The 230,686-nt window shown below is 62.3% G+C and carries 199 protein-coding genes, 2 tRNA genes and 14 pseudogenes (2 of these 215 only partly in view); 125 read left to right on the top strand and 90 right to left on the bottom strand.

The features are described 5' to 3' along the window. The 6 genes from ispH to HB778_RS23790 all read left to right on the top strand — a co-directional run. Positions 1 to 825, top strand: the 3' portion of a protein-coding gene (gene ispH, locus HB778_RS23765; RefSeq protein WP_183457461.1) for a 4-hydroxy-3-methylbut-2-enyl diphosphate reductase. Its footprint begins 186 nt before the window's first position; only the last 825 of its 1,011 coding nucleotides appear in the window; the start codon falls outside the window, past its left edge; the stop codon is at positions 823 to 825. Positions 826 to 830: 5 nt separating this feature from the next. Then, complete coding sequence (locus tag HB778_RS23770) at positions 831 to 1,808, top strand: homoserine kinase (RefSeq protein ID WP_183457463.1); 978 nt, start codon at positions 831 to 833, stop codon at positions 1,806 to 1,808. Further along, positions 1,805 to 2,338, top strand: a complete 534-nt coding sequence (gene rnhA, locus HB778_RS23775; RefSeq protein ID WP_183457465.1) for a ribonuclease HI — start codon at positions 1,805 to 1,807, stop codon at positions 2,336 to 2,338. The genes HB778_RS23770 and rnhA overlap by 4 nt, the downstream gene beginning before the upstream one ends. A 40-nt stretch (positions 2,339 to 2,378) precedes the next feature. Beyond that, entirely contained in the window at positions 2,379 to 2,957 is a 579-nt protein-coding gene (locus HB778_RS23780; RefSeq protein WP_183457467.1) for a histidine phosphatase family protein, read from the top strand. Between the two features lie 107 nt (positions 2,958 to 3,064). Further along, positions 3,065 to 3,346 carry a ribbon-helix-helix domain-containing protein gene (locus HB778_RS23785; protein WP_183457469.1) on the top strand — a complete coding sequence of 94 codons (282 nt, stop codon included), beginning with the start codon at positions 3,065 to 3,067 and terminating at the stop codon, positions 3,344 to 3,346. Beyond that, on the top strand, positions 3,336 to 3,647 hold the full coding sequence (locus HB778_RS23790) for a type II toxin-antitoxin system RelE/ParE family toxin (protein WP_183457471.1): 312 nt from the start codon (positions 3,336 to 3,338) through the stop codon (positions 3,645 to 3,647). Before HB778_RS23785 ends, HB778_RS23790 begins: the two co-directional genes overlap by 11 nt. A 107-nt stretch (positions 3,648 to 3,754) precedes the next feature. Here the strand turns inward: HB778_RS23790 and HB778_RS23795 are convergent, their stop codons facing one another. From HB778_RS23795 to HB778_RS23805, 3 genes are all read right to left on the bottom strand, one after another. After that, complete coding sequence (locus HB778_RS23795) at positions 3,755 to 4,231, bottom strand: DUF2938 domain-containing protein (protein ID WP_183457473.1); 477 nt, start codon at positions 4,229 to 4,231, stop codon at positions 3,755 to 3,757. 92 nt (positions 4,232 to 4,323) lie between these two features. Further along, complete coding sequence (locus HB778_RS23800; protein ID WP_183457475.1) at positions 4,324 to 4,806, bottom strand: peroxiredoxin; 483 nt, start codon at positions 4,804 to 4,806, stop codon at positions 4,324 to 4,326. Positions 4,807 to 4,889: 83 nt separating this feature from the next. Then, entirely contained in the window at positions 4,890 to 5,696 is an 807-nt protein-coding gene (locus HB778_RS23805; protein WP_183457477.1) for a protein-disulfide reductase DsbD domain-containing protein, read from the bottom strand. Positions 5,697 to 5,867: 171 nt separating this feature from the next. Here HB778_RS23805 and HB778_RS23810 point away from each other — a divergent pair, with 171 nt between their 5' ends. Then, the gene (locus HB778_RS23810) at positions 5,868 to 6,476 is read left to right on the top strand and encodes a YqgE/AlgH family protein (protein ID WP_027046619.1); all 609 of its coding nucleotides are present in this window, start codon (positions 5,868 to 5,870) and stop codon (positions 6,474 to 6,476) included. A gap of 24 nt (positions 6,477 to 6,500) precedes the next feature. Here HB778_RS23810 and HB778_RS23815 read toward each other — a convergent pair whose 3' ends face one another. Genes HB778_RS23815 through thrC form a run of 4 tightly spaced genes read right to left on the bottom strand, consistent with a single transcriptional unit; the run spans position 6,501 to position 12,708 of the window. Next, positions 6,501 to 9,389, bottom strand: coding sequence for an EAL domain-containing protein (locus HB778_RS23815; RefSeq protein ID WP_183457479.1), 2,889 nt, complete (start codon positions 9,387 to 9,389; stop codon positions 6,501 to 6,503). 3 nt (positions 9,390 to 9,392) lie between these two features. Continuing rightward, entirely contained in the window at positions 9,393 to 9,989 is a 597-nt protein-coding gene (locus HB778_RS23820) for a GNAT family N-acetyltransferase (RefSeq protein ID WP_183457481.1), read from the bottom strand. A gap of 14 nt (positions 9,990 to 10,003) precedes the next feature. Beyond that, positions 10,004 to 11,296 carry a M16 family metallopeptidase gene (locus HB778_RS23825; RefSeq protein WP_095198663.1) on the bottom strand — a complete coding sequence of 431 codons (1,293 nt, stop codon included), beginning with the start codon at positions 11,294 to 11,296 and terminating at the stop codon, positions 10,004 to 10,006. A gap of 14 nt (positions 11,297 to 11,310) precedes the next feature. Beyond that, entirely contained in the window at positions 11,311 to 12,708 is a 1,398-nt protein-coding gene (thrC, locus tag HB778_RS23830) for a threonine synthase (protein WP_183457483.1), read from the bottom strand. Between the two features lie 130 nt (positions 12,709 to 12,838). Here thrC and HB778_RS23835 point away from each other — a divergent pair, with 130 nt between their 5' ends. Next, positions 12,839 to 13,567 carry a hypothetical protein gene (locus HB778_RS23835; RefSeq protein WP_183457485.1) on the top strand — a complete coding sequence of 243 codons (729 nt, stop codon included), beginning with the start codon at positions 12,839 to 12,841 and terminating at the stop codon, positions 13,565 to 13,567. A gap of 32 nt (positions 13,568 to 13,599) precedes the next feature. Here the strand turns inward: HB778_RS23835 and HB778_RS23840 are convergent, their stop codons facing one another. After that, positions 13,600 to 14,289 (bottom strand): HAD family hydrolase, encoded by a 690-nt coding sequence (locus tag HB778_RS23840; protein WP_183457487.1) that lies wholly within the window; start codon positions 14,287 to 14,289, stop codon positions 13,600 to 13,602. 178 nt (positions 14,290 to 14,467) lie between these two features. Between HB778_RS23840 and HB778_RS23845 the strand changes: the two genes are divergently transcribed. Next, a complete protein-coding gene (locus HB778_RS23845) occupies positions 14,468 to 15,601 on the top strand; it encodes a site-specific DNA-methyltransferase (protein WP_183457489.1) in 1,134 nt (377 codons plus the stop codon). Positions 15,602 to 15,641: 40 nt separating this feature from the next. On the opposite strand, the gene HB778_RS23850 is transcribed toward HB778_RS23845, so the two are convergent. Beyond that, complete coding sequence (locus HB778_RS23850) at positions 15,642 to 16,280, bottom strand: HAD family hydrolase (RefSeq protein ID WP_183457491.1); 639 nt, start codon at positions 16,278 to 16,280, stop codon at positions 15,642 to 15,644. Positions 16,281 to 16,290: 10 nt separating this feature from the next. Continuing rightward, a pseudogene (gene mutY / locus HB778_RS23855) lies at positions 16,291 to 17,461 on the bottom strand (A/G-specific adenine glycosylase). On the opposite strand from mutY, the gene HB778_RS23860 reads away from it, so the two are divergent. The 3 genes and pseudogenes from HB778_RS23860 (at position 17,460) to smc (ending at position 22,382) form a co-directional block, all read left to right on the top strand. Beyond that, positions 17,460 to 17,969, top strand: coding sequence for a DUF721 domain-containing protein (locus HB778_RS23860; protein WP_183457493.1), 510 nt, complete (start codon positions 17,460 to 17,462; stop codon positions 17,967 to 17,969). The pseudogene mutY and the gene HB778_RS23860 sit on opposite strands and share 2 nt — an antisense overlap. 154 nt (positions 17,970 to 18,123) lie before the next feature. Beyond that, positions 18,124 to 18,867 (top strand): DsbA family protein, encoded by a 744-nt coding sequence (locus HB778_RS23865; protein ID WP_183457495.1) that lies wholly within the window; start codon positions 18,124 to 18,126, stop codon positions 18,865 to 18,867. A 57-nt stretch (positions 18,868 to 18,924) separates the two neighbouring features. After that, positions 18,925 to 22,382, top strand: a pseudogene (gene smc / locus HB778_RS23870) (chromosome segregation protein SMC). Positions 22,383 to 22,433: 51 nt separating this feature from the next. Here the strand turns inward: smc and HB778_RS23875 are convergent. After that, complete coding sequence (locus HB778_RS23875) at positions 22,434 to 22,802, bottom strand: hypothetical protein (protein ID WP_183457497.1); 369 nt, start codon at positions 22,800 to 22,802, stop codon at positions 22,434 to 22,436. A 394-nt stretch (positions 22,803 to 23,196) separates the two neighbouring features. Between HB778_RS23875 and HB778_RS23880 the strand changes: the two genes are divergently transcribed. From HB778_RS23880 to HB778_RS41605, 3 genes are all read left to right on the top strand, one after another. Beyond that, positions 23,197 to 23,997 (top strand): class I SAM-dependent methyltransferase, encoded by an 801-nt coding sequence (locus HB778_RS23880; protein ID WP_183457499.1) that lies wholly within the window; start codon positions 23,197 to 23,199, stop codon positions 23,995 to 23,997. Positions 23,998 to 24,193: 196 nt separating this feature from the next. After that, a complete protein-coding gene (locus HB778_RS23885; RefSeq protein ID WP_244661586.1) occupies positions 24,194 to 24,757 on the top strand; it encodes a phytanoyl-CoA dioxygenase family protein in 564 nt (187 codons plus the stop codon). A gap of 35 nt (positions 24,758 to 24,792) precedes the next feature. Next, positions 24,793 to 25,017: a hypothetical protein gene (locus HB778_RS41605; RefSeq protein WP_244661587.1), complete on the top strand. Its 225-nt coding sequence runs from the start codon at positions 24,793 to 24,795 to the stop codon at positions 25,015 to 25,017. A gap of 31 nt (positions 25,018 to 25,048) precedes the next feature. On the opposite strand, the gene HB778_RS23890 is transcribed toward HB778_RS41605, so the two are convergent. Next, positions 25,049 to 27,133, bottom strand: a complete 2,085-nt coding sequence (locus HB778_RS23890) for a hypothetical protein (RefSeq protein ID WP_183457501.1) — start codon at positions 27,131 to 27,133, stop codon at positions 25,049 to 25,051. 310 nt (positions 27,134 to 27,443) lie between these two features. On the opposite strand from HB778_RS23890, the gene HB778_RS23895 reads away from it, so the two are divergent. Beyond that, a complete protein-coding gene (locus HB778_RS23895) occupies positions 27,444 to 27,770 on the top strand; it encodes an EamA family transporter (RefSeq protein WP_183457503.1) in 327 nt (108 codons plus the stop codon). Between the two features lie 88 nt (positions 27,771 to 27,858). On the opposite strand, the gene HB778_RS23900 is transcribed toward HB778_RS23895, so the two are convergent. The 4 genes from HB778_RS23900 to HB778_RS23915 are packed head-to-tail and all read right to left on the bottom strand — an operon-like array spanning position 27,859 to position 30,965. Then, positions 27,859 to 28,725 (bottom strand): class I SAM-dependent methyltransferase, encoded by an 867-nt coding sequence (locus HB778_RS23900; RefSeq protein ID WP_183457505.1) that lies wholly within the window; start codon positions 28,723 to 28,725, stop codon positions 27,859 to 27,861. Between the two features lie 8 nt (positions 28,726 to 28,733). Next, positions 28,734 to 29,645 carry a hypothetical protein gene (locus HB778_RS23905; protein ID WP_244661588.1) on the bottom strand — a complete coding sequence of 304 codons (912 nt, stop codon included), beginning with the start codon at positions 29,643 to 29,645 and terminating at the stop codon, positions 28,734 to 28,736. Between the two features lie 4 nt (positions 29,646 to 29,649). Next, positions 29,650 to 30,315, bottom strand: coding sequence for an acetyltransferase (locus HB778_RS23910; protein WP_183457509.1), 666 nt, complete (start codon positions 30,313 to 30,315; stop codon positions 29,650 to 29,652). Continuing rightward, a complete protein-coding gene (locus HB778_RS23915) occupies positions 30,312 to 30,965 on the bottom strand; it encodes a class I SAM-dependent methyltransferase (protein WP_183457511.1) in 654 nt (217 codons plus the stop codon). The genes HB778_RS23910 and HB778_RS23915 overlap by 4 nt, the downstream gene beginning before the upstream one ends. Positions 30,966 to 31,033: 68 nt before the next feature. Between HB778_RS23915 and HB778_RS23920 the strand changes: the two genes are divergently transcribed. Next, positions 31,034 to 32,026: a methyltransferase domain-containing protein gene (locus tag HB778_RS23920; protein WP_183457513.1), complete on the top strand. Its 993-nt coding sequence runs from the start codon at positions 31,034 to 31,036 to the stop codon at positions 32,024 to 32,026. Here the strand turns inward: HB778_RS23920 and HB778_RS23925 are convergent, their stop codons facing one another. Then, the gene (locus HB778_RS23925; protein ID WP_183457515.1) at positions 32,027 to 33,031 is read right to left on the bottom strand and encodes a glycosyltransferase family 2 protein; all 1,005 of its coding nucleotides are present in this window, start codon (positions 33,029 to 33,031) and stop codon (positions 32,027 to 32,029) included. It abuts the gene before it with no gap. A 338-nt stretch (positions 33,032 to 33,369) separates the two neighbouring features. Between HB778_RS23925 and HB778_RS41075 the strand changes: the two genes are divergently transcribed. The 5 genes from HB778_RS41075 (at position 33,370) to HB778_RS23950 (ending at position 36,512) form a co-directional block, all read left to right on the top strand. Beyond that, positions 33,370 to 33,663 (top strand): aminotransferase class I/II-fold pyridoxal phosphate-dependent enzyme, encoded by a 294-nt coding sequence (locus HB778_RS41075; RefSeq protein ID WP_210308036.1) that lies wholly within the window; start codon positions 33,370 to 33,372, stop codon positions 33,661 to 33,663. A gap of 88 nt (positions 33,664 to 33,751) precedes the next feature. Beyond that, positions 33,752 to 34,366: an ISAs1 family transposase gene (locus tag HB778_RS42840; protein WP_183456831.1), complete on the top strand. Its 615-nt coding sequence runs from the start codon at positions 33,752 to 33,754 to the stop codon at positions 34,364 to 34,366. Beyond that, positions 34,326 to 34,907 (top strand): ISAs1 family transposase, encoded by a 582-nt coding sequence (locus HB778_RS42845; RefSeq protein WP_183455035.1) that lies wholly within the window; start codon positions 34,326 to 34,328, stop codon positions 34,905 to 34,907. Before HB778_RS42840 ends, HB778_RS42845 begins: the two co-directional genes overlap by 41 nt. A gap of 6 nt (positions 34,908 to 34,913) precedes the next feature. Beyond that, positions 34,914 to 35,750, top strand: coding sequence for a dTDP-4-amino-4,6-dideoxygalactose transaminase (gene rffA / locus HB778_RS23945; protein ID WP_183457519.1), 837 nt, complete (start codon positions 34,914 to 34,916; stop codon positions 35,748 to 35,750). A 72-nt stretch (positions 35,751 to 35,822) separates the two neighbouring features. Further along, positions 35,823 to 36,512: a WbqC family protein gene (locus HB778_RS23950; protein WP_244661589.1), complete on the top strand. Its 690-nt coding sequence runs from the start codon at positions 35,823 to 35,825 to the stop codon at positions 36,510 to 36,512. Positions 36,513 to 36,570: 58 nt separating this feature from the next. Here HB778_RS23950 and HB778_RS23955 read toward each other — a convergent pair. Both HB778_RS23955 and HB778_RS23960 read right to left on the bottom strand, forming a co-directional pair. Next, positions 36,571 to 36,645 (bottom strand) — tRNA-Gln (locus HB778_RS23955). A gap of 228 nt (positions 36,646 to 36,873) precedes the next feature. Continuing rightward, entirely contained in the window at positions 36,874 to 37,218 is a 345-nt protein-coding gene (locus HB778_RS23960) for a VOC family protein (RefSeq protein WP_183457523.1), read from the bottom strand. A 225-nt stretch (positions 37,219 to 37,443) separates the two neighbouring features. Between HB778_RS23960 and ppdK the strand changes: the two genes are divergently transcribed. From ppdK to HB778_RS23975, 3 genes and pseudogenes are all read left to right on the top strand, one after another. Next, positions 37,444 to 40,122 (top strand): pyruvate, phosphate dikinase, encoded by a 2,679-nt coding sequence (ppdK, locus tag HB778_RS23965; RefSeq protein ID WP_183457525.1) that lies wholly within the window; start codon positions 37,444 to 37,446, stop codon positions 40,120 to 40,122. Between the two features lie 119 nt (positions 40,123 to 40,241). Next, positions 40,242 to 41,345, top strand: coding sequence for a glycosyltransferase family 9 protein (locus HB778_RS23970; RefSeq protein ID WP_183457527.1), 1,104 nt, complete (start codon positions 40,242 to 40,244; stop codon positions 41,343 to 41,345). A gap of 192 nt (positions 41,346 to 41,537) precedes the next feature. Beyond that, positions 41,538 to 42,277, top strand: a pseudogene (locus HB778_RS23975) (polysaccharide deacetylase family protein). A gap of 53 nt (positions 42,278 to 42,330) precedes the next feature. On the opposite strand, the gene HB778_RS23980 reads toward HB778_RS23975, so the two are convergent. Continuing rightward, positions 42,331 to 42,720: a DUF427 domain-containing protein gene (locus tag HB778_RS23980; protein ID WP_183457529.1), complete on the bottom strand. Its 390-nt coding sequence runs from the start codon at positions 42,718 to 42,720 to the stop codon at positions 42,331 to 42,333. Between the two features lie 131 nt (positions 42,721 to 42,851). After that, positions 42,852 to 43,208, bottom strand: coding sequence for a hypothetical protein (locus tag HB778_RS23985; RefSeq protein WP_095198636.1), 357 nt, complete (start codon positions 43,206 to 43,208; stop codon positions 42,852 to 42,854). Between the two features lie 319 nt (positions 43,209 to 43,527). On the opposite strand from HB778_RS23985, the gene HB778_RS23990 reads away from it, so the two are divergent. Together HB778_RS23990 and HB778_RS23995 are read left to right on the top strand one after the other, a co-directional pair. After that, positions 43,528 to 45,156 carry a fatty-acid--CoA ligase gene (locus tag HB778_RS23990; protein WP_183457531.1) on the top strand — a complete coding sequence of 543 codons (1,629 nt, stop codon included), beginning with the start codon at positions 43,528 to 43,530 and terminating at the stop codon, positions 45,154 to 45,156. An 80-nt stretch (positions 45,157 to 45,236) separates the two neighbouring features. Beyond that, a complete protein-coding gene (locus tag HB778_RS23995) occupies positions 45,237 to 46,022 on the top strand; it encodes a DUF1499 domain-containing protein (protein WP_183457533.1) in 786 nt (261 codons plus the stop codon). Between the two features lie 71 nt (positions 46,023 to 46,093). Here HB778_RS23995 and HB778_RS24000 read toward each other — a convergent pair whose 3' ends face one another. Then, entirely contained in the window at positions 46,094 to 47,092 is a 999-nt protein-coding gene (locus HB778_RS24000) for a LacI family DNA-binding transcriptional regulator (protein WP_183465204.1), read from the bottom strand. A 213-nt stretch (positions 47,093 to 47,305) separates the two neighbouring features. Between HB778_RS24000 and HB778_RS24005 the strand changes: the two genes are divergently transcribed. The 6 genes from HB778_RS24005 (at position 47,306) to HB778_RS24025 (ending at position 52,025) form a co-directional block, all read left to right on the top strand. Beyond that, positions 47,306 to 48,349, top strand: coding sequence for an ABC transporter substrate-binding protein (locus HB778_RS24005; protein WP_183457535.1), 1,044 nt, complete (start codon positions 47,306 to 47,308; stop codon positions 48,347 to 48,349). A 36-nt stretch (positions 48,350 to 48,385) separates the two neighbouring features. Beyond that, complete coding sequence (locus tag HB778_RS24010) at positions 48,386 to 49,423, top strand: ABC transporter ATP-binding protein (RefSeq protein WP_183457538.1); 1,038 nt, start codon at positions 48,386 to 48,388, stop codon at positions 49,421 to 49,423. Then, a complete protein-coding gene (locus tag HB778_RS41615; RefSeq protein WP_244661590.1) occupies positions 49,420 to 49,743 on the top strand; it encodes a hypothetical protein in 324 nt (107 codons plus the stop codon). The genes HB778_RS24010 and HB778_RS41615 overlap by 4 nt, the downstream gene beginning before the upstream one ends. Continuing rightward, complete coding sequence (locus HB778_RS41620; RefSeq protein WP_244661591.1) at positions 49,743 to 50,306, top strand: ABC transporter permease; 564 nt, start codon at positions 49,743 to 49,745, stop codon at positions 50,304 to 50,306. Before HB778_RS41615 ends, HB778_RS41620 begins: the two co-directional genes overlap by 1 nt. Positions 50,307 to 50,376: 70 nt before the next feature. Then, positions 50,377 to 51,090: an ABC transporter permease gene (locus tag HB778_RS24020; protein ID WP_244661592.1), complete on the top strand. Its 714-nt coding sequence runs from the start codon at positions 50,377 to 50,379 to the stop codon at positions 51,088 to 51,090. A 14-nt stretch (positions 51,091 to 51,104) separates the two neighbouring features. Then, entirely contained in the window at positions 51,105 to 52,025 is a 921-nt protein-coding gene (locus tag HB778_RS24025) for a 5'-methylthioadenosine phosphorylase (protein WP_183465205.1), read from the top strand. A 35-nt stretch (positions 52,026 to 52,060) separates the two neighbouring features. Here HB778_RS24025 and HB778_RS24030 read toward each other — a convergent pair whose 3' ends face one another. Further along, positions 52,061 to 52,969 carry an MBL fold metallo-hydrolase gene (locus HB778_RS24030; RefSeq protein WP_183457540.1) on the bottom strand — a complete coding sequence of 303 codons (909 nt, stop codon included), beginning with the start codon at positions 52,967 to 52,969 and terminating at the stop codon, positions 52,061 to 52,063. A 115-nt stretch (positions 52,970 to 53,084) separates the two neighbouring features. Between HB778_RS24030 and HB778_RS24035 the strand changes: the two genes are divergently transcribed. The 12 genes and pseudogenes from HB778_RS24035 (at position 53,085) to HB778_RS41630 (ending at position 64,510) form a co-directional block, all read left to right on the top strand. Next, positions 53,085 to 53,675: a biotin transporter BioY gene (locus HB778_RS24035; RefSeq protein WP_183457542.1), complete on the top strand. Its 591-nt coding sequence runs from the start codon at positions 53,085 to 53,087 to the stop codon at positions 53,673 to 53,675. Between the two features lie 64 nt (positions 53,676 to 53,739). Next, the gene (locus tag HB778_RS24040; protein ID WP_183457544.1) at positions 53,740 to 54,774 is read left to right on the top strand and encodes an NAD-dependent epimerase; all 1,035 of its coding nucleotides are present in this window, start codon (positions 53,740 to 53,742) and stop codon (positions 54,772 to 54,774) included. Positions 54,775 to 54,857: 83 nt separating this feature from the next. Then, entirely contained in the window at positions 54,858 to 55,739 is an 882-nt protein-coding gene (gene rfbA, locus HB778_RS24045) for a glucose-1-phosphate thymidylyltransferase RfbA (protein WP_183457546.1), read from the top strand. Positions 55,740 to 55,742: 3 nt separating this feature from the next. Further along, on the top strand, positions 55,743 to 56,294 hold the full coding sequence (rfbC, locus tag HB778_RS24050; protein WP_183457548.1) for a dTDP-4-dehydrorhamnose 3,5-epimerase: 552 nt from the start codon (positions 55,743 to 55,745) through the stop codon (positions 56,292 to 56,294). Then, positions 56,294 to 57,364, top strand: a complete 1,071-nt coding sequence (gene rfbB / locus HB778_RS24055; protein WP_183457550.1) for a dTDP-glucose 4,6-dehydratase — start codon at positions 56,294 to 56,296, stop codon at positions 57,362 to 57,364. Before rfbC ends, rfbB begins: the two co-directional genes overlap by 1 nt. Continuing rightward, entirely contained in the window at positions 57,361 to 58,248 is an 888-nt protein-coding gene (rfbD, locus tag HB778_RS24060; protein ID WP_183457552.1) for a dTDP-4-dehydrorhamnose reductase, read from the top strand. Before rfbB ends, rfbD begins: the two co-directional genes overlap by 4 nt. A gap of 437 nt (positions 58,249 to 58,685) precedes the next feature. After that, positions 58,686 to 60,114, top strand: a pseudogene (locus HB778_RS24065) (phosphomannomutase). 3 nt (positions 60,115 to 60,117) lie between these two features. Then, the gene (locus HB778_RS24070) at positions 60,118 to 61,533 is read left to right on the top strand and encodes a mannose-1-phosphate guanylyltransferase/mannose-6-phosphate isomerase (protein ID WP_210308037.1); all 1,416 of its coding nucleotides are present in this window, start codon (positions 60,118 to 60,120) and stop codon (positions 61,531 to 61,533) included. Between the two features lie 108 nt (positions 61,534 to 61,641). Then, positions 61,642 to 62,631: a GDP-mannose 4,6-dehydratase gene (gene gmd / locus HB778_RS24075; protein WP_183457554.1), complete on the top strand. Its 990-nt coding sequence runs from the start codon at positions 61,642 to 61,644 to the stop codon at positions 62,629 to 62,631. Positions 62,632 to 62,652: 21 nt separating this feature from the next. Next, positions 62,653 to 63,609: an NAD-dependent epimerase/dehydratase family protein gene (locus tag HB778_RS24080; protein WP_183457556.1), complete on the top strand. Its 957-nt coding sequence runs from the start codon at positions 62,653 to 62,655 to the stop codon at positions 63,607 to 63,609. 62 nt (positions 63,610 to 63,671) lie between these two features. After that, positions 63,672 to 64,181 (top strand): class I SAM-dependent methyltransferase, encoded by a 510-nt coding sequence (locus HB778_RS41625; protein WP_244661593.1) that lies wholly within the window; start codon positions 63,672 to 63,674, stop codon positions 64,179 to 64,181. Continuing rightward, complete coding sequence (locus HB778_RS41630) at positions 64,178 to 64,510, top strand: class I SAM-dependent methyltransferase (RefSeq protein ID WP_244661594.1); 333 nt, start codon at positions 64,178 to 64,180, stop codon at positions 64,508 to 64,510. Before HB778_RS41625 ends, HB778_RS41630 begins: the two co-directional genes overlap by 4 nt. Here the strand turns inward: HB778_RS41630 and HB778_RS24090 are convergent. The 7 genes and pseudogenes from HB778_RS24090 to HB778_RS43475 all read right to left on the bottom strand — a co-directional run. Beyond that, positions 64,495 to 65,076, bottom strand: a complete 582-nt coding sequence (locus HB778_RS24090) for an ISAs1 family transposase (protein ID WP_183455035.1) — start codon at positions 65,074 to 65,076, stop codon at positions 64,495 to 64,497. The genes HB778_RS41630 and HB778_RS24090 overlap by 16 nt on opposite strands. Further along, positions 65,036 to 65,311 (bottom strand): ISAs1 family transposase, encoded by a 276-nt coding sequence (locus HB778_RS42850; RefSeq protein WP_183457558.1) that lies wholly within the window; start codon positions 65,309 to 65,311, stop codon positions 65,036 to 65,038. Before HB778_RS42850 ends, HB778_RS24090 begins: the two co-directional genes overlap by 41 nt. A 212-nt stretch (positions 65,312 to 65,523) precedes the next feature. Next, positions 65,524 to 66,150: a UPF0149 family protein gene (locus HB778_RS24100; RefSeq protein ID WP_244661595.1), complete on the bottom strand. Its 627-nt coding sequence runs from the start codon at positions 66,148 to 66,150 to the stop codon at positions 65,524 to 65,526. Beyond that, positions 66,147 to 67,730 carry an IS66 family transposase gene (gene tnpC, locus HB778_RS24105; RefSeq protein WP_183457560.1) on the bottom strand — a complete coding sequence of 528 codons (1,584 nt, stop codon included), beginning with the start codon at positions 67,728 to 67,730 and terminating at the stop codon, positions 66,147 to 66,149. Before tnpC ends, HB778_RS24100 begins: the two co-directional genes overlap by 4 nt. A 71-nt stretch (positions 67,731 to 67,801) precedes the next feature. Further along, complete coding sequence (gene tnpB / locus HB778_RS24110) at positions 67,802 to 68,152, bottom strand: IS66 family insertion sequence element accessory protein TnpB (protein WP_183465207.1); 351 nt, start codon at positions 68,150 to 68,152, stop codon at positions 67,802 to 67,804. Further along, a complete protein-coding gene (tnpA, locus tag HB778_RS24115) occupies positions 68,149 to 68,586 on the bottom strand; it encodes an IS66-like element accessory protein TnpA (protein WP_183457562.1) in 438 nt (145 codons plus the stop codon). Before tnpA ends, tnpB begins: the two co-directional genes overlap by 4 nt. Positions 68,587 to 68,662: 76 nt before the next feature. Beyond that, a pseudogene (locus HB778_RS43475) lies at positions 68,663 to 68,842 on the bottom strand (transposase family protein); the annotation flags it as partial. A 160-nt stretch (positions 68,843 to 69,002) separates the two neighbouring features. Between HB778_RS43475 and HB778_RS24125 the strand changes: the two are divergent. From HB778_RS24125 to HB778_RS24145, 5 genes are all read left to right on the top strand, one after another. After that, positions 69,003 to 69,398: a methyltransferase C-terminal domain-containing protein gene (locus tag HB778_RS24125; protein WP_244661597.1), complete on the top strand. Its 396-nt coding sequence runs from the start codon at positions 69,003 to 69,005 to the stop codon at positions 69,396 to 69,398. 123 nt (positions 69,399 to 69,521) lie between these two features. Beyond that, positions 69,522 to 70,157 carry a hypothetical protein gene (locus HB778_RS24130; RefSeq protein WP_183457564.1) on the top strand — a complete coding sequence of 212 codons (636 nt, stop codon included), beginning with the start codon at positions 69,522 to 69,524 and terminating at the stop codon, positions 70,155 to 70,157. 131 nt (positions 70,158 to 70,288) lie between these two features. Next, the gene (locus tag HB778_RS24135) at positions 70,289 to 71,098 is read left to right on the top strand and encodes an ABC transporter permease (RefSeq protein WP_183457566.1); all 810 of its coding nucleotides are present in this window, start codon (positions 70,289 to 70,291) and stop codon (positions 71,096 to 71,098) included. Positions 71,099 to 71,106: 8 nt separating this feature from the next. Continuing rightward, on the top strand, positions 71,107 to 71,847 hold the full coding sequence (locus HB778_RS24140) for an ABC transporter ATP-binding protein (RefSeq protein WP_183457568.1): 741 nt from the start codon (positions 71,107 to 71,109) through the stop codon (positions 71,845 to 71,847). 329 nt (positions 71,848 to 72,176) lie between these two features. Beyond that, positions 72,177 to 72,872 (top strand): hypothetical protein, encoded by a 696-nt coding sequence (locus tag HB778_RS24145; protein ID WP_183457570.1) that lies wholly within the window; start codon positions 72,177 to 72,179, stop codon positions 72,870 to 72,872. A gap of 35 nt (positions 72,873 to 72,907) precedes the next feature. On the opposite strand, the gene HB778_RS24150 is transcribed toward HB778_RS24145, so the two are convergent. Further along, entirely contained in the window at positions 72,908 to 74,536 is a 1,629-nt protein-coding gene (locus HB778_RS24150) for a glycosyltransferase family 4 protein (RefSeq protein ID WP_183457572.1), read from the bottom strand. Between the two features lie 527 nt (positions 74,537 to 75,063). Here HB778_RS24150 and HB778_RS24155 point away from each other — a divergent pair. Next, positions 75,064 to 76,773 (top strand): FkbM family methyltransferase, encoded by a 1,710-nt coding sequence (locus HB778_RS24155; protein ID WP_183457574.1) that lies wholly within the window; start codon positions 75,064 to 75,066, stop codon positions 76,771 to 76,773. Position 76,774: 1 nt separating this feature from the next. Here HB778_RS24155 and HB778_RS24160 read toward each other — a convergent pair whose 3' ends face one another. The 5 genes from HB778_RS24160 to HB778_RS24180 all read right to left on the bottom strand — a co-directional run bounded on the left by HB778_RS24160 (position 76,775) and on the right by HB778_RS24180 (position 82,744). Beyond that, positions 76,775 to 77,767, bottom strand: coding sequence for a glycosyltransferase (locus HB778_RS24160; RefSeq protein ID WP_183457576.1), 993 nt, complete (start codon positions 77,765 to 77,767; stop codon positions 76,775 to 76,777). Between the two features lie 181 nt (positions 77,768 to 77,948). Then, positions 77,949 to 78,479 (bottom strand): glycosyltransferase, encoded by a 531-nt coding sequence (locus HB778_RS24165; protein ID WP_348524751.1) that lies wholly within the window; start codon positions 78,477 to 78,479, stop codon positions 77,949 to 77,951. Further along, the gene (locus tag HB778_RS24170) at positions 78,389 to 80,260 is read right to left on the bottom strand and encodes a glycosyltransferase (protein ID WP_183457580.1); all 1,872 of its coding nucleotides are present in this window, start codon (positions 80,258 to 80,260) and stop codon (positions 78,389 to 78,391) included. Before HB778_RS24170 ends, HB778_RS24165 begins: the two co-directional genes overlap by 91 nt. Before the next feature lie 248 nt (positions 80,261 to 80,508). Then, positions 80,509 to 81,624 carry a glycosyltransferase gene (locus HB778_RS24175; protein ID WP_183457581.1) on the bottom strand — a complete coding sequence of 372 codons (1,116 nt, stop codon included), beginning with the start codon at positions 81,622 to 81,624 and terminating at the stop codon, positions 80,509 to 80,511. Position 81,625: 1 nt separating this feature from the next. Further along, positions 81,626 to 82,744: a glycosyltransferase family 4 protein gene (locus tag HB778_RS24180; RefSeq protein WP_183457583.1), complete on the bottom strand. Its 1,119-nt coding sequence runs from the start codon at positions 82,742 to 82,744 to the stop codon at positions 81,626 to 81,628. Positions 82,745 to 83,110: 366 nt separating this feature from the next. Between HB778_RS24180 and HB778_RS24185 the strand changes: the two genes are divergently transcribed. The 6 genes from HB778_RS24185 to HB778_RS24210 all read left to right on the top strand — a co-directional run bounded on the left by HB778_RS24185 (position 83,111) and on the right by HB778_RS24210 (position 92,412). Continuing rightward, a complete protein-coding gene (locus HB778_RS24185) occupies positions 83,111 to 83,920 on the top strand; it encodes an ABC transporter permease (RefSeq protein WP_183457585.1) in 810 nt (269 codons plus the stop codon). A gap of 8 nt (positions 83,921 to 83,928) precedes the next feature. Further along, positions 83,929 to 84,669: an ABC transporter ATP-binding protein gene (locus HB778_RS24190; RefSeq protein ID WP_183457587.1), complete on the top strand. Its 741-nt coding sequence runs from the start codon at positions 83,929 to 83,931 to the stop codon at positions 84,667 to 84,669. 246 nt (positions 84,670 to 84,915) lie between these two features. Next, positions 84,916 to 85,869 carry an FkbM family methyltransferase gene (locus HB778_RS24195; protein WP_183457589.1) on the top strand — a complete coding sequence of 318 codons (954 nt, stop codon included), beginning with the start codon at positions 84,916 to 84,918 and terminating at the stop codon, positions 85,867 to 85,869. A gap of 50 nt (positions 85,870 to 85,919) precedes the next feature. Then, positions 85,920 to 89,363, top strand: a complete 3,444-nt coding sequence (locus HB778_RS24200; protein ID WP_183457591.1) for a glycosyltransferase — start codon at positions 85,920 to 85,922, stop codon at positions 89,361 to 89,363. Positions 89,364 to 89,789: 426 nt separating this feature from the next. Continuing rightward, positions 89,790 to 91,778 carry a nucleoside-diphosphate sugar epimerase/dehydratase gene (locus HB778_RS24205; protein ID WP_183457593.1) on the top strand — a complete coding sequence of 663 codons (1,989 nt, stop codon included), beginning with the start codon at positions 89,790 to 89,792 and terminating at the stop codon, positions 91,776 to 91,778. Between the two features lie 79 nt (positions 91,779 to 91,857). Next, on the top strand, positions 91,858 to 92,412 hold the full coding sequence (locus HB778_RS24210) for a sugar transferase (protein WP_183457595.1): 555 nt from the start codon (positions 91,858 to 91,860) through the stop codon (positions 92,410 to 92,412). On the opposite strand, the gene HB778_RS24215 is transcribed toward HB778_RS24210, so the two are convergent. Continuing rightward, positions 92,391 to 93,344 (bottom strand): NAD-dependent epimerase/dehydratase family protein, encoded by a 954-nt coding sequence (locus tag HB778_RS24215; RefSeq protein WP_183457597.1) that lies wholly within the window; start codon positions 93,342 to 93,344, stop codon positions 92,391 to 92,393. The genes HB778_RS24210 and HB778_RS24215 overlap by 22 nt on opposite strands. A gap of 18 nt (positions 93,345 to 93,362) precedes the next feature. After that, positions 93,363 to 94,721, bottom strand: coding sequence for an O-antigen ligase family protein (locus HB778_RS24220; RefSeq protein ID WP_183457599.1), 1,359 nt, complete (start codon positions 94,719 to 94,721; stop codon positions 93,363 to 93,365). Between the two features lie 493 nt (positions 94,722 to 95,214). Here HB778_RS24220 and cysD point away from each other — a divergent pair, with 493 nt between their 5' ends. From cysD to cysQ, 3 genes are read left to right on the top strand one after another with little or no spacing between them, the layout of a single operon-like run. Further along, on the top strand, positions 95,215 to 96,120 hold the full coding sequence (cysD, locus tag HB778_RS24225) for a sulfate adenylyltransferase subunit CysD (RefSeq protein WP_010914955.1): 906 nt from the start codon (positions 95,215 to 95,217) through the stop codon (positions 96,118 to 96,120). A gap of 2 nt (positions 96,121 to 96,122) precedes the next feature. Next, a complete protein-coding gene (cysN, locus tag HB778_RS24230; RefSeq protein WP_183457601.1) occupies positions 96,123 to 98,060 on the top strand; it encodes a sulfate adenylyltransferase subunit CysN in 1,938 nt (645 codons plus the stop codon). Between the two features lie 10 nt (positions 98,061 to 98,070). Continuing rightward, on the top strand, positions 98,071 to 98,862 hold the full coding sequence (gene cysQ, locus HB778_RS24235) for a 3'(2'),5'-bisphosphate nucleotidase CysQ (protein WP_183465208.1): 792 nt from the start codon (positions 98,071 to 98,073) through the stop codon (positions 98,860 to 98,862). A 13-nt stretch (positions 98,863 to 98,875) separates the two neighbouring features. On the opposite strand, the gene HB778_RS24240 is transcribed toward cysQ, so the two are convergent. The 4 genes and pseudogenes from HB778_RS24240 to HB778_RS24255 all read right to left on the bottom strand — a co-directional run bounded on the left by HB778_RS24240 (position 98,876) and on the right by HB778_RS24255 (position 102,876). Next, a complete protein-coding gene (locus HB778_RS24240; protein ID WP_183457603.1) occupies positions 98,876 to 100,018 on the bottom strand; it encodes a DegT/DnrJ/EryC1/StrS family aminotransferase in 1,143 nt (380 codons plus the stop codon). Between the two features lie 263 nt (positions 100,019 to 100,281). Then, a pseudogene (locus HB778_RS24245) lies at positions 100,282 to 101,206 on the bottom strand (carbohydrate kinase family protein). Further along, positions 101,203 to 101,649, bottom strand: a complete 447-nt coding sequence (locus tag HB778_RS24250; RefSeq protein ID WP_095198597.1) for an RbsD/FucU family protein — start codon at positions 101,647 to 101,649, stop codon at positions 101,203 to 101,205. The pseudogene HB778_RS24245 and the gene HB778_RS24250 overlap by 4 nt, the downstream one beginning before the upstream one ends. Beyond that, entirely contained in the window at positions 101,650 to 102,876 is a 1,227-nt protein-coding gene (locus HB778_RS24255) for an ROK family transcriptional regulator (RefSeq protein ID WP_183457605.1), read from the bottom strand. It abuts the gene before it with no gap. A 267-nt stretch (positions 102,877 to 103,143) separates the two neighbouring features. Here HB778_RS24255 and HB778_RS24260 point away from each other — a divergent pair, with 267 nt between their 5' ends. From HB778_RS24260 to HB778_RS24305, 10 genes are all read left to right on the top strand, one after another. Further along, the gene (locus HB778_RS24260; RefSeq protein WP_394811859.1) at positions 103,144 to 104,121 is read left to right on the top strand and encodes a sugar ABC transporter substrate-binding protein; all 978 of its coding nucleotides are present in this window, start codon (positions 103,144 to 103,146) and stop codon (positions 104,119 to 104,121) included. Positions 104,122 to 104,281: 160 nt separating this feature from the next. Beyond that, positions 104,282 to 105,343 carry an ABC transporter permease gene (locus HB778_RS24265; RefSeq protein WP_095198595.1) on the top strand — a complete coding sequence of 354 codons (1,062 nt, stop codon included), beginning with the start codon at positions 104,282 to 104,284 and terminating at the stop codon, positions 105,341 to 105,343. Positions 105,344 to 105,345: 2 nt separating this feature from the next. Then, positions 105,346 to 106,128, top strand: a complete 783-nt coding sequence (locus HB778_RS24270) for an ATP-binding cassette domain-containing protein (protein ID WP_183457606.1) — start codon at positions 105,346 to 105,348, stop codon at positions 106,126 to 106,128. A 131-nt stretch (positions 106,129 to 106,259) separates the two neighbouring features. Beyond that, positions 106,260 to 108,728, top strand: coding sequence for a glycogen/starch/alpha-glucan phosphorylase (locus HB778_RS24275; RefSeq protein WP_183457607.1), 2,469 nt, complete (start codon positions 106,260 to 106,262; stop codon positions 108,726 to 108,728). Between the two features lie 105 nt (positions 108,729 to 108,833). Further along, a complete protein-coding gene (gene glgB, locus HB778_RS24280) occupies positions 108,834 to 111,047 on the top strand; it encodes a 1,4-alpha-glucan branching protein GlgB (protein ID WP_183457608.1) in 2,214 nt (737 codons plus the stop codon). A 54-nt stretch (positions 111,048 to 111,101) separates the two neighbouring features. Further along, a complete protein-coding gene (gene glgC / locus HB778_RS24285) occupies positions 111,102 to 112,367 on the top strand; it encodes a glucose-1-phosphate adenylyltransferase (protein WP_183457609.1) in 1,266 nt (421 codons plus the stop codon). Positions 112,368 to 112,437: 70 nt separating this feature from the next. Continuing rightward, positions 112,438 to 113,883: a glycogen synthase GlgA gene (gene glgA, locus HB778_RS24290; protein ID WP_183457610.1), complete on the top strand. Its 1,446-nt coding sequence runs from the start codon at positions 112,438 to 112,440 to the stop codon at positions 113,881 to 113,883. A gap of 3 nt (positions 113,884 to 113,886) precedes the next feature. Next, positions 113,887 to 115,515, top strand: coding sequence for an alpha-D-glucose phosphate-specific phosphoglucomutase (locus tag HB778_RS24295; RefSeq protein WP_183457611.1), 1,629 nt, complete (start codon positions 113,887 to 113,889; stop codon positions 115,513 to 115,515). A 172-nt stretch (positions 115,516 to 115,687) separates the two neighbouring features. Further along, positions 115,688 to 117,685: a glycogen debranching protein GlgX gene (glgX, locus tag HB778_RS24300; protein WP_183457614.1), complete on the top strand. Its 1,998-nt coding sequence runs from the start codon at positions 115,688 to 115,690 to the stop codon at positions 117,683 to 117,685. Beyond that, a complete protein-coding gene (locus tag HB778_RS24305) occupies positions 117,685 to 119,343 on the top strand; it encodes an alpha-glucosidase family protein (RefSeq protein ID WP_183457616.1) in 1,659 nt (552 codons plus the stop codon). Before glgX ends, HB778_RS24305 begins: the two co-directional genes overlap by 1 nt. Positions 119,344 to 119,389: 46 nt before the next feature. Here the strand turns inward: HB778_RS24305 and HB778_RS24310 are convergent, their stop codons facing one another. Together HB778_RS24310 and HB778_RS24315 are read right to left on the bottom strand one after the other, a co-directional pair. Further along, positions 119,390 to 121,159 carry a TadG family pilus assembly protein gene (locus HB778_RS24310; RefSeq protein ID WP_183457618.1) on the bottom strand — a complete coding sequence of 590 codons (1,770 nt, stop codon included), beginning with the start codon at positions 121,157 to 121,159 and terminating at the stop codon, positions 119,390 to 119,392. After that, the gene (locus HB778_RS24315) at positions 121,160 to 121,606 is read right to left on the bottom strand and encodes a TadE/TadG family type IV pilus assembly protein (RefSeq protein WP_096456137.1); all 447 of its coding nucleotides are present in this window, start codon (positions 121,604 to 121,606) and stop codon (positions 121,160 to 121,162) included. It lies immediately after the preceding gene. Positions 121,607 to 121,889: 283 nt separating this feature from the next. Between HB778_RS24315 and HB778_RS24320 the strand changes: the two genes are divergently transcribed. The 4 genes and pseudogenes from HB778_RS24320 to HB778_RS24335 all read left to right on the top strand — a co-directional run bounded on the left by HB778_RS24320 (position 121,890) and on the right by HB778_RS24335 (position 127,337). Beyond that, the gene (locus tag HB778_RS24320; RefSeq protein ID WP_183457620.1) at positions 121,890 to 123,482 is read left to right on the top strand and encodes a peptide ABC transporter substrate-binding protein; all 1,593 of its coding nucleotides are present in this window, start codon (positions 121,890 to 121,892) and stop codon (positions 123,480 to 123,482) included. 163 nt (positions 123,483 to 123,645) lie between these two features. Continuing rightward, positions 123,646 to 124,569 carry an ABC transporter permease subunit gene (locus HB778_RS24325; protein ID WP_095198585.1) on the top strand — a complete coding sequence of 308 codons (924 nt, stop codon included), beginning with the start codon at positions 123,646 to 123,648 and terminating at the stop codon, positions 124,567 to 124,569. Then, a pseudogene (locus HB778_RS24330) lies at positions 124,562 to 125,684 on the top strand (ABC transporter permease). Before HB778_RS24325 ends, HB778_RS24330 begins: the two are co-directional and overlap by 8 nt. A 33-nt stretch (positions 125,685 to 125,717) precedes the next feature. Continuing rightward, entirely contained in the window at positions 125,718 to 127,337 is a 1,620-nt protein-coding gene (locus HB778_RS24335) for an ABC transporter ATP-binding protein (protein WP_183457622.1), read from the top strand. 39 nt (positions 127,338 to 127,376) lie between these two features. On the opposite strand, the gene HB778_RS24340 is transcribed toward HB778_RS24335, so the two are convergent. The 5 genes from HB778_RS24340 to HB778_RS24360 all read right to left on the bottom strand — a co-directional run bounded on the left by HB778_RS24340 (position 127,377) and on the right by HB778_RS24360 (position 129,996). Next, a complete protein-coding gene (locus HB778_RS24340; RefSeq protein WP_183465209.1) occupies positions 127,377 to 127,721 on the bottom strand; it encodes a hypothetical protein in 345 nt (114 codons plus the stop codon). Positions 127,722 to 128,043: 322 nt separating this feature from the next. Then, positions 128,044 to 128,472, bottom strand: coding sequence for a hypothetical protein (locus HB778_RS24345; protein ID WP_183457624.1), 429 nt, complete (start codon positions 128,470 to 128,472; stop codon positions 128,044 to 128,046). A gap of 4 nt (positions 128,473 to 128,476) precedes the next feature. Then, positions 128,477 to 128,605 carry a hypothetical protein gene (locus tag HB778_RS43095; RefSeq protein WP_348524628.1) on the bottom strand — a complete coding sequence of 43 codons (129 nt, stop codon included), beginning with the start codon at positions 128,603 to 128,605 and terminating at the stop codon, positions 128,477 to 128,479. Between the two features lie 672 nt (positions 128,606 to 129,277). Continuing rightward, positions 129,278 to 129,562, bottom strand: coding sequence for a hypothetical protein (locus HB778_RS24355; protein WP_183457626.1), 285 nt, complete (start codon positions 129,560 to 129,562; stop codon positions 129,278 to 129,280). A 125-nt stretch (positions 129,563 to 129,687) separates the two neighbouring features. Further along, complete coding sequence (locus HB778_RS24360; RefSeq protein ID WP_183457628.1) at positions 129,688 to 129,996, bottom strand: hypothetical protein; 309 nt, start codon at positions 129,994 to 129,996, stop codon at positions 129,688 to 129,690. A gap of 111 nt (positions 129,997 to 130,107) precedes the next feature. Between HB778_RS24360 and HB778_RS24365 the strand changes: the two genes are divergently transcribed. Further along, on the top strand, positions 130,108 to 130,590 hold the full coding sequence (locus tag HB778_RS24365; protein ID WP_183457630.1) for a hypothetical protein: 483 nt from the start codon (positions 130,108 to 130,110) through the stop codon (positions 130,588 to 130,590). A 167-nt stretch (positions 130,591 to 130,757) separates the two neighbouring features. On the opposite strand, the gene HB778_RS24370 is transcribed toward HB778_RS24365, so the two are convergent. After that, positions 130,758 to 130,834 (bottom strand) — tRNA-Pro (locus HB778_RS24370). A gap of 75 nt (positions 130,835 to 130,909) precedes the next feature. Beyond that, positions 130,910 to 131,794, bottom strand: coding sequence for an NmrA/HSCARG family protein (locus HB778_RS24375; RefSeq protein WP_183457632.1), 885 nt, complete (start codon positions 131,792 to 131,794; stop codon positions 130,910 to 130,912). Positions 131,795 to 131,895: 101 nt separating this feature from the next. Between HB778_RS24375 and HB778_RS24380 the strand changes: the two genes are divergently transcribed. Further along, entirely contained in the window at positions 131,896 to 132,795 is a 900-nt protein-coding gene (locus HB778_RS24380; RefSeq protein WP_183457634.1) for a LysR family transcriptional regulator, read from the top strand. Positions 132,796 to 132,837: 42 nt separating this feature from the next. After that, positions 132,838 to 135,078: a mannose-1-phosphate guanylyltransferase/mannose-6-phosphate isomerase gene (locus tag HB778_RS24385; RefSeq protein ID WP_183457636.1), complete on the top strand. Its 2,241-nt coding sequence runs from the start codon at positions 132,838 to 132,840 to the stop codon at positions 135,076 to 135,078. Between the two features lie 7 nt (positions 135,079 to 135,085). Here the strand turns inward: HB778_RS24385 and betB are convergent, their stop codons facing one another. The 5 genes and pseudogenes from betB to betI all read right to left on the bottom strand — a co-directional run bounded on the left by betB (position 135,086) and on the right by betI (position 141,389). Then, on the bottom strand, positions 135,086 to 136,549 hold the full coding sequence (gene betB / locus HB778_RS24390) for a betaine-aldehyde dehydrogenase (protein WP_183457638.1): 1,464 nt from the start codon (positions 136,547 to 136,549) through the stop codon (positions 135,086 to 135,088). Positions 136,550 to 136,627: 78 nt separating this feature from the next. Next, complete coding sequence (gene betA / locus HB778_RS24395) at positions 136,628 to 138,280, bottom strand: choline dehydrogenase (protein WP_183457640.1); 1,653 nt, start codon at positions 138,278 to 138,280, stop codon at positions 136,628 to 136,630. Then, the gene (locus HB778_RS24400) at positions 138,273 to 139,274 is read right to left on the bottom strand and encodes a threonine/serine dehydratase (protein ID WP_432421205.1); all 1,002 of its coding nucleotides are present in this window, start codon (positions 139,272 to 139,274) and stop codon (positions 138,273 to 138,275) included. The genes betA and HB778_RS24400 overlap by 8 nt, the downstream gene beginning before the upstream one ends. Continuing rightward, positions 139,274 to 140,802 (bottom strand): annotated as a pseudogene (betC, locus tag HB778_RS24405) (choline-sulfatase). The gene HB778_RS24400 and the pseudogene betC overlap by 1 nt, the downstream one beginning before the upstream one ends. Continuing rightward, positions 140,799 to 141,389 carry a choline-binding transcriptional repressor BetI gene (gene betI, locus HB778_RS24410; protein ID WP_183457644.1) on the bottom strand — a complete coding sequence of 197 codons (591 nt, stop codon included), beginning with the start codon at positions 141,387 to 141,389 and terminating at the stop codon, positions 140,799 to 140,801. Before betI ends, betC begins: the two are co-directional and overlap by 4 nt. A gap of 200 nt (positions 141,390 to 141,589) precedes the next feature. Here betI and HB778_RS24415 point away from each other — a divergent pair, with 200 nt between their 5' ends. Together HB778_RS24415 and HB778_RS24420 are read left to right on the top strand one after the other, a co-directional pair. Continuing rightward, a complete protein-coding gene (locus HB778_RS24415) occupies positions 141,590 to 142,756 on the top strand; it encodes an acetyl-CoA acetyltransferase (RefSeq protein WP_183457646.1) in 1,167 nt (388 codons plus the stop codon). Positions 142,757 to 142,836: 80 nt separating this feature from the next. Further along, entirely contained in the window at positions 142,837 to 143,841 is a 1,005-nt protein-coding gene (locus HB778_RS24420) for an asparaginase (RefSeq protein WP_183457648.1), read from the top strand. A 9-nt stretch (positions 143,842 to 143,850) separates the two neighbouring features. Here the strand turns inward: HB778_RS24420 and HB778_RS24425 are convergent. Then, positions 143,851 to 145,228: pseudogene (locus HB778_RS24425) on the bottom strand (TIGR03808 family TAT-translocated repetitive protein). 120 nt (positions 145,229 to 145,348) lie between these two features. On the opposite strand from HB778_RS24425, the gene greA reads away from it, so the two are divergent. Then, positions 145,349 to 145,822 carry a transcription elongation factor GreA gene (greA, locus tag HB778_RS24430; RefSeq protein WP_183457650.1) on the top strand — a complete coding sequence of 158 codons (474 nt, stop codon included), beginning with the start codon at positions 145,349 to 145,351 and terminating at the stop codon, positions 145,820 to 145,822. An 11-nt stretch (positions 145,823 to 145,833) separates the two neighbouring features. Here the strand turns inward: greA and scpA are convergent, their stop codons facing one another. Continuing rightward, positions 145,834 to 147,957 (bottom strand): methylmalonyl-CoA mutase, encoded by a 2,124-nt coding sequence (gene scpA / locus HB778_RS24435; RefSeq protein ID WP_183457652.1) that lies wholly within the window; start codon positions 147,955 to 147,957, stop codon positions 145,834 to 145,836. Continuing rightward, complete coding sequence (locus tag HB778_RS24440; RefSeq protein ID WP_183457654.1) at positions 147,954 to 149,396, bottom strand: methylmalonyl-CoA mutase subunit beta; 1,443 nt, start codon at positions 149,394 to 149,396, stop codon at positions 147,954 to 147,956. Before HB778_RS24440 ends, scpA begins: the two co-directional genes overlap by 4 nt. A 289-nt stretch (positions 149,397 to 149,685) precedes the next feature. On the opposite strand from HB778_RS24440, the gene HB778_RS24445 reads away from it, so the two are divergent. Then, positions 149,686 to 151,233 carry a helicase HerA-like C-terminal domain-containing protein gene (locus HB778_RS24445; protein WP_183457656.1) on the top strand — a complete coding sequence of 516 codons (1,548 nt, stop codon included), beginning with the start codon at positions 149,686 to 149,688 and terminating at the stop codon, positions 151,231 to 151,233. 38 nt (positions 151,234 to 151,271) lie between these two features. Here the strand turns inward: HB778_RS24445 and HB778_RS24450 are convergent, their stop codons facing one another. Further along, positions 151,272 to 152,309 (bottom strand): LacI family DNA-binding transcriptional regulator, encoded by a 1,038-nt coding sequence (locus HB778_RS24450; protein ID WP_183457658.1) that lies wholly within the window; start codon positions 152,307 to 152,309, stop codon positions 151,272 to 151,274. Between the two features lie 273 nt (positions 152,310 to 152,582). Here HB778_RS24450 and HB778_RS24455 point away from each other — a divergent pair, with 273 nt between their 5' ends. The 9 genes and pseudogenes from HB778_RS24455 to HB778_RS24495 all read left to right on the top strand — a co-directional run bounded on the left by HB778_RS24455 (position 152,583) and on the right by HB778_RS24495 (position 160,171). After that, the gene (locus tag HB778_RS24455; protein WP_244661598.1) at positions 152,583 to 153,068 is read left to right on the top strand and encodes a hypothetical protein; all 486 of its coding nucleotides are present in this window, start codon (positions 152,583 to 152,585) and stop codon (positions 153,066 to 153,068) included. 38 nt (positions 153,069 to 153,106) lie between these two features. Next, positions 153,107 to 154,375, top strand: a complete 1,269-nt coding sequence (locus HB778_RS24460; protein WP_183457400.1) for an IS256 family transposase — start codon at positions 153,107 to 153,109, stop codon at positions 154,373 to 154,375. A gap of 38 nt (positions 154,376 to 154,413) precedes the next feature. Continuing rightward, positions 154,414 to 155,010 (top strand): annotated as a pseudogene (locus HB778_RS24465) (sterol desaturase family protein); the annotation flags it as partial. Between the two features lie 89 nt (positions 155,011 to 155,099). After that, entirely contained in the window at positions 155,100 to 156,065 is a 966-nt protein-coding gene (locus tag HB778_RS24470) for a sugar ABC transporter substrate-binding protein (protein ID WP_183457660.1), read from the top strand. A gap of 256 nt (positions 156,066 to 156,321) precedes the next feature. Continuing rightward, a complete protein-coding gene (locus HB778_RS24475; protein ID WP_183465211.1) occupies positions 156,322 to 157,323 on the top strand; it encodes an ABC transporter permease in 1,002 nt (333 codons plus the stop codon). Further along, on the top strand, positions 157,323 to 158,147 hold the full coding sequence (locus HB778_RS24480; protein ID WP_183457662.1) for an ATP-binding cassette domain-containing protein: 825 nt from the start codon (positions 157,323 to 157,325) through the stop codon (positions 158,145 to 158,147). Before HB778_RS24475 ends, HB778_RS24480 begins: the two co-directional genes overlap by 1 nt. Positions 158,148 to 158,252: 105 nt before the next feature. Then, on the top strand, positions 158,253 to 158,564 hold the full coding sequence (locus HB778_RS24485; RefSeq protein WP_096456187.1) for a MocE family 2Fe-2S type ferredoxin: 312 nt from the start codon (positions 158,253 to 158,255) through the stop codon (positions 158,562 to 158,564). Position 158,565: 1 nt separating this feature from the next. Continuing rightward, positions 158,566 to 159,348 carry a hydroxypyruvate isomerase family protein gene (locus HB778_RS24490; RefSeq protein ID WP_183457665.1) on the top strand — a complete coding sequence of 261 codons (783 nt, stop codon included), beginning with the start codon at positions 158,566 to 158,568 and terminating at the stop codon, positions 159,346 to 159,348. 10 nt (positions 159,349 to 159,358) lie between these two features. Then, positions 159,359 to 160,171: a 3-methyl-2-oxobutanoate hydroxymethyltransferase gene (locus HB778_RS24495; RefSeq protein WP_183457667.1), complete on the top strand. Its 813-nt coding sequence runs from the start codon at positions 159,359 to 159,361 to the stop codon at positions 160,169 to 160,171. 83 nt (positions 160,172 to 160,254) lie between these two features. Here HB778_RS24495 and HB778_RS24500 read toward each other — a convergent pair whose 3' ends face one another. Further along, positions 160,255 to 161,085 carry a L,D-transpeptidase gene (locus tag HB778_RS24500; protein ID WP_183457669.1) on the bottom strand — a complete coding sequence of 277 codons (831 nt, stop codon included), beginning with the start codon at positions 161,083 to 161,085 and terminating at the stop codon, positions 160,255 to 160,257. Positions 161,086 to 161,253: 168 nt separating this feature from the next. After that, positions 161,254 to 161,916, bottom strand: a complete 663-nt coding sequence (locus tag HB778_RS24505; RefSeq protein WP_183457671.1) for a haloacid dehalogenase type II — start codon at positions 161,914 to 161,916, stop codon at positions 161,254 to 161,256. Between the two features lie 154 nt (positions 161,917 to 162,070). On the opposite strand from HB778_RS24505, the gene HB778_RS24510 reads away from it, so the two are divergent. The 4 genes from HB778_RS24510 (at position 162,071) to HB778_RS24525 (ending at position 165,276) form a co-directional block, all read left to right on the top strand. After that, the gene (locus HB778_RS24510; protein WP_183457673.1) at positions 162,071 to 162,949 is read left to right on the top strand and encodes a branched-chain amino acid aminotransferase; all 879 of its coding nucleotides are present in this window, start codon (positions 162,071 to 162,073) and stop codon (positions 162,947 to 162,949) included. A 175-nt stretch (positions 162,950 to 163,124) separates the two neighbouring features. Beyond that, entirely contained in the window at positions 163,125 to 163,724 is a 600-nt protein-coding gene (locus tag HB778_RS24515) for a superoxide dismutase (RefSeq protein ID WP_183457675.1), read from the top strand. A 160-nt stretch (positions 163,725 to 163,884) separates the two neighbouring features. Further along, on the top strand, positions 163,885 to 164,322 hold the full coding sequence (locus HB778_RS24520) for a c-type cytochrome (protein WP_183457677.1): 438 nt from the start codon (positions 163,885 to 163,887) through the stop codon (positions 164,320 to 164,322). Between the two features lie 9 nt (positions 164,323 to 164,331). Continuing rightward, positions 164,332 to 165,276 carry a cytochrome c gene (locus HB778_RS24525; protein ID WP_183465212.1) on the top strand — a complete coding sequence of 315 codons (945 nt, stop codon included), beginning with the start codon at positions 164,332 to 164,334 and terminating at the stop codon, positions 165,274 to 165,276. A gap of 7 nt (positions 165,277 to 165,283) precedes the next feature. Here HB778_RS24525 and HB778_RS24530 read toward each other — a convergent pair whose 3' ends face one another. The 3 genes from HB778_RS24530 to HB778_RS24540 form a co-directional block, all read right to left on the bottom strand. Then, positions 165,284 to 165,673, bottom strand: a complete 390-nt coding sequence (locus tag HB778_RS24530; protein WP_095204295.1) for an SET domain-containing protein — start codon at positions 165,671 to 165,673, stop codon at positions 165,284 to 165,286. A 153-nt stretch (positions 165,674 to 165,826) separates the two neighbouring features. Beyond that, positions 165,827 to 166,453 carry a LysE family translocator gene (locus HB778_RS24535; protein ID WP_183457679.1) on the bottom strand — a complete coding sequence of 209 codons (627 nt, stop codon included), beginning with the start codon at positions 166,451 to 166,453 and terminating at the stop codon, positions 165,827 to 165,829. Then, entirely contained in the window at positions 166,450 to 168,573 is a 2,124-nt protein-coding gene (locus HB778_RS24540) for a S9 family peptidase (RefSeq protein ID WP_183457681.1), read from the bottom strand. Before HB778_RS24540 ends, HB778_RS24535 begins: the two co-directional genes overlap by 4 nt. A gap of 116 nt (positions 168,574 to 168,689) precedes the next feature. On the opposite strand from HB778_RS24540, the gene HB778_RS24545 reads away from it, so the two are divergent. Both HB778_RS24545 and HB778_RS24550 read left to right on the top strand, forming a co-directional pair. Next, the gene (locus HB778_RS24545) at positions 168,690 to 169,058 is read left to right on the top strand and encodes an SH3 domain-containing protein (RefSeq protein ID WP_183465213.1); all 369 of its coding nucleotides are present in this window, start codon (positions 168,690 to 168,692) and stop codon (positions 169,056 to 169,058) included. A gap of 443 nt (positions 169,059 to 169,501) precedes the next feature. After that, complete coding sequence (locus HB778_RS24550) at positions 169,502 to 169,927, top strand: MucR family transcriptional regulator (RefSeq protein WP_010915014.1); 426 nt, start codon at positions 169,502 to 169,504, stop codon at positions 169,925 to 169,927. 90 nt (positions 169,928 to 170,017) lie between these two features. Here HB778_RS24550 and HB778_RS24555 read toward each other — a convergent pair whose 3' ends face one another. Continuing rightward, the gene (locus HB778_RS24555) at positions 170,018 to 170,446 is read right to left on the bottom strand and encodes a SufE family protein (RefSeq protein WP_095204285.1); all 429 of its coding nucleotides are present in this window, start codon (positions 170,444 to 170,446) and stop codon (positions 170,018 to 170,020) included. 101 nt (positions 170,447 to 170,547) lie between these two features. Then, positions 170,548 to 170,898: a DUF5330 domain-containing protein gene (locus HB778_RS24560; RefSeq protein ID WP_095204286.1), complete on the bottom strand. Its 351-nt coding sequence runs from the start codon at positions 170,896 to 170,898 to the stop codon at positions 170,548 to 170,550. Between the two features lie 533 nt (positions 170,899 to 171,431). Here HB778_RS24560 and HB778_RS24565 point away from each other — a divergent pair. From HB778_RS24565 to HB778_RS24575, 3 genes and pseudogenes are all read left to right on the top strand, one after another. Next, positions 171,432 to 173,179 (top strand): annotated as a pseudogene (locus tag HB778_RS24565) (sensor histidine kinase). Further along, the gene (locus tag HB778_RS24570; RefSeq protein ID WP_183457683.1) at positions 173,154 to 173,939 is read left to right on the top strand and encodes a peptidoglycan-binding domain-containing protein; all 786 of its coding nucleotides are present in this window, start codon (positions 173,154 to 173,156) and stop codon (positions 173,937 to 173,939) included. The pseudogene HB778_RS24565 and the gene HB778_RS24570 overlap by 26 nt, the downstream one beginning before the upstream one ends. A gap of 70 nt (positions 173,940 to 174,009) precedes the next feature. Next, positions 174,010 to 174,357: a DUF1491 family protein gene (locus HB778_RS24575; RefSeq protein ID WP_183457685.1), complete on the top strand. Its 348-nt coding sequence runs from the start codon at positions 174,010 to 174,012 to the stop codon at positions 174,355 to 174,357. On the opposite strand, the pseudogene HB778_RS43100 reads toward HB778_RS24575, so the two are convergent. After that, a pseudogene (locus tag HB778_RS43100) lies at positions 174,335 to 175,368 on the bottom strand (hypothetical protein). The gene HB778_RS24575 and the pseudogene HB778_RS43100 sit on opposite strands and share 23 nt — an antisense overlap. A gap of 188 nt (positions 175,369 to 175,556) precedes the next feature. On the opposite strand from HB778_RS43100, the gene HB778_RS24585 reads away from it, so the two are divergent. Continuing rightward, the gene (locus HB778_RS24585; RefSeq protein ID WP_244661601.1) at positions 175,557 to 175,742 is read left to right on the top strand and encodes a hypothetical protein; all 186 of its coding nucleotides are present in this window, start codon (positions 175,557 to 175,559) and stop codon (positions 175,740 to 175,742) included. Positions 175,743 to 175,804: 62 nt separating this feature from the next. On the opposite strand, the gene HB778_RS24590 is transcribed toward HB778_RS24585, so the two are convergent. The 5 genes from HB778_RS24590 to HB778_RS24610 all read right to left on the bottom strand — a co-directional run bounded on the left by HB778_RS24590 (position 175,805) and on the right by HB778_RS24610 (position 181,996). Beyond that, a complete protein-coding gene (locus tag HB778_RS24590) occupies positions 175,805 to 176,374 on the bottom strand; it encodes a DUF1254 domain-containing protein (RefSeq protein WP_183457689.1) in 570 nt (189 codons plus the stop codon). Beyond that, positions 176,367 to 176,951, bottom strand: coding sequence for a DUF1214 domain-containing protein (locus HB778_RS24595; RefSeq protein ID WP_183457691.1), 585 nt, complete (start codon positions 176,949 to 176,951; stop codon positions 176,367 to 176,369). The genes HB778_RS24590 and HB778_RS24595 overlap by 8 nt, the downstream gene beginning before the upstream one ends. 109 nt (positions 176,952 to 177,060) lie before the next feature. After that, entirely contained in the window at positions 177,061 to 179,214 is a 2,154-nt protein-coding gene (locus HB778_RS24600; protein ID WP_183457693.1) for a transglycosylase domain-containing protein, read from the bottom strand. A 222-nt stretch (positions 179,215 to 179,436) separates the two neighbouring features. Further along, entirely contained in the window at positions 179,437 to 180,369 is a 933-nt protein-coding gene (locus HB778_RS24605; protein WP_183457695.1) for a dimethylarginine dimethylaminohydrolase family protein, read from the bottom strand. A 40-nt stretch (positions 180,370 to 180,409) separates the two neighbouring features. Then, the gene (locus HB778_RS24610) at positions 180,410 to 181,996 is read right to left on the bottom strand and encodes an amidohydrolase (protein ID WP_183457697.1); all 1,587 of its coding nucleotides are present in this window, start codon (positions 181,994 to 181,996) and stop codon (positions 180,410 to 180,412) included. 75 nt (positions 181,997 to 182,071) lie between these two features. Between HB778_RS24610 and HB778_RS24615 the strand changes: the two genes are divergently transcribed. From HB778_RS24615 to HB778_RS41650, 19 genes and pseudogenes are all read left to right on the top strand, one after another. Beyond that, positions 182,072 to 182,959 carry a LysR substrate-binding domain-containing protein gene (locus tag HB778_RS24615; RefSeq protein WP_095203162.1) on the top strand — a complete coding sequence of 296 codons (888 nt, stop codon included), beginning with the start codon at positions 182,072 to 182,074 and terminating at the stop codon, positions 182,957 to 182,959. Positions 182,960 to 183,095: 136 nt separating this feature from the next. Continuing rightward, complete coding sequence (locus tag HB778_RS24620; protein WP_010915037.1) at positions 183,096 to 184,190, top strand: ABC transporter ATP-binding protein; 1,095 nt, start codon at positions 183,096 to 183,098, stop codon at positions 184,188 to 184,190. Positions 184,191 to 184,259: 69 nt separating this feature from the next. Continuing rightward, positions 184,260 to 185,372, top strand: coding sequence for an ABC transporter substrate-binding protein (locus HB778_RS24625; protein ID WP_183457699.1), 1,113 nt, complete (start codon positions 184,260 to 184,262; stop codon positions 185,370 to 185,372). Between the two features lie 20 nt (positions 185,373 to 185,392). Then, positions 185,393 to 186,226 (top strand): ABC transporter permease, encoded by an 834-nt coding sequence (locus HB778_RS24630; RefSeq protein ID WP_183457701.1) that lies wholly within the window; start codon positions 185,393 to 185,395, stop codon positions 186,224 to 186,226. After that, complete coding sequence (locus HB778_RS24635; protein ID WP_183457703.1) at positions 186,226 to 187,032, top strand: ABC transporter permease; 807 nt, start codon at positions 186,226 to 186,228, stop codon at positions 187,030 to 187,032. Before HB778_RS24630 ends, HB778_RS24635 begins: the two co-directional genes overlap by 1 nt. Positions 187,033 to 187,395: 363 nt before the next feature. Beyond that, positions 187,396 to 187,803, top strand: a complete 408-nt coding sequence (locus tag HB778_RS24640) for a DUF3168 domain-containing protein (protein WP_183457705.1) — start codon at positions 187,396 to 187,398, stop codon at positions 187,801 to 187,803. Between the two features lie 173 nt (positions 187,804 to 187,976). Continuing rightward, positions 187,977 to 188,276, top strand: coding sequence for a hypothetical protein (locus HB778_RS24645; protein WP_183457707.1), 300 nt, complete (start codon positions 187,977 to 187,979; stop codon positions 188,274 to 188,276). 122 nt (positions 188,277 to 188,398) lie between these two features. Then, positions 188,399 to 189,064, top strand: coding sequence for a response regulator transcription factor (locus HB778_RS24650; protein WP_019857144.1), 666 nt, complete (start codon positions 188,399 to 188,401; stop codon positions 189,062 to 189,064). 40 nt (positions 189,065 to 189,104) lie between these two features. Further along, positions 189,105 to 190,475 carry an ATP-binding protein gene (locus HB778_RS24655; protein WP_183465214.1) on the top strand — a complete coding sequence of 457 codons (1,371 nt, stop codon included), beginning with the start codon at positions 189,105 to 189,107 and terminating at the stop codon, positions 190,473 to 190,475. A gap of 209 nt (positions 190,476 to 190,684) precedes the next feature. Next, positions 190,685 to 191,122: a hypothetical protein gene (locus tag HB778_RS24660; RefSeq protein WP_183457709.1), complete on the top strand. Its 438-nt coding sequence runs from the start codon at positions 190,685 to 190,687 to the stop codon at positions 191,120 to 191,122. Positions 191,123 to 191,239: 117 nt separating this feature from the next. Next, the gene (ccmI, locus tag HB778_RS24665) at positions 191,240 to 192,379 is read left to right on the top strand and encodes a c-type cytochrome biogenesis protein CcmI (RefSeq protein WP_183457711.1); all 1,140 of its coding nucleotides are present in this window, start codon (positions 191,240 to 191,242) and stop codon (positions 192,377 to 192,379) included. A gap of 2 nt (positions 192,380 to 192,381) precedes the next feature. Beyond that, positions 192,382 to 192,825, top strand: a complete 444-nt coding sequence (gene ccmE, locus HB778_RS24670; RefSeq protein ID WP_183457713.1) for a cytochrome c maturation protein CcmE — start codon at positions 192,382 to 192,384, stop codon at positions 192,823 to 192,825. 38 nt (positions 192,826 to 192,863) lie between these two features. Continuing rightward, positions 192,864 to 194,855 (top strand): heme lyase CcmF/NrfE family subunit, encoded by a 1,992-nt coding sequence (locus HB778_RS24675; protein WP_183457715.1) that lies wholly within the window; start codon positions 192,864 to 192,866, stop codon positions 194,853 to 194,855. Next, positions 194,852 to 195,319, top strand: coding sequence for a cytochrome c-type biogenesis protein (locus tag HB778_RS24680; RefSeq protein WP_183457717.1), 468 nt, complete (start codon positions 194,852 to 194,854; stop codon positions 195,317 to 195,319). The genes HB778_RS24675 and HB778_RS24680 overlap by 4 nt, the downstream gene beginning before the upstream one ends. Positions 195,320 to 195,452: 133 nt before the next feature. Continuing rightward, positions 195,453 to 197,006 (top strand): Do family serine endopeptidase, encoded by a 1,554-nt coding sequence (locus HB778_RS24685; RefSeq protein ID WP_183457719.1) that lies wholly within the window; start codon positions 195,453 to 195,455, stop codon positions 197,004 to 197,006. Between the two features lie 365 nt (positions 197,007 to 197,371). Next, positions 197,372 to 198,046 (top strand): response regulator transcription factor, encoded by a 675-nt coding sequence (locus HB778_RS24690; protein ID WP_027041628.1) that lies wholly within the window; start codon positions 197,372 to 197,374, stop codon positions 198,044 to 198,046. Positions 198,047 to 198,054: 8 nt separating this feature from the next. Then, positions 198,055 to 199,536 (top strand): sensor histidine kinase, encoded by a 1,482-nt coding sequence (locus HB778_RS24695; protein ID WP_183457721.1) that lies wholly within the window; start codon positions 198,055 to 198,057, stop codon positions 199,534 to 199,536. Then, positions 199,536 to 202,494 (top strand): annotated as a pseudogene (locus HB778_RS24700) (bifunctional [glutamine synthetase] adenylyltransferase/[glutamine synthetase]-adenylyl-L-tyrosine phosphorylase). Before HB778_RS24695 ends, HB778_RS24700 begins: the two are co-directional and overlap by 1 nt. Positions 202,495 to 202,721: 227 nt before the next feature. Beyond that, positions 202,722 to 203,021, top strand: a complete 300-nt coding sequence (locus HB778_RS41650; protein ID WP_244662001.1) for a hypothetical protein — start codon at positions 202,722 to 202,724, stop codon at positions 203,019 to 203,021. Between the two features lie 45 nt (positions 203,022 to 203,066). Here the strand turns inward: HB778_RS41650 and HB778_RS24710 are convergent, their stop codons facing one another. Then, positions 203,067 to 205,388, bottom strand: coding sequence for a PAS domain-containing sensor histidine kinase (locus HB778_RS24710; protein ID WP_183457725.1), 2,322 nt, complete (start codon positions 205,386 to 205,388; stop codon positions 203,067 to 203,069). Positions 205,389 to 205,588: 200 nt separating this feature from the next. Further along, a complete protein-coding gene (gene pepN, locus HB778_RS24715; RefSeq protein WP_183457727.1) occupies positions 205,589 to 208,234 on the bottom strand; it encodes an aminopeptidase N in 2,646 nt (881 codons plus the stop codon). A 154-nt stretch (positions 208,235 to 208,388) separates the two neighbouring features. Here pepN and HB778_RS24720 point away from each other — a divergent pair, with 154 nt between their 5' ends. Both HB778_RS24720 and HB778_RS24725 read left to right on the top strand, forming a co-directional pair. After that, on the top strand, positions 208,389 to 210,695 hold the full coding sequence (locus HB778_RS24720; protein ID WP_183457729.1) for a xanthine dehydrogenase family protein molybdopterin-binding subunit: 2,307 nt from the start codon (positions 208,389 to 208,391) through the stop codon (positions 210,693 to 210,695). Continuing rightward, entirely contained in the window at positions 210,692 to 211,657 is a 966-nt protein-coding gene (locus tag HB778_RS24725; protein WP_183457731.1) for a DMT family transporter, read from the top strand. Before HB778_RS24720 ends, HB778_RS24725 begins: the two co-directional genes overlap by 4 nt. Here the strand turns inward: HB778_RS24725 and HB778_RS24730 are convergent, their stop codons facing one another. The 3 genes from HB778_RS24730 to HB778_RS24740 form a co-directional block, all read right to left on the bottom strand. Continuing rightward, positions 211,658 to 212,470 (bottom strand): helix-turn-helix domain-containing protein, encoded by an 813-nt coding sequence (locus HB778_RS24730; RefSeq protein ID WP_183457733.1) that lies wholly within the window; start codon positions 212,468 to 212,470, stop codon positions 211,658 to 211,660. A gap of 154 nt (positions 212,471 to 212,624) precedes the next feature. Continuing rightward, a complete protein-coding gene (locus tag HB778_RS24735; RefSeq protein ID WP_183457735.1) occupies positions 212,625 to 213,497 on the bottom strand; it encodes a uracil-DNA glycosylase in 873 nt (290 codons plus the stop codon). Positions 213,498 to 213,548: 51 nt separating this feature from the next. After that, complete coding sequence (locus HB778_RS24740) at positions 213,549 to 214,193, bottom strand: hypothetical protein (RefSeq protein WP_183457737.1); 645 nt, start codon at positions 214,191 to 214,193, stop codon at positions 213,549 to 213,551. A 219-nt stretch (positions 214,194 to 214,412) separates the two neighbouring features. On the opposite strand from HB778_RS24740, the pseudogene HB778_RS24745 reads away from it, so the two are divergent. Both HB778_RS24745 and HB778_RS24750 read left to right on the top strand, forming a co-directional pair. Continuing rightward, positions 214,413 to 216,091, top strand: a pseudogene (locus HB778_RS24745) (electron transfer flavoprotein-ubiquinone oxidoreductase). Positions 216,092 to 216,227: 136 nt separating this feature from the next. Next, positions 216,228 to 216,824, top strand: coding sequence for a DUF922 domain-containing Zn-dependent protease (locus HB778_RS24750; protein WP_183457739.1), 597 nt, complete (start codon positions 216,228 to 216,230; stop codon positions 216,822 to 216,824). Positions 216,825 to 216,861: 37 nt separating this feature from the next. Here the strand turns inward: HB778_RS24750 and HB778_RS24755 are convergent, their stop codons facing one another. The 5 genes from HB778_RS24755 to HB778_RS24775 form a co-directional block, all read right to left on the bottom strand. Then, positions 216,862 to 217,872, bottom strand: a complete 1,011-nt coding sequence (locus tag HB778_RS24755; protein ID WP_244662002.1) for an endonuclease/exonuclease/phosphatase family protein — start codon at positions 217,870 to 217,872, stop codon at positions 216,862 to 216,864. A 132-nt stretch (positions 217,873 to 218,004) separates the two neighbouring features. Then, positions 218,005 to 219,465: an AMP nucleosidase gene (locus tag HB778_RS24760; protein WP_244661603.1), complete on the bottom strand. Its 1,461-nt coding sequence runs from the start codon at positions 219,463 to 219,465 to the stop codon at positions 218,005 to 218,007. A 116-nt stretch (positions 219,466 to 219,581) separates the two neighbouring features. After that, positions 219,582 to 219,776, bottom strand: a complete 195-nt coding sequence (locus tag HB778_RS24765) for a hypothetical protein (RefSeq protein ID WP_095203188.1) — start codon at positions 219,774 to 219,776, stop codon at positions 219,582 to 219,584. 39 nt (positions 219,777 to 219,815) lie between these two features. Beyond that, entirely contained in the window at positions 219,816 to 219,968 is a 153-nt protein-coding gene (locus tag HB778_RS24770; protein ID WP_183457745.1) for a hypothetical protein, read from the bottom strand. Between the two features lie 224 nt (positions 219,969 to 220,192). Then, on the bottom strand, positions 220,193 to 220,534 hold the full coding sequence (locus HB778_RS24775) for a DUF2147 domain-containing protein (protein ID WP_095203189.1): 342 nt from the start codon (positions 220,532 to 220,534) through the stop codon (positions 220,193 to 220,195). 438 nt (positions 220,535 to 220,972) lie between these two features. Between HB778_RS24775 and HB778_RS24780 the strand changes: the two genes are divergently transcribed. Both HB778_RS24780 and HB778_RS24785 read left to right on the top strand, forming a co-directional pair. Beyond that, positions 220,973 to 221,239, top strand: a complete 267-nt coding sequence (locus HB778_RS24780; RefSeq protein WP_010915070.1) for a sel1 repeat family protein — start codon at positions 220,973 to 220,975, stop codon at positions 221,237 to 221,239. 467 nt (positions 221,240 to 221,706) lie between these two features. After that, a complete protein-coding gene (locus tag HB778_RS24785) occupies positions 221,707 to 222,786 on the top strand; it encodes a branched-chain amino acid ABC transporter substrate-binding protein (RefSeq protein WP_183465215.1) in 1,080 nt (359 codons plus the stop codon). A gap of 71 nt (positions 222,787 to 222,857) precedes the next feature. Here the strand turns inward: HB778_RS24785 and HB778_RS24790 are convergent, their stop codons facing one another. From HB778_RS24790 to HB778_RS24820, 7 genes are all read right to left on the bottom strand, one after another. Continuing rightward, positions 222,858 to 223,796 carry a Csu type fimbrial protein gene (locus HB778_RS24790; protein WP_183457746.1) on the bottom strand — a complete coding sequence of 313 codons (939 nt, stop codon included), beginning with the start codon at positions 223,794 to 223,796 and terminating at the stop codon, positions 222,858 to 222,860. 14 nt (positions 223,797 to 223,810) lie between these two features. Then, complete coding sequence (locus tag HB778_RS24795) at positions 223,811 to 226,234, bottom strand: fimbria/pilus outer membrane usher protein (protein WP_183457761.1); 2,424 nt, start codon at positions 226,232 to 226,234, stop codon at positions 223,811 to 223,813. Then, entirely contained in the window at positions 226,206 to 226,922 is a 717-nt protein-coding gene (locus HB778_RS24800) for a fimbrial biogenesis chaperone (protein ID WP_183457763.1), read from the bottom strand. Before HB778_RS24800 ends, HB778_RS24795 begins: the two co-directional genes overlap by 29 nt. Positions 226,923 to 226,947: 25 nt before the next feature. Next, positions 226,948 to 227,445 (bottom strand): Csu type fimbrial protein, encoded by a 498-nt coding sequence (locus HB778_RS24805; protein WP_183457765.1) that lies wholly within the window; start codon positions 227,443 to 227,445, stop codon positions 226,948 to 226,950. 382 nt (positions 227,446 to 227,827) lie between these two features. Beyond that, positions 227,828 to 229,792, bottom strand: coding sequence for an acetyl/propionyl/methylcrotonyl-CoA carboxylase subunit alpha (locus HB778_RS24810; RefSeq protein ID WP_183457767.1), 1,965 nt, complete (start codon positions 229,790 to 229,792; stop codon positions 227,828 to 227,830). Between the two features lie 321 nt (positions 229,793 to 230,113). Further along, the gene (locus HB778_RS24815; RefSeq protein WP_348524629.1) at positions 230,114 to 230,380 is read right to left on the bottom strand and encodes a hypothetical protein; all 267 of its coding nucleotides are present in this window, start codon (positions 230,378 to 230,380) and stop codon (positions 230,114 to 230,116) included. Positions 230,381 to 230,611: 231 nt separating this feature from the next. Next, positions 230,612 to 230,686 carry the 3' end of an O-acetyl-ADP-ribose deacetylase gene (locus tag HB778_RS24820; protein WP_183457771.1) on the bottom strand. 456 nt of this gene lie beyond the right edge of the window, so the window shows 75 of its 531 coding nt (coding positions 457-531); its start codon lies off the right edge, out of view; the stop codon is at positions 230,612 to 230,614.

Genomic DNA, 230,686 nt, shown 5'->3' on the forward strand with positions numbered 1-230,686 from the left:
GCGGTCTTCATCGAGGAACTCTCCGAAATCCCGGCCGAACACCGGCAGTCGCCGGTCGTCTTTTCGGCGCACGGCGTGCCGAAATCGGTGCCGGCGGATGCGCAGGCGCGCAACCTGTTCTATCTCGACGCCACCTGTCCGCTGGTCTCGAAGGTCCACAAGCAGGCGATGCGCCATCAGCGGCTTGGCCGCCATGTGCTGTTGATCGGTCATGCCGGACACCCCGAGGTGATCGGCACGATGGGACAATTGCCGGAGGGCGCGGTCACGCTGATCGAGACCGAGGCCGATGCCGCCAGGCTGGTGCCCGCCGATCCGAAGGCGCTCGGCTTCGTCACCCAGACCACGCTGTCGGTCGAGGACACCGCCGGCATCATCCGTGCGCTGCAGGACCGCTTTCCCGACCTGAAGGCGCCGGCGGCGGAATCGATATGCTACGCCACCACCAACCGCCAGGAGGCGGTCAAGGATACCGCCCCCGGCGCTGATCTCTATCTGATCGTCGGCGCCCCCAATTCCTCCAATTCGCGCCGCCTTGTCGAAGTGGCGGAGCGTGCCGGCGCCACCATGTCGCTTCTCGTGCAGCGCGCCGCCGAGATTCCGTGGAATGACATCGGCAACATTTCGACGCTCGGCCTGTCGGCCGGGGCATCGGCGCCGGAGATCATCGTCGACGAGATCATCGACGCGTTCCGCCAGCGCTTCGATGTCACCATCGACCTGGCCATCACGGCCACCGAAACAGAGGATTTTCCGGTCATGCGGGTACTGCGCGATGTCGAACTGACGCCGGCCGACATGGCCTTCGTCAATGGGGCCGCGTAAGGCAGATGGCGGTCTATACCGACGTTGCGGAGGGCGAACTCGGCGCTTTCCTGAAACACTATCCGGTCGGCGATCTCCTGTCCTACAAGGGCATCGCGGAGGGCACGGAAAACTCCAACTTTCTGCTCCACACCTCCAGCGGCTCCTACATCCTGACGCTCTATGAGAAGCGGGTCGAGAAGGCGGATCTGCCGTTTTTCCTTGGGCTGATGGGTCATCTCGCCAACAAGGGTGTGTCCTGTCCGCTGCCGGTGATCGCGCATGACGGCAGCGTCATCGGCACGCTGGCCGGCCGGCCGGCGGTTATCATCACCTTCCTCGAAGGGCTCTCGCTGCGGCGGCCGACGGCAACGCACTGTGCCGAGGTCGGCAAGGCGCTGGCCGCCCTGCATCTGGCCGGTGCCGATTTCCCGATGACCCGCCCGAACGCGCTCGCCATCGACGGTTGGCGCAAGCTTTGGAACGCGGCCCGCGACCGCGCCGACGAGGTCGAGCCGGGCCTCGCAGCCGAGGTCGACGCCGATTTCGCCGATTTCGAGCGCAACTGGCCGAAGGACCTTCCGGCAGGCATCATCCATGCCGATCTTTTTCCGGACAATGTCTTCTTCCTCGGCGAAAAGCTGTCGGGCCTGATCGACTTCTATTTCGCCTGCGACGACCTCTACGCCTATGATGTCGCCACCTGCCTCAACGCGTGGTGTTTCGAGAAGGATTTTTCCTTCAACCTCACCAAGGGGAAGGCACTGCTTGCCGGCTATCAGAGCGTGCGTTCCCTGAGCGGGCAGGAAAAGGCGGCATTGCCGATGCTGGCGCGCGGTTCGGCGTTGCGTTTCATGCTGACCCGGCTCTACGACTGGCTCACCGTTCCCGATGGCGGGCTGGTGATGAAACGCGACCCGACCGAATATATCAGGCGGATGCGATTCCATCGGGCAATCAAATCGGCTTCGGAATATGGATTGGCCGAATACGGGGTATCATGAGCAAACAGGTTGAGATCTTCACCGACGGCGCCTGCTCGGGCAATCCCGGTCCTGGCGGCTGGGGTGCCATCCTGCGCTTCAACGGCACCACAAAGGAGCTTTCCGGCGGCGAGGCCGAAACGACCAACAACCGCATGGAGTTGCTGGCCGCCATCTCGGCGTTGAATGCGCTGAAGGAGCCTTGCACCGTCGAGCTTCACACCGACAGCAAATATGTCATGGACGGCATTTCCAAGTGGATCCATGGCTGGAAGAAGAACGGCTGGAAGACCGCCGACAAGAAGCCGGTCAAGAACGGCGAGCTGTGGCAGGCGCTGGATGAAGCCAATCGGCGCCACAAGGTCACCTGGAACTGGGTCAAGGGCCACGCCGGCCATACCGAGAACGAGCGCGCCGACGAGTTGGCCAGGGAAGGAATGGCGCCGTTCAAGAAAGGCTCTTTCAAGCCAGCGGTGTCGGCGCCGAAGCCGGATGCCCAGCCGAAGCAGCCGGCAGCCACGAAGGCTCGTCGTTCGACCCAGAGCTATTGAGTTCCAGCAGCTGGTCGGCGCTCAGGCGGGAACCTTAATCATGCCGATCCTCTACTATGTCACGCATCCCCAGGTGCAGATCGATGCCGCCATTCCCGTGCCGGAATGGGGGTTATCAGACGTCGGGCGGGCGAGAGCCGTTGCCATGCTCGATCAGCCATGGGTCGGTTCAATCAGGCGTATCGTGTCATCGGGCGAGCGAAAGGCGATAGAAACCGCTGAGATACTCGCAGGCCATCTCCGCCTTGCCGTGGAGGTCAGGGAACGGATGCATGAGAACGACCGGTCCGCGACGGGCTTTCTGCCGCCGCCGGAGTTCGAAGCGGTTGCCGACCAGTTCTTCGCCAATCCGCACAAAAGTATTCGCGAGTGGGAGCGGGCGATCGATGCGCAGCAACGCATTATCAGCGAGGTCGAGGCCGTGCTCGGCGGCGATGAGGCCGGCGACATCGCTGTCGTTGGCCATGGAGGAGTTGGAACGCTCCTGTTGCTGTCTCTCAGCGGACGGGAAATCAGCCGCGAAGCGGATCAGCCGGCCGGCGGCGGCAACTATTTTGCCTACGATATCGGCGCGCACCGTGTCATGCATGGATGGCGGCCGATCGACAGGCTGCCTTGACCCGCGAGAGTGCGCATAGGTTAGGATAGGCTCTTCCGGTGGCGTTGCTCAAGGACATGGATGGGAGTAATATTTCCTACCATGGAGCAATGCCATAAGGACCCAGCATGGCAAATGTTGAAAAAATGAGCGTGGCTGTGACCCCACAACAGGCAGCCCTCATGCGAGAGGCTGTGGAAGCGGGCGAGTATGCCACCGCAAGCGAGATTGTGCGTGAAGCAGTGCGGGATTGGCTGGCCAAGCGCGAGCTGCGGCACGAAGATATCCGCCGGCTGCGACAGCTGTGGGATGAAGGCAAGGCAAGCGGGAGACCGGAGCCTGTGGATTTCGACGCTTTGCGAAAGGAAGCTCGGCAAAAGCTAACGGAAGCCTCGCCGAATGGCCGTTAGGCTGGTCTGGTCACCCGCAGCCAGGGCGGACCTGATCGATATCTACGTGATAGTAGGCAGTGAAAACATACGAGCGGCCGATCGCTATTATGATCGGTTGGAAGCGCGGGCCATGCAACTGGCAGACCAGCCGCGAATGGGTGTTAGGCGACCGGACATCAGGCCTTCCGCACGAATGCTGGTGGAGGCGCCGTTTGTACTGCTCTACGAAACGATTCCGGACACCGACGACGGCCCAGTCGAGTGGGTTGAAATCGTCCGTGTGGTAGACGGGCGGCGGGATCTGAACCGTCTGTTCTAATGCATGTCGCCCAAAAGTGACCTCGGTTTTGGGAGAACGACCTGCACAAAAAGATGCACCTAAAGCGCTTCGCATGAATCCGTTTCAACGCGACGCGCTTTAGGTGTCTAGCGGATCACCAGCGCCGTGCCCCAAAGCCCGAGCGCGAACACTGTGTGAGAGACCAGGTTGAGCGCCCGGATCTGCATCGGATTGGGCCGCTTCGAGGCTGCCCATCCGGCGCCCATGCCGGGTGCCAGCAGGAACCAGCCGGCGCCGACGGTGACGATGCCGAGGATGAAGGCCGGCATGAAGGTCGGCGCGGCAAGCCAGCCGGCTCCGGCCAGCACGACCAGGATGATGCCGTAGACGATGCCGACGAAATAGTGAAAGGCCCAACCGAGCGCGACTTCATGCGCGTAAGGCTCTGCCTCGCCAATATCGTTGTGAAAGACCTTGTCGGTGAGGTGCCAGACCCAGCGACCGACAGGTCCCCAGTTCGGCCGTGGCTGGCCAAACGCCTTATGCAAAAAGAGGGCCCAGAGATCCATCAGTATGGTGGCGCCGATGCCGATCGCGATAGCGCGCCAGATGACGTCAAACATTGCTGGATCCCCCGAAAGCCGGCAATTCTCAAGCGCAAGCGGTTGTCGGTCAGGCCGACTGTTGCGGCCTCGCCCGACGCCGTCGTTGAAGCTCAGAGCTGTCCGAGAATATGAGCCGCGCCGGACTCGTCGACGCCGGGCTTGGTCTCGACATTGAGCGCGGTGACCTTGCCGTCGTCGATGATCATCGAAAACCGCTTCGAGCGCAGGCCCATGCCGGCGGCGGAAAGGTCGTTGTCGAGCCCGACCGCCCTGGCGAAATCACCACTGCCGTCGGCGAGGAACAAGATCTTGCCTTCGCCGCCGGTGAAGTGCGCCCAGGCGCCCATGACATGAACGTCGTTGACCGAAACGACGGCGATGGTGTCGACGCCACGCGCCAGGATGGCGTCATGGTTTTCGAGATAGCCGGGCAGATGGTTGTTGCTGCAGGTCGGCGTGAAGGCGCCGGGAACACCGAACAGGACTACCTTCTTGCCCGGGAAAATCTCGGCCGACGTGATCGCCTTGGCGCCGTCGGCGGTCATTGTCTTGAAGGTTACCTCGGGCAGCTTGTCGCCAACGGAAATGGTCATGAGTTCCTCGCTTGGGGAATGGGAAGGATGCATGCTTGCGTAGCGAACTCAGCGGCGTCCTGCAACCGTTCGGGCAAGCTGGATCAAGGGAAAGGCAGCAGCCCTTCGACCGCGCCCGCCGAACTCGTCAGCGTGTAGTGAAGCCCGCCATCCGTCGGCGTTGCCGAGGGGCGGTCGAGGATCGGCACGGTGAAGATCAGCTTGCCGTCCTTTTCGCTGCGGGAAGGGGTGCCGAACATATAGTCCCGCTCGCCAGCGACGAAGAAATCCGCTGCCTCCGGGTCACCGGGAAAGCTCGCCTCGACGACCAGAGTCTCGTGATCGCCCGGCAGCACGTTGATGCCGAAATCAGGCTTTGCCGGCGCCGGCAACGCCGTGAAGCTCGCCTTCACCAGGGCCGCGTCGTCGGCATTGTCAGGATCGGAAGTGGGATCGACGGTCAGCCGTGTCTGCACGGGGATGCAGATCGTCTCGCAAATGCCGAGAAAGATATCGGCATCGATGACAGCCGGCTGGTTCGGGGTTGCCAGCGTAAAGGTCACAGGCAGCGAAATCGGATAGTTGTAGCCTGCCCATTTGCCATAACCATCGTCGTGGCGTTGCGGTGCCGGAAACGAGAGTGTGGCATCGGCGATGTTGGTGCTGGCCGAAACATCGAGCTGCGGCGGCACGCCGGCGTCGCCCGGGTCGCGCCAATAGGTCTTCCAGCCTGGCTTGAGCGCGATGTCGAGAACGCCCTGGATGCGGCCGGCCTCGTCGGGCTTGCCTGATGTCACCAACCGCACCTTGCCGCCTTCGCTGTTGTACCAGGCGGACGAGGAGGCGGAGGCAGGGAGAGCGGCCGCTGATCCCATGGCGGCGCCGAGCAGCAGGATTTTCAAGCTTTGCATGGCGGTGATTTGATCGTCCGTTCGTGGCTTCGCAATGTTTTCACGGCTTTGTTGATATCATATTTGCGTGACCTTCGCGGGCAAGCCATGGCGGCCTGGCACCATGGGCTTTGGTCGAATCCGGCGCGGCGCATCTTTTCGGCGCCGGGGAAACACGGTACCCTCGCTGCCATGGATTTGTTGCGCCACAAAAAGACGGCTGCTGGACGCGGCTTTCTCGACGATCAGTTCCTGATTGCCATGCCCGGCATGAAGGACGATCGTTTCACGCGCTCGGTCATCTACATCTGCGCGCACTCAGATGAAGGCGCGATGGGCCTGATCATCAACCAGACACAGCAGATGCTGTTTCCGGATCTTCTGGTGCAGCTTGGCATCATGAACGAGCAGGAGGCGATCCGCCTGCCGGCGCAGGCGCGCGATTTCGTCGTGCGCAATGGCGGGCCTGTCGATCGCAGCCGGGGCTTCGTCCTGCATTCGGGCGACTACCGCGTGGAATCGTCGCTGACCGTTTCCGACGATATCTGCCTGACCGCGACGGTCGACATACTGCGCGCCATATCGTCGGGCCGCGGCCCGCGTCACGCGCTGATGGCGCTGGGCTATTCGGGCTGGGGTGCCGGCCAGCTGGAAACCGAAATCGCCGAAAATGGCTGGCTGACCTGCCCGGCCAGCCCCGAGCTTCTGTTCGACGCCGACATCGAGCGCAAATACGATCGCATCCTCGCCTCGATCGGCATCGATCTGGCGCATCTCAGCCTGGCCGCCGGACACGCCTGACCCATTAAGCCGACGCAGAGGCCTCTAAGCCTGCGTCAGCGGATACTGCTCCTTCAGCGTCTTCAGCACCTGGTCGCCCGGCATCGGCGCGCCGAACATGAAGCTCTGCACATATTCGCAGCCCATCTGGCGCAATTCCAGCGCATCGCGTTCGTCCGAAATGCCTTCGGCGACCACCGACAGGCCGAGCTCATGCGCCATGTTGACCATGGATTTGAGCAGCACGGCGCGTTTGGGCGTGCTGTCGTCGACAAAGCTCTTGTCGATCTTGATCGTGTCGAACGGGAACCGCGTCAGATAGGCGAGCGAGGAATAGCCGGTGCCGAAATCGTCCAGCGACAGGCCGATGCCGAGCTGCTTCAGTTTGGTCAGCACATGCGCCGTCTGCTCGGGGTTATCCATCACCAGGGACTCGGTGAGTTCGAGCCGGAAGCAGCGCGGCTTCAGATTGGCCCGCGCGATGACGGAGCGGACATCGCTGACCAGGTCGCGGCGGATGAGCTGGCGGCTGGACAGGTTGACCGAGACCGACAGCGGTGCGTCGCCGATCTGCTTTTGCCATCCGGCGAGGTCCTCGGCCGCCTGCTGCATGGCAAACAGCCCAAGCTGCACGATCAGCCCGCAGCTTTCGGCGACCGGGATGAAGTCGGCCGGGGGGATCATGCCGCGGCGCGGATGGTCCCAGCGCAGCAAGGCTTCGAAGCCGGCAACGCTGCCGTCTTCCAGCCGCACGATCGGCTGGTAGGCAAGGGTAAATTCGCGCCGCTCGATGGCGCGCCGCAGGTCGGATTCGAACTGCAACCGGTCGGTGCCGACGGTGCGGAAGGCCGGGCGGAACGGCTCGATCCGGTCGCCACCAAAGCGCTTGGCCTGATGCATGGCAAGCTCGGCGTCCTTGACCATGTCCTCGGCCGAGGTCTGCGCCGAGGTCCAGGTGATCAGGCCGATCGAGGCGGTCAGCACGATCTCGCGCTTGGCAAAGGTGATCGGATTGTTGATCGCATGCTTGATGGCGTCCGCCACGCCGGCGATGCGGGCAGGGTCCTGTTCGGACAAAAGCATGAGCGCGAACTGGTCGCCGGCGAAGCGTGACAGAGAATCCTTCGGCTTCAACAGCCGGTGCAGGCGACGCGCTATGGTGAGCAGGATGGTGTCACCGGCCGAGATGCCGAGCCCGTCATTGACCTGCTTGAAGCGGTCGATGTCGATGACGAAGACGGTCGGGCGCACCTTCTCTTCGGTGCGGGCGATCGAGATGATCGCTTCCAGCCGGTTCATGAACAGTTCGCGGTTCGGCAGGCCGGTCAGATTATCGTGCACGGCGTCGTGCAGAAGCCGCTCCTCGGACTTCTTCTGCTCGGTGACGTCGACCATGGTGCCGACGCAGCGTATGACCTCGCCGTCCGATCCGATAACCGGCCGCGCCCGCAAGTTGAACCAGTGATAATGCCCGTCGGCGCCGCGCAGGCGGAAGTTCTGCGACACCCGGCCGCGCCGGTGTTCAAGCACCACGTCGAGCGTCGTGCGGAACGTGTCGCGGTCGTCGGCATGCAGCACGGGCAGCCAGTTGCGTGCAGCACCCCCAAGGCTGTTGGGCGCGAGGCCGAGCTGGATGCTGACGTCGGGCTTGGTGACGACGCGGTCGCGCAGCACGTCCCAGTCCCACACCGTGTCGCCCGACCCGGCAACCGCCAGCGCCTGGCGTTCGAGGTCGGAGAACAGCCCCTGATGCAGCGCGCCACCGGCAAAGGCGTGCTGCATGACGGTGAAGCCGATCAACAGGATAATCAGGATCAGCCCGCCGCCGAGTGCAGGCTGGGCGATGTCGTTGTCGAGCATGCCGGTGATCGCCATCCACGACCCGCATAGCCACAACAGCACCATGACCCAACTGGGCACCAGCATGATCGCACGATCATAACCCCGAATCCCGAGGAAGATGATCAGGCCGAGCCCGGTCAGCGCGGTGGCGGCAAAGGAGATGCGGGCGATGCCGGCGGCGACCGCAGGATCGACGATGGCGACGCCCGCAATCAACACCAGCCCGAGAATCCAGACCAGGGCGCCATAGCTGAAATGGCCGTGCCATCGGTTGAGGTTGAGGTAGGCGAACAGGAAGACGACGAAGGTCGCCGCAAGCGCCACCTCCGTTCCCGCCCGCCACATCTGCTCATTGCCGGGCGAGATCTCGATGACCTTGTTGAGGAAACCGAAATCGACGCAGATATAGGAAAGCACCGCCCAGGCAAGTGCCGCGGTCGCCGGGAACATCGAGGTCCCCTTGACCACGAAAAGGATGGTCAGGAACAGCGCCAGAAGGCCGGCAATGCCGATGACGATGCCGCGAAACAGCGTGTAGGAGTTGACCGAGTCCTTGTAGGCTTCCGGTTCCCACAGATAGACCTGCGGCAGCTTGGGCGAGGCGAGCTCGGCGATGAAGGTGATCACCGTTCCCGGGTTCAGCGTCACCCGGAACACATCGGCGTCAGGGCTGGTCTGGCGGTCGAGCGCAAAGCCCTCGCTGGGCGTGATCGCGGCAATGCGGGTGGCGCCGAGATCGGGCCAGAAGATGCCGGAATTGACCAATCGGAAATGCGGCGCCACGATCAGCCTGTCGATCTGCTGGTCGGTGCTGTTGGCCAGCGCGAACACCGCCCAGTCGCCGGTCGAGCGGGCGTCTTTGGCCTCGACCTCGATGCGCCGCACGATGCCGTCCGGCCCCGGCGCGGTCGACACCTGGAAGTTTTCGCCCTGATTGCGGTAGATTTCGAAGGCGCGCGACAGGTCGAGCGCGACGTCGTCGCGGGCAATCTTGATCGGTTCGACGGCAAAGGCCGACGAAGCCGCGCACAGCGTCAGCATTGCCGCGAGGACAAAGGCGAACAGCGGCCCGTTTCGCAGGAAATTCGTCAAAAATCAGTCCTTCGTTCCTGCGGCCGGCGGATCGTCCGCGATCCGGGCGTAGAGGTAATGGTCCTGCCAGATGCCGTTGATCCTCAGATAGGATCTTAACAGTCCTTCGCGCCGGAATCCGGCTTTTTCAAGCACGCGGATCGACCGGATATTGTCGGGAATACAGGCCGCCTCGATCCGGTGCAACCTCAGAGTATCGAAGGCGAAGCGGGACACGACCTTGACCGCGTCGGTCATCAGCCCGCGCCCGCCGAAGCGCTCGCCGATCCAGTAGCCGACATGGCCGCTTTGCGAGACGCCATGGCGTATGTTGCCGAGCGTGATGCCGCCAGCCAGCTTGCCGCTCGACTTCTCGAAGATGAAGAAGGCGATCGCCGTTCCCTGCGCATAGTCTTCGCGGTAGCGGCTGATGCGCAGGCGCCATGCCGCGCGGTCGAGCTCGTCGGGAGTCCAGCGTGGCTCCCACGGCTCCAGAAAGGCGCGGCTTTCACCGCGCAATATCGACCATTCCCGGAAGTCATTGGTGAATGGCACGCGCAGCGTGACGAGATCACCCTTCAGTGCCGGCAGGTCACGGCGAAAGAAAGGGAGCGCGAACACGACGCTTGGGGGACTTAGACGGCGAGCCTGCGGGCCGTGGTCTGCGTGCCCGGAAGCGAATCGAGAATCGCCTCATATGGTGCCAGCGTACCCACGGGCCCGACAGCGGTAAGCGTCGGCTTGGTCGAGAACATCCGCGATGACAGGTCGGTCAGCCGCTCCACCGTCAGCGCCGAGAGGCGCTCCATCAATTCCTCCTTGGCGATCGGCCTGCCGAACAAAAGCAGTTGCCTTGCAATCTGCGAGGCGCGGCTGGCCGGGCTTTCGGCGGACATGATCAGCCCGGCGCGATATTGGGCGCGCGCGCGGTCGAGTTCTTCCTGCAGGATGTTCTCGCCGGCCTTCTGCAGTTCGTCGATAATGACAGGCACGAGTTCGGCAATGTCGCTCTGCCCGGTCGCGGCATGGACGCCGAAGATGCCGGTGTCGGAAAAGCCCCAGTGGAAGGCATAGACGGAGTAACACAGGCCACGCTTCTCGCGGACTTCCTGGAACAGGCGCGATGACATGCCGCCACCGAGGATCATCGACAGCACCTGCGAGGCGTAGAAGTCGCGAACATGGTAGGCGCGGCCCTCGAAGCCCAGCACGATCTGCGCGTCCATCAAGTCGCGGTCCTCGCGGAAATCGCCACCGACATATTGCGCATATTGCGGGATGGTGCTGTCAGCCTTGCTGCGGAAGCCGCCAAGCTGCTTCTCGACTTCGCGCACGAAATTGTCGTGCTTGATGTCGCCGGCAGCGACGATGACCATCCGCTCGGCGCCATATTGGCGTTCGATGAAATCGTGCAATTGCTTGGAAGTGAAGGACTTGACGGTTTCCGGCGTGCCCAGGATCGAGCGGCCGATGGTCTGGTGGCGAAAGGCCGTCTCGGTGAAACGGTCGAAGACGATATCGTCTGGCGTATCGTGCGCGGCGCCGATCTCCTGCAGGATGACGTGCTGCTCGCGCTCGAGTTCCTGCGGGTCGAATTCGGACTCCTGCAGGATGTCGGCGAGAATATCCACTGCCAGCGGTACGTCATCGCTGAGCACCCTGGCGTAGTAGGAGGTGGTCTCGACGCTGGTGGCAGCGTTGATCTCGCCGCCGACATCCTCGATTTCCGAGGCGATTTCGAAGGCCGTCCGCCGCTTCGTACCCTTGAACGCCATGTGCTCGAGCAGATGGGCCATGCCATGCTCTTCGTCACGTTCATTGCGGGCGCCGGACTTGACCCAGGCCCCCAGGGCAACCGATTCGATACTTGGAAGGGTTTCGGTGGCGACTGTCAGGCCGTTCGACAGACGGCTTACCTCAACACCCATATGGCTCGTACTCCCTAACGCGCCGCCCGCGCGCGGCGGCTGACGTAATCTTCCACCATTTTCAGGTCGGATGGAAGTACCGTGTATTTTTCCTCAAATGTCATCAATCCCCCTAGCCATGCGGGCAGGGCAGGCGAGACGCCGCTGGCGGCCTCGACGGCGGCCGGGAATTTTGCCGGATGGGCGGTGCCCAGCACCACCATGGGCACAGCACCTGCCGCCTTGCCCGCCGCGACATGCACGGCTGCGGCTGTATGCGGATCGAGCAGGTAGTTGCTGGCCGCGAGCGTCGAGCGGATGGTGGCGGCGACCTCGTCCATGGTGGCACGGCCGGCGTCGAATTCGGACCGCATCCCATTGATTTCGCGGGCTTCTATGGTGAAGGCGCCGGACTGCTTCAGGCCGTCCATGTAGCGCCGCACCGTCGCAGCGTCACGGTTCGAGGCCTCGAACAGCAGGCGTTCGAAATTCGATGACACCTGGATATCCATCGACGGCGAGGTGGTCGCAAAGACGCCCTTGGTGCGGTATTCGCCGGTCGCGAAGGTGCGCGCCAATATGTCGTTGTCGTTGGTGGCGATGACCAGCCTTTCGATCGGCAGGCCCATCTTCTTGGCGGCGTAGCCGGCGAAGATATCGCCGAAATTGCCGGTCGGCACGGTGAAGGACACCGGCCTGTCCGGCGCGCCGAGCGACAGGGCCGAGGAGAAATAATAGACGATCTGGGCCATGATGCGGGCCCAGTTGATCGAATTGACCCCCGACAGCGCCACCCGGTCGCGGAAGGCGTGGTCGTTGAACATGTCCTTGAGCAGGCCCTGGCAGTCGTCGAAATTGCCTTCGATCGCCAGCGCATGGACGTTCTCGGCCTTCGACGTCGTCATCTGCCGCTGCTGCACCGGCGAAACGCGGCCATGCGGGAACAGGATGAAGATGTCGGTGCGGCTGCGTCCGGCAAAGGCATCGATCGCCGCGCCGCCGGTGTCGCCCGAGGTGGCACCGACGATGGTGGCATGCTGGCCGCGTTCGGCAAGCACATGGTCCATCAGCCGGGCGAGCAACTGCATCGCCACATCCTTGAACGCCAGCGTCGGCCCATGGAAGAGTTCGAGGACAAAGGTGTTGGAGCCGGTCTGCACCAGCGGGCAGACGGCTTCGTGGCGGAAGGTGGCATAGGCTTCGCGCACCAGGCGTTCGAAGACCGGCGCTGCGATTTCACCGCCAAGGAACGGCGTCAGCACGCGGATCGCGAGATCGGGATAGGCAAGGCCACGCATGGCGCGGATCTCGGATGGCGAAAACTGCGGCCACTCGCGCGGCACGTAAAGCCCGCCATCGCGCGCCAGCCCCGCCAGCACGGCATCGGAAAATCCAAGCGCGGGTGCTTCCCCGCGCGTACTCACATATTGCATGTCTCAGTCCCGTTGCCGCTTGGCTTTTCCGTTCACCACAAGGTGGTTAATTTCTGTGCCGGCTCCAGTCGCATTTTTGCCGCGCCGTTGATATACGTCACCAGCTTTACGAGAGGGAAGTGGGAGTTTCATGGCGTTTCGTACATCAAGTGGTCGCTTTTTGGCGGGTCTTGCGCTCACCGGCTTTATGCTCGCCGCCGCCGGCTGCCAATCGGGCGACAATGGCATCCTTAACCTCGGTTTCGGCAAGAAGGACCCAACAGCGCCACCGCCGCCGCAGGATCCCAAGATTCTGGCCAGCCAGTTGAACGCCTATTGCCCGAGGGTGGCGGTGCGTGACGGTACGGCCTTCTTCAACACCTATGTCAACGAGGTCAAGAAGCCCAAGCCGAAGCTCAAGAAGACCGGCGACGCCGAGGCGGATGCGGCTGCCCAGGCCGCGGCTGACGCCGCCGCTGCCACTCCGCCCGACGATTCGGCGAGGATCATTTACCAGGCCTCGATTGCCGACGTGACCCGCGATTGCAGTCGCGCCGACGGCCAGCTGACGATGAAGATCGCGGTCGCCGGCAAGATCGTGCCGGGACCGAAGTTCACACCCGGCACCATCACCATGCCGATCCGCACAGCGGTGATGCACGGCACCGATGTGCTCTACTCGCAGATTCACCAGTATCAGGTTCAGGTCACCGATCCGTCGGTGGCCACCCAGTTCGTCTTCACCGATTCCAATGTCGTCGTGCCGGCACCGACCGCGCAGGATTATCAGGCCTATGCCGGCTATGACGAAACCGCGCCGAAGGCGACGACCGACAAGCCGAAGAAGACCCATAGGAAGAAGGCCGCGGCCACGAACTAGTATTGGGGACAGCGTGCGCCTTGGCGCACGTCTCAGGCGTCGGCCGACCATTCCGAGAGCGCCGCGATCACGCTTTTCAGCTCGGCCCAGCGGCGGATCACCGTCTCGGCACCGGCTTCGGTCAGCGCGTCGGCATGGCCGGGATAGCTGTGGCTGGCGCCGGTGAAGCCGATCACCCGCATGCCGGCCGCCCTGGCGCCGGTGACGCCGTGCACGGAATCCTCGATGACGAAAGTGTTCACCGGGTTCGCGCCGAGTTTTTCCGCCGCGAGCAGGAACACGTCCGGCGCCGGCTTGGTCTTTTTGCTCGGTATCTCCAGCGCCGAGAAGATGCGGCCGGCGAAGAACGGCAGCAGATGCACTTTCTCCAGCATGAATTCTATCCGCTCCGAGCGTGAGTTGGAGCAGATGCAGAGTTGCGCGGTGACCGAGGCGACCGCCTCGCGCACGCCTTCTATGGCACGCACATCGCTGCGCAGTTTGCGGTCGACGAGCTCTTCGGCGCGGTCGATCAGCGACGCCTGGAACGGGATTTTGGACTTCTCCTCGATCCGCATCAGGATGTCCTTGAACGTCAGGCCGGCATAGGTCTCGGCAACCTCCTCGGCGGAGATTTCATATCCGGCCAACGTTATCAGCTCAGCCTCGACCCGCGCGGCGATGATTTCGGAATCGACGAGCACGCCGTCGCAATCGAAGATGACAAGGTCTGGCTGGGGCATGGTGATCCGGGACAAGGAAGATGGAGGAAGGCCGCGATGGGCCCAGGCGGCGCGGCATACACCAACGGTCCGGCCTTCGCAAACGGAGCGAGCGATTCCTTCGACCTTCACCGAATATTTACGCTGATCGGTAACCATAACGGGGAGTAAACAGTAACGCGTGCCCTGGGTGTAAAAAATGTCTGCCGTGCGTCTTCTCGACGACCTTTCCCATGCTCCCCAGCAATCCGAATGGCTGGACACGATCCTCAAGGGCGACTGCGTTGCGGCCCTCGACCGCCTGCCGGAAAAGTCGGTCGACGTCATCTTCGCCGATCCACCCTATAATCTGCAGCTCGACGGCGATCTGCACCGACCTGACCAGTCCAAGGTCGACGCGGTCGACGATCACTGGGACCAGTTCGAAAATTTTGAGGCCTACGACGCCTTCACCCGCGCCTGGCTTTTGGCGGCGCGCCGTGTGCTGAAGCCCAATGGCACAATCTGGGTCATCGGCTCCTATCACAACATCTTCCGGGTCGGCGCCAAGATGCAGGATCTGGGCTTCTGGATCCTCAACGACGTGGTCTGGCGCAAGACCAATCCGATGCCGAATTTCCGTGGCCGCCGTTTCCAGAACGCGCATGAGACGATGATCTGGGCGTCGCGTGACCAGAAGGGCAAGGGCTACACCTTCAATTATGAAGCGCTGAAGGCGTCCAACGATGACATCCAGATGCGCTCCGACTGGCTGTTCCCGATCTGCACCGGCGGCGAGCGGCTGAAGAACGACAATGGCGACAAATTGCATCCGACACAGAAGCCGGAGGCGCTGCTCGCCCGCATCATGATGGCCTCGACCAAGCCCGGCGACATCGTGCTCGATCCCTTCTTCGGCTCCGGCACGACGGGCGCCGTGGCCAAACGCCTCGGCCGCCATTTCGTCGGCATCGAGCGCGAGCAGGCCTACATCGACGCCGCCAACGAGCGTATCGATTCGGTGCGGCCGCTGGAAGATGCCGATTTGACGGTATTGACCGGCAAGCGCGCCGAGCCGCGCGTCGCCTTCGTCAGCCTGATCGACACCGGGTTGGTGACGCCTGGCGCCACGCTCTACGACGCCAAGAAGCGCTGGGCCGCCAAGGTGCGTGCCGACGGCACGGTTGCGATCGGCGAAAGCGCCGGCTCGATCCACAAGATCGGCGCCGAAGTGCAGGGACTGGACGCCTGCAATGGCTGGACCTTCTGGCACTATGAGCGCTCAGGCGGGCTCACCCCGATCGACGAACTGCGCCGCATTGCCCGGTTGGGCATGGAGCGGGCAGGGGGGTGATCCCCTGCCGAATTATTGCGTATCGCGTTGAATCAAAATCTCAGCGGATCGCCGCAAGCGATTCAGATCGCGCCTTGATTCCAAAGCGCTCAAGATCTGCTTGAAGCGTCCTGGCATCGGTGAACAGCACCGATTGCCAGCCCGCTGCTCGGGCGCCGTCGACATTCTTCTGGCTGTCGTCGATGAACAGCGTGGCTGACGGCTCAAGGCCGAACGCCGCGACGTGATGGTCGTAGATGGCGCGGTCTGGTTTGATCTGGCGGATATCGGCCGAGACCGTCACGCCGCGCGGGCGGCTGAGAAAGTCGAAACGCTGCCTGGCTTCGGCAAGCGTGTCGGCGGCGAAGTTGGTCAGCATGGTCACATCGTGGCCGCTCTCGATCAGGTCGAGCATGATGGCGACGCTGTCATCATAGGCGTGCGGTACCATTTCGTGCCAGTGGCGGCGGAAATTGCGGATATTTTCCGCGTGATCGGGATGGTCCGCGATCAGCAGCGCCTCCGCCTCTTCCCAGGTCCGGCCGCGATCCTGCTCGATGTTCCAGTCATGCGTGCAGACATTGTCGAAAAACCACTTTCTCTCTTCGGCATCGGGAATGAGGCGGCTGAACGGGATATTCGGGTCGTAGTGGATCAGCACCTTGCCGATGTCGAAAACGATGTGGCGGATCTCGGTCATGAAGCCTCTTTCAATGCGGGCGTTGCTTTTTCGTCGCGCCGGGTATCGCAGCCTCGATTGCCTTTTTCATGACAGTGGGCAGGGCCTCCCCGGAAATCTCACGGGCGGGTGACCAGAAATGCCCTGCCGGCGCATCACCTTTGATATGGGCGCGAAAGACTTCGAGCTCGAGTGCGAAATGGGTGAAGACATGCGTGATTGCCCCGGCACGCCGCCAGTCGCCGGGAAAGGGTGCTGCCGCCTGCGTGGTGGCTCCGTCCACTCGCGCCGTCCAGGCCGTTGTCGGCACCTCGGTCATGCCGCCGAGCAAACCTTTCTCGGGCCGTTTGCGCAGAAGAATGGCGCCGTCCTCACGCACGGCGACGAAAGCGGCACCGCGCCGCTGCGGCTTGTCGGCCTTTGGCAGCCGCACCGGGAAATTTTCGGGGTCGCCTAAGACGACGGCGCTGCAGCCGTCCCGCAGCGGGCACAGCATGCAGCGCGGACGGCGCGGCGTGCAGATCGTGGCGCCGAGATCCATCATCGCCTGGGCGAAGTCGCCCGGCCTTGCCGCCGGCACCATGGCTTCGACATGGGCACGTATCTCGGGCTTGGCTTCGCTGAGCGGCGTCGTGATTGAAAACAGCCTCGATATGACGCGTTCGACATTGCCGTCGACAACGGCGGCGGGGCGGTCGAAGGCGATCGCGGTAATTGCCGCCGAGGTGTAGGCGCCGATGCCGGGCAGGTCTCTCAAACCGGCCTCGGTATCGGGAAACCGGCCGCCACGCGCCGCCACCAGATCGGCGCAGGCCTTGAGGTTGCGTGCGCGGGAATAATAACCGAGCCCCGCCCAGGCCTTCATTACGTCCTCGGTCGGCGCCGCGCCAGCGCTTCGACATCAGGCCACTTCTCGACAAAGGTGCGGAAATAGGATTTCACCGCCTCGACGGTGGTCTGCTGCAGCATGACCTCGGACAGCCAGATACGGTAGGGATCGGGCCGCACGCCGCGTGCATGGTCGCGCGGGCTCACGCGCCACGGCAGTTCACGGTGGTGCACGTCGTACCAGGCCAGAAGGCGCGATGCGGTATCGTCCGGCATAGCCTTAGGGGTCTGGGCCTTGCGGGTCTGGTCTGCTGGTGCCATTGATCGTGTAGGCCTGGCCGGTATTGCTGGGGTCGTGGCTGGAGAACGTACATGGCAGGGAGAACGCCCTACGGCAATCCCGTCCCGGTGAGCGATCTCGCCACCAAAATCCTCGATCCGGTGCTGCGCAAGCGGGCAGGCATGTCGATTGGTCTCGTTCAGTCCTGGGAAGAGATTGCCGGACCGCGGCTTGCCAGCCGCTCGCGGCCCGAAAAGATCCAGTGGCCGCGCCGCTTGCATGAGGACGATCCGTTCGAGCCGGCAGTGCTGGTTGTCGCTTGCGAGGGCATGGCGGCACTTCACCTGCAGCACGAGACCGGCGAGATCATCAACCGCGTCAACGCTTTCCTCGGCTTTACGGCAATAGGCCGCATCAGGATCGTGCAAAAACCGGTGACGACGGACAAAGGACGGCCTAAACCGACCTTCAGGCCTTTGACGGCGGCGGAGCAGACGAAATTGTCCAGCACGGTCGAACTGATCGAGGATGACGGACTGCGCGCCTCGCTGGAAAGGCTTGGCGCAACCATTTTGGGTGAAAGGAAGTCAAAAACCCCTTGAAGACAGTCATGGATTTGTCGTCAACATCTCGCATTCGTGATCGCCTCTGTCAGGTTTCACGATTGGATTGGGGATGGAGATGCCTTAATTCGCGCCAACTCTCGCCTTTTCGTGCCTTTGCATTGCAAAATTCAACCCTTGTCAGGTGATTCGTATGAACCGTCCTCCGTTCGGCAAAAGTCTGTCTCGCAGAAACGTCCTGTCTTCGCTGGCCGCCATTCCGGCGGTGGCCCTGCTCGCCGCCTGCAGCGACTCCGGCGAACAGGCCAAGGCGGCGGATGTGAAGCCCGCCGATCCGGCCGCTCCCGCGAAGCCTGCCACGCCGGCTGCCGCTCAGGTTCCCGAGTCTCAGGGCAACGTCGACATGGCTGAACTGCTGAAGCCGGGCGCGCTGCCTGACAAGCAGCTCGGCAAGGATGACGCCAAGGTCACCATTGTCGAATACGCCTCGATGACCTGTCCGCACTGCGCGCATTTCGCCGCAACCACCTTCCCGGACCTGAAGAAGAAGTATATCGACACCGGCAAGGCGCGCTACATCCTGCGCGAATTCCCGTTCGATCCGAGCGCGGAAGCCGGTTTCATGCTGGCGCGCTGCGCCAAGGATAACTATTTCCCGATGGTGGACGTGCTGTTTGCCCAGCAGGCGAACTGGGTTGGCGTGTCGAACACCAAGGATGCGCTGCTGCAAATCTCGAAGCTCGCCGGTTTTACACAGGAGTCCTTCGAAGCCTGCTTGACGGACCAGAAACTTCTGGACGATGTGAGATCGGTCCAGAAGCGCGGCGCCAATGAATTCAAGGTCGACTCGACACCGACCTTCTTCATCAACGGTAAGACCTACAAAGGGGCGATGTCGATTGAGGAAATGTCGGCCATCATCGACCCTCTGCTCTGACATCAGGTCAGCGCTGAAGCGGCAGCGTTTCGGCGCTCGCCTTTATGGGGCGCGTGAATGAAGTTTTCGCGCCTCCGCCTCCTTGGTTTCAAGTCCTTCGTCGAGCCCGGCGAGTTCGTCATCGAACGCGGGCTGACGGGTATTGTCGGGCCGAACGGCTGCGGCAAGTCGAACCTTGTCGAGGCGCTGCGCTGGGTGATGGGCGAAAGCTCGTACAAGAACATGCGCGCGTCCGGCATGGACGACGTCATCTTTTCCGGCTCGGGCACGCGGCCTGCGCGCAACACCGCCGAAGTCACGCTTTTCCTCGACAACAGCGACCGCTCGGCACCGGCCGCCTTCAACGACGCCGATGAATTGCAGGTGTCGCGCCGCATCGAGCGCGAGGCCGGCTCGCTCTACCGCATCAACGGCAAGGAAGCTCGCGCCAAGGATGTGCAGCTTCTGTTCGCCGACCAGTCGACCGGTGCACGCTCGCCGTCCATGGTCGGGCAGGGCCGTATCGGCGAGTTGATCCAGGCCAAGCCGCAGGCGCGCCGTGCGCTGCTTGAAGAGGCCGCCGGCATTTCCGGCCTGCACACCCGCCGCCACGAGGCGGAACTGCGGCTGAAGGCGGCAGAACAGAACCTCGAACGCCTGGACGATGTCGTCGGCGAACTGGAAAGCCAGATCGAAAGCCTCAAGCGCCAGGCGCGCCAGGCATCCCGCTTCAAGAACCTGTCGGCCGATATCCGCAAGGCTGAGGCGACGCTGCTGCATCTGCGCTGGACGCTGGCCAAGACCCAGGAAGGCGAGGCGCGCTCGGCGCTGGCGGTTGCCACCGCCCTGGTCGGCGATCGCGCCGCCGCGCAGATGGCCGCCGCCAGGGAGCAAGGCATCGGCGCTCACCGCTTGCCTGATTTGCGCGACGCTGAAGCCGCGGCCGCCGCTGCCTTCCAGCGCCTGTCGATCGCCAAGTCGCAGATCGAGGAGGAGGCCGGCCGCATCCGCAACCGCCAGGCCGAAATCGAGCGCCGCTTGCAGCAGCTCGACGGCGACATCGCCCGCGAGGAGCGGATGGTGCGCGACAATGCCGATGTTCTCGAACGGCTGCGCACCGAAGAGGCCACACTGAATTCCGAGAACGCCAGCGCCGCGGAGCGCGAGGCCACCACCCGCGCGGCGTTCGAACAGGCGGCATCGACGCTTGCACAAAGCGAAGCCAAACTCGCCGCGCTGACCGCCGAACGGGCCGAGGCCGCCGCCTCGCGTCATCAGATCGAACGCACGCTGCGCGAAACCGCTGAGCGCCGCGACCGCTTCGCCCGCCAGCTCGCCGAGGTCGACCGCGAATTGTCGGACATCCTGTCCAAGGTCGCCGGCCTGCCGGATCCGGCCGAGAAGCGCGTGCTGGTCGAACAGGCGATGGCGCTGCTGGAAGAATCCGAGGCAGCCGTGGCGCAGGCCGAGCAGTCGGTCATCGATGCCCGCGCCGCCGAGAGCGCCGCCCGCCCGCCGCTTCAGGATGCGAGGGCGGAACTGGCGCGGATCGAGACCGAAGCACGCACGCTGGCCAAGATCCTCAACGCCGCCAGCGGCGATCTCTTCCCTTCGGTGCTGGAACAGATCAGCGTCGAGCGCGGCTTCGAGACGGCGCTGGGTGCCGCCCTTGGCGAAGACCTCGACGTGCCGCTCGACCGCAGCGCGCCCGCGCATTGGGGCGAAAGCCAGATCCAGCCCGGCGACGCGGCGCTGCCGGAAGACATCAAGAGCCTCGCCAGCGTGGTTCGCGCGCCGGCGCAGCTTGCCCGCCGCCTGGCGCAGATCGGCATTGTCGAGGCCGCTGACGGCCGCCGTCTGCAGGCGCTGCTCGCGCCGGGCCAGCGTCTGGTCAGCCGTGAAGGCGCGCTGTGGCGCTGGGACGGTCTCACCGCCAGCGCCGATGCGCCGACCGCCGCGCCCAAAGGCTGGCGCAGAAGAACCGGCTTGCCGAACTCGATGCCGAAGCCGTGCAGGCGACACTTGTGCTGCGCCAGGCCGAGGAGGCGCTGGCACAGGCGGAGCAGGCACTTCGCCAGGCTAGCGAGGCCGAACGCAACACGCGCCAGGCCGGACGCGACGCCCAGCACCGGCTGGACGCTGCCCGCAACGCGCTGGCCGAGGCCGAGAAGGCCGGCGGCGAACTGGCGAGCCGGCGCGCGGCACTGGATGAGGCGCGTGCCCGCATCGTCGACAGCCATGAGGAAACCTCCGCGGCCTTCGTCGAGGCCGAAATGCTGCTGCAGGACGCGCCTGATCTCGGCGACCTGCAATTGCAGCTCGAACAGTCCTCGGCCAATGTCTCCCGCGACCGCGCCACGCTTGCCGATGCGCGCGCCGTCCATGAAGGGCTGCGGCGCGAGGCCGAGGCGCGCACGCGCCGGCTGGATGCCATTGGCGCCGAGCGCAGCAACTGGTTGGTCCGCGCCGAAAACGCCTCGACGCAGATCGCCTCGCTCGGCGAACGCAAGGCCGAGGCTGAGGCCGAGCGCGAGCGGCTGGCCGATGCGCCCGACGAGATCGACGCCAAGCGGCGCGCACTGCTGTCGCAACTGACCGAGGCCGAGACCTTGCGTAAGGCGGCCGCCGACCGTCTGCAGGAGGCGGAGAACAGACAAGCCGAATTCGACAAGGCGGCCACATCCGCCATCCAGTCACTGGCCGAGGCGCGCGAAACCCGCGTGCGTGCCGAGGAAAGGCTGACGGCGGCCGACGAACGCCGGCTGGAGGTCGAGGCGCGCATCCAGGAAACGCTGAACACTCCGCCGCATCTGGTCATCCGCCACACCGGCCTGGAAGCTGACGACCCGATGCCCGAAATGGCCGAGATCGAACGCCAGCTCGACCGGCTGAAGATCGAGCGCGAGCGGCTCGGCGCCGTCAATCTGCGCGCCGAGGAAGAGCAGAAGGAACTCTCCGACCGGCTGGAAGCGATCGTCTCCGAGCGCGAGGACATCATCGAGGCGATCCGCAAGCTCAGGCAAGCGATCCAGAGCCTCAACCGCGAGGGCCGCGAGCGGCTGCTGGCCGCCTTCGATGTCGTCAACAGCCACTTCCAGCGGCTGTTCTCACATCTGTTCGGTGGCGGTACGGCGGAATTGCAGCTGATCGAATCCGAGGATCCGCTCGAGGCGGGGCTGGAAATCCTTGCCCGCCCGCCCGGCAAGAAGCCGCAGACCATGACGCTGTTGTCGGGCGGCGAGCAGGCGCTGACGGCGATGTCGCTGATCTTCGCCGTGTTCCTGACCAATCCGGCGCCGATCTGCGTGCTCGACGAAGTCGACGCGCCGCTCGACGATCACAATGTCGAACGCTTCTGCAATCTCATGGACGAGATGGCCAAGACCACCGAGACGCGCTTCGTCATCATCACCCACAACCCGATCACCATGGCGCGCATGGACCGGCTGTTCGGTGTGACCATGGCCGAGCAGGGCGTCAGCCAGCTTGTGTCGGTCGATCTGCAGGCCGCCGAAGCGATGCGCGAGGCGAGCTGAGGCGTCCGGGCTGACAGCGCTCCGGCCCGTGGGACCAGATGCGATTGGCCATCAACTTTTGCGATACATGACCCAGTTTACACACATCGCCACTGCGAGGCCGCCCGCTATACCGATGCAGTCGGCAACCCAGTCGAGCACGTCGAGATCGCGCTCTATCAGCGACGTGCCCTGAAGGACCTCGATCGCGGCCCCGACCAGGGCTAGGAAAATGACCAGCCTGACCTTGCGCCTGGGCCAGCCAAGACCTCCCAAAACAGCCAGGGTGGCGAATGCGCTGGCGTGATTGAGCTTGTCATTGTCGAAACCGATATCGAGCCCGAATTCCTGAAGCTCGGGCACTGGCAACAGCGCAAGGACCAGAACCGCAATAAGCGTGACGACAAAGGCGGTCCATAAGACGACTGAACAGGATGCCATTGTGATCCAACAATGATTTCGACCGCCAAAGATCGAAGCCTGCCGGTGGTTCCGATGCACGAGCAAGGGCAGCGCAGAGCGCTACGATTGCATCGGATGGTCAGAAAAGCAACGAACCTTCGCCGGTGTGGTAGGCGAGACCTCGAGGCGCGTTGGGGGATTTACGCCAGATGCCATTGGCCGAATATAGAAGTGGCGGAGGGGCGACAGTTTGAGTGAATCCGTTTGTCCTGCTTGCGGGGCCGGCGCACCGATGAGGCTTGCGCTGCCCCATCCATCCCTCTCCATGACGAGCGATGGCGCAATTCTCAACCGCCCCGTTGAGAAGGCTTCGTGTCTGAGGTGCGGACATGGCTTTCATGTCACCCCACTGAGACCTGAAGACCGGGACGCCATGTACAGCGATGGATACGATCTCGGCCTGGTCGATCCGGCCGCCGATGCAACTCGGGCACAAGGTTATGCCGATTGCATAGACGAATCCGCTGTCACGCTTCTCGGGCGCGCGCTTCGCCCCAGAAGCGTCGTTGAGTTCGGGGCGGGGACCGGTGCCTTGCTCGAAGACCTTGCGCGGCGATGGCAATTGAGGGAAGCGCTGGGTTTCGAAGCGGCGTCTCAACTGGTCGCGTCGGCCGGGCAGCGGGATCAAGCACAAGCGACGATCCGCCAGGGCTATGCCGAAGAAGCTCTCGGTGAAATTGGCGGACGGTACGACCTCTGCCTCTCGGTAAACGTCCTTGAGCACGCCCTCAATCCAGAGGCGTTCCTTTCCGTGTCCAGGCGTGCCCTCTCGGATGGAGGCCACGTGGTGGTGATCTGCCCGGACGGCGATGTTGCCGACACGGAGTTGTTGTTCCTTGATCATGTCTCGAGTTTCTCCCAACTGTCCCTGCGGATGGTTGCTGCGGCAGCGGGACTGCATGTCATTGGAAGCATTGCGCTGCGTGGACAGCAAAAGGGCTTTCGACTGGCCCTCCTGAATCCCGATGCGACCGCACCGCAGGCTCCCACGGATCACCAGTACCTGTCGCTGGCGCAGGCCCGATCGGATTTCCTGAAGGGCTGGTCGGAAATTGATGATGGCGCGTCGGAGTGGCTGAACGACAGGCCCTATGCGATGTTTGGAGCCGGGGAATTCCGAAATCTGCTGCGGACTTATGCCCCCGGCTGGTCAAGGGAGCCGAAGCATTCCTGACGGACGAGCCGCTCGCGACCACTCTCGACGACCGGCCTTGGCTGAGAGCCGGCGAGTATGCTTCCGCGCATCCCCGGACTATCATAGTGGCCGCCGTCAATCCGCGAAGCTGGCCGGCGCTGGCCGGAAAGTTTCGGGAGAGCGGCATGCACATCGTCCATCCCTACCTCTTTTCCAGCCGTCTTAGGGAGCAGCTGTGACCGAGATCGATCACTACGGGATCAAGGAAACCGCGGTCGTACGCGACGAGATCGATGTTCTGATCGAGGATCTCCGGCTCACCGGCTATACGACGCTCGACGCAGGAGTGACGGGCGTGGAACTGGACGCTTTGTGCCGTGACTTTGACGCTGCCGAAGTGGAATACGCCGAGCAAGCTGCAACCGCGGGCTACGACCTTTCGACGATCGGCGAGCGGGACACGATCCGTGTCCTCCCAAAATACGCTCCGGCGTTCATGGCCATAGCCTTCAATGAGCGGCTGGCGCAGTTGCTCTCAAGGATGCTTGGTGGCTACTACATCGTCAATCAGATCAATGGGCTGATCAACCGCGCCAACAAGAGCAAATACGGGCAGGCGTCCTACCATCGCGACCTTCCCTACCAGCACTTCGTCAGTTCGCGGCCGCTTGCCATAGGTGCCGTGTTTGCACTTGATGATTTCACGGCTGAAAATGGCGCCACCCGGGTCATACCCGCCAGCCATCATCGCGAGGATTTCCCCTCGGACGAGACGGTGCGGCGGCGTCAGATCCGGTAACCGTCCCGCGGGGGACATTCATCATTCTGGACTGCATGCTCTACCACGCCGGGTCGACCAACCACACCGACAGGAACCGGCGCGGTGTGAACCACGTCTTCACCATCCCGATGCTGCGGCAGCAGCTTCATCTCCCGTCGGTCCTGTCCGAGTTTCCGGGATTGAGCGCGGATCAGAAGAAGATTCTCGGATTTGGTCTGGACGAGTACCGCTCGGTGGACGCGTGGTTCGGCGCGCGAGCGAAGAAGTGGATGCTTTAAAAGCAGCACGGCACGCGCCCTGCTTCCGCCGCTACGGGCTTGCCCGCTCGATGGTGACCGATTTGAACGCCACCGCGCCGTTTCCCAGAGCCCAGACTCGAAACTCCATAACCGATGTGTGGTCGAGCGAGAAAAGCAGCTGTTGGGGGCCGTGACTTTCCGCCAGATCCTTCTGAACCAGAACGATCCCGCCCGGCGATGCAGCCGCGTCAAGGCGCAGCGTGGCCGCAGCACTGCTGCTCGCTTCGACGTCAAAGGTAAGGCGATACCTTCCCGGAGCGACACTCACATAAGGACCGTAGTACAGCGCGCCGTTCGCTTCCGGTGGCGCCACAAGCGCCTTCCCGCCGCCGCGATCTTGCAGGGAGCCCACTTGCGTAAGCGCCTGGGCGTCGGCATGAAATGTCACCGGCTGCATGAACCGGACATCCCAACCCGGCAGCTTCGCGGCAATGTTTTCTGCGAACACAAAGATGCCAAGATCGCCGAATTGAAGTTTCCGCGAAACGGGCAGTCCGAGCGCCGCCAACTGCTTCCAGTCGATCTTGTTTGCGTCCTCCTGTGCCAGCAGAAGAAACGTCTCGCCCTTCCACGTATCGGCATTGTACCAACGGTCCGCGGACAGGAAACGCATGGGCATCGGCAGGGCGCTGTCCAGGGTGATCTGCCGAACCAGGACATGCTCATCGGACAACACGCTGACCGAGCCGGCGTTCCAATAGGTGGCGTAGCCATAGGTCAGCCCATTGGCCTGGAGGTAGCGAGCCAAGGCCGACAAATCGGTGGCACGGGGTTTCTGCGGCACCAGGTTCAGATGCGACAGCGTATCCGACCTGACAAATGTCGGGTATGCACTTGTCAGCAATCCGGCAAGGACCACCGCTACGCTGAGGAACTCGATGGGTCTCAGGCGCATGTCGAGAGGCGTGGCCAACGCCACGATGGCCATCGTGACCAGCGCCGGTACCAGGTAACGGGAACTGCCGATCGGATCGGCAAGGTTGGGAATGGTCGTCGCCACTTGCAGAAGGCACACCGACAGAAGCGCCACAGATCCATAGATGGCGAGCGGTCTGACCTCGACGCCCGGCCTCGCCGATGTTGCCACCGACCGCGCGATCAAGGCCACCAGGATGACTGCCACGATCAATCGCAGCGCGCCGTAGAGACCGATCACGGTCAGAAGTCCGCTGCCTCCGGGCGGAGACCCGCCGAAAACCGCCAGGACCTCCTTGCCCAGGACCAGAAGGTTGCCGACGATCGCCTCGTATGGCAGCCATTGGACGGAGGACGCGTCGCGCGCGGCATTGTTTACATGCGCAAAGGTCACTCCATAGAGGATGGTCCCGGCACCTATCGCTGCGCAGATCGAAGCGGTCGCACCCACCAAGGATGCTCTTCCCACACCCGCGTTATGCACTCCAAGCCTGTGGATCGACCACAGCGCGGCGGCGACGAGCGGCATCCCGATGGTAACGATCGCGCGCTGAGGATTGCCCCAGAACTCGGCCGTAATCAGCGCACAGAGGAGAACGCTCCATAGGACGACGTGCTTCGTCGACTTCTCTCTCATCAACCTGACGAGGCAGTAGATCGAGTACAGCGACATGTAGAGAATTGTGCCGTACGATGCCTGTCCGTAGAGATTTTCCGCCAGAACTCCGGACATTCCCGCCGCCACTGAAGCGGTTATCAGCGTCCGCCGTGTCTTACCGATCGGCGCCAGGCCGGCAGCCAGCCAGACGCTGTGCAGCACGAGTATGGATGTGACGAGGCCCGAGATCGCATGAACTGTAAAGCCGGCAGGAAGAACAGCCAGAGCCGGTATGATAAACAGATGGCCGAATACGACGACAATATCATTGTTTCCATAGTACCAGCCTGGCGGGAAGAAATTATGACTGTTGACGATTTCTCGCGCCAGCAAGACCTTCATCGCACTGTCGGAGTGAAAGAGTTTTTTGTATTCCACGAAAACGTAGAATGTGAGGAAGCAGAAATTGATCGCCAGAATTAATACTGCCGCAGGAAACCAATAGGACCTGGCTTTGGACAGTCCCTCTGCAGGCAGATTCTGCTCAGCCAGGATTGTCCGGGACTGCTCCTGGATTGCCATGGTTCGGTTGGGCTCCCCCTAGATCGTGCACGCTGCCTGAAGCCACGGCCGGGCACGACAACTGGCCTAGATGGACCGTTTGGCTTTGCCTTTGTCAACCTGTACGAGACAATCCAAGCCGGTATCAACGGTTCTTGCTGGACGGAGAGGCTGCCGGGCGGGTGCGGTGCGCAACCCCAGCCCAAATGGACAGCTGGCATGCTAAGGTCCAAATGCTGCGGCGCCGGCCGATTCGAGCGAATGGAGAAGCAAACTGGATAACCGTGCCACCGGCATTGCCCTCATTGTTGCGGCCGTATCTTTGCTCACCATGGCCCAAATCATCATCAAGTCTCGCCTGACCGAACATGGGACGGTGCCGTTCAGCTTCGAGGCGGGCTGGCCCTATCTGCTTGGCCTGCTCGCCGACTGGCAGGTTTGGATAGGAGGCCTTGGCCTCGTGGCTTCCAGTCTTTTCTGGTACGCAGGGATATCGAGAATTCCCCTATCGGTGGCCTTCCCGTTTGCAGCCCTGTCCTATCCCCTGATTTTCGCCGGTTCGATCGTGTTCCTGCACGAACGGTTCAGCTGGCAGTCCCTTGCGGGAAACGGCTTGATTGTCCTCGGTGTAGTGCTGGCGGCGACCCAATTGCCTTAGGCCGAATGTCGATTCAGCCTAAGGCGTGCGCTTGCAAGGCTGCTGTTGTCGATGAGGGGCGGGCTGCCTGCGCGAGCAGCGCTGCCTGTCACGGACGTTTTGCCACTACCAGTCGGGATCCGCCGACCGGAAGGGTTAGGCCCGATGCGAGGATCAGGCTTTCGATCCCCATCACGGCCCGCAAAGAGGCATTTGCGGCCCGTCCAAGGCGCAATTCCCTGCCGGCGTCCAACTCCGGGCTCTCGCTTTTGCGCTGCCGCGATAGGAACATCAGCGGCAACAGAAGCGACACGAACGACGTGCTGTAGACGATCTCCAGTCCCACGCCTTCGATCTTTTCATGCAGTTCCCGCTTTTCATAGCGCCGGAAATGAAACGACTGCTTGTCGAGATCGCTCCAAAGCCATTTGTGCTGCGGCACGGAAATGATCACACCCCCTCCGGGCCTTACCGCGCGCTTCAGATTTTCCAGCACGTCGACATCTTCCTCGATGTGCTCGATCACGTCGAACGCCCCCACCACGTCGAATTCCGCGGCATAGGGCAATCGTCTTGCGTCCATCTGCGCAAAGCTTGCCGACGGCACGCGGGCGGCGGCAAAGGGCAGCCCTGCAACGAAGATCTCGGTCCCGACAAGCCGGACGTCAGGAAAGGCGCGGGCGATGCCGCTCAGCACAAACCCAGTGCCACAGCCGATCTCGAGGAACGACCGGAATTGCGGAAAGAACCGCCTCAGGGTGCGAACGATGATGGTATTGCGGGCCTCGAACCAGAAATTGCCTGCTTCGCGCTGAGCGAGTTCAGCAAAGAAGGTCTCGTGGAACCCCCCGCCTTGGTTTGCCATTTCTGGCGCCCAGGCGGGGAAGCCGTTCAGGCTGGTGGGAACGAAGCCGCAGGCCGGACAGCCAGCGTCCAGGGATGCATGGTGCAGACTGCAGCGCGGGCAAACGATCATGTGTCGGCTCAAGCCTTGCTAACGAGCACGGCCAGGCCGAAGCCGGTCTTCCCGTAACCATTGCCGTTGTAGAGCATGTAGCGCTGCCCCCCATGATCGAACACATAGGGATACTCGATCATCTCGCAATCCCAGCCTGACTCTGAGCTCGCGATGCCCACGGCGTGGTCGAGCCGGGTCCAGTTCAGGCCGTCGGCCGACTCGGCATAGCCAATGCGATAGCGGTCGCCGCGATAGGCATACCACATGCGCCACAGCTCGCCGTCTCTCACAACCGATGGGCGAGATATCGCATATTCCTGTTCGTTCGCGAAACCGATGGCGACCCGTCCGTCACGGCGCCAGTGGATGCCGTCGTCGGAACTCGCATATTTGATATGGTAGCGGTGTCGTGGCCCATCGGCCAACTGGGTCCACCCGACGCAAGACAAGTACCACATGTGCCAGAGGCCGGCCTCATGCAGCACACAGCAGCTGCCGACAAAATGTGGCTCAGTCATCGAGCGATCAATCAGCGGACCCGCGGCGAAGCGTGAAAACGGGCCGTCAACCGACGCCGTGGCGAGGCCAATGGCATTGCGAAAGGGAACGGTGACGCCCAGATTCCAGCCGATATAGTAGAGATATCTCGTCGGACCCACGACCGTGAGCCAGCTCGCCAGGGCGCCGCTGTCATCAAATTCGCCGAGGTTTCCCGGCACCAGGACAGGCGACCGAGCTACCTCGAGAATCCGCGCCGGCGACGAAAGGTCGACGATAACATAGCCGGTGTGCGAGCGTTGCGATGCATCGCGAGACCCGAAATAGATTCTGAACAGATCGCCCGATACGTGCTCGGCGATCGGCACGGTGGCGTGCGAGCGCATCCATTCGATATCGCCGGTCGGACAGAACAGGCGACCGAGTTTCTCCCATCGCACCGCGTCAAATCCTTCTCAGCCGCGAGCTCGGCACTTTCGACCGCTCCGTCGCGTTGCCGAGATAGACGCCGTCGGGCGCCGCATCCGCCAGGATCAACGCTCCTGCGCCGATCACGCACCTCTCGCCCACACGGATATGATCGCGCAGCGTCGCGTTGACCCCCAGGAAGCAGGCCTCACCGATATCGACCCCGCCCGAGACCACGATATGCGAGGCAAGAAAGCAATGATCGGCAATACGGGAGTGGTGCCCGATGTGATTGCCACTCCACAGCGTCACGTTGTTGCCGATCGATGCGAAAGGTTGAACGACATTGTGCTCGAGAATGAAGCAGTTTTCGCCGATTTTGCCGTCGTTGAGCATGGTGGCCTTGGAACTGACATAGCTGGCGAAATCATAGCCCAGCGCTTTGAGTGCCAGATATTTTTCGCGGCGAACCTCATTCAGCTTGCTGTAGCTGAGCGCCACGAACGCAATATGGCTGTTCGGCGGATATTCTCGGGTCAATGCCTCGAATGGCACGACAGGGAGGCCCGCCAGCCGGTCCTGGGTCAGGAATGCAGTGTCCACGGCAAAGGCGGCGACATCGTAAGAGGAATCGCGGGTGAAATAGTAGTGGGCAAGCTCAGCGATATCGCCTGCTCCGAATATGACGATGGGCCGCTTCATGACTTCCTGACCAGGATGGTAAATTCATAGAGACCATAGTCGTGCAGCAGTGCCACGCGCTGCGCATATTTTTTCTTGCAGATGTCGAAAAGGTGCGTTGGATCGGCATAGAACAGATCGGCTCTTCTCTTGTCCGGATCCGAATAGGAGGTAAGGCAATTGAAGGCGAAGCCGCGCCGGCTGGTGGCATGGAGGACGTCCAGCGTCGACTCCAGATAAGCCGCCCATTGATCATCCGGACGTGTCAGCCTGACGTTGAAGATACCGCTCGCGAAGCCGAAATCGGCAATCTGCGCCGGCACTGATCCGACGGCAAACTGCGCTTGGGAATGATCACCAAAAAGTGTGGCGGCTGCTTCAATCATCTCTGCAGCCACATCGCAGCCATAGTACCGTATGCCGGGAAAGCGATCGGCGAGGAACGGCAGCAAAGCACCGTAGCCGCACCCGAGGTCGTTGACCGTGAAGTCGCCCGGCAGGTCGATCAACGATGCCAATTGTCTGAAGCGAAGGATCTGGCCTTCTTCCGTATTCCAATCCACACCCTTCGGACTGGGGCCGTGCGCCTGCACCTTGTCGCCATAGTAGCGGGCGACTTCAAGCAACATTGCCCCGCTTTTGTCCGTTGCCGGGGCGCCAATAGACGTCATGGGCATAACCATCGGTGGGTTTTCGCTCACAGAATCGTGTATCCAAGTCTAAATGGGCGGTTCCGCGAATGATACCGGAATTGAATTTTGTTTCCCCGTTGACTAGACAGCCGCTGACAAAGACGCCGGACGGCTCCGCGTTGCTGGGCGGGTCAGATGAGCGCTATCCCCTGATCGACGGCATCCCGCAACTGCTCATCCGCTCCGGCCAGGTGCAGGCCTCTTCCGACAGCCATGCCTATTACCGCGAGCGGGCAAGCGAATATGATCATGGCATCGAGGTAATGTTTGCCATGTTCCTTGCGGACGAGGAGCAAACGCGCAGGGACATGTTTGCCCAACTCGAGCTTCGGCCGGATAGCAGGGTGCTCGAGATCGGTTGCGGAACCTGCCGCGACACCATCCATCTGCTGGATATGCCCATTGACGTATTTGCCGGCGACCTGTCCCTCGAAATGGTGCTGACGGGTCGGGACCGGCTGCTCCGCGCCGAGAAGAACACTTCGCGCCTGCAGTTGTTCTGCGCCGATGTGATGCACTTGCCTTTCGCGGATGGATTCTTCGATGCGGCCTATCATTTCGGCGGCTTCAACCTGTTCCCCGACTACAAGGAAGCTTTGGCTGAAATCACCCGCGTCGTGAAGCCGAACGGGCGGGTCGTGGTCGGCGACGAAGGAATCGCGCCCTGGTTGGCAAACAGCGAATTCGCCAGGATACTGGAAAACTCCAATCCCCTGTTTCGCCATCGTGCGCCGCTGGACTGCATCCCGGTCGATGCGCGACAGGTCGGCTGCCGGTGGATTCTCGGCGGGTCCTTCTATCTGATCAGCTTCGTGAAGGGCCAGGGAGAGCCGCCGCTCAATCTCGACGTCACGTTCCCCGGACGACGGGGCGGATCGCACCGGACCCGCTATTTCGGCAAGCTGGAGGGCGTTGCCCCCGCATTGCGCGACCGAGTGCTGGATGCGGCGGCGGCCGAGGGGATATCCGTGGTCGCCTGGCTGGAAAAAACACTTGGCCGAGCTGTGCAGAATGCTCCGAGTGATGGCGTCGACGACTAGCTAGTCGCGCACCCTCTCCGGCCCAAGGGATGACCGATCTTCAACGGCGGCATGACCATCGACCTGCCCCTCAATCCCTGTCGCAGGGCCACGATGAATATCTCGAATTATCGTGTAGGGACGACGTTTGGTTTCGGACAGTATGTTGGCAATATATACGCTAAGAATGCCGAGAGTGAGCATCGTCACGCCACCAAAGAACCATATGGAAATGATTATGGAGGTAAATCCGGTAACGCCTATACCATATGTGAGGTATCTGGTAACGTAATATAAGACAGATAATATTGATAATATCGAAATCGCCAATCCAGAATATAGTATGATATATAAAAGTTTTGTGGACGTCGTCATCAAATAGCGCGTCGCCATTTGAATGCGCCGGCTGAGTGAATAGGTCGTTGGGGATAAAGCGTGCTTGACGACGAGCTGCGAATCCTGCCGGAAACCGGTCAGCTGAAACAGATGGGCGATGATAAACTCATGATCCTGATGGCTGACGAGCGCGGCGACGTAGGCGCGTGTCATCAGCCGCGCGATCACCAAATTACGTGGCAGCTGCAGGTCGCTCAGCGCATTGGTGATTGAGAAGAACAGCGTGCCGGTCCATCTCTCAAAGGTGCCGCCACGTCGAGCTTTCTGCACCCCATAGACCACATCGAGTTTCTGTTCCGACATCTGGTCGGCAAAGGACAACAGCCACTCGGGCTCTTCCTCGAGATCGCTGTCGATGAGGAACACCCGATCGCCCTTGGCGTGGGCCAGCCCGGTCATGATCGCCTTGTGGTGGCCGAAATTCCGCGACAGGTCGATGACTGTGACGTGCCGATCAACCATGCTGCGCGCGACCGCCAGGTCCAGGCTGCCATCGGGAGAGCCGTCATTGACGAGGATGATCTCGAATTCATCCCCGACCAGGCGGTGCGCCACGGCAGAGATCCGGTCGCAAAACTCGGCGATATGGGACTCTGACTTGTAGAGCGTGCTGACGACGGAAAGCTTCATGAGGGGACGGGTCCGTTGCTGCGCCAAGCGCTTCCGCCCGACGTCTCATTTCAGCTATCGTTGCCCCAGGAAAAGCAACACCGTCAACCTGGCTTCCTTCATTCTACGTCCTCAGCGCCGAAATCGGATGTTCTCGCGCCCAATTTCCCAAGTTGGCTTGCTCAAGCCGCCAATTAATGGAACTGTCCTGGTTGAAGTACAGGAGGTACTTTCTTTCGGCGACACCAGTAGCGCCGTTTGGCGGGGGGACGACAGTGTCCGATTCTTTGAACAAGCCTTTGCGGACTGCAGGGTCGCTGCCTGTTGCATTCAATCGCCTGCACTTGACCGGACGGGAGATGCTCTACATCGCTGAGGCGCGAGTCGCCCAGCACATGTCCGGTGACGGGACCTTCACCAAACGCTGCCATGCCTGGATAGAGGAGCATGTCGGCTGCGCAAAGGCGCTGCTGACCCATTCATGCACGGCGGCGCTGGAGATGTCGGCTCTCCTGCTGGATATTGTTCCCGGCGACGAAATCATCATGCCGTCTTACACATTCACATCGACCGCGAATGCGTTTGTGCTGCGCGGCGGCGTGCCCGTATTCGTCGACATAAGGGAGGATACCCTCAGGGCTGTTCAACGCTAACATCTTTGTGATCGGCTTTGATGCGTCGCGGGCAAAAAGGGCGATTCCCTCCGGGAGATTTGTCTGAATCTATGCAGGGCAACCAATCATGAGGGTTGCACCGTTGCCCGGCACATTGCTGTCATTGTTTTCGCAGATCCCCGATCCACGCCGTGGCCAGGGGCAGATGTATCCCCAGGCGCCGATCCTGCTGTTCACGGTGCTGGCGATGCTGGCCGGGGCGGTTTCGTATCGTCAGGTCCACGCCTTCATCCGCATCCATCTTGTCCGCCTGAACGGCGTGTTCGGGGTCTCGGTGCGAAAGGCCCCAGCCTACTCGACGGTGCGGTTCATCCTTCGCGGTCTCGACGGGGCGGAGGTCGAAAGGGTGTTCCGCCAGCATGCGGCCGGCCTGCCGACGCCCCCGGCCCAAGAGCCGGACGACGCCATGCCGGACGACGTCATGCCGGCGTGCGTGGCCATTGACGGCAAGACGCTGCGCGGCAGCTTCGACGCCTTCAACGATCGCAAAGCGGCGCATCTGCTGAGTGCTTTCGCCAGCGATGGTCAGATCATCCTCGGCCATCTGGCGATCGATGAGAAGAGCAACGAAATCCCCGCCGCCCAGGACTTGATCGCCACGCTGGGCCTGACCGGGCGCATGTTCACTCTCGACGCCATGCATGCCCAAAAAAACCTTCGCCGTAGCCCTGGCCACGGGTAACCATCTGCTGGTTCAACTCAAGGAGAACCAGCCCAATCTGGATGACGAGATTCGCGCCATCGTCGACAGCCGCACTCCCAGCGACACGGCCTCCTCACGCGACACAGTGCGATCCCGGCAGGAGGATCGAACCGTGGACGTCTTTCCCGTCGGCAAGGCCCTCGTCGACAGCGAATGGCAGCCCTTCGTCAAGACCATCATCCGCGTCACCCGCCAAACTTGGCTCCGCAGTGCCGCCACGGGCATGTGGCAGCCGCGCGGCGAGGTCTCATACTATATCTCCTCCGAACAGGGTCTCCCCGCCAAGACTTGGGCCGCCATCATCCGAGGCCACTGGGGCATCGAGAACCGCAACCACTATGTCCGCGACGTGTCCTGCGACGAGGACCGCAGCCGTATCCGCGACAACCCCGGCATCATGGCCAGAGCCCGCAGCTTCGCCCTCAACATCCTGCGTCACAACGGCACGAAAAACGTCGCTCAAGCCCTCTGGAACGGCGCTCTCTCCCTCGATCTCATCCTCGCTTACAAGGCTCTGTAATCAGCGTTGAACAGCCCTGAGGATACCCTCAACCTCGACGAGCGCCTGATAGAGGCCGCGATAACCCCAAGGACACGGGCGATCGTGGTGGTCCACTATGCCGGAGTGGGCTGCGAGATGGACGCAATACTTGATATCGCGCACCGGCATGGCCTCAAGATCGTGGAAGATGCCGCCCAGGGTGCCATGGCACGCTACAAGGGGCGGCCGCTCGGCAGCATCGGCGATCTTGGGGCGCTAAGCTTCCATGAGACCAAGAACCTGATTTCGGGTGAGGGCGGGGCGCTGCTGATCAATGACCCCGAGCTGAGCCAGCGGGCTGAGATCATTCGCGAAAAGGGAACTGACCGCAGCCGGTTCTTCCGCGGCGAGGTCGACAAATACACCTGGCAGGACGTCGGCTCCTCCTATCTCCCCAGCGATTTGCTGGCGGCATTCCTGCTCGCACAGTTCGAAGATGCGGGGACGATCACCGCGGAGCGCTTGCGGATTTGGAACCGCTATCACGAGCTGCTGGCGCCGCTGGAGCAGGCCGGGCAGCTTCGTCGACCAATCGTTCCGGCCGAGTGCGAACACAATGCGCATCTCTACTACGTGCTGCTGCCCGAGGGCGTTGACAGGCGTGGCGTGCTGGCCGATTTCCAGGAAAATGGCATCGCCGCCATTTTCCACTATGTTCCGCTGCACGAATCGCCGGCGGGCCGACGCTACTGCCGGACACATGGCGATCTGCGCGTCACCACCGAAGCCGCCGCGCGCCTGATCAGACTGCCGCTGTGGTATGGCCTCAGTCTCGCTGCCCAGGAGGGCGTGGCCGCGGTGCTGAGCGCCGGTCACCGCTGAACAATCCGTAAGGATGTTGAGCTATTCCCAGGATTCTTGGGTGAGTGAAGCTGCGAGCAGATGACGAAGCGGGTGGCCATTCTCCAGTCGAACTATATCCCCTGGAAGGGATATTTCGACCTCATCGCTGCGGTCGACGAGTTCATCCTCTACGACGACATGCAATATACCCGTCGCGACTGGCGCAATCGCAACAAGATCAAGACGCCCGCCGGAGCCCAATGGCTGACCGTGCCTGTCGTGACCAAGGGAAAATACCTTCAGAAGATCCTCGAAACCGAGATAGACGGCGCCGACTGGGCTCAATCGCACTGGCGGCAGCTGCAACAAAACTACCGCCGGGCAAGCTGCTTTTCGGAAATAGCCGAATGGGTGGAGCCGCTCTATGGCCGCCACTATACGCACATATCGGACCTGAACCGCTGCTTCATCGCGGCAATATGCGGGTATTTGGGGATCACCACGGCCATCACGTCGTCCAGCGCGTACCAGCTCAACGGTGCCAAAACCGAGCGTTTGGCTGACATTTGTGCCCAGGCGGGAGGAACGGTCTACGTTTCAGGGCCGTCCGCAAAGGACTACATCGTGCCCGACGTCTTCGAGCTCAAGGGAATCAATCTCGAATGGTTCGACTATGAGGGTTATCCTGCCTACCCGCAGCTCTGGACGGGATTCATCCACCAGGTGTCGATCCTCGATCTGCTGTTCAACTGCGGAAAGCAATCGCCTCAGTTTATGAGGTTCGTCGCCAAGCGGGCCTAGTTCTGGCGCCTTGATCAAAAAATTTATTAAGTCATTGATTCAATACACAATCATTGATTGGCTGGGGCGCCAGGATTCGAACCTGGGAATGTCGGTACCAAAAACCGATGCCTTACCACTTGGCGACGCCCCAATAGCCGTCAGAGTCGCTTGTGCGGCGCGTTATTAGCAGAGCAGCCGAAAAGCACAATCCTTATGGCGATGGCAAGAACGCTCAAATCCAGCAATCCACAAAAGCCGCCAGATCCTGCCCGAGCGGGCTAAAGCAATTCCAGGAAAAGTGTGGGCGGTTTTCCGTCCGGAATTGCGTCAAAACAAAGAGTTAGAGCGGTTCGCCGTTTCCGTGAAACGGTGAACTGCTCTAGTCACCCCAGACAGCCAGTTCATTGCCGGCCGGATCGATGAAGTGGAAGCGCCGGCCCCCGGGAAACGCGAAGATCGGCTTGACGACCGTACCGCCTGCACTTTCGACGGCGCTCAGCGTTTCTTCGAGGTTGTCGCTATAGAGCACAGGCAGCGGCTTGGCCGGTGCTTCCGCGGCATCGGCCTGGAAACCGCCATCCAGGCCCTCGGCAAAGGCTGAATAGGTCGGCCCGTAGTCGGTGAACGACCAGGCAAAGGCAGAACTGTAAAAAGCCTTCAACCGGTCCAGCCTGCCGCCGGTCGCCGGCATTTCCAGATAGTCGAGTTTTCCAGTCAGTTTCATGGGGCACCTCTTTGTTCCCTTTATGTTCTAGTCTTCGGACCCTGAGGTGGCAAGTCTTTTTGCCGCATGTCCGGGCGAGGCTTTCTCTTAATCGATTGTAGCGGCAGGGCGGCTTTGCCGGCGCTTGCCTTTCGCACTGCAGCATCATATCGCTCCAAAGTCGGACCTGGGTGGAACTTTCCGTTTCGCCAATCTTTCCAATCTCCTGCAACCGGAGAGCAAAGCATGACCAAATGGGTTTTCACCTTTGGCGATGGTGCGGCGGAAGGCCGTGCCGGCGACAAGAATCTGCTGGGCGGCAAAGGCGCCAATCTGGCCGAGATGTGCAGCCTGGGCCTGCCGGTACCACCGGGCTTCACCATCACCACCGAGGTCTGCAATGCGTATTATGCCAATGGCCGCGCCTATCCGGCGGGGTTGGAAGCCGACGTCGCGGTCGCGCTCGATCACATCGGCCGGCTGACCGGCCGCCGGTTCGGCGATCCGTCGAAGCTGCTGCTGGTTTCGGTGCGCTCCGGAGCCCGCGCCTCGATGCCGGGCATGATGGACACCGTGCTCAATCTCGGCCTCAACGACGAGACCGTCGAGGCCCTGGCCACCGATTCCGGCGATGCGCGGTTTGCCTATGACAGCTACCGCCGCTTCATCCAGATGTACTCGGACGTGGTCATGGGCCTCGATCACGAGGTGTTCGAGGAGATACTCGAAGACCAGAAGGCCAGCCTCGGCCACGAGCTCGATACCGAGCTGACGGCCATCGAATGGCAAGCCGTGATCGCGCTCTACAAGGCCAAGGTCGAGGAAGAGCTCGGCAGGCCATTCCCGCAGGACCCGCAAGAGCAGCTCTGGGGCGCCATCGGTGCGGTGTTCTCGAGCTGGATGAACAACCGCGCCATCACCTACCGGCGTCTGCACGACATTCCCGAAAGCTGGGGCACGGCGGTCAATGTCCAGGCCATGGTGTTCGGCAATATGGGCGAGACCTCGGCCACCGGCGTCGCCTTCACCCGCAACCCGTCGACCGGCGAAAAGCAGCTTTATGGCGAGTTCCTGGTCAACGCGCAGGGCGAGGATGTCGTCGCCGGCATCCGCACGCCGCAGAACATCACCGAGGCCGCCCGTATCGCCGCCGGCTCCGACAAGCCGTCGCTGCAGAAGCTGATGCCGGACGCCTTCCAGTCTTTCGTCACCATCTCCGACAGTCTGGAAAAGCACTACCGCGACATGCAGGACCTCGAATTCACCATCGAGCGCGGCAAATTGTGGATGCTGCAGACCCGGTCGGGCAAGCGCACCGCCAAGGCGGCGCTGAAGATTGCGGTCGAAATGGCCAGGGACGGCCTGATCACCAAGGAGGAAGCCGTCGCCCGCATCGATCCGGCGTCGCTCGACCAGTTGCTGCACCCGACCATCGACCCGAAGGCCGCGCGTGACGTCATCGGTGTCGGTCTGCCGGCGTCGCCCGGCGCTGCCACCGGCGAGATCGTGTTTTCCTCCGGCGATGCCGAGGACCTCAAGGCGCAAGGCCGCAAGGCGATCCTGGTGCGCATCGAGACCAGCCCCGAGGACATCCACGGCATGCACGCTGCCGAAGGCATCCTGACCACGCGCGGCGGCATGACCAGCCATGCGGCTGTTGTCGCGCGCGGCATGGGCAAGCCCTGCGTGTCGGGTGCCGGCTCGCTGCGCGTCGACTACAAGGCGGGCACGCTGCTCTCGATGGGACAGACCTTCCGCAAGGGCGAGATTATCACCATCGACGGCGGCAACGGCCAGGTGCTGAAGGGCACCGTGGCGATGCTGCAGCCGGAGCTGTCCGGCGATTTCGCCGCCATCATGGAATGGGCGGACGCCGTGCGCCGCATGAAGGTGCGTACCAACGCCGAAACACCGCTGGATGCCCGCATGGCGCGCTCCTTCGGCGCCGAAGGCATCGGGCTTTGCCGTACCGAGCACATGTTCTTCGATGGCGACCGTATCGTCGCCATGCGCGAGATGATCCTGGCCGACACCGAGAAGGACCGGCGCACCGCCCTTGCCAAGCTTCTGCCCATGCAGCGCTCGGATTTCCTCGAACTGTTCGAGATCATGGCCGGTCTGCCGGTGACGATCCGCCTGCTCGATCCGCCGCTGCATGAATTCCTGCCCAAGACCGAGGCTGAGATCGCCGAGGTTGCCGCCGCCATGAACGTGTCGCCCGACAAGCTCAGGCAGCGCACCGAAGCGCTGCATGAATTCAACCCGATGCTCGGCCATCGCGGTTGCCGCCTGGCCGTCTCCTATCCCGAGATCGCCGAAATGCAGGCGCGCGCCATTTTCGAGGCCGCTGTCGAGGCCGGCAAGAAAGCCGGCGCACTGGTGGTGCCCGAGATCATGGTGCCGTTGGTCGGCCTGGTGAAGGAACTCGACTATGTGAAGGCGCGCATCGATGCGGTCGCCAAGAGCGTCATAGAGGAGACCGGCGTCAAGATCGAGTATCTCACCGGCACCATGATCGAACTGCCGCGCGCGGCGATCCGCGCCCATATCATCGCCGAGTCCGCCGAGTTCTTCTCCTTCGGCACCAACGATCTTACCCAGACCACTTTCGGCATCTCGCGCGATGATGCGGCGTCGTTCCTGGAGACTTACCGCCAGAAGGGCATCATCGAGCAGGACCCATTCGTCTCGCTCGACATAGACGGCGTCGGCGAACTGGTGCGCATGGCCGCACAAAAGGGCAGGGCGACGCGGCCGGAGATCAAGCTCGGCATCTGCGGCGAACATGGCGGCGACCCGGCATCCATCCGTTTCTGCGAGGAGGTCGGTCTCGACTATGTGTCGTGCTCGCCCTATCGCGTGCCGATCGCCAGGCTGGCGGCCGCGCAGGCCGCGGTCCAGGCGGCGAAAACGGGGCGCGGATAGGGGGAACAAAGCTTACGGTTTTGTATGAAAACTCACGCGAACGTGCTGAAGGTATTGCGTAATCTCGACATTGTTCCTGCCCAATTTGCGGACGGCCCGCCAATTGTCCCCGGAATCACATGTTGCAGATCTCACCCGCGCCGTTCCGCTCGATCCTGGTCATTCAAACGAAGTTCATCGGCGATATCGTCCTCGCCTCGACGCTCGCCAGGAACCTGCAGCTCGAATTCCCCGGCGCCAGGATCGTCTTCCTTTGCGAAGCGCGCTTCAAAAGCTTCGTGGTCGCGCATGGCATCGCCTCCGAAGTGGTCACGTTCAGCCGATCCCGCATGCGCGGCTCCCCGCTTGAGCGCGCAAAAGAGCTCTATGCCATGGTGCGGGAGTTGCGCGGCTTCCGCTTCGATCTGGCGATCGACCTGACCGATTCCAAGACCTCGCGCCTGGTCAGCGGGCTCGTCAACGCAAAGACGCGGGTCGGCTACAATCCTCCCGAAAGGCCGCTGAAGCTCCTGGAGCGGCAGCCCGCCAATCTGTTTGCAAAACCGCAGGGGTTTGGCGGCCAGCATTTTGTCTATCGCTATCTTTCGCCCCTTGAGGCGCTCGGCATCGATCTGCGTGTGACGGTGCCGAGCCTTCAGCCGCTGCCATCGGAGACCCTGAAAGCCCTGGCGCTTCTGGGCAAGCATCGTCTCAACCCAAACGGCTTCATCGCCGTGCATGCGGGCGCGAGCTTCAAGGGCCGGCAGTGGCAGCCGGAACGGTTTGCCGAGGCCATCGACGAAATCGTAGCCGACAGCGGATTGGGCATTGCTCTGGTGGGAGGGCCGGACGAACGCGAGGCCGCCGCGCGGATCATAGCCAGGACGGCGGCGCCGGTCGTCGACCTTGTCGGGTCGCTATCGCTCGAGACTTTGCTGGCTGTCCTCAAACAGGCGCGGCTGTTTCTTGGCAATGAGAGCGGCCCGATGCATATGGCGGCCGCCACGGGCACGCCGGTTGTCGGGCTTTTCGGCCTGACGCATCCGTCGCGCTGGGGGCCTGTCGGCGTGCCCAGCATCGGGCTGCGGCCGCCGATGCCGTGCGACTGTGTGGCCAAGGACTTGTGCCGCCCGAAGGACCCCAGCAAGGCGTGCTGCGTGTGGCGCCTGGAGGTGAAGCCTGTCGTCGAAGCGGCGCGCGAGCTCCTGGCGCGCACAGAGATGAGGCGGGAACGCGCTGTCTGAACGGCGATCAATCGTTGAGGGCTACCGAATGGCTCGTGCAACCACGCGGGCGGTCAAATTGCCGCGCCAGGCATTTTTCTGCTATCCATCGTCCCGATTTCCGCCTTCATGCGAGTCTTTGGATACCGGCTTGAAATCGCCAGTCTCGAAAATCAACGGTCTTCAAAAATCGCAAGTCAGGAATTCGGTTTGATGCGTCTGCTGCAAAGACATCTCTGCATGATTGCCATGTCGTTGGCGGTGGTATCCAGCGCCCATGCCGCGACTCTGGTCGAGCCGACGCTGCGCATCAAGCCCGCGGCAAGCGGAGCCGGCCGCGTTGCGCTCACGCTCGATGCCTGCGGCGGACAGACCGACACACGCATTCTCTCGGCGCTGGTGGAAAACAAGATCCCGGCCACCATTTTCGTCACTGGCATCTGGCTGAAGCGCAACGCCGCGGCGGTCGAGATCATGCGGGCGCATCCCGACCTTTTCGAACTGGAAAATCACGGCGGGCGCCATATCCCTGCGGTCGACACGCCGCAGAAGATCTATGGCATAAAGAGCGCCGGCAGCCCGGAGGCCGTGCTGGCCGAGGTCGAGTCGGGGGCGCGGCGCTTGCCAGGACCGGTGAGCCGGCACCGAAATGGTTCCGCGGCGCGACCGCCGAATACAGCCCCTCGGCAATCGCGATGATCCGCAAGCTCGGCTTCAAGATCGCCGGCTTCTCGATCAATGGCGATGGCGGCTCGCTGCTGGGCGCCAAGGAAACCACCAGGCGTATCGCCGCGGCCAAGGACGGTGACGTCATCATCGCCCACATCAACCAGCCGACCCACGCTGCCGGCGAGGGCGTGGTTCAGGGCCTGCTGGCGCTCAAGGACAAGGGCATGACCTTCGTGCGCCTCGACGATGCCGATGGCACGGGCAATCACGGCACCACCGACTAAGGGTGCGCCTGACCTGAATCTCAACGCACCCCGATGCGTTCGGGTCGGAGCGTTCAGCCCGGCTCGGCTTCGATGCTGACCTTGCTGGCGTAGAACGCGCCGTGGTCGCGGATTTCGGTCATTTCGTCGAAGGGCCGCTCGTAAGCCCACATCGCATTCTGACCGGTTTCGCCGGCAGGCAGCACGCTCCAATAGCTGGCGTCGCCCTTGTAGGGGCAATGGGTCGAGTGCTGCGTGCTGCTGAGCTTGTCGAAATCGATATCGGCGAACGGAATGTAGAAGGCCGGGGAATAGGGAGCCTCCGTCAGCACCTTGGCCTTGCTGGATGACGCGATGACTGTATCGCCGGCGCGCACGGTGACGGTGCCGATATAGGGCTCGATGGTGATGATCTTGTCGGGATTGCGCTGGAAACCGGGTGCCGGGTTGGCGATCTTGTCCATGCTGTTTTCTCCTTACCTCGCCCCGTAAGGTGTGGCGGGTAAGGCTGTTGCGCAAGGTCCGTTCACATCACGAAAACCGGCGCCGGTCGCCGAGGCGTGGCGCTACAGCGCTTTCGGGCGTCCGCCGAGGCTCAGGCGGCGGTCTTGAATGCGTCCATCAGTCCGGCATAGGCGGCCGCGATGCCCGCCACCGGGTTGCTGCTCCTCGAAACGGTCTCGACTTTCAGCGAGCCGCCGCCGGTCGGCAATGTCAGCAGAAGGAATTGGCGATTGCCACCAGCGCCGACGGACGCCGCCGCGACGTGCTGGCCTTCTCCTTCGTTCTGGACGCACATCTTGAAAAGCAGCGTGCCGCCGACCGCTTCGAGCGCGCCGCCGACAACTTCAACAAATTCGTCTTCGGAAACAGTCTTTTCGTCCGGCCCCAGATCGGCCAGGCTTTCGGCAAGTGTGCTCTCAAGCACTTTGTCGTCGAGCTGCGTGTCCATGCGAACCTCTTTCAGTCGCCAATCGCACCCCTTTGCCCGTTAACGAAACTTAACGCGGACGATGGCCGGATTGTGGCGGATTTCCCGGTCATTTCGCAAGGCAATGCCGCAGCAATGGTGGTTTGGACCCTCCTGCCATCTCGATGGCACGAGGGATCAGCAGCCTGAAATCCAAAACATACCAGAATTCAAACGCTTGCCGTTGCGGAACGGGCTCTGAAATTCGTGTCCCGCGCAAGCGGGTGACTGGACAATCCGACGGTTCGCTTCACAATGCGCCAAAGCTACGACGCAAAATGCGCGAGGGAGGAGGAACGAGATGCTGGGGCTGATGCAGGAATGGCCGCTGCTGTGCCACAAGCTTATCGACAACGCTGAACGGCAGCATGGGGTGCGCGAGATCGTGTCGCGCTCGATCGAGGGACCGATCGTACGCACCACCTATGCCGACATTCATCGTCGTTCCCTCAAGGTTGCCCAGCGGCTGGAGCGGGACGGCTATGGGCTGGGCGACCGCATCGCCACGCTGGCCTGGAACACGGCGCGCCATATCGAGGCCTGGTACGGCATCATGGGTGTCGGCGCGATCTATCATACGCTCAATCCGCGCCTGTTTCCCGAGCAGATCATCTGGATCATGAACCATGCCGAGGACAAGGCCGTCTTCGTCGACCTCACCTTCATACCGTTGCTCGAGAAGATCGCCGGTGCCGTCAAATCGCTGAAAAAGGTGATTGTGCTGACCGACAAGGCGCACATGCCGCAAACGACCTTGCCCAATGCCGTCGCCTATGAGGACTGGCTTGACGAGGTCGATGGCGATTTCGCCTGGAAGACCTTCGACGAAGGCACCGCCGCCGGCATGTGCTACACATCGGGCACGACGGGCGATCCCAAGGGTGTCGTCTACAGCCATCGCTCGAACGTGCTGCACGCCATGATCGCCGCCATGCCCGACGCGATGGGCTTGTCGTCGCGCGACACGATCCTGCCGGTGGTGCCGATGTTCCACGCCAATGCCTGGGGCCTTGGCCAGAGCGGCCCGATGATCGGCGCCAAGCTGGTCATGCCCGGCTGCAAGATGGACGGCGCCTCGATCTATGAATTGCTCGACACCGAGAAGGTGACCTTCAGCGCCGCCGTGCCAACCGTGTGGATGATGCTGCTGCAATATCTGGAGGAGACCGGCAAGAAGCTGCCCTATCTGAACAAGGTCGTCATCGGCGGCTCGTCCTGCCCGCGCGCGATCATGATGAAATTCCAGGACAATTACGACGTCCAGGTCATCCATGCCTGGGGCATGACCGAAATGTCGCCGCTCGGCACGCTGTGCACCTTGAAGCCCGAATATGACGATCTCCAGGGCGCGGCCCGGCTCGATGTCCAGCAGAAGCAGGGCTATCCGCCCTTCGGCGTCGACATGAAGGTGACCGATGACGAGAACAATCCGCAACCCTGGGATGGCAAGACCTTTGGCCGCCTGAAGGTGCGCGGACCGGCCGTCGCCCGCGCCTATTACGGTGGCGTCGGTGCGGAGCAGTTCGATGAGGACGGCTGGTTCGACACCGGAGACGTCGCCCATATCGATGCCGGCGGCTACATGCAGATCACCGATCGGGCCAAGGACGTCATCAAGTCCGGCGGCGAATGGATTTCGACCATCGACCTTGAGAATCTGGCCGTCGGCCATCCGGACGTGGCGGAAGCAGCGGCCATCGGCGTCCATCACTCGAAATGGGGCGAGCGGCCCTTGCTGGTCGTCGTTGCCAAGCCGGGCAAGGAGCCGACCAAGGCGGAGATTCTCGGCTTCATGGATGGCAAGGTGGCCAAGTGGTGGATGCCCGACGATGTCGCTTTCGTCGGCGAAATACCGCATACCGCCACCGGCAAGATCCAGAAGATCACCTTGCGCCAGCAGTTCAGGGATTATCGCTTGCCGACGGATTGACGGGATGTTGCGTGTTTCGGCTTCAAGCCGCCGCGAAAATTCACTAAACCTCCGTCCGGGTTGGGGCAACGCAGAGAACAATGGTTAGCATTCCCGAACGGCGAACGTCGAAGGCTGCCGGCTGGTCGCGGCGCACCGGCGCATTTTCAGCGGTGCTTTTGCTGACCGACTTTGTCGGCCACCGCTTCGATCTCATCGAAACGCCGGTGTTCCTGTGGGTGCTGGGCCTTGTCGCGCTGCTGGCGGCGCTGGCGCTGCTGTTCGCCGCCTTTGCCTTTTCGAGGCTATGGAAATTTGGTGACCGCGGTGGCCGCGACCTGACCGTCGGCGCCTTGCTGGCACTGCTGGTGCTGGTCCCCTATGGCGTCGCCGCCTACTGGGCGACGATCTATCCGCCGCTCCGGGACATCACGACCGATTTCGATGATCCGCCCGCGCTCGACGTCAGCGACCGGACGAAGGACATGAATGTGCTCGTCCCATCGACGCCGGGCGAACAGCGGCTGCAGGCCGACAGCTATCCGCTGGTCACCGCGCGCAGCTACGACCTGCCATTCGAGACGATCGTCAATGCCGTCGAAACCGTGCTCGACCGGCGCAGCTGGGAGCTTTCCGAGCCCTATCCCGACCTTGCCGGGCAAAGTGACGTGACCATCACCGCCGTCGCCAAGGGCTTCGTGCTTGGCCTTCCGGCCGATGTGGCGATCCGGGTGACGGACGACGGCGATACGGTGATCGTCGACATGCGCTCTGCTTCGCGTTACGGCCGCTACGACCTTGGCGACAATGCCCAGCGCATCACAGATTTCCTGGCGGAATTGGATCAGGAAGTCGCCGGCCAGGTCGGGGCGGCGCCTGCCGAGTGAAATCCAGAACATCTTGCAGCCAGGCGGATTTGCGCAGTGCCGCACAAATGTGGCTTCAGTCTGCAAGCGGACTATTCGGCCGGCTCGAAGCTGCCTTGCAGCAAGATCGTCGCGACCGGACCAAGCGGATTGGCGATCCGGCTCTCGAGGACCTCGATGAGTTTGTGCCCGACATCTGCCATGTCCACGGAATGAACGCCGATGTTCGCCGGCAGGAAGCGCGCCAGACGCGTGTTGTCACGGGTGACGATGTGAACGTCACGGCCCGGCACCAGACCCCGTCTGCCGAGAGCGTGCAACGCGCCCAGAAGCCCCAGTTCGTTGGCGCATGCCAGGCCAGTGGGAGGATCTGACGACGCCAGCAGGCGATCGAACCAGGCCGCGCTCGATTCCATTGTGAACGTGCCGTCACCGATCAGCGATTGGTCGATCGGGATACCGGCCTCGGCCATCGCCCTTCTATAGCCGGCGAGACGCGTGGCGCTCGCCTGATCCTTCTGCACGAGAAGTTGTAGAGCAATGCGTCGACAGCCCTTGTCCATGAGCCGCCGCGTCGCCTCATAGGCGATCTGTTCATTGTCGATATCGACATAGGGATAGGCGATGTCCAGGTCGGTTCTTCCAAAAGCGACGAACGGTATGCCCTGATCCAGCAGCAGCCTGACGCGCGGATCGTCCGAGACCATGCGCGTGATGATCAGACCGTCCGCGCTGTGCGCCTGAAGCAGGCGCTGCACGCTTTCGACGGGATCGTCGTCGGGCGTGGTGGAATAGATGGACAGACTATAGCCCGCTTGCCGCGCCGCCAGCGTCAGTCCTTCGATCAAAGGAAGCTTCGCGAGATCCGACAGGTAGTCGCGTGTTTCCATCGGCAGCACCGCCGTCAGCGTCAGGGTCTGTCCGGTTTTCAGCGCGCGGCCGTGATGGTTCGGGACATAGCCGACCCGCTTCGCCACCTCCTTGACGCGCGCCACGGTCGAGGGATGCACCTCCGGCCCGTCCTTCAACGCGCGTGATACCGTGGTCACCGAAAGGGAAAGTTCCGCCGCGATCTGTTTTAGATTGGCCATGTCGCCCGACTTCATTTGCGAAAGCGCCGGCTGATTTGCTTGGCATCGTAACGTTACCGGATTCGACCCGGGGGTCAAATCCGGGCTCGCCGAAACTGACCGAGTTCGCCTGAAAGCAGCTTGACTCTGAGGCATTTCGCGGTAATCGTAACGTTACGATTTCAAAAAAAGGCCACATAAGGCGATATTTCGGCGAATCCTGGAGGAGAACACATGTCCCGGTTACTACGCATTTCGTTGGCGGCGATCGCAGTCTCGGCCGCCGTGCCCGTCTATGCCCAATCAGTCACCATCACGACCGCGGGCGGCGATTATGGCAACGCCATGAAGGAGGCGATGTGGGCCCCCGCCGCAAAGGAACTTGGCTATGATGTTCGCGAGGAAACGCAGAGCGATGGCCTTGCCGCTTTGAAGATGCAGGTCACCGCGGGTGCGGTCACCACCGACATCATCCACCTCGGCTCGCCGGAAGGCGCCCAGGCGGCCGCCCAGTCGCTGCTGGAGCCGCTTGACTACAAGATCATCGATCCCAACTCCGTGCCGGCCGGCGCAAAGTCCGATTACTGCTATCCTTTCGACTCCTATGGCACCGTCATGTCGTGGAGCACCAAGACCTATGGCGAGAATCCGCCAAAGACCTGGGCGGAGTTCTGGGATGTTGCCAAATTCCCGGGCCGTCGCGCGCTGCGCGCCAATGCGCAGGACCTGATCGAGATCGCGCTTCTCTCCGACGGCGTGGCGCCGGCGGACGTCTATCCCACGCTCAGCACGCCCGAGGGCCTGGCGCGCGCCATCAAGCGGCTTGAAGCGATCAAACCGAGTGTCTCCGTGTGGTGGACCTCCGGAGCGCAGTCGGCGCAATTGCTGAAGGACGGCGAGGCGGATCTGGTCGTTACCTGGAATGGGCGAGCCCAGACGGTGAAGGCGGATGGCGGCTCGGTTGACTACACATTCAAAGGTTCCGTCATCGGCACGGACTGCCTTGGAGTGCCGAAGGGAGCGCCGAACAAGGAAGCGGCCATGAAGCTCATCGCGGCGATGACGCAGCCCGCACGCGTGGCGAAGCTGACCGACTTCATCGCCTATGGTCCGGTCAATCCTGCCGGCTATGAGGGTGGTCTTATCCCAAAAGATCGTCTGAAAACCCTGGCGACAGCGCCTGAAAACGCCGGCACCTCGGTGTTTTCGAACGCTGACTGGTGGGTCAAGAACGGCGAGGCCGCTCAAAAAGCCTTTGATGAAATGATGAGTCGCTGAGTCTATGGTGCATCAGCTCTAGACGTTCGAGCCCTCATGAAGTCGCTCCCGATCACCATCGACAGCGTGCGCAAGACCTATGGATCTTACGTCGCGCTGGACGATGTATCGCTCGACATTCGGGCTGGCGAATTCTTGACGCTGCTGGGGCCGTCCGGATCGGGCAAGACCACTTTGCTCATGGCTCTGGCCGGGTTTGTCCGGCCCGATTCCGGCAAGCTTCTGTTGGGGGATCGGGACATCACCCGCCTGGCCCCCAACAAGCGCGACATCGGCATCGTATTCCAGAACTATGCCCTGTTTCCCCACATGAACGTCCTGGCGAATGTCGAGTATCCGTTGGCGCTGCGTAAGACGCCGAAAGCGGAGGCTCGGCAGCGGGCGCTTGACACCTTGGCCCGCGTGAAGCTCGAAGGTCTGTCGGAGCGCAACATTGCCGCGCTGTCCGGCGGCCAGCGCCAGCGGGTGGCGCTGGCGCGAGCCATCGTCTTCGAACCACGCGTGATGTTGATGGACGAGCCGCTGTCGGCGCTCGACAGGAATCTGCGCGAAACCATGCAGTACGAGATTAGGCGTCTGCATGATGATCTGGGGATAACCACGATCTATGTGACGCATGACCAGCGCGAGGCGCTGACCATGTCCGACCGGGTTGCCGTGATGAATTCCGGCCGCATCCAGCAGATCGATACGCCGCAGCGAATTTATGATCGTCCGTCGACCCGCTTCGTCGCGCAGTTCATGGGCGAGGCCAACATTCTGGCCCCGGGCTCAGTGCGCACAATCGACGGCGGCGATGCATCACACGAAACCCTGATGATCCGCGCGGAAAGCTTCCACCTGGATGCCAGGCTCGCCGGGCCAGGCGCAGTGGCGCTCGAAGGAATGCTCCGCGCCAAGGCGTTTCGCGGCGAGAACTGGCTTTTGACGTTGGCACCTGACGGTGGGCAGGAGGTTCTTGTCTGCATTCCGTCGGCACTTGCCGGCGGCTGCGCCGAGCTTGCCACCGGTCAGCGGGTGACCGTGTTTGCATCGGCAGCGAAAGCTCACGCCATACCGGGAGCGATAGCGTGACCATCGCCGCCGATCCTGCGCTCGCCGCCGATGCGCGAAGCGAACGGCGGTTCTTCCTTGCGCTTTCGCTACCGGCGCTTCTCATCGTCGGACTGGGGGCGATACTGCCCATCCTCTGGATTATCCGGCAGTCCTTCCTGACCACGGGGGACGAGTACACTGTCGGCAACTACGAGAAGGTGCTTTCGAGTGGACTGACATGGTCGGCACTCATAACAACCGTTGAGCTGTCCCTGGGGACGCTGGCGTTCTGCATCCTTCTAGGCACCCCCTGGCGCTCGCCCTGGCCAGCGTCAGGCCAAGGGTGGCCAATTTGCTGATGGCCTTCGTCATGCTGCCGCTGTGGACCTCCATTCTGGTGCGCACTTATGGCTGGCTGGTGCTGTTGCGGCGCGATGGCCTGATCAACGCGGCTTTGACGGGCTCGGGAATGACAGGGGAGCCATTGCCGCTGGTCTACAACTTCACGGGAACGCTGATCGGCATGGTCCACTACATGCTGCCGCTCTTTCTGCTGCCTGTTTATGCCGCGATGCGCGATATCGACGCAAACCTTGTTCGCGCATCGGCGAGCATGGGAGCGACGCTCGGGCAGGCGATCCGCACCGTTATTCTGCCCCTTTCGGCCGGCGGCATCGTCTCGGGTTCGATGATCGTTTTCATCTACACCATAGGTTTTTTCATCACGCCGGCGGTGCTGGGCGGCGGCAAGGTAAATCCTCTTTCCATCCGGATCGAGCGCACGCTGTCGACCTTTCAGGACTGGGGTTCGGCGAGCGTCCTGGGCATTCTGCTGCTCGTTCTCATGGCGCTGGTCGGTGCGATGTTCCTGGTGGCGCGCCGACTGGTGGCGCGCAACAAAGTCGGTGCGGCTCATGCTTGAAGCCTATCCCGACAACAGGCTGGCCCGCATCTTCCTGTGGGGCTTTTCCGCGCTGGCAATGGCTTTCTTGATGCTGCCGACGCTGGTGGTCGTGCCACTCTCCTTTTCGGCGTCCGATCTTCTCGAGTTTCCGCCGCGCGCATACTCGTTGCGCTGGTACGAGAATTTCTTCGGTTCGGCGACGTGGATGGCCGGACTGAGGACGAGCCTGATCCTTGGGACGTTGACGGCGATGGTCGCGGTGCCCCTAGGGTTGCTGGCCTGCATCTCGATCAACCGGCTCGGCGGAAAGACCGCCTCAGCCATCCAAGGTGTACTGCTCGCCCCCTCCATCGTGCCGGGAATCCTGCTTGCGATCGGCCTCTTCTTCGTGCTGGCGGCGCAAGGCCTGGTCGGAACGCTGTTCGGCGTGCTGGTCGGACATGTGGTGCTGGCCATTCCGGTGGCGTGCATTGTGCTGTTGCCTGCCGTGGCCCGCTTTGACTGGAACCAGGTCCAGGCGGCGCGCAGCCTTGGTGCGGACTGGGCGAGGGCCATCGGCGGAATAATCGTTCCGCAACTTCAAATCAGCCTGTTGTCGGCGACACTGATGGCCTTCCTGACGTCACTCGACGAGTCCGTCATTTCGATCTTCGTCGCCAGTGGTCGCAACAGCACCCTGCCGAAGCTCATGTTCCTGTCGCTACGTGATCAGATCGATCCGACCATCGCGGCGATCTCGACATTGTGGACCGCCATCGTCGTGGTCGTCGTCCTGATCGTGACCCTTCGCCAAAAATCCTGACCGAGACTGGAAACATGCCTGCCCATCATCACGCAACCTCCGATCCGACGGATCAACCCACGGACATACCCCAGGTGGGGTTGGCGATCATCACCGGGTCGGCAAACTGGGGGCTTGCCTTCCCGGAAGATGTCCCGGTCGACGGCGTGCGCACCTTGCAGCGCGACATGAGTTTTGAAACGCCTTTCGGCCGCACCGACAACTGGAAGCTGCTCGAGTTCGATGCGTCGATTACCGCCGAAGGCAAAACGAAACGCGCCTTGTGCATGTATTCGCACGGCAATCCCCGCGACCATATCGATCATTCCTGCCATCGCCGCGCGTTCTGGGTGTTGATGCGCGCGGGTGTCCGACAGGTCCTGTCCTGCTCGACCATTGGCGCCGTCAACAAGGCCATCAAGCCCGGTGACATGGTGGTGAACGCCGATATTATCGAACTGACGCAGACGCCGTTTTCGCTGCTTCCTGGCCGCCAGAGCTTCGACTGCTCGGGCAAGCAGATCGTATGTCCAAGATGCGCGGCGGTTCTGGTCGAAACCGCCCGCCGTCATTGGCCAGCCGAATGCCGTGTTCATGGCATCGAACAGCAGTTGGTCGCCGCTCACTGTTACGGGCCGCGGCTGACGACCCCGGCCGAGGCCCTGGCGTTCCGGAGCATGGGGGCGGATGTGCTCAACCATTCGATCGCCCCCGAAGCCACCTTGTCGCGAGAGATCGGCGCGTGTTTCGTGCCTTTGGCGTTCGTGACGGCAGGCTTCAACGACTATATGGACCGCAATCGCCAGCAATTGCTGCAGGAAGACGTGTTGCCGAACCTGTCCATGACAGCCTCGCGGGTCGCGCTGGAAACCGCCGCACGACTCCCGGCCGATCCGGAATGCTCTTGCCAGGGTTTGAAGTCGCCTCAACCAGAAGAACGGTCCAGCCGGTTCTGAGGCAGGGCGGTGCAAGGTCGTGGCGAGGTCTTGGATTAGCCAGCCAGCATGAAAATACCGTCAATGGCAGGGGCGGCTTCCGTCGACACCATGCCGCGCGCCACCAGGTCCTCGAGATGCGCAAGCACCGACAGTCCGGCGGCGCCATGCAGCCGGGGATCGGTGTCGCGATAGATTGCCTTGACCATGTCGGGAATGGTCCGGTCGCCGGCCCTGACCCGCTCCAATATGGCCCGCTCGCGCATCTTGCGATGCGTCTTCAACCCGCGCATGAAAGCGCGCGGCTTGGTCACCGGCCCGCCATGGCCAGGCAGCAGCAGGCTGTCATCGCGCGCGATGAGCCGGTCCAGCGATGCCATGTAATCGGCCATCGCTCCGTCCGGCGGCGCGACGATGGATGTCGCCCACGCCATGACATGATCGGCCGAAAACAGGATGCCGGTTCCTTCCAGCGCGAACACCGCATGATTGGCGGTGTGGCCGGGGGTCAGAACCGTGCGGATCGCCCAGCCGTCGCCGTCGACCAACACATTGTCTGGCAGCGCGATGTCGGGAACGAAAGCGGTGTCGGCGCTGGCGTCGAGCGCATTGGTCTCGCCGATATGCAGCGCCCTTGCCGGCCGGTGCGGCCCCTCCGCCATCACCGTAGCGCCGGTGCGCTCCTTGAGCCGTGCCGCCAGCGGCGAATGGTCACGATGCGTGTGGCTGACGAAGATATGGCTGACCGGCCTGCCGGCGATCACGTCGAGCAGGGTCTGAAGATGTGCCTCGTCGTCAGGCCCGGGATCGATCACCGCCAGCGTGTCGCGCCCGACGATATAGCTGTTGGTGCCGTGAAAAGTGAAGGGGCTGGGATTCCGGACCGTGACGCGCTGTACGTCCGGTGCCACGTTCACGCCCTGGCCGTAGCGCGGATCGAAGCTGGTATCGAATTTGAGAGCCATATCGGCACATTGTTCCCGCAACGGCAAAACCGATTGCCGCATAGCACGCAAGCCAATATAGGAAAACGCTGAGACCGCGATTATCGGATCGCGACAGACCGGATTGGGGAAGACCATGGCAACTGCAACGACGATGCGCCCGCTTGTTTCTCTGGCTTTGCCGCAAGAAGGCGCGGCGCGACTGGCAACGCAGCTTTTCCTGGCGATTGCCGGAACGCTGCTGCTGACCTTGTCGGCCAAGACCAAAGTGGTGCTTGGCCCCGTCGATATCTCGATGCAGACGCTCGCCGTCCTCCTGATCGCCGCCGCCTTCGGCATGCGCCTCGGCGTCGCCACGCTGCTGCTCTACATGGCGGAAGGCGCGATGGGCTTCCCGGTCTTCCAAGGCACGCCTGAGAAGGGCATTGGCCTTGCCTACATGGTCGGCCCGACGGGTGGCTATCTCGCGGGCTTCGTGGTCATGGCGGCGATTGTCGGCTGGGCCGCCGATCGTGGCTGGGATCGCCACCCGATCAAGCTTTTCAACGCGATGCTGGTTGCCGAGGTGGTGATGATGGCGATGGGCTTTGCCTGGCTGGCGCTGCTCATCGGTCCGGAAAAGTCCTGGCAGTTCGGCGTCGTGCCGTTCGTTGTCGGCGACCTGATCAAGGTTGCGCTGGCGGCCAGCCTTGTGCCGGCCGTGTGGTCGCTGCTGAAGCGCTCCTGAGGTCTGCGGTAAGCTTGGCGTGCCATAGACGTCAGGGATCCAGTCCCAAGGGCGGGCGCTTCCGATGAAGGTTCTGGTCACCGGCGCCGCCGGCTTCGTAGGCTATCATGTCGCCAGGCGGCTCCTGCAGCGTGGCGACGAGGTTGTCGGCATCGACAGCGTCAACGACTACTACGATCCGGCGCTCAAGCAGGCGCGGTTGCGGCTGCTGGCCGAGGCAAGCCGAAGCACCAATTCCGGCTATCATTTCATCCACGGTAATCTTGCCGACAGGGGCATCGTGGACGGCTGCTTTGCCGACCACGCCTTCGACCGGGTGATCCACCTCGCCGCCCAGGCCGGGGTGCGCTACAGCCTGGAAAACCCGCGCGCCTATGTTGAAAGCAACATCGTCGCTTTCACCAACATGCTGGAGGCCTGCCGCAATGGCGGCATAGCGCACCTGACCTATGCCAGCACTTCGAGCGTTTACGGCGCCAACACCGACATGCCGTTTTCCGAGCACCGTCCGGCCGATCATCCGCTGCAGTTCTATGCCGCGACCAAGCGCGCCAACGAACTGATGGCGCACAGCTACAGCCATCTGTTCGGGCTGCCGACCACGGGGCTGCGTTTCTTCACCGTATACGGCCCCTGGGGGCGTCCTGACATGGCGCTGTTCCTGTTCACCAGGAGCATCCTGGCTGGCGAGCCGATCAAGCTGTTCAACAACGGCAACCACACGCGCGACTTTACCTATGTCGACGACATCGCCGAAGGCGTGATCCGAGCCAGCGACAGTCCTGCCGCTGGCAACCCTGCCTGGGATTCCGGCCATCCGGACCCGGCAACGAGCATCGCCCCCTGGCGCATCTTCAACATCGGCAACAACAATCCGGTGAAGCTGACCGCCTATGTCGAGGCGTTGGAAAACGCGCTCGGCCGCAAGGCCATCATCGAGTTCTTGCCGCTGCAGGCCGGCGACGTGCCGGACACCTTCGCCGACACCTCGGCTCTGCAAGACGCCGTCGGCTACCGCCCCGGCACGTCCGTGTCCGACGGGGTAGGGCGGTTCGTCGAGTGGTACCAGGCGTATTTTGGTAACGACTCTAGGATATAAGCCGGCGCTGGCAGCAGCTTTTTCAGGGTGTAGTATGGCTACCACTGCTGCCGAGGGGATTTGGGCATGTCGGGGAGAGCTTCTTGAAAGGAATTATCCTTGCGGGAGGTAGTGGAACGCGCCTTTATCCGCTCACGCTGGCAGTCTCTAAGCAAATTCTTCCGGTATACGACAAGCCGATGATCTATTATCCGCTGAGCGTACTGATGCTCGCGGAAATACGCGAAATCCTGGTTATTTCGACGCCGCGAGATCTGCCCGTCTTTCGGGATTTGCTCGGCGACGGATCGGATTTTGGGCTGGATATCTCCTATGCGGAGCAGCCGCACCCCAATGGGCTTGCCGAAGCTTTCATCATCGGCCGCGACTTTATCGGCAGGGACAGCGTGTCGATGATTCTGGGCGACAACATCTATTTTGGCGACGGGCTGTCGCAGCTTTGCCGCACCGCCGCGTCGCGCGACACCGGCGCCTCGGTGTTCGCCTACCGTGTCGATGATCCTGAACGGTATGGCGTCGTGTCCTTCGACAAGGCCACCGGAACCGCGCTGACGATCGAGGAAAAGCCGCAAAAGCCGAAATCCAACTGGGCCGTCACGGGGCTGTATTTCTACGACAACACTGTCGTCGACATCGCTTCGGCCATTCGGCCTTCGGCCCGCGGCGAGCTCGAGATCACGGCGGTCAACAATGCCTATCTCGATCGCGGCCTGCTGCACGTGCACCGGCTGGGGCGCGGCTATGCCTGGCTCGACACAGGGACGCATGACAGTCTGAACGACGCGTCTTCCTTCGTGCGCACGATTGAACATCGGCAAGGGATCAAGGTCGCTTGCCCGGAGGAGATCGCCTTCGAGCAGGGCTGGCTGACGGCAGAGCAAGTGCTGCAACGCGCGACCCGGTTGGGAAAAAATGAGTATGCCGCCTATCTGCGCCGGCGCGTCGCCGATCTGTCGGAGGGCTGAGCGTTGGAGATCAGGTCACTCGGCCTCGAAGGCGTGCTGGAAATCGTTCCAAAGCGGCATGGCGATGCACGCGGTTTCTTCATGGAAACCTACAGTGCCGAGCGATTCGCGCAGGCTGGGATAAAATTGCATTTCGTGCAGGACAACCATTCCTATTCCGCGGCGGCAGGTGTCTTGCGCGGGCTCCATTACCAGCTAGCGCCCCGCACCCAGGACAAGTTGCTGCGCGTGATCCGCGGCCGGGTCCTGGACGTTTGTGTCGACATCCGCCGCGGTTCGAAAAGCTTTGGGAAATGGATGGCCCACGAGATTTCGGCCGAAAGGGGCAACCAGATTCTCGTGCCGAAGGGCTTTGCACATGGTTTTGTGACGCTCGTGCCCGACACCGAGGTCCTCTACAAGGTCACCGACACCTATTCACCCGAGCATGAACGCTCGATCCGTTTCGATGATCCCGCCATCGGTATCAAGTGGCCGTCCATCGCTGGCGGGTTCCAGCTTTCGGACAAGGACCTTAAGGCGCCGATGCTTGCTGCCGCAGAGGTGTTTGCCTGATGAATTTCCTGGTGACAGGCGGGGCTGGCTTCATCGGTTCGGCGGTGTGCCGGCATCTGTGCGCCAATCCGGCCTACCGGGTGACCAATCTCGACAAGCTCACCTATGCCGGCAACGTGGCCTCGCTGCGCCAGATCGAGAACGCGCATAATTATCGCTTCGCCCATGCCGATATCTGCGACGAGCGGGCTGTGCTTGACATACTGCGCCGTGACGATATCGACATCGTCATGAACCTCGCCGCCGAGAGCCATGTCGACCGTTCGATCGACGGGCCTGGCGCCTTCATCGAGACCAACATCGTCGGCACCTACCGCATCCTCAATGCGGCGCTCGAATATTGGCGCGGCCTTGCCGACGACCGGAAAAGCCGCTTCCGCTTCCATCATGTCTCCACCGACGAGGTGTTCGGCGATCTGCCTTTCGACGGCGGCATGTTCGTCGAGGAGACGCCTTACGCACCGTCCTCGCCCTATTCCGCCTCGAAGGCAGCCTCGGACCATCTGGTGCGGGCCTGGCACGAGACCTACGGCCTGCCGGTCGTGCTCTCCAATTGTTCGAACAATTACGGCCCCTATCATTTTCCCGAGAAACTGATCCCGCTCGTCATCCTCAACGCGCTCGACGAAAAGCCGCTGCCGATTTACGGCGCCGGCGCCAATGTGCGCGACTGGCTGTTCGTCGAGGATCATGCACGGGCCTTGGAGCTCGTCGCCACCAAGGGAACGCCGGGCGAAAGCTACAATGTCGGCGGCAATTCGGAACGGACGAACCTCACCGTCGTCGAGACGATCTGCGACCTGCTCGACATCAGGCGTCCCCGCAGCGGCGGCAAGCGCTATCGCGAGCTGATCTCCTTCGTCACCGACCGTCCCGGCCACGACCGCCGCTACGCCATCGATGCCTCCAAGATTGGCCGCGAACTCGGCTGGGCGCCCAGGGAAAATTTCGACAGCGGTCTGGCCAGGACCGTGGACTGGTTCCTCGACAACAAATGGTGGTGGGGGCCGATCCGCGAACAGCGCTATGCCGGTGAGAGACTGGGCGAAGCGCGCAAGGGTGGCGCGTGAGGCTCGTCGTCACCGGACGCGACGGCCAGGTCGCGGCAAGCCTGCTGGAGGCCGGCCAGGCGCACGCCGGCGTGGAGGTCGTCGCCATCGGCCGCCCGGAGCTCGATCTGGCAAGACCCGAGACCGTCATCGACGCCATCGCGGTTGCAAAGCCGCATATCGTCGTGTCGGCCGCCGCTTACACGGCGGTGGATCAGGCCGAGGACGAGCCCGATCTAGCCTTTGCGGTCAACGCAGCCGGCGCCGGCAAGGTGGCTGAAGCGGCAGCGCGGCTCGGCGTTCCAACCATCCACCTTTCGACTGACTATGTCTTCGATGGCAGCGCTTCTCGCCCGTATCTCGAGACCGACGCGACGGCACCGCTCGGCGTTTACGGCGCCTCCAAGCTCGCTGGTGAACAGGCGGTGGCTGCTGCCGGCCCGCGCCACCTGATCCTGCGTACCGCCTGGGTCTACAGCCCGTTCGGCAGGAATTTCGTCAAAACCATGCTGCGGCTGGCCGCCGATCGCGACGAGATTTCGGTGGTGGCCGATCAATGGGGCAATCCCACCTCGGCGCTCGATATCGCCGACGCCATCCTGCATGCGGCGGCGATGCTGCATGGCGACAAGAGCGTCAGTGCGTTCGGTACCTATCATCTGGCCGGCACGGGTGAGACCAACTGGAGCGGCTTTGCCCGTCATATCCTGGACACAAGCCGGGCGTCTGGCGGCCCTTGGGCTGATGTGCGGGATATTGCCACCAAGGACTACCCGACCAAGGCGCGGCGTCCTGCCAATTCGCGGCTGTCGAGCGCGAAATTCGCCGCCATATTCGGATGGAGCGCGCCGGAATGGCGAAAATCCACCGAGCGGGTCGTGCGCCGCATCCTGGATCGTCCGTGAAGAACTCGCGGTTCCAATCAGCGCTTGATTTGCCTACTCGCTAGGCTTGGTCCGTAGCCTTCACGGTCGCTGCCGCCTGAATCCCCTGCAGCGTGTTGAAATCGAACTCGGTCCCGCGTCCGAGATTGACAAGCCATTGCGCGAAACCTAAGCACGGGCAACTTGGGTGTCAGGTGGGGGCTTGGCAATTCACGGAGAGCTTCTTGAAAGGAATGCTCCTTGCTCGAGGCAATGAGAACCGGCTGTACCCAGTAATATTAGCGGTCTCTAAGCAAAAACTGCCTGTATATGAAGATCAGGTCGCTGGCTTTGATCTATAGTAGCGCGCTGTCCGATGGTGTCGCTCACCAGCCTTCATGCTGTCGCAGGCTTGGACAGGTGAGGGGGCTTGCCGCAATTCGTGCCGGGGCGGCATTGCTGGAAAAAGGTAGCTATCCGTGACTTTGAAGTTCGGCACCAGCGGGCTGCGCGGTCTCGTCAGCGAGCTCAGGGGACCACCGGCGCGCACTTATACAATTGCGTTCGCACGCATGCTTTTGGGGCGTGGTGTCTTGAGCGCGGGCGACAAGATCCTTATTGGACGTGACCTTCGCTCTTCCAGTCCCGAGATTGCGGGGATTGTCCATGCCGCGATCGCCGAAGCCGGTTTGGAGCCGGTCGATTGCGGCGCCTTGCCGACGCCGGCACTCGCCCTTTATGCCACCGGCAAGAACGCCCCGGCGATCATGGTGACCGGCAGTCACATTCCCGACGACAGGAATGGGCTCAAATTCTACCGGGCAGACGGTGAGATCGACAAGCGCGATGAGCTCGAGATTGTGGGAATCCACGCGGGCTTGCAGATAGCCGATCGATCGCAGCCGTCCGTTGAACCCGTACAGCTGGGCTCCGAACCGTCAGCAGGCTACAGGGATCATTTTCTTGGCTTCTTTCAGCCGGGTAACCTCTCCGGTCTCCGTGTCGGCGTCTACCAGCACTCGTCCGTGGCCAGGGACATCATTGTCGATATGCTTCGTGCGTTGGGAGCAGAGGCGGTCCCCCCTGGGCAGGTCCACGCATTTCATTCCGGTGGATACCGAAGCGCTCAGGCAAGAGGATCTATCGCTTCTCAAAAACTGGGCGGCGACGGAGCCGTTCGATGCCATTGTGTCCGCCGATGGCGATGGCGACCGGCCGCTTGTGGCGGATGCGCATGGCGGTTTCGTACGCGGCGACCTGATCGGCGCGATCACGGCGCGTTTTCTCGATGCCGACTGCGTCGTCACCCCGGTCAGTTCCAATTCTGCCCTGGAGCGTTGCGGGCATTTCGCAACCGTGCTGCGCACACGCATAGGCTCGCCCTATGTCATCGAAGGTATCGGCACGGCCCTCGCTCAAGGGGCGAAATGCGTCGTGGGGTTCGAAGCAAATGGCGGCGTTCTTCTGGGTTCATCCGTTGAGAAGGATGGCCGCACGCTCGCAGCCTTGCTGACCCGGGATTCGCTGTTGCCAATTCTCTGTGCGCTTTCAACGATTGCGGCGACAGGTCGCCCGCTCGCTGAGATCGCGGCCGGTTTCGGATTCCTCGCCGCGGCCAGTGGCCGGCTTGAAGGCGTTTCGGCGGAAGACAGCGCGTCTTTCCTCAAAAGACTGGCGACGGATGCCGCCTATGCCGGCACTCTTTTCGAGATTCTCGGGGGCGTCGCTTATATTGACAATCGCGACGGCGTGCGTATCACCGCCCGCAACGGAGAGGTCGTTCACTTCCGTGCGTCCGGCAACGCGCCCGAATTGCGATGCTACATTGAGGCAAAGACAGAATCTCGCGCAGACGAATTGCTCGGTTGGGGTCTTGACCTCAGCCGAACTCAAATCCTGGAAAGCTGAAGTTTGACCAATATCGTTCCTGTCATCATAAGTGGCGGTGTCGGTTCCCGCCTCTGGCCTATTTCTCGTGCGTTGCACCCAAAACCCTTTATTCCTTTGCCGGGAGGGGGAACCCTCATTCGCAGGACCTACGCCCGCGCGGCTGGACTTGCAGGCGTTGATCAAATTGTGACGGTCACCAACCGCGATCTGCTGTTCCTGACGGCGGACGAATATGCGGAGGTGGTGGCGCCAGACGTAAAGAACACGTTCCTGCTGGAGCCTTTCGGTCGTGACACGGCAGCCGCGGTCGCGCTTGCCGCGTTGCAGGTCGCGCGCGACGATCCGGACGCGGTTCTGGTTGTGCTGCCCGCGGATCACCTGATCCTGGACGAAGCCGGCTTTGGTGCGGCCGTGGCGAAGGCGGCGGCGATCGCGGCCACGGGACGGATCGTGACCTTTGGCATGAAGGCCGAGAGCCCTGAAACCGGGTTTGGCTATATCGAGGCCGAGGGAGATACGGTCCTTCGGTTCGTGGAAAAGCCGAATGCGGAACGAGCGGCCCAATTTATCGCCAGCGGTCGTTTCTTCTGGAACTCGGGCATGTTCTGTTTTGCGGCCCGCTCGATGATCGCCGCGATGCAGGAACTGTGTCAGGATGTGCTCTCCAATGCGCGCGCAGCACTCGAGAAGGCCAGGACAAGCGGTGCCGCGGACCGCACCACTGTTGAGATAGACAGGGATGCCTTCGCGGCCGTCCCTGCTGTTTCCATCGACTATGCGGTCATGGAGAAAGCGAAGAACGTAGGTTTCGTGCCCTGCAACTTCGATTGGTCCGATATCGGCTCATGGAACGTTCTGTCGAAGCTTGTTCCAGCCGACGACAGCGGCAACCGCACCACCGGCGAAACGATGCTCCATGATGTGACGAACTGTTACGTGCACAGCGAAGACCGGCTTGTAGGTCTTGTCGGCGTCTCGGATCTGTTGATCGTCGACACGCCGGATGCGCTTCTAATTGCCCACAAGGACAAGGCGCAGGAAGTCAAGGATCTCTACAATCGCCTCAAGACGGAGGGGCATGAGGCGGCAACCGTGCATCGCACCGTGCATCGCCCATGGGGCACCTACACGGTCCTGGAGGAAGGGCCGCGCTTCAAGATCAAGCGCATCGAGGTAAAGCCGAACGCGCGGCTCAGCCTTCAGGCGCATCATCACCGCTCCGAGCACTGGGTGGTGGTGAGCGGGACTGCGAAGGTCGTCAACGGCCAGAGTGAAATCCTGCTGGCGACCAACCAGTCCACCTATATCCCCTGCGGCCACAAGCACCGCCTCGAAAATCCCGGCATTCTTCCGCTCGTCATGATCGAAGTGCAGAGCGGGGAATATCTTGGCGAAGACGATATCGTGCGGTTTGATGATGTCTATGGCCGCGCGTGACCCGAAGACAACCCATCGGGCACATCTGCGAATTGGGTACGTTTTGCGTTTTGGGCAGACGGTTTGCATTCCTGAAATAGCGATCAAGAAGGTAGAGACAGGTTCACCATGAATTCCAAAACAGCGTTTATCACCGGCGTGACCGGGCAGGATGGAGCCTATCTCTCGAAGTTCCTGCTTGAGAAGGGATACGAGGTCCACGGCCTTTTGCGGCGTAGTGCTTCGGCCGATGTGGTCGGTTCACGGCTGAAATGGCTTGGTGTCGCCGACAAGATCGTGCTTCACGACGGCAATCTGACGGATCTCTCCGGCCTTATCCGGGTGCTCCAGGACGTTCGTCCGGCCGAAGTCTACAATCTTGCCGCCCAATCTTTCGTCAAATCGTCTTGGCAACAACCACTTTTGACGGGCAACGTGACAGGCATTGGCGCAGCCAATGTGCTGGAAGCGGTGCGGATAACGTGTCCCGAAACCCGTTTCTACCAGGCATCCTCTTCGGAAATGTTCGGGCTGATCCAGGAACCCATCCAGTCGGAAAAGACCCCGTTTTATCCGCGCTCTCCCTATGCCGCGGCCAAGCTCTATGCACATTGGATGACGGTGAATTATCGCGAGAGCTTTGGGCTCCACGCATCGAGCGGTATTCTCTTCAATCATGAATCGCCCCTGCGCGGCATCGAATTCGTCACCCGCAAGATTACCGACGCTGTCGCCCGCATTAAGCTTGGGCTGCAGGACAAGCTGGCGCTCGGCAATTTGGACGCCAAGCGCGACTGGGGTCACGCGCGCGACTATGTGGAAGCCATGTGGCTGATGGTGCAGCAAGACACGGCAAGCGACTATGTGGTCGCGACGGGCAAGACCGTGTCGGTTCGGGACTTCTGCAAGCTCGCCTTCGAACATGCCGGTCTCAATATGGAGGATCACGTTTCTATCGATGAGCGCTTTCTGCGGCCTGCGGAAGTCGAAGTTCTGCATGGCAATCCGACCAAGGCCAAAGAGAAGTTGGGCTGGGAGGCAAAGACGAGCCTCAAGGAGCTCGTCATTGAGATGGTCGAAGCCGATCTTGAGCGTGTAAGACGTGACCAACACCTTTGAGGTGCGGTTAGCGAGGTCGGCATGCGAGTTTTGATCACCGGGGCACGGGGCTTTGTCGGTCCCTATGTCCATGAAGCGTTGCACAGCATTTGCGGTCGCGACTTGACGGTTATTGCGACCTCAAAGGACGCAGGACCGCATCCCGTGCTTGGTCAAATCCTGGCGCTCGACGTGACGGACAAGGTTGCTGTTCACGAGGCTATTGCTCGCCACAAGCCGACGCACGTTATCCATTTGGCGGCCGTCGCCGCCCTTGGCGCCGCCCAGGCTGACCCTGAAAACACCTGGCGCATCCACGTCCAGGGCGCGCTCAACGTGGCCCACGCCATTCTTGACGAGGCACCGGGATGTTGGTTGATCTATGTCGGGTCGGGCCTGGTCTATGGCGAGAGCGCAAAGGCTGGCCAGCCGCTTGACGAAAATGCGCTGCTTGCGCCGATGGACGACTATGCCGTGACCAAGGCCGCGGCCGACCTCGCTTTGGGTGCGCTTTCCCGTGACGGCCTTAAATGCATTCGTCTGCGCCCCTTCAATCACACGGGACCAGGGCAAACCGAGGCATTTGCCGTACCTGCCTTCGCCATGCAGATCGCACGGATTGAAGCCGGTTTGGCCCCGCCGGTCATTCGTGTCGGCAATCTTGACGCGCACCGTGATTTCCTGGATGCGCGAGACGTCTCCAGTGCTTATGCGCGCGTCGCCTTGAACAGCGACGGTCTCGTGCCAAACACCATCTTCAATGTTGCTTCGGGCATCTCGTGGCGGATGGGAGATATTTTGGACCAGCTCTTGGCGCGAAGCAGTGTCAAGATCGTCACCGAACAAGATCCGCTGCGGCTGCGACCGAGTGATCTGCCATGCATTGTGGGGGATGCGACCCGCGCCCGAACGCGTCTTGGCTGGGTGCCTGAGCATCCCTTCGAAGAGGCCCTTGCCGCGGTTCTGAAGGATTGCCGCGCACGGGTGGCCCAAGCGTAGAGAACTGCAGTCAATGCCTTTGAATCAATACCCTTTCACCAACCAATTGAGGGTCAGAATTCATGAACGAGGTAAGGTATCACGCCATCGAGACCTGCCGTGTCGGCAAGGACAAGGATCTCGTCACCGTGCTCAATCTTGGCGAGCAGGCGCTCACCGGAGTGTTTCCCAAAACTGCGTCTGAACCCGTGACCAAAGGGCCGCTCGAGCTGGTCTGGTCTCCGTCCAGTGGACTTCTGCAGCTGAAACATTCCTATGAGCCGAGCGAAATGTACGGCGACAATTACGGCTATCGCTCGGGCCTCAACCAGTCGATGGTCGATCATTTGACGCACAAGGTTCGCTTCCTGGAGAGGCTCGCCTCGCCACGCGGCGGTGACGTCGTTCTCGACATCGGGAGCAATGATTGCACGACCCTCAAGGCCTATTCGACCGCGGGGTTGACGCGCATAGGCATTGATCCGACGGGCAAGAAATTTGCGCAGTATTATCCGGACGATGTGAAACTGGTGCCTGACTTTTTTCGGCCGAGGCATATCGGGGCATCTCACAAAAGCGGGCCAAGATCGTGACATCCATTGCGATGTTCTACGATCTTGAGGATCCCATCGCCTTTGCGCGTCAGGTGGCCGAGGTCCTTGCCGAAGACGGCATCTGGCATTTCGAGCAAAGCTACATGCCGTCCATGCTTCGCCTCAACTCCTATGACACGATTTGCCACGAGCATGTCGAGTACTATTCCCTCGGCGTTGTGGCGAAGATACTGGAAGCGGCTGGCCTCAAGGTCGTCAACGTTGTCATGAACAACATCAACGGTGGCAGTTTCGCGGTCACGGCCACGCACAAGGGCAACACAAGCCTCAGACCAGGGCTGTTCAACGCTGATTACAGAGCCTTGTAAGCGAGGATGAGATCGAGGGAGAGAGCGCCGTTCCAGAGGGCTTGAGCGACGTTTTTCGTGCCGTTGTGACGCAGGATGTTGAGGGCGAAGCTGCGGGCTCTGGCCATGATGCCGGGGTTGTCGCGGATACGGCTGCGGTCCTCGTCGCAGGACACGTCGCGGACATAGTGGTTGCGGTTCTCGATGCCCCAGTGGCCTCGGATGATGGCGGCCCAAGTCTTGGCGGGGAGACCCTGTTCGGAGGAGATATAGTATGAGACCTCGCCGCGCGGCTGCCACATGCCCGTGGCGGCACTGCGGAGCCAAGTTTGGCGGGTGACGCGGATGATGGTCTTGACGAAGGGCTGCCATTCGCTGTCGACGAGGGCCTTGCCGACGGGAAAGACGTCCACGGTTCGATCCTCCTGCCGGGATCGCACTGTGTCGCGTGAGGAGGCCGTGTCGCTGGGAGTGCGGCTGTCGACGATGGCGCGAATCTCGTCATCCAGATTGGGCTGGTTCTCCTTGAGTTGAACCAGCAGATGGTTACCCGTGGCCAGGGCTACGGCGAAGGTTTTTTTGGGCATGCATGGCGTCGAGAGTGAACATGCGCCCGGTCAGGCCCAGCGTGGCGATCAAGTCCTGGGCGGCGGGGATTTCGTTGCTCTTCTCATCGATCGCCAGATGGCCGAGGATGATCTGACCATCGCTGGCGAAAGCACTCAGCAGATGCGCCGCTTTGCGATCGTTGAAGGCGTCGAAGCTGCCGCGCAGCGTCTTGCCGTCAATGGCCACGCACGCCGGCATGACGTCGTCCGGCATGGCGTCGTCCGGCTCTTGGGCCGGGGGGCGTCGGCAGGCCGGCCGCATGCTGGCGGAACACCCTTTCGACCTCCGCCCCGTCGAGACCGCGAAGGATGAACCGCACCGTCGAGTAGGCTGGGGCCTTTCGCACCGAGACCCCGAACACGGTAAGCGGTGCGCCAAGGCACCTCCCAATATCGTCTTGTGATGCGTCTATGGTAGGTCAGCCGTTAGTCGGCGCGCCGGCGGCGATCACTCCGGGTTGCCATAGCCATAGCGGGTGACGTAGTGGAGTTCGCGCAGTGCGGGGATGACGAGGGCGATGTCTTTGTAGGCCTCATGCTCGATGAAGCGCGCGGTCTCGGGCCCCGGCCTGGGCTTGCCGAGGACGGGCCTCCCCTTTTGTCGACGCAGTAGATCAGGATCGGCAGCAGCAGGCCGTGGTTGGGGTTGTCGAGGTCGAGTAGCCGTCTCCAGCTTTTGATGTTGAGATTCATGGCCGCGTAGAACCCCTGGCACCACGGCCGGGGGTCGATGCCGCCGCTGGGCTTGGTTGCGAATCGGGGCGCATAATCCTGCGGTCTGTCGAAGAGCGTCTCGTTGATCCGGTTGTGGATCCTGGCGACGCTGGCAAACACGGCGTGATCGGTTGCAGACCCTTTGGCCAGGACGTCGCGCGGCAACCCCATGAGCGGGCACATCCAGTCTTGCGGGTCCGGGTAGCGCGGCCCGGTGACCGCCGCCGTTACGAAGCCATCCAGCGCCGACATGGTCCGCACCAGCGGGCGGTTGGTCTTGGCGGCCATCCAGGCCTCGAGCGCCTCGTCCGACAGCGCCATGTCATCGAGCGCGCTCATGCCGCCAAGGAGAGCTGCATCTCTTGGCGGCGCACCCAATTCCACGGCATCAGTTCGTCCCAGCGCGAGGCTGGCCAATCATTCTGGATGCGCTCGGTGACGTCGGCCATGTAGGCTTCGGCATCGACGCCGCAGAGCTTGCAGGTCTCAATGATGCTGAGCACGACCGCTGACCGCTCTGCCGCGGCGAAGCTGCCCGAGAAGAGCCAATTGCGCCTGCCGACCGTAAATCCACGAATCGCCCGCTCCGCGATCAGGTTGTCGGGCTCGAGCTGGCCATCGTAGAGGAAGCGATTGAACGCGCGCCATCGCCTGGTGCCATAGGCGAAGGCCTTGGCGATATCGGCATGGCGCGACAAACCCTTGCCCTGGCGCATGAGCTGTCGTCGCAGCGCGCGAACCAGTGGTCGGGTCCGCCTTCGTCGTGCGGCCAATCGCTCGGCGGGCGGGAGCCCCCGTATCTCTTCCTCGATCCGGTAGATCGCCTGGATACCAGCCATGGCCGTCGTGCTGAGCTCGGTCGGCTGGCTGTCGTGAACGTCGAATATCTTGCGACGCAGATGGGCCAGGCAGGCTGCTTCTCGAATGGCGCCGCCCTTGTAGAGCTGGTTATAGCCGCTGAATCCGTCGGCTTGGAGGGTGCCGGCAAATCCGGCGAGTTCGCTCATCACGCTCTCGCCGGCGCGGCCCATGGTGGCGCGATACCAGGCGATCGGCGGCTCCTTCGAACCCGAGTTGCGGTCGTCGGCGACATAAACCCAGAGCGCGCCCTTGTGGGTCTTGCCGGTGCCGGGCGCCAGGATCGGAAGCCGCGTGTCGTCGGTGTGAATCTTGCTGCGGGTACGGCCGATCTCACGGATGCGATTGTAGATGGGATCGAGCAAAGCGGCGGCGTAGCCGGCGCTGCGCGCAAGCGTGGAACGCTCGATATCGACGCCCTTGGCGGCCATCATCTGTACCTGACGGTAGAAGGGCAGATGATAACCCCACTTGGCCATCATGATATGGGCGAGCGCGGCATAGCTGAGCTTACCGCGTGCAATGGCCTTGGCTGGCGCCGGCGCCTGGATGATTTTATCGCAGGTCCGGCAGCTGTACTTGGGTCGAATGGTCTCCATAACCTGCCAGGCCTGGGCGACCAGATCGAGCATCTCGTCGCCATCTTCGCCCATGGCGCGCAGATCGCCGCCGCAGCCCGGGCAGCATGCGCAAGACGGCTCGCGAACGACCCGCTTGCGCGGCAGGTTGGGGTTGAACTTACGCACCGGCAACACCCGGACCTTGTCGGTGTCAGCAACGATGGGCAGCTCGAGATCCGGCACGCTGGCGGCGAAATCGGTCTCGAGATCTTCGAGTTCGAGCAGCATCTGGCCGAGCTTCTCGGACGAACGGCCGAAGGCCTTGCGGTTGAAGCGATCGATCCGCAGCTGCAGGCGCTGGATGCGAAGTGCGGCCTCGGCGCGCTCTCTTCGAAGCTGCTCATCGCGTTCGGCGATGGTGATGTCACGGGCAGAAACGGCCGCCTCCAGAAGGGCGATCCGGGCGAAGAAATCAGCGGTTGAGGGAGCTTGTTCCGACACCCAAATTACATACCCGAAAGACCCTCGTTACGGAAGAAGAATCAACACAAAATCAATTAGAAACATCAAAATCAGCCAGCCAAACGCGGTCGATAAATCTTGCTCGGTCGGCGCCAATCGATCCCGTCCAAAAGCAGCGAAAGCTGCGCCTTGGTGAGCGACACGGCGACCTGATCCCTGGTAGTTGGCCAGGCAAAACAACCATCGGTAAGCCGCTTGGTGAACAGACAGAACCCCTGGTCGTCATGCGCCAGAATCTTGATGATATGACCCTTGCGTCCACGGAAGCAGAAGATCGCGCCGGTGTGCGGGTTGAGCGCGAGCACCTGCTGCACCATCCGCGCCAGGCTGTTGATCCCGCGGCGCATGTCGGTCGCGCCGCAGCACAGATAAATCCGGTCGGTCGGCACCACCGTGATCACCTGGTCACCTCCGCCAGAACGATGCGCAGTGCTGTCGGATCGACGATCCCGTCGATCCGCAATCGCGTGCCGCTCGGAAAGGCCACGACGATCCTGCCGGCCGGGTCCGGGCAATCGGCGACCGGACGCTCGACCTCGGGCAGATCGTTCACTTCGATCCGTGCGAAAGTTGCCATCGCCTGATCGGTATCGAGCTCGCCGCCGGCCATCTGCTTGCGCCAGGCATAGAGCTGGGATGGAGCTACGCCGAACGCTTCCGCGACCTCCGTCACCGACGACCCCGCCGCGCTCGCCAGGTCGACCAACGCGCGCTTCTCGGTGCAACTCCATAGCCTCCGTTGCCGCGAGCGCCCGGGCATCGTTGCACGATCTTCGGCCGCCGCGGCACCGCTTAACTCGGCGACCAGATCGCCCCTTGCATGTTCCAATGTCATGGCCCGAAAACTCCATGTTCATCGGCCTATTGCAAGGTGCCTTCGCGCACCGCTTACCGAACACGCCGTTCAGGCGGACAAGATGGATGCGGATGAAGGCGTGGACCTGACGATACGAAACCGCCCCGGCCAGCATCGCCAGCACCGTGAACAGCAGGATCGGCGCCTGGGGATACATCTGCCCCTGGCCACGGCGTGGATCGGGGATCTGCGAAAACAATGACAGCAATGTGCCGGGCAACGGTGCAACCCTCATGATTGGTTGCCCTGCATAGATTCAGACAAATCTCCCGGAGGGAATCGCCCTTTTGCCCGCGACGCATCAAAGCCGATCACAAAGATGTTAGCGTTGAACAGCCCTGAGCCTCAGACCCGATCAGCCGGTCATCGATTGGCTGCTGCAACAGGAAGACCGTATGGGACTGTCCACGCCGCGGCCTTTTCGCGACTTCGAAGAGCGCGTGTTCCGGCACAAGGACGACCTGTCACGTCTTATCAGGACACTCGTTGCCGACGGCAAGAAGGTGCTGGGCTACGGCGCTTCGACCAAGGGCAATGTCGTCCTGCAATTCTGCAACTTCACGCAAGCCGAGATCCCGGCCATCGCCGAAGTCAATCCGGAAAAGTTTGGCCGCATGACCCCCGGGACGCACATACCGATCATTTCTGAAGCCGAAGCGCGCGCGATGAAGCCGGACTATTTTCTGGTCCTGCCTTGGCATTTCAAGGACGGTATCCTGCGTCGTGAACGCGAATATCTCGCCGACGGCGGTAGATTTATTTTTCCGTTCCCCGAGATCGAGATAATATAGACAGGGTTTTCAAGGGTATCGCCGGTTTCTGGAAGGTGGAAATACGACAGAAGGTTGAAATCATTATCTCTTGTGGTTCGTGGGATCGGTCGACTTGGCTAACCGTCAAACTGCGTGAAAAGAATGCTGATTTTCATCGCCGGAATGCCGCGCAGCGGATCCACCTACTCCTTCAACGTTGTCAGGCGGGCCCTGTCACGGAGAGGTAGTGTTGCTTTGGTCACTTCCGACAGGCGTGCGCAGTTTACGTCGAATGAGACTGCCCATGCTATCTACAAGGCCCATGACGCTGACGATGAGTTGCTCTCTTTGCTGTGGAGCGGCTCCGTAAAATCGATCTGCACCATCCGAAAGCCGGAAAGCGCGGTTCTCTCGTGGCTAAACACGTTCGGAGGAGAACCTGCGCACGTGGTCGATACGGTGATGCTGCCGTGGATGCGCCTCTATGAACGCATAGCGGCGCACTCACTCATCCTCAGTATGGACGAGATTGAGAGTCGAAGGCTTCTCTCCACATGGAAAGTCGGTCGTTATGTTTGTTCGGACTACAGCCTGTTGGAATGGGCTAAGGATTGCCACAATTTGAGCAAACGCCGTGTTTCGCATCTCCTGAAGGAAATCGAGAGCAGGAAGCGCCAGGTCGTCGACTGCGGGTGGACTTACTATGATAAAGAGACTTTTTCCATCGTCGACATATTTCAGACCGCAACCAGTTCATTACGAAGCCTGATGTTTTGGCCGATATCCACAAGCGTTTAGCCCCCTGGTTAGACAAGAACGGCGATCTCATACGATTAGACCGTAACTTGATGCCGCCAGGGCAATAATGTATCGAACCTTTCGCACACAGCCGGGCCTGGGCAGAACACACGATCGGGACATCTCGACATATGCTGCCGACTAAGACAGGCGTCCTCGCAGAGGCGTTCGCCGACATAAGAGCCGCGCTGAAGAAACACCATCTGGCGACGACGTTCAGTTGGCAGGACGTGGCCCAGCGCTACCGGCGCTCGCGGGTCGGGGCGTTTTGGCTGACCATCAATATGGGCGTGCTGATCGGCGCGCTCGGATTCGTCTTTGGCACCCTCTTTCGCACGCCGATGCAGGAGTTTCTCCCCTACATTTGCGTCAGCCTGATCTTCTGGGGCTACATTTCGTCGTCGATCAACGAGGGATGCATGGCCTTTATCGGGGCCGAGGGCATCATCCTTCAGGTGCGCATGCCGCTGTTCACCCATGTGTTGCGCGTGCAGTACCGCAACGCCATCATTCTGGGCCACAACATTCTCATCTACCCGCTCGTCCTGCTGGCCGTCGCGCGCATGCCGACATGGCACGTTTTCCTGGCGCTGCCCGGCTTTGTCATTTTGTCGCTCAACCTGCTCTGGATCATGCTTATTTTGGGTGTGCTGTGCGCGCGCTACCGCGACATGACGCAGGTGATGCAGAATCTCCTGCAGGTCATCATGTACCTGACCCCGGTGATGTGGATGGCCCGAACGCTGCCCGAGGGCATTTCGCAGATGCTGCTGGACCTCAATCCCTTCTACCACTTCATCAGCGTCGTGCGCGACCCGCTGCTGGGCGAACTCCCGTCCGCAACGAGCTGGATGGCCTGCATCGTGTTTGCGATCGTTGGCTGGACGGTCGCCCTGTTGCTGTTCGGCCGGTATCGTCACCGCATCCCCTATTGGCTATGATCCCTGCTATGGCTTCCATCATATTGGCCGGCGTCTCGGTCGAATTCCCGGTCTTCAACGCGGCAAGCCGCTCGCTCAAGAACAGGGTGCTGAGTGTCGCCACGGGCGGCGCGATCGACCGTCGGGTCGATGGCCATGTCATCGTGCGCGGACTGGAGGATGTGAGCTTTTGCGTGAACGAGGGGGATCGGATCGGCCTTGTCGGTCACAACGGTTCCGGCAAGACGACGCTGCTGCGCGTGCTGTCGGGCATCTACAGGCCGACGAGCGGCTCGGCCACAATCCACGGTGAATGCGTATCGCTTATCAACATCTCGCTGGGGATCGACCCGGAAGCGACGGGCCGCGAGAACATCAGGCTGCGGGCGGCGATGATGGGCATGCGGCCGAACGAATTGCGCGAGCAATTCGATGGCATCGCCGAATTCACCGGACTGGGCGATTTTCTGGACATGCCGTTCCGGACCTATTCGTCGGGCATGCAGCTACGCCTGGCGTTCTCGACATCGACGGCGATCCGGCCGGAAATCCTGGTCATGGACGAATGGCTTTCGACCGGCGACGAGGACTTCAGGCACAAGGCCGACAGGCGGCTGCGCGAGATCGTCGAGACGACCAAGATACTTGTGCTTGCCAGCCATTCGCGCGAGCTGCTTCAAAAGAATTGCAACCGCATCCTGTGGATGGAACATGGCCGTGTGCGCATGGATGGCCCCACCAATGAGGTTTTGACAGCCTATTTCGGTTGATAGTTTTTCGAATGGAGGTAGAACGATCTCCACTAAGGCAGACAATAGCAATCCATAGTCATGTGGTCATTGGAACTCGTACGATTCTGATGAAATGTACGGAGAAACAATGAAAATCGAGGCAATGCCTGCACGGGATGCATCCGCTGTTATCGCCGCCTCGGGCCCACCGCAGGAAACCTGCATCAATCCGAATCCAGGCCTTGCGACGATGCATCCCATAGCCTCGGGGCGCACTCGTGGTTAGCAACGAGCAGAGCTGGTGGCACGGCAGAAAAGCTGCATTGATCGTTGCCCATCCGGGGCATGAATTGCGGGTCCATCATTGGATGGAAACCAGCAAGCCTGTGGTCCTGGTGCTGACAGACGGCTCGGGTCATCTCGATGCCGGCCGACTCGACCGCACGGCCGAAGTGTTGGCCGGCGCCGGCGCGCGTCCCGCGGCAACGTTCTTCGGCAGGATGGCGGACCGCGATCTCTACCGGGCCATTCTGGCCGGCGAAGCGGAGACATTCAGGGCGCTGGTCGACGAAATAGCCACGATTCTCGCCGGCGAGGCGATCGACTATGTCGCCGCCGACGCGGTCGAGGGGTTCAATCCGGGGCATGACGTCTGCCGGCTGCTCGTCAATGCGGCGCTGGCGCGGCTGCACGACCGAGATGGTCGCGATCTGCCCAATCTCGAATTTCCGCTCGAGGCGGTCGCACTGAGGCGTCAATCCTCCACACGAGAGGGAATAGAGCTTCATCTCGACACCGGGGCATTCGACCGCAAGCTCAGGGCCGTCGACAATTATCCGGAATTGACCGAGGAGGCCGACCGCCTGCGCGCGGTGCACGGCCTTACCAGCTTCAGTGTGGAACGCCTCACACCGGTCGACTACCATCTGGACATTTCAGAATGTTCCGAGCAGCCGCCAGCCTATGAGCGTTGGGGCACGGAGCGCGTGAAAAGCGGCTACTACAAGACGGTGCTTCGCTTCAAGGAACACGTCGAGCCGCTGGCCAGGCAACTGGCGGCTTGAATCCCGGATGAGCATCCTGGCCGAAGGTCAGAACCTCATTCGCCAAGTTCGATCAGGCATAGCCCCAGTCCAAGCCGCCGTCGATCGCCCGACAGACCCACCTGCAGTGGACTTGCCGGATTCTCAATCCGCAGGCCAACAGTGAGGCTCCGGTTCAGCGCAGCTTCGGATGGCAAGGCTACCTGCCAGTCTTGCTGACGGAAAAGCGGCGCACCAGGAGCGGTCGGTCCGAACACCCGTCGTTCAATCCACATTCCGTTGATGAAAAGCTCAGCGATGACTTCCGGATGGTTCTCATGAAGAAAAGGGACCAGACCCAGTCTTAGCGAGGTTGGCACAGCCGCGGAGGAGATTTTGAATTCGACCGTCGCCAGGTCGCCGTCAGTCCAGACTCCCCAGTGTTCAACCGTGGAGAATCCCGTCAGGCGCACAAATCGTTCGGGGTCGTCGGCCTGGGCGCATGATACCACTTTGTTCGCCTCGACCGGTTCCAGCCCGGCCTGCTCCGGCTCGGTTGGCCCCGGCTCGGCCTGCTCCAGCTTGGCCTGCGCCAGTTCGGCCAGGTCCAACTCTGCCTGTTCCAACCCGGCCTGCACGCGAGCCAACTGCCCCAGCAGATCCTCACGCTCGGTCATCCACGGCCATATCGGTCCAGGCTTCGGCAGCCAGGTCTGCATATGACGCGCCAGCGAAAGGTTCAATGCGTCCTTGTCCGCAGGTGCGGCGCGGTGTTGGCTGATTGCGCCGCCATAGAGCGACAGGCAAGCGTTCAACCATTCTGACATGCTTGCCTCTTGGCGGGTTCTCTTCGAGATTTCCGCTGCGTCGGCGGCATCATAGCGGTCGATCTCGGCTGCGATTGCCCCGGGCGACAAGCGCCGTTGCAGCACCCGCAGTCCGAAATTACGCCGCCGCCACCCATCCCAAGTGTCGGAACGTGCCATCCCGGCAAGGCCGCGGCCGTCGCAAACGATGACAGCGCGACCGCATGCCATGGCTTCAAGGGCGCTCAGCGCCGACGCGAAGACGACGTCGTATTGCGGCAGCAGGTTTTCAGGATCGCTTACGATGCTGCCGATGGAGGCTCCTATCACGTCCAGCTCGATGCCGCGCTCCGCGCAGGCGGCGCGCACCGCTTGCAAATGCTGCGTGTTCTTGGCGAAAGCCAGGGCTCGGCGCGGACGCTCCGGCAGCGGCGGCCCAGGCACGAAACGGTCGGTGTCGACGGCATTGAGCAGCGTGACGATACGGTCGGCCGGAATGCCGGCTTCAAACTGCAGCCGTTCGGCAACCGTGTCGTCGACGGCCACGTATCTGCAGACGTTGGCGAGAAGCGGTGGGGCACTGTGCCAGGCGACGAAATCGTGTGCGAAGTAGAGTGCCGGGGCGTTCGGGAAGCGCGCCGTGGCGATCGCGGTAACCTGGGTGTGGTTGCCGTGGATGATGTCGATGTCTGCGGCGATGGTCGAGATGTCGTCGGTGACAGGTATGCCGCGAGCCTGGATCTCTTCCGCGATCGGTCCCAGCCCCGGTGCATAGACGATCGGTCTGTGCCCGGCGCGCAAGAGGGCAAAGGCGACCTCCCGGGTGACGATCTCGGTTCCCGACCGGCCTGTCAGATAAATGTTGGCGATCAGCACCGTCAGCGGCTGTTCGAAGGTCATGGATCGGCTGGCTCCTTACGACGAACTGTCCGCTCGGGCAGTCCACGGCGCATGGCGCCAACTCTATAACTTATCAGCGCTACGACAGGAAATTGCTGCCCGACCATGGAGCCGTGCAGATCGCGAAACCGCGCATGGGAGAAATGTCCTGATCCATTGGCGGGGTTTTAGCGGATGTCCCGTTTTCAGCAAGCAGTTCGACAATTTTCGGACACGGCAGCATGCGACCAGCAAAGCGCAAGGCGGAGCCGACAGCACGGATCGTCAAAGGGGTAGCGCGGACGATGCAATCCCAACAGGTGAATTGAAATGAAAGATCTGGCCAGATTGATCCGACCAAGAGCTGTGCGGAGTCACTGCCGTCCACCGCAGCCGTGGCGTGCCGATGGACGGTCCAACGGGGGGGCTGCCGACCTACCTCGGTCGAGAGTTTCCCACTAATGTCAAACGGCTTCAGCTAAGTTAGACAGCGAAGTTGCGGGACCAGTGGAGCTTTTTCGATTCGAAATGAGATCTAAGGAAAAACCATGGGCGCCGACGCAACGCCCCCATCGGCAGCGCCCGCTATGATCAGCTACGCCCAAAATTGTGAAGACGTTTTGCTCGAGCGCGTTTTCAAGGATGCCGCGACCGGTTTCTACATCGACATCGGCGCCTATCACCCAACCATAGGATCCGTCACCAAGACCTTCTACGATCGCGGGTGGTCCGGCATAAACGTCGAACCGGGAACGGTTTTCGACGAGCTGGCGCGGGAACGACCGCGCGACACAAATATAAGGGCCGTGGTCACGGATCAGGAGGGTGACGTTGGTTTCTTCGAGAATCAATCCGATCCTGGCATGTCCAAAGTGGCCGAGGGGCCGGTCACGGCGGACGGCGAAGGAGAGATGCTTCGAGTCCGGGCTGTGACGCTGGACAGTCTCGTCGCCCAGCATGCCATCGGACAAGAGATCAACTTTCTCAAGATCGATGCGGAAGGGTCGGAAGCTGCCATCATTCGAGCGACAGACTGGAGCTTGATTCGACCGCTGGTGCTGGTGATTGAAGCGACTGCCCCGTGGTCGAACGAACTCGTCAATCAGAATTGGGAGCCTGTTCTGCTCGCAAACGGGTTCTTGCGTGCGTATTTCGACGGCATCAATGTCTTTTATGTGAGGGCCGAGAGCAAAGAGCTGCTCCGCCACTTCCAGGTGCCGGTAAACGTTCTCGACGGCCATTTGACATTCGAACAATGGCATTCAGGCGTGGCGGTGAAGCAACTGACCGCCGAACGCAGTGAGATCATTGCGCAGCGGGATCAATTTTCCGCGGAATGCGAAGCTCAACGCCAAAAGAGCGCGGACATTCAAGAACGATCGGTTGAGCTCACGGCGGCAGTCGAGCGGGCGGAGGCTGAAATCCAGCGTCTGACAGTCCACGCAGCGGCTCTGTCCAAACGTCTGGCGCGGGAACAAAAGCAGGCGGAGGCCGAACGCAAGCGCCTGATAGCCCAAGCGGCAGCCCTGTCCGCGCAACTGGAGCAAGAACTGCAGCAGGCGGCGGCCGAGGGCATACGCCTGACGGCCCACGCGGCGGCCCTGTCCAAGCAACTGGAGCAAGAGCGCGAGCGGGCGGAGGAGGACGGCAGGCGTCTGGCGGCCCAAGTTGCCGCGCTGTCCAGGCAGATGGAGCAGGAACGTCATTCACTCGTTTCCGCGACCTCTCTTGCCGCAGGTTACGATCGTATCGTCCTTGACCTTCGCGATGAGGGGGGGCCACGCGCTCTGGGGAGCGTTCTGCCATTGGCGCGGCTTTTGCGCCGGTTTCATCATACTGTCGGTCGTGATAACGCGACTGCTATCACTCCTGCGGAGAGTTCCATGGTTTCACCAGCCAGCTATGAGCCGCCCTCCAGCCCTGCCCCAGGTCGCCTGCGCTCAACTGTGAAGAAGGGGGCTCTCGGTGTCTACAAGGTCCTTTTCAGGCCTTTCGTGCGTCCGGTCATGTGGCGGGTCAGAACATTTCTGTTGCAGCCCGTCTACGAACGCCTCGATCGCTCACAAGAGGCTCTTCATCAAGCGCGCTCGAATGAGATTCAGGCGTTGCGACAGGAGCAGGCTCAGCTTGCGAGGAGCTTGGATAATCATGCACGCTCGGATGACATCCAGGTGTTGCGGCAGGAGCAGGCTCAGCTCGTGAGGAGCCTGGAAGCGCTCGCCCTGACGATCGCGTCAAACCCGCCGCGAGAACGGTAGTCTAGCCTGCGTCGTGCAGCCACGATGCGAGTGTCTGCACAAACCCGTCCCAAGTCGGTATTCGCAGTCTCGTCACCTCTCCCCAAAGCCTTTCCGCGAACGGATCATCAAGCAGTTGACGCACCGCGCTCGCAATCGCCTCGGGGCTTATCTCGTCGAGGACGACGCGGCCGCCTGGCGGCAACACGTCGAGGCTTGGCAGGTTCGCGGATGCAATGACCGGAATGCCGCTTGCCAGGCTTTCATAGGGCGGAATGCCAAAGCCTTCCAGTGAACTGACAAACAGGGTTGCTCTGGTTTTTTGCAGGGTTTGCCGGATCGCATCATCGCTTGCGTGACCCAGATATCTGAACCGCGGTTCGGCCTTGAGGCGTTCCAGTATCCCAGGCTCGCGTGTCGACCGGCTTTCTATCCGACCAATGATGGTCAATTCGACGTCGACATCCTGCTGCCAAAGCAGTTCGAAGGCCTCGAGAATATCGGCAACGTTTTTCCTGGGCTCGATCGTCCCGACATATGTGAACATCCGCTTTTTAGCGTCGAACGTTTGCCGGGACATCGCAACGCCATCACCTCCGAGCGGGATCGCGGGACCTGCGCGGCCAGCCTTTCGTATGACGCGATTTATGTACTCGCGGCGGGTCTGTTCACTGATAAACGCTACGCGCGGTACGTCGCGAAGCGCACGCACATAGTGCATCAGTCGCCCTGTCGCACGCGGTTCCCAGTCCTGCGGATGAAGATAGGGCAGGAAATCGTACACCAGCCAACTGACCGAGGCGGTGCCCTCATGGCACAAGGCCCGGTATGCTTCGGCGCGTTGCAGGTCGAAGAACACCTCGGGGTTGTGCAGGCCGGCTTTGAGGTCGGTCGTGGAAATCGGCGTGCCCTTCTGGAGATGTGGCAGAAGTCGTTCTGTTTCATCCTCCACGGAGTGCTTGCCGTCGCCGGTGAGTATTTCCGCCACCGCGTCCGGGAGCGCGCAGAAGGCCAATTTCTCCGCGTCGAACCGACACGGGACCAGCGGCCGCGCCCGCTCCAGCGGCGCAAAATCTCGCGTTCCACCCGCTGGATTCCCGTGCGCAACGGATGGCTCGTCAACTCGGTCAGATCGGCAAAGATTGGGGCTCGTGGCAATGCTCTTCTCTTACGGTCTTCGGCAATTGGCGACAGTCTCAGAATCCAAGCCCCTCGCACAGCTGCTGCGCGTAGTTTTTGAAACTATGAACTTCGCAGTAGCGTCGCCGCTCCTCATCGAATTGAGACCGATTGACGCCTGCCTGGCTGATCCCGGCCAACGCTTCCGCGATGAGAACCGGGCTCGGGTGATCCGGCACGGTAGAGACATAGGTCGGCCCCTCCATTGCCAGCGCCAAGTCCTCGTTTGCAACGGTGGGCAGCCCAACGGTGATGCAGTCGAGCAGTGCGCCGGACAAGCCTCCGAAGCGATGGGTTCTCAACTGAACCGCTGCGTCGGCTGCCAGCAAATAGTCTCGATATTGCGTCTCGCGGATAAAGCTCGATGAAAACACTACATGATCTGTCAAGCCGAGCTGGGAGACCATATCCTTGAAAGGCCCTTCATCTCCTGCAAGCTCGCCAACAAAATATAATTTTACCGGAATGTTCCAGCTTCGCATGAGGTCAACAGCCCAAATGCACTCTTCGGCCGCCTTGTTGGAGTGGACAAAACCAAGCGATATGATCGCAAATTCCTTTTTGCGATGCCGAGCCTCAGTCTGGCCGCTGATTTCAGTCTTCGATCGGTCGGATCAGTCTCCCACTGCCGATAGATCGAAAAGGGCAGATAGATCGCCGTTTTGGAAAAACGCTCTTGAACGATCCGAGCCGTCACGCGCGAGTGAACGAACATCGGCGAAGCCCACTCGGCGATTTCGCCAAGAAATGTTGCTCGCAGCCTCGATTCATCTTGCAGCCAGGAGCCGACCTCTTCCTCTGTGACGGACCGCCCGAGCTCCCGTTCCGCAACCGCGCAGGCGCGCGCCGAACCCAGGAGACTTCCGTAGAAGCCGAGGAGACGATTGTCGTGCTCGATGCAAGCGCCGCCATAGCGCTCAAGCAGTTGGAACACCTCCAGATGAAAATGTGAGTTCCCCACCACCCCAATCACGCGATCAAAGCCCGAAGACAGGCAGGGAAGGGTGGTGATCTGCTGCGCCGATGCTGCGCCGTCAGGAGTGGTCGCAGGCGCATGTTTTGAGAATACGTGGACATCGGCCAGTTTGCCGAGTTCCCTGATTGTTGCGGCGGAATAGTCCGCAACCCCGGACCGGTCAGGCGGCATCGGACTGAGGAACGCAATTTGCGGTCGTGCGCCTCTGAGGATGCCGGTGGGCTTCGGCTGACGACGCGTAACCAGATCGCCCACCGTCGACCAGAATTCACCAGCGATTTTGTCGGCTCGAAACCGCTGCCACCGTGTCGACTGATCCTGGACGATCTCGGTGCGCCCCGCCGGATCGACGGCAATCGCTTCGAGCTTCTTTCTGAGTTCCTCCGCGCTATCCGGAGAAAACATCAAATCGTCGCGCCCGATCAGTTCCTTGTGAGCCGGGATGGCAGACGCGACTACCGGTGAGCCGGCCGCCATTGCCTCGACGACCGGAATCGAGAAGCCTTCCATGTGCGTTGCAACGATTGTGCAAAGCGCGCCGCGGTAGATCGAAACGAGTTCATCTTCGTCGACAAAACCAGGGAAGACGAGAAGCTCGGGCCTGCCGCCATTGCCGGTGTACAAATCGCGCAGGATTGCCTGCCAAACCGGCGGGTAGTTCCCCGTGACCACGAGCCGGATGCCGGCGTCTTGCATCACGGCGCTTCCGGCATGAGCGACGATGGGGCACTCGACATTCTTTCGAGGTTCGGCTCCGCCGCAGGCAAGAACATAGCGCTCGGAAAATCTGTCCCGCCGCCCGGATGCGTCGGCGCGCTCGAAGGCGCTGTCTATCGGCGCTCCGGTCTTGGTAATGCGCAACGGGTCTACGCCCAGAAGGCGTTGCAGCTCGTCGGATGTATGCTGCGATATGGGGAAGAAATGATCGTAGCGGGAAAGCCAAATCAGCTGGGTGTGATAGTCGAGGCGATTGGAAGCCGTTGGCAGGTAACGTTCCGGCTTCATGAGCGGAATGAAGTCGTAGACAATCGCGAGCTTGAGAATATCGGGGTCGTTCACGATGCGACCCAGGAAGAACGGATCATGGGTCATGGGGGACAGTTCGAAGAACACTGTCGAACATCCTTTGGCACCCAGATAGGCGTTGCTGCGAACCCGATCGACGAGATGAAGGAAACGATCCTCGAGCGGCGGCAAGGCGGGATCGACCAGCCCGAGAGTCGACACCCCAACCCTTTCGCGAAGGTGGCCGACAGCCCTGACCAGATTCGCCGACAGCTTGCCGACGCCGCGATCCTTGTAGGAAGGGTCTTGCAGGCATCTCAAATCGAATACAATTTCGCAGTTGTCCATGCCGCAACCCAGCGCAGTCGTAGCCCACCACTCGTATGACCCAAACCCACTACCTACTCGCTGCAAACGGAAAATGACAAGCGAAAAGGGCCTGGGATATCGCGCCTGTGGGATGAGGTCGCACGGAAATCGATTCGATATTTAGTTCTGATTAATATAAGGGCCGAGGGGGATCTTGGTTATCGCTATAGTCGCGTGACGTAAAAGGCGCGGCGACATCAGATTTATTTGTTGTCACCGAGGAAATATTAGATATTCCGAACGAGATCCTGGTAGAGCTTCGTATAGGAGATGGCCATTTTCTCGGACGTGAACAGGTTCTCATATCGCTCTGCTGCATTTTCCCCGAAGCGGTTCGCCACGTCCGGGTCCTTCCATATCTGAGCCATGGCTGCGGCCAAGGCCGGCGCATCGGCGGGTGGGACGACCAATCCCGTCACCTTGTCCAGGTTGATGAAACTTGTGCCAGTGCCGATCTCGCAGGAGATCATGGGTTTGCCGAACATCGCTGCCTCGACAAGAGACAACCCAAAAGCTTCCGAGCGCAGATGGGACGGGAAAACGACACCGCTGCACAGGGTCAGAAGCGCGATCTTGTCCTCTTCTTCCACCGCACCGACAAAATGCACATTCGGCAGCCCGTTTGCTTCAGCTTGCCCGCGTAGGGCTTGCTCCATCGGACCTGAGCCGACGATAACGACCGGGTAGCCGCTCAGGCGCGCCGCCTCGATCAAGACATGCAGGCCCTTGTAGTAACGCAGTACACCGGTGAACAGGAAAAATTTGCCGGGAAACCGCGCACGCCATTGTTGCAGCCGTGCTTCGGAGGGGGCCGGATAATCATTCACATCCAGGCCATTCGGAATGACGATTGTCTTGGCACGCCGTCCTCGCAGGACAGCGCTCGTTTCCAGATAATTGGGCGAGGCCACGACAATGCGGTCAACGCTGTTGAGGAAGAGATGCATCACCGGACGATAGACCTGCAGCAGCGTGCTCTGCTTGACTATGTCGGACTGATAGGTGACCACGGTTGGCTTTCGCACCCGCATGCCGAAATGAACCAGGTCCATGAAGGGCCAGGGGAAGTGATAGTGAATAACGTCGGCTTGCGCCGCCAGTTCGCCGAAGCGCTTGAAGGCGCCGAGCGAAAAACCCGTCGAAGCGATCTCCAGATCGAGCTGTGCCTTGTAGGCCCAATGCCCGTCGAAGAAGACGCTGTTCTCCTGCGGCTTGCGGCTGAGTGAAAGCACCGTTGGCTCAACGCCCAGTTTCGACGTTCCACAGGCGATTGCATGGATTGCTCGTTCCATGCCACCGAACGTGTCAGGCCAGTACGTCTTGAAAAAGTGGAGGACGCGCATGTCAGCGGCTTTTCCGCTTGGCAATGGCTTGATCGAAAACCGCGATCAAACGCCTTGCGCTGAGATGCCAGTCGAAACGCGCCGCATTGGCCTTGGCGGTCGCGGCTCGTCGTGCAAGGTCGCGATCGTCGGTAAGCAGTTGATGCAGCTTTGCGGTGAGATCGCGGACTGACAGCGGATCGACCAGCAAGGCACCTTCGCCGGCAACTTCAGGCATTGAAGAGACGTTGGAGGTCAGAACCGGCACCCCAAAACCGTTTGCCTCCAGAATGGGAAAGCCGAACCCTTCATAGAGCGACGGCATCGTAAGCGCCCGAGCTCCAGCATAGAGCGATGCCAGATCGGTGTCATCCAGGTACCCGGTGAGCCGCACTTGGTCGGAAATGCCGAGATCCGCCAGGCGAGATCGGAGATCGCCGAGGTGCCAACCCTGCCCACCAGCGATAACCAGCAGATGTCCGGAACGGACCTGCGGGCCGAGGCTGGCCCAGGCCTGCAAAAGGCGAATGAGATTCTTGCGCGGCTCAAGGGTCCCTACAAACAGCAGATAGGGCCGGTCGATTCCAAAACGCGTGCGCACGGCGGCAATGTCGCCCGGCACAAGGCGGGTGTAGCCGGGATAGATCGTTGTCACTGGAGCTTCCAGGCTAGGGTACCTCTCCCGGAGCGCCCCCTCCGTTGAATTCGAGTCCACGACGATTGCATCAGCCCGGCGCACTGCTGCGCCCACAAAGGCACGCTCCGCCCCCCATGTCTGCCAACGCATGGTTTCGGGCGCATAGGCCCAAACCAGGTCATGAATTGTGACCACCCGCGGCATCGGCGCCGGCAAACGGAAGGGAAGCCGGTGCGCCGGCCCCCAAAAGACATCGACCGCGTCGTTGGCCGCTGCGCGTGGCAGCGCCGTTTGCGACCAGATCATGCGAGCGGCAGCGCCCGGGAAAGCCGCGACACGCATGTCGGCTCCAACGAGCTCACCAAGGCCGTTGGCCGGCGACTCGGGCAGATAGAGAATTGGTCGGTGTCCGGCCGCGACCAGCGCCCGCGTCATCTCGACGACGTATCTGCCGATACCCGTGAGGCCAGGCACAAGGTTGCGTGCGTCGATTCCGATTTTCATCTACGATCTGGGTACACTGAACTGTATGCGGCGGCGGCAAGCATTTCGCCGCGATATCAGGTTTGGGCGTTGATCCCGACTTTTCATGAGCCCGGCGCTCCCTTCCGCATAGCAGAGTCGAACTCCATTGCAACATCGCCTGCGACGAGCGCGTGCTCGTGTGCCGGGAATAGTGCCGACATGATGAGACGATGCGGCGGCCGTTCGTAGTCCCAACGGATCTCATTAGAAGGCCTGCGTCGTGAGATTTTGTTGTGGCTCGTGCTTTGCTCGATGAGTTTGATAAAGGCGGTTCATCAACTTGATGTCGCCGGGGCAATAATGTATCGCACAGCCGGGCTTGGGCAGAACACATGATCGAGACATATGCTGCCGACTAAAACGGGCGTCCTCGCAGAGGCCTTCGCCGACATAAGAGCCGCGCTGAAGAAACACCATCTGGCGACGACGTTCAGTTGGCAGGACGTGGCCCAGCGCTACCGGCGCTCGCGGGTCGGGGCGTTTTGGCTGACCATCAATATGGGCGTGCTGATCGGCGCGCTCGGATTCGTCTTTGGCACCCTCTTTCGCACGCCGATGCAGGAGTTTCTCCCCTACATTTGCGTCAGCCTGATCTTCTGGGGCTACATTTCGTCGTCGATCAACGAGGGATGCATGGCCTTTATCGGGGCCGAGGGCATCATCCTTCAGGTGCGCATGCCGCTGTTCACCCATGTGTTGCGCGTGCAGTACCGCAACGCCATCATTCTGGGCCACAACATTCTCATCTACCCGCTCGTCCTGCTGGCCGTCGCGCGCATGCCGACATGGCACGTTTTCCTGGCGCTGCCCGGCTTTGTCATTTTGTCGCTCAACCTGCTCTGGATCATGCTCATTTTGGGTGTGCTGTGCGCACGCTACCGCGACATGACGCAGGTGATGCAGAATCTCCTGCAGGTCGTGATGTACCTGACGCCGGTGATGTGGATGACGCGAACGCTGCCCGAGGGCATTTCAAGGTTGTTGCTGGACCTCAATCCCTTCTACCACTTCCTCAGTGTCGTGCGCGACCCGCTGTTGGGCGAGCTCCCGTCCGCAACGAGCTGGATGGCCTGCATCGTGTTTGCGATCGTTGGCTGGACGGTCGCCCTGTTGCTGTTCGGCCGTTATCGTCACCGCATCCCCTATTGGCTATGATCCCTGCTATGGCTTCCATCATACTGGCCGGCGTCTCGGTCGAATTCCCGGTCTTCAACGCGGCAAGCCGCTCGCTCAAGAATAGGGTGCTGAGTGTCGCCACGGGCGGCGCGATCGACCGTCGGGTCGATGGCCATGTCATCGTGCGCGGACTGGAGGATGTGAGCTTTTGCGTGAACGAGGGGGACCGGATCGGGCTCATCGGCCACAACGGCTCCGGCAAGACGACACTGCTGCGCGTGCTGTCGGGCATCTACAAGCCAACGAGCGGCTCGGCCACAATCCACGGTGAATGCGTATCGCTTATCAACATCTCGCTGGGGATCGACCCGGAAGCGACGGGCCGCGAGAACATCAGGCTGCGCGCGGCGATGATGGGCATGCGGCCGAACGAATTGCGCGAGCAATTCGATGGCATCGCCGAGTTCACCGGACTGGGCGATTTTCTGGACATGCCGTTCCGGACCTATTCGTCGGGCATGCAGCTACGCCTGGCGTTCTCGACCTCGACGGCGATCCGGCCGGAAATCCTGGTCATGGACGAATGGCTTTCGACGGGCGACGAGGACTTCAAGCACAAGGCCGACAGGCGGCTGCGCGAGATCGTGGAGACGACCAAGATACTTGTCCTTGCCAGCCACTCACGCGAGCTGCTTCAAAAGAATTGCAACCGCATCCTGTGGATGGATCATGGCCGTGTGCGCATGGATGGCCCCACCAATGAGGTTCTGACAGCCTATTTCGGTTGAGTCCGTCGTTTGAAATAAGAATAAATGCAACGAGGTTGTAGACGATGCCAATCGCAGGCCCGTATGTTTGTGTAGCCTGAAGGCCAGCCAGCGGCGCGAACGGATGATGCGGTATGCTAAAGAAGAAAAACCGATTCGGCTCGTCAGACTCAATATTCGTGCCGCTGGCTTAGAGATCCGAGAGACAGCGCTTGACAATAAGCCGAACTCGGCCCCAATCGAGATTTGGAAACAACGGTACTTCCTTTGACCTTCATTTCATACGCTCAGAATTTTGAAGATGTTATGCTTTGGCGAGCGCTCAAGCATATTCCACAAGGGTTCTGGATTGAGGTAGGCGCCGCGCACCCGGACGAATACTCTGTTACGCGGGCCTTTAGCGATCATGGCTGGTGTGGGATCAATATCGAGGCCAATCCACCTCATGTGGCGCGCATCGTGGGCGCGCGCCCACGCGATGTAACTTTGGGTATCGCAGCCGGCGCCAGTGCGGGGAACGTGCCTTTCTTTGAGGTGGTCGGCACTGGCATGTCGACGATGGACCGGGTCATCGCCGAACAGCATCGTTTGGCCGGATACGAGATCCGGGAGCACGAGGTTCCGTCGCGGACACTGGCTTCTATCTGCGCCGAGTATGCTCCCGCAGATATCCATTTCCTGAAAATCGACGTTGAAGGGGCAGAACGTGATGTTCTGGCCGGATCTGATTGGACGAGCCATCGACCTTGGATCGTCCTGGTTGAGGCGACGAAGCCGAATTCGCAGGAGCAAAACCACCTGAAGTGGGAACCGCTACTTCTCGCTGCGAACTACCGGTTCGTGTGGTTCGACGGTTTGAACCGCTTCTACATTGCCGCAGAATTCTGGGACGAATTGGCGCCGGCATTCGCGGCGCCACCGAACATATTTGACGACTTTGTTTGCGCAACCGACGCGGAACACCTCAACAGGATCGTCGGTGCCGAGACGCGGGCCGGGCAGACGGAAGAGCGAGCGGGACAGGCGGCGGCGCATGCTGCGCAAGCCGACACGCGCGGTTCGTCATCCGAGGAAATATTGCATGAACAAACTCGAACGCGTCATAGTCGCGGTGGCGAGTGGCCGCGTGAATCGGAGCATCGAGCTTCTGCCGGTGTCGTCAGACAAGACCGCCCATTCATTCTGGCCTATCAGGCTGCGCGATCAGCCAAATTCAGTTGATTTATAGTGACTATTAAAGGGTGGTCGCCGCCCTTTTCTGGAGAACTTAGATGGCAGCCAGCATCATGAACCAGTATCGCAATTTTGAGGAGCGATTCAGAGGAGACCGGGAATCCATCCTACACACATTTTCCGTGTATCTGCCGCTCTTGGACGTCATTCATTCCGAGAGCGATGCCGATCCAACTGCGCTTGATCTCGGCTCCGGAAGAGGAGAATGGTGCAATCTTTTGAAAGGTAGGGGATGGCTGTGCACTGGGGTCGAGAACAATCCCACGATGATCGCGGAGGCTGAAAGCAAAAACTTTGTATCAATTAACGCGGATGCTCTCGAATTTGTCAGAAACACGAAGAATGAGAGCTACGATGTCGTTACAGCCTTTCATCTGATTGAGCATCTCCAAAGCGAATATATCATGGAGTTGCTTGAGCAGATTAATAGAATACTGAAACCCGGTGGGATTATCATTGTTGAGACGCCAAACCCAGAGAATCTCGCTGTCGCAACTTGGGCGTTCCACATGGATCCAACCCATGTTAGGCCGATACCGCCACCGTTAATGGTCTACTACGCCGAGCTTGCTGGCTTCAGGGCGAACAGGATTCTTAGACTCAACGGCAAACCAGCCGCCGAAAATTTTGGCCCTATCCAATCGTTGATAAACACACTGTTTAGCTTGGGGCCCGATTATGCGCTGGTTGCGTTGAAACAGTCGGGCCTAGATACAGCCAGAAAATTGAAATTTGAATCGTATTGCGCATCTATTCCGCAGCAAGGACCCGCTGACATGCGACGTCTCATGCAATTGGCGGAAGAAGCCGATGCGGTTCATGCTCGTTTTAAAGGTGTTGAACATGCACTAGAGGAGAACAGGCGTGACCATGCACTAAAAGACATCGCGGTGGAGAAATTTATAATTGAACAGATGGAAATGAATCATGTGATACATTCGCACTTGCAGGAAATAAAGAGCAGGTTGTCAAATATTAACCTCTCCTGGATGGTCACGGAGGCTCTCCAAAGAGTGCAACGTCAATCTCGATCGTCGGCAAAGAGAATTTTGTATAAGAGTAAAAATATATTAAAAACTCACCCGCGCTTGTGGCATCATCTTGACAGGTCAATTAGGTGTTTTCCGATCCTCCACCGCTATCTAGCGCGCGTATCGTCCTACCCTCCTTTGATCGAAGCATATCTAACACTTTTGGAAAAAGGCTTCCTGATTGACTTTCCCGATGTGACGGCCAAAGGGATCGAAAATTTAACTGAACGATCCATAAAATTTATTGGCCATTTCAACGGAACATACAGCCTCGCCTATATCAACCGCAATTTGGCTGAGAAGATGTATTCGCTTGGGCTGGCACGGATCAATATCGTCCCATTTCATGGACGACGTGAGGACGCTATTTCGACCCCCAACGATACATCGACGGCGGCTCTCACGCGCATGATGCAGGATGGGTTTGCCGACGAATCCTATATTACCCTTGTTCATCATTTTCCGGTGCTGGACCGCTCGGCTGACGACAAGCGCGCCTATATCATGTTTTTCTGGGAGGAATCGTCAATCCCGTTCGGAACAATCGAAAAGCTGAATGGCTACGACGCCGTTGTCGCTCCGTCTCGCTTCGTAATGAAAACGCTGCAGGACAACGGCTGTCGTAGGCCAATCGTATTGGCGCCACCGCCCGTCGTGGATATTCCGGCCGCAGAACCGAAATCCCTTCGGGTGTCAGGGGTAATCAATCTTCTACACATCTCTTCCTGCTTTCCCAGGAAAGGTGTCGATCTTCTTCTGTCAGCGTTCGACATCGTTTCGAGAAATCATGACATTCGCTTGACTATAAAAACATTTCCCAACGAGCATAATAATGTCGATCAGCTCATTCTAGACATCGTGGCTCCCGAATTCCGAAATAATATTCGCGTCATTTTTGATGATTATACGACTCTGCAAATGCAGGAACTTTACGATCAATCAGATGCGATAGTCCTGCCATCTAGGGGCGAAGGTTTGAATTTGCCGGCCATCGAAGCGGGACTTCGTTATCTTCCTGTGGTTGCAACCGGTTTCGGTGGACAAGCGGATTTTCTATCCGATGAGAACAGCTGGCGGATTCCCTTTCACTTCGTTCCCTCCTCGTCGCACTTATCCAGCGGTGCATCATTTTGGGTTGAACCTGACCAAAAGGCATTAGCCTCTATACTCGACGACCTGATCAGCGATCTTGGCGCGGGAGGAAGCCGCTCGCAGCGACGGGCGCAACTGCTGTTCGACCGGGTGAGCCAGCTTTATGCTTCGGACGATGCAGCCAAGCATTTTTTAGGCGCAATTAACAGAATTGAGGAGATAGAGGACGGTTTTAAGCGACCGCTTGGTTTGACGGTGGTATCGACTTGGCGTGAGCCATGCGGGATCGCAGATTACTCGGATCGTTTGATCGGCGCTTTACATCTTAAAGATGTTTCAATTGTCGGCCCAAAAAATAAAGTTGGGGAAACCCATTCCTCTACATCGGACGAGGATGTGAGAGTGACAAGAGAATGGTTAAAAAACGCCCCAAGATCTGAATTTTCCAGCGCGGATATCAAATTATGGAAAGAAGTTATTTGGTTTCAACATCATTTTGCCTTTTACGAGATTGATAGAGAGCTACTATTAACTGTCAAGGAGCTTAAAGCCTTAGGGAGGGTTGTTTTCATCACGCTGCATACTTCGCGGCCAATTCTACAATTTGATTCTGCGCGACGGAGCACTGTTGTAGAGACCCTGAGGCTTTTTGATCGAGTCATCGTGCATACAGTGACTGACCTCAACAATTTGGGTCAATGCGGGCTGGGTCACAACGTGACAGTCATGCCGCAGGGCATTCCATATCGCGGCAACACCCGCCCTGCAGAGAGATTGACCAGGCGGATCGGATCCTTTGGCTTCTTGTACCAACACAAGAATGTGAGGGCATTAATCGAGGGGTTTGCGAAATTTATCGCGGCCCGACACGATGGCGAACAATTCAGGCTGTGTCTGCTGAATGCTGTTCGCACGGATTCCAATTCGGAGGAGGAACTTGAAAATTGCAAGAAAATGATAAGAACCATGGGTCTTGAAGATCAAGTAGAGCTGTACCCGGATTACCTTGAAGAAGCGAAGGTTGAGGAAATGCTTTCGGAGTGCGACTTGGTCGTACTTCCCTACTTGGATAATCCAGAATCTTCCAGCGCCGCTGTCAGGACCGCTTTGGCTGCCTGCGCGTTTGTAGCCACATCCCCTGCACACCTGTTCGATGAGGTTCGCGGGATAACTATCGGGTTGAACGGCTTCGCCCCCTCGAGTATTGCAACCGCCTTACGTGAATTCTATGACGATCCCAGAGGGTCCAATCTCGAGAATATCGCCAAGCGTCGATTGGAGTGGGTGGAAGAGAACAGTTGGGAACGGATAGGGCAACGCTCATTGGCGATGATGCTAGGCGTCAGAGCCGAGGTCTGAGATTGTCAGTATAGGCGGCCGCCGCCGATAATTCCCCCGGTCCGGTTGCCGCCGAAATGTCCTACCTGCTTCCGGAGACACGCTTGAGAATCGGCATCGATGGCAGGAATCTCGGCTCATCCACCGATGGAATCGGCCGGTTCGTCCACAATTCCATCCGACTGGCCGCTGCTTTGCGCGCGCAAGGATAGGCGGTTCGGTCTCTCGAAGCCGGCGGCGCGCTAAAGCGGGGAGCATAGCCCGGCCCCTGAGGCGCTGCCCAACCGGAAATCAAAAAACTCTGGCGATGGCTGCAACTCCACGCTATGCGATGACTGCAGCGGGGGCTGAGGATTAGAACTTCGAAACGAGCGATCTGTGAGGGATGTCATTCGATCGCGCGAGGCTGTAATGTTCGAATCCTTGCCTGGAGTATAGTACTGGCCAATGACTTCCTATGTAAAAGCCGTATCCGGAAGTCGGCCGAAGATGCGGCGCGCCTTCATCATGGTCCAGGATATGGCCATGGTCCTGGTCGCGGTGGCGCTTAGTCTCGTCCTCTCCAGGTCAGACCTTTCGTTCGATGCATTCTCCTACGAAGGCTTTGTCACCTGGGCAGGGGTCGTTCTCATCAGCCACCTGCTGTTCCGATATTGTGGTCTCTACACCACGATCTGGCGCTTTGCCTCGACCCCGGACTTTTTCAACATTCTGAAGAGCTGCGCAATTCTGACGGTTGTGCTTTATACCGTTTCGCTGATGTCTCGTTTCCTCCAGCCTGTGGCTGGCCTCAACGAGCGCCAATTCATCGTCTTCTTCCTCGTTTCCTTCACCATCATATCGGCGCCTCGGCTGTTCTACCGATTTCTTCGCGACGGCGCGAGCTGGGGCATCCTCACCCAGAAGGCCAACAAAACGCAGGCCAGGCGGGCGCTGTTCGTCGGTCGGCTTGGCGAGGCCGACCTGATCATCCGCTTCACGCGCACGGCAGAGCCGGCCGACTATTCCATCGCCGGCATCATGGCGACCGAACGCGGCGCGCCGTTGGGCACACGGATTCAAGGTGTTCCCGTGGTGGCGTCCCGGCCGCGTCTGATCGATGTGCTCGAGGACTACGCCGCCGGCACCAAGAGCATCGACCTGCTTATTTTCGGCAGCGGCGTCGAGCATGAGATCGAGGAATATTCCGAGCTTGTGCGCGTCGCCCGCCATGGCGGCATAGCCGTCGCGCAGTTCTCGAGGCTTTCGCAACTGGGGCAGGAGGGAAAGATCGTTCTCGACGAAGTCGAGATGGAGACGATCCTGCGCCGTCCGACGGTGCCGTCCGATATCGAACGCATCGGTGCCTTTGTCGGCGGCAGGCGCGTCCTGGTGACCGGAGGCGCCGGGTCTATCGGCCGCACACTGGTCAAGCGGTCGCTGGAGCTGGGGGCAGGGGCGGTGCTGGTCGCCGACAATTCCGAGTTCGGCATCTTCCAGTTGAGCCAGTATGTCGACGAGAAGGACCATGATCGCCTGAAGGTCCGTATTGTCGATGTCGCGGATCGGCGCCAGATGACCCGTGTCGTCACGGAATTCAAACCGGACATCATCTTCCATGCCGCGGCGCTCAAGCACGTTCCGCTGCTCGAGGAAAACTGGGAATCGGCCATTCAGACCAATGTTTTCGGCACGCTTGTCTGCGCTGAGGTTGCCGCCAAATGCGGCGTCCCGCAGTTCCTGCTCATCTCGAGCGACAAGGCCGTGGATCCGACCTCGGTGCTTGGCATCACCAAGAGAGCCGCCGAGCAGCTCGTCAGCTCTCTGCACGAAAGCCATGCAATTGCGGCGGATGGGCGCCGTTCCGGCACCAAGTTCATAGCCGTGCGGTTCGGCAACGTGTTTGGCTCCAATGGTTCGGTGGCGACCATCTTCCAAGCACAGATCGAAGCCGGCGGCCCAGTCACGATTACCGATCGGCGCATGACGCGTTATTTCATGACGGTGGCGGAAGCTGTCGACCTCGTCATCATGGCCGCCGCCGACGCACAGTCGCGTAACGGCAAGGACGACTATGCCATCTACATGCTCGACATGGGCAAGCCCGTGCCGATTCTGGAAGTCGCGGAAACCATGATCCGCATGGCCGGCAAGACGCCTTATGCGGATATCCCGATCCGCTTCACCGGCATCAGGCCCGGCGAGAAGCTGCATGAGACGCTGCAGGGCGCCAATGAGGAGGTCGTCACGCTCGACATCGCCAAGATCTTCGGTCTCAGGACCGATGTCGTGGCGTGGCCGGTGGTTCAGGCCGCACTGGCTGCGCTGCAGGCGGCAATGAAGAACCAGGACAAGGCTTCCGCCCTTGCCGTGTTGGCGGAACTCCATCGGCCGGAGACATCAGCGCCCGACACGCGGCAGGAAGCTGGTTCGAGAACAGTCGGGCAAGCAGGTTAGGGACGTTGCAGCTGACGGTTGGACGGCGAGATCTTGCTGGGATATCGATCCCGCGGCCGGCGGTGTTAGTGATCGGGGGATGGCCGTGAACGGACTGAAGCGAGCCTTCGATCTCGTCGCGACAGTCCTGTTGTTGGTGGTGACGTCGCCTGTTCTGTTGCTCTGCGTCCTTGCCGTGCGGGCATCGTCGCCTGGTCCGGTGATTTTTTCGCAAACGCGGGTCGGCCGCGATGGTGCGTTGTTTCGCTGCCACAAATTGCGGACGATGGTTCAGGGAACGCCGTCCTTGCCCTCACACGAAGCGCCGGCCAATGCCGTGACCGCGGTCGGAAGGACCTTGCGGAAATTCAAGCTCGATGAGCTGCCGCAATTCTGGAATGTCCTCAAGGGCGAGATGAGCCTGGTCGGGCCGCGCCCTTGTCTGCCGACACAGACGGAATTGATCGAGAGTCGCAGGCGGCTGGGGGTTTTGGCAGCACGTCCAGGCATTACCGGCATGGCCCAGATCAGGGGCATCGACATGTCGAACCCGCAGCTTCTGGCCGAAACGGATGCAGCCTATCTCAAGGCGGCGTCGTTCTGGCTCGATCTTCGCATCCTGTTTGGAACGCTCTATCGCAACGGCGGCGATTGAGCGGTTCCGAGACGCGCTGTCTCGGCCAGCCGCTCCAGCGTGCCGGTTTCCGGCAGCCAGCCTTCCGATACGAGCAGGGAAGGGTCGCATATCTGTGTCGCGGTCAAGCTGTCCCAGGACGTCCGCTTGCCCAGCAGGATCGCGGCTGCCCGCAACGGCCCGGCCGGCACGGCCATCAGGCGCGTCGGCCGTCGCAAACCGCTGCGAAAGGCGCCGACGATGTCAGCGATCGTAACCGGCGGCACATCGCCGGCAATATAGATCGGGCGCAGCGGCCCCGAATGGCTGAGCAGATGCCACACCGCGCCTGCCGCCGATTGCGATGACAGCAGCGAGCGGGTTCCCGTCAGTGCGCCCGTCGGCAGCGGCAGAGCCGTGTCGGCCAGGCGCATCAGTGTCGCCAGGTTCCCTTTCATGCCGGTTCCGTAGACCGGAGGCAGCTGCAGCACGGCGGCGTCGGAACGGCCATGCGACGCATAGGCGTCCAGCACCCTGATCTCTGCTTCGCGCTTCGAGCGCCCATAGGCGCATTTCGGATCGGGTATCGTGTCCGCGTCGATCGTTGCACTGACGCGCGCGCCGATCACGGCCCGGATCGAGGAGAGCTGGATGAACCGTCCGCTTGCCTGTTCGGCCGCCACTTGAGCCAGCCTTGCGCTCAAATCCGCATTGGCCGCGCGAAAATCGGCGTCGGTGGCGCTGCCTTCATCACTGTTCAGACCCGCGCAATGAACGACATCCGTAACGTCCCTGGTCAACGCCAGGAAGGCAGCCGTCGGCGCATCGAAACCGGGCATCTGCACGGCGTCATGTCCGGGGCCAAGCCTGTCCGGGTGGCGGGACGCGAGGCGAAGCTCGGCGCCGGCCTTTAGAAGCTGGCTGACCACCTGACGGCCGATAAAGCCCGTCGCGCCTGTGACCAGGACTTTCATCGCCTTTGCCCTGAACGCCTATTGGGTGACGGATGGACGCATCTGCTCTTCCATCGTCGGCGAAAGGATTGGGTCTTCCGTCATTGGCGCCAGCTCTCGTTCGTCCGTCATCGGCGCAAGTGCCTGGTCTTGCGGCAACGGAGCCTGACGTCCGGAGGCGAGATACGTTCCCGACACCAGGAAGACCATAAGCATCGAGTCCAGAATGTCGTGACCGACCAGGATGCCTGTCATTCCGGCCGTGAGATAGGTGATCACCACGATGACAATCATGGTGGCGCCGAACCGCTCGATCGGATCGGCGCTGTTTCGCAGGACCAGTGCGGCATTCCTGGCCGCAACCACAAAGATAGCCGCCAGTGTCACGGCGCCCAGGATTCCCGCCTGCACCAAGGCGGTCAGGAAGCCGTTGTGGAAATGGCTGAAGCCTGCATCCATCCCGAACTGATCGCGGAAGCCCTGTTTTATCAAGGTCTGGGTGGCACCCACTCCATGTCCGAACAAGGGCATCTCGCGAAACGCCTTCAGGCCGATATCCCACACGGCGAATCGCAATCCGATGGGCGTCGTGTAGTCACCATGGGTGGCGAGCGCGTCCAAGTCGGAACGCAGAAAGTCGACACGCCCGGATATCGTCTGGAAACCGACGGCCGCGATCACGGCGCCGACCGCCACCAGCAGCACCAGCAGGCGAACGGCATTCTTTCCTTTCAGCCTCCGTTGGTTGATCAGCAGGACGGCGATGCCGGCGATCAGCAGCGACAGCCAGATAATGCGCGTACCGGAGTAGATGATGGCGATCGTTCCGCCAAGGGCTGCGCAGATGAGGGCGTTCCTGTGTCTCTCGATACCCGACAAGGCACCAGCCACACAGACCATTACGGCAAGGCAAAGCACCTCCGCGAACACGATCGCATTGCCGGCCCCGCCCTTGGCCCTCATCCCCACCCAATATTGCTGGATAACGGCCAGCAGCAGCGCGACGAAACAGGCGGCCAGGCTGCTGAGCACGATGATGCGGACGAGCGTGGTTTTCTGCGTGATGCTCCAGGTCGAATAGGAGATGGGGAAAAGCAGGAAGGTCACGAGCGGAATAAGGCGTGGCGCATCCTGGACGATCGCGTTGTTGACGATGGACGCCACGATATTGGCCGCGCAATACGCATAGATCGCGATCGTCAGCGCCATCATCGCCCTGTCGATGTTGAAGCGCCTCCTCTTCAGGGCAATCAACAGGACGGACCACAGGCCGCCGCCATTGAACACGAAGCTGACCAGCGATCCCAGGACCGGTGGAAAAAAGAAGCAAAGAATGGAGAAGTAGATATTGATCCGCGACGGCGTGATTTGCGGTCTGATGGACGAAAGCCGGTTCAAGTTTCGGGCTCGCTATTCTCGAGTAGCTTTATGCGGCACATCCTGTTCAGCGGAACCGAATGTGCTCGCCTCGAAATTGCCCATGCCTGATGACGCATCTTGCCCGCTTCCGGAGGTTGTATAACGGCTGGGCTGTCTTTTCGATAGTGCGCCGGGGCTTGTTGTCACCGAAAATCGGCGGCCCGGCGCCCGTCGATTGGCAAAGGGCTCCAGGAGTGTTTGTCGTCAGGTCATCCCGAGCAATATTTTTCCTGCCTTTTCCCGGTTGGAGGCCTTGCGAACAGAAATTTCCGGGTTCTGGCGAAAGCGTGGAAAATTCATTCCCGAACTGACCGTTGCCGGGCTGGTCTTGCATTGTTCTGCCGTGCGCCGATCTGCTAGAACGCCCGCACGAAACACTTTGTCCAGAAGCGAAGCTTGAACCGGGCGCAAAAGGCTCGATGATTTGACGCAAGGTCTTTTGGCGCAAGGCACGAGAGAACGCTCACAGTCTATGACCATCGCGCTTACGCATCTGCAGCGGCTTGAAGCCGAGTCCATCCACATTTTCCGCGAGGTCGCGGCCGCCTTCGCCAAGCCGGTCATGCTCTATTCGGTCGGCAAGGATTCATCCGTGCTGATGCATCTGGCAATGAAGGCGTTCTATCCCGCCAAGCCGCCGTTCCCGTTCCTTCACGTCGACACCACCTGGAAATTCCGCGAGATGATCGCTTTTCGCGATCAGATGGCGCAGAAACTCGGCTTCGACCTTTTGGTTCATGTCAACGAAGACGGCGTGCGCGACAATATCAATCCGTTCGATCATGGCTCGAACACCCACACCCATGTGATGAAGACCGTGGCGCTGCGCCAGGCGCTCGACAAATACGGTTTCGATGCCGCCTTCGGCGGTGCCCGCCGTGACGAGGAGAAGTCGCGCGCCAAGGAGCGCATATTCTCGTTCCGTAATGCCCAGCATGTCTGGGACCCGAAGAACCAGCGCCCCGAAATGTGGAAGATATTCAACACCCGCATCGCATCGGGCGAATCGATCCGCGTCTTCCCGCTGTCGAACTGGACCGAGCTCGATATCTGGCAGTACATCCTGCAGGAGAACATCCCGATCGTGCCGCTCTATTTCGCCAAGGAAAGGCCGGTGGTGGAACGCGACGGCATGTTGATCCTCAAGGACGACGACCGCATGAAACTGCGTCCGGGCGAGACGGTCGAGAACCGGCTGGTCCGGTTCCGCACTTTGGGCTGCTATCCGCTCACCGGCGCCATTGAATCGGACGCCGACACGCTCGAAGCCATCGTCGGCGAGATGCTGACCGCGCGCACCTCCGAGCGGCAGGGCCGCCTGATCGACCGCGATGAGGCAGGCTCGATGGAAAAGAAGAAGCGCGAGGGGTATTTCTGACCATGCGTCACATCATGGCAAAGAGCCTCGCCCCCACCGATGGCGTCCGCGACTATCTGGCGGCGCAGGAGAAGAAGTCGCTGCTGCGCTTTCTGACCTGCGGTTCCGTCGATGACGGCAAGTCGACGCTGATCGGGCGTCTGCTGTCCGATACCAAGCAGATTTTCGAGGACCAGCTCGCCGCGCTCGAACGCGATTCGCGCAAGCACGGCACCACTGGCGACGACATTGATTTCGCGCTGCTGGTCGACGGTCTCGAGGCCGAGCGCGAGCAAGGCATCACCATCGACGTCGCCTACCGGTTCTTTGCGACGCCGAAGCGCAAGTTCATCGTCGCCGACACGCCCGGCCACGAGCAGTACACCCGCAACATGGCCACAGGCGCCTCGACCGCCGATCTGGCGATCGTGCTGATCGATGCCCGCCAAGGCGTGCTGCGCCAGACAAGGCGCCATTCGATCATCGCCTCGCTGCTCGGCATCCGTCACATCGTGCTGGCCGTCAACAAGATCGATCTCGTCGATTTCGACCAGGCGGTTTTCGACCGGATCGTCGAAGACTACGGGCAGTTCTCACGCGATCTCGGCTTCCAGACCATCGTGCCGATCCCGATGTCGGCCCGTTACGGTGACAATGTCAGCAGCCGGTCGCAGAACATGCATTGGTATTCCGGCCCGACGCTGATCGAGCACCTCGAGACCGTTTCGGTCGAAGAGGCTGCCGTCGAACAGCCGTTCCGTTTTCCGGTGCAGTACGTCAACCGTCCCAATCTCGACTTCCGCGGTTTTGCCGGCACGATCGCGTCAGGCGCCATCGCGCCAGGCGACGAGGTCGTCGTCGCCAAATCCGGCAAGTCCTCGCATGTCAAACGCATCGTCGCTTATGGCGGCGATCTCAAACAGGCAGTGGCCGGCCAGGCCATCACCCTCGTCCTCGACGACGAGGTCGAGGTCTCCAGAGGCAATATGCTGGTTTCGCCGGCCGCCAGGCCGCAGGTCGCCGATCAGTTCGCCGCCAACATCGTCTGGTTTGACGAGCATGCGCTGCTGCCGGGTCGTTCCTACATCCTGCGCACCGAAACCGACCAGACCAGCGCCACCGTCACCGACCTGAAATACCGCATCAACGTCAACGACTTCGCCCATGAGGCGGCCAAGTCGCTTGAGATGAACGAAGTCGGCATCTGCAACATCTCGACGCGAGCGCCGATCGCCTTCGATCCTTTCGCCGAGAACCGCACCACCGGCGCTTTCATCCTGATTGATCGCATCTCGAACGCCACCGTCGGCGCCGGCATGATCGTGCACTCGCTGCGTCGTGCCGAAAACATCCATTGGCAATCGCTCGATGTCGGCAAGCGCGTGCGCGCCGACATGAAGAACCAGCGGCCCGCCGTGTTCTGGTTCACCGGGCTTTCGGGCTCCGGCAAGTCGACCATCGCCAATCTCTTCGAGAAGAAGCTGTACGCCACCGGGCGGCACACCTATATTCTGGACGGCGACAATGTCCGTCATGGTCTCAACCGTGATCTTGGCTTCACCGATGCCGACCGCGTCGAGAACATCCGCCGGGTCGCCGAAGTGGCCAAGCTGATGGCCGATGCCGGGTTGATCGTCATTGTCTCGTTCATTTCGCCGTTCAGCGCTGAACGGCGCATGGCGCGCGAGTTGATGGCCGACGGCGAGTTCATCGAGGTGTTTGTCGACACGCCTTTCGAGGAGTGCGCCAGGCGTGACCCGAAGGGCCTCTATGCCCGCGCGCTGAATGGCGAGATCAAGAACTTCACCGGTGTCGATTCCCCATACGAGGCGCCGGAAAATCCGGAAATCCATCTGAAGACGCTCGGCAGATCGGCGGAAGAGATGGTAGATGCCCTGGAACACTGGCTGAACGAGCGTGACATTGCCGAAGACCAATATGACAGTGGCGGCGGTATCTGACGACAGGTCGATGCTCGATATCTTCGAGCAGTTGGCCCTGGCGGCCGGACGCGAGGTCATGCGCGTGTTCCACGCCGGTTGCGCGGTCGACCGCAAGTCGGACGCCTCGCCGGTGACGGAGGCGGACCGCGAGAGCGAGAAGATCATTCTCGCCGGGCTGCGCGCTGCATTTCCCGAGATTCCTTGCGTGGCTGAGGAGGAAGCGGCGGCTGGAATCATGCCGACTGATCTGGGCGAGGCCTTCTTCCTCATCGACCCGCTCGACGGCACCAAGGAATTCGTCAATCGCCGCACCGACTTCACCGTCAACATCGCGCTTGTCCGCCATGGCGTGCCGGAACTCGGCGTCGTCTTCGCACCTTGCACTGGACGTTTCTTTTCCGGCCGGCCGGGCAGGGCGGAAGCCCTGGAAATCGATGGCGATTACCAGATCGTCGGCCGCCGGCCGATTTCGGTGAGAACGGCAGCAGCGCCGCTGGCCGTGGTCGCCAGCCGCTCCCACAACACGCCGGAAACCGAAGCCTATATTCGCGACCTCGGTGCCGCCGAGATCGTCTCTGTCGGTTCGTCCTTGAAATTCTGTCTTCTCGCCAGCGCCGAGGCGGATGTCTATCCGCGCTTCGGACGCACCATGGAATGGGACACCGCGGCGGGCGACGCGGTGCTGCGCGCGGCGGGCGGCACGACACGCACGCTGGACGGCAAGCCCTTGGCCTACGGCAAACGCGACCAGGCCCACGACGAGGATTTCGCCAATCCGCATTTTATCGCCAGCGGCAGGGTAGGGGCGAGCCCCGTCTGAGACCGGCTGCCGATTACTCGGCCGCGGCCTGCGCCGAGTTCGAGCCGATGTAGTTGCGGATCGTCTCGATGATCCGGTCCTGGTCGGCTTCGCTGAGATAGGGGTGCATCGGCAGGCACAGGATGCGCTTCGGCAGATCCTCCGAGACGGCAAGGCCGGTCGGCGTGCGTGGGTAGTCGCGATAGGCGACCTGGGCATGCAGCGGCTTGACGTAGTAGATGACGGACGGGATGCCTTTTTCGCTCAGATGCGCCTTCAGGCCATCGCGCTTGGGCGTCTCGATGGCGTACTGCGCCCAGGCCGAACGGCTGCCGTCCAGGTTGCGGGCCGCCGTGACGATATCGCCAAGCCCTTCGGCATAGCGATTTGCCACCACCTGGCGTGCCACCATCTCGTCTTCGAGTATGGCGAGCTTTTCGATGAGGATCGCCGCCTGCAGCGTGTCGAGCCGCGAATTGATGCCGACGCGGACATTGTCATATTGCGTCTCGCCCTTGCCGTGGAAGGCGAAGGATCTGAGCTTGTCGGCCATCTCGTCGTCGTTGGTGAACATCGCGCCGCCATCGCCATAGCAGCCAAGCGGCTTGGCCGGATAGAAGCTGGTCGAGCCGACATGGCCGAAAGCACCGCACATCTTGCCGTCAAGCGACCCGCCCATCGACTGGGCGGCGTCCTCGATCACCAGCAGCCCTTCGCGGTTGGCGATCGCCATGATGGCATCGTAATCGGCGGCAAGGCCGAACAGGTCGACAGGGATGATTGCCTTCGGCTTCAGCCTTCCTTCCTTCTTGATCATGGCGATGGCCGCCTCGAGGCTGGCGATGTCGATGTTATAGGTCACCGGATCGACGTCGACGAAGACGGGCTCGGCCTTGGTCAGCGCCACCACTTCGGCGGTGGCGGCGAAAGTGAAGCTCGGCACGAACACCGCGTCGCCCGGGCCAATGCCGGCGGCAAACAGCGGCAGCAGCAGCGCATCGGTGCCGTTGGCGCAGGCCACGACATGCTTGGTGCCGACATAGGCTGCGAGCTTCTTCTCGAACTCCGCCACCTGGGGCCCGAGGATGTAGCGGCCGTCCTCGACGACATGGTCGATCGCGGCCTTCAGCCGGTCGCGGATACGTTCGCGCTGCGCGCCAAGATCGATGAACTGCATGTCAGCCTCAAAAACGATTTCAATCAGGCGGTTTAGCCAAAATAACGGCCCGCTGGTACCAGAGTTGCGCTTGCCGAGAAAGCCGGGCAGCCGGGGCCACCGATTGCCCGGATATTGCAGTCTGTTACCGCTGATTTCAGGTGAATCCTAGCAAGATGCCGGAAATCCGGGCTTCGTCGGGCACAGTCGCGACCTTATAGTCCCACTGAGCGGCCCCGCGAAACATAAAGTGATCGGCTGGCTCAACTTAAGGTGAGCGTTGCTCAGGCGATTTCATGCCGCCATGGCGGATTGGCGCCTGCGCGCGACACGGTCACTGCCGCTGCCTTGGCACCAAGCGCCAGCGCCTTATGAATGGCTTCTTTCGACAGTCCGGCGATTGCCGCTTTCGTCAGCAGGCCCTGCTCGTGCAAGGAGGCGAGGATGCCGGCGTTGAACGTGTCGCCGGCTCCGACCGTGTCGACCACCTCGACCTTTTCCGGCATCACGGTGACGGCGTGATCCCTGGTGTAACCGACCGCACCTTCGCTGCCATGCGTGACGACGATCAGCTTGGGGCCGCGGTCGAGCCAATTGCGGATGACATCCTCATGCGAGCCGGCTTCGCCAAACCAGTTCAGGTCCTCATCCGACAGCTTCACGATGTCGGCCATCGCCATCATGGCGCGAATGCGCCTGAGGTGCTTTGCCTTGTCCGGGATGAAGTTCGGTCGGATGTTGGGGTCGAGCATCATGACGCGGCTCGCGTGCTCGCGCCGCATGAATTCTTCATAGGCGCTGCCGGCCGGCTCCGAGATCAGGCTGATGGCGCCGAACAGCATGGCCTCGATCTCGTTGCCGAGCGCTGGCAGGTCGTCGATGGTCAACAGGCGTCCGGCGGTGTTCTCGTCGTAGAATGTGTAGGTCGCCTGGCCGTTGGTGAGCCGCACGAAGGCGAGCGTGGTCGGCCTGGGCGAGGTGTGGGCATAGGTGGAGCTGACCTTGCTCGCTCCCAGCGCATCCCTGAACTGGCCACCGAAAAGGTCGGACGACAGGCCGGAAAAGAAACCGGCCGGCGCGCCGAGCCGGCCAAGCGCGATCGCCGTGTTGAACACCGCGCCGCCGACATAGGGGGCGAAAGCCGGCTCACCTTGCGTCGTGGTGCGCGGCAGCATGTCGATCAGGGGCTTCGCCGCAGCAAAGGATCATGGTTTTCTGGTCTCCGGCGGATAGATCACGCCCTTGCGGATGATGATGTTGGCGTAAAGCCTCGGCTCGCTTGTCGCGACGATGGCATGCGCCAATTTGACCCGTGCATAGAAGTCGGCGCCGGCCAGTGCAACCACCTTGCGGCCCGGCGCGCGCTTGGCGCAGATCGCCTCGATCTCGTGATGGACTGGATCGGCAATCGAGGGATTGCCTTTGACTGAAGCGCGAAACAGGGCTTCCGGAACGGCGTCGTCGACCGGCAGCACGCTCAGGATCGCATCGAGCACCGGGATGAGATGATGACCGTCGGCCCGGACCAGGCGCCTTGCCTGCTCCTCTGCCGGATAGTTTCCGTCGACCAGGGCGATCTCATCGCCATGGCCCATGGCGCGCAGTGTCGCCAGAAGGTCCGGACCGAGCAGCGCCGGGATTCCGATCAGCATTCAGGCGCTCCTGGAAATCGTCGTCGAACCAATCAGAAAGCGTTCGGAAAGCGGCAGGCTGGCGCCGCCGAGCGCCCGGGCATGGATGCCGACGGTTCCTTCGCGAACGACGGGGAGTTTCAGGCCTTCGCCGTCGATTGTGGCGATGGCGGCGACAATGGCATCGACCAGTCGGCGGCGCACCGCCTGCGGCATCCAGCCGTCGACCACCGCCGCCTCGAAATCGATGACCGAGGACGCGGCGACGATGGCATAGGCAAGCGCCTGCGAGGCATTGGCGATCCAGTCGTCGAGTTCGGAGCCGATGTCGCCCCAGTCCTCGGGCGAGGTCCACAGGTGCGAGGCCTCGACGCCGCGCGCATTGAGCGCTTTTTCCAGCATGGCGATCGAGGCCACATCGATCAGCTGGGTCGGCTTGCCATCCGGCCCGGGCACCGGCATCGAGCCGAGCGCGCCGGCATTGCCGGTCGGGCCGCCGAACAACCGGCCATTCAGCACGATGCCGCCGCCGGCAAAGGCGCCGATATAGAAATAGACGAAGTCGCGCGCGCCACCCGCTTGGCCGAAGACGAGCTCGGCGCCGCAGGCCGAGGTGGCGTCGTTCTGCAGATAGACCGGAAACTCGCATTGCGCCTGGATGTCGGCCCTGATGTCACGGTGTCGCCATTCGTCCATGACGTCGCGCGGCGCGCCGGCGGTGTCGGCCCAGTTCCACAGTTCGAATGGCATGGCGATGCCGAGCCCGGCGATGCGCTTGTCCTGGGCCGGCGTCAGTTCGCCGCGCATTCTTTTCATGCCATCGGTGACGAATTCCACCGTCTCGCGCGGTGCCGGATAGCGATAGGAGTGCTGCAGCATCGAGCGCACATGCCCAAGAAAATCGATCAGCACCAGTTCGGCGCTGCGGCGGCCGATCTTGAGGCCGATGAAGAAGGCGCCCTCGGGATTGAGCGCCATCGGGATGGAGGGCTGGCCGATCTTGCCGCGCAGCGGCGCCTGGCGGACGAGCAGGCCTTCTTCCTCCAGTTCGCGCATGATGACCGAAACCGTCTGCGCCGAAAGTCCAGTCATGCGGGCGATGTCGGATTTCGCCAGGCTGCCGTGCTGGCGCACCAGCGAGAGCACCAACCGCTCGTTGTGGTCGCGCATGCCGCTCTGGTTGGTGCCGCGGTGAATCAGGCTGTCATTCGCTTCGGGCGAACCGTGCCTCGCAGTGGCGGTCTCCACCCTGTTCCTCCCGTCGTTTCCCCTCAATGCTTTTGGGCCAGAATGAGTGAACGGCGCAAGGCTGTCAATAATAAATAAGAGTGATTTAATTATTGACAGCGCCTGCGGTCTGGTGTCTGTTGAGGCGGCGTCCACGCTGGGAGAAATTCGTAGGATGCGCCGTAGATGCCGGTGGCCGGCATCCGGAATGGTTCCACTGGGAGGAAGATCGTGACCAATACAAAACTGTTGAAATCGACCGTGTTTGCCGCGGCCGCCCTGGGTCTGATGGCGTTTGCGTCGTCCGCTTCCGCGGCCGGTGTCGGCGCTTGCCTGATCACCAAGACCGACACGAACCCCTTCTTCGTCAAGATGAAGGAAGGCGCGACCGCAAAGGCCAAGGAACTCGGCGTCGACCTCAAGACCTACGCCGGCAAGATCGACGGCGACAGCGAGAGCCAGGTGGCGGCCATCGAAAGCTGCATCGCCGACGGCGCCAAGGGCATCCTGATCACCGCATCCGACACCAAGGGCATCGTGCCGACCGTGAAGAAGGCGCGTGACGCCGGCCTGCTGGTGATCGCGCTCGACACGCCGCTCGATCCGATCGACGCGGCCGATGCGACCTTCGCCACCGACAATCTCGAGGCCGGCAAGCTGATCGGCGCCTGGGCTGCCGCCACGCTCGGCGACAAGGCCAAGGACGCCAAGATCGGCTTCCTCGACCTGACGCCTTCGCAGCCGACGGTCGACGTGCTGCGCGACCAGGGCTTCATGATGGGCTACGGCATCGATGTGAAGGATCCCAACAAGATCGGCGACGAGACCGATCCGCGCATCGTCGGTCACGACGTCACCAACGGCAATGAGGAGGGCGGCCGCAAGGCGATGGAGAACCTTCTGCAGAAGGACAACACCATCAACGTCATCCACACCATCAACGAGCCGGCCGCTGTCGGTGCCTACCAGGCGCTCAAGGCCGTCGGTCTGGAAAAGCAGGTGCTGATCGTCTCCGTCGACGGCGGCTGCCCCGGCGTGAAGTCGGTTACCGAAGGTGTCATTGGCGCGACGTCGCAGCAGTACCCGCTGCAGATGGCAGCGCTCGGCATCGAGGCGATCGCCGCCTTCGCCAAGGACGGAACCAAGCCGAAGCCGACCGAAGGCAAGAATTTCTTCGATACCGGCGTCAATTTGGTGACCGACAAGCCGGCCAAGGGCGTGAAGTCCATCGACACCAAGGAAGGCCTCGCCAAGTGCTGGGGCTGATGCTGGTCTGATCGGCAATTACCGAACTCGAGCGGTTGGGGCTTGATCCCCGACCGCTTCGGGTGGACGATGGGTCGCGTGACCGCGAACAATCCCGGCAGCAGACCGGAAAGGCGTGGACGGGCGTTGGCGCTAGGCTGACACCTCACGGGGAGGAAACATGGCTCAAGCTCAGGAATTCGAGAAGGTTCTCTCGGGCAGCGACACCAGCGTTGCAGCGTTCGACGAACACAAATCGGCCGTCAAGCGCATCCAGCACTTCCTGCATTCGACACCGGCGGCAGTGCCGCTGATCGTGCTGGTCCTGTCTATCATCATTTTCGGCATCGCCATCGGCGGACGTTTCTTTTCGTCCTATACGCTGACGCTGATCCTGCAGCAGATTGCCATCGTCGGCATTCTGGGCGCCGCGCAGACATTGGTCATCCTGACCGCCGGCATCGACCTGTCGATTGGCGTGATCATGGTGATTTCAGCCGTGATCATGGGCAATTGCGCGGTCAGCTACGGTATGCCGGCCATTCTCGCCGTGGCGATCGGGCTTGCCGCGGGTGCGGCCTGCGGGCTGCTCAACGGGTTGCTGGTCGCCTATATGAAACTGCCGCCCTTCATCGTGACGCTTGGCACCTGGAACATCGTCATGGCCACGAACTTCATCTATTCGGCCAATGAGACGATCCGCGACACCGACGTCGACACTCAGGCGCCGCTGCTGCATCTGTTCGCCCTGAGCTTCAAGATCGGCACGGCGGTGCTGACGCTCGGCGTCATAGCCACGGTCGTGCTCGTGATGATCCTCTGGTACGTGCTCAATCACACGGCATGGGGCCGCCATGTCTACGCCGTCGGCGATGACCAGGAGGCGGCGAAGCTGTCGGGCATCCAGACCAAGAAGGTGCTGGTGACGGTCTATACACTTGCCGGGCTGATTGCCGCTTTCGCTGCCTGGGTTTCTGTCGGCCGCAACGGCTCGATCTCGCCGTCCGCCGCCGTCACCGATTACAATCTCCAGGCCATCACCGCGACGGTGATCGGCGGTATTTCTCTGTTCGGCGGGCGCGGCTCTATCCTGGGCACGCTGTTCGGCGCGATGATCGTCGGTGTCGTCTCCATGGGTCTCAACATGCTGGGCGCCGATCCGCAATGGAAAGTGCTGCTCACCGGTGTGCTGATCATCGGCGCCGTGGCGATCGACCAATGGATCAGAAAGGTTTCGGCATAGTCATGACCCAGGAACCCATCCTTACCGCGCGTGGCCTGGTCAAGCGCTATGGCCGCGTCACCGCTCTCGACAATGCCGACTTCGACCTTTATCCCGGCGAAATCCTTGCCGTCATTGGTGACAACGGCGCCGGAAAGTCGTCGCTCATCAAGGCGATTTCCGGCGCGGCCGTGCCCGACGAAGGTGAAATCCGGCTTGAAGGCAAAGCCGTTTCCTTCAAATCACCGATGGAGGCCCGCGAAGCCGGTATCGAGACGGTCTACCAGAACCTCGCTTTGTCGCCGGCACTGTCGATCGCCGACAACATGTTCCTCGGCCGCGAGATCCGCAAACCCGGCTTCCTCGGCCAGTGGTTGCGTATGCTCGACCGCCCGGCGATGGAAAAGCGCGCCCGCGACAAACTCACCGAACTTGGCCTGATGACCATCCAGAACATCAGCCAGGCGGTGGAGACGCTCTCGGGCGGCCAGCGCCAAGGCGTGGCGGTGGCGCGCGCCGCTGCCTTCGGCAGCCGCGTGGTGATCATGGACGAACCGACGGCCGCCCTTGGCGTCAAGGAAAGCCGCCGCGTGCTCGAACTGATCCTCGACGTCAAGAAGCGCGGCCTGCCGATCGTGCTGATCTCACACAACATGCCGCATGTCTTCGAGGTGGCCGATCGTATCCACATTCACCGCCTGGGTCGTCGCCTGTGCGTCATCGATCCCAAGCAATATACGATGTCCGATGCCGTCGCCTTCATGACCGGCGCGAAGGCACCTCCGGAGGCTGCACTCGCCGCCTGATTGTCAAATTGCCGCAGGGTAAGCCGGCGCACGCTCATCTAAATCGATTGAATATATGTTGCAATGCAGTAACATGGGCTGGGATGAATGGTGAAAGCCGGTATGATCATTGCAACCGCACGAGAGGCAGCATGACGCGCGCGATGACATCCGAAACTCTTCCTCCACTGCTCGAAAATCCTGATCCGAAGACGCTCGCAAGGGAAGTCTTGGTGGCCCTCAAATACCGGGTCGGCAAGGACACCACCGTCGCGACCCAGTACGACTGGCTGACGGCTTCGATCAAGGTCGTGCGCGACCGCATCGTCGATCGCTGGATGCAGGCAACGAAAGAGGCCTACGACCAGCAGGAAAAGCGCGTCTACTATTTGTCGCTGGAGTTCCTCATCGGCCGCCTGATGCGTGACGCCTTCTCCAATCTTGGCCTGATGGCCAATATGCGCGAGGCGCTGTCGTCGCTCGGCGTCGACCTCGATCTCATCGCTGCGCTCGAACCCGATGCCGCGCTCGGCAATGGCGGCCTTGGCCGGCTCGCTGCCTGCTTCATGGAAAGCATGGCGACCGTCGACATTCCGGCGCATGGCTACGGCATCCGCTACGCCAACGGCATGTTCCGCCAGGAGATTCAGGGAGGCTGGCAGGTCGAACTGCCCGAGACATGGCTCGACCACGGCAACCCCTGGGAATTCGAACGGCGCGAACGCTCCTTCGAAGTCGGATTCGGCGGTTCGGTGGAGTCCATCACCTCGAAGGACGGCCGGCTCGAGCGTCACGTCTGGAAGCCGACCGAACATGTCCTTGCTGTCGCCTACGACACGCCTGTCGTCGGCTGGCGGGGCAACCGCGTCAACACGCTGCGGCTGTGGTCGGGCATGCCGGTCGATCCGATCCTGCTCGACAAGTTCAATGCCGGCGACCACATTGGCGCGCTCGCCGAAAGCAACAAGGCCGACGCACTGTCGCGCGTGCTTTACCCCGCCGATTCCCACATGGCCGGGCAGGAGCTCAGGCTGCGGCAGGAGTACTTCTTCTCCACCGCCTCGCTGCAGGACATCGTGCAGCGCCATCTCAGCCAGTATGGCGACCTGAAGTCGCTGCCCGACAAGGCGGCGATCCACCTCAACGACACCCATCCGGCGATCGCCGTGCCGGAGCTGATGCGGCTCTTGATGGATGTCCACGGCATGGACTTCGATCTCGCCTGGGACATCACCAAGCGCACCTTCGGCTACACCAACCACACGCTTCTTCCGGAGGCGCTGGAAAGCTGGCCGGTGCCGCTGTTCGAGCGGCTTTTGCCGCGCCATATGCAGATCGTCTACGCCATCAACGCGCAGGTGCTTCTGGAGGCGCGCGCCACCGACCAGTTCTCGGACGAGCAGATCAGCCGCATCTCGCTGATCCAGGAGAATGGCGACCGCCGCGTGCGCATGGGCAACCTGGCCTTTGTCGGCTCGCACTCGATCAATGGTGTCTCGGCGCTGCATACCGAGTTGATGAAGGAAACGGTGTTCGCCGACCTGCACAAGCTCTATCCCGATCGCATCAACAACAAGACCAACGGCATCACGCCGCGGCGTTGGCTGATCCAGTGCAATCCTGGGCTGACCTCGCTCGCCCGTGAGGCGATCGGTGACCGCTTTCTCGACGACATCGACGCCATCAAAGGGCTCGAGGGCTTTGCCGATGACAGCGCGTTCCGGGAAAAATTCGCGGGCGTCAAGCGGCAGAACAAGGTGCGGCTGGCCAATCTCGTCGCCGACCGGCTCGGCATCAAGGTCGACCCTTCGGCGTTGTTCGACATCCAGGTCAAGCGCATCCATGAATACAAGCGCCAGCTCCTGAACATCCTTGAGGCGATCGCGCTCTACGACCAGATCCGTTCGCATCCCGAACGCGACTGGATGCCGCGCGTGAAATTCTTCGGCGGCAAGGCGGCGCCCAGCTATCACAATGCCAAGCTGATCATCAAACTCGCCAACGATGTCGCCAAGGTCATCAACCGTGATCCGGCGGTGCGTGGCTTGCTGAAAGTGGTGTTCGTGCCGAACTACAATGTCAGCCTGGCCGAAATCATGATGCCGGCCGCCGACCTGTCCGAGCAGATCTCGACCGCGGGCATGGAAGCGTCGGGCACCGGCAACATGAAGTTCGCGCTGAACGGTGCGCTGACCATCGGCACGCTCGACGGCGCCAATGTCGAGATCAAGGAATGCGTCGGCGACGACAACATCTTCATCTTCGGCCTGACGACGGCCGAAGTCGCCGAGCGGCGCAACAATGGCTACAACCCGCGCGCCGTGATCGAGGGCTCGTCCGAACTGGCGCAGGCCGTGGCCGCTGTTTCGTCCGGCGTCTTCTCGCCCGATGATCCCAATCGCTACCGCGACCTGATCAACGGCCTCTACGACAGCGACTGGTTCATGGTCGCCGCCGATTTCGATGCCTACGCCGCCGCCCAACGCGATGTCGACGCTGTCTGGCGTAACAGCCCCGACTGGTATGCCAGGGCAATCCGCAATGTCGCGCGCGTCGGCTGGTTCTCGTCCGATCGCACGATCCGCCAATACGCGAAAGAAATCTGGAACGTGCCTGCCTGATGTGATTGCATGAGGCCACGAACAATGTGGTCCCGGTGACGTGGGTTGATTGCCAACCCGCATCGCCAGAACAAACACCTGGTGCCCTGGGAGGGACACTGCCTGATGAGGAAGCCGCGCGCGACCGCTGCGACAAGCGGGCCGGACGGACTGGCGCCAGCCAGCGATGTTGCGGCGATTGTTGCCGGCACGCATGGAGATTCGTTTGCGGTCCTCGGTGTCCATGAGGTCGGCAAAAGCCTGTTTGCGCGTTGCTTCGTTCCGCATGCCGAGACCGTCACCGCCTATACGCTGACGGGCCTCGAGGCCGGTCAATTATCGAGGCGAGACGATGCCGGCTTCTTCGAAGGGCAGTTGACGATCAAGAAACGGCAGCCGCTGCGCTACCATGCGCGCAATGCCGGCGGCGACTGGTGGCTGACCGATCCCTATTCGTTCGGCCCGGTGCTCGGGCCTCTAGATGACTACTATATCGCCGAGGGATCGCATCTCAGGCTCTTCGACAAGCTTGGCGCGCATGTCATCGAGCATGAAGGCGCCACCGGCGTGCATTTCGCCGTCTGGGCGCCCAATGCAAAACGCGTCTCGGTGGTCGGCGATTTCAACGACTGGGATGGCCGCCGCCACACGATGCGCGACCGCCGCGACACCGGCATATGGGAGGTATTCATCCCCGACACCGGCGCCGGGCGGCCCTACAAATACGAGATCATCGGCCCCGACGGCGTCAGGCTGCCGCTGAAGGCTGACCCGTTTGCGTTCAAATCCGAACTGCGTCCGGCCACGGCTTCTGTCGTTGCCGTGCCGCCGGCGCATGAATGGGGCGATGAGGCGCACCGCAATTTCTGGCGCAATGCCGATCACCGGCGCGAAGCGATCTCTATCTACGAGGTCCATGCCGGCTCCTGGCAGCTTCGCGACGACGGCACGTTCCTGTCGTGGGACGAACTGGCTGACCGGCTGATCCCCTATGCGGTCGAGACCGGCTTCACCCATATCGAATTCATGCCGATCTCCGAACATCCCTATGACCCGTCATGGGGTTATCAGACAACCGGTCTTTATGCGCCGTCGGCCCGCTTCGGCGATCCGGACGGCTTTGCCCGTTTCGTCGACGGCGCGCACCGCGCCGGCGTCGGCGTCATCCTCGACTGGGTGCCGGCGCATTTCCCGGTCGACGCGCATGGCCTGGCCCATTTCGACGGAACCGCGCTTTATGAGCATGCCGATCCGCGCAAGGGCTTCCATCCCGACTGGAACACCGCGATCTACAATTTCGGCCGCCGCGAGGTGATATCGTTCCTCGTCAACAACGCGCTGTTCTGGGCCGAGAAATATCATGTCGACGGTTTGCGCGTCGATGCGGTCGCCTCGATGCTCTACCTCGACTATTCGCGCAAGGCCGGCGAGTGGATCCCCAATGAGAAGGGCGGCCGCGAAAACCTCGAAGCGGTCTCTTTCCTGCAGAAGATGAACAAGGAGGTCTACGGCCACCATCCCGGCGTCATGACCATCGCCGAGGAATCGACCTCATGGCCGAAGGTCTCGGCTCCGGTGCATGAAGGCGGGCTGGGCTTCGGCTTCAAGTGGAACATGGGCTTCATGCACGACACGCTGGAGTATTTTGCCAAGGAGCCGATTTTCCGCAAGCACCACCACAACGACCTGACCTTCGGCCTGACCTACGCCTTCTCGGAGAATTTCGTGCTGCCGCTCTCGCATGACGAGGTCGTGCACGGCAAAGGCACGCTGCTGGGCAAGATGGCCGGCGACGACTGGCAGAAATTCGCGACCTTGCGGGCCTATTACGGGTTCATGTGGGGCTATCCCGGCAAGAAGCTCTTGTTCATGGGACAGGAGTTCGCGCAGCGCCGCGAATGGAGCGAGGCGCGCGCGCTCGACTGGAACCTGCTCGATTTCCGCCCGCATCGCGGCGTCTGGCAGACGGTGCGCGATCTCAACTATCTCTACCGCTCGCGCCCGGCGCTGCATGGCCGCGACTGCGAACCGGAAGGGTTTTCCTGGCTGATCGTCGACGACAGCCAGAACTCGGTTTTCGCCTGGGTGCGCAACGCGCCGGGCGGCAGCCCGGTGGCGGTCATCTCCAACTTCACGCCGGTGCCGCGCGACAATTACCGCGTGCCGCTGCCCAAGGCGGGCAAGTGGCGCGAGATCATCAACACCGACGCATCCGAATATGGCGGCTCCGGCATGGGCAATGGCGGCATGGTCGAGGCAAGGGCGGAAGGCAAGAGCATTTCGGCAACGATGCTTCTGCCGCCGCTGTCGACAATCATGCTCGAACTCGTTGTCGACTGAGCCCGTCAAGGCCGAGGTAACAGGGCGAGACTTGAGTAACTTGGGAGGGTAGAAATGGCAGACTTGAAACGGACCCAGCCGCTGGCGCGCGATGCCATGGCCTATGTACTGGCCGGCGGCCGTGGCAGCCGCCTCAAGGAACTGACGGACCGTCGCGCCAAGCCGGCGGTCTATTTCGGCGGCAAGACGCGCATCATCGATTTCGCGCTCTCCAACGCGCTCAACTCGGGCATTCGCCGCCTCGGCGTCGCCACCCAGTACAAGGCGCATTCGCTGATCCGCCATTTGCAGCGCGGCTGGAACTTCCTGCGGCCCGAACGAAACGAGAGTTTCGACATCCTGCCGGCCAGCCAGCGTGTCTCGGAAACGCAGTGGTATGAAGGCACGGCCGACGCCGTCTATCAGAACATCGACATCATCGAGGCCTATGGCCCGGAATACATGGTCATCCTCGCCGGCGACCACATCTACAAGATGGACTATGAGCTGATGCTGCGTCAGCATGTCGACGCCGGCGCCGACGTCACGGTCGGCTGCCTCGAAGTGCCGCGCATGGAAGCGACCGGCTTCGGCGTCATGCATGTCGATGCCAAGGACAACATCATAGCCTTCGTCGAAAAGCCCGCCGATCCGCCCGGCATTCCAGGCAATCCGGACTTCGCTTTGGCCTCGATGGGCATCTACGTCTTCAAGACCAAGTTCCTGATGGAGCAGTTGCGCCGCGACGCCGCCGAGCCGGGCTCCAGCCGCGACTTCGGCAAGGACATCATCCCCTATATCGTCCAGCACGGTAAGGCGATCGCGCACCGCTTCACCAAGTCCTGCGTGCGTTCGACCGCCGAGAACGAAGCCTATTGGCGCGATGTCGGCACCGTCGACGCCTATTGGGAAGCCAATATCGACCTGACCGATATCACGCCGGAACTGGACCTCTACGACCGCGACTGGCCGATCTGGACCTATGCCGAGTTGAAGCCGCCGGCAAAATTCGTCCATGACGAGGATGGCCGACGCGGCTCGGCCGTCTCCTCCCTGGTCTCGGGCGATTGTATCGTCTCCGGCGCTTCGCTGAAGAAGAGCCTGATCTTCACCGGCGCGCGCATCAATTCCTATTCGACGCTGGAAGAGGTCGTCATGCTGCCCGACGTTCATGTCGGCCGGAACGCAAAGTTGAAGCGCGTCGTCATCGACCACGGTGTAAGGATACCGGAGGGGCTGGTGGTCGGCCAGGATCCCGCTCTCGACGCCAAGCGCTTCCGCGTTTCGGAGAAAGGCATCTGCCTGATCACGCAGGACATGATCAACAAACTCGGGCTCTAGAGCAATTCCAGGAAAAGTGTGAGAACGGTTTTCCCACGGGAATTGCTCAAAACAGGATCGGGATAGACGCATGCAGGTTCTGTCGGTCACGCCCGAGATTTTCCCGCTGATTAAAACCGGCGGACTTGCCGACGTGACCGGCGCGCTGCCCATCGCGCTTGCTGCCAAGGGCGTGACCATGCGTACGCTCATTCCCGGCTTTCCCGTGGTGATGGACGCCTTCAAGAAAAAGAAGGCCGTTTACCAATATCCGCTGCTGCAGGGCGGCAAGGCTTCGATCCATGCCGTGCAGATCGCCGGGCTCGACCTGTTCGTGCTCGACGCGGCGCATCTCTTCGACCGTCCGGGCGGCCCCTACGGCAATGCTGCGGGCGCCGATTGGCCGGACAATTGGCGGCGTTTCGCAGCACTGAGCCAGGTTGGCGGCGATATCGCCGGCGGCGCCATCTCGGGCTATCAGCCTGACGTCGTCCACGCCCATGACTGGCAGTCGGCGATGACGCTTGCCTATATGCGCTACGGCAAGGCGGTCGGCGTCCCATCGATGATGACCGTCCACAATCTCGCCTTCCAGGGCCAGTTCGGCGCCGGCATTTTCGGCGAGCTTGGCCTGCCGGCGGTTGCGATGGCGCTTGACGGCGTCGAATATTATGGCGGCGTCGGCTTCCTCAAGGCCGGCCTGCAGGCCGCCTGGGCAATCACCACGGTGAGCCCCACCTATGCGCAGGAGATCCGCTCGCCGGAGTTCGGCATGGGCCTCGATGGCTTGATCAACATGCGCTCCAGCGATCTCTATGGCATCGTCAACGGCATCGACACCGCCATCTGGGATCCGGAGACGGACAAGCATCTGGTGTCGGACTATACGGCCGCCACGCTCAAGGCGCGGGCGCCGAACAGGGCCGCCGTGGAGGAACGCTTCGGTCTCGATCGCGACGACAGCCCGATTGTCTGCGTCATCAGCCGGCTGACCTGGCAGAAAGGCATGGATATTTTAGCAACGGTGATCGATGGGGTCGTCGCGACGGGCGCGCGGCTGGCCATACTGGGCTCGGGTGACGCCGGCCTTGAAGGCGCGCTGCTTGCCGCTGCCGCACGCCACCGTGGCCGTATCGGCGTGGTCATCGGCTATGATGAAGGGCTGTCGCACACAATGCAGGGCGGTTGCGACGCCATCATCATCCCGTCACGCTTCGAACCCTGCGGACTGACGCAGCTTTATGGCCTGCGCTACGGCTGCGTGCCGGTTGTCGCCCGCACCGGCGGCCTTGCCGACACCATCATCGACGCCAACGAGGCGGCGATGGCGGCCGGCGTGGCGACCGGGTTCCAGTTCGCTCCCAACAATGGCGGTGCGATGCTGCACGCCATACGCCGCCTTGCCGACGCCTATGCCAATCCGCGCGCCTTCGAGACCATCCAGCGCCAGGGCATGAAGTCCGACGTGTCGTGGGACCGAAGTGCGGAAAAATACATCGAACTCTATCGCTTGCTGCTTTCGAAAAGGGTTGCCTGAAGCATGATACGGACCGTCCCCACCAAACCCTATGCCGACCAGAAGCCCGGCACGTCGGGCCTGCGCAAGAAGGTGCCTGTGTTCCAGCAGGAGCACTATGCCGAGAACTTCATCCAGTCGATCTTCGACGCGCTGGATGGCTTCCAGGGCAAGACCCTGGTGATCGGTGGCGACGGCCGTTTCTACAACCGCGAGGTCATCCAGAAGGCCATCGCCATGGCGGCCGCCAACGGCTTCGGCAAGGTGATGGTCGGGCAGGGCGGCATATTGTCGACGCCGGCCGCCTCGCATGTCATCCGCAAATACAAGACCTTCGGCGGCATCATCCTGTCGGCCAGTCACAATCCCGGCGGCCCGCATGAGGATTTCGGCATCAAGTACAATGCCGGCAATGGCGGCCCGGCGCCGGAAAAGCTGACCGACGCGATCTTCGCCAGGACCAAGGCGATTTCGAGCTTCAAGACATCAGATATCGATCCGATCGACATCGACACGATCGGTACGGTCAAGGCCGCGGGCATGACGGTCGAGATCATCGACCCGGTCGCCGACTATGCCGAGCTGATGGAAAGCCTGTTCGATTTCGACGCGCTGCGCAAACTGTTCAAGTCGGGCTTCCGCATGCGCTTTGACGCCATGCACGCGGTGACCGGTCCCTACGCCAAGGAAATCCTCGAAAACCGGCTCGGTGCGCCCAGCGGCACCTGCCGCAACTTCAAGCCACTGCCGGATTTCGGCGGCCATCACCCGGATCCGAACCTGGTCCACGCCAAGCATCTCTACGATGAGATGATGGGACCGGACGCGCCGGATTTCGGTGCCGCTTCCGACGGTGACGGCGACCGCAATCTGATCATCGGCAAGGGCATTTTCGTCACCCCGTCGGATTCGGTGGCGATGCTCGCCGCCAATGCCCGCCTGGCGCCCGGTTACAAGGACGGGCTGAAGGGCATCGCCCGTTCGATGCCGACCAGCGGTGCGGCCGACCGCGTCGCCGAAAAGCTCGGCATCGGCATCTATGAGACGCCGACCGGCTGGAAGTTCTTCGGCAATCTGCTCGATGCCGGCATGGCGACGATCTGCGGCGAGGAGAGCGCCGGCACCGGCTCCAACCATGTGCGCGAAAAGGACGGCCTGTGGGCGGTGCTGTTGTGGCTCAACATCCTCGCCGCGCGCGGTGAAAGCTGCAAGCAGGTGGTCACCGAGCACTGGGCGGCTTATGGGCGCAACTACTATTCGCGCCACGACTATGAAGAGGTCGAGAGCGACCGCGCCAACGCGCTGGTCGACGAGCTGCGTGCCAAGCTCGGCTCTTTGCCCGGCACCAGCGTACGCGGCCTGAAGATCGCCAAGGCCGACGACTTCGCCTATCACGACCCGGTCGACGGTTCGACCAGCGAGCACCAGGGCATAAGGGTGCTGTTCGAAGGCGGCTCGCGCGTCGTCTTCCGGCTTTCCGGCACCGGCACGTCCGGCGCGACACTGCGCGTCTACATTGAGCGCTACGAGCCGGACAAGGCCAGGCACGATCTCGACACGCAGGCAGCCCTCGCCGACCTCATCGCCGCCGCCGACGACATTGCCGGCATCAAGAGCCACACCGGCCGCAACAAGCCGAGCGTGATTACTTGAGGGTGGCGGTGCGCGTCTTTCCTTCTCCCCTTGTGGGAGAAGGTGGATCGGCGCGCAGCGCCGAGACGGATGAGGGGTGCGCGAAGGATCGCCGTCCTTGCCAAGCTGGAGCACCCCTCATCCGTCGCCTTCGGCGACACCTTCTCCCACAAGGGGAGAAGGGCGAGCCCGCATGACCCAACTCGGCGCCACCGTCACCCCAGAAGGCATCCGGTTCGCCGCCTGGTCCTCGTCGGCCCGTCGCCTCTGGGTCTCTATCTTCGACGGGCAGGGAAACCGCGAACTCGACCGGCTGGAACTGCAGCCGGAAGGCGAGGGTGTGCATGCGCTCTTCGTCTCCGGCCTTGCCGCGGGCACGCGGTACGGCTGTCGCGCCGATGGTGACTATGCGCCCGAGCGCGGGCTGTGGTTCGATCCCAACAAGCTGCTCGCCGATCCCTACGCCGTCGAAATCGACCGGCCCTATGTCTATCACTGGCGACTCGCCGCACGACGCAACGAGGGCGCCGACACCGCGCCGCTGATGCCCAAGGCCGTGGCGAAGGTCTTGCCCACAGTTCCTGTGCTGCCATCGCTGTTTCGTCCGGGCGGCCTGATCTACGAGCTGAATATCCACGCCTTCACCAAACTGCATCCAGACATTCCGGAAGAGCAGCGCGGTACGATCGCGGCGCTTGCTCATCCTGTCATCATCGAGCATCTGCAACGGCTCGGCGTGTCGGCCGTCGAACTGATGCCGGTGACGGCCTCGATCGACGAGCGGCACCTGCCGCCGCTGGGCCTGAGCAACGCCTGGGGCTACAATCCCGTCACCTTCATGGCGCTTGACCCGCGTCTCGCGCCCGGCGGCCTCAAGGAATTGCGCGACACCGTCGCCGCGCTGCGTCAAGCCGGCATCGGCACCATCCTCGATCTCGTCTTCAACCACACGGGCGAAAGCGACCGGCTGGGGCCGACGCTGTCGCTGCGCGGGCTCGACAATCAGGCCTATTACCGGCACCAGCCGGATGGCAGGCTGGTCAACGACACCGGCACCGGCAACACCGTCGCCTGCGACCATCCGGTGGTGCGGGACATGGTGCTCGACACGCTCCGACACTTTGTCCGCCTTGCCGGCGTCGACGGCTTCCGCTTTGATCTGGCGCCGGTGCTGGGCCGCGTTGACGGCGCCTTCGATCCGGCGGCGCCCTTGCTCTCGGCGATCGCCGGCGATCCCATTCTGGCCGATCGCGTTTTGATCGCCGAACCCTGGGATATCGGTCCTGACGGCTACCAGCTCGGCAACTTTCCGGCGCGCTTCCTTGAATGGAACGATCGTTATCGCGACGATGCCAGGCGCTTCTGGCGCGGCGATGCCGGCGCGGTGGGAGCCCTGGCGACACGGCTTGCCGGCTCGTCCGACGTTTTTGGCAAAACCGGTCAACCGGCCAGCCGCACGGTCAATTTCATCGCCGCTCATGACGGCATGACGCTGGCCGACATCGTCGCCTATGAGCGCAAGCACAACGCGGCCAATGGCGAGCAGAATCGCGACGGCCACAACGACAATCTGTCCTGGAACAATGGCGCCGAGGGCGAGACCGGCGACGCGGCGATCGCCGATGCCCGCTTCGGCGATCAGTGTGCGCTGCTCGCCACGCTGTTTGCCTCGCGCGGCACCATCATGCTGACCGCGGGCGACGAATTCGGCCGCACGCAGCGGGGCAACAACAACGCCTACGCGCAGGACAATGCCATCACCTGGCTCGACTGGGCCGGCCGCGACCAGGCGCTGGAGCGCTACGCATCAGCGCTCGGCATGCTTCGTCGTGCCGTCCCGGCTTTCTCGGACACGCATTTCCTGACAGGAGAGCCGGCCGATGCAACAGGCATCCCCGACGTCGCCTGGTTGACCGAGACCGGCATGCCGCTTGCCGAGGCGGACTGGAACGACCCGGCACGGCACCGCCTCGTCATGCTATTGGGCGATGCAGGCGGCGGCCGCCTTGCCGTCATCATCAACGGCGATCGTCGCCAATGCGTCTTCGCCTTGCCCGTGCGGGAAGGGTTCGGATGGCAGCCGGCGATCGAAGCGCAGCCGATCGACCTTGCGCGGCCGCTGCCGGGTCGCAGCGTCCATTTCATGATCGAAGGTCTAGCCGCAAAGGGCCGCGCCGGGAAGGGTTCGTAATGGCCGACAACAATGCCAGCCCTTGGGCCGATCCGGGGGCGGAGCAGGGGACCGAATGGTGGCGCGGCTGCGTCATCTACCAGGTCTATCCGCGCTCCTTCCAGGACACGACCGGCGACGGTAGCGGCGATCTCAGGGGTATCACGACGCGGCTTGCCCATATCGCCTCGCTCGGCGTCGATGCCGTCTGGCTGTCGCCCTTCTTCAAGTCGCCGATGGCCGATATGGGCTATGACGTGTCGGACTATCGCGACGTCGATCCGATGTTCGGAACGCTGGAGGATTTTGACGCATTGGTCGCCGAGGCGCACCGGCTCGGCCTGAAGCTCATCATCGACCAGGTGATTTCCCACTCGTCCGACAAACACGAATGGTTCGTCGAAAGCCGCGCCAGCCGCGACAATCCCAAGGCCGACTGGTACGTCTGGGCCGATACGAAACCCGACGGCAACGCGCCCAACAACTGGCTGTCCGTCTTCGGCGGCCCGGCCTGGGAGTGGGATTCGACCCGCCGGCAATATTACATGCACAATTTCCTCGCCTCGCAGCCCGACCTGAATTTCCACAATCCGGAGGTCCAGGACGCGCTTCTCGACACGGTGCGCTTCTGGTTGGAGCGTGGCGTCGACGGTTTCCGTCTCGACACGGTCAACTACTATGTCCATGACCGCTGGCTGCGCTGCAATCCGCCTTTGGCGTCGAGCGTCGCCGGCACCAACAGCGAGACCAATACCTACCTCTACCAGGAGCATCTGTTCGACAAGACACAGCCGGAAAACCTGGCCTTCCTCAGGCGTTTCCGCGCGCTGCTTGATGAGTACCAGGACCGCGCCGCTGTCGGCGAAATCGGCGATGAGGGTCGCTCGCTGCAGACGCTGGCCGCCTACACCTCCGGCGGCGACAAGCTGCAAATGTGCTACACCTTCGATCTGCTCGGCGCGCAGTTTTCGGCGGCGCATGTGCGCGGCTGTGTCGAGGCCTTCGAACATGCGGTCGCCGACGGCTGGGTCTGCTGGGCGTTTTCCAATCATGACGTGGTGCGCCATGTCAGCCGCTGGACCGGGCCGGACGGCGATGCCGACGCGGTGGCCAGATTCTCGATCATGCTGCTCGCCTGCCTGCGCGGCTCGATCTGCCTCTATCAGGGCGAGGAGCTCGGCCTGGAGGAGGCGGAGCTTGCCTATGAGGATCTGCGCGACCCCGTCGGCATCCGCTTCTGGCCGGGTGTGAAGGGCAGGGATGGTTGCCGCACGCCAATGGTCTGGGAGGCCGGCGCCGACAATGCGGGTTTCTCGACGGCCAAGCCCTGGCTGCCGGTCCCGGCCAGCCATCGCGCCCGTGCGGCCGATGTGCAGAACGACAACGAGCAATCGGTTCTGTCCGCCTACCGCTCGACGCTTGCCTTGCGCAGGCGCCATCCAGCGCTGGTCAGCGGTTCGATCCGCTTTCTCGACGCCGAGGGCGACGTGCTCGCGTTCGTCCGCGAAGGCGGTGGGCAGAGGCTGCTCTGCGTCTTCAATTTCGCTGGAGAACCGGCGAATTGGCCGTTGCCGCCGGACATCGACGCCGTCGCGCCTGTCTTGGATGGCGGCGCTGCTGTTGAGGAGGAAGCGCTCTCGCTGCCGGCTCTCGGTTGCTTCCTTGGTCGGCTCGACTGACGGTTTACCCGTCTTTCGGCCAGGCGATCCGCCTGGCCACAAATGCCTACTGTACAAGCACCGCCCGTCCGCAGGTCGCTCCGGTGACCCGCACGTCGGCCTGGCCAACACCGACACCCAGGGCTGACAGCACATTGTAGAGCAAGTCGTCGACGGGCGCCGTTACACTGTTGAGCAGGGTCACCACCGCCGGCTTGACCGTTCCGAGCAGGGCGGTGAGATCGATGCCGAGACCAAGCACATTGGCCGAAAGCGATAGGTTGTTGACCAGCGACGTGGTGAGCGACTGCGAGATGTTGCGTGTCGAAACGGTCTTCACCGTCTTGTTGGCGATGTCGGTCGCGTTGAAAGTCAAGGTTTGCGGGCTGTTGTTGGTGATCGCGGTCGCGGCCGAACCCATTACCTGGATCAAGGGAATGTTGATCAGCAGCAGATGGAGGCTCACATCGGCGATCTCGGCGTCGGTGAAGGTCTGCGGCTGGCTGAAATCGGCAAAGCCGGAGGGATTGTTGCTGTTGGCGAGGTTCAACTGCGCAATGCCGGGGTGCGCGGCGATGGAAACGCTGATGCTGGAAGGCCCTGTCGGGCAGGTGATGTCGGTCAGCTTCGCTTCGGCATAGGCGACTTCCACGTTGAGCGGCAGATTGACGGCCAGCAGGCTGATGCCGCCGCCGAGGCCGGGCGAGCCGACACCGACGGAGGCCGTCAGTTTGATGCGCGTCTGGGCTGTCCGCACGGTAGTGCCGATGCCATCGATCGCCAGCCAGGGCGAGGATTGCGCCGGCTGGCCAATGGCGATGTTGAGCTGGGTGTTGAGCAGCCCCGGGATGGTGGCGCCGAGATTGACCGCGGCCTGGTTGGTGCCGTTCGCCAGCACGGCGGCGGCGGTCAGCATACCCATGGCGCTTGCGTCGACGCCGAGGCCGGACGGCTGTTGACCGAGGCCCAGGCTGCCGACGGAACCGAGGTCGATAAGACTGCTGAGCGGGATCTTGACCGTGCTGGTCGACTTGGAGGCGATGGTTTGCAGGGCAACCTTGGCCGTATTGCCGAGGCCGGGAACATTGGCCATGGCCGTGGCGATCTGGCCGACTGTTGCCTTCGAGGCCAGCACGTCCGAATAGGTGCCGGCCGTGATGTTCAGTTGTGTGGCGAGCGCGCTGACGAAGGAAAGCACGCTGACATCGGCCGAGATCAGCCCGTTATAGTCCATGACGCTGAGCGAGATGTTGCCGCCGAGAAGTCCACTCAGCAAAGCGTTGAGGATGCCGCCATTGACGCTGAGCAGTCTCGATCCGACCGAGAAAGTCGCTTGCGGCGTCATGCTGGCCGTGGCCTGGGTGCCGATGACCGGACTGGGGATGAGCGAGCTCGCGAAATAGCGGGCAGGGATTTTCGTCAGCGTGACACGCACCGCATTGTACGGTGTCACGCCCGCCTGGAAGCGCTGGGTGACATTGGTGGTCGACGAGGCATATCGGCCCTGCGTGACCGTCACCACCGTCTTCCCGATGGCTGGGGCAATGGTCTGGCCCGGGGCTTGAACGACGACGCCCGGCATGCCGTTGTCGGTGAGCGTGGTGACAACCGCCGTGTTGACATTGTTGATGTTCGAGGCGGCGGTGATCGCTGCCAGATCGACCATCGCCTGGGCTTGCCGGCGTTCGGAGTAGATTGAGGCCTCGTCGATCGCCACCGCGGCCAGCGCCAGTGCGACCGGTGCGCTCAGGGCCGTCATGACGGCGAAGTTCGCCTTCTTGTCGGCCATGAGACGCTGGGCGATCCGGGCGACCATCGTGCGCGTGCGCAGCAACATTCAGATACCCCCGACCCTGATCGTCGACTGGCGCGTGATCGTGGTCCCCGGCATGGCTATGCCCGGGAACAGGTTCCAGATCGGCAGGTTGCGGGCATCGTACGAAATGGACACCACGAACTGGCTTCCATCAGCCACGCTGTCATTGGCCTGGTAGGTCAGTTTGCTGGCATCCACGAACGGATATCCGCCGGCATTGTTGGTAAGGTAGCTGGCCACCAGCGTCTGCCGCTCGGTCTGGTTCAACCCGGCGATGGCCGTTCGCGCGGCATCCGCCGCAATTTGCTGTATAGAGTTGGCAGCGCCAAAATAAATGCCGTACGCAACCATTCCGAGTAGAAGAAGGATAAAAAGCGGCGATAGCAGAGCGAACTCGACCGCGGAAGTTCCCGAATTGTCTGTTCGGAACGCGCGCCTTCGGACCCGGGAAATGAGGTTCTGAACCATGCGAATAGCATGCCAAAGTTCGCATGCAGAAAGCGAAAACTCCAGGCACAACCTGGGGATGTGTGTGATTGAAAACGCCGCTCTAATTTAGCCGTTGCTTCTTCAATTATGAGGATTGACTTAGGGTCAATCAGTACTCGGTTGAAAAGAGCTTACCTCCTGTCTAGTCTCCTGCCACCAGCTGCCGGAGGGAACCGGCGGCGCGCTCAAAGGAACCAGGCATCGGTTCCGGGGCGTCAACACTTAAAGGCGCGCCAACGGCAGCGCCGACAGGGAGAACTTCATGCTGAAAAACATGCTGAAGGCGACGGTATTCGCCACCACCATGGCGGTAGCCGCCGGCGCATTCTACACGCCGGCTTTCGCCGAGAGCGTCTACAACAGGGGCACCGCAGCCGAATCGGAATCGGTCGACCCGCACAAGACTTCGACGGTCTATGAAGCCAATGTGCTGCGCGACCTGTTCCAGGGCCTTGTCATGCAGGACGAGAAGGCCAACCTCATTCCGGGCGCCGCCGAAAGCTGGACGGTATCGGATGACGGCACCGTCTACACCTTCAAGCTGCGCAAGGACGGCATGTGGTCGGACGGCAGCCCGGTGACGGCGGACGACTTCGTCTACGCCTTCCACAGGCTGGAGGACCCGGCGACCGGCGCCGAATACGCCTCGATGCTGTATCCGGTGAAGGGTGCGGAGGATTTCAACACCAAGAAGGGCAAACCCGAGGACATGGGCGTCAAGGCGATCGACGCCAACACCCTGGAAGTGACGCTCAAGGCGCCGACGCCTTACTTCCTGGAGATGTTGACCCACCAGGCGACCTACCCGGTCAGCAAGGCCTCGATCGAAAAGCTCGGCGCCGACTGGATCAAGCCCGGCAAGCTTGTTTCGAACGGCGCCTATACGCTGGCTGAATGGGTTCCCAACGACCATATGAAACTGGTCAAGAATCCGAAATTCTGGGACGCCGCGACCGTCAAGTTCGACGTGGTCAACTACATCCCGACCGAAGACCGCTCATCGGCGATGAAGCGCTTCGAGGCGGGCGAGCTCGACAGCTATGACGATCTGCCGACCGAACAGCTCGCCGACCTCAAGACCAAGTTCGGCGACCAGATCCATGTCGGCCCGTATCTCGGCACCTATTATTACGCGATCAAGACCGACAAGGCGCCGTGGAACAACCCTGAGCTGCGCAACGCCATCTCGATGGCGATCGACCGCGACTTCATCGCCGAAAAGGTCTGGCAGAACTCGATGCTGCCCGGCTATTCGATGGTGCCCCCCGGCATTGAGGGCTACACGCCGGCAATGGCCAAATACGCCGACATGCCGCAGATCGACCGCGAGGACGCGGCCAAGAAGATCCTCGAGAAACTTGGCTATACGCCCGAACATCCGCTGAAGATGGAAATCCGCTACAACACCTCGGAGAACCACAAGAACACCGCTGTGGCCATCCAGGAACAGCTGAAGCCGCTCGGCGTCGACGTCACGCTGCTCAACACCGATACCAAGACCCACTACTCCTTCCTCGAGCAGAAGGGCGACTACGACGTGGCGCGTGCCGCCTGGATCGCCGACTACAAGGACCCGGAAACCTTCCTCGGCATCTCGCGCAAGGCGAGCGGCAACAACTACTCGAACTACAACAGCCCGGCCTATGAAGCGGCCATGGACAAGGCGGCCGCCGCCGGCGGCAAGCCCGAGGAGCGCATGAAGGAGCTCTCCGAGGCCGAGCGCATTCTCGTCGACGATGTCGGCCAGATCCCGCTTCTCTACTACAGCTACCACGACATCGTGTCCTCGAAGCTGCATGGCTTCGTCGACAATGTGATGGATGTCCATCCGTCGCGCTTCGTCAGCAAGGACTGATCCCTGGCCAAGCCGCCGCGCCCTCAGAGGCGCGGCGGTGCTGGTTTGCCATCGCATCGGCCGGGAAGCAGAATCGATTTTCGGAAAATCCGGTGCGAAGATTTGAAGGCTGGAGCACAATCATCCAACTGGATGGGCGTGTTCCGGATCAAGTGGGGCACCGATGCTGCGATATGTATTCCGGCGGCTTTTGACCGCCATCCCGACGCTGTTCGTCATCGTGACGATGGCGTTCTTCCTGATGCGCGTCGCGCCAGGCGGCCCATTCAACCAGGAGCGGGGGCTGAGCCCTGAGATCAAGGCCAACCTTGAAGCCCAGTTCGGCCTCAACGATCCGCTCTGGCTGCAATATGTCCACTATCTCGGCAATCTCCTGCGCGGCAATTTCGGCCCGAGCTACAACATGCCGGACTTCACCGTGACCGAACTGTTTGCCAAGGGCCTGCCCATTTCCGTCCAGCTCGGTGCCTCGGCGCTGATCCTGGCGCTGCTGCTTGGCAGCGTGCTCGGCACCATTGCCGCGCTCAACCAGAACAAGCTTGGCGACTATACGGTGATTGCGCTGGCGACGGCCGGCAGCACCATCCCCACCTTCGTCATCGCGCCGGTGATCCAGCTCCTGTTCGGGCTGACCTGGAAGCTTTTGCCGATCGGCGGCTGGGGTGACGGCGCCTTCATCAACAAGGTCGGCCCGGTGCTGACGCTCGCTCTGCCGCAGATCGCCATCGTTGCCCGCCTGATGCGCGGCTCGATGATTGAATCGTTGCGCTCTCACCATATCCGCACGGCACGCGCGCTCGGCCTCTCCGACTGGTCGGTGGTGGTCAAGCACGCCTTGCGCGGCGCCATTCTGCCGATCGTCTCATTCACCGGCCCGGCGGCGGCGGCCCTTTTGACCGGGTCGGTCATCGTCGAGACGATCTTCTCCATCCCCGGCGTCGGCCGCTATTTCGTCGATGCCGCGCTCAACCGCGATTATACGCTGGTGATGGGGACGGTGGTGGTGATCGCCATCTTCACCATCATCTTCAACCTGATCGTCGACGTCATGTACGCGGTCGTCGACCCGAGGGTGCGCTATGACTGACATCGCAGCCACTGCTCCTGCCATCGTTGGCCGCTCGCTCTGGGGCGACGCCTGGGCGCGCCTCAAGGCCAACCGCGCCGCCATGTTCAGCCTCTATTACCTCGCTTTGATCGGGATCGTCAGTGTGTTCGGCCCCTGGTTCGTGCCGCATCAGTACACGACGATCTATGCCGACTATGTCCGCATGCCGCCAAGCCTGTCGGCCTATCCGAAGGCCGACATGATTCAGGGGGCACTCACGGATGCCATCAAGCGCATGCGGGTCGATCTCAAGGAGTGGCATCAGGAAGGCAGCCACGTCACGGTCACCGTCACCTCGACCAAGCCGATCGATGATCGCAACATCCGCTACCTCGACCGTTCCGATGCCTTTGACGACACCAAGATCGAGAGCAAGTCGGCCGACGGGCTCGAAGTGACGATGAGCACGTCGGTCAAGCAGCAATATTTCCTGTTCGGCACCGACAACACCGGCCGCGATCTCCTCTCGCGCACGCTGATGGCCGGGCGCATCTCGCTCGCCATCGGCCTGCTCGCCGGCGTCGTGGCGGTGGTGATTGGCGTCATCTATGGTGCTGCCGCAGGCTTTTCCGGCGGCAAGATCGACGAGGTGATGATGCGCATTGTCGATGTGCTCTATTCCTTGCCGTTCATCTTCTTCGTCATCATGCTGGTGGTGTTCTTCGGCCGCAACTTCGTGCTGATGTTCCTGGCCGTGGGGGGCGGTGCTGTGGCTCGACATGGCGCGCATCGTGCGTGGCCAGGCGCTGTCGATCCGCCGCCAGGAATATGTCCAGGCGGCGGAAGCCATGGGCGTCGGCCAGCGCGGTATCCTGCTGCGCCACGTCATCCCCAACCTGCTTGGTCCGGTGGTGATCTACATGACCCTGCTGGTGCCGCAGGTCATCATCCTGGAGAGTTTCCTGTCCTTCCTCGGCCTCGGCGTGCAGGAGCCGATGACCAGCTGGGGCGTGCTGATTTCGGTCGGCGCCAAGAACATCGGCACCGCCAACTGGCTGCTTCTGTTCCCCGCCTTCTTCCTCGTCTCGACGCTGTTCGCGCTCAATTTCGTCGGCGACGGCCTGCGCGACGCACTTGACCCAAGGGATCGCTGAGATGGGGGATCGATAAAGATGGGGATCGCTGACATGGCCACTCCCGAAACGATCCTCAGCGTCAAGGACCTGCGCGTCCGCTTCCGCACGCTCGACGGCGCGGTCGAAGCGGTGAAGGGCATCAACATCCACGTCAATGCGGGCGAGACCGTTGCCGTGGTCGGCGAGTCAGGCTCCGGCAAGAGCCAGACGATGATGGCGGCGATGAGCCTGCTGGCCTCAAACGGCGAAGCCACGGGCCACGTCGACTATCGCGGGCGCAACCTGCTGACACTGAGCAAATCCGATCTGAACAAGGTGCGCGGCGCCAAGATCAGCATGATCTTCCAGGAGCCGATGACCTCGCTCGATCCGCTCTATTCGATCGGCAACCAGCTGATCGAACCGATCCGCCGGCATCGCGGCCTGAATGCCGCCGAGGCACGCGAGGAGGCGCTCAAGCTCTTACGGCTCGTGCATATTCCCGATCCTGAGCGGCGGATGAAATCCTATCCGCACGAAATGTCCGGCGGCCAGCGCCAGCGTGTGATGATCGCCATGGCGCTCGCCAACGATCCCGACATACTGATCGCCGACGAGCCGACGACGGCGCTCGACGTCACCATCCAGGCGCAGATCCTGATGTTGCTCGCCGAACTGCAGCGCAAGCTCGGCATGGCGATCGTCTTCATCACCCACGATCTCGGCATCGTCCGGCGCTTCGCCGACCGCGTCTATGTCATGCGCCAGGGCGAGGTGGTCGAGGAGGGCGACGCCGAGGCGATCTTCGTCAACCCGCAGCATGCCTATACAAAAATGCTGCTGGCGGCCGAGCCGACGGGAACCAAGGCGCCACCGCCGGCCAGTGCGCCCGTGGTGCTCGAAGGCAGGAATGTCGAAGTCACCTTCAGGATCGGCGGCGGGTTTCTGGCCGGCGAACCGCTGATGCTGCGCGCCGTCGATGACATCTCGATCCGGCTGCAGCGCAATCAGACCATCGGCATTGTCGGTGAATCCGGCTCGGGCAAATCGACGCTCGGCCGCGCCTTGCTGCGGCTGCTGCCGAGCGATGGGCTTATCCGTTTCGGCGATCGCGACATTTCCTCCGCCGACCGGCAGCAGATGCGGCCACTGCGGCGCCAGATGCAGCTCGTCTTCCAGGACCCGTTCGGCTCGCTGTCGCCGCGCATGACCGTCGGCCAGGTCATCACCGAAGGGCTGCTGGTTCATGAGCCCAATCTTTCGGGCAAGCAGCGCGACCAGCGCGCGGTCGAGGCCTTGCTCGAGGTCGGCCTCGATCCCAACGCCCGCAACCGCTACCCCCACGAATTCTCCGGCGGCCAGCGGCAACGCATCGCCATTGCCCGCGCCATGATCCTGAAGCCCAAAATGGTCGTGCTGGACGAGCCGACCTCGGCGCTCGACCGCTCGGTGCAGAAACAGATCGTCGAGCTGTTGCGCAAGCTGCAGGCCGACCACGAACTGTCCTACCTGTTCATCAGCCACGATCTTTCGGTCGTACGCGCCATGGCCGACTACATCATCGTCATGAAGCAGGGCAAGATCGTCGAAGAGGGGCCGACCGAGGCGATCTTCAGCAATCCGCAGCACGTCTACACGCAGACGCTGATGGCCGCGGCGATCGATGTGACGCGGTTCCGGCTGAGCGCGTGAGACGTCACATCAGGTAAGGTAATCATCGGGACTGTTCGCTTAGCCCGCTGATTTCGGGCACTTGCGTGCTCGCGCAGCGGCAATGGCATCCTGCTGCTGTTTCAGCCGGTCGATCCTGGCTGTTTCGCGGTTGGCCACCACTGTTTTCACGCGCGAGCCACCAAGCAGCCAGCGCGGAACAGCGGTGTTGACGACCTTGCCGCGGGTGATCGCGGTTTGCGAGATCTCGCCGGCGTTTTCGCCCAGCGCGCTGTTGAGCTCGGTACAGCTCATGCTGTCGTATTTTGCGGGATCGACCGTCCTGCCGATCGACGAGCAACCGGTAACGAGAAACATCGCAATCACAAGAACCGGTGCCGAGGCTGTCGTTGAAATCAAATTCATCTCCACATCCGGCTCGCCAGTTTCACCGGCTTCATCATATCCACCGAACCATCTGGAGCCGACGATTATTTCGTCAAAGATGCGCTCGCGAAAGAACCCTGTGGGCGCGTGAACATACAGGGATTTCCAGCCGATATGGGAACGTTCTCGGCCACTCGAAGTTGGTATCCGTCGAGTGTCTAAATTCAATCACTGGAAACGGAGAGAGTCGTCTCGGTTGATGCCGGGGCGGCTTTTCGTCGCCTAAGGGCGCACTTTCGGCGGCTCGAACTGGTTGTGGCAACCCGCCTTCGTCCCGCACCCTTCATCCAGTCTCGAATTCTCATGCTGCTTCGGCGATGAATGCGGCGGGAGTGCAACCGCCGAGCACCGCTTGGACGATGTCGGTTGCATTTTCATCGACATGCGCGGTCACCAAGACGATCCCGTCGGCAACGCTCCGCTCATCCGGCGTTGCCGCAGTGGTGATGAATGCGCCGAGCAACCCGCCGGCACAGACCGCGCAAACCAGTGCTGTTGCCGGTAGCCCTGCCGCAATAGGACTGACGCCGCAAACGGCCATGGCGCTCAGGCAGGCCAATGCCGCACCGACCGTACCAAGGATGACACTCGGGGACCTCAGAACTGTGACTTCGTCCCGGTAGGGCCCGATAATGGCAATCTGAACGCGAGGAACACCGACCGCCACCAACTCTCCAGCAACCCGGGCTGCTTCAGCATGGGAATCAAAAAGCTTGCTGATTGTCCGCATGGTCTCAGAGCGTTTTCTTGTCGAGCAACGTGTCGGTAACGAAGGACGCGGCGATCAAATCGTCATGGTCAATGCTGCCCCGTCCGTCCTCCATCATGGCCGCGACCCTTTGGAAGGTCTTCATTTCGCTCATGGTAATTCGGGCATGCTGCATTCTGGTCCTAAGGTCCGCTACGCGCGTTCCCGAGGCATCGGATCTTATGGCCTCAATGTTAGACATGGTGACGTTCATCCAGTTCCGCTCATCTGATTATCTTCGGGTCCAGCAACCGAACAGGGCCGCAGCACAAACGTTCCCTGGCTGGGCTTCGGTCCGGTGGAACCCCAGACTTTAGTCCGGCCGCAAAATGCAATGGTCTTACCTGTGGTGCTGTTCGGAACGGCCACTGTTCGCAGCCGTTGTCCACCGCACGTCAGGAGGAAGTTGATGGACAAGAGTGTTGGCCAAGCGCGCTGGTTGCTCGCACTGATCTTTGCGGTGGCCATCACTTTCATGGCGATTGGAATGACCCATAGCTGACCATCCGAGAGATCGAGCACGAATGGATTTGCAGATTGGCGCAGCTACGTCCCTTCCTGCGCCGATAGGGTTCGCTCGCAGCGTCCGTGTGGCGAGCGAACCCTAAATGTCTAGAGGGCATCCTGCCAACGAAGTGAGATTCTGCGACCCTTTCGGACGGGCTGAATGGTGTCGTATTCAAACGACGGGTCGTCGGTGATGCCTGTATCGGTGTGCCAGATCAGCAACCAAATTTCAGTTTTTGCAGGCAGGCCCGGCTGCAAGGAGCCGGGCCTGCGGCGTCGATCAATAGCCGTTGTTTTCGATCACCACGGGGTGGTGGTGGCGATGATGGGTGGAGACAGCGCCCGTGACGATGACGGTATCCGGACGATGGTGCCGGCGGCCGTGATCGTAGAACGCGACGGTGCCGTGGTGGCGGTGATGCAGACGCTGGCCGTCCTCGTTGATGATCTTGACGTTGCTGTGGTGACGGTGGTGGGTCTTGATGATTACGTCGGTTTGGGCCGCCGACGCGACAGCCGGCAATCCGATGGAAAGCGCCAAAGCGCACATGACCATTGATTTCATTGCAATTTCTCCATTACCTTGATTAGCCCTTCGTCGGATAACTGCCGCTGGCCCCTTTGGTTCCGGGCTGTCCCAGGACAGTCTCGGAGCCCTCCGGAAAGTCGAATGACGGGCTATCGCTTGGCCTAAGGCTGAGAAGGGGCCGCGTCTCGCCGACGGTACTTGCAAACAACGAAGTGGCTCGATGCATCGGTCGTGCTCGCATCGGGCAACACGACGATCTGTGCCCAGAAATCGCAATATCGGGCTATCGCTTCCGGCACCTCTTTGGTGCTCATGCCGGAGATAGTGGCGACATCGCCGTCTCTACAGTTGGTCTTTCCGGACAACTGGGCTGACGCCGCCACAATTTCGCATGACCGCTCGTCGTCCGCGTGGGAGGGCGCGCAATGGCAGGCAAGCGCGAATGCTGCTGTGAGAACCAGTTTTTCCATGGCGGCTCCAGGCATCACCGGCAGTCCCTCAGGAGTGAACATGCGCTATCGCTAATATAAAAGCAATTCAGCAGGCCAATGCTCGATCTTGCCTATGCGATGGAACATTAGGTGCATCTAATTGTTCTGTTCTCACGGCCGACGCCATCGCCTGGCATCGGCAGAAGATCAGCCGGGCAAAGGCTGATCGGCACGCGTTTCTTCATCAGAGGCGCGAGCTTTTCCAGGCAACGGGAGAAGGATCATGAACAATATAATTTGGCTCGTTGGAGCGGTGGTCATCGTACTATTGATATTGAGCTTCTTCGGCCTGCGATAAGCCCGACGTCAAATATGCCCATGGACCCCTCATCGGAAGACGACCAGCCCAAGCGGACATTGCGAAAGCGCCGCAGGCTATCAGCCGAAGACCGAAACGATGGCAGGGAGTTCGTCGCCCCTTTTCCACCTGAAGACAGGAGCTTCCGCGTCTGGTTCCTGTCCAATGAAACAGGCATCAGCGTCGACCAGGCCGGTGAACTTGTCGACACGATCGACACGGATGGCGCGGCGTTGTTGAATGCCGCGCGGCGGATGAAAATTCACGCGCAATGACCGAGAGACTTCAGCCGCCGACGTCAGCGTTTTCAGCAAGCCCAGTGGCGTGGCGCGTTGGCGACAAAGGGAAGGGCCGCGCCGAGGAGGCAGCTCATCTCGCCGTGTTTTCGGCTGCGATATCAGTTTGAGCGCCAAAGTCGGGATGCGCTAACACGTTGTTTTTCTGGTCGGAGTGGCAGGATTTGAACCTGCGACCCCCTCGTCCCGAACGAGGTGCGCTACCAGGCTGCGCTACACTCCGTGACCAGACGGCGGGCTTATAGCCGCCACACCTCATTCCTGCAAGCGGCAATGGCAGTACTTCTGTCGCATTTCATCAGCTTTCGCCGCCCAGGCCGTTGGCGCCCCAGTTAAATGCGCGCGCCCAGTCGGCAAAACCGTGCCAGCGCACCTCTGGGAATTGCCTGTGCAAGGCGGCGATGTCGACGTCGTAGCCGACTCGGTCGAACCATTCGAATATCAGCGCCGCGTCCTCACTCTGCTGGCGGGCAGCAGCGATCGGGATTTCCTGATAGCGGATCGGTCGGCCGATGGCCTCGGACAGGATTTTCGCTTGCTCTTCGCCGGACAATTCATCCCCGGCAAAATCGAAGCGCTTGCCGAACACCTGTTCCCGCCGTTCCGCGAGGATGGCGACGAAGGCGCCGATATCCGCCAGCGCGACCAGTTGGAGGACACGCTTCGGTGGCATCGCGAAGGCGTGAATGCCCTGGCTGAGCGTGCCGATCGACCAAGGCGCGACGGCATTCTCCATGAAGGCGACCGGCGCGCTGATCGTGTAGGGGATGCCGAGCTGCCTGACATGCTGCTCGACCAGATATTTGCTTTCGAAATGCGGAATGCCGGTCTGCTTGTCGGCGTCGGCAACGGATGAATAGATCAGGTGTCCGATGCCGGCGGCCTTCGCCGCATCGGCGGCAAGGATCCCCTGGCGGGTTTCCTCCTCGAGGCCGGCCTCGTAGCTGTTGCCCATCAGGAACATGGTGTCGACGTCTTTTGCGGCCTTCACGACGGAGGCTGCGTCGGCGAGATCGCCGGCCACGACCTCGGCACCCGCCGCCGTCAGTTGCCGTGCGGCATCGCTGTCGGGCTTGCGCGTCAGTGCCTTGACGCGATGGCCCCTGGACAACAGGGCACGCGCAACAGCGCCGCCTTGCTGGCCCGTGGCGCCGGTCACAAGAATGCTTCGTTTGCTGGTCATCTCATTTGCTCCGTCTTGTTTTGTCTGGAGCAAAATTAGGCTCTGTCGCATTGATGCATAATTGCCTATAATTGGAAAACTTTGTCCCGATTTTGAGAACAATGATCGACCTCAACGATGTCATCGTGTTTGCCCGCGTCGTCGAAGCCGGCAGCTTCACCGCTGCCGCGCGCCTGCTCGCCATGCCAAAGACGACCGTCAGCCGCCGTGTCGCCGCGCTCGAACGCGAGGTCGGTGTGCGCCTGCTGCAGCGCACCACGCGCAGCCTCAACCTGACGGATGCCGGGCGCCTCTACTATGAGCAAAGCAGCCAGGGCCTGCGGACGATCGAGGAGGCGAATCTGCGTCTCGCCGAGGCGAGGGCGGAGCCTTCAGGCACGATCCGCATTTCGGCCCCCGTTGGTTTCAGCGGTCACTTCCTCATCCGCGCCGTGATCGAGTTTCTGGCACTGTACCCGAAGACCAATGTCGAGCTCCGTCTCACTGACGACAAACTCAACCTGGTCGAGGACGGCATCGACCTCGCCTTCCGCACCGGGAGACTTGAGGATTCGACGCTGATTGCCCGCAAGATCGGTTCCACGCACAGGCTGCTCTGCGCCAGCCCCGACTATCTCGCACGCTACGGCATGCCAGAAGGCCCTGCCGATCTCGCCCGCCATCGATGCGTTATCGCTGGCCCTTCGGCCTCCGGCGCTCATTGGGTGCTGGATGGGCCACAAGGCCAGGAAAGTGTCGTCGTCGCCGGGCGTTTCGCCGCCAATGAGATGCAGGCGGTGGTGGCGGCCGCGCTCGCAGGGTTCGGCATCGCCCAATTGCCCCAACTGATGGCCGAGGGGCTGATCAACGAGGGACGGCTGCGGCGCGTTCTCGAGGGCTACACGACACCGGCCGGCGGCCTGCACGTTCTCTATCCCAGCAGCCGGCACCTTTCACCCCTGGTTAAGGCCTTCATCGATCTGGCGGTCGAGCGGATTTCCAATCGGGTGAACACGGCTTAAGGCATGCTTGCCACCCTAGACCCACTTCTGAGCGAGACCCGAATGAGCCAGCGCATCGTCAGTTTTGTCATGAGTGGCGGCGTTGGTTCGCGGCTCTGGCCGCTGTCGCGCGAGGACAATCCCAAGCAGTTTCACGATTTTTCGGGTGACGGCTCCATGCTGGCCAAGACCTTGCGCCGGCTGACGGCAAGGCCGGCCGGCGAAACACCGATCTTCCTGATCGCCTCCGAGCGCCATGCCGATCGTGTCCATGCCGATCTGGCCGGGCTCGATCTCGCCGGCGGGGGCCTATTGTTCGAACCCACGGGGCGCAACACCGCCGCCGCGATCGCACTGGCAACGCTGCGCACCCTGTCTGAATTTGGCGACAGCCTGGTGCTGGTCGTGCCGTCGGACCATGAAATATCAACGCCAAGCCAATTCTGGCAGAGCGTCGAAGCAGGCGCCGAGGCGGCGCATGCCGGCCGGCTCGTGGTGTTCGGCATCAAACCGACTCAGCCCGAAACCGGCTATGGCTATATCGAGGTGGCGGGCGCACGGGGCGGCATCTTCGACGTCACGCGTTTCGTCGAGAAGCCGGATCTTGCGACGGCGCAGAGCTATCTCAAGGCGGAAAGCTTTTACTGGAACACCGGCATCTTCCTGTTTCGCGCCGCCGCCATGCGTGATGCCTTCGCCGCTTTCGAGCCCGACATCTGGAAGGCCACCGAAGCCGCCTACAAGGCAGCGACAGCGGACCTGTCCGGCCTCTATATGCCGCTGGAGCTCTACGAGGCCATCCCGTCGATCTCGATCGACTATGCCATCATGGAACGGGCGCAAGGCATTGCCATGGTGCCGGCCGACTTCCGCTGGAACGATCTCGGCTCCTGGCAATCGCTGCTCGACGTCGGTCCGGCCGACGACCACGGCAATGTCGTCATCGGCGATGTCGTCGCCATCGATTGCGAGAACTCCTACATCCGCAGCGATGGCCGCCTGCTGTCGGCGATCGGCATGAAGGATGTCGCCATCGTGTCAACCGCGGATGCCACTTTCGTCGCGCCGGTCAGCCACAGCCAGCACGTCAAGAAGATCGTCGAGCAGCTCGAAAGATCCGGCCGGCTGGAAACCCGGTTCACGCCGGCGCATGACCGCGTCATCGAAAGCGGCGCCTGGCGCCGCCGCGTCCATCACTGGCTTTTCCAGGAGACCTTGCCGCTGTGGTCGACATCGGGTGTCGACGAACGCCATGGCGGGTTCCATGAAGCGCTCGGCTTTGATCGCGCGCCGCTGATGAAGCCCAAGCGCATGCGCACAATGGCCAGGCAGGTCTATGCCTTCGCGGTCGCCAGCGCGCGCGGCTGGGATGGTCCGGCCGACCGGCTGATCAGCCACGGCATCGAGTTCATGGTCAGAAATGGCCGCACCGACAGAGGCGGTTGGGTGCGCACCCTGCATGTCGATGGCTCCGTCGCCGACGCCACCGAGGATGCCTACGATCATTCCTGCGTGCTGCTTGCGCTTGCGCATGCGCATATGTCGGGTAATCCCGAAGCCTTGCGGCTAGGTGAGGAAACCTTCGCCTTCCTCGATGCCCATCTCGAGGATCATCGCATGACCGGTTTCCTCGAAACATCGGACGGAGAGGGCGAGCGCCGCTCCAACCCACACATGCATCTGCTCGAAGCCTTCCTGGCCTGGCACCAGGCCACCGGCGAGCGCGCTCATCTGCGCCGCGCGGCGCGCATCATCGATCTTTTCCGCAGCCATTTCTTCGACCGGGACAGCTGGACGCTGGGCGAATATTTCGATGACGAATGGAAGCCGTCAGCCGGTGAGAAGGGGACTTGGACCGAGCCCGGCCACCATTTCGAATGGGCGTCGCTGCTGGTCGATTTCGCTGGGCGCAGCGGCCAGGCCGAGCTGAGCGGCTTCGCCCGAAAACTCTATGCCTCGGCCATCGCCAATGGCCTCAACCGCGCCACCGGCCTGGCCTATGGCGCCGTCTCCCGGCAGGGGCTGCCGCTGGACCTGATCTCGCGCAGCTGGCCGCAGGCCGAAGCGGTCAAGGCGGCCATAGCGCTGGACGGTTCGGGTGGACCCGATCTCAAGCCGGAGATCGAGGAACGCGTCGGCCGGCTGTTCCGCTGGCACATCGACCCGGCGCCGCTCGGCCTATGGATCGACCGCATCGACGAGCGTGGCCGTTCGCTGGCATCAGACGTGCCGGCAAGCATCTTTTATCACCTGGTCTGTGCGTTGACCCAGTATCTGGATGGAACGGTGGAGAAGGCGGCTTAAGCGCGGCTCAATACGGGCTCGCCACATCCCCGGTCTCGACATAGATCGATTTCAGCTGCGAATAGAGCGCCAGCGCCGCCAGCGAATTTTCCCGCCCGATGCCGGACTGCTTGAAGCCGCCGAACGGGATTTCAACCGGCGTCAGATTGTAGGCGTTGATCCAGCAGGTGCCGGCCTGCAATTCGGCGATGACACGGTGGGCGCGCGGCAGGTCGCGGGTGAAGACGCCGGCGGCGAGGCCGAATTCGGTGTCGTTGGCGCGGTCGATCACCTCGTCCTCGCCATCGAATTTCAGCACGCTCATGACCGGCCCGAAAATCTCTTCGCGGGCGATGCGCATATTGTCGGTGACGCCGGTGAACACCGTCGGCTCGACGAAGAAGCCGCCACCGAAACCCTGCAGTGAGGGAACGTTGCCGCCACAGGCGAGAACAGCGCCATCCTGCTTGCCGATCTCGATATAGCCGACCACCTTGTCGTGCTGTGCTTTCGACACCAGTGGGCCCATCTGGGTCTCCGGATCGAGCGGGTCGCCGATGCGGATTTTCTTGGTCCGCTCGATCAGACGGTCGACGAAGCGGTCGTGGATGCCGCTCTGCACGAAGACGCGCGTGCCGTTGGAGCAGATCTGGCCGGTGGAGTAGAAATTGCCGAGCATGGCGCCGCCGATGGCGTTTTCGATATCGGCGTCGTCGAAGACGATCAGCGGCGACTTCCCGCCGAGTTCCATCGTCGCGTGCTTCATCTTCGAGCCGGCGAGCGACAGCACCTTGCGCCCGGTTGGCACCGAGCCGGTCACCGAAACCTTGGCGACGACATCGTGGCCAACGAGGCCCGCGCCAACATCGCCATAGCCCTGCACGACGTTGAACAGCCCGTCAGGCAGGCCGGCCTCGCTGTAGATCTCTGCCAGCGCCAGTGCGGAAAGCGGCGTATTTTCCGACGGCTTGAACACCATGGCGTTGCCCATGGCGAGCGCCGGTGCCGACTTCCAGCCGGCGATCTGGATCGGATAGTTCCAGGCACCGATGCCGACGCAGACGCCGAGCGCCTCGCGCCGTGTGTAGGCGAAGGGTCCGCCGAGGTCGACGGCCTCGCCATTGTAGGCGGCGACCGCACCGCCGAAATACTCAAGACAGTCTGCTGCGGAAGGCGCATCCGCCACCAGCGTCTCCTGGATCGCCTTGCCGGTGTCGAGCGTCTCGATGCGGGCGAGGTCGGCGTTGCGGGCGCGCAGGATGTCGGCGGCGCGGCGCAGGATGCGGCCGCGCTCGACCGGCTTCAGCCGCGCCCAGGCCGGCTGCGCGGCCCGCGCGGCCTCGATCGCAAGCTCCAGCACGTTCGGCGTCGCCGAGCGCAGGGTAGCGATGACCTCGCCAGTTGCCGGATAGATCACCGGCAGCGGCGCGCCGCCTTCGTCCTCTATGTAGCGTCCGTTGACATAGTGCGATGCCGTGGGCTGGGCGCGCATGGGATTCTCCAAGTGGTCCGGCGCCCAAATGGGCGGCTCAATCTATCGGGCAGCTCGATTTGCCGCGTGGATCATGCGCTATCTGTCCGAGGTCTGCCAGCGCGGATTGATCCATGGTTCCTGGTTGGACGGCGCCAGTGGCGTGCGGCCAAGGATGTGGTCGGACGCCTTCTCGCCGGTCATGATCGACGGCGCATTGAGGTTGCCGTTGGTGACACGCGGGAAGATCGAGGAATCGGCGACCCGCAATCCGTGGACACCGATGACCCGGCATTCCGGATCGACGACGCTCATCAGGTCGTCGGCGCGGCCCATCTTGCAGGTGCCGCAAGGGTGGTAGGCGCTCTCGGCATGGTCGCGAATGAAGACATCGAGATCGTCGTCCGACTGCACATGGCTGCCCGGCGAGATTTCCTGGCCGCGATAGGCGTCGAAGGCCGACTGGCCAAAGATCTCGCGAGTCAGCCGGATGCAGTGACGGAACTCGGTCCAGTCGTCCGGATGCGACATGTAGTTGAAGCGGATCACCGGCTTCGCTTTCGGGTCCGGCGAGCGCAGCGTCACCGAGCCGCGCGACTTCGACCGCATCGGCCCGACATGCGCCTGGAAGCCGTGCGACTTCGCCGCCGCCTTGCCGTCATAGCGCACCGCCGCCGGGATGAAGTGATACTGGATATCAGGATAATCGACACCGGCGTGCGAGCGCACGAAGGCCGCCGCCTCGAAATGATTGGTGGCGCCGAGACCCGACTTGAAGAACAACCACTGGGCCCCAATCAGCGCTTTCGAGAATGGATTGAGCACCGAATTCAGCGTTATCGGCTTGGTTGATTCCTGCTGGATATAAAGCTCCATATGGTCCTGCAGGTTGCGGCCGACGCCGGGCCGGTCGGCTACCACGGCAATGCCGTTTTCGCGCAAATGCTCGGCCGGGCCGATGCCCGATAGCATCAGGATCTTGGGCGAATTGATCGACGAGGCGGCGACGATCACCTCACGTCGCGCCTTAACGATTTGAATCTGTTTGTGAGCTTCGATTTCGACGCCGACGGCGCGTTGATTCTCGATGATCACCCGGCGGGCGAAACCCTTGAGCAGGCTAACATTCCTGCGTTGGAGAGCCGGCTTCAGATAGGCCGATGCCGCCGACCAGCGGCGGCCGCCGCGGATGGTCTGCTCCATCGGCCCAAAGCCTTCCTGCTTGGAACCGTTGTAGTCGTCGGTCAGCTCGAACCCGGCCTGGCGGCCTGCCTCGACGAAGGCGCCGTAGAGCGGATTTTTACGCGAGCCGCGCTGGACATGCAGCGGCCCGCTATGCCCGCGCCAACCATCCTCGCCGCCGTCATTGTCCTCCATGCGCTTGAAGTAGGGGAGCACGTCGGCAAAGCCCCAACCCGTTGCACCCTCTTCGGCCCAATGGTCAAAGTCGCGGGCATGGCCGCGTACATAGACCATGCCGTTGATCGAGGACGAGCCGCCGATGACCTTGCCGCGCGGCGTCGCCAGCACGCGGCCGCCGAGATGCGGCTCCGGCTCGCTGGCAAAGCCCCAGTCGTAGAGGCTCATGTTGAGCGGGATCGACAGCGCCGACGGCATCTGGATCAGCGGCCCGATATCGCTGCCGCCGAATTCGATGACGATGACCGAATGCTTGCCGTCCTCCGACAGGCGATAGGCCATGGCCGAGCCGGCCGAGCCGGAGCCGATGATGACGAAATCCGCTTCAAGCATGGTTCATATGCGCCATAAAATCGGCGAGCGAGACATTGCCGCCGGTAGCCACAACAAGGACGGTCTTACCCGCCACATCCACTTTACCGCCGAGCAGCGCCGCGAGTGACGCAGCCCCAGACGGCTCCAGCACTAGTTTCATCCGCTCGAAGGCGATCTTCATCGCCCGCCGCACCGACTGGTCGTCGACGGTGATGCCGCGAACACCCGCTGTCTTGACCGCCGCGAACGGCGCATCGCCAGGCCGCCGCGACATCAGCCCGTCGCAGATCGATTTCGGCCCGATCGGCATCGTCTCGATGCTGCCATGCGCCAGCGACGAGCCCATGCCATTGAAACCTTCCGGCTCGACGCCGATGATCTCGGTCGCCGGCGACAAATAGTGGAAGGCAAGCGAAACGCCGCCGATCAACCCACCGCCGCCGACCGAGCAGAACAACAGATCGGCGCTGGCGTCCTTGGCCTCAAGCTGATCGAGCGCTTCGAGGCCGGCGCCGGCCTGGCCGGCGACGATCTCGGGATCGTCGAAGGGATGCAGCAGGGCCAGGCCTTCCGTCTCCGCAATCTCGCGCGCCTTGGCGGCGGCGACCTCTTCACGCGCCCGCTCGCCGTGATCGGTTAGCACGACGCGCGCGCCATAGCCCGCGGTCGCGTCGCGCTTGGCGGCCGGCGCGTCGATCGGCATGACGATGGTGACTGGAATGCCGAGCGCCTGGCCGGCAGCGGCCAACCCCTGCGCGAAATTGCCGGAGGAATAGGCGACGACGCCCTTTCTCGCCTCGTCGGCCGACAGCCGCTTCAGCCGCCAATAGGCGCCGCGTACCTTGAAAGACCCGGCCCATTGCAGCGATTCCGGCTTGATGAAGACGCGGGCAGCACCCGTCTCTCCGGCAAGCGCTGTCGATTCCAGCAGCGGCGTGATCTGCGTCGCCCGGGAGGTGACGGCATAGGCCTGTTTGAGATGATCGAGGGAGGGGACGAGAAGGTCTGTCATCATTCGCCTCGCGGGAACCGTTTCTGCTCTTCGAGCACGTTGAGATCCATGTGGTTGCGCATGTAGCGTTCCGACGCCTTCTGCAGAGGCTGGAATTCCCAGGGATAGTGCGTGCCGTTGCGCAGCGCCGGGTAGACCACCCAGCGCCGTGCCTGGCTGGCCCGCACGGCGGCGTCGAAGGCCGCCATGTCCCAGCGCGCGCGCACCTTTTCCAGGAAAGCCGCCACCAGACCGGCATGCGCCGGATCGGCGGCGAGATTGCTCAGCTCATGCGGGTCCGCTTCGATGTCATAGAGTTGCGGCGGATCGATCTCGCAATGGACGAACTTGTAGCGGCCGTCGCGGATCGCCACCAACGGTGCGTTGGAGCCTTCGGCGGCATATTCCATCAGCACTGGCGCGGTGCGTGGCTTTCCATTCAGCAGCGGCAGCAGCGACTGGCCGTCGGTCCATGGCGCGATTGCGCTCATGTCGATGCCGGCGAGATCGCACAGCGTCGGCGTCACGTCGAGATTGGACACCGGCGCCTCGATCAGGCCGGCCGGCACGCCCTTGCCGGCGATCATCAGCGGCACCCGCGCCGAGCCCTCGAAGAAGCACATCTTGAACCACAGGCCACGCTCGCCGAGCATGTCGCCATGGTCCGAGCAGAACAGGATGATCGTGTCGTCGAGCATGCGCGTGCGCTCGAGCACCGACAGCAGCTCGCCGACCTTGTCGTCGAGATAGGAGATGTTGGCGAAATAGCCGCGCCGCGAGCGGCGGATCTGTTCTGCCGTGATGTCGAAACCGTCGTAGTCGGAAGCCTTGTAGAGCCGCTGCGAATGCGGATCCTGCTTGTCGTACGGGATGAAACTGATCTCTGGCTCCAAAGCCGGGCAATCCTCGTAAAGATCCCAGTACTGCCGCCGCGCCACGTAGGGATCGTGCGGATGGGTGAAGGAGACGGTCAGGCACCAAGGCCGGTGCGCCGCATCGTCGGAGACGCGGGCGAAGTCGTAGAGCTTCTGCACCGCATGGAAAGCGACCTCGTCGTCATATTCCATCTGGTTCGAGATTTCGGCGACGCCGGCGCCGGTCACCGAGCCGAGATTGTGGTACCACCAGTCGATGCGCTCGCCGGGCTTGCGGTAGTCCGGCGTCCAGCCGAAATCGGCGGGATAGATGTCGGTGGTCAGCCGCTCCTCGTAGCCGTGCAACTGGTCCGGCCCGACGAAATGCATCTTGCCCGACAGCACGGTGTGATAGCCGTCGGCGCGCAGATGATGGGCAAAGGTCGGGATCGACGAAGCGAACTCGGCGGCGTTGTCATAGACCTCGGTGCGCGACGGCAACTGGCCGCTCATGAACGAGGCGCGGCCCGGCGCGCAGAGCGGCGAGGCGGTGTAGTTGTTCTTGAAACGGGCCGAACGCGCCGCGAGCGCTTTCAGATGCGGCGCATGCAGGAAGCCTGCCGGGCCATCGGGAAAAAAGTCCCGTTGAGCTGATCGACCATGACGATCAGGAAATTGGGTCGCTTCGTCGTCACTGTTTGCGCCGCTCGCCGAGTTTGGTTTCGAGATAGTCCTCGACCAGCGCGATCGCGGTCGCGGCGTCGGGCACGCCGTCCTTCAGCGCACGCCTGATGTAGAGCCCGTCGATCATCGCCGCTGTCGCTTCGGCGGCGCGGTCGGCCTCGGCCCTGGGCAGGATGCCGGTCAGCCCGCTCATCAGGTTCGAGTGCAGCCGCCGCGCATAGACCTTGAGCAACCGGCGCAAGGCCGATGATTTCTGTGCCTCGACATAGAAGGCGAGCCAGGCGGCGATGGTTTCCGGCTGGAACTGGATCTCGGAGAAGTTGACGGCAACCACGGCCGAAACGCGTTCGCGCGGGGAAACGGCGGATTGCAGGGCGCGGCGCATGTCGATGGTCAGTTCGGCGAGGATGTGCCGCATCGTGGCGAACAGCAATTCGTCCTTGGCGCCGAAATAATGATGGGCAAGTGCGGAGGACACACCGGCCCGGCCGGCGATCTCGGACATGGTCACGTCCAACGAGCCGCGCTCGCCGATCGCCGAGATCGTCGCGTCGATGAGTGCCTTGCGGCGCAGTGGCTCCATTCCGACTTTTGGCATCTCGTTCCCGATTTTTGCGCGGAGATTATTTTTTATTGACGAGTCAATCAACAAAAAATCGACGCGACTACGACCTGTACCAAGCGATTGTCGGCTTCCGGCCCTTCACGGCTCCGGCAAGAATGTTTATATTTGAACAATAAAGGCGAAGAGCGCCATGAGCCCGATATGCTAGGCTGGCGCCAAGGATGGAGACCGCCATGACCGCATGTATCGTCGGCTGGGCGCATTCGCGCTTCGGCAAGCTCGAGGGCGAGACGCTCGAAAACCTGATCGTCAAGGTCGCGACGGACGCGCTCGACCATGCCGGCATCGGTCCGGACGAGGTCGACGAGATCGTGCTTGGCCATTTCAACGCCGGCTTTTCGGCGCAGGATTTTACCGCCAGCCTGGTGCTTCAGGCCGACGACCGGCTGCGCTTCAAGCCGGCGACGCGTGTCGAAAATGCTTGTGCGACGGGATCGGCGGCGGTCCGGCAAGGCATTCGCGCGATCGATGCCAACGCTGCCCGCATCGTGCTGGTGGTCGGCGCCGAGCAGATGACGACGACGCCCGGTCCCGAGATCGGCAAGAACCTGCTGAAAGCATCCTATCTGCCGGAGGATGGCGAGACGCCCGCAGGTTTCGCCGGCGTCTTCGGCAAGATTGCGCAGGCCTATTTCCAACGTTATGGCGACCAGTCGGATGCGCTCGCCATGATCGCGGCCAAAAACCACAAGAACGGCGTCGATAATCCCTATGCGCAGATGCGCAAGGATTTCGGCTACGAATTCTGCCGCCAGGAGAGCGAGAAGAACCCCTTCGTCGCCGGCCCGCTGAAGCGCACCGACTGCTCGCTGGTCTCCGACGGCGCCGCCGCCCTTATCCTCGCCGACACGGCGACCGCCCTGAAGATGCGCCGCGCCGTCGCCTTCCGCGCCAATGAACACGTGCAGGATTTCCTGCCAATGTCGAAGCGCGATATTCTCTCCTTCGAAGGCTGCGAGCAGGCCTGGACCCGCGCGCTGAAGAACGCCGGCGTGACGCTCGATGATCTGTCCTTCGTCGAGACGCATGACTGCTTCACCATTGCCGAACTGATCGAATATGAGGCGATGGGGCTGGCCAAGCGCGGCGAGGGCGCCAAATTGGCGCTGGACGGCACGACGGCGAAGGACGGCCGCTTGCCGGTCAACCCCTCGGGCGGGCTCAAGGCCAAGGGCCATCCGATCGGCGCCACCGGTGTCTCCATGCATGTCTTGACTGCCATGCAGCTCGTCGGCGAAGCCGGCGGCATCCAGGTGCCGGGCGCAAAACTAGGCGGCATCTTCAACATGGGCGGCGCGGCCGTCGCCAACTACGTTTCCATTCTCGACCGGATCAGGTAAACCGCCCGCATTACAGCGCGGCGCGCCTTTTGGGGCGCGCGCAAAGGACGCTGTAACACTGGGATTTGGCGGGAGGGTTCATGACAAATCCGGTTCTGATCGAAGTCTTGCGCGGTGCGATCGTCGAGAGCGCGCATCGCGGTGCCGTCGCGGTCTTCGATGCCGATGGCAAGCCGGTCCTGGAGATCGGCGACACCTCGAAGCCGGTGTTTCCGCGCTCGGCGGTCAAGGCCATCCAGGCCTTGCCGCTGGTCGAAACGGGTGCTGCCGATGCCTACGGCTTCGGCAACCGCGAGTTGGCGCTGGCCTGTGCCTCGCATTCGGGCGAGCCGGCGCATGTCGAACTGGCGCGCTCCATGCTGGCCAAGGCCGGGTTGGACAAGTCAGCGCTTGAATGCGGCGCGCATTGGCCCTCGAACCACGACGCCGAGATTGCACTCGCCCGCACCGGCGATTTGCCCAATGCGCTGCACAACAACTGCTCAGGTAAGCATTCCGGCTTCCTCTGCACCTGCGTGCACTCCGGCATTGCGCACCGCGGCTACGTCAAGGCGGGTCACGCACTGCAAGAGATGGTGCGCGACGCCATGCAGTCGGTCACCGGCGCTGTCCACGGCGCCGATGAGCGGGCCACCGACGGCTGCTCGATCCCGACCTATGCGGTGCCGCTCAGGAGTTTCGCGCTCGGCTTTGCCCGCATGGCGACGACAAACGGTTTTGGTCCAGAACGGGCCAAGGCGGCGAAGCGGCTGCTCTCAGCCTGCATGGCGGAACCCTTCTTTGTCGCCGGCACCGGCCGCGAAGACGTCGCCCTGATGGAAGCAGCACCGGGCCGGATCTTTGCGAAAGGCGGCGCCGAAGGCGTCCACTGCAGCGCAATACCTGAACTTGGCCTCGGCATAGCGATCAAATGCGATGATGGCGCCGGCCGCGCCAGTGAAGCTATGGTCGCCGCCGTGCTGGCCAAGCTGCTGCGTGCGGACGAGGCTCTGGCGGCGAAGCTTATTGAACTGGCAAACGCACCGATCAAAAGCCGGATCGGAGCCACAGTCGGGGCGCTGAGGCCTACGGCGGCCTTGAACTAAAAGCTGCAATCAGCTGACGCGGTTGCGCTCGACCGTCAGATGCGCAAAGCCGCTGTTGCTTAGCTGGGTGAGGTCTGCCGTCACCGGCTCGGCCCATCGCTGACCGATGACGGCGCCGTTCAACGCGCCATCGATGACATTGTCGGAGATGACGGCCGTACCCGCGCCCTCGACCACGCTGACGACGATGCCCGTGCCGGCCTTGCGGATGATGTTGCCGGTGGCCACGACATTGCGCAGATACGGCCCCCCAGCCGATCGACATGCCGTAGAGCGGCGCGTTCTCGATGACGTTGTTGGAAGCGATGGTGTCTGCCTCGACGGCAATGCCGACACCGAATCCCGGCGGATCGGCTGTGTAAGGCCCGCTGGTCGACAAATTGCGCACGATGTTGCCGGAGCAGACACCCATGCGGCCGCCTTCGTTGAAGTTGACGATCGAGATGCCGTTGGCCGCGCCGTCGACGATGTTGTTGCTGATGACGGCGCCCTCGAAGGAGAATTCGGAATAGACCGCGGTCTCGCCCGAGCGCGAGCAGGTGTTGCCTGAAATCTGCAGATTGCTTGAGCTATTGGCGCGGATCGCCGAGAAAGCGCAGTCCGAAACGACATTGCCTGAGATGATGACGTTGCCGGCGCGGAAGGCATTGATGCCATTGCCGTTCTGGCCGGTTCCGCCGCTGCGCGCGCCGATCCGTTCGACACGGTTGCCGGTAACCATGGTGCCGTCCTCCGCCGCCTGCCAGCGATGCACGAGGATGCCGCCATTGGCACAGTCGGAGACGGTGTTGTCCGTGATTGCCAACCCGGCTGCCTCGACCGAATAGATGCCGGCGTCCGCCGCGCCCGATATGTCCGAGCGTTCGATGCGGCCCGCCGCATGTTCCAGCGCCACTCCGTTCTTGCCGCTGCCGGTTATCTGGCAATTGTCGACGACGAGATGGCCGACCCGGCGCAGGTCGAGCAGTCCTTGCGCATAGTCGCCCATCGAGCGATTCGAACCGTCGAAGACCAGCCCGCTGAGTTCGATATGGTCGGCCTGTTCGGCCATGAAGAGGTGGCCGTCGCCGCCATAGACGATCCGCGTGGCGCCCGGCACGCCGGAAAGACGCACGCGGCTGGGCAGCGAGAGATTGGACACCACATAGGTGCCTGCCGGCAGGAACGCCGGTATATCGCGGTCGTTCGAGTCACGCAGCAGCTTGGCAAAGGCCTTGCTCTGATCGTCGAAGGTGCCGGGTTGTACGCCGAGTTCGGTGGCATTGATCGAGCCGCGCATCGAAGCTTTTTCGATACCGGTCAGGCTGGCTGCCGCCGCCTTGCCAAGCGCGAGGCCCATCACGGCAAAGCCGGCGGTTTGCGTCAGCAGCGTTCGTCTGTTCAACATCGGCACAGAATCCCAGTGTTCATCTCCGATGTCGCAGGAATCGTGCCAGATATTCTGTTCCTTTTCGCGAAGCATCGACAATGGCTTGTCGAGTAGCCACTCGGCGCCTAAGTTCAGGAGATGAGCAGAGCTTTTACCCGCGAAGAAGACAGCGAGAATGCCATTGCTGGTGTTGGTGAGCGGCCGATCAGCACGCACCGCAATCTGGTGACCGAGCGCGGCCTGGCGCAGATCGAAGACAATCTGGCCGATCTGCGCGACATTCTGGCGAAAGCCGAGAAGAAAGCCGATCGCGAGCGCATCGCGGTGGTGTCGCGGGATTTGCGCTATTGGACCGCCCGGCGCGAAAACGCCGAGCTTTCCGTGCCGGAGCCCGGCAGCGACGTCGTCCGTTTCGGCATGGGCGTCACGCTGGAAGGCGATGACGGCAAGAAGGTGCACTGGAAGATCGTCGGCGAGGACGAGGCCGATCCCACCAAGGGCACGATTTCGCATGTGTCGCCGATGGCGGTCGCCCTGTTCGGCAAGAAGGTCGGCGACCTGGCTGCGGTCAACGGCAAGGAATGGGAAATCGTCAAGCTGTCGGACAGTTAGAGTAGCATAGCCTAGTTGGCTGCCAGCAGCCGATCCATCAACCGGTCCGCCGCCTCGGGAATAACCGTCCCCGGCGGGAAGATTTCCGCCGCGCCGGCTTGCAGCACCGCGTCGTAATCCTGCGGCGGGATGACGCCGCCCGCCACGATCAGCATGTCGCCTCGACCAAGCTTCTTCAGCGCGTCGCGCAACTCCGGTATCAGCGTCAGATGGCCTGCCGCCAGCGACGAGGCGCCGATGATATGGACGTCGTGCTGGACCGCCAGTTTCGCGATCTCTTCCGGTGTCTGGAACATCGCGCCGACGGTGACGTCGAAGCCGAGATCGGCGAAGGCCGTGGCGATCACCTTCTGCCCGCGGTCGTGGCCGTCCTGTCCCATCTTGGCAACGAGGATGCGCGGCTTGCCGCCGTTTTTCTTCTCGAAAGCTGCGAGCTTGTCCTGCAGCCCGTCGACCACGGGATTGTCGCCAAGCGCCTTGCGATAGACGCCGGAAATGGTCTGCACCACAGCGACGTGGCGGCCAAAGGCTCTTTCGAGCGCAAACGAAATCTCGCCGACTGTGGCATTGGCGCGCGCGGCGCGGATGGCGAACTCCAGCAGGTTCTCATTGCCCTGTGCAGCGCGGGTCAGCGCATCGAGCGCGCTTTCGACGGCGGCAACCTCGCGCGTGCCCTTCAGCCGCTGCAGCTTCGACAATTGCCGGGCCCTGACTTCGGCATTGTCGATTTTCAGCACATCGACCTCGATATCATTCTCGGGGCGATGCGCATTGACGCCGACCAGCATCTGCTCGCCGGAATCGATGCGCGCCTGCGTGCGCGCCGCCGCTTCCTCGATGCGCAGCTTCGGGATGCCTTGCTCGGTCGCGGCGGCCATGCCGCCGAGAGCCTCGATCTCCTCGATATGGCTCAGCGCGCGCGCCGCCAGGTCGTGGGTCAGCCGTTCGAGATAGGCCGAGCCGCCCCACGGATCGATGATGCGCGTAGTGCCGGATTCCTTCTGCAGGATGAGCTGCGTGTTGCGGGCGATGCGCGCCGAATGGTCGGTCGGCAGCGCCATCGCCTCGTCGAAGGAATTGGTGTGCAGCGACTGGGTATGCCCTTGGGTCGCGGCCATCGCCTCGATCATGGTGCGGATGATGTTGTTGTACGGGTCCTGCGCCGTCAGCGACCAGCCGGACGTCTGGCAATGGGTGCGCAGCGACAGCGAGCGCTCGTCCTTCGGCGCAAAATTCTTCTTCATCAGCGTCGCCCACAGCAGGCGCGCGGCCCTGAGCTTGGCGACTTCCATGAAGAAATTCATGCCGATCGCCCAGAAGAAGGACAAGCGTGGCGCGAAGCGATCGATATCGAGGCCCGCCGCGACACCGGCGCGGGCATATTCGATGCCGTCGGCGATCGTGTAGGCGAGCTCCAGGTCGGCCGTCGCCCCGGCTTCCTGCATGTGGTAGCCGGAGATCGATATCGAATTGAACTTCGGCATGTTCTTCGACGTGTAGGAGAAGATGTCCGAAACGATCCGCATCGAGGGTTTCGGCGGATAGATGTAAGTGTTGCGGACCATGAACTCCTTCAGAATGTCGTTCTGAATGGTTCCGGCCAGATCCTTCTGCGCAACGCCCTGTTCCTCAGCCGCGACGATGTAAAGCGCCATGATCGGCAGCACCGCGCCGTTCATCGTCATCGACACCGTCATGTCACCGAGTGGAATGCCGTCGAAGAGCTGTCGCATGTCGAGGATGGAATCGATGGCGACGCCCGCCATACCGACATCGCCGGCAACGCGCGGGTGGTCGCTGTCATAGCCGCGATGTGTGGCGAGATCGAAGGCGACCGACAGGCCTTTCTGGCCGGCGGCAAGATTGCGCCGGTAAAAGGCGTTGGACTCCTCGGCCGTGGAGAAACCGGCATATTGCCGGATCGTCCAGGACTGCTGGACATACATGGTCGGGTAGGGGCCGCGCACGAAGGGCGGCAGGCCCGGATAGGTGTCGAGATGCGGCAGACCCTTGAGATCGCCCTGATTGTAGAGATGCTTGACGACAAGGCCTTCTGGCGTCACCTGCTGGCCCTTGACCTCGACCGGCGCGCGACGCGGTGGCGCCCAGCCGACCTGACTGAAATCCGGAATCAAGAGGCGGCCCCGATGGATTGGTCGATGCGAACAGGAGGGAGAGGTTCGCACAGGACGACGCCTTCGATGAAGGCAGGCCGCTGCTGTGCGTCCAGCGTCTCGACCGGACGCTCGGCCTTCTGCGGATAGAGCGTTGTGCCGATGATCGCCCGCTCACCGGACTTAAAGGCGGCGTCGCGCCGAGCGGCCGCGGCGCGAACGCGCTTCTGGATGTGTCCGTCCCGAAGGCTGAACAGCACACCTCCCTCGGCCTCGATCGTCTGCAGCTCCGCCCAGGCGGCTTCGCAAAGGTCTGACGTCAGCGCTTCGACCGCGCCGGACCCATAGGCGGGATCGGCGACATGGTCGACATGGCTTTCATTGGCCATGATCAGCTGCGCGTTGCGCGCGACGCGGCGGGCAAAAGGCGCCGGCAGGCCGTGCGCGATCGTATGCGGCAGGATGGAGATCGAATCGGCTCCCCCCGCCGCCGCGGCGAAACAGCCGATCGTCGTGCGCAGGATGTTGGTCTCCGGGTCCAAAGCCGTCATCATGCGAAAGGAAGTCTCGGCATGGATGTTGGCTGTCGAGTTGGGGATCGAGCAGGCCTCCTGCACCCGTGCCCACAGCCTGCGCAGCGCCCGGACCTTGGCCATCGACAGGAACTGGTCCTGGTCGACGCTGAGCGCGAAGCCGATATGCGGTGCTGCATAGACGAGCGGTTGCCGCGCCTTCTCGAACATTCTGAGATACGAGACAGCCGAAGCCAGCATGATGCCGAGCTCCTGCGCCTCCGTGGCGCCGGCATTGTGGAAGACGCGACCGTCTGCCTCCAGCAGCACGCCCGGAACGCCCATCGAGAAGAAATGTGCCAGCGATTGCGGCATCGATTCCTGCAGCGCCTCGATCGACATGCGCAGCCGGCCGGTGCCGGCAAGGATAGCCGCCGGATCGATGCCGAAGGACAGGTTGAGTTTTGCCGGGTCGGAGCGGCGCTTGCTCAGGAACGCCACCAGCCAGTCGGCCATGGGGCGGCTCCAGGGGTGGGTGTCGATGCGGATCTGGATCCGGTTGAGGGGCACGCCTTCCAGCACCGTCTCCAGCGCCTGTGCAGTCCTCGGCAGACCGTAGCCGAATGCGTTCGGAGCACCTTCGAAGACAAGCGACAGTCCCGTTGCGCCCTGCGCGATATCGTCCAGGACCTGCGCCTTGGCGCGATCGACATCAGGATCATCGACGCGCTGGCTGACGATCCAGGGCGATCGGGGATTCGCGCGCACGATCGGCTCGGCCCCGGTCGAACGGTCGTAGAGCGGCTCGATGCGGATGGTGTCGTCGGTGTGCGAAACCAGCTTTTCCTCGAAGGATGCGCCGGCCAACGCCTTTTCCGCCAAGGCCAGCCAACGCTGGCGCTCCGCGTTCACAGGTTCTGCATCCTTGGTCAAGGCTCCGGCGCCCATCCATCTTCCTCATTCATGTGGCCGCACCAGCCGGGCGGTTCAGTCTACGGTCCCCGGTCGGTTATCGCAATGCACGTCCCGGGTCCGAATGCGATCCATTGGATATAGGTCGGCTTGCGTGGACGAACCATGAACGATTGCCAAACGCCAGCAAAATCCGCAAGTTCCAAAAATCCGATTTCGGCGATAGGCCCGCTTTGGACAATTGTCATTGTCGCTGTGCAACAGCCTCACTATACCTTCGGGCAAAGGCTGGCTTTTGACACATCAATTTGCGGAGACCCTGGATATGGCTGACGACACCAGTATTTTCATCGGCGCCAGCCGCAAGCCCGACGACAGCTATCAGCGCCCCGAGGAATTGCTGCTGCAGTATGGGAATCGGCATGGTCTGGTGACCGGGGCCACCGGCACCGGCAAGACCGTCTCCTTGCAGATTCTGGCCGAAGGGTTTTCGAATGCCGGCGTGCCGGTGTTCTGCGCCGACATCAAGGGGGACCTGTCGGGCATCGCCATGATGGGCACGGCGCAGGATTTCCTGGTCAAGCGGGCCGCGCAGGTCAAGCTCGACCCCTACGACTTTCAGGAATTCCCCGTCATCTTCTGGGACCTGTTCGGCGAGCAGGGCCATCCGATCCGAGCCACCATCTCGGAAATGGGACCGCTGCTCCTGTCGCGGCTGATGAACCTGACAGACGCGCAGGAAGGCATCATGAACATTGCCTTCCGCATTGCCGATGAAGAGGGTCTGCTGCTTCTCGACCTCAAGGACCTGCAGGCGTTGCTGGCCAACATCGCCGAGCGCGCCGAAGAGATCAGCGCGCGCTATGGCAATGTCACCAAGCCGTCGGTGGGCGCCATCCAGCGCACGCTGTTGGTGCTGGAGCAGCAGGGCGCGGCGAACTTCTTCGGCGAACCGGCCCTGCGAATCGCCGACATCATGCGCACCACACGTGACGGCCGGGGCGCCGTCAGCGTGCTGGCCGCCGACAAGCTGATGATGAACCCGCGGCTCTACGCGACCTTCCTGCTCTGGCTGATGTCGGAGCTGTTCGAGGAACTGCCCGAAGTAGGAGATCCCGACCAGCCGAAGCTGGTGTTCTTCTTCGACGAGGCGCATCTGCTGTTCGACGAGGCGCCAAAGGTGCTGATCGACCGCGTCGAGCAGGTGGTCCGCCTGATCCGTTCGAAAGGCGTCGGCGTCTATTTCGTCACGCAGAATCCCCTCGATATCCCCGAGAAGGTGCTGGCCCAGCTCGGCAACCGTGTTCAGCACGCGCTGCGCGCCTATACGCCGCGTGAGCAGCAGGCGGTGAGGACAGCAGCCGAGACGTTCCGGCCGAATCCCGATTTCGACTGCGCCACCACCATCACCCAGCTCGCCACCGGCGAGGCGCTGGTCTCGACACTTGAGGACAAGGGTGTTCCATCCATGGTTCAACGCACCTTGATCCGTCCGCCGTCGTCGCGGCTCGGGCCGATAACCCCCGCCGAGCGGCAGAAGCTGATCGCGGAGAGCCCCGTCGCCGGCCAGTACGACCAGGTCATCGACCGCGAATCGGCCTTCGAGATCCTGCAGAAGAAGACCAGGGAGGCACAGGACGCCGAAGAGCAGGCGCAGCAGGCGGGCACTGGCGGTTCGCGCTGGACCATTCCAGGCTTCGGCAATGATGATCCCGCACCGCAGTCCGGTGGCCGCCGCGCACCGGCGCCGCGCCCCTCCAATCGCCAGACGGTGGCTGAAGCCGCGATCAAGTCGGTGGTGCGCTCGGTCGGCTCGTCGGTCGGACGCGCGATAGTGCGCGGCATCCTGGGGAGCCTGGCGCGCGGGCGTTGAGTCGCGCCCAGGGTCGGCAGCGAGTCGGGCGCAGCCTGCTAGATGTTTTCGCGGGTGTAGATCTCGAAGGGCAGGATGTTTGTAAAACTCCCGCTTTCGTTCGGTGCTGAGACAGCGCGGATCATGCCAGCCAGGGTCTCTTGCGCGATGCGGGCGAGGGGGTGCGAGATGACGAAGGTCAGCGTGCCGTCGAGTAGCGCCGGGCGGGTCGACTCCATCAGTTCATAGCCGACAACGACGAGGCTTCCGGCCCTGCCGGTGGAGCGCAGGGCGGCAATAGCGCCGGTGATGCCGCCGCCGGCGACATAAAGACCGGACAGATCGGGATTTTCGTTCAGCAGCTTTTCGGTCATCTCCTGCGCGATGGCGCTGGATTCGAAAGTCAGCAGCGGCTCGAGCAGGGTGAAACCAGGGGCGTGCTCGCGAAAATAGGAGCGAAAGCCGCTCTCGTTCATCTCCTGGCAGCGGTAGCGGTGGTTGCCGACGAGGATGCCGAGCTTGCCGGGCGCGCGGCAGACATGTTCGAACACCCAGGCCGCTGTGCGGCCGACCTTCCAATTGTCCAGTCCGATGTAGCGCACATGTCCGGTCGCCGAAATCTGCGAGATCAGCGCAAACACCGGCACGTTGCGGGCATGCAACGTGTCCACCGCCTGGGTGACGAGGGGATGGACCGCGGCGACGACGCCGACGGCGTCGCATTCGGTGCCGAGCGCCAGCATCCGCGAGGCGACATTCTGCGGCGACAGGTCGTCCAGAAACTCCGTGCGCAGCTCTATCTCGCAGTCGGGCATGGTCGGCGCCACCGCGCGCAGCGCCTCGGCGATGTTGCGGTAGAAGGCGCGGCCGGGCTGGTGCAGCAGGAAACCGAACCGGCAGCGCGGTCGGGCGGCCGCCACGCGGCTGCGCAACGCGCCCATGCCGTAGAAGCCGATCTGCTCGGCCGCCAGCCGGACACGCTCGCGCATGCCCTGGCGGACGGCGCCTGAGCCGCTCAGCACGCGGTTGACGGTAGCCACCGAAACATTCGCCTCGGCGGCGACATCCTTGATCGTTGGCCGCTTGCCCTGATCCATTTTATCTCATCGGCCTGTCGCAATTGATACAAAGATATCATTCTCCGAGCGAGATTGATATGAATGAAACAATCAATTTGGAACAAACATTCTATTCTTGATTCATTTTGGATCAAGATGCTTATCTCGGGGAAATCAAGCAAGGCGGAAGCACCGCCAGCCTAGGGATAGCAGCAGCACAGCGCGGACGAGCTTCTCGCCCACCGCCCTCAGGGCGGTGTGAGGCAGCAGCGCGCTGGCGGCCATCCCCAGGCATGGCGGGTGGAGGATTGCATGGACGATCTCAAATACGGCGTGCGCGACAAGCGGGGCGACTGGAAGCCGAACGGACGCATCGAGGGCGCGCCCTTATGGAACTGGCCGCCCAGGCTGCCTAAGATCCTGGCCTGGCTGCCCGGCTATATCTGGCCGTGGAATGCCTTCCACATGGCCACCGCACTGCTCTACTGGTTCTATATCGTCCCGAGCGTCGAGACGATGAAGACCATCGGCTGGGGCTGGGCGCTGTGGCTCTATGCCGTCAATGCCGCTGCGATCCTCGTCTTCTACGGCATTTTCGAGCTGCGCTACTACATCAAGCGCGCCCAGGCGACGCGGTTCAAATACAACCACAAATTCCCCGCCGATGCGCCCTCCGACGTCTTCTGGTTCCAGAGCCAGAACCTCGATAATTTCCTGCGCTCGTTCTTCATCACCATTGAGCTATGGCTGAAACTGGGTGATGACGGTTTGAGAAGGGCGGCGTATCGAGGCGGGTGATGAAGCCTGCCAGAACCTCTCAAGGAGAGCGATACGCCATGAACGAGACTATCAACATTGTTCGCCTTCGTCAGCCCGACGAAATCGATGATCCCCTGACGGATGTGCTTCGCACCGGCGCGCGCAAATTGCTGGCGCAGGCGATCGAGATGGAGGCCGAAGCGTTTCTTGCCGAGATGCGGGATCTCAAGCTTCCGGACGGACGTGACCGGCTGGTCCGGCACGGTCACGGGCCGGAGCGGAGCATCCAGACGGGGATCGGGGCGGTGCCCGTCAGCCGGGTGAAGGTCCGGGATCGCGGCGCGAACGGTGAAGCGGAGCGCATCCGTTTTTCCTCATCGATCCTGCCGAAATGGGCGCGTCGGACACGAAGTCTGGATGCGCTTCTTCCCGTTCTCTATCTGCGCGGCATTTCGACGGGCGACTTTCAGGAAGCTCTGGCAGCTCTGTTGGGCAAGGAGGCGCCGAACCTCTCACCCTCGGTGATCACGCGACTGACGGCGGAGTGGGGCATCGAATACGATCGTTGGCAAAAGCGCGATCTTTCGGCGCGCCGCTATGTGTATGTGTGGGCGGACGGGGTCTACCTGCAGGCCCGGATGGAAGATCATGCCGAATGCATGCTGGTCCTGATCGGCGCCACGCCCGAGGGCAAGAAAGAGCTGCTCGGCTTCCAGACCGGCATTCGTGAGAGCGCACAGAGCTGGCGCGAGCTGCTGGTCGACGTCAAGCGTCGTGGCCTGCAGATCGCGCCCGATCTTGCCGTCGGCGACGGCGCGCTTGGCTTCTGGAAAGCGCTCGATGAGCTCCTTCCCGGCACCAAGCACCAGCGATGCTGGGTGCACAAGACAGCCAACGTGCTCAACAAGGTGCCGAAATCGGTGCAGGCCGCCATGAAGACGGACTTGCGCGAAATCTTTTCCGCCCCGAACCGAGCCTCAGCCGAGACGGCGATTGCCGTCTTTGTCGAGAAATATGATGCGAAATACGGCAAGGCGGTCGACTGCCTGACCAAAGATCAGAATGCCTTGCTGGCGTTCTACGATTTCCCCGCCGAACATTGGGATCATCTGCGAACGTCCAATCCCATCGAGAGCGTCTTTGCGACCGTTCGCCATCGCACGGTGCGTACCAAGGGCTCACTCTCCTCGAAAACCGCCAGGCTGATGGTCTTCAAGCTGGTCATGGCCGCGGCCAGGACGTGGCGACGACTGAAAGGACAAAATCAGTTGCCTAAACTCATCGCAGGTGCAACGTTCCAGGATGGAATCGAGGTCATTGAACTGAAGCCGCAGAGCGCCGCTTGATCAGCCTCGTCACCCAAATTGCAGCATAGCTCATCACCATTCCCCTATGGACGGTGGTCGAAGTCATCTTTCTCTGGTGCTTTGCCAATGGCTACGTGCCGTGGGTCGGCTGGTCGGATCACCCGGTGTATCTCGCCGCCCTTGTGCTGGTCGCGCCGGCCATCCACGAGGTGCATTTCTTCTTCATCCACCGCCTGATCCACTGGGGACCGCTCTATCGCTGGATCCATTCGGTCCACCACAATTCGATCAACCCGTCGCCCTGGTCGTCGCTGTCGATGCATCCGGTGGAAGGGTTCCTCTATCACGCGGTCGCCTTCTGGCACCTGATCATCCCGTCCAATCCGATCGTCGCGCTGTTCCAGCTGCATGTCGCCGGCTTCGGTGCCGTCAATGGCCATCTCGGCTTCGACAAGCTGGAAGTGACCGAGGACACGGCCGTCAACAGCCATGCCTATACGCATTACCTGCACCACAAATATTTCGAGGTGAACTATGGCGGCGACGGCCTGATCCCGCTCGATCGGTGGTTCGGCACCTGGCACGACGGCACCCGAGAGGGCGAAGCCATGATGGACGCCCGCTTCCAGAAAAAGAAGGAACGCATGAACGCCAAAGCCGCGGCGAACCATTGATCTAGCGACGCGCAACGGGAGAGAGGCGCGTCGGCAGATGAATTCAATTTTTTCTAACCCGTCTGACGACGGCAACCGGGAGGAATGAAATGAAAAATATCACGAAACTGCTGACGGCAATCATGCTTGCGGGCGTGGCGGCGACATCGGCCACGTCGGCAATGGCTGACGGGGCGAAGATCTTCGTCATCGGCGGCAAGGCGGACGACCCGTTCTGGTCGAAGGTCAAGAAGGGCGCCGACGATGCCGGCAAGGTCGCCGAACTGACCGGCGGCTCGGTGACCTGGCTCGGTCCGCAGAACTACGACAATCTCGGTCCGGACGCCGCCAAGCTGATCCGCACCGCGCTCAGCCAGAAGCCGAGCGCCATTGTCGGCCCCGACTGGGTGCCGGAAGCCATGGACGACGCTTTCAAGGAAGTCGTTGCGGCAGGTGTGCCGCTCATCATCTACAATTCCGGCGGCATGGACGCGGCCAAGCGGCTCGGCGCCATGAACTATGTCGGCAATGAGGAATACGCCGCCGGCCTTGGCGGCGGCACCTATTACGGCAGCCATGGCGCCAAGAACGTGCTGTGCGTCAACACCTTGCCGGGCGCCACCAACACCGAAGACCGCTGCAAGGGCATTGCCGACGCCATCGCCAAGAGCGGCGGCAAATCGAGCCAGTTGCCGCTGCCCTCATCCAGCTTCGGCAACCCGACCGCCGTCGCCGAGGCGATCAAGGCCGCCGTGCTGAAGGACAACACCATCGACGGAGTCATCACCATCAGCGCCGGCGACGCCAACAGCGCCGCCAACGCCATCAGCCAGGCCAATGCCGGCGACAAGGTCAAGCTCGCTTCCTTCGACATGGATGAGACCGGCCTGCAGCGCATCAAGGCCGGCACGCAGATGTTCGCGGTCGACCAGGGCTATCTCGCCGTGTCGCTGCTGAACGGCTTCGTCAATTATGGGCTCGACCTGCCGACCAAGCCGGTGCTGACCGGACCAGGGATCGTCGACGCTGCCAATGTCGACGCGACAATGGCCGGTGCCGCGGCCGGCGTTCGCTAGCGCTACGCCTCACCTTCTCCCTTGTGGGAGAAGGTGGATCGGCGCGTAGCGCCGAGACGATTGAGGGGTGGGTGACGGATCGCCGTCCTTGCCAAGCTGGAGCACCCCTCATGCGTCGCCTTCGGCGACACCTTCTCCCACAAGGGGAGAGGGGAGCCGCGTTTCAAGCCACAACGCCAGGGACATTTCGATGACATCCCAAGCCCACCACCAACCCGCCGCGGCAGCCACCGCGCCGCCCGCCCCGCACTCTTCGATGCCCTCGATCGGCAGCCTCGTGCGCCGGCCCGAGGTCGGCTCGCTGATCGGTATGATCGCCGTTCTGGTCTTCTTCTCGATCTTCGGCGGCGCCAATTTCATGTCGGCCGGGGGTGCTGCGAGCTGGCTCAACGTCGCCTCGGAACTCGGCATCATCGCGCTTCCCATCGGGCTGCTGATGATCGCCGGGCATCTCGATCTCTCCGTCGGCTCGATGGTCCCCGCCAGTTCGATGACCATTGCCATCCTGTCGGGCCATTATGGCCTGCCGATCGTCGTCGGCATCCTCGCCGCGCTTGGCCTGGGACTCGCCGTCGGCTTCATCAACGGCGTGCTGGTGATCCGCACCAAGGTACCGTCCTTCGTCGTTACGCTCGCCACGCTGTTCGCACTGGCCGGACTGACGCTCGGCATTTCGGTCATCCTGTCTGGCAGCACCAGCGTCGCGCTGAAGAGCGGCCCGACCGCCAAGCTCCTGTTCGGCGACTATCTCGGCGGCAAGTTCGAGGTGACGCTGTTCTGGTGGATCGCCGCCGTCTTGATCGTCGGCTTCATCCTGAATTTCTCGCGTTTCGGCAACTGGATCCTGGCCATGGGCGGCGACGCGGTGAGCGCCCGCAATGCCGGCATCCCGACCGATCGGGTGACCATCGCGCTGTTCATGAGCAGCGGCCTGTGCGCCTCCTTCGTCGGCATGTCGCAGGCGATCCTCTACAACAGCGCCCAGGTGGCCGCCGGGCAGTCCTTCATCTTCAACTCGATCATCGCGGTGGTCATCGGCGGCGTGCTGCTCACCGGCGGCTACGGTTCGGTGGTCGGTATCGTGCTGGGCACGCTGACCTTCGCCATCGTCAACCAGGGCATTTTCTACACCGGCTTCGACGCCAACTGGGCGAGCCTGATCATCGGCGTCCTGCTGCTGGCGGCCGTGTTGATGAACAACACCTTCCGCACCATGGCGCTGACCTATGCGCCGCGCACCAAACCGAGGGCACGCTGATGACCACGCCCCTGCTCAGGCTGACCGCAATCAACAAGTCGTTCGGTCCGATCGACGTGCTCCACGACATCTCGCTCGAGGTCAACCGAGGCGAGGTGCTGTGCCTGCTCGGCGACAACGGCGCCGGCAAGTCGACGCTGATCAAGATCCTCTCCGGGGTCCACAAGCCGACATCGGGCACGATGGAGATGGACGGCAGATCAGTCGCCTTCGACAGCCCACGCGACGCCAGCGACCATGGCATCGCCACCGTCCACCAGTTCGGCGGGACATTCCCGCTGATGAGCATCGGCCGCTCCTTCTTCGTCGGCGCCGAGCCGACGCGGCGCTGGGGACCGCTGACCATCTACGACCGCAAACGGGCCAACGAGATCGCCGTCACCGAGATGCGCCAGCTCGGCATCACCCGCATCGACGACGGCGACCGCCTGGTCGGCGGACTGTCAGGCGGCGAGCGCCAGGCACTGGCGATCGCACGCGCCGTGCATTTCGGCGCCAGCGTGCTGATCCTCGACGAGCCGACAGCGGCGCTCGGCGTCAAGGAGGCGGCGCATGTGCTGCGCATCGTGCTCCAGGCGCGCCGCAAAGGCATCGCGGTGATCTTCATCACCCACAATGTCGTCCATGCGCTGACCGTCGGCGACCATTTTGCCGTGCTCATCAGAGGCGCCAAGGCCGCCGACTTCCGCAAGGGCGAGAAAAGCCGCGAGGCGATCACCGACCTGATGGCCGGAGGCGAGCAGATGGCCGAGCTCGAAGCCGAGATCGAGAGCTTCTCCGCCACCGATGACGGGCATGCGCAGCACGGTGCGAGCCATGCATGATCAGTGAAGACGCCCATCTCCTCCTCCCGGGCATCTTCCTGGGCGGCCGGCGGAATCCCGCCGGCCGCCTTTTCGACCAACCAAAGAACAGACGGCAGAGTGACAATGGCGAAATGGATTGATGCGTGCGCGACCGATGACATCGACGAAGAGGACGTCATCCGCTTCGATCACGAGGGCCGGACATTCGCCATCTACCGCAGTCCCGACGATGCGTTCTTCTGCACCGATGGGCTGTGCACGCATGAGAAGGTGCATCTGAGCGAAGGGCTGGTTATGGAACACAGGATCGAATGCCCGAAGCACAGCGGCGTGTTCGATTACCGGACCGGCGAAGCGCTGCGCGCACCGGTCTGCGTGAACCTGAAAACCTACACCACGAAGGTCGAGGACGGCCGCGTGTACATCGAGGTCTGACATGTCCGATACGTTTACGCTCGCGGCTTGCGTCGAAATGCTCTGGCGCGACAAGCCGATGGAATGGCGCGTCAAGCGCCTCACCGAAATGGGTTTTCAGGTCGGCCTCTGGAACTGGCCCGAGCACGATCTCGCAATGCTGGAAAGGTCCGGCGCCACCTTCTCGATCATGAATGGCTATTTGCGCGGCCGGCTTGCCGATGACGAGGGCGCCGCCGAATTGCTCAAGACGGCGAAGGAGACGGCGGCGGTCGGCAAACGCCTCGGCGTCGCGCGGCTCAATCTGCACGGCACCGGGCTCGGCGAAGGCGGCCTGCCGGTCACGCCTTGCGAGACCGTCACCGGCGCCATGTGGCTCAAGGCGCGCGACACGCTGAACCGCATCGCCGACCTTGCCGAGGCGGAAGGCGTGACCTTCACGCTGGAGAATTTGAACCTGCCGGTCGACCATCCCGGCGTGCCGTTCGGGCGCGCGCAAGACACGCTGGCGCTGGTCTCGAGCGTCAACCGGCCTGGCCTGCGCCTCAACCTCGATCTCTACCATGCGCAGATCGGCGAAGGGAATTTGATCGAGCTGTGCCGCGCCTGCTTGCCCTGGATCGGCGAGGTCCAGGTGGCCGACGTGCCCGGACGCATGGAGCCGGGCAGCGGCGAGATCAATTACCGGGGCATCGCCCGTGCCTTGAAGGAGATGGGCTATCGCGGGCCAGTGGGCATGGAGGCGTTTGCCTCCGGCGATCCCGACGCCGCCCTGCAGGCCTTCCGCGAAGCTTTCACTGTCTGAGGGAAAAAGAATGGTTACCAAGAACAGCCGACCGACCGTCGCCGACATCCGAGCCATGAAGGGCCGCGGACAGAAGATTTCCATGCTTTACGTCACCTCGCTCGAAGAGGCGGCGGCGGCGGACGCGGCCGGCGTCGACATGCTTTCGATCGAGGGCCGCTTCTTCTCGCCCGAAATGCGCGAGGCGGCCGGCCGCTGCTTCGTCCAGGTCGGGCTTCCCTACGGCCCTGCCGGCAATCTGGTCACGGCGGAGGACTATCTGAAAACCGCCTACCACTTCATGCGCATCGGCGGCGATTGCTTCTACTGCGCCGCCTCGCTCGATATCCAGAAGACGCTCTGCGACAACGCCGTGCCGGTCGTCGCCCATGTCGGGCTGATCCCCTCGCAATGCACCTGGACCGGCGGTTTCAAGGCCGTCGGCAGGACGGCCGAGAGCGCGCGTGCCGTGTGGGACCACGTCAAACGTCTCGAGACCATCGGCTGCTTCGGCGCCGAGCTGGAGGTGGTGCCGGACCGGATTGCCGAACTGATCACCAGGACCACGCCGATGATCATGCTTGGCATGGGCGCCGGACCGCATGCCGACGCGCAGTATCTGTTCAGCGAGGACGTGCTCGGCCACACATCAGGCCACAGACCGCGCCACGCCAAGACCTACCGCAACTTCGCCGCCGAGTATGAGCGACTGCAGCGCGAGCGCATCGCCGCCTATCGCGAGTTCATCTCCGACGTGAAGACCGGCGCCTATCCCGAGCCGCAGCACGTGGTCGCCATCACCGACGAGGAGCTTGCGGCGTTCAGGGCTCCGCTTGGCCTCTGACGGATGCCGTCCCCGAAATCGTAGGCTGTGGGCGCCGGCACGCATGGAGGGAGCGACGGTTGTCCGCCGCTCCTTCGACAAACTCAGAAGATCGCGTTCGTGACCGCCTTGACCGGCCCGAGCAGCACCGATCCGTCCGGCACGCCGGCGTCGATCGGGATGGCCTTGTGGTTCGCCGTCGCTGCCGCCACCTGCGGCTGGCTGGCATCGCTGGTCACGATGACAGGGGTTTTCGACGGCACGCGGTCGTAGAGGTCGATGATGTCCTGGTTGATCAGGCGCACGCAGCCTGATGAGACCGACTTGCCGATCGACTTCCATTCCGGCGAGCCGTGCAGGCGGTAAAGCGTGTCCACATTGCCCTGGAAGAGATAGAGCGCGCGGGCGCCGAGCGGATTCTTCAGCCCACCAGGCATGCCGCCATTGTCGGCGCTGTACTGCTTCAATTCCGGCTGCCGGGCAACCATTTCATCCGGCGGCGTCCATTTCGGCCATTTCTGCTTCCACTGCACGACGGCGTCGCCGGACCATTCGAAGCCGGCGCGGCCGAGGCCGACGCCATAGCGGATCGCCTGGCCACCTGGACGAACCAGATAGAGGAAATGGCCTGTCGTATCGACGACGATGGTTCCCGGCTTCTGCCCGGTCGGGTCGGGAACGATCTGGCGCAGGAACTGCGGATCGATCCTGTCGACGGGGATGGCCGGCAGGTCGAAGCCGCCATCGCTGACGGCCGCGTACATCGACGCATAGTCGGCAAGAGGCGGCTCGACATAGGTTGGCGGCGGCGGCTCGACTGGCTCGGGGCCGGTGGTGGCGCATGCGGAAACCGCGATCGATGCGGCGCCCAATGCTGCGGCGTTGAGGAAGCCGCGACGGCTCAGGCGATAGGATTCGATTTCGGTTATGGACATGACTGCCTTCTTTAAGACTCAAATTGCAACAAAGCGTCAATACGCCGACGACCGTTGCAGGTGCCTGACAACACCTGGCGCGATAGGCGGTTCCGATTCTGGCCCGAACGTGGACAAACAAAGGCGAAGCTGTGACTGCGCCGCCACTGTGGCGCCTGGGACACAGGCCTAGCTGCCGGGCACCAAAGCTTCGAGGGTCGGCAGGATCAGGGCCGGCGGGAAGTCCCGGTACTCCTCGGGCTGATTGGAGCGGTTGATCCACACCGTGCGGAAGCCGAATTTGGTGGCGCCCGCAATGTCCCAGCGGTTGGAGGACTGGAAGGACACCGCGCCGGGATAGAGCCGCCAGCCGGTGGCAACCATGTCGTAGACCGCCGGATCTGTCTTGAAACGCCGCACCGCATCGACGGAATAGATGTCGTCCAGAACCTGGTCGAGCGCTGCGGATTTGACCGCCGCTTCCAGCATTTCAGGCGAGCCGTTGGAAAGGATCGCCAGCCTGGCTCCCGAAGCCTTGAGTGCCTTCAGCACGGCCGGCACTTCCGGGTAGCAATCCAGCCGCCAGTAGGCTTCCAGCAATTTTGCTCTGAGACCCGGATCTGCCGAAGGGACCTTGCGCAAGGCGAAGTCGAGCGCCTGTTCGGTCAGTTGCCAGAAATCCGCATAGGCGCCCATCAGCGTGCGCACCCAGGAATATTCGAGCTGTTTGGCGCGCCAGATTTCGGACAGCAACTGGCCATCGGGCCCGATCTGGTCGGCATGGCGGCGCACGGCGGCATGCACGTCGAACAGCGTGCCGTAGGCGTCGAAAACATAGGCGGCGTATTGCATGGCAACAGTTTTGAGGCGCGGCGGGGCAAGGTGCAAGCGTTGATTGCATCGCGCCCGACGCTGGCCTCAACAAAACTCCCCGATGCCCGTTGACGGCAGCGGCCAAAGCGTCATCCAATGTTGTCACACAAGATTGATCGGACGGGACAACGCAATGACACTGGCGGCAGCGGCGCAATCCGCGACATGGACTTTCGTCGACGGCGACTGGTACGAGGGCAATGTCGCCATTCTGGGCCCGCGCAGCCACGCCATGTGGTTGGGCACCAGCGTGTTCGACGGGGCGCGCTGGTTCGAAGGCGTGGCGCCAGACCTCGACCTCCATGCCAGGAGGGTCAACGCCTCGGCGATCGCGCTTGGCCTCAAGCCGAACATGCCGCCCGAACAGATCGTCGGGCTGACCTGGGACGGATTAAAGAAATTCGACGGCGAGACGGCGGTCTATATCAGGCCGATGTACTGGGCCGAGCATGGCGGCTACATGGGCGTGCCGGCCGATCCCGCCTCGACGCGTTTCTGCCTCTGCCTCTATGAATCGCCGATGATCTCGCCGACCGGGTTTTCGGTGACGGTGTCGCCGTTCCGGCGCCCGACCATCGAAACCATGCCGACCAACGCCAAGGCCGGATGCCTCTATCCCAACAATGGCCGTGCCATTCTCGAAGCCAAGATGCGCGGCTTCGACAATGCGCTGGTGCTGGATATGCTGGGCAACGTCGCCGAGACCGGAAGCTCCAACATTTTCCTGGTCAAGGATGGCCACGTGCTGACGCCGGCGCCGAACGGCACCTTCCTGTCCGGCATCACCCGCTCGCGCACGATGACGCTGCTCGGCGAGTACGGCTTCAAGACGACGGAAAAGACGCTGTCTGTTCGCGATTTCCTCGAAGCGGACGAGATTTTCTCGACCGGCAACCATTCCAAGGTGGTGCCGATCACCCGCATCGAGGATCGCAATCTGCAACCCGGGCCGGTGGCCAAGAAAGCGCGCGAGCTCTATTGGGATTGGGCGCATTCGAAATCGGCCGGCTGACGCGCTAGCCGGCCTTTTTGTCGCTGCCTGCTTGGCCGCAGGAAAACCGTGTGACAGTTTTCCGGAACCCGCTTAGAAAGGGGACCGGCGCTTCACTTCCGGAGTTGTCCCAGCTCAATCCAGACCTATGTTATCCGGTATCCACACCGGATTTTTCCACGAGGGAGTACTACCCATGGCTTTTGAATTGCCCGCTCTGCCCTACGACTATGAGGCCTTGCAGCCTTACATGTCGAAAGAGACGCTGGAGTATCACCACGACAAGCACCACAAGGCCTATGTCGACAACGGCAACAAGCTGGCCGCCGAGGCGGGCCTTGGCGACCTGTCGGTCGAAGAGGTGGTCAAACAGTCGTTCGGCAAGAATGCCGGTCTCTTCAACAATGCCGCGCAGCACTACAACCACATCCACTTCTGGAAGTGGATGAAGAAGGGCGGCGGCGGCAACAAGCTGCCTGAAGCACTGCAGAAGGCTTTCGACAGCGATCTCGGCGGCTATGACAAGTTCAAGGCTGATTTCATCGCTGCCGGCACGACGCAGTTCGGTTCGGGCTGGGCCTGGGTTTCCGTCAAGGACGGCAAGCTGGCGATTTCGAAGACCCCGAACGGCGAAAACCCGCTCGTTCATGGTGCCTCGCCGATCCTCGGCGTCGACGTCTGGGAACATTCCTATTACATCGACTACCGCAACGCCCGCCCGAAATATCTCGAGGCGTTCGTCGACAGCCTGATCAACTGGGATCACGTGCTGGAACTCTACGAAAAGGCGAAGTGATCGATCGACAGAAAGGCCCCGGCAACCGGGGCCTTTCTTTTCTGTAGCGATGTCGGTGGCTGCGAAGGCCCGGCAAAAATCGCCCGAGGGAAGGGAATATTCCGTCCGCCACTTCCGTTGACGTCCTGTCCCCCAATACCTTCATCGTGGAGCCAAATGAATGAGAAAGCTTGTCATCGCCATCTCAATGCTTGCCTTCGCCGGTTCGGCGGCCTTTGCCGATCCGATCCTCGACCGGCAGGCTCTGATGAAGGAGCGCGGAAAGATCGTCGGCGGCTTGGCGAAAGTGGCCAAGGGCGAGGATCCCTTTGATGCTGCAGCCGTGCTGACACAACTCCAGGCGTTGCAGGCGAATGCTGAGAAGCTCGACGTGGACGCGTTGTTCCCTGCAGGCAGCGATGCCGGCGACACCACGGCGGGTCCGAAGATCTGGCAAGACATGGCAGGCTTCAAGGCTACCGAGGACAAATATCTCGCCGACGTCAAGGCCGCGACCGCTGCTGCTCCCGCCGACGTTGATGCGCTGAAGGGGCAGATCAACACCCTCGGTGGCGATTGCGGCACCTGTCACCAGACCTACCGGGTCAAGAAGGGCTGATTGCCTGACATGGCATGGGTGAAGACGCTCGTCGGCGCGGCCCTCATCCTGGGCGGCGCCGGCGCGGCTGCCGGTTGGCTTTTGTCGGCACCGGTGAAGCTGGATGCGGCAGCCCTGGCACAACTCGGGCCGGGCGATGCGGGCAGGGGCAAGCGCATTTTCTATGCCGGCGGCTGCACCTCCTGCCACGCCAAGCCGGGCTCGCAGGGCGATGCGCGGCTTCGACTGGTCGGCGGCCTCGAACTCAAGACGCCGTTCGGCACTTTCGTTCCGCCCAACATTTCGCAAGACCCCAAGGACGGCATCGGTGCGTGGTCGGTCGAGGATCTTGCCAACGCCATGCTCAAGGGCGTGTCGCCGTCCGGTGAGCATTTCTATCCGGCCTTTCCCTACGCGTCCTACGCGCGCATGAAGCCATCGGACATTGCCGATCTCTACGCCTTCCTGAAGACGCTGCCCGCGGTCGCCGGCAAGGCGCCGGCCAATTCGCTCGGGTTCCCCTTCAACATCCGTCGCGGCATCGGCCTGTGGAAACGGCTCTATCTCGGCGACCAGCCGGTTGTCGCCTTGGTCGATGGTACGCGCGATCAGGTGGTGGCCGGCCGCTATCTGGTCGAGGGCCCGGGTCACTGCGGCGAATGCCACACGCCGCGCGACTTCGCAGGCGGCATCGAGAAAAATGAATGGCTGGCCGGTGCGGTGGCCGCCGAAGGCTCGGGCATCGTGCCCAACATCACATCGGGCGGCGGCCTCGGCAACTGGTCGGAAGCCGACATCGCCAACTATCTCGAAACCGGTTTCACGCCGGATTTCGATTCCGTTGGCGGCGCGATGGTCGACGTGCAGCGCAACATGGCTGAGCTGACACAAGAGGATCGTGCTGCGATCGCCGCTTATCTCAAGGCCGTGCCGCCGCACCCGAACGGCTATCCCGCGCGCAAACCGGCAAGCTGATTATCGACTAGAGGTGGCGATCACCCAGGAAATCGAAGCCCGTCTCGAAGAAATGATTGTAGTTGCAGGTCAGTTCCTCGCCGGGTGCGATGTCGCGCAAGGCGTAGGTTTCCTCGGGCGAGGAGACATCGCAATTCGGCTCGTCGTCATGGTTCATGTAGCGGGCGTCGTCGGCTTCGAAGACGATGTAGGACGGATCGCGCCGGTCTGGGTAGGAATAGCGGTCGAGGTAGTTTTTCACCGGCCCGGTCTCGCCCTCATAGGTCTCGACGTCGATGATCCGGTCGAAGCGGGGGTCGAGCTTCCAGATCAGCGTGCCCTTGGGGATGTGGTGCTTGGCAAAGACACCGATGCCCTGGATCGGCGATTTGTCGAGATAGACGTCGACGAGCAGCATGATGGACCCTTGTGCGCGTGTGGGCTTCGTGGCCCCGGGAAAGTCGTGCATTGGGTAACGCGCGACCATCGCAATTGCGAGTGGAAATAAGCGATGCGGAATTCAAAAAGTCATGATCGCCAAATCCAAAAGTGAACGTGCTGCCCGGAGCGCTCAGCGTTGCTGCAGCGCCAGACGCACACCCAAGGCACAGTAGATGCCGCCGACAACCTTGCCCTGCCATTTCAGCACGGTCGGATTTCGGCGCAGGAAGGCGCCGAGGCGACCGGCGCTCACGGCAAAGACGACCGTGCTGAAAAGACCGAGCACCACGAAGACAATTCCCAATACGGCCAATTGAAGCATCACCGTTCCGTTTTCGGGCCGCACGAACTGAGGCAGAAATGCCAGGAAAAACAGCGCGGTCTTGGGGTTGAGCACTTCGGTCAGGACAGCCTGTCGAAACGCCTTGCCGGCGGAGATCGCAAGCGCGCCGGCAGTTGGATTGGTCGGCGCCTTCTCGATGATCGCGCGGATGCCGAGGTAAACGAGATAGGCCGCGCCGATGTATTTTACGATGCTGAACAGTGTCGCCGACGTGGCGATGATCGCCGAGATGCCGACCATCGCCATGACTGTGTGAAATATGTCGCCGGCCGCGATCCCGGCGCCGGTCGCGATTCCGACCTTCGTTCCCGAACTCGTTGCCCGGGCGATCGTCAACAGTGTGGCCGGACCCGGGATAAAGACAAAGCCGAGCACGACGGCGACATAGGCAATCAACGTGGACAGATCGATCATTTGAGCGTCTCCTCGGCGAGCTGCGCCTTGCCCGTCACCTTCAGCGCGAAGGAGTAGGTATAAGCGATTTCCTCAAGCCTTGAGAACCGGCCGGACGCGCCGGCATGGCCGGAATCCATGTTGATCTTGAACAGCACCGGATTGTCGCCGCTCTTGCGGTCGCGCAGCCGCGCCACCCATTTGGCCGGTTCCCAATAGGTGACGCGTGGATCGGTGAGGCCGGCAAGCGCCAAGATCGGCGGATAGTCGAGGGCCGCGACATTGTCGTAGGGCGAGTAGGCGGCGATGGTGCGGTAATCGTCGGCCGACGCGATCGGATTGCCCCATTCCGGCCATTCCGGCGGCGTCAGCGGCAGGGTCGCGTCGAGCATGGTGGTGAGAACGTCGACGAACGGAACCTCGGCGACGATGCCGCCAAAGCACTCCGGCGCCATGTTGGCGATGGCGCCCATCAGCATGCCGCCGGCCGAGCCGCCTTGTGCGACCATGCGGTCATGCGCGGTATAGCGCTCGGCGACAAGGTGGCGCGCACAGGCGATGAAATCCGTGAAGGTGTTCATCTTGTGCGACCGCTTGCCGTCATCGTACCAACCGTAGCCCTTGTCCTTGCCGCCACGGACGTGAGCGATGGCGTAGACGAAGCCGCGGTCGACCAGCGACAGGCAGTTGGTGTTGAAGGCCGCCGGCACGGTGATGCCGTAGGAGCCGTAGCCGTAGAGCAGGCAAGGTGCCGATCCATCGAGCGGCGTGTCGCGATGGTGCAGAAGCGAGATCGGCACCAGCTCGCCATCGGCGGCGGGCGCCATCAGCCGCCTTGTGACGTAATGGTCCGCATCATGGCCGGATGGCACTTCCTGGGTCTTGAGCAGCACCCGTTCGCGGGTGCGCATATTGTAGTCGAACACTTGCGCCGGCGTCGTCATCGACGAATAGGAAAAGCGCATGATCTCGGTGTCGTATTCATAGGAACCCGACAGGCCGAGCGAGAAAGCCTCCTCATCGAGCGACAGTAGATGCTCTTCGCCATTGGCGCGATCGCGCACGACGATGCGCGGCAGACCCTCCTTGCGCTCGAGCCGGACCATATGGTCCTTGAAGCCGATCACCGACAGGATCAGCCGGCCCGGCTCATGCGCCACCAGTTCCTGCCAGTTGGCGCGGACCGGATCGCTTGCCGGCGCCGTCATGATCTTGAAGTCCTTCGCCCCGTCCGCATTGGTCAGGATGAAGAAGATGTCGCCGCCTTCCTCCAGCTCATATTGCAGGCCGATCTCGCGCGGCGAAACCAGTCTGGGTTCGGCAAACGGATCGCTGGCGCTCAGCAGGCGATATTCCGAGGTCTCGTGATCGTTGATGCCGATCATGATCCATTGGTTGTTGCGGGTGCCATCGACATTCATGAAGAAGCCGGGATCGGTTTCCTCATAGATCAGGCGGTCGTTTTCAGGGTCTTGTCCGAGCGCGTGGAACAGCACCTTCGACGGCCGGTGGTTGGGGTCGAGACGCGTATAGAAGAACCCGTCATTGCCCGCGTCCCACACGCCCGAACCGCCGGTGGCGGGAATCTGGTCCGCCAGTTCCTTGCCGTTGGTAAGGTCGCGCACGCGCAGCGTATAGAATTCCGAACCCTTGTCGTCGAAGGCCCACAACAGCTTGCGATGATCGGCCGAATGATCGACGCCGCCGAGCCGGAAATAGGCCTTGCCTTGTGCCTCCAGGTCGCCATCGAGCAGGATCTGCTCGGCCCCGCCATCGCGCGGCAGACGGAAATAGCGCGGCTGCTCGCCGCCGAGCTTGAAGGAAGACCCATAGGCATAAGGCCCGTCCTTCATCGGAACCGAAGAATCGTCTTCCTTTATGCGGCCTTTCATCTCCTTGAAAAGCTGCTTTTGGAGCTCGACCGTGTCGACCATCAGCTTCGACTGGTAGGCGTTTTCGGCTTCGAGTTCGGCGCGGATGCCCGCATCGAGCAGGGACGGATCCCTGAACATCTCCTGCCAGTTGTCGGCCCGCAGCCAGGCATATTCGTCGGTTCGCGTGATGCCGTGATGCGTGTCGAAAACCGGCCGCTTCTGCGGTGTTGGCGGGCTGACGATCGGAAATCGGGAAGTCTTGGTCATTGCGTCTCGCTTGGGGAATATCTTGAATGGTGAATGAACACGCCGATCAGGGTGGGTTCAAGGACCACGGCCTAGAGGTGGTGTCGGCTCCGGGAGATGGGCCGGGAGGAAGGATGATGACTGTTCGATCTCGGATTGCCGCGACTTTCGCCGTTGCTTCGCTGACTCTGGTCTTTGTTGGCCAGTCTCATGCGACCGTATTCGCGGCTTGGCAAGTGACCAATGTGCCGTTCGGCGACACGCTCAATGTTCGTAAATATCCGTCCGGCACATCGCAGAAACAGGCCGCATACCCGAACGGGACCGTCCTGCAGATGACCGGACGATGCACCGGCGGCATAAACCTGCTCGACATCGCTAACCAACCGGCATGGAAGCAACAGCAGACGGTTCGCTATCGCTGGTGCGAGGTCTGGCACGATCCGGCCAAGAACGGCGCCTTCGTCACCGGTTGGGCCCACGGCAAGTACATCACCCCGTATTGATTGACCACCAACGATTGGCGCTGCAGCGGGCGGCCGGCGGCCATGTCGCCGGCTTGCTTGCGTGCGCGGCAACCTGCGGTTTTGTGAACAGGTGTGAACAACCAAGATTGGCGGTGCTGTGGTCAAGCAAAATGAAGCATTGAAACCCGATTTGTGAGCTATCGCGAATGTAACGACGAGCTGACGTAACGTCACCGATCCCTGCTCTGGCAAGCGAAATATCGAAAAATTACATAGTGCACGAAAGGTTGAAGCTAATCCGCGAATAGTTGATCGACTTTCTTCAATATAGTGCAGTGAGAGAATTGACTTACTTGACATGTGGGCTCATTGATGTGCCCGCGACGCGAATCGCGAAAGCTCTGCCTGCGCAAAATTCGCGCAATGCCCTGCCTGTAAAAAAGGGCGCATACCGACGTAACTCTAGTTGGGGCCTGAAGACCATGGATATTGTCGAAACACCTTCCAGAAACAACGATGCGCTGATCGAGCTGACCGCCGATGTGGTGGCCGCCTATGTCAGCAACAATCCCGTACCGGTCGGCGAACTGCCGAACCTCATATCCGATGTCCATGCCGCTCTCGGGCGTGTGGGCGGAACCGCCGAACAGCCTCCTGCCGACAAGCAGAAGCCGGCTGTCAACCCGAAGCGTTCGGTTCATGACGACTACATTGTCTGTCTTGAAGACGGCAAGAAGTTCAAGTCGCTTAAGCGTCACCTGATGACCCACTATGATCTGACGCCTGACCAGTATCGCGAAAAGTGGAATCTCGACCCGAGCTATCCGATGGTTGCTCCGAACTATGCGGCAGCCCGCTCGCAGCTCGCCAAGAAGATGGGCCTCGGCCGCAAGCGCAAGGCGCGGTAATCGCTGCTTTGTCAGGTCGAACCGACATCAACGGCGCCTTCGGGCGCCGTTTGATTTTGGAGACAGGGTTATCGGCCGACCGGAGGGGCGTCAGGCCGTCTGCTTGAGTGCCATCTCGGCATCGCGCTTGATGCGCTTGACCATCGAGCGAAGGCCATTGGCGCGCTGCGGCGACAGGTGCTCGTCCAGGCCGAGTGTCTTCAGCGTCGCTTCCGCATCGGTTTTCTGGATTTCGCTGGCAGTCCTTCCGGAAAACAGCGCCAGCATGATGGCGACCAGTCCGCGCACGATATGGGCGTCCGAATCGCCCGTGAAGGTGATGACCGGATCGCTGCCCGGTCCCCGTTCGGTGGTCAGCCAGACCTGGCTTACGCAACCCGGCACCTTGTTGGCGGCATTGCGCTCCTCATCTGGAAACGGCGGCAGAGCCTCGCCCAGTTCGATCACATAGCGGTAGCGGTCTTCCCATTCGTCAAGGAACGAAAAGTCGTCGCGGATCGTCTGGATCGTGGTCGTCATAACCCGGATATAGTCACGCAGCGGCGCCGCGTCACGGAAAAAACAAGGACACCGCGGGCGTCGAGAGGGCAGACGACTCCGCGGTGCGCCGTCGAAACGGCTTAATTCTTTATCGGCAGGTTGACGGTCTCGGGCAGGACAACCTCTTGCGGCACGCTGCCCGTCATTGTCGAGGTGTCGGGGCCAGCGGACTTGTCGTCCAGCATGGCGGCCGCGATCTTGGCGGTTTCCTTGGCGCGGGCGGTGATGGTGTGCATCGCCGACTTGCCGGTTTCACAGACATCGGGCTTGCGTTCGCAGATGCCGGCAATGTCGCCCACCGCGTCGCGTGCCGCGAACAGGGCCTGGATCGGCCCGACGCTTTCCTGGCCCGGCTCGTCGGAACCGACGCTCAGCGGCAGCGCCAGCAGCACCAGTGAAAACCAGAAAGCCATTCTTATCAGGAAGAACATGCCTTGCCTCTCGTCGTGACCGGATCATGCATCACACGGCATGACCTCTTTTATGGGCAGGATGTTGGCACACAGGCACAAAGGACGGCTTGCACGTTCGCAGAGAATTTTCCTCAAATTTTAGGCAAATTCGAAACGAAGCGTTTTGCCGTGGATTTGTTTCATATCGGGACGATTTTCGACACCTTTTGATAACCATCTATCGGATTGTTTCTATTGCGGTTTTCTGAAGTTTGGGCGGTTCTCCCTCCGTACGTGGTCCGCTCCCGGCAGGCGTCAGGAGATAACCCTCCATTTACTATGGCGGCATTTGCCCGGGTTTTCGGCCCCTGCCATCCCGATATTTGCCACAGGCCGGGCTTTGGTCGGCGCTGCCTTATCCATTCCTTAAACGCTGGATGAGAGTTTCAGAGCCAATCAAAACAATCTGCAAAAGCAGAGCTGTTCACGACGAGTGCGAGTGCGTTGAGTTGATGCCGATCAAGGCCAGATACGCTGAATTGCCTGGCGCGATTGCCGCCGGCTGCGAACGTATGGTCCATCCCTCGATTCTCGGGCAGAGCGGCCGCGAGCGCCAGCGCCGCTTCATCGGCGTCATGCTGGCGGCGCCGTTCTTTGCCGCCGGTGCCGCGGTCACGCTGGTGACATCAGGCATGGGTGCCGCGGTGACCGTGGCCGCCATCTTCGCGGCCTTCGGTCTGTGCTGGTTCGTCGCCTTGCTGGTGGCGGCGACCGGCAAGATGGCGCGGCGGCGCCGATCGCCTTGGCGATGGCGGCTGTTTCGCTTGGCGGTCTGATCGCCGCCGCCGGCGGGTTGAGTTCTCCTGTCGCCATGCTTGCCGTGGCGCTGCCCTTCGAAGCCTGGTGGATCGGCGCGTCGCGACGCGCGGCCCTGTGGGGAGCGGTCTCGGCCATTGCCGCCATTGCCCTTCAGCCTCTGGCTGCGGCCTTCTTGCCCTTCGTGGGCGCGCAGATCGCCGCCTGGCATTGGCTGGTGCCGCTGGCCTGGGCGCTGACGCTGATCCCGCGCCTATCGGCGTTTCGCGATAGCGCCGGTGCGGCTGATACGCTGGATACCGGCGACCGGCTGGAAGACATTATCGACGCGGTGGTCCTGCGGATCGCTCGCCATGGTGAAGTCCTGGACGCCTCCGCCAAGGCGCGCACGCTTTTGAAATTGCCGCCGGAACTGCTTTCCGGAACCGGCCTCTTCGACCGCGTCCACCTGTCGGACCGTGTCTCCTATCTCAGCGCCCTGGCCGACATGCGCGACGGTGCTGCCTCGCGCCGCCTCGAATTGCGCATCAGGCTGCCGCAGAGCGGCAATGGCCAGAATGACACGCGCTCGATGGCCGACAATTATCGGCCGTTCCTGCTCGAGCTGCTGCGTGGCGAGGAACAGAGCGACGTCTTCACGCTGGTCCTGCGTGAGAATGACGAGACGGCCCGGCTGCGTGAGGACCTCGCGCAGGCCAATGAGACGGCGGCTGCCGCCGAAGTGGCCAAGGGCCGGTTCCTGGCGGTGGTCAGCCATGAACTGCGCACGCCGCTGAACGCCATCATCGGCTTCTCGGACATGCTGCTGCATGAGATGTTCGGCGCCTTCAAGGATCCGCGCCAGAAGGAATATGTCACCTTGGTGCGGGATTCCGGCCAGCATCTTTTGGCCGTCGTGACATCCATACTCGACGTATCGAGGATCGAATCGGGCGCCTACGCGGCGGAACCGGAGCCGTTCCGGTTCATGGAAGCCGTTGACATGTGCCAGTCGATGATGCGGCTGCAGGCTCAGGCCAAGAATATCGACCTGCAGACGCAGATCGCACCCGACGCCGGCGACATCAATGCCGATCGCCGCGCCGTGCAGCAGATCCTGATCAACCTCGTCTCCAATGCGATCAAGTTCACGCCCGACGGCGGCGATGTCGTCGTCGGCGCCAAGCGGATCGGTTCGCGCCTGCATTTCTGGGTCAGGGATACCGGCATCGGCATTGCCGAGGAGGATTTCGCCAATCTCGGCAAGCCCTTCACGCAGATCCACAACGACTATACCCGCCGTTTCGAGGGGACCGGCCTTGGCCTGTCACTGGTGAAGGGGCTGGTGGCACTGCACGAAGGCACCATGTCGATCGAAAGCATGCCGGGCGAGGGCACCACGGTGACCATCAGCCTGCCGGTCAACGGGCCGAAGGGGCGCCCGGCGAACCAGGTAGGGGTGCTGACGATGCCGGTGACGAGGGCGAAAGGGGACAGAAATGGCTCGCTCCGCAAAACAGCCTAAGGCGGTCAAACGCCGCAGCAATGCCTTTCAGGACGGCGCCATCGCCGTCGGCGGGATGATTTCGCGCAATCCCGTGCTGGTCGGCGGGTCGACGGCATTCCTGGTGACGCTGTTCTATGTCTCGGCCAATGCGCTGTGGTATCAGCCCTTCCCGCATGCCGGGGCATTCTTCGCCACCCGCCACTTCCAGGGTTTTCCGCACACGGCTGCCGACGAGCCGGAGACCACGATCAACATCGTACGACCCAATACGGCGCCCGCCCCGATGAAGGGCGATCCGGTGGTCGAGCAGGTGCAAGGCATATTGAAGGATCTCGACTTCTATTCCGGCACGGTCGACGGCATTTCCGGCCCCAACACGCGCAAGGCCATCCAAGCCTATCAGCAGAAGGTCGGGCTCAACGCTTCCGGCGAGATCGACGCGCTACTGCTGGATCAGCTTGGCGCAACGCCGAAGACCGCTGCCGTGCCGAAACCGCAGCCTCGTCCTGACGTGGCGCCGGCCGCCGTTCCGGTGTCCTTGCAGACAAATTCCGGGCAGACGGATGCCGCTCCGACCCAGGGACCCGACCCCCGCATCGTCAAGATCCAGGCCGGTCTCAAGGCCTTCGGCAATGACGACATGCAGCTGGATGGTGTCGTCGGCGCGCGCACCAAGGCGGCGATCAAGGAATTCCAGTCGCTGTTCGGACTGCCGCAGACCGGCGAGCCCGACGAGATCGTCTACGTCAAGATGCGCGAGATCGGCCTGACCAACTGAGGCCTGAAACCGACGGCTCGCGGAGCGGCGGAAATATCGCTAGATAGCCGCACGCTTTCGGAGTTGTCTCATGCGCGTCACATCGGATCTGTGGGTCTCTGCCTTGGTGCGCCGGGTTTTCGGCGCCGGCGGATTTGCTGCCGTGGTCAACCGTGGCGCGACCGAGGCCGGTGCCGTTTTCGTGCTGGCGCGGGGCAGGCTGGGTGACGTCGCCCTTTACGGGCCGGCGCCGCAGACAAGCTACGATTCGGCCAAGCCCGACGACCGTTTCTTCAGCCTTCTCGCCGCCGGCGATGATCCGGCCGTGCTCGATGCCCGTCTTGAGAGGGAAAAGAAGTTCGATCCCGACATCTGGGTGGTCGAGATCGAGGGCGGCACCGTTCCCGTCGAGGAGCTTATTTCCGTGAAGACGCCCTGAGGTCGGGCGCGGCGGCTTCGTCGCTGTTCGACGCCTTGCGGTTTTCGCTGTCTGTGGGCGCGGCGTCACGGACCATCCTGGACAAGGTCTCGGCTTTCCAGCCCCGCACCCGGTCCAGCGCCACATCGCGATGCAGCAGGCGGTAACGGTCGAGATAGGTGCGGATGGCCTGCGGATGCGGGAACAGGCTGGGATAGATGGCGACCGTGATCAGGAAAGCCCGGTCCTCGCTGAAGTCGAGCGAGCGCAGCGCCGCAAGCAGTGGGGCATAGTTCTGGTTGGCGATCAGCGATCGCGCGGTCGAGAAATCAATGTCGAGGGCGTCCGCAAGCGCGGTCTGGAAGAAAGCGGCGTTTCCCGTCAGCGCCGTCTCGCGCAGTTTGACATAGGTATCCGCGCCAGGGAACGCATCGACCTTCGCCGCCGATGCTTCGTCGCCGGTGCGCATCATGGAGCGCAGCCTGCGCCGCGCATTCTCGGCGGCAGTGCCGGCGGACTGTTGCCCTGTCGCACTGGCTTCGGCCGCTTCCGCTCTTGCGACCGCGTCGGTTGGTGCCGCGGGGCTTGCACCTCCGGATCGCGCACCCGCACCAGTGTCGGCCGTTCGAGCACCCTGATCAGATCGGCGATGGTCGGGTTCAGGTCCTTGCGGCGCGCTATGGCGCGCGCATGCGGCAGCCCATGCCGGCCGATCAGTGCGATCAGGTCGATATCGCTGACGGCGCGCGAGCGGATCAGCAGCGGCGCGGCAATGTCGACCGGTTCTTCGCACAGGCGCCGCACGAGTGCCGCGGGGGCATATTCGCATTCGGAAAGGGCGGCGGCCACGTAGCGCCGTGATTCGACGGACACATCGTCGAACAGGGGCAGCGTCAGGTCTTCGAGCTGGCCGATCTCGCGGCGCGACGGGCGGGTCAGCGAGCAGAACGCCGACACCGCGGCGCGGAACAGCCTTTCGGCCTTGCCCGATTCCGTTCGTATCGCGATTTGCCTGAAGTCCGAAGATGACACGAAGGATACCCGATACTCGATACACAGCCTTGATCATGCTCAACCGGACTACGTCGGTTTCGCGATCGCCAAGAACAAAGATCAAGTTAGCGACGATCCGTTAGCGCTCCGTTAACCCTCTGCCTGCCTTAATGATATTTGGAGGCGTTGCGTTGTGCTCCGGGGAAACCGAGAGGAATGCGCGAATCATGGGCATGGTACTGTCTTTCGTGCCGCGTGCGGCACCGACCAATCGAGCCAAGCAAACCACCGAAATACCGGCGGCGGTGATCATCTTTCCCGGCATCCGCTATGAGCGGTCCAGCACCGGCGAGGCGCGGCCTGTCGGGCCCGATAAGCCGGGATCGCCACGGACACCGGTGCCGCACCACTGAGCCTTGCTGAAGCCGCGACCTGATCCGTCAGGCCGTTTGGCCTTGGGCTCTGATGAACTGACCTAGAAATCCTGCAGCTCGCAGGAACTCTGATCGAGAAAGCGCGACACGATCGGCGCCCAGCTGTCGTCCGGCACGAAGCTGCGGATGACGAAGATGCCCTCGTCGATCGGCGCTTCGACGAAGATCGCTCCTTGCAAATCCTCGGGCAAGTCCTTGCGCACGTCGATCATCTGCGCCGGCGTCAGCACGACCGCATCGAGCTTGCCGCCGGTCGCCGTATGGTCGTTGAAGGAATAGATGTTGTGGCCGTTGCGGTCATAGACCGACACCGACCAGAAGGGGACATTGCCCGGCGCCTTGATGCGGACCATGCCTTCCTCGAGGTCGAAACGGCAGGCCGTGGCATAGAACAGCGGGTCGACCGATTTCACCACCGGCGCGCCACCCGCCTCGGCATCGAGCCGGTTCATCCGGTAGAGATCGGATGCCATCGACAGCCGCGACCAGGCGTCGCGTTCCGAAAATTCCGGCACCAGAAGCAGCACGACGATATGCACGATGCCGGCACCGACCAGGCCGAGCAGGACGGCATGGAAAAGCCTGCGCAGCGCGGCCAGGACACTACGCATCGCAGCCGGCCTTCAGGATCCTGGGCAGCGACACGTCCGACAGGCCGGTGCTGCTGGCGATCGGCGTGTCGTAGAAGGTCAGGACGAAATACATCCGCCCGGAACCGTCGGTCAGAAGCCAGTTGCCGGACATTGGGTGATGGCCGACCGAAATGATCACCGAATTGTCGGCCTGGCGCAGCACCTCGTAGGACTGAAGTGCTGCAAGTCGCGGCTTACCGGTCTCGACGACGCCAAGCGACTGATCGGCGGCATAGAGCGTCCAGAAGCGGGCGGTCGGAAATCCGCCCTCTATTCTGTAGCTGCATTCCCGCTTGAGCTGGTCGCCGGCAGCGTCATTTTCCGCGACGAAGGACAGGCCTTCGGCGCGGCCGAGCGCAAGCACGCCCTCGCGCGCCACGCGCGCCTTGGAGTAGGGGTCGGCGGCCGGCGTGCCGATGTCGGGAAAGGCGGTCCATTGGCCGATGCGGATTGCGCCGACGCCGTCCTGGATCTTCAGCGCATACCAGACGCTGGCGCCGCCGCCGCCAATGGCTATGGCAAGCGAAAGCAGCATCAGGAAGGCATTCTTGAGCATGAAGGGCCGGTGAATGAAGGAGTGCGGCTCGGGGATATCGCGGCGCGGGGCCTTGTGGCAAGCGGGCGTGATGGATTTGCGTATTGGCCTGGCCCGCGCCGGACAGATGTCAAAGCGCCGAAAGCGTTTCGGGCGGGGTGGGGGCGTTGAGTTTGGGGGCGGACTGGAACAGCTGCGTCATGTCCCTCAGCGTCTGCGTGGTCCGGCTGGACAGCACCGCCGGGCGTTCGGCGGCCGCGTCGGTCGCGGCCTGTTCATCGCTCTTCTTCTGCGCTTCCGCGGCCTTGGCCGCGATCTCCTCGTCGACGAAGGGTTTGTCGATGCCGGGGATCGGCTTCAAGTCGATGTTCTGGTGCGCGTAGACCATCAGGCGCTGCCAAACCATCGCCGGCAGCGAGCCGCCCGTCATGTTCTTGGTCGGGGTGAAATCATCGTTGCCCAGCCACACGGCCGCCGTGTAGTTGCCGGTGAAGCCGACGAACCAGGCATCGCGATAGGATTGCGTCGTGCCGGTCTTGCCGGCGACGACGATGTTGGGAATTTGCGCCCGCCGTGCCGTGCCCATCACCGGCACGGCCGCCAGCATGGTGTTCATGGATTTCAGCGCCTGCTCGGAGAGCACCCGGTGCGGCGGCGGCGCATCCTTGGTCCAGTCATACACCACGTCGCCGGTGCGGGTGACGAGCTGGGTGATGCCGTGCCTGGAACCGACGAAGCCGTTCTGGGCGAACACGCTGTAGCCCGTCGCCTGGTCCATCACGGTCATGCCCGAAGTGCCGAGCACCATCGTCTTGTGCGCCTCGAGCGGCGATTCCACGCCCATCGCCTCGGCCATAGCCTTGATCGGCGCGATGCCGAGATGGTCCTTGGCCAGCCGCACCGGTACGGTGTTGATCGACTTGGCCATCGCCATGATCAGCGTGATGTTGCCGGCTGATTCGCCACTGTAATTGTGCGGTGACCAGTTGCCCCAGCTGATCGGGCCGCCTGATATGATCGAGTTCGGCGTAAAACCGTGTTCCATCGCCGTGGCGTAGACATAGGGTTTGAAGGACGAACCGGTCTGGCGGAGCGCCTTGGTGGCGCGGTTGAACTGGCTGGCGCCGTAGTCGCGGCCGCCGACGATCGCCCGCACCGCGCCATTGGTCTCGATGACCACCACGGCGCCTTCGGTGACGTTGTACTCCTTGCCGAACTGGCGCAGGTGGAACTCGACGGACTCTTCCGCCGCCTTCTGGATGTTGGCGTCGAAGGTGGTGTGGGCGACCAGCGAGTGCTGGCCGGGCTTGGCGATCTTCTTGACCTCGTCGAAGGCCCAATCGAGGAAATAGTCTGGGCTCTTCTGTTCGCCGCGGTCGACGACGTCAGCCGGATGCAACCTTGCCTGCAACACCTGGCCCTCGGTCATGAAGCCGGAATCGACCAGATTGGACAGCACCACATTGGCGCGCGCACGCGCCGCCGGCAGGTTGATGTGGGGGGCGTATTTGGTCGGCGCCTTGAACAGGCCGGCCAGCATCGCCGCCTCGGCAAGGTTGAGATCCTTGACGCTCTTGCCGAAATAGAAATCCGCCGCCGCCTCGATGCCGAACGTGCCGCCGCCCATATAGGCGCGGTCGAGATAGAGCTGCAGGATTTCCTTCTTCGACAGATTGGCTTCGAGCCACAGCGACAGGAAGGCTTCCTTGATCTTGCGCTCGAACGTTCGCTCATTGGTCAGGAACAGGTTCTTGGCCAATTGCTGGGTGATGCTGGAGCCGCCCTGAACGACGGAATTCGCCCGCACATTCTCGAAGATGGCGCGCGAAAGGCCGAGCACGTCGATGCCGTAATGGTCGAAGAAACGCCGATCCTCGGTGGCCAGCACCGCCTTGATGACATGGTCCGGCATCTCGTCGACCGGCACCGAATCGCGCTGGATGATGCCGCGCTGGCCGATCTCGTTGCCATAGCGGTCGAGGAAGGTGACGGCGAAATCGCCCTGGGCGCGCCAGTCGCCGGCCGTATCCTGGAAAGCCGGAATGGCCAGCGCCAGCATCACTACGATGCCGCCGGCGCCCAGCGTGAAACCTTCGCTCAAAATCTCGATGATGCCGCGCCGCCAGCCCTTGAGACGAAAGCGCCGCGAGAAGATCGTCGCGGCCTCCCAGAACTGCCGCGCCTTGAACCCGATCTCGTAGAGCGAGGAATCGATCCAGGCGTCCAGCGCCAGAAGGCGCGACGCGATCGGACCTCTTCTCTTGCGCGGTTCAGGGCTGACCATTCAAAAACCCGGCTCGACTGTGGCGTGACCTGAAAACCGCAAGCCGGCAATTTCAGGGCGGCGCCCTGTCCCGACTATTCATCCATTTGTGGATGCTCACAAGGGCGGCAAGGACACAGCCGCAAGGTTTGTCGATGGAAAAGGCAGGCAACTGGCGAGATGGTCGCTCGCCCACCAGATTTCCGATCCGGCGGGCGAGGGTGGTTTGCCGTTCTTGGCCAATCAGGCCGCTTCGCGCTTCAGCGCCTGCGCCATGCAGTGGATGCCGCCGCCGGTCTTGGAGATCTCGCTCATGTCGACAGCCGCAACCTCGAAGCCGCGCGCCTTGAGCTGACCGATGAGCGTCTGGCTGGAGGTCGGGGCGATCACCCTGTCCTTGCCGAGCGACATGAAGTTGCACCCGAGCGCCATCGTGTCCTGGAAGGGGACATCGATGATCTCGTGACCCTTGCCCTTCAGCCAGTCGACGATGCCGGGTTCGGTGCAGGCGAGGCAGACGGCCGTGAGCTTTTCCGCGATCGGCACCACCATCAGGTCGATATGGACATAATATTCGTCGATGAAGGCGAGCCGCGTTTCCCAGCCTTCCTTGTCGAACCAGGCCTGGACCTGGCGGGCGCCTTCTTCCTGGGTGCGGGCGCCGCCGCAGCCGATCAGCACCACGCCTTCTTCGATGACGTTGAAGTCGCCGCCTTCGAACGTGCCGGCGGTGACCATGTCGTAGATCGGGATGCCGAGTTTTTCATAGGTGCGGATCGCCGCGTAATTCTCACCGCGCCGCCACCAATTGGCCATGGCGGTGATGAAGGCGCCGTAGGGCGTCATCACGCTGGAATCGCGGGAATAGACCTGCATTGGCAGTTCCGGCGTCGGCTCGTGCCAGTGGATGTTGACGCCGAAATGCTCATAGGCGGCGACCAGGTCCTTGTGCTGCGCCTGCGCGATCTGGACGTTGCAGGGTGCCTCGCGCAGATGTTTGCGCGACAGCGAACTGGTCGACAGATGGCGCAGGAAGTTCGGCGATCCGAGCAGCACATCGGTCAGCACGTCGGTCTCGTTGGCGAAGCCCCATGATGTCAGCGGCTTGGTGCCGCCGGCCGGATTGCGGCGCTGCAGCGAAAACGGCTCGGCGACGATGCGATCATGAACGGTCATGGGGTTCTCCTCGTGGGCTTGTTCTCAAGAGTTGGTCGGGTCATGCATGGCTTGGGATCCACCAGTCGCGGCCGCGCTGGGTGGTGACATATTCCGGCCAGCGGAAGTTGATCGGCGGTTCGTAGTCGCACAGCGGCGCGATCCAGTTCGAACCGCCAACGCCGCCGCCTGTGCGAGAGACGAATTCGTCCATCGCCGCATCGCGGGCGGTCTTGTCCTCGAGCAGCCGTAGCGCCGCCAGCGCGACCGTCTTGGCCGCACAAATGACCATCGGGTCGATGGTGGCGGAAATGCCGCCCAGCGCATTCATCACCCAGGACGGATAGGCGTGGCCATTCGCCGAGCGCAGCGCGGGACGGGCGACATAGAAGCGCGCGGTCGGCGCATGCCAGCTCATGTCGGTATAGTCGTCGGAGGTTGAATTCACCTGCGACGGCGGCAGATCGCGACGCAGGATTGCTTCCGCTTCCTTTGGCGAAATCAGCCGCTCCAACTCGTCGATGAACGGGTTTTCGGTCGCGGCAGCCCCGGCATTGACCTGGATTTCGCGCCCGATCGCCCTGGCGGCCTCGTCCCAATGGGGTGGGCCGACCGTCGACAGTGCTTCATAGGCGATCTCGGCTATGGCGTGATTGGCCAAGCCGGGGCGCGACTTCGACACCCAGTGGCGCTCGTATCGGCAGCCACTCATCGTGGCAGCCGCCGCCGCATTGCGGTCGAGCACGGCGGTCACCTGCTCGGCCATGCCGATGGTCGGCACGCGGATCATGTATTGGATCTCGGCCAACCCCGCCGGCAGATTGTCAGCGGTCGCCTGGCCGGCGGTCAGGATTGCTTCGCTGATCGACCAGCCGCCCTGATGCGGCAGCATGGAATCGCGCAGCGCCTTGGACGCCATGTACATCGTCATCAGCGCGTCGTTGGCGCCGGGGGCGCGGACCGCCGAATGCGCCTGCGGGATCGGCGCGCCGTCGCCTGCGCGAACCCAGTTTTCGGGTTCGTCGCAGATGAAGCGGTAGATCAATGCGTAGGCGGCACCGCAATGCGTGTCCCAGCGCGCCGTGTTGCAGAGCGGCAGCATGTAGAAGGGATGGAACGAGATCATGCCGGCAAGGCCGTCATAATAGCCCTTCGCCGCATGGATCGGCTTCGAGCCACGCACCTTTTCTGCGGGTTCGCCGGTGAAGCGCAGCGTGCCTGGAATGCCGTGCCGCTGCATCGCCGCCTTGGTGGCGAGCAGGCCGCCCAGGCTTGCCATGCCCAACCCCGAATGCGGATCGGTGTGGCCGCCGGCCTCGACGCCAAGGCCGGGCCGCGGCTGCTTCACCGTCACCGCATCCTGGCAGTTGCCGGGCACCGCGTCATATTCGGCATACATGCCGATGGTCGGCCCGTCGCCATTCGTCCAGTGGGCGCAAAAGGCGGTCGGCATGCCGCCGGAACCTTCCTCGACGGCAAAACCCTCGCGCTTCAGTCGCTCCACATACCAGGCGGCCGACTGATATTCGCGCCAGGCAGTCTCGCCGAAATCGAAAATGGTGCGCGTCCACGCCGACAGCAGCGGCTGGATGCCGTCGAGGCAGGCAAGGGCCGTCTCTTGCGCCGATGTCGTCACCGGTTTGTCCATGCCTCAAAGAAAGCAGTGAAGCGGTTCGCTAAAAAGTGATATGTTTTCCCGGTTCGTGCAAATTCGGTTCACCTCTTGAGAATTCCATCCACACAGGCGCTGCGCGCCCTCGACAGTTTCGCCCGCCACGGCAGCGTCTGGCGTGCCGCCGACGAACTGCACCTCACCCGCAGCGCGGTGAGCCATCAGTTGCGGCTGTTGGAGCGCGATCTCGGCTTCGATCTCTTGCAACGCATCGGCAAGGGGGTGGCGCTGACGCCGCGCGGCCAGCGCTACGCGGCCGATGTCAGGAAGGCGCTGACCGTGCTCGGCGACGCGGGGGCGCAAAACAGCGGCGCCGGCGTCGGCGGCTCCTTCGCCATCTCCTGCCCTCCCGGCTTCGCCTCGATGTTCCTGTGCAGCCATATCGGTGAATTCCAGCAGATGTACCCTGACGTGGCGCTGTCGGTGCTGACGCCGCGCCGGCTCGACGACGTCTCGAATCCGGACGCCGATGCCTTCATCGCCTTTGGCGTCGGCAACTGGCCGAACCGGGCGGTGGAACTGCTTTGCGAAGTCCACTTCACGCCGCTTTGCAGCCCGACACTGCTCAACAAGGTCGGCGGATTTTCCAAACCCGCCGACGTGTTGCGCGCCAACCTGCTGCATCTCGGCGATACCGAGGACTGGGCGCGCTGGCTGGCGCTGTCCAAGGTGGAAAACCCCGATACCGAAGGTGGTATCTTCTTTTCCGACATGAACCTCGTCTTCTCGGCGGCGGTCGCCGGACAGGGAATTGCCATGGGCGACGAACTGACCGGCCGCCGGGCCTTGAGCGAAGGCCGGCTGGTCAAGCCGTTTGAAGCGTCCGTGCCTTCGCCACGCTCATATTTCCTGGTCTTCGAGCATGCCAAGGCCGGCCATCCCGTGCTCAACGCCTTCAGTGACTGGCTGAGGGCGAAGCTGTCGGAGAACAGACTCTAATCTCCCCTCGATGGAGAGATTAGACGCGCCCCACCTTCCAGACGTGAATCAAATTTGCCGATCAGGCGAAAACTATTCGGTTGCGGTGAGCCGCGACCCTGCCTACGATTTCACTCGGGACTGAGGAAGAGGCAGGATGCAGCAACCCGGCCGGGCCGCAGAGATCAAGGCAATCGGAATCGGCAAGAGCTTCGGCTCGTTCCGTGCGTTGGACAATCTGTCGCTCAATATCGGCCGCGGCGAGTTCCTGACGCTGCTCGGCCCCTCCGGTTCGGGCAAGACCACCTTCCTGATGATCCTGGCCGGCTTCGTGCAGCCGACCGAAGGCAAGCTTTTCAGCGACGGCACCGACATCACCGACCGCCCGGCCGAACAGCGCGCCGCCGGCATGGTGTTCCAGGGCTATGCGCTGTTCCCGCATATGAGCGTCGAGGCCAACATCGCCTTCCCGCTCAAGGTGCGCAAGAAATCGGCCGCCGACATCAAGAAGCGCGTCGGCGAGATGATCGAGCGCGTCGGGCTGATCGGGCATGAGAAGAAATTGCCCTCGCAGCTCTCCGGCGGCCAACAGCAGCGCGTGGCGCTGGCCCGTGCGCTGGTGTTCGAGCCGGGTGTGTTGTTGCTCGACGAGCCGTTCTCGGCGCTGGACAAGAGCCTGCGCGGCCAGATGCAGGCCGAGATGAAGCGCCTGCACCAGGAAACCGGCACCACCTTCGTCTTCGTCACCCACGACCAGAGCGAGGCGCTGGCGCTGTCGTCACGCGTCGCCATCTTCAATCACGGCAAGCTGCTGCAGGTCGGCGCACCGGACGAGGTCTACGACCGGCCGGACAACCGCTTCGTCGCCGAGTTCCTCGGCGAGATCAACATGCTGCCGCTGAAAGGGGTCAAACCCGCCGACAATGGCTCGACGGGCCTTTGCGAGGACCGCGCGGTCAATATGCACTGCAAGGCCGAGAAAGTCCGTGGCGACGCCATCCTGGCGATCCGGCCCGAACACATGTCGATCGCGCGCGAAGCGGCCGCCGGCGAGAATGGCATCGCGGCGACAGCCATCGCCTCCACCTATCTGGGTGCGGCGACCAAGCTTGATCTTACGACACGCCAGGGCGCCAAGGTGACCGTCTCGGTGCCGAACGAAGTCGCCGCCGCAGCACTGAGCAAAGGCAATTCCGTCTGGCTGACCTGGCCGGCGGAAAAGGGTTTCCTCCTTCCGGACGGAGGACAATGAGCACCGGCGCGGCCTGATCTGCCGCACCGGCTTCCGGACTGAAATCAACGAAAACAAAGGGGAACTGACATGAACGACACCAAGAAACAGGCCATCGAAACGCTGTCCGAAAGGACGAGACGCGGCGAGATCTCGCGCCGCCAGTTCACGCAGCTTGCGGCCCTCGTGCTTGCCGGCACGCCGATGCTGCTGCGCTCGACCGGTGCCTTTGCCGCGGCCAAGGAACTGGTGCTGGTCAATTGGGGTGGCGATGCCATCACCGCCTATGATGCCGCCTACGGCCAGGCTTTCACCAAGGACACCGGCATCACCGTCAAGATGGATGGCTCAGGCCCGACCGAAGGCGCCATCTCGGCGCAGTTCAAGAGCGGCGCGCCGACCTGGGATCTGGTCGACGTCGATCCGTTTTCGGCCATCACGCTCGGCGCTCAGGGCGCACTGGAGCCGATCGACTACAAGATCGTCGACAAGACCAAGATGCGGCCCGGCTTCGGCTGGGAGTATGCCGCTTCGACCTATTTCTTCTCCTACGTCATCGCCTATGATTCCGAAAAGTACGGCAAGGACGCACCGACCGGCATGGCCGACTTCTTCGACGTGAAGAAGTTCCCCGGCAAGCGGTCGCTCTACAAATGGGGCGTGTCGAGCTGGGAAGCGGCCCTTTTGGCCGACGGCATCGCGCCGGCGTCGCTCTACCCGCTCGACCTCAAGCGGGCCCATGACAAGATCGCCGCCTTCAAGGAAAACGTCGTCGCCTATTGGGGTGGCGGCGCCGAGAGCCAGAGCGTGCTGCTCAATGGCGAAGCCTCGATGGCCATCGTCTGGTCGACCCGCGCTTCGCTGATCGAGCAGGATTCTGGCGGCAAGATCAAGTTCATCTGGGACCAGGGCCTGATCTCGCCCGGCGCGCTGGCCGTGCTCAAGAACAACCCCGGCGGCAAGGACGCGGCGATGAAGTTCATCGCCAGCGCCCAGGATCCGCAAAAGCAGCTGGTCATGTTCGACAAGCTCGGTCAGGGCCCGGCCAATCCGGCCACCGACGCGCTGATCCCAGCCGACAAGAAGCGTATCAACCCCGTCGATCCCGAGAACATGAAGAAGCAGATCGCGCTCGACATGGACTGGTACGCCAAGAACTACGGCGCGGCGCTCGACGAATACACCAAGATCATCTCCGCCTGAGAGCGGGATGATGATCTGAGATGAGAGGCGTTCTCTCCGACAGGATGGGCGCGGCGCTGTTGATGGCGCCGCTGCTCCTGTTCCTCATCTTGGCCTATGCCTGGCCGTTCCTCGGCGTGGTGAAGTGGAGTTTCACTCTGCCGACGCCAGGGCTTGGCCAGTACCAGGCGTTGCTCACCGACGATCTGGTGCAGTCGGTGTTCATCCGCACGCTGCGCATCGCGGCCATCGTCACTGTTGTATCCGTCGCCGCCGCCTATGCCATCACGGTCGTCTGGGTGCGCGGCAGCCCGGCGCAGCGCCTCATCGCCGAATTCTGCATCCTGGTGCCGTTCTGGATCTCGGTGCTGACGCGCGCCTTCGGCTGGGTGGCGCTTTTGTCCAATCGCGGCCTGATCAACACCTGGCTGCAATCGATCGGCTTCATCTCCGAACCGCTGACGCTGGTGCGCAACGAATTCGGCGTCGTCGTCGGCATGACGCATTTCCTCATTCCGTTCGCGGTGTTTCCGCTGGCGTCCGCCATGCGCAGCCTTGATGACCGGGTGCTGCTTGCGGCGCGCGGCCTCGGCTCCAGCCGCATGCGAACCTTCTGGACAGTGTTAGTGCCGATGACACGCTCCGGCATCATCGGCTCGGCGCTGATCGTGTTCGTCTTCTCGCTTGGCTTCTTCGTCACGCCGGCGATCCTTGGCGGTGGCCGCAGCGTCATGATCGCCGAACTGATCTATCTCAGGATATTTCAGAGCCCGGACTGGGGGCTTGGGGCGGCGATCAGCGTCGTGCTGGTGCTGTTCGTCGGCGCGCTGATGGCACTGCTGTTTCGCTACGTCAAACCGAAGCAGTTGATCTGATGCCGACCTATCGCCCCGGGCCCGTCTCGCTAGTCATCGCCGTGCTGGTGGCGCTGTTCCTGCTGATGCCGCTGCTTGCCGTTATCCCGGTGTCGCTGACGCCGAGCCGCATGCTGGCGATGCCATCGGGCGAACTGTCGCTGCGCCATTACAGGGCATTGATCGAGGATCCGCGCTGGATCGACTCGATCTTGCTCTCGATCCGCATCGGCGTCGTCAGCAGCGCCTTTTCCACCGTGCTCGCGCTGTGCTTCAGCCTCGGCGTCTGGATGTTCCAGCCGCGCTTTACTGCCGCGCTCGTCGGTTTCGTGCTGCTGCCGATGGTGGTGCCGCCGGTGGTCTCGGCAATCACGCTCTACTTCCTGCTGACCTCGGTATCGGGCATGAGTTCCTTCTTCGGCTACGACACCTGGCTCGGCGTCGCCATGGCGCATTCGGTGATGACGGTGCCTTTCGCCACGGTGCTGATCCTGGTCTCGCTCAGCCAGCTCGATCGGCGCATCGACCTTGCGGCGAGGGGGCTTGGCGCAACTGTCTGGGAGCGCGCCACCCGCATCATCATGCCCAACATCAAGTTCGGCATCATCACCGCGGCCCTTCTCTCCTTCGTGCTCTCATGGGAAGAGATCGGCGTCACCCTGTTCATCACCTCGGTCAACGCCATCACGCTGCCGCGTCTGATGTGGATGGGCCTGCGCGACAACATCGACCCGGCGATCGCCGCGCTCTCGGTGATCCTGATCATCATCACCGTGCTGGTGCTGGCGGTGCGCAGTGTGGTCACCAGGCAGCGCGCCGGGCACTAGACAAACCGCACCGAGACGCGGCCGAACCGGCCAGTCTCCTCGCTTCACTCAACGCTTCGACTGACCGAGGGGCTGCCGTTCGGAATTTCGATCCTTGGTCCTGGGGATTCCGATATGGCTCTGCTGTCCCTTTGCCGCAAGGCGCTCGGGCAATCAGCTGGCTGAGCAGATTGGTTCCGCAAGGTTGCTCGGCATGGCAATCTGTTCATAACAGAGTCGTATTTTCGAGATGATCGGCGATCATGATCGCGGCGAGGCGAATCATGCGATATGGCGCAGACTTGTCGAGCCGGCTACGCTGCGCGAATTTGCCAGTATGGCGAACGGCTTGCACAAGGCGTGACAGGCGAGGGGGGACGACAAATGACCGCGCCCGGCGATTTGCTGCAGGCACTTTTTCTAAGGCTCAAAAGCGATAAGTCGCTGTCTGCGCTGCTTGGTGGCGCCGGGCTGCTGGAACGGGCGACCGAAAATGCCGCCTTTCCGTACGTGACTTTTGGTCAGACCAGCGCCTTCGACTGGGACACCGGCGCCGAGAACAACGATGATCAGCTGATCACGCTGCATGTCTGGTCGAAAGCCCACGGCGACGACGAAACGATTGCCATCATGGATGCCATCAAAGCCCGCCTTGTCGACGCCGCACTGGTGATCGGCCCGCGTGGCCAGACGCGGCTGTCACTTGAATTCACCGAGGCTCGTTACGACGAGGATCTTCTCGTACATCACGGCCTGCTGCGGTTTCGTGCGCTGACGCAGGAAAGTGCCTGACACGCTTTCAATCTGACCGAAACGGAGTCTAGACTGGCATTTCCGGGATTTCGTCGGGTTGGAGCGTCGAAATCACCCTCGGTTGTCTCGCGTTTCAGGGGTGTAGCGAACATGGTTTTCGCATCGATCACCGTTCATTTCACGTTCAGCACCGATGCGTTACAACGCCGGGCATGAAAACGCTTCGCTCCCACTTTCGAACCGCGACCCTGGCGCTCTGTGCTGCCGGGCTGTTCGCGTCGCAGGCAAGCGCCGCGTCGGTCGCGGCGTCCGACCAGGACGATCCGATCGTTGTCGCCGGGAATGACTGCTACGCGATAGGCCAACAGGTGGCCGAGCAGAATGGCGGCACGCTGGCCAAGGCCTCGCAGTCTACACGCGGCGGCCAGCCGGTCTGCGTCATCGTCGTGCTGGTGCCTGGCAAGGACGGGCAGCGTCCGCGCCGTTCCGAGATCGTGGTTCCGCAGAACTGACCCAATCTTCCATCTTGCGAGGCCACGTTTCCCAGGCCGCCGGAATCGGCCTATATCTGCCCAGTCTTCAATCTGCCCAAGTCTTCAATCTGCCAAGCTCTTCAACAGGTATCGATCTCCGCATGCGTGTACTCGTCGTCGAGGATGACAAGGATCTCAACCGGCAGATAGCGGACGCGCTGGTCGACGCCGGCTATGTCGTCGACCGCGCCTTTGACGGCGAGGAAGGCCATTTTCTCGGCGACACCGAGCCTTACGACGCCGTCGTGCTTGATATCGGCCTGCCGCAGATGGACGGCATCAGCGTGGTCGAGCGCTGGCGCCGCGGCGGCCGCAAGATGCCGGTGCTGATCCTGACGGCGCGCGACCGCTGGAGCGACAAGGTCTCCGGCATCGATGCCGGCGCGGACGACTATGTCACCAAGCCGTTCCACATCGAGGAGGTGCTGGCGAGGCTTAGGGCGCTGATCCGCCGCGCCGCCGGCCATGCCTCGTCCGAACTCACCTGCGGGCCGCTGCGCCTCGACACCAAGGCCTCGAAGGCCGACGTCGACGGCGTGCCGCTGAAGCTGACCTCGCACGAATTCCGCCTGCTTGCCTATCTGATGCACCATATGGGCGAGGTGGTGTCGCGGACCGAACTGGTCGAGCATCTCTACGATCAGGATTTCGACCGCGATTCCAACACCATCGAGGTCTTTGTCGGGCGGCTGCGCAAGAAGATGGGCATCGATATGATCGAAACCGTGCGTGGCATGGGCTACCGCATGCGCGAGCCGGAGGCGTAACTCGGAACCGCTCAAACCAACCGCAAGGGCGCCGCTTTCGCTGCGTTTGTGGCCGCGTTCGCTGACGTTCCGCGTCATCGCCTTTTCCACGGTCTGGGCGATCCTGACCCTTGTCGTCATCTTCACCTTGATCACCACCCTCTATCGCCAGGCCAGCGAGCGCGGCTTCGACAGCCTTTTGTCGGCGCATCTGTTCAACCTGATCGGGTCCATCGGCATTTCCGACACGGGAGCGCTCACCGGTGCGCCCGACCTTGGGGACCTGCGCTTCTCGGAGCCGAATTCAGGCTGGTACTGGTCGGTCGAGCCGGCCTCGGAAGGCGTGCACGGCGACCTTCATTCGTCGTCGATGACGAGCAAAATCCCGTCGCCAAGCGTCGCCGAGGTGCCCTTCAATGCCAGTTTCCAGCGCAGCTATTCGGCCGAAGGCATCGACGGCGAGCAGCTCGAAGTGTTCGAGAGCGAATTCGTGCTCGATGCCAAGAACCGCGCCGCGCGTTTTCGTGTCATGGGCAACCAGAGCGAACTCGAACAGGAAATCGCCACCTTCCAGCGCCGCCTGTTGACTTATCTCAGCCTGTTCGGCGTCGGCATGATCGCTATCAACGCCATTGCCATCCTGCTCGGCCTGCAGCCGTTGCGCCGGGTCCGCAACGCCCTTGCCATGGTGCGCGAAGGCACAGCGCAAAGGCTCGACGGCCGCTTCCCGGCCGAGATCGAACCATTAGCCAACGAAACCAACGCCTTGATCGAAAACAACAAACGCATTGTCGAGCGCTCGCGAACCCAGGTCGGCAATCTCGCCCATTCGCTGAAGACGCCGCTGGCCGTGCTGCTTAACGAAGGCAGGGCGCTTGGCGGCGCCAAGGGACAATTGATCGCCGAGCAGGCCGCCTCGATGCAGAAACAGGTCGACCATTATTTGCAGCGCGCCCGCGTCGCGGCGCAACGCGACAGCGTCGTCTACCGCACGCCGGTGGCGCCGCTGGTGCAGCGCATGGTGCGGGTCTTGCAGAAGCTCAACCCGCAGACCAGCCTGTCGCTGTCGCTGCCGGCCACCGAGATCGTCTTTGCCGGCGAGCGCGAGGACCTCGAGGAACTGCTCGGCAATCTTCTCGAAAATGCGATGAAATGGGCAAAAAGCGCAGTGTCGGTCACAGTGGCGCCGTCGGCCGGCAAGGATGACAATCTGTTCGAGATCAGCATTGACGACGACGGTCCCGGCATTCCCGAGGACAAGGCACGCGACGCGCTGAAGCGCGGAAGGCGCCTGGACGAGACAAAACCGGGAACAGGTCTGGGGCTTGCCATTGTCGCCGACCTCGTCAACGAGTATGGAGGCGTTCTCGCGCTCGAACGGTCCGGCATGGGCGGATTGAAGGCGGTGGTGCGATTGCGGAGCCTTCAGTGACGCTTTCTCGGGGCCAATCGACAGCGGTGGACGGCGTATGGTATGGCGATCTATCGATTGATCCCGGAGCAATACCGATTGCTCCAGAAGCGGCTGGCGGCGGCCAAATTTCCGACAAATATCAATACTATGGCCACGCCTACTTCTCCGATGACGCGGCCCCCGGCGCATCCATGGCAGGCTCCAACTCAAGAAAACCGGTTGTTGGCATGAAGATTCGCGTCGCGCTTGTTTCCGCCCTGCTGGCCCTGTCCGGCTGCTCCACGTTGAGCGGCAAGGGCCCAACGCTCGCGCCGACACCGGCCTCGACGCCTCCATCAGCCGGCAAGGTCACCAAGTCGATCATTTCGGCAATGGACGGCGGCCTCATTGGCGGCTCGATCGGCAACGGCCTCAGCGAATCGGAAAAACGCAACGCGCTCGAGGCGGAATACAAGGCGCTCGAATATACGACGAGCGGCCAGAAGGTGGCGTGGAAGGGCGATCAGGCATCCCACTATGGCGAGGTGGTTCCGGCCCAACCCTATCGCGTCGGTTCGCAAGACTGCCGCCAGTATACGCAGACGGTGTTCACCGGCGGCGCCGGGGTAACGGCGCGCGGAACCGCGTGCCGCAATGCCGACGGCAGCTGGACGCCGCTGACCTGAGATTCAGACCGGATCCGGCCGGTTGATGTCGATCAAGGACGTTCGGCGCGCCGACCGTCAAAGCGTCGCAGGATGCCTGTGTTGGCAGGGCAGGGCTCTGCCGTTATTGGAAGAACCATGCTGTTCTGGGTCATAGCCGCATTACTGACGCTCGGCGCGAGCCTGGCGGTGCTGCTGCCGCTGGCCGGGGGCGCCAAGGGCGCGTCGTCGAGCGGCGAGCATGATCTGGAAGTCTATCGCGATCAACTGTCCGAGCTTGACCGCGACGCCGCGCGAGGCCTGATCCAGCCGGCGGAAGCGGCCGAGGCCCGCGCCGAAATCGCGCGCCGCATCCTTCGCCTCGACAATGCGGATACGGCCGGCAAGGCGTCGGCCAGGCAGGCTTCGGTCACGGCACGGCTTGTCGCGACCGTGGCCGTGCTGGCGGTGCCGCTGATCAGTTGGGGTGTTTACAGCCGGATCGGCTCGCCCGACCTGCCGGCTCAGCCGCTCAGCGAAAGGCTGGCCAAGAACCCGGCCGACAGTTCGGTCGACGAATTGGTGGCACGGGCCGAGGCCCACCTTGCCGCCAACCCGTCCGATGGCAGGGGATGGGACGTGCTGGCCCCGGTCTATCTGCGCATGCAGCGCTTTTCCGACGCGGTGACCGCCTATCGCAATGCCATCCGCCTCGACGGCGACAGCGCTGTTCGCCAGGCCGGCCTCGGCGAGGCGATCGCCGGTGCGGCAGGCGGCATTGTTTCCGCCGATTCCCAAGATGCCTTCGAGGCGGCGCTGAGGCTTGATCCAGCCAATGCGAAAGCCAGCTTCTATCTGGCCATGGCCTTGGCGCAGGAGGGACGAAACAAGGAAGCGGTCGCGGCTTGGCAGGCAATGCTGGGCACGTTGCCACCGGATTCACCGTGGCGCGGCGCCGTCGAGCAGGCATTGGCCAAATCCGCCAGCCCCGAAGTCGCTTCCGGTGCCGCCGCGAAGGGGCCAGACGCCGCGGATATCGACGCCGCGTCCTCCCTGTCGCCGCAGGACCGCGAAGCCATGATCAACACGATGGTCGCCGGCCTCGACGAAAAACTGCGGCAAAATCCGCGCGACCCGGAAGGATGGATGCGGCTCGTTCGTTCCTATGTCGTGCTGGGCAAGGCCGATCAGGCGCGCGAGGCGCTCGGTCGCGCCATCGCCGTCTTTGGCGCCGGCAGTGACGAAGCCAAGAAATTCACCGCCTTCGCCGCCTCGCTCGGCCTGACGGCGACGGAGTAGACATGACGCGCAAGCAGAAACGGTTGTCGGTCATTGTCGGCGGGTTGGCTTTCCTGGGCGCCGCCACCGGGCTGACCTTCTACGCGCTTGGCCAGAAGGCCTCCTATTTCTACATGCCGGCCGACCTCACCACGGCGAGCCTCCAGCCCGGCCAGCGCATCAGGCTCGGCGGTTTGGTCGAAAAAGGCACGATCCAGCGCGGGCAGGGGGCGACGGTCGCCTTTTCGGTCACCGACACGCACAAATCGGTCAAGGTCACCTATACCGGCATCCTGCCCGACCTTTTCCGCGAGGAGCAGGGCGTCATCACCGAGGGCAGTTTCGGCCCGGACGGCGTCTTTGTTGCCGACAGCGTGCTGGCCAAGCATGATGAGCGCTACATGCCCAAGGAAGTGGCCGACGGGCTGAAGGCCAAGGGCGTCTGGCAGGAGAGCAAGAGTGAATAACTCTGGTGGGAGAGCAAGAGTGAATTGCGGGAACCACCATGGTTGAGACCGGACATTTCGCCCTGGTCCTGGCGTTTGCGCTCTCACTGGTGCAGATGATCGTGCCGCTGTTCGGCGCGCGCCTCAACAACCAGCGCCTGATGGCCGTCGGCGGCCCTGTCGCGGTGACCGGCTTCGCGCTGACGGCGCTGTCCTTTGTCGCGCTGGCGAGTGCCTACGCGAACTCCGATTTCTCCGTGGCGAGCGTCTGGGAAAACTCGCATTCGCTGCAGCCGATGATCTACAAGATCACCGGAACCTGGGGCAATCACGAAGGCTCGATGCTGCTCTGGGTGCTGATCCTGACCTTCTTCGGCGCGCTGGTCGCGGCTTTCGGCTCCAACCTGCCGGCGACGCTGCGTGCCAATGTGCTGGCCGTGCAGGGCGCCATTGGCGCTGCGTTCTTCCTGTTCATCCTGGCGACGTCGAACCCCTTCATCCGGCTCAATCCGGCGCCGATCGAAGGCCGCGACCTCAACCCGGTCCTGCAGGATCTCGGCCTCGCCATTCATCCGCCGCTGCTCTATCTCGGTTATGTCGGCTTCTCGATCTGCTTTTCCTTCTCAGTCGCCGCCTTGATCGAGGGCCGCATCGACGCCTCCTGGGCGCGCTGGGTGCGGCCATGGACGCTGGTCGCCTGGATGTTCCTGACCGGCGGCATCGCGATGGGGTCATACTGGGCCTATTACGAACTCGGCTGGGGCGGTTTCTGGTTCTGGGATCCGGTCGAGAACGCTTCCTTCATGCCGTGGCTGGCGGGCACCGCGCTGCTGCATTCGGCCATCGTCATGGAAAAGCGCTCGGCGCTGAAGATCTGGACCTTGCTGCTCGCCATCCTGACCTTCTCGCTGTCGCTGCTCGGTACTTTCCTGGTGCGCTCGGGCGTGCTCACCTCGGTGCACGCCTTTGCCACCGATCCGACGCGCGGTGTCTTCATCCTGTGCATCCTGACGCTGTTCATCGGCGGCTCGCTGGCGCTGTTTGCGTTGCGCGCCTCGAGGCTGACGGCCGGCGGCCTGTTCCATCCGATTTCGCGTGAAGGCGCGCTTGTCCTCAACAATCTGTTCCTGACCACGGCGACCGCCACGGTGCTCGTCGGCACGCTCTATCCGCTGGCGTTGGAGGCGCTCACCGGCGACAAGATCTCGGTCGGAGCACCGTTCTTCGACCTGACCTTCGGCCCCTTGATGCTGCCGCTTCTGGCCCTCGTGCCGTTCGGGCCGCTGCTGGCCTGGAAGCGTGGCGACGTCTTCGCCGCATCGCAACGCCTGATGGCCGCCTTCGCTGTGGCGCTGGCGGCGATGCTGGTCACCGGCCTGTTTATCGACGGCTCCTCGGTGTTCGCCGCCCTCGGCATCGGCCTTGCCGTCTGGCTGGTCGCCGGAGCGCTCACCGACCTTGCGGTCAAGTCCGGCGTCGGATCGGTTGCACCGGCCGTCATGTTCAGGCGCTTCGCCGGCCTGCCGCGCTCGGTCTTCGGCACGGCATTGGCCCATCTCGGCCTCGGCCTGACATTGCTCGGCATCGTCGCCACGCTCTCCTTCGGCACCGAGAAAATCCTCGCCATGCGCGCCGGCGAGACGGTGGAATTGTCAGGCCATACGCTGCGTTTCGTCGGGCTTTATCCGGCGCAGGGGCCAAATTACAGCGAGGACCGTGGCCGCTTCGAACTGATCGGTGTCAGCGGCAGTCCTGTCGGCGAAATCAGTTCCGCCAAGCGTTTCTATCCGGTGCGGCAGACGACGACGACGGAGTCCGGCATCAAGACCCTTGGTCTTTCCCAGCTCTACATTTCACTCGGCGATGAAGCCAAGGACGGCTCGGTCGTCGTGCGCCTGTGGTGGAAACCGCTGGTGACGCTGATCTGGGGCGGTGGGCTGGTGATGATGGCGGGCGCTGCCATGTCGCTGATGGACAGGCGCCTGCGGGTCGGCGCGCCCTCACGCCGGCGCAAGCAGGCGGGCGCCGCGGCGCCCGCGGTCCTGCCATGAAGGCAAGGTTCTCCGCCGCGTTGCTCGTCCTGATGCTGGCGCTCGGCTTTGCCGGCACCGCGCTGGCGGTGAAGCCTGACGAAATGCTGGCCGATCCGGCGCTCGAGGCGAGGGCGCGGGCGCTGTCGGAAGGCCTGCGCTGCATGGTCTGCCAGAACCAGTCGATCGACGAATCCGATGCCGACCTTGCCCGCGACCTGCGCATCCTGGTGCGCCAGCGCCTGGTCGCCGGCGATACCGACCAGCAGGTGATGGACTATGTCGTTTCCCGTTACGGCGAGTTCGTGCTGCTAAAGCCACGTTTCGACCTGCGCAATGCGTTGCTTTGGGGCACGCCTGTGCTGTTGCTGCTGGTCGGAGGCGTATTCATTGTGCGGACCGCGCGGTCGCGTCGGACCCTGGCGACAAAGTCCCTGTCTTCAGATGAACAGGCGGCATTGGACGCCATCCTGCACCGCGACTGACGGCCGCGACTGCCCAGCCAACATTACCAAAGTTTCATGTGTCGGAAATGGCGCTGTAATGTGCGCCTCTCTAAGTCTCTCTCCCCGAGGATGCCGATCAAGCAGCGTCCGTTTGAAAGAGGATAAGAGACCCATGAATATTGCCCCCAATTCATATTCCCGCACCCGCAAGCGTCTTCTGGCTGCCGCCGCTTCCGTCGCCATTGCCGGCGCGATCGGCGTTGGCGCACTGACCAGCGGAACCAGCCCCGTTCTTGCCGATGCCGTACGTGTCGAGGCGCCGCAGGTGCAGGGCTTCGCCGATGTCGTCGAGCGCGTTTCGCCGGCCGTGGTCAGCGTCAAGGTGAAGGCCAAGATCCAGCCGACCGCCGATGATGGCTCCGATGATCAGGACGGTCTCGACAATCTTCCCAACAATCCGCAGCTGCGCCGCTTCTTCAAGGAGTTCCGTGGCTTTGGCGACCAGAACGGTCAGAATGACGACGGTCATCGCCGCTTCGGTCACCGCGACCGCGGCAACAACGACCAGCCGCGCCCGGTGGCGCAGGGTTCCGGCTTCTTCATCTCCGAGGACGGCTACCTCGTCACCAACAACCATGTCGTCGAGGAAGGCACCGCTTTCACCGTGGTGACCAGTGACGGCAAGGAACTCGACGCCAAGCTTGTCGGCACCGATCCGCGCACCGACCTTGCCGTGCTCAAGGTCGATGGTGGTGGCAAGTTCACCTATGTCGATTTCGCCGACGATTCCAAGGTTCGCGTCGGCGACTGGGTCGTGGCCGTCGGCAATCCGTTCGGCCTCGGCGGCACCGTCACCGCCGGTATCGTTTCGGCACGTGGCCGTGACATCGGCGCCGGCCCCTATGATGATTTCCTCCAGATCGACGCCTCGGTCAACCGCGGCAATTCGGGTGGCCCGACCTTCAATCTCAACGGCCAGGTGGTCGGCATCAACACGGCGATCTTCTCGCCCTCGGGCGGCAGCGTCGGTATCGCCTTCGACATTCCTGCCTCGACCGCCAAGCAGGTTGTCGAAGACCTGATGAAGAACGGTGCGGTGCAGCGCGGCTGGCTCGGCGTCGAAATCCAGCCGGTTACCTCGGACATCGCCGAATCGCTCGGTCTGAAGTCCAACAACGGCGCCTTGGTGTCGAGCGCCCAGGACGATGGCCCCGGCAAGAAGGCCGGCATCACGGCGGGCGACGTCATCACCCAGGTCGAGGGCAAGGATGTCGCTTCGCCGAAGGAACTCGCCCGCCTGATCGGCGCCTATTCGCCCGGCAAGCCCGTTGACGTCACCGTCTGGCGCGACGGCAAGAGCCAGACGATCAAGGTCGATCTCGGCAAGCTGCCGGCCAGCGACAAGCAGGCCTCGAACGACCAGCAGCAGCAGCCCGCTGCTCCGGCCAAGCCCGACACGCTGGCCGATCTCGGCCTCACCGTCACCAAGTCCGAAAACGGCAAGGGTCTTGTGGTGACCGATGTCGATCCCGACAGCGCTGCCGCCGACCGCGGCATCCAGCCGGGCGACATCATCACCGCGGTCAATTCGAACGAGGTGAACGGCACCGACGACGTCACCAAGGCGATGACCGACGCGGTGAAGGCCGGCCGCAAGGCGGTGCTGATGCAGATCACCCGCGACAACAACAACCGTTTCGTCGCGCTGCCCGTCGCCAAGGGCTGACAACGACTTTTCCGGTGCTGCGGTTTCAAACACCCCCGAGCCGCCGCATGGGAAAGCATGGAGCCGGGTACGTTAGTCAGTCATCGTGCTCTCCTCCAGCGGCAGCGGGCCTCCCATCGCCCGCTGCCGCACATTTTGAAAGTCGCCCAAAAACGCTCCCTCGGGCTGGGCCGGGAGGATGTGGTGATTGCAGGATCATGCCTCGAAACAGGCCCCGAAACAGGCTTGTCGGGGATGAAGACAACCAGAGAACAAGATTTTATCGCGCGCGATCTCGATCATCTTGATCGCGACGTGCTTTGGCAAAGGCTAAAATGCAGATGCCGGCTACTCAACCTTCCAGCGAAATCGCGTATAACGGCCCTATGAAGATTCTCGTCATAGAAGACGATCGGGAGGCTGCGGATTATCTGCAGAAAGCCTTCGCCGAGGCTGGTCATACCGCGCATGTCGCCGGTGACGGCGAAACCGGTTTCGCGCTTGCCGACGCCGGCGACTATGACGTGATGGTCATCGACCGGATGATGCCGCGCCGCGACGGCTTGTCGGTCATTGCCGGCCTTCGCTCCCGCGGCAACACCACTCCGGTGCTGATCCTGTCGGCGCTGGGCGAGGTCGATGACCGGGTTACCGGGCTGCGCGCCGGCGGCGATGATTATCTGACCAAGCCCTATGCGTTTTCCGAGCTTCTGGCCCGCGTCGAAGTGTTGAACCGCCGCGCCAGCGCCAAGGAGGCCGAAACCGTCTACCGGGTTGGCGACCTTGAGCTCGACAGGCTGTCGCATTCGGTCCGCCGGGCGGCGCGCGAGATAACGCTGCAACCGCGCGAGTTCCGCCTGCTCGAATATCTGATGCGCCACGCCGGCCAGGTGGTGACGCGCACCATGCTGCTCGAAAATGTCTGGGATTATCATTTCGATCCGCAGACCAATGTCATCGACGTCCACGTTTCGCGCTTGCGCGGCAAGATCGAAAAAGGCTTCGACAAGCCGATCCTGCATACGGTTCGCGGCGCTGGCTACATGCTGAAGGGCGGCTAGGCGACAGCATGGCTCTTTCCGTGCCCGCCATCATGAAGACGACGGCAGCGCGGCTTTCGGCGCTCTACCTCTTGCTCTTCGCGCTCTGCGCCGTGCTGCTTGTCTTCTACATGACCTCGCTGTCGGCGCGCATGCTGACGGCGCAAACGCAGGAGACCATCAACGACGAAGTGCTCGGCCTCGCCCGCGCCTATCAGCGCGGTGGCCTGCCCGTGCTGGTGCGCGTGGTTGAAAACCGCTCCCGTCAGCCTGGTGCCAACCTCTATCTCATCGCCGATGCCAATGGCCAGATCCTGACCGGCAACGTGCAGAGCCTGGAACCGGGGGTGATCGACACCGAGGGTTGGACGACCGAGCCGTTCTCCTACAAGCGCTTCGGCGAAGGCGAGCTTGACCGCCTGCGCAGCGGAACGTCCGACCAGACGCCGTCTCCTGCAACTGGCGACAATGCGACACCGCCGGCCGAAGGCGAGAAAGGTCACAACGCCATTGCGCTGGTGCTGCGGCTGCCCAATCAGATGATCATGCTGGTCGGCCGCGATCTTGGCGAACCCGAACGCTTTCGTGCCGTCATACGCCGTGCGCTGATGCTGGCGCTCGGCATGATGGGCCTCGGCGGGCTGCTGATCTGGTTCTTTGTCGGCCGCGCCGCGCTGAAGCGCATCGACAGCGTGTCGGAGGCCAGCCGCCGCATCATGGGCGGCGATCTCTCGGGCCGGCTGCCAGTCACCGGCGCCGGCGACGAGTTCGACCGGCTTTCGGAAAACCTCAATTCCATGCTGGCCAGGATCGCCACGCTCAACGAAGGCCTGAAGCAGGTTTCCGACAACATCGCGCATGATCTGAAGACACCGCTGACCCGGCTGCGCAACCGGGCCGAAGCGACACTTTCCGGCAAGCACAAACCGGCCGACTACCGTCAGACGCTCGAAGGCACCATCACCGAGTCCGACCAACTGATAAAGACCTTCAACGCAATCCTGATGATCTCTAGGCTGGAGGCCGGATATTCATCCGAGCACACCAACCGCGTCGATCTGGCGGCGGCCGTTCGTGATGTCGCCGAGCTCTACGAGCCGGTGGCGGAAGAGGCTGGCGTTTCGCTCGAAGCCGAAGTGAATGGTGCTTTTCTCGTCGACGGAAACCGCGAGCTGATCGGCCAGGCGCTGTCCAACATCGTTGACAATGCGATCAAATATTCGACGGACTCCACGTCCAAGCCGGCGGTTCGTGTCACGCTCGAGCGGACACATGGCGAGATCAGGCTTTGTGTCGCCGACAACGGCCAGGGCATTCCGGACGATGCCGATCGCGCTCGGGCGACCGAACGTTTCGTGCGGCTGGAGAAGAGCCGTTCGCAGCCGGGTTCCGGCCTTGGCCTCAGCCTCGCCAAGGCGGTCATGACCTTCCACTATGGACGGCTTGATCTCCTGCCTGGCAATCCGGGACTATCCGTGGTCATGAGTTTCCCTACACGGGAGGATCACTGATGGCTGCGGTTGCGAAACGGACGGTCCCGCATTGGCTGCTGAAGCCGGTGGTTGGGCTTGCCCCTCTCGACGAAGGCCGGGCGCGGCAGGCACTGGCCGAGATCGCCACGGTGGCACGCGAAGAAGGGTTGGCGCGGCTGGCCAAATTCCTGGCCGGCAAGGGGGAGGGCCAGGATTTCCTGGCCGCCGTCTTCGACCTTTCGCCGTTCTTGCGTGACACGGCGCGGCGCCGGCCGCGTATCCTGGATGCCCTTTTCGACCAGCCGGTCGAGGCGCGCCTGAAAGCGACTACCGCCGCGATCGAGCAGGCGCCATTGGCCGAGACGGTTTCCGAATCCAGCCTGATGATGGAGCTGCGCCAGTGCAAGGCCGAGGCGCATTTCCTGATCGCATTGGCTGACCTCGCCGGTGAGGCGGAAACGTCGCTGACGGTACGGCGGTTGAGCGATCTTGCCGATGTCTGCACCCGTGCGGCCGTCGACTTCCTGCTGCGCGACGCGCATGGCCAGGGCAAGCTCAAACTGCCGGATATCGACGATCCGTCACGGCAATCGGGCTGGATCCTGCTCGGCATGGGCAAGCTCGGCGCGCATGAGCTGAATTTCTCCTCCGACATCGATCTTGTCGTCTTCTTCGATCCGGAAGCGCCCGCCGTGGTCGACCCGCTCGACGCCACCGAGCTGTTTTCGCGGCTGACGCGACGGCTGGTGCGTATCCTGCAGGACCGCACCGAGCACGGCTATGTCTTCCGCACCGATCTGCGGCTGCGCCCGGATCCCGGTTCGACCCCGCTGGCGATCCCGGTTGAAGCCGCGCTGCGTTACTACGAAGCGCGTGGCCAGAACTGGGAACGTGCGGCGATGATCAAGGCGCGCCCGGTGGCTGGCGACCTGGCCGCGGGTGCTGCCTTCCTCAAGGAGCTGCAGCCCTATATCTGGCGCAAATACATGGACTACGCGGCGATTGCCGACGTCCATTCGATCAAACGCCAGATCCACGCTCACAAGGGCCATGGCGAGATCGCCGTGAAGGGCCACAACGTCAAACTCGGCGCGGCGGCATCCGCGAGATCGAGTTCTTCGTCCAGACACAGCAGCTTATCGCCGGCGGCCGCTTTCCGGAACTGCGCGGCCGTGAAACCGTGCCGATGCTTGGCCAGCTCGCCGCCCGCGGCTGGATCACCGCCGATGCGCGTGACGCGCTTGCCCGCCAGTACTGGTTCCTGCGCCGTGTCGAGCACGCCGTCCAGATGGTGGCCGACGAGCAGACGCATACGCTGCCGGAAGACGATGAAGGGCTGGAACGCATCGCCCGCATGCTGGGTTTTGCCGATGCGGCTGCGTTTTCCCTGGCATTCCGCGCCTCGCTGCAGCAGGTCGAACGCCACTATGCGGCACTGTTCGAAACCGCTCCGGAGCTTTCGGCGGGCATCGGCAATCTGGTCTTCACCGGCGATGTCGACGATCCCGACACGCTGCGGACTTTGCATGGCCTCGGCTTCCAACGGCCGAGCGACATCTGCCGCGTCATTCGCGGCTGGCATTTCGGCCGCTATCGCGTCACCCGGTCGGCGGAGGCGCGCGAGCGGCTGACGGAATTGACGCCGGCGTTGCTGCGCTCTTTCGGCCAGACGCGCCGGGCGGACGAAGCCTTGATCCGCTTCGACGAGTTCCTTGCCGGCCTGCCCGCCGGCATCCAGCTGTTCTCGGTGCTGCAATCAAATCCGGCGCTGCTCAAGCTGATGGCGACGATCATGGGCGCCGCGCCCCGGCTGGCGGCGATCATCACGCGCCGGCCGCATGTCTTCGACGGCCTGCTCGACCCGGCCTTGCTGAGTGAACTGCCTGACCGCGCCTATCTCTCGGCACGGCTTTCGGCCTTCCTCGAAGGCGACAGGGCCTATGAGGAGGTGCTGGACCGGCTGCGCATCTTTGCCTCGGAACAAAAATTCCTGATTGGTGTGCGGCTGCTTGCCGGTTCGATCGATCCGGCCCGTGCCGGCCGCGCCTTTTCCGATCTCGCCGATCTCACTATCGAGGCGGCGCTGCAGGCGGTGACCGCCGAATTCGCGGCGCGCCATGGCACGATCGCCGGCGGCGTGGTTTCGCTGCTCGGCATGGGCAAGCTTGGCAGCCGCGAATTGACCGCGGGATCGGATGTCGATCTCATCCTGCTCTACGATCATGACGCGGATGCTGAGGACTCCGACGGCGACAAGCCGCTGGCGCCGTCACACTACTACACCCGCATGACGCAGCGGCTGATCTCGGCCGTGTCGGCGCCGACGGCGGAAGGGGTACTCTACGAACTCGACCTGCGGCTGCGGCCGTCCGGCAACAAGGGGCCGGTGGCCACCCACGTCGATGCCTTCAAGAAATACCAGCGCCAGGAGGCCTGGACCTGGGAACACATGGCGCTGTCGCGGGGGCGCGCCATTGGCGGCGACACCAGCCTGTGCGCCGAGGTCGAAGCGGAAGTTGCCGCTGTGCTTGGCCAGCCACGCGACGCGGCAAAGGTGAAGACCGAGGCCTCGGACATGCGCGCCATGATCGAGAAGGAAAAGCCGGCGCGTGACCTCTGGGACATCAAGCTGATCCCCGGCGGGCTGATCGATCTCGAATTCATCGCCCAGGTGGCTGTCATCACCGGGCAGGTCGAGGCCGGGCCGCGTGTCACCGGTACGGCAGAGATTCTGTCTCGGCTGACGCCTGGCTTCGCCGATGCCGGAGTCCGGCAGGAGTTTGGTGCCGCCTTCGCGCTCTATCTGGCGCTGACTCAGATGACGCGGCTCTGCCTCACTGGCCCGTTCGAGCGCGATGACGTTCCGCCGGGGCTTTCGGATCTGCTTCTGGCGGTCACCGACCTGCCGGATTTCGGTGTGCTGGAAGCACATCTCAAGGAGACGTCGCAAAGGTCAGGAAGGACTTCGACCTTTTGCTTCGTGCCGGACGACCGTGAAATAGCTGGTCCGGCCGCATCGGGGGTGACGATGCAACAGGAGAAGACCCATGAGAAAGTCAACCAAGCTTGCCCTAGCCTTCGCAGCACTCGCTGGCGCCGTCGGCACCACCGCCTATGCCGAAAACAATGCCAGCGCGAAAATGCGCGAGGACACGATGATGCGCCTCAACAAGGCGATGAGCGATTCAGACGGCGCCATCACCTTCGACCAGTTCTCCGACGCCATGAACGCCCGACTGAAGAAGCTCGTTGCCGAGAATGGCGGCAAGCTGACCGTCGCCCAACTGGCCGATGCTCTGGAGAAGGCGCGTTTCGAGCGGATAGCTAGGCGCATCATCGCCCGCTACGACACCAAGGGCGACGGCACGCTGACGTCAGATGACATCACCGGTCGTGAGAAGAAGGTGTTCGCCATGCTCGACAAGAACAATGATGGCAAGATCGAGAAGAGCGAACTGCCGAAGGGTGGCCGCTTTGGCCATCATGGCCAATCGGATGAAGACGACGGCGACACCATGCAGTGAAGTTTAGGAGGCAGGCTCCGGCAACATCGGCCGGAGCCCGGCCGCTCAAGCGGCGGCCTTGACGGCCGGCGGCGCCTTTTTCACCGGAATGCGCACCGACACGATCGTGCCGACACCCTCCGTCGAACGGATCTTCAACGCACCGCCCTGGAGCTCGGCCAGCGAGCGGGAGATGGCAAGGCCAAGCCCGGACCCGGCATGGTTCTTGGAGAACTGGTTCTGCACCTGTTCGAAGGGCCGCCCGAGCTTGCCCAGCGCCGCTTTCGGTATGCCGCAGCCATTGTCCTCGATCGTCAGCACCAGCGCGCCGGACGTGTTGCGGGCGCGGACCGAAATATGGCCGCCCTGGCCGGTGAACTTCACCGCGTTGGACAGGAGGTTGATGACGATCTGCTTGATGGCCCGCCGGTCGGCGAACAAGGTCAGCGCATCGGCGATGCGTGTTTCCACGGTGATCGCCTTCTGCGCCGCCTGCAGCGAGACGACGCGCACCGTCTCGCTGATCAGCGGACCGAGGTCGATCTGTTCGCGGTCCAGCGAGAACTGGCCGGCTTCGATCTTGGACATGTCGAGTATGTCGTTGATGACGCCGAGCAGATATTTGCCGCTGCTGTTGATATCGGTGGCGTACTCCTCGTAGCGCTCCGACCCCAGCGGGCCGAACAGCCCTTGTTCCATCAGTTCAGAGAAGCCGATGATGGCGTTCAGCGGCGTGCGCAATTCATGCGACATGTTGGCCAGGAATTCGGATTTGGCCCGGTTCGCCGCTTCGGCGCGCTCGGTTTCCTTCATGTATTTGCGGTTGAGGTCAACCAACTCACTGGAGCGTTCCTCTTCGGAACGCCTGGCGAGGCTGAGATCATGGATCGTGGCCATCAGCCTGCGTTCGCTGTCGACCAGCTTTTCCTGATGCAGCTTGATCTGGGTGATGTCGGAGCCGACGGAGACGATGCCGCCATCCCGGGTCCGGAGTTCATTGACCTGCAGCCAGCGGCCGTCGGCCAGCTGCCGCTCGAAGGTGGCGCCGCCTTGCGGACCATTGGTATTGGCAAGCCGGCGCTCGGAAGCAAAGGCCAGCATCCGTTCTTCCAGCGAAGCGCGCGTCACGCCCGGCATCACGTCGCGATCCGAGAGCCCGTTGTCCTGCTGGTATTTGGAGTTGCACATGATCAGGCGCTGCGCCGAATCCCACAGCACGAAGGATTCATTGATGTTCTCGATCGCGGTCCTCAGCCGCAGATCGGCCGCTTCCGAGCGCAGCGCCAGATGGCGCTGCTCGGTGACGTCGACGGCGATGCCGATCAGCTGGATCTCCGGCGCCTCCGGATCCATGACTTGTGCACGCGCGCGCATCCACACCCATTGGCCGTCGGCATGCCGCATCCGAAACACCTGGTCGATATGGTCGATCTCGCGGGCGACAATTCTGTTGGCGAGCTCGAACAGGTCGCCGTCCTCGGGATGGATGATCTCGTCGACCTCGCCGAAGGACAGCATCGTCTCGCAGGGCTCGTAGCCCAGCATGTCGTACATCGAGCACGACCAATACATCTTGCCGCGCACCATGTCCCAGTCCCACAGGCCGCAGCGGCCGCGCACCAGCGCCATGTCGATGCGCTGATGCGCTTCGAGATAGATGCGGTCGGCGGCCTGCGCGCGTGCCGCTTGCCCGAAATAGGCGTAGAGGATGATGATCAGCACGCCGGCTGTCAGCACGAACAGGGTGACGTTGAGCGAGACGGTCTTGCGCCATGTGTCGAAGACCGCTTGCTGCGGCACCAGGGCCGCCGCCGCTCCCTTCCGATCCTTGGCCACGCTGACCGCCGCATACCAGTCCTGCCCGCCAATGCTGACCTCCATGACGCCGGCGCGGTCGCCGAACATGAACAGCGGCTGGCCGCCCTCGACGAGGCCGTCGAGCGAATGGCCTTGCCATGGCATCGAGCGCGGCGTCACCGCGGTGATCTTGAAGGCGTTGTCGGTGATGACGAGCACGTGGCTGCGGCCCATCGCGCCCTGGCGGCTGGTGGTCTCCAGCAGATCCTGGACGGCGCCGGGCACGGTGTCCGAGGTGGTGGCCAGCGAACTGGCCAGCTGACCCGCCGCCAGCGTCAGGATCGCCTTGGCATCGCGCTCGACGTCGTCGCGTTCGTTCATCAGTGACAGCACGCGCAGCGCCGCGATGACGAGCAGGAAGATGATGATGAGGGCCGGTATCGACCGGCGCAGCAGCGGCTCGGCGGCCAGAAGCCGCTTATAGGCCGGTTCGGCAATGAGCCGCGTATTCCCGGCAAGGCCGTCGCTGCGCGTCCCGCGACGCGCAAAAGCCATCCCACCGGGCGCGCCCCACGCGTCCGCCTTCGCCATAAATGGCACTCCCCGAATTTGCCTATGCTGCTTGGTGATCCGGCAAAACGCCGCACATCCGAATCGTCAGTAAAGAATCAAAGGTGATTCGCCTTGTCCAGTGGTCCGACGAAAAAAGATTAAAAATCGACTAAAATAATCGGTTTTGGAGGTGCGGCGGCCTCGGGCCTTCTCCCCGCACGGGAGAAGGCAAGGGGTGCCTAGGCCAACGTCCGCTCCACAATATCGCGCAGATCCGCCGACAGGTTTTCGGCATTGGCGATCGAAAGCAGGGCTTCCCGGGCCTTGGCCTGCCGGCCCGGTTCGAGCGAACGCCATGATCTCAGCGCCGTCGCCAGCCTTGCCGCCACTTGCGGATTGCGCTTTTCGACCTCGAGCACAGTTTGCGCGAAGAACCGGTAGCCTTCGCCGTCGGCGCGGTGGAAGCCGGTCTGGTTAGCGCTGGAGAATGTGCCGATCAGCGAGCGCACCCGGTTCGGATTAGCCATCGAGAAGGCCGCATGAGCGGATAGCGCCCGAACCGTGTCTATCGCCTGCGGCCCCGGCACGCTGGCCTGGATCTGGAACCATTTGTCCATGACCAGCGGGTCGGATGCATAGGTCTTTTCGAACGCCGCCAGCGCTTGGTTTGCCTCCGGCGAACCATGGTGGCGATATGCAAGCACGGCAAGGGCGGCGGCGCGGTCGGTCATGTTGGTCGCCGATTGGAAATGCCCGGCGGCCAGTGCGGCTCCGCCCGGCAGCAGCGAGAGATAGTCCAGCAAAGTGTTGCGCAGGGCGCGCCGTCCTGCGCTTGCCGCGTCGGGGCTGAAGGCGGTCTTGTCGGCAAGCCTGTGGTAGAGGCTGGAAAATGCCTCGGCATTGGCCGTGGCGATCGCCAGCGCAAGGGCCTGCCGGGCTGCGTGGATGGCGTCGGGATCGATATTCTTGCCGATGTCGCGGGCGATGTCGGCGTCGCCCGGCAGTGCCAGCGCCAGCGCCCGGTAGGCTGGCTCCAGCGTCTCATCGACGGCGATGCTGCCGGCAAGCTCGGTCAGCCGGGTCGCGAAGACCGGGTGCTTGCCGCCAAGGATCTCGCGGAAGGCTGCGATCAGCGCATCGGTGAGCAGCGTGTTGAAGGCTTGCCAGCGCGAGAAGGCGTCGCTGTCATGGCGGGCGAGGAAGAACTGGTCGTCGGCCTTCTGTTCGACCGATAGCGTCACCGGCGCCGAAAAGCCGCGGTTGAGTGACACGGCGGGACGTTCGGCAACGCCCGAGAAACGCACCATATGGCGGCGCTTGCGGAGATGGATGACGCCATCCTCGACGCTGGCGCCCTCGACGCCGCTATAGGCGACAGGCCTGCCGCCAGCGCCGATCAGGCCGAAGGTGAGCGGAATATGCATCAGCCGCTTGCGGCTTTCGGAGGGGGTCGGCGGCACCGACTGCTCGATCTCGAGCGTGAATTCCTGCGCGGCCGCATTGTGCGTCGAACTGACCGTCAGATTGGGCGTGCCCGCCTGATGATACCAAAGCGCGAACTGCGATAGGTCGCGGCCCGAGGCGTCCTCGAACACCTTGATGAAATCCTCGATCGTCGCCGCGTCGCCGTCGTGCCGCTCGAAATAAAGGTCCATGCCGGCGCGAAAGGCCTTAGCCCCGAGGATGGTGCGGATCATGCGCACCACTTCCGAGCCTTTTTCGTAGACCGTCGCCGTGTAGAAATTGTTGATCTCGCGGTAGCGGCGCGGCCGCACCGGATGCGCCAGCGGACCCTGGTCCTCGGGAAACTGATGCGCGCGCAGCAGGCGTACCTCGGCGATGCGCTTGACCGGCCGGGAGCGCTGGTCGGCGGAGAATTCGTGGTCGCGGAAGACCGTCAGCCCTTCCTTCAGGCAAAGCTGGAACCAGTCGCGGCAAGTGATTCTGTTGCCTGTCCAATTGTGGAAATACTCATGCGCGATGATCGCCTCGATATTGGCGAAATCGGCGTCCGTTGCCGTCTCCTGGTCGGCTAGCACATATTTGTCGTTGAAGATGTTGAGGCCCTTGTTCTCCATCGCGCCCATGTTGAAGTCGGACACGGCGACGATGTTGAAGACGTCGAGGTCGTATTCGCGACCAAACGCCTCCTCGTCCCATTGCATCGACCTTTTCAGTGCGTCCATGGCGTAGCCGGCCAGCTTCTCCTTGCCGCGCTCGACATAGATGCCGAGTTCGACCTTGCGGCCGGATACGGTGACGAAACTGTCGGCGACCTGGCCGAGATTGCCGGCGACCAGCGCGAACAGGTAGGACGGCTTGGGGAAGGGGTCGTGCCAGATGGCATAGTGCCAGCCGTCGCCGAGATCGCCACTGTCTCCCGGATTGCCGTTGGACAGCAGCAGCGGCGCCTCGTCGCACAACGCCTCGATGCGCACGGTGTAGACGGACAGGATATCGGGCCGATCGAGGAAATAGGTGATGCGGCGAAAGCCCTCGGCCTCGCATTGCGTGCAATAGACGTTGTTCGAGCGGTAGAGCCCCATCAGGGCCTCGTTGCCGGCCGGCGCCAGTTCGGTCTCGATCAGCAGTTGGAAACGGCGCGCGGCAGGCGGCTTGAGAAGGGTGAGCTGGTCAGGGGTTACCAGCAGGTCCGCGGGTTTTGCCTTCTTGCCGTCGATCTCGATGCGCTTGAGCGTCAGCCCGTCGCCGTCGAGCACCAAGGGCGCCAACGCGGATACGCCGTCGCGGCGTTCGATCGTCAATGTTGCGGTGACGATTGTGGCCTCGGGCGAAAGGCGGAAGGTGAGGTTGACCTGCGGAATGAGATAATCGTTGGGGCGATAGTCTTCGAGCTTGAAGACCTGGCCGGTGTCCGTGCGCATTCCCTGGGTTTTCCTGTTCGATTGCGTTGGAAGCGGACGTTCCCGCTGGTCCAAGAATTTTGAAGTCCGCGCTCTTTACACGAAACAGCCCCTCGACAAAACTCGGCCGATGCCTATTTCAGGCGTTCCTTCTCCACACCCTCACGAGGCAGCCATGACCGTCGTCACACCGAAATTCGGCATGGGCGCTTCCGTGCTGCGGCGCGAGGATGCGGCCTTCATCCAGGGGCTGGGCCGCTATACCGATGATATCCAGCCGGCCGGCGTCCTGCACGGCTATGTCCTGCGCTCGCCGGTCGCCAAGGCGAGCTTCAGCATCGGCTCGACGGAGGCGGCGACGGCGGCACCCGGCGTCCATCTCGTTCTGACCGGCAAGGACCTCACCCATCTCGGCGATCTCAAGTCCGGCGTCATGCAGGCGCAGCCGGATGGCACCAAGGCGCCGACGCGCGACATCCCGATCCTGTGTCGGGACCGCGTCAACTATGTTGGCGACGCCGTGGCCTTCGTCGTCGCCGACAGCCGCGCTCTGGCGCAGGATGCCGCCGAACTGATCGATGTCGACTATGACGGTGAGGATGCCGCCTCCGGCACGGCGACGGCACTTGCCGAAGGCACACCGCTGGTCTGGCCGGAACTCGGCTCCAACCGCGCTTTCACCTACCATATGGGCGACAGGAAAAAGACGGACGCCGCTTTCGCCAGGGCCGCTCACGTCAGCCGCATCGAATTCGTCAACAACCGGCTGGTCTGCAATTACATGGAGCCGCGCTCGGCGATCGGCGAATGGAATGTCGGGGAAAACCGCTTCGTGCTGACCACGGGGTCTCAAGGCGTGCATTCCATGCAGTACATCCTGGCCAGCCTGTTCAAGATCAAGAAGGACCAGTTGCGCGTCATCACGCCCGATGTCGGCGGCGGCTTTGGGCCGAAAAGCTTCGTCTACCGCGAATATCCGCTGGTGCTCGAGGCGGCGAAACGGCTTGGCCGTCCGGTGAAATGGGCCGGCGATCGTACGGAACATTTTTTGACCGACGCGCAAGGCCGCGACAATGCCGTGACAGCCGAAATGGCGCTCGACAAGGATGGCCGCTTCCTCGGCATGAGGGTGAACCTGCTCGCCAATATCGGCGCCTATGTCTCGCAATACGGCCCGTTCATTCCCTATATCGGCGTCACCATGTCGACCGGCGTCTATGACATCCAGGCACTCGATGTCACGGTGACCGGCCTCTATACCAATACCTGTCCGGTCGACGCCTATCGCGGCGCCGGCAGGCCCGAAGCGGCGTTCCTGCTGGAAAAGCTGGTCGATGCCTGCGCCCATGATCTCGGCCTGCCGGTCGAAGAGATCCGGCGCCGCAACTTCATCCGGCCCGAACATTTTCCCTATCGAACGCAGACCGGTCGTCTCTACGACACCGGCGAATTCGAAGGCCATATGGACCGCGCCATAGAACGGTCGGAGTGGAAGGCGTTTCCACAGCGGCTGGAACAGTCGAAGACAGGCGGCAAGATCCGCGGCATCGGCATGGCGACCTATATCGAAGCCTGTGCCTTTCCAGGCTCCGAACCGGCCTTCGTCGAGCTCAATGGCGACGGCACGGTGACGTTGAAGATCGGCACTCAGACCAACGGGCAGGGGCATGCCACCGCCTACGCGCAGTTCCTGTCTGAGAAGCTCAATCTCGACATCGACAAGATCCACGTCCGCCAGGGCGACACCGACGAGTTGAAGGCGGGCGGCGGCACCGGCGGCTCGCGCTCCATTCCGCTGGGCGGTGTATCGGCTTCCCGTGCGGGCGAGGATCTGGCCAACAAGATCAAGCGCATCGCCGCCGACGAGCTGGAAGCTTCGGCCGGCGACATCGAACTGTCCGATGGCATTGCCCGCATCGTCGGCACCGACCGCACGATCGATTTTTCAGCCATCGCCAGGGCGGCGAAAAGCCCCGACGATCTCAAAGGGTTCGGCGAGTTCGTCCAGGACGAGTGCACTTATCCGAACGGCACTCACATCTGCGAGGTCGAGATCGATCCCGACACCGGCACGACCGACATTGTCCGCTACACCATCGTCGATGATTTCGGCGTCACGGTGAACCCGATCCTGCTCGCGGGCCAGGTGCATGGCGGCGTCGTGCAAGGCATCGGCCAGGCGTTGACCGAGGACACCATCTATGGCGAGGATGGGCAACTCTTGACGGCGAGCTTCATGGACTACGCCATGCCGCGCGCCGACAATTTCCCGTTCTTCCATTTCGAGACCCGCAACGTGCCGTCGACCACCAATGCATTGGGCATCAAGGGCGCAGGCGAGGCCGGCACCATCGGCTCGACGCCGGCGGCGCTCAATGCCGTCACCGATGCGCTGTGGCGCGCCTATGGCATCAGGCATATCGAAATGCCGGCGACGCCGGCGCGCATCTGGGCCGCGATCAGGGACGTATCGTCAACGTGACATCAGGGACCCGGCCTGAACCAGAAACGACCAGCGGCCACGGCACGCTAAGGGGCATCGCGCTGAAGATCGTCTCGGTGGCGGTCTTCGTGGGCATGCAAACCTGCATCAAGGCCGCCGGCGATGTGCCGGCCGGGCAGATCGTCTTCTTCCGCTCCTTCTTCGCCATCTTCCCGATCATTGCCTTCCTGGCATTGAAGGGACAGCTGGCGACGGCATTCGTCACGAAACGTCCCTTCAACCATGTCGCGCGCGGCGTCGTCGGCGTTGGCGCCATGGGGCTGGGCTTCTTCGCGCTGACCAGGCTGCCGCTGCCGGAGGCGATCACCCTGAACTACGCGCAGCCGTTGCTGGTCGTGGTGTTCTCCTCCGTCTTCCTAGGCGAGACGATCCGCGTCTATCGCTGGAGCGCGGTCGCCGTCGGCCTTATTGGCGTGCTCATCATTTCCTGGCCGGAACTGACTCTGCTCAACTCGGATGAAGCGCTCGACGACCAGGAGGTCCTGGGCGTCATGGCCGCGCTGGTGGCGGCGGCGATCTCGGCTGTCGCCATGCTGCTTGTGCGCAATCTCGTGCAGACGGAGAAGACGGCGACCATCGTGTTGTGGTTCTCGTCGACGGCGAGCGTGCTCTCGCTGCTGACGCTGCCTTTCGGCTGGCAATCGCTGATGCCGGCGCAAGCCGCGCTGCTCGTCATGGCCGGCTTCTGCGGCGGCCTCGGTCAGATCCTGATGACCTCGGCCTATCGCCATGCCGAGGCCTCGGTGGTGGCGCCGTTCGAATACACCTCGATGATCCTCGGTGTCGTCGTCGGCTATTTCATTTTCGGCGATGTGACCTCGCTCAACACGCTGATTGGTGGTGCGATCGTGGTGGCCGCCGGCGTCTTCATCATCTGGCGCGAGCGGCAACTCGGCCTGGAACGCACCCGAACGCGCAAGGTGACGCTGCCGCAAGGCTGATCAGGACCGTTCCGACCGCTCCTTCGCCACCCGCACCAGCACCGCGCGAGTCAGCTCGTCGGCCGGGAAAAAGGACTCGATCGCCAGTTCCGACAAGGTCACGTCGAGCGGCGTACCGAACACGGTGATGGTGCTGATGAACGACAGCACCTGATCGCCATGGGCGAGGCGCAGCGGATGCACGATCGCATTCGGCTCGACGGGCGTTGGCCTGTTGCCCTTGAGGCCGGAAGGGTAGCTGCGCAACTCATGCTCCAGTTCGACCAGCACCGGATCGCCGCTGGCATCGTTCTGGTGCTTGAGACGTTCGAGCAGATGCGTGCGCCATTCCGCGAGGTTGACGATGCGCGGTGCGACGCCGCCGGGGTGCAGGCTGAGGCGAAGCACGTTGACCGGTGGCGCCAGCAGCGAGGCCTCGCTGACATCGGCGAGGAACGGAGCAATCGCGGCATTCGCCGAAACCAGGTTCCAGTGCCGGTCTACCGCCAGTGCCGGGAAGGGTTCGTGCCCTTTGAGCACGATCTCGACCGCCGCCATCGCCGGCGCCAGCGTCGTGTCGGAGAGCGACCGTTCGCTGAAGCTCGGCGCAAACCCTGCCGCCAGCAGCAACTGGTTGCGCTGCCTCAGCGGGATCGCCAACTGCTCCGCCAGATGCAGCACCATGTCGCGCGAGGGCGCAGCGCGCCCGCTCTCGACAAAGCTCAGATGCCGCTGCGAGATTTCGGCTTCCATCGCGAGATCGAGCTGGCTCATGCGGCGGCGCGTGCGCCATTCACGGATGAGACTGCCGGCGGAAATTTGGGACGTTGTCATGGCGCCATGACTAGGGTGGCGAGAGGCGTATTTCAATTACCTGCGAGGTTATCGCTAGAGCATGATCCCGAAAAGTGGGACCGGTTTTCGGAAAAGATCATGCTCCAACAAAGAGTTAGATCGAGATGACGATTCAACTAAACGTCATCTCGATCTAGGACAGCGACCGCAGCTTTGTCTTGACCTCGAGAAAATCCCGCCATGCCAGCTTCTTGTGCGCCGGCGTCCGCAGCAGATAGGCCGGATGCAGCGTCGGCATGGCCGGAATGGCGATGCCGGAAGCGGTGGTGTGGACGCGCCAGTTGCCGCGCAGCCGCAAAATACCTTCCGAAGTGTTGAGCAAGGTCTTGGCCGACGGGCCGCCGAGATTGACCAGCACCTTGGGATTGACCAGCTCGATCTGCCGCTCGATGAACGGCCGGCAGATTTCGGTCTCGTGCGGCGTTGGCGTGCGGTTGCCCGGCGGCCGCCAGGGAATGACGTTGGCAATGTAGACCGAGGTGCGGTCGAGCCCGATCGCGGCCAGCATGCGGTCGAGCAGCCGGCCCGAGCGGCCGACGAACGGTAGCCCCTCAATGTCCTCGTCGCGGCCCGGCGCTTCGCCCACCAACATGACCGCAGCCTCCGGGTTACCGTCGGCGAACACCAGGTTCTTGGCGGTGGCCTTGAGATTGCAGCCGTCGAATGCCGCCATGTGCTGGCGCAACTCGTCCAGGGTTGTTGCCGTTGTCGCCAACTGGCGCGCAAGTGCTGCCTGGGCTTCGTCCGGCACGGCGGCGACCGATGAACGCGCCGGCGCGTCCGGCACCCGGCTCGCATCCAACCCGGACGATGCCGCGGGCCGCTCCGGCGTCTTGTCTTCGCGAGGCGGCGCCGCCGCTGCCGGTGCACGCTCGACGGGCCTCGGCGCCGCCTCGGCGAAGCGGTTGACAGGGGCGTCTTCCAGCGCCTCATCGACGCCGGCGCTGGCATAGAACGCCAGGATGTCGGCAATATCGGTCGGGCTTGTGGGGGAGGCGGCAGTCATGGCGCGCACATTCGTCCGCACGGCTGCAATTTGCAAGACCGGCTGCTTGCCCTATCCGGTCGGGATGCGCGGATCCTGCACCAGATAGAAGGTCCATCGTGGCGTGTAATCGGTCATCAGAAACTCGAAGCTTACGGTCTTCAGCGGGTCGACCTTGCCGTTCTTGAACAGCAACCGGTCATAGGGTTCGAAGTCGCGGTCGAAGTCGGCGAAATTGCTCGACCAGATATTTTCGGGCGTCTTGTTGCGCTGGTCGAAGGAAAGCCCGTCTCCAAAAACGCTGGGCTGATCGAGTATCTCCTGAAGCTCGAACTGGAACTCGATCCAGGCCTGGCCGCTGTTGTTGAGCACGTCGATGCGCATATACATGATGCCATTGGCGAACTCGCCCGCCTTGCCGAATGTCTCGATCGGCTTTGTGGTGCGGATGGTCAGCGTCACGGGTGTCGCCGAATTCAATTCTTCGGTGATGACCAGCGGATCGTCCTTGGTTCCGATGCCGGAGGCTCCGGTGATGCGGAAGCCGCCAAGCTCGTCGGAGAAGGAGTAGGCGCCTGTCGCCCAGACTTTCACCTCGTCCGCGGCGGCGTGCCCTGGTGCCGACGTCATAAGGGCCAGAAGAATCGCCCGGCAGGCCCGGCCGGGCGACAAAAGAAAGCGCGTCGAAGGAAAGCCGGCTGGCCCAGGAATGCGCATGGCGGGAAGTATGGCCGATAAGCAAGCCGCCGAACAATTAAAAAACGCAAGCGCGGCGGTCTCGCCGGGCACGAACGGCTGCCCTGCCGCAGGATGCGCGACTTTTTGGCCAAATCCGCATTGTCACGTATGCGCCGGTTTCCTGTCGCCAATTGATGCGCTATGCAGCGCAGAAGCCAGCAAGATACGCAACAGCGGCAAGCCAGTGCGGAGGGGTTGATGAGCGATATCGAACGCGAAAGCATGGAATTCGACGTGGTCATCGTCGGTGCCGGTCCGGCCGGCCTTGCCGCGCCATCCGCCTCAAGCAGGTCAATCCCGAGCTTTCCGTCGTCGTGCTGGAAAAGGGCGGCGAGGTCGGCGCCCATATCCTCTCCGGCGCCGTCGTCGATCCGATCGGCATCGACCGGCTTCTGCCCGGTTGGCGCGAGGAGGAGGGCCATCCTTTCAAGACGCCGGTCACGGCGGATCATTTCCTGGTCCTCGGCCCCGCCGGCTCGTTCCGCCTGCCCAACATTCTGATGCCGCCGCTGATGAACAATCACGGCAACTACATCGTCTCGCTCGGCAATGTCTGCCGCTGGCTGGCCACCAAGGCCGAGGCGCTGGGCGTCGAGATCTATCCGGGTTTTGCCGCCGCTGGCCTGCTCTACAATGAAGAAGGCGCCGTCACCGGCGTCGTCACCGGCGATATGGGCGTCGAGAAGGACGGCACGCACGGCCCGGGCTTCGCACCGGGCATGGCGCTGATGGGCAAATATGTGCTGATCGGCGAAGGCGCGCGCGGCTCGCTCGCCAAGCAGTTGATCGCCAAATACAAGCTTTCCGATGGCCGCGAGCCCGGTAAATACGGCATCGGCCTCAAGGAGCTTTGGCAGGTCAAGCCGGAGAACCACCGGCCGGGCCTTGTGCAGCATTCCTTCGGCTGGCCGCTCGACATGAAGACCGGCGGCGGCTCGTTCCTCTACCATCTCGAGGACAACCAGGTGGCGGTCGGCTTCGTCCTCCATCTCAATTACAAGAATCCCTGGCTGTCGCCCTTCGAGGAATTCCAACGCTTCAAGACCCATCCGGCGATCCGCGGCACCTTCGAAGGCGCCAAGCGCCTGGGCTATGGTGCGCGCGCCATCACCGAGGGTGGCTGGCAGTCGGTGCCGAAATTGTCCTTCCCCGGCGGCGCGCTGATGGGCTGCGCGGCGGGCTTCGTCAACGTGCCGCGCATCAAGGGCTCGCACAATGCGGTGCTCTCCGGCATGCTGGCGGCCGAGCATGTCGCCGAAGCGATCGGCGCTGGCCGCGCCAATGACGAGCTTACGTCCTACGAGCAAGCCTGGCGCGCGACCGACATCGGCAAGGATTTGAAGAAGGTGCGCAACGTCAAGCCGTTGTGGTCGCGCTTCGGCACCATCGTCGGCGTTGGCCTTGGCGGCCTCGATATGTGGCTGAACACGCTGTTCGGCGTCTCGCCCTTCGGCACGCTGAAGCACGGCAAGGCCGACTATGCCACACTCGAGCCCGCCGCCCAGCACAAGAAGATCGCCTATCCGAAGCCCGATGGCGTGCTGACCTTCGACCGCCTGTCCTCGGTGTTCCTGTCTAATACCAACCATGAGGAAAACGAGCCGGTCCACCTGCTGGTCGGCGACATGGCCTTGCAGCAGCGCTCCGAGCACGATGTCTTCGCCGGACCTTCGACACGCTATTGCCCGGCTGGCGTCTATGAATGGGTCGACAAGGACGGCAATGCCGCCGCTGATCCTGCGGCGAAGGATGTGCGCTTCGTCATCAACGCGCAGAACTGCGTCCACTGCAAGACCTGCGACATCAAGGACCCAAACCAGAACATCAACTGGGTGCCGCCGCAGGGCGGCGAAGGTCCGGTCTACCAGGGCATGTGACCTCGCGCGGCCGGGCGGTTCAGGTCTCTGCAGTAAAAATGCAGGTGAGGGCTGGCCGTGAGGTCACGCAGGCCGGTAGAACCGTTGAAACGGCCACCGGTCTATGGTTCCTATCTCCAGGGATAAGGAGAAGGCCATGCGCCGGACGGTTCTGACATGCCTCGTCGCCATCGGGGCGCTGTGTGCGCCAGAGGCTTTGGCCGGCACCAGGGCTGTCGTCCAGACGCGGACCTACGACATTACGGGAAGCTCGGGCGCCGCCCTCGTCGACGCGATGGACAGCAAAGGCCCCAGGCACGGCTTCATGACGCATGCCATCGCCACCACGGCCTATACCGTCGACTGGAACCTCAACGCCACTGAAGGCAACGGCTTCTGCCGGATGCGGCGGATCAATGGGACGCTCAACCTTTCCTACACCTTCCCTCGCCTTGCTTCGCCCGCGGCGCCGGAGCTGAAGAGGCGCTGGGGCAGGTTTTTCGCCGGTGTTCGCGCCCATGAGGAAACACATGGGCGCATCGCCAGGGAGATGATGCGCGCTACGGAAAGGTCGATAACCGGCCTGCGGATCGCCAACGACCCGTCTTGCTACAAGACGCGCCGCGAAGCTCAGCTTCGCATCAAGGCTGTCTATGCCGAATATGAGGCCAATCAAAACGCCTTCGATCGGCGCGAGCACAGCAAGGGCGGCCATGTCGAGCATCTGATCGCTGCCTTGATCAAAAAACCATGAACGAGTGATCCGCTCAGCGCCGACGCGCGGGCTTCGCTCAGCCGTGAGGCTTGGCTGACAAGCCGCTCGCCGCGAGCGCTGTGGCGTGGTCATTCTCAGGCTGCTTGTCGCTAAGGCGAAGCGTGAACTCGACCAGCACCGGCAGATGGTCTGAGCCGGTATCCTCCAGCCGCGCCGAAGACAGGATGGTCAGCCCGCCCTTGCTGAACACCTGGTCGATCGGCAGGCCTGCATAGCGGCGCAGGACGTCGGGCAGTGTTCGATGGATCCAGGTTGGGCCGGCCGAAGGCATAAGTGTCAGCCCGCCGAGCGCCGCGACCCGCCGCACCGCCGCACTCCACGGCACGGCGTTGCAATCGCCGGCCATGATCGCGGTCTCGCCCAGCCCGGCCAATGTTTGCGCCAGTTCGCCGATCTGCCAGTATTGCTCCTTCGGCCACGGCCAGCTCAAATGGATCGCGGCGACATCGACGCCGATCCCGCCGAAGTCGACGGTCGCGGTCGCCATCGCGCCACGCGGTTCGCAGCGCGGTGTCGTGCCGGCCAAAAAGGGCCGGCGCGACAGCAGCGCCACCCCGAACATGCCGTTCGGGTAAGGGCACAGGATACGGTAGGGGTAGGCGCTGGTGATGGTGCCAAGCTCTGTCGTCCACATGCCAGACACTTCGTCGAGGGTGATCACGTCCGGGTTGGTGCGGCCGATCAGGGAGAGCACTTTTTTCGGTGTCGGGTTATTGAAGCGCAGGTTCATCTGCAGCAAGCTGTAGACAGCCTGATCTGCGGGCTTGGCAACCGCCGGCTGCGGCCAAAGCCTCGGCAGCGCGCTTGCCGTGGTGGCCAGGCAGGCGATGGCAAAGACCAGCCCCGCTGCCGCCTGCAGCCGAAACGAACTGGCGAGCAGCGGCAGTGCCAGAAGCGCCATGAGCACGCTGAAGTGCATGCGGAAATGCGAGAAGGAATCGAACGCCGGATGCAGCGTGCCGAAGAACCCGGCCAACAGCGCCGCCGACAGTGCCGTCATCGCCAGGAATGCCAACCCAGCCGTCATATTCAAGCGCGCGCCTGTCATCATTGAGGTCGTGTCTGCCGAATGCCGCCTGACGATCCGTTCGACCTGCTTATCGGCCAAAATGCGGCCTGAGCAAGACGACGATTTGCCTCGCCGAGGCTTGGCGAGCGCCTACTGGAACGCTGTCTCCGAAAAGCTCCGGAGCTTGCGCGAATGCAGCCGCTCCATCGGCATCTCGGCCAGCTTCTCCATTGCCCTGATGCCGATGGTCAGGTGCTGCGCCACTTGGCGCTTGTAGAACTCGGTCGCCATGCCAGGCAGTTTCAACTCGCCATGCAGCGGCTTGTCGGAAACGCATAGCAGCGTGCCGTAGGGTACGCGGAAGCGGAAGCCATTGGCGGCGATCGTCGCCGATTCCATGTCGAGCGCGATGGCGCGGGACTGCGACAGGCGCTGAACCGGTCCGCGCTGGTCGCGCAGTTCCCAGTTGCGGTTGTCGATGGTGGCGACGGTGCCGGTCCGCATGATGCGCTTCAGATCGTAGCCGGACAGGCCGGTGACTTCGGCAACCGCTTCCTGCAGCGCGACCTGGATCTCGGCCAGCGGCGGGATCGGCACCCAGACCGGAAGATCGTCGTCCAGCACATGGTCCTCGCGCACATAGGCATGCGCCAGCACATAGTCGCCGAGCGCCTGGGTGTTGCGCAGCCCGGCGCAATGGCCAAGCATCACCCATGCGTGCGGTCTCAGCACGGCGATATGGTCGGTGATCGTCTTGGCGTTGGAAGGGCCAACACCGATGTTGACCATGGTGATGCCGCCATGGTTCGGCTTTTTCAGGTGATAGGCCGGCATCTGCGGCAGGCGCTGCGGTCCAACACCTTCGCTGGGCGCGCTTTGTCCGGCCTTGGTCACGACATTACCCGGTTCGACGAATTCCGTATAACCGCCGCCGCCCTTCTCCATCAGGTCGCGGGCGCGGGCAACGAACTCGTCGATGTAGAACTGATAGTTGGTGAACAGCACGAAGTTCTGGAAATGCTGCGGGCTGGTGGCGGTGTAATGGGTCATGCGGTGCAGCGAATAGTCGATGCGCTGCGCCGTGAACGGCGCCAGCGGTCTTGGTTCGCCGAAGGCCACTTCGAACGTGCCGTTGGCAATCTGGTCGTCGGTGCCGTCGAGATCCGGCACGTCGAACAGGTCGCGGATCGGCCGCTTGATGCGCTCCGCGGCGGCCCCGTCGACGTAAGCTCCCTCCAGGAAGGCGAAATGCAGCGGAATGGGCGTGGTCGATTCTGAAACCGTGACCGCGACACCGTGGTTGCGCATGATCAGGCGCAGCTGTTCGATCAGGTACCGCTCGAACAGCCGCGGCTGCGTGATCGTGGTGGCGAAATGGCCGGGCGTTGGCATATGGCCATAGGCCTGTCGCGAGTCGACCTGGGTGAACGAACTCGTGGTGACGCCGATCTCGGGATAGAAGGCGCGGTAGCGTTTGCTGCTGTCGCCGCCGGCGGCAAGCGCCGCAAAGGAGTCACGCAGGAACTTGGTGTTGCGGTCGTAAAGCCGCTGCAGCGCCGCAACGGCTTTTTCGGCGCTGTCAAAGCTTTGCCGGCCAAAAGGCTCCGGCATGACGACTGATTCGATGGCTTGGGGATAGATTCGCTTTTCCATGGCTCAATATAGAGACTTGGACGAGCGGTTGGGAGGGGTGTCGCTGTCGAAGGCGCCCAAAGCGCCATTTTTCTTTATCCGCGCTGCAGGCTGACCAGCAGAACGAAACCCACGCCTGAATTCCTCAGGGCCGGCGCCTCGATCGTCGAGCCGGCGTCGGCGCGCATCATCGGCACGGCCAGAACCGGCGCTGAAAGAGCCACCAGGACGAGCGCTGCCCGCGGCAGGAGCCGAAGGGTCTGGAGGGTATTGGCAGCGATACGGTTCATGGCTTTTGCTTTTCTCGTTGGATCTGTGTCTTTGTCGCTTCAGCGGCGAAAATGGTTCACGCAACCGAATTGGCAGGAACTGGCTTGGTCCCAGGAGCGGGGGGAACGGCCCGCTTCAGCGACGAGGATGGCGAAGAACATTCCAAACAGGCTCATCAGCAGGCAGACGATGGTGAAGCGGCGAGCAAGCATTGGGTCGTGTCTCCTTCAACACGCGAGAGAATGCCGCAACGCCTCTGAACCGGCTCTGATGCCGGCGTTCATCTGCGGTTCAAATTGATTGACGGGATCCGACCGGGTCGCCGCGAGCCCGGATGGCCACTGCCAGCAGGGCAAGAGCATCAGGGTTCGACGTGCCGCTGAAACGAAAACGGGGCCCGCTGGGCCCCGTCGTCAGGTCACAAGGATATGGTCGATCAGAGCCTGTGCCAGGTCTGGCTCTTGCAGATCAGTCCGCCGAGCACGCATCCGCTCATCTTGAGCGAGGTGCCCGCCAATGTCGCCTTGCCCGAATAGGTCTTGTCGTTCGCCGGATCAGTGATGCTGCCGGCATATTTGTTGTCGCCGGTCGCTTTCAGCGAGCCGATGGTCTTGCCGGCATATTTTCCTGATTTGAGCGTGATGGAAAACGAGCCGCTGCCTGAAATGGCGGCGGTGTCGCCGGCTTGCGTCTTCCAGTTGCCCTCGATCGGATCGGCCCATGCCGCACCCGCCATGATCAATGTGGCTGCAAGAGCCAGGCTCACTTTTCGAAACATGTCTTGCTCCCTTTGGATAGCCGGCCGAATTCTCCGCCTCGCCGGTCTGCCGCTTACGCAAACGTAAGCTAATCCAGCTCCCGGCAAAACAAAAGTCGTGCCGCAACGGAAGACTTTGGGATTTTGAAAGCGCCCGAATCCGCCTTGTCGACAAGGAAATGAAAACGACCGGTGCATCGTGTTTGTTTCCCGTGGTTAGCGGAGTGTTGATTCCGCCCGCGAAAATTTTCGTCAAATTTGGCGCAAATCGGCTGAATTGCTGGCTTCGTATCCTTAACGAATTTCGGCGTTTACCTCTTGTTTTAGCTTTGTTTTCTTCAAATTAAGCACGCCATTTAACGACGGATTCAAGCCTCGCCGGCATTCTCGAAAGCATCGAAAGAGCGGCCCGGACAAGACAAACGGAGGCAGCTCTCGGGAGCCAGACAGGGGACTAAAATGGCACGTTTTGAAATGCTTGAAGCAGGTTTCGGCGCCATGGGGGCAACTGCCCAGGCCGACATTCTTTTCGAACTGGGCATGATGTATGCGACCGGCCGCGACTGCGAGACCGACGTGGTCGCCGCCCACAAATGGTTCAACATCGCCGCCATCAAGGGTTCGGCCCGCGCCGCGGAACTGCGCTCGGAACTGTCGGCGGCCATGTCGAAGGTCGAGATCGCCAAGGCGCTGCGCGAAGCCCGCGAATGGATGACCATGCACTAAAGTTCCGGCAGACGGGGACGCTCCGGCCAAGACCGCTCGAAGACGGTCGGGCCAACAGGGATAAGGCTGCGCAGACAGCCAGGCCACAGGCCATCGACAACAAGAATGCGGCAGGCGGGATAGGCCAAGCTGCACGACGGACATGATCCCGAAAGCGGAATCCGGTTTTCGGACAGGCAGGGAAGACAGGGAAGGCAACGTTGGGGTTCGTGGCGCGGGGGCGCTGGGGAAACAGCCCGACAGGCAAAAAAGCCACGACCAGCCGGAACAAGGCTGGCGTGGCTTTTTTGCTTGAATGGCGCCTCGCAGGCCCAATCGAGTGGCGCCAATGCGCCTAGACAGGCCCAATGAAGGATGAAATTGTCCCGCCTCTCTGGAAGAAGCGCGGCCGGGGCGGCCGCGCGTGAGTGGAGGAGTTCTATTGCTATGAAAAAATCAGTATTTTGAGCGCGGCCATTTTCGGCCTGATGATGAGTGCGCCGGTCGCATTCGCCGACGACATCACCGTTTCGGTGGTCGGCCCGATGACCGGACAGCTCGCCACCATCGGCGATCAGTTCAAGCAGGGCGCACAGGCCGCCGCCGATGCCATCAACGCCGCGGGCGGTGTCAACGGCTCGATGATCAAGCTCGACATCGAGGACGACCAGTGCGACCCCAAACAGGCCGTGTCGGTCGCCAACCGCATCGTCGCCAACGGCGTCAAGTTCATCGACGGTCATGCCTGCTCGGGCTCGAGCATTCCGGCCTCGGCGGTCTATGCCGAAGCCGGTTCGCTGATGATGAGCCCGGCTTCCTCGAACCCGGTGCTGACCGACGCGGCCGCCAAGGCCGGCTGGCCGACCATCATGCGCCTCTATACGCGTGACGACGCGCAGGGCGCCTTTATCGGCCCGTGGATCGCCAAGAAGTATGCCGGCAAGAACGTCGTCATCCTGCACGACAAGAGCGCCTACGGTCAGGGCGTCGCTGATGCCGTCAGGGCAACCATGAACACTGGTGGCCTCAAGGAAGTCTACTATGACGCCATCAATCCTGGCGAGAAGGACTATTCGGCGCTTGTTACCAAGCTCAAGGATCTCAAGGCCGACGTCGTCTATTTCGGCGGCTACCACCCTGAAGCCGGTTTGATCTTGCGTCAGTCGGCCGAACAGAACCTGAAGTTCCAGCTGATCATGCCGGACTCGATTGCCTCGCCGGAATTCTGGCAGGTTGCCGGCCCGGCCGGCGAAGGCACGATGTTCGTCTTCCCGTCGGACCCGCAGGCAAAACCGGAAGCCAAGGCGGCTGTCGAGAAGATCAAGGCCGGCGGCTTCGTGCCGGAAGGCTTCACGCTGTTCTCTTACGCCGTTGTCCAGGCTTTCGCCGAAGGCATCAAGCGTGCCGGCAGCGACGATCCGGCCAAGGTTGCCGAAGCATTGAAGAACGGCACGCCGATCAGCACTGTCGTCGGCGACGTCACCTTCGACGAAAAGGGCGACCTCAAGAACGCCAGCTACGACATTAACCAGTGGCATGACGGCAAGTACGCGCCGATCGCGCAGTAATCGCCGACATCATCTAGCGGCATTGCAGCGCCGCGCGTTCTTCTGGACGCGCGGCGCTCTGATGCAGCGGCCTAATAGGTCACGGTAACGACAACGGTATCGGTATAGACGCCGGCAGAGGGTGTCGTTTGCGCGGGAACACGGCCGTAGATGGTGAGATTTTGCGCCGCACCGCTGCCGCCTCCCGCAACCGTACTGCCTGGCGTCGCTGCGTCGCCCCACACCTGGCTGCGTGCGTTATCCTTGTAGAGACCGTAGGTTACGGTTTCCACGCCCTTGGACATCTTGCGCGCGGTTGGCGCCGAACCAGTCGTTCCGTTGCTGAGCGACACTGTATAGGGCGTGCCCGGGGTGCAGGTGATGGAAACCCCGCCAGTCGCATCGACATTGGCGCCCAGAACGCCGTTTGATCCGAAATCGATGTTCTGGATTGCCAGCAGACAATTGGCCGGAACGATCGCGTTGATCGTGAATGTGGGTCTGTCGACGGAGCCTGCACTGGTGCTGCAATCGTTGCTGAGAGTGGCTCGATAGCGGAACTCGACGTGGCTCCCGGAAAATGTGGAGAGATAGGCCGACGGCACCGCGGTCGCCTGTCCACCCAATACCGCGCCATAGATCGTCTGGCTGGCCGAACCGCTGCCGAGCGCGTTCAGCGTCAGCGCAAAGCCCGGCGCCGTCGGCGGATACGGCCACGCATAGGAGCCCCACACCACCGAGCGCGCGGAATCCGAATAGAGCTGGTAGTCGAGATGATTGGCGCCGCTCAGCATTTGACGAGCAGAAGCCGTCGCGCCGCCGCTGCCCGTACCCAGATTTGGACAGATGAGGATGCGCTGCAACAACAATCCGGAGCAGTTTACGCTGAGCGTGGCTGTTGAATTGGTCGGTGAACCGGAAAGCGTGTCGACCGATCCGAAATTCATCGCCGATACGCCAAAGCTGCAGCTTTGGGCCCAGCCAACGGTCGGCAAGAGCAGGGCGGCCAACAGCATAGCGAAACGCAGCATTGTTCGTCCTCGCCTCAAGAACAGATGACCTGCTTTATGACCACCTGTTGGCCGGGTACCGCTCGATAGGCGAATTCAGCTCGACACGAGCTGCCATCCGGCAATTCAATGGCCACGGCATTTTGTCGGTGGAGGGTGCGGACATAGGCCTCGCCGTCATAGCCGATCACGAATTCCTCGTCGGCGCCCTCGACACGGCCCTTGGCGCCGACGGCGATCGGCGTGCCTTTGCTGTCGACCAGGGAGACAAGCGCCGCATCGGCAGCCTTTGAGACGCCGAAATCCAGGACGACGCCACTTCGACCAGCCGGCACGACGATTTTGCGTGTCTCCGGCACATCGGCATCGACCGGCAAGTTCCTTGGATCAATCGAAATGGTATTGTCTTCGTAGGAGTTCAGATCGGGAACCAGGATCTTTCCCTGCCGGTTGCTGACGCCGACCCGCCTGTTCTGGTGCTGGACTTCCACGCCAGCAACACCGACATCGACAACCGCGAACGCGTCGTTGATGTGGTTGGTGGCAAAAACGCCGCCGCCGGCGACGGCGATTGCCCCATCGACCTCTGCGGTTCCGCGAACGCTCTTGTCGAATTGCTGGATGCCGGCCTCTACGCGCGCCCATGGTGAACGGTAGCTGACGGCCGCAGACCGGTTGGGTGTGCCGCCCTCGGACGTCCTGGCACGCCAGCCGATGCTGCCGTTCTCCAGCCGTTCGGACTTGGCGATATCGGCGACCACCGACACGCCGTCGGGGCCGCCTGCGACCCCGGTTGAGGCGGTGACATCACCGCCGAGCGGTACGGAGATGCCCGCAAACACGCCAAAACTGTTTTTGTCGTCAAGGTCGGTGAAGGCGGTGGCATAGAAGCTGCTGTCCTTGAACACTGTTTGGCTGTACGAAACGCCGACGATCTGGCTGCTCTCTCCATCGGCGCTCTTAAGGTGCGCGTAGGAGAGGTTGAGGTTTGAAAAATCAAGCGGCATCGGCACGCTCAGCGTTACCTGGTCGAGCGCGCGAGGAACGCCGGCTGTGAAGATCGGGAACTCGTTCGGACCCGGTACAGCATTGATTTCGGCGGTGACCGATGCAATGTCCTCGTAGTCCCCCAACGCGCGCTGCATGCGGCCATAGAGCGACCACCCATCGTAGCTCAGCTCAAGCGAGGCGTTGACGAGCGCGCCCGTCTGGCCATTGTGACGACTGCCGGCCGCAGCAATGGAGGCTGCGCCGAAATAGCTGAGCGGAAACGCTATGCCGGCGCCGCCATTCACAAGATCTTCGCCGCCTTCGACGTGGCCTTCCAGTGTCAGCCGGTTGGTCAGCCCATAGCGCGCGCTTGCCGAGCCATAAATGCCGCCGTCATAATCATACGATTCGACACCGAAATTGCGTCGCGGAGAGCCGACCTCGGCGGAGAAGTCGAGCAGGCCCCGTTTCAGTAGCATGCTGGAATTGTAGAATGGCAACGTCACGGTGGTTTCGCGGCCGAGGCTGTCGCGCAGGACAATCTGGGCTTGGCCAGCTCCGGTGAATATTGGCAGGTTTGTCACCTGAAACGGCCCGGCCGGGACGTCGCTGGTATAGGTCCGCACATTCTGCGTATAGACTTCGAGCGTGGAGGGGACAGCAGCTGTTCCCGAGAAGCTCGGAAGCGGCAAGGTGACGAGATCGGAACGCAAGGAAAAATTGCGCTGGACCTGAAAGCCGCCGAGATACACCGGCCTTGTCCATGCCAGCCCACCCGAGACGAAGTCACCCGCCTTGTAGGTCAGCAACCGCTCGGGATCGGAATAACTCCAGGTCGTGTTCAGCCGGGTGAAGCCGTCAAGTTCGCCGTCTGACAGGCTAACGATAAAGCCTTGGCTCAACGTTCCATAAGGGCTGAAAAGCCGCGCATCGAAACCGCCTGAGACGCCACTAAAGAGCTGCAAGGTAGGATCCTTCAGATCGTTGATGCTGGCGAACAGGGAGTAGTTCAGCACGCCGCCAAAGCCGGATTGCGGCTCGAGCCTGTCCTGCTTACCCCGCGGAGCGATGTCGATGACGTGGGCGGAGCGTGCCGCATTGGTGGCCGTCACATAGAGACGTTGGGTCGCTTCATCGATACGATAGGAGACGTCAGGGAGCCGATCGACCCGCACTAGGTGATCGGCACCCATCGCACTTTCGACAGGTTGCAGCCCAACCTGCTGCAATTCGTCTGGCGTAGAAGCCAGGCCGCCATCCGACAGCTGCCTGAAAGCGCCGATCAACCCGGTCGAGACATCGTTGACGAAGACTTCCAGATACAGATCGCGGCCGTCGGCTGGAGCCGCCGCGGAGCCTGTTGCCGCGGGGGTCGGCAACACATCTTGTGCTTTGACCTGCATGGTGGAAAATGCGGCCACGACAGCGGCGATCGCGACCCTACTGGCCCTTGATCGAAACGTTGGCATCGAACGGTCCAAAATCGCTCTGGGCCGACAGCGAAACCGCTCCGCCCGAAAGCGTCTTCCCCGCGATCGGCCATTGCATGGTCGCACCGCCGAGCACATAGCCGACAAGACCGTTGCGGTTGCCGAGTTTTCGCCCGCTCTGCGTCAGCGTCAAATCGGACAATCTCAAGCGACTTTCGCCGGTGTTTTTTGCTGTCAGGAGCAGCCCGCGCCCCTTGCCGGAGAGGCTCCAGGAAACATTTGGAGCAGCCGCGTCGGGATTGCGAAAGAACACCGGAACCGAATAGCGCAGGACCAGACTGACGGTACCGGCCCTCTTTCTCGACGGATCAGGAAGTTCGTCGATGATCACACGATAGCTTTCCTCGCCTGCAACGGCTGATTTCGATGCCCGCACAACCCGCACCAGATAGTCGGCGCCGGGGCCAAGCTTCGCAGCCGGGGGACTGGCAACAACATCACTGGTCGGCTCGAGCCGTTCGATGCCGCCCTCTTGAGTCCAGCGAAACACTCTTATCTGTACGTTGATGGGCCGTTTCGCCTCGTTGCGCAGGGTCAAGACCGCCGCGCTGTCCGGCGCGATCATCTCGATGCTGGTCGGCGCCACCCGAAGCGACGCTGCTTGCGCCAAACCGGCCGCGAGGAGCAAAAGCGCGATCGCGCTAATGCTTTTGAGCATGGAACGCATGGCGTCCTCCGTGTTTGAAAGCAGCTTAGTAGGTGACGGTGATCGCAACCGTGTCTGTGTAGACACCCGCACCAGGCGTTGTTTGCGGCGGCACGCGGCCATAAACCGTAAGTGGTTGCGCGGCGCCATTACCGGTGCCTGCCACCGTGTCGGTGCCTATGGTGGTGCCCCATAGCTGGGCTCGCGCCACGTCGCGATAAAGCGAGTAGTTGACGACCGCGGCTGCTGGGCCGGTCATCTTGCGGACGGCGATCGTTGCCCCAGCGCCGACACCGGCGCCCAGGCCGACATTGTAGGGCGTACTGTTGGTGCATTGCACCGAAATGGTGCTGGTCTGGTCGACATTGGCGTCAATGACACCATTCGTGCCGAAATCCATATCGGTCGCGGTCTGGACCTTGCACTCCGCCTGAATGGTGATCCGGACTGTCATATTGCCGGAGGCGGTCGCTCCTTGTGCGGGACTGAACCACTGCAGTGCCAACGCGGTGGTCAAAGCGAGCGCTTTGATGGAAGTCTTCATGGGTTTTCCTCGAAAAGGCCCGCGTAAGGAAATCCGCCCGATCCCGTTAACGCCAGCCCATTATTTGCAGATATCAAACCCAGGGTAGGTATAGGCTATAAATAAACCCAAAGCAAATTTCAGGCCAGCGAATGGTAAAAAGGTCTTTGAGTAAAATATTATGTATGCTTTTTTCTATCCAATGGACCCTGAATAAGCCAAGAGCGAGATTGACAATATCGACATATAAAAAGGGGTTGCGTTTTATGTTTTATCGCGATTGGGCGCTGCCGGCGGCCATCTCGTCGCGGCCGCTTTCATTTTGGCAGGGCGCTTCCAATGCGCCTTGGGATGTCGCGATAGATCATTTCCGAAAACCGGATCCAGTTTTCGGGATCGAGCTCTACGCGTTCTGCTCCTCGACGAACCGCACCAGCACCGTCCCGTCGGTGACCTGTGCTCCCTCCACGGCGATCTCGGCAACCACCCCGTCATGCGGGGCGGCGATGGTGTGTTCCATCTTCATTGCCTCGAGGATCAGCAGCGCTTGTCCCTTGATCACCGCGTCGCCCTTGGCCACGCGCACCAGCTTGACCAGGCCCGGCATCGGCGCGCGCAGGCTGCCGGAGGCGGCAGCTGCGTCATCGCTGCGAGCCAACGGGTCCTGCACCGCGAATGTATAGCCGACGGCGCCTTCGAACACCGTGATGTGGCCCGGCCAGCGGGCGAGGCGGGGAACGGCGCGAAAATCATGTGCATTGGCGCTGTCATAGGGCGCACCGAGCGCCACCTGGAAGCGCCCGTCCGGCCGCACCGAAACCTTTGCCAAAATATCGGCCTCGCCGAACTTCAGCCCCGTGCGCCGCGCCACGCCGTGGAAATGCGCGTAGCCGGAAAGCGAAGACCATGGCTCGTTCGATGGCGGCAAAGCTTCTGCGCCGGAGGCGGCAAGGGCGGCAGCCGCGACGATTTCGCCGGTCGGCGGTGCGACCTCGGTCAGTGCCGCCTGATGTCTGCCGATCAGGCCGGTGTCGACGTCACCGGCGCAAAAGTCCGGATCGGCGGCAAGGGCGGCAAGAAAGGCGGTGTTGACGGTGGAGCCGGCGATCTCGGTTTGCGACAGGGCCGTGCCGAGGGCTTCCAGCGCTGACTGCCGGTCCTTTGCATGGACGACCAGCTTCGCGATCATCGGATCGTAATAGGGCGAGATGGCATCGCCGGCCCGTACACCGGTTTCGATGCGCATCGTCGCCGCGTCGGGTGCTGCTTCCGGAAATTTGATATGGTGCAGCGTGCCCGTTGCCGGCAGGAACCCTTTTGCCGCGTCCTCCGCATAGATGCGCGCCTCGAAGGCATGGCCGGCAAGCACGATCTCGGTCTGCGTCTTCGGCAGCTTTTCGCCGCTGGCGACCCGCAGCTGCCATTCGACCAGATCGGTGCCGGTGACCATTTCGGTGACGGGATGCTCGACCTGCAGGCGCGTGTTCATTTCCATGAACCAGAAGCGGTCGGCCTGGAGGCCTTGCGAGGCATCGACGATGAATTCGATGGTGCCCGCGCCGGAATAGTTGATCGCCTTGGCGGCCTTCACCGCCGCTTCCGTCATCGCCTTGCGCAAAGCCGGCGTCATGCCGGGGGCGGGCGCTTCCTCGATCACCTTCTGGTGGCGGCGCTGCGCCGAGCAGTCGCGTTCGAAGAGATGCACGGCATTGCCGAAATTGTCGCCGAACACCTGCACTTCGATGTGCCGGGGCTTGTCGACATATTTTTCGACCAGCACGCGGTCGTCGCCGAACGCGGCTTTCGCTTCGCGCCGGGCGCTAGACAGCGCTTCGGAGAAATCATCGGGATGCTCGACGCGCCGCATGCCCTTGCCGCCGCCGCCGGCGCGCGCCTTGATCAATACGGGATAACCGATTTCGCGTGCCTTGGACGCAAGCAGCACGATCTCCTGCGCCTCGCCATGATAGCCCGGCACCACCGGCACGCCGGCCTTTTCCATCAGCCGCTTGGCGGCGTCCTTGAGTCCCATGGCGCGGATCGAGGCCGCCGACGGGCCGATGAAGGTGAGTCCCGCTGCCACCACCTGGTCGACGAAATCAGGATTTTCCGACAGGAAGCCGTAACCGGGATGGATGGCCTGCGCCCCCGTCGAAAGCGCCGCCGCGACAATCTTGTCGCCACGCAGATAGCTCTCGCCGACTGGAGAGGCGCCGATATGAACAGCCTCGTCGGCCATTTCGACATGCAGCGATTTCGCGTCGGCATCCGAATAGACGGCGACGGTGCGCACACCAAGCTTGCGGGCCGTGCGGATCACACGACACGCGATCTCGCCCCGATTGGCGATCAGGATTTTGCTGAACATGGAGCCTCCATAGCCAGGGCTTGCTGAAAGCGATGCAGGCGTTCCTTCGCGCCCCCCTCTGTCCTGCCGGACATCTCCCCCACGAGGGGGGAGATTGGCAGCTGCAGCGCTGCCGCTCTTCTTTCAATGGTGGGAGTTGGCGATAGCCGAGGCGCCGATCGATCTCCCCCAAGCGGGGGAGATGTCCGGCAGGACAGAGGGGGGCGCTGTCCCGCAAACCTACATGGATAGGCTTTCCCCTCGCCGGATGCTGCTTTGCAGTCCGCCGCGCGTAGAGCACTCCCTTACCAAGGGAGTGCTCTACCAATGACGCCCGCCTGCCTACTTCGATGCCGAGATCGCGCAGCCGCCGCTTGCGGTCTTGACCTTCCACTTCGACAGGCCGGCCTGGCAGCCGCGCAGCGCCATTTCTTCCGCTGCCTTCTGGGACGGCGCGTTGAGCTTCGTGCCGCAGATGATGTAGAGGTCGACAACGCGCGAATAAAAGGTCGTGGCGTAGGCCGAATGACCGCTCGCCGCGACATAGGCCTTGTAGGCAACGTTGCATTCGCTCTTCGGATCCGAGCCCATGGTCGGCGGAAAACGCACGTCTCCCTTGCTGCCTGAAAGCGACCCGGCCTGGCTGTACCCTGTTGTCGAGAATATTAGAGGGAGGGAAAGTATCGAAGCGGCAGCTATCCGGCAATATTTCAGTTTCATTTCCACCCTGTCCCCATTGATCTGAACAGGGCGAGCAGTAGCGAATATTTTGCCCCGCCGCCAGTTCGTTGGCGGGGATTCGAGTTTGCCTATGCTGATGAATCGATTGGTCCATACAGTTCAGCCTTCCCCAAGCGCAGCAACGGTTCGTCGGTATAGTTGCGCCGTTTGCTCGTCGAAGCAGCAGAAGATGAC

The organism is Mesorhizobium huakuii, from assembly GCF_014189455.1.
GTDB lineage: Bacteria > Pseudomonadota > Alphaproteobacteria > Rhizobiales > Rhizobiaceae > Mesorhizobium > Mesorhizobium huakuii_A.

Excerpts from the sequence above, each read along its gene's own strand:
- HB778_RS23770 (WP_183457463.1), top strand. The coding sequence starts at position 831 with ATGGCGGTCTATACCGACGTTGCGGAGGGCGAACTCGGCGCTTTCCTG.
- rnhA (WP_183457465.1), top strand. The coding sequence starts at position 1,805 with ATGAGCAAACAGGTTGAGATCTTCACCGACGGCGCCTGCTCGGGCAAT.
- HB778_RS23780 (WP_183457467.1), top strand. The coding sequence starts at position 2,379 with ATGCCGATCCTCTACTATGTCACGCATCCCCAGGTGCAGATCGATGCC.
- HB778_RS23785 (WP_183457469.1), top strand. The coding sequence starts at position 3,065 with ATGGCAAATGTTGAAAAAATGAGCGTGGCTGTGACCCCACAACAGGCA.
- HB778_RS23790 (WP_183457471.1), top strand. The coding sequence starts at position 3,336 with ATGGCCGTTAGGCTGGTCTGGTCACCCGCAGCCAGGGCGGACCTGATC.
- HB778_RS23795 (WP_183457473.1), bottom strand. The coding sequence starts at position 4,231 with ATGTTTGACGTCATCTGGCGCGCTATCGCGATCGGCATCGGCGCCACC.
- HB778_RS23800 (WP_183457475.1), bottom strand. The coding sequence starts at position 4,806 with ATGACCATTTCCGTTGGCGACAAGCTGCCCGAGGTAACCTTCAAGACA.
- HB778_RS23805 (WP_183457477.1), bottom strand. The coding sequence starts at position 5,696 with ATGCAAAGCTTGAAAATCCTGCTGCTCGGCGCCGCCATGGGATCAGCG.
- HB778_RS23810 (WP_027046619.1), top strand. The coding sequence starts at position 5,868 with ATGGATTTGTTGCGCCACAAAAAGACGGCTGCTGGACGCGGCTTTCTC.
- HB778_RS23825 (WP_095198663.1), bottom strand. The coding sequence starts at position 11,296 with ATGGGTGTTGAGGTAAGCCGTCTGTCGAACGGCCTGACAGTCGCCACC.
- thrC (WP_183457483.1), bottom strand. The coding sequence starts at position 12,708 with ATGCAATATGTGAGTACGCGCGGGGAAGCACCCGCGCTTGGATTTTCC.
- HB778_RS23835 (WP_183457485.1), top strand. The coding sequence starts at position 12,839 with ATGGCGTTTCGTACATCAAGTGGTCGCTTTTTGGCGGGTCTTGCGCTC.
- HB778_RS23840 (WP_183457487.1), bottom strand. The coding sequence starts at position 14,289 with ATGCCCCAGCCAGACCTTGTCATCTTCGATTGCGACGGCGTGCTCGTC.
- HB778_RS23845 (WP_183457489.1), top strand. The coding sequence starts at position 14,468 with ATGTCTGCCGTGCGTCTTCTCGACGACCTTTCCCATGCTCCCCAGCAA.
- HB778_RS23850 (WP_183457491.1), bottom strand. The coding sequence starts at position 16,280 with ATGACCGAGATCCGCCACATCGTTTTCGACATCGGCAAGGTGCTGATC.
- HB778_RS23860 (WP_183457493.1), top strand. The coding sequence starts at position 17,460 with ATGGCAGGGAGAACGCCCTACGGCAATCCCGTCCCGGTGAGCGATCTC.
- HB778_RS23865 (WP_183457495.1), top strand. The coding sequence starts at position 18,124 with ATGAACCGTCCTCCGTTCGGCAAAAGTCTGTCTCGCAGAAACGTCCTG.
- HB778_RS23875 (WP_183457497.1), bottom strand. The coding sequence starts at position 22,802 with ATGGCATCCTGTTCAGTCGTCTTATGGACCGCCTTTGTCGTCACGCTT.
- HB778_RS23880 (WP_183457499.1), top strand. The coding sequence starts at position 23,197 with ATGTACAGCGATGGATACGATCTCGGCCTGGTCGATCCGGCCGCCGAT.
- HB778_RS41605 (WP_244661587.1), top strand. The coding sequence starts at position 24,793 with ATGCTCTACCACGCCGGGTCGACCAACCACACCGACAGGAACCGGCGC.
- HB778_RS23890 (WP_183457501.1), bottom strand. The coding sequence starts at position 27,133 with ATGGCAATCCAGGAGCAGTCCCGGACAATCCTGGCTGAGCAGAATCTG.
- HB778_RS23895 (WP_183457503.1), top strand. The coding sequence starts at position 27,444 with ATGGCCCAAATCATCATCAAGTCTCGCCTGACCGAACATGGGACGGTG.
- HB778_RS23900 (WP_183457505.1), bottom strand. The coding sequence starts at position 28,725 with ATGATCGTTTGCCCGCGCTGCAGTCTGCACCATGCATCCCTGGACGCT.
- HB778_RS23910 (WP_183457509.1), bottom strand. The coding sequence starts at position 30,315 with ATGAAGCGGCCCATCGTCATATTCGGAGCAGGCGATATCGCTGAGCTT.
- HB778_RS23915 (WP_183457511.1), bottom strand. The coding sequence starts at position 30,965 with ATGACGTCTATTGGCGCCCCGGCAACGGACAAAAGCGGGGCAATGTTG.
- HB778_RS23920 (WP_183457513.1), top strand. The coding sequence starts at position 31,034 with ATGATACCGGAATTGAATTTTGTTTCCCCGTTGACTAGACAGCCGCTG.
- HB778_RS23925 (WP_183457515.1), bottom strand. The coding sequence starts at position 33,031 with ATGAAGCTTTCCGTCGTCAGCACGCTCTACAAGTCAGAGTCCCATATC.
- HB778_RS41075 (WP_210308036.1), top strand. The coding sequence starts at position 33,370 with ATGCTCTACATCGCTGAGGCGCGAGTCGCCCAGCACATGTCCGGTGAC.
- HB778_RS42840 (WP_183456831.1), top strand. The coding sequence starts at position 33,752 with ATGAGGGTTGCACCGTTGCCCGGCACATTGCTGTCATTGTTTTCGCAG.
- HB778_RS42845 (WP_183455035.1), top strand. The coding sequence starts at position 34,326 with ATGCCCAAAAAAACCTTCGCCGTAGCCCTGGCCACGGGTAACCATCTG.
- HB778_RS23960 (WP_183457523.1), bottom strand. The coding sequence starts at position 37,218 with ATGAAACTGACTGGAAAACTCGACTATCTGGAAATGCCGGCGACCGGC.
- ppdK (WP_183457525.1), top strand. The coding sequence starts at position 37,444 with ATGACCAAATGGGTTTTCACCTTTGGCGATGGTGCGGCGGAAGGCCGT.
- HB778_RS23970 (WP_183457527.1), top strand. The coding sequence starts at position 40,242 with ATGTTGCAGATCTCACCCGCGCCGTTCCGCTCGATCCTGGTCATTCAA.
- HB778_RS23980 (WP_183457529.1), bottom strand. The coding sequence starts at position 42,720 with ATGGACAAGATCGCCAACCCGGCACCCGGTTTCCAGCGCAATCCCGAC.
- HB778_RS23985 (WP_095198636.1), bottom strand. The coding sequence starts at position 43,208 with ATGGACACGCAGCTCGACGACAAAGTGCTTGAGAGCACACTTGCCGAA.
- HB778_RS23990 (WP_183457531.1), top strand. The coding sequence starts at position 43,528 with ATGCTGGGGCTGATGCAGGAATGGCCGCTGCTGTGCCACAAGCTTATC.
- HB778_RS23995 (WP_183457533.1), top strand. The coding sequence starts at position 45,237 with ATGGTTAGCATTCCCGAACGGCGAACGTCGAAGGCTGCCGGCTGGTCG.
- HB778_RS24000 (WP_183465204.1), bottom strand. The coding sequence starts at position 47,092 with ATGGCCAATCTAAAACAGATCGCGGCGGAACTTTCCCTTTCGGTGACC.
- HB778_RS24005 (WP_183457535.1), top strand. The coding sequence starts at position 47,306 with ATGTCCCGGTTACTACGCATTTCGTTGGCGGCGATCGCAGTCTCGGCC.
- HB778_RS24010 (WP_183457538.1), top strand. The coding sequence starts at position 48,386 with ATGAAGTCGCTCCCGATCACCATCGACAGCGTGCGCAAGACCTATGGA.
- HB778_RS41620 (WP_244661591.1), top strand. The coding sequence starts at position 49,743 with ATGGCCTTCGTCATGCTGCCGCTGTGGACCTCCATTCTGGTGCGCACT.
- HB778_RS24020 (WP_244661592.1), top strand. The coding sequence starts at position 50,377 with ATGCTGCCGACGCTGGTGGTCGTGCCACTCTCCTTTTCGGCGTCCGAT.
- HB778_RS24025 (WP_183465205.1), top strand. The coding sequence starts at position 51,105 with ATGCCTGCCCATCATCACGCAACCTCCGATCCGACGGATCAACCCACG.
- HB778_RS24030 (WP_183457540.1), bottom strand. The coding sequence starts at position 52,969 with ATGGCTCTCAAATTCGATACCAGCTTCGATCCGCGCTACGGCCAGGGC.
- HB778_RS24035 (WP_183457542.1), top strand. The coding sequence starts at position 53,085 with ATGGCAACTGCAACGACGATGCGCCCGCTTGTTTCTCTGGCTTTGCCG.
- HB778_RS24040 (WP_183457544.1), top strand. The coding sequence starts at position 53,740 with ATGAAGGTTCTGGTCACCGGCGCCGCCGGCTTCGTAGGCTATCATGTC.
- rfbB (WP_183457550.1), top strand. The coding sequence starts at position 56,294 with ATGAATTTCCTGGTGACAGGCGGGGCTGGCTTCATCGGTTCGGCGGTG.
- gmd (WP_183457554.1), top strand. The coding sequence starts at position 61,642 with ATGAATTCCAAAACAGCGTTTATCACCGGCGTGACCGGGCAGGATGGA.
- HB778_RS24080 (WP_183457556.1), top strand. The coding sequence starts at position 62,653 with ATGCGAGTTTTGATCACCGGGGCACGGGGCTTTGTCGGTCCCTATGTC.
- HB778_RS41625 (WP_244661593.1), top strand. The coding sequence starts at position 63,672 with ATGAACGAGGTAAGGTATCACGCCATCGAGACCTGCCGTGTCGGCAAG.
- HB778_RS24090 (WP_183455035.1), bottom strand. The coding sequence starts at position 65,076 with ATGCCCAAAAAAACCTTCGCCGTAGCCCTGGCCACGGGTAACCATCTG.
- HB778_RS42850 (WP_183457558.1), bottom strand. The coding sequence starts at position 65,311 with ATGCCGGACGACGTCATGCCGGCGTGCGTGGCCATTGACGGCAAGACG.
- HB778_RS24100 (WP_244661595.1), bottom strand. The coding sequence starts at position 66,150 with ATGAGCGCGCTCGATGACATGGCGCTGTCGGACGAGGCGCTCGAGGCC.
- tnpA (WP_183457562.1), bottom strand. The coding sequence starts at position 68,586 with ATGACATTGGAACATGCAAGGGGCGATCTGGTCGCCGAGTTAAGCGGT.
- HB778_RS24125 (WP_244661597.1), top strand. The coding sequence starts at position 69,003 with ATGGGACTGTCCACGCCGCGGCCTTTTCGCGACTTCGAAGAGCGCGTG.
- HB778_RS24130 (WP_183457564.1), top strand. The coding sequence starts at position 69,522 with ATGCTGATTTTCATCGCCGGAATGCCGCGCAGCGGATCCACCTACTCC.
- HB778_RS24135 (WP_183457566.1), top strand. The coding sequence starts at position 70,289 with ATGCTGCCGACTAAGACAGGCGTCCTCGCAGAGGCGTTCGCCGACATA.
- HB778_RS24140 (WP_183457568.1), top strand. The coding sequence starts at position 71,107 with ATGGCTTCCATCATATTGGCCGGCGTCTCGGTCGAATTCCCGGTCTTC.
- HB778_RS24145 (WP_183457570.1), top strand. The coding sequence starts at position 72,177 with ATGGAAACCAGCAAGCCTGTGGTCCTGGTGCTGACAGACGGCTCGGGT.
- HB778_RS24150 (WP_183457572.1), bottom strand. The coding sequence starts at position 74,536 with ATGACCTTCGAACAGCCGCTGACGGTGCTGATCGCCAACATTTATCTG.
- HB778_RS24155 (WP_183457574.1), top strand. The coding sequence starts at position 75,064 with ATGGGCGCCGACGCAACGCCCCCATCGGCAGCGCCCGCTATGATCAGC.
- HB778_RS24170 (WP_183457580.1), bottom strand. The coding sequence starts at position 80,260 with ATGGACAACTGCGAAATTGTATTCGATTTGAGATGCCTGCAAGACCCT.
- HB778_RS24175 (WP_183457581.1), bottom strand. The coding sequence starts at position 81,624 with ATGCGCGTCCTCCACTTTTTCAAGACGTACTGGCCTGACACGTTCGGT.
- HB778_RS24180 (WP_183457583.1), bottom strand. The coding sequence starts at position 82,744 with ATGAAAATCGGAATCGACGCACGCAACCTTGTGCCTGGCCTCACGGGT.
- HB778_RS24185 (WP_183457585.1), top strand. The coding sequence starts at position 83,111 with ATGCTGCCGACTAAAACGGGCGTCCTCGCAGAGGCCTTCGCCGACATA.
- HB778_RS24190 (WP_183457587.1), top strand. The coding sequence starts at position 83,929 with ATGGCTTCCATCATACTGGCCGGCGTCTCGGTCGAATTCCCGGTCTTC.
- HB778_RS24200 (WP_183457591.1), top strand. The coding sequence starts at position 85,920 with ATGGCAGCCAGCATCATGAACCAGTATCGCAATTTTGAGGAGCGATTC.
- HB778_RS24205 (WP_183457593.1), top strand. The coding sequence starts at position 89,790 with ATGACTTCCTATGTAAAAGCCGTATCCGGAAGTCGGCCGAAGATGCGG.
- HB778_RS24210 (WP_183457595.1), top strand. The coding sequence starts at position 91,858 with ATGGCCGTGAACGGACTGAAGCGAGCCTTCGATCTCGTCGCGACAGTC.
- HB778_RS24215 (WP_183457597.1), bottom strand. The coding sequence starts at position 93,344 with ATGAAAGTCCTGGTCACAGGCGCGACGGGCTTTATCGGCCGTCAGGTG.
- cysD (WP_010914955.1), top strand. The coding sequence starts at position 95,215 with ATGACCATCGCGCTTACGCATCTGCAGCGGCTTGAAGCCGAGTCCATC.
- cysN (WP_183457601.1), top strand. The coding sequence starts at position 96,123 with ATGCGTCACATCATGGCAAAGAGCCTCGCCCCCACCGATGGCGTCCGC.
- cysQ (WP_183465208.1), top strand. The coding sequence starts at position 98,071 with ATGCTCGATATCTTCGAGCAGTTGGCCCTGGCGGCCGGACGCGAGGTC.
- HB778_RS24240 (WP_183457603.1), bottom strand. The coding sequence starts at position 100,018 with ATGCAGTTCATCGATCTTGGCGCGCAGCGCGAACGTATCCGCGACCGG.
- HB778_RS24250 (WP_095198597.1), bottom strand. The coding sequence starts at position 101,649 with ATGCTGATCGGAATCCCGGCGCTGCTCGGTCCGGACCTTCTGGCGACA.
- HB778_RS24260 (WP_394811859.1), top strand. The coding sequence starts at position 103,144 with ATGGCGTTTGCGTCGTCCGCTTCCGCGGCCGGTGTCGGCGCTTGCCTG.
- HB778_RS24265 (WP_095198595.1), top strand. The coding sequence starts at position 104,282 with ATGGCTCAAGCTCAGGAATTCGAGAAGGTTCTCTCGGGCAGCGACACC.
- HB778_RS24270 (WP_183457606.1), top strand. The coding sequence starts at position 105,346 with ATGACCCAGGAACCCATCCTTACCGCGCGTGGCCTGGTCAAGCGCTAT.
- HB778_RS24275 (WP_183457607.1), top strand. The coding sequence starts at position 106,260 with ATGACGCGCGCGATGACATCCGAAACTCTTCCTCCACTGCTCGAAAAT.
- glgB (WP_183457608.1), top strand. The coding sequence starts at position 108,834 with ATGAGGAAGCCGCGCGCGACCGCTGCGACAAGCGGGCCGGACGGACTG.
- glgC (WP_183457609.1), top strand. The coding sequence starts at position 111,102 with ATGGCAGACTTGAAACGGACCCAGCCGCTGGCGCGCGATGCCATGGCC.
- glgA (WP_183457610.1), top strand. The coding sequence starts at position 112,438 with ATGCAGGTTCTGTCGGTCACGCCCGAGATTTTCCCGCTGATTAAAACC.
- HB778_RS24295 (WP_183457611.1), top strand. The coding sequence starts at position 113,887 with ATGATACGGACCGTCCCCACCAAACCCTATGCCGACCAGAAGCCCGGC.
- glgX (WP_183457614.1), top strand. The coding sequence starts at position 115,688 with ATGACCCAACTCGGCGCCACCGTCACCCCAGAAGGCATCCGGTTCGCC.
- HB778_RS24305 (WP_183457616.1), top strand. The coding sequence starts at position 117,685 with ATGGCCGACAACAATGCCAGCCCTTGGGCCGATCCGGGGGCGGAGCAG.
- HB778_RS24310 (WP_183457618.1), bottom strand. The coding sequence starts at position 121,159 with ATGTTGCTGCGCACGCGCACGATGGTCGCCCGGATCGCCCAGCGTCTC.
- HB778_RS24315 (WP_096456137.1), bottom strand. The coding sequence starts at position 121,606 with ATGGTTCAGAACCTCATTTCCCGGGTCCGAAGGCGCGCGTTCCGAACA.
- HB778_RS24320 (WP_183457620.1), top strand. The coding sequence starts at position 121,890 with ATGCTGAAAAACATGCTGAAGGCGACGGTATTCGCCACCACCATGGCG.
- HB778_RS24325 (WP_095198585.1), top strand. The coding sequence starts at position 123,646 with ATGCTGCGATATGTATTCCGGCGGCTTTTGACCGCCATCCCGACGCTG.
- HB778_RS24335 (WP_183457622.1), top strand. The coding sequence starts at position 125,718 with ATGGCCACTCCCGAAACGATCCTCAGCGTCAAGGACCTGCGCGTCCGC.
- HB778_RS24340 (WP_183465209.1), bottom strand. The coding sequence starts at position 127,721 with ATGAATTTGATTTCAACGACAGCCTCGGCACCGGTTCTTGTGATTGCG.
- HB778_RS24345 (WP_183457624.1), bottom strand. The coding sequence starts at position 128,472 with ATGCGGACAATCAGCAAGCTTTTTGATTCCCATGCTGAAGCAGCCCGG.
- HB778_RS43095 (WP_348524628.1), bottom strand. The coding sequence starts at position 128,605 with ATGAGCGAAATGAAGACCTTCCAAAGGGTCGCGGCCATGATGGAGGAC.
- HB778_RS24355 (WP_183457626.1), bottom strand. The coding sequence starts at position 129,562 with ATGAAATCAATGGTCATGTGCGCTTTGGCGCTTTCCATCGGATTGCCG.
- HB778_RS24360 (WP_183457628.1), bottom strand. The coding sequence starts at position 129,996 with ATGGAAAAACTGGTTCTCACAGCAGCATTCGCGCTTGCCTGCCATTGC.
- HB778_RS24375 (WP_183457632.1), bottom strand. The coding sequence starts at position 131,794 with ATGACCAGCAAACGAAGCATTCTTGTGACCGGCGCCACGGGCCAGCAA.
- HB778_RS24380 (WP_183457634.1), top strand. The coding sequence starts at position 131,896 with ATGATCGACCTCAACGATGTCATCGTGTTTGCCCGCGTCGTCGAAGCC.
- HB778_RS24385 (WP_183457636.1), top strand. The coding sequence starts at position 132,838 with ATGAGCCAGCGCATCGTCAGTTTTGTCATGAGTGGCGGCGTTGGTTCG.
- betB (WP_183457638.1), bottom strand. The coding sequence starts at position 136,549 with ATGCGCGCCCAGCCCACGGCATCGCACTATGTCAACGGACGCTACATA.
- betA (WP_183457640.1), bottom strand. The coding sequence starts at position 138,280 with ATGCTTGAAGCGGATTTCGTCATCATCGGCTCCGGCTCGGCCGGCTCG.
- HB778_RS24400 (WP_432421205.1), bottom strand. The coding sequence starts at position 139,274 with ATGACAGACCTTCTCGTCCCCTCCCTCGATCATCTCAAACAGGCCTAT.
- betI (WP_183457644.1), bottom strand. The coding sequence starts at position 141,389 with ATGCCAAAAGTCGGAATGGAGCCACTGCGCCGCAAGGCACTCATCGAC.
- HB778_RS24415 (WP_183457646.1), top strand. The coding sequence starts at position 141,590 with ATGACCGCATGTATCGTCGGCTGGGCGCATTCGCGCTTCGGCAAGCTC.
- HB778_RS24420 (WP_183457648.1), top strand. The coding sequence starts at position 142,837 with ATGACAAATCCGGTTCTGATCGAAGTCTTGCGCGGTGCGATCGTCGAG.
- greA (WP_183457650.1), top strand. The coding sequence starts at position 145,349 with ATGAGCAGAGCTTTTACCCGCGAAGAAGACAGCGAGAATGCCATTGCT.
- HB778_RS24440 (WP_183457654.1), bottom strand. The coding sequence starts at position 149,396 with ATGGGCGCCGGAGCCTTGACCAAGGATGCAGAACCTGTGAACGCGGAG.
- HB778_RS24445 (WP_183457656.1), top strand. The coding sequence starts at position 149,686 with ATGGCTGACGACACCAGTATTTTCATCGGCGCCAGCCGCAAGCCCGAC.
- HB778_RS24450 (WP_183457658.1), bottom strand. The coding sequence starts at position 152,309 with ATGGATCAGGGCAAGCGGCCAACGATCAAGGATGTCGCCGCCGAGGCG.
- HB778_RS24455 (WP_244661598.1), top strand. The coding sequence starts at position 152,583 with ATGGACGATCTCAAATACGGCGTGCGCGACAAGCGGGGCGACTGGAAG.
- HB778_RS24460 (WP_183457400.1), top strand. The coding sequence starts at position 153,107 with ATGAACGAGACTATCAACATTGTTCGCCTTCGTCAGCCCGACGAAATC.
- HB778_RS24470 (WP_183457660.1), top strand. The coding sequence starts at position 155,100 with ATGAAAAATATCACGAAACTGCTGACGGCAATCATGCTTGCGGGCGTG.
- HB778_RS24475 (WP_183465211.1), top strand. The coding sequence starts at position 156,322 with ATGCCCTCGATCGGCAGCCTCGTGCGCCGGCCCGAGGTCGGCTCGCTG.
- HB778_RS24480 (WP_183457662.1), top strand. The coding sequence starts at position 157,323 with ATGACCACGCCCCTGCTCAGGCTGACCGCAATCAACAAGTCGTTCGGT.
- HB778_RS24485 (WP_096456187.1), top strand. The coding sequence starts at position 158,253 with ATGGCGAAATGGATTGATGCGTGCGCGACCGATGACATCGACGAAGAG.
- HB778_RS24490 (WP_183457665.1), top strand. The coding sequence starts at position 158,566 with ATGTCCGATACGTTTACGCTCGCGGCTTGCGTCGAAATGCTCTGGCGC.
- HB778_RS24495 (WP_183457667.1), top strand. The coding sequence starts at position 159,359 with ATGGTTACCAAGAACAGCCGACCGACCGTCGCCGACATCCGAGCCATG.
- HB778_RS24500 (WP_183457669.1), bottom strand. The coding sequence starts at position 161,085 with ATGTCCATAACCGAAATCGAATCCTATCGCCTGAGCCGTCGCGGCTTC.
- HB778_RS24505 (WP_183457671.1), bottom strand. The coding sequence starts at position 161,916 with ATGCAATACGCCGCCTATGTTTTCGACGCCTACGGCACGCTGTTCGAC.
- HB778_RS24510 (WP_183457673.1), top strand. The coding sequence starts at position 162,071 with ATGACACTGGCGGCAGCGGCGCAATCCGCGACATGGACTTTCGTCGAC.
- HB778_RS24515 (WP_183457675.1), top strand. The coding sequence starts at position 163,125 with ATGGCTTTTGAATTGCCCGCTCTGCCCTACGACTATGAGGCCTTGCAG.
- HB778_RS24520 (WP_183457677.1), top strand. The coding sequence starts at position 163,885 with ATGAGAAAGCTTGTCATCGCCATCTCAATGCTTGCCTTCGCCGGTTCG.
- HB778_RS24525 (WP_183465212.1), top strand. The coding sequence starts at position 164,332 with ATGGCATGGGTGAAGACGCTCGTCGGCGCGGCCCTCATCCTGGGCGGC.
- HB778_RS24530 (WP_095204295.1), bottom strand. The coding sequence starts at position 165,673 with ATGCTGCTCGTCGACGTCTATCTCGACAAATCGCCGATCCAGGGCATC.
- HB778_RS24535 (WP_183457679.1), bottom strand. The coding sequence starts at position 166,453 with ATGATCGATCTGTCCACGTTGATTGCCTATGTCGCCGTCGTGCTCGGC.
- HB778_RS24540 (WP_183457681.1), bottom strand. The coding sequence starts at position 168,573 with ATGACCAAGACTTCCCGATTTCCGATCGTCAGCCCGCCAACACCGCAG.
- HB778_RS24545 (WP_183465213.1), top strand. The coding sequence starts at position 168,690 with ATGACTGTTCGATCTCGGATTGCCGCGACTTTCGCCGTTGCTTCGCTG.
- HB778_RS24550 (WP_010915014.1), top strand. The coding sequence starts at position 169,502 with ATGGATATTGTCGAAACACCTTCCAGAAACAACGATGCGCTGATCGAG.
- HB778_RS24555 (WP_095204285.1), bottom strand. The coding sequence starts at position 170,446 with ATGACGACCACGATCCAGACGATCCGCGACGACTTTTCGTTCCTTGAC.
- HB778_RS24560 (WP_095204286.1), bottom strand. The coding sequence starts at position 170,898 with ATGTTCTTCCTGATAAGAATGGCTTTCTGGTTTTCACTGGTGCTGCTG.
- HB778_RS24570 (WP_183457683.1), top strand. The coding sequence starts at position 173,154 with ATGGCTCGCTCCGCAAAACAGCCTAAGGCGGTCAAACGCCGCAGCAAT.
- HB778_RS24575 (WP_183457685.1), top strand. The coding sequence starts at position 174,010 with ATGCGCGTCACATCGGATCTGTGGGTCTCTGCCTTGGTGCGCCGGGTT.
- HB778_RS24585 (WP_244661601.1), top strand. The coding sequence starts at position 175,557 with ATGGGCATGGTACTGTCTTTCGTGCCGCGTGCGGCACCGACCAATCGA.
- HB778_RS24590 (WP_183457689.1), bottom strand. The coding sequence starts at position 176,374 with ATGCGTAGTGTCCTGGCCGCGCTGCGCAGGCTTTTCCATGCCGTCCTG.
- HB778_RS24595 (WP_183457691.1), bottom strand. The coding sequence starts at position 176,951 with ATGCTCAAGAATGCCTTCCTGATGCTGCTTTCGCTTGCCATAGCCATT.
- HB778_RS24600 (WP_183457693.1), bottom strand. The coding sequence starts at position 179,214 with ATGGTCAGCCCTGAACCGCGCAAGAGAAGAGGTCCGATCGCGTCGCGC.
- HB778_RS24605 (WP_183457695.1), bottom strand. The coding sequence starts at position 180,369 with ATGACCGTTCATGATCGCATCGTCGCCGAGCCGTTTTCGCTGCAGCGC.
- HB778_RS24610 (WP_183457697.1), bottom strand. The coding sequence starts at position 181,996 with ATGGACAAACCGGTGACGACATCGGCGCAAGAGACGGCCCTTGCCTGC.
- HB778_RS24620 (WP_010915037.1), top strand. The coding sequence starts at position 183,096 with ATGCAGCAACCCGGCCGGGCCGCAGAGATCAAGGCAATCGGAATCGGC.
- HB778_RS24625 (WP_183457699.1), top strand. The coding sequence starts at position 184,260 with ATGAACGACACCAAGAAACAGGCCATCGAAACGCTGTCCGAAAGGACG.
- HB778_RS24630 (WP_183457701.1), top strand. The coding sequence starts at position 185,393 with ATGAGAGGCGTTCTCTCCGACAGGATGGGCGCGGCGCTGTTGATGGCG.
- HB778_RS24635 (WP_183457703.1), top strand. The coding sequence starts at position 186,226 with ATGCCGACCTATCGCCCCGGGCCCGTCTCGCTAGTCATCGCCGTGCTG.
- HB778_RS24640 (WP_183457705.1), top strand. The coding sequence starts at position 187,396 with ATGACCGCGCCCGGCGATTTGCTGCAGGCACTTTTTCTAAGGCTCAAA.
- HB778_RS24645 (WP_183457707.1), top strand. The coding sequence starts at position 187,977 with ATGAAAACGCTTCGCTCCCACTTTCGAACCGCGACCCTGGCGCTCTGT.
- HB778_RS24650 (WP_019857144.1), top strand. The coding sequence starts at position 188,399 with ATGCGTGTACTCGTCGTCGAGGATGACAAGGATCTCAACCGGCAGATA.
- HB778_RS24660 (WP_183457709.1), top strand. The coding sequence starts at position 190,685 with ATGAAGATTCGCGTCGCGCTTGTTTCCGCCCTGCTGGCCCTGTCCGGC.
- ccmI (WP_183457711.1), top strand. The coding sequence starts at position 191,240 with ATGCTGTTCTGGGTCATAGCCGCATTACTGACGCTCGGCGCGAGCCTG.
- ccmE (WP_183457713.1), top strand. The coding sequence starts at position 192,382 with ATGACGCGCAAGCAGAAACGGTTGTCGGTCATTGTCGGCGGGTTGGCT.
- HB778_RS24675 (WP_183457715.1), top strand. The coding sequence starts at position 192,864 with ATGGTTGAGACCGGACATTTCGCCCTGGTCCTGGCGTTTGCGCTCTCA.
- HB778_RS24680 (WP_183457717.1), top strand. The coding sequence starts at position 194,852 with ATGAAGGCAAGGTTCTCCGCCGCGTTGCTCGTCCTGATGCTGGCGCTC.
- HB778_RS24685 (WP_183457719.1), top strand. The coding sequence starts at position 195,453 with ATGAATATTGCCCCCAATTCATATTCCCGCACCCGCAAGCGTCTTCTG.
- HB778_RS24690 (WP_027041628.1), top strand. The coding sequence starts at position 197,372 with ATGAAGATTCTCGTCATAGAAGACGATCGGGAGGCTGCGGATTATCTG.
- HB778_RS24695 (WP_183457721.1), top strand. The coding sequence starts at position 198,055 with ATGGCTCTTTCCGTGCCCGCCATCATGAAGACGACGGCAGCGCGGCTT.
- HB778_RS41650 (WP_244662001.1), top strand. The coding sequence starts at position 202,722 with ATGAACGCCCGACTGAAGAAGCTCGTTGCCGAGAATGGCGGCAAGCTG.
- HB778_RS24710 (WP_183457725.1), bottom strand. The coding sequence starts at position 205,388 with ATGGCGAAGGCGGACGCGTGGGGCGCGCCCGGTGGGATGGCTTTTGCG.
- pepN (WP_183457727.1), bottom strand. The coding sequence starts at position 208,234 with ATGCGCACGGACACCGGCCAGGTCTTCAAGCTCGAAGACTATCGCCCC.
- HB778_RS24720 (WP_183457729.1), top strand. The coding sequence starts at position 208,389 with ATGACCGTCGTCACACCGAAATTCGGCATGGGCGCTTCCGTGCTGCGG.
- HB778_RS24730 (WP_183457733.1), bottom strand. The coding sequence starts at position 212,470 with ATGACAACGTCCCAAATTTCCGCCGGCAGTCTCATCCGTGAATGGCGC.
- HB778_RS24735 (WP_183457735.1), bottom strand. The coding sequence starts at position 213,497 with ATGACTGCCGCCTCCCCCACAAGCCCGACCGATATTGCCGACATCCTG.
- HB778_RS24740 (WP_183457737.1), bottom strand. The coding sequence starts at position 214,193 with ATGCGCATTCCTGGGCCAGCCGGCTTTCCTTCGACGCGCTTTCTTTTG.
- HB778_RS24750 (WP_183457739.1), top strand. The coding sequence starts at position 216,228 with ATGCGCCGGACGGTTCTGACATGCCTCGTCGCCATCGGGGCGCTGTGT.
- HB778_RS24755 (WP_244662002.1), bottom strand. The coding sequence starts at position 217,872 with ATGACGGCTGGGTTGGCATTCCTGGCGATGACGGCACTGTCGGCGGCG.
- HB778_RS24760 (WP_244661603.1), bottom strand. The coding sequence starts at position 219,465 with ATGCCGGAGCCTTTTGGCCGGCAAAGCTTTGACAGCGCCGAAAAAGCC.
- HB778_RS24765 (WP_095203188.1), bottom strand. The coding sequence starts at position 219,776 with ATGAACCGTATCGCTGCCAATACCCTCCAGACCCTTCGGCTCCTGCCG.
- HB778_RS24770 (WP_183457745.1), bottom strand. The coding sequence starts at position 219,968 with ATGCTTGCTCGCCGCTTCACCATCGTCTGCCTGCTGATGAGCCTGTTT.
- HB778_RS24775 (WP_095203189.1), bottom strand. The coding sequence starts at position 220,534 with ATGTTTCGAAAAGTGAGCCTGGCTCTTGCAGCCACATTGATCATGGCG.
- HB778_RS24780 (WP_010915070.1), top strand. The coding sequence starts at position 220,973 with ATGGCACGTTTTGAAATGCTTGAAGCAGGTTTCGGCGCCATGGGGGCA.
- HB778_RS24785 (WP_183465215.1), top strand. The coding sequence starts at position 221,707 with ATGATGAGTGCGCCGGTCGCATTCGCCGACGACATCACCGTTTCGGTG.
- HB778_RS24790 (WP_183457746.1), bottom strand. The coding sequence starts at position 223,796 with ATGCTGCGTTTCGCTATGCTGTTGGCCGCCCTGCTCTTGCCGACCGTT.
- HB778_RS24795 (WP_183457761.1), bottom strand. The coding sequence starts at position 226,234 with ATGCCAACGTTTCGATCAAGGGCCAGTAGGGTCGCGATCGCCGCTGTC.
- HB778_RS24800 (WP_183457763.1), bottom strand. The coding sequence starts at position 226,922 with ATGCGTTCCATGCTCAAAAGCATTAGCGCGATCGCGCTTTTGCTCCTC.
- HB778_RS24805 (WP_183457765.1), bottom strand. The coding sequence starts at position 227,445 with ATGAAGACTTCCATCAAAGCGCTCGCTTTGACCACCGCGTTGGCACTG.
- HB778_RS24810 (WP_183457767.1), bottom strand. The coding sequence starts at position 229,792 with ATGTTCAGCAAAATCCTGATCGCCAATCGGGGCGAGATCGCGTGTCGT.